The sequence below is a fragment of the Pseudomonas sp. LBUM1657 genome, assembly GCF_059716075.1.
This window is the reverse complement of record NZ_CP166799.1, coordinates 4,646,512-4,876,667: the sequence shown is the minus strand read 5'-3', so window position 1 is coordinate 4,876,667 and position 230,156 is coordinate 4,646,512. Positions and strand designations below refer to the sequence as shown.

Genomic DNA, 230,156 nt, shown 5'->3' with positions numbered 1-230,156 from the left:
GCTTACCGGAGCGACGAAAAAGTGTCAGCACTGCTGACACTATTACCTTGGACCCACAACCTGTTGATCCTGACTCAGAGCAAACACCCCCAAGAGCGTGAGTTCTATCTGCGTCTGGCCGTGCAGGAAAAGTGGTCAACGCGTGAATTGGAACGTCAGCTCAAAGCTGCGCTGTTCGAGCGCAGCGTGATCCAACCAGCAAAAGTCTCAGCAGTGCTGAAACAAACTCACCCCTCGGCGCTTGAGATATTCCGTGACGCCTACATGGTCGAGTTTCTTGGCCTGCCCGGCGGCCATGCCGAAACCGATCTGCATCAGGGGTTGTTGGGGCGACTCAAGGAATTTCTGATCGAGTTGGGGCGCGACTTCTGCTTTGTCGGCTCCCAATATCCGCTGCAAGTCGGCGGGCGTGATTTTGCCCTGGATCTGCTGTTCTTCCACCGTGGGCTCAACTGTCTGGTGGCCATTGAGCTGAAGGTCGGTCGTTTTGAGCCAGAGTATTTGGGCAAGCTGGGCTTCTATCTGGAAGCGCTGGATCGCGACGAACGCAAACCCCATGAAAACCCTGCCATTGGTGTGTTGCTCTGTGCCAGCAAGGACGATGAGGTGGTCGAGTACGCCCTTAACCGTAGCCTTTCGCCTGCGTTGATCGCCGAGTATCAGGTCCAGCTGCCTGACAAACAGTTACTGCAAGCCAAGCTGCATGAGTTCTATGCCTTGAATGTCGCGCAGGGTGAAGAGCACTGAGTCAGCCGCTTATTCCCATAAGCCATAAGCACCACACTTTGCGTGATATGGCCTGCGCAGGTTTGCCGGTATGATAGGCGCCCCCGCAGTCTGGATTGCGAATACGCCATGATCTTGCAGTACCCAACCATCGCCGATTGCGTCGGCAACACTCCGCTGGTTCGTTTGCAGCGCCTGCCTGGCGCCACCAGCAACACTCTTCTGCTCAAGCTCGAAGGGAATAACCCGGCGGGTTCGGTCAAGGACCGTCCGGCGCTGTCGATGATCACCCGCGCTGAACTGCGCGGGCAGATCCACGCTGGCGATACGCTGATCGAAGCGACCTCGGGCAACACCGGGATCGCCCTGGCGATGGCCGCCGCGATCAAGGGTTACAAGATGATCCTGATCATGCCGGACAACTCCAGCGCCGAGCGCAAGGCAGCCATGACAGCCTATGGCGCCGAGTTGATTCTGGTCACCCAGGAAGAGGGCATGGAAGGCGCCCGCGACCTCGCCCAGCGGATGGAAGCCGAAGGTCGTGGCAAGGTGCTGGATCAGTTCGCCAACGGGGACAACCCCGAAGCGCACTACACCACCACCGGCCCGGAAATCTGGCGACAGACCGAAGGCACCATCACCCATTTCGTCAGTTCGATGGGCACCACCGGCACCATCATGGGCGTTTCGCGCTACTTGAAAGAGCAGAACGAGAGCGTGCAGATCATCGGTCTGCAACCGATGGAAGGCTCGGCGATTCCGGGCATCCGTCGCTGGCCGCAGGAATACTTGCCGAAGATCTACCAGGCCGAACGCGTGGACCGGATCGTCGACATGGCCCAAAGCGAAGCCGAAGACGTGACCCGTCGTCTGGCCCGCGAAGAGGGCATCTTCTGCGGCGTGTCCTCGGGCGGTGCCGTGGCGGCGATGCTGCGTCTGTCCAAAGAAGTTGAAAACGCGGTGATCGTCGCGATCATCTGCGACCGTGGCGACCGTTACTTGTCGACCGGCATTTTCGACGCGCCCAACTGATGGCCAAGCACGAGAGAGGCCTGCGCTTCCAGCCCACGGGCGGCAGCAAGGCCCCGCAAGTCCCGACCGGCAAAAAGCAGCGCCTGAGCATCGAGCGTCTGGCCAACGACGGTCGCGGGATCGCGTTTTTCGAAGGTCGCACCTGGTTCGTCATCGGCGCATTGGCCGGTGAAGAAATCGAGGCGCGCGTGCTGGGCGCCCACGGCAAAGTGGTCGAGGCACGCACCGAGCGGGTTTTCCAGTCGAGCGAATTGCGCCGTCCGGCGCCGTGCCCCCATGCCGGTCGTTGCGGCGGCTGCAGCGTGCAACATCTGCCTCACAACGAACAGCTCGCCCTGAAACAGCGCATGCTCGCCGAGCAATTATCGAAGGTCGCCGGTGTCGAACCCGAAGAGTGGGCAGCGCCGTTGAGCGGTCCGGAATTCGGCTACCGCCGTCGCGCCCGTGTAGCGGTGCGCTGGGACATGAAAGCGAAAAAACTCGAAGTCGGTTTCCGTGCTGCCGGCAGTCAGGACATCGTGGCCATCAACGAATGCCCGGTGCTGGTACAGCCCTTGCAACCGATCATGACCCGCTTGCCGGAGATGCTGCGACGCTTGAGCAAACCTCAGGCACTCGGGCATGTGGAATTGTTCAGTGGCTCGTCGTTGGCCGTTCTGCTGCGGCACATGGCGCCGTTGTCCGATGCCGACATGACGATCCTCAAGGATTTCTGCGCGTTTCATGAAGCCCAGTTGTGGCTGCATGGAGATGGCGAACCGCAACCGGTCGAGGCCGATCAGTCCCTGGGCTATCGCCTCGATCAGTGGGACTTGAACCTGGCGTACCGGCCGGGAGATTTCATCCAGGTCAACGCCGGGGTCAACGAAGCGATGATCGCCCAGGCGCTGGACTGGCTGAAGCCGCAAGCCGATGAGCGCGTTCTCGATCTATTCTGTGGTTTGGGTAACTTTGCGTTGCCGCTGGCCAAGGCTGTTCGCGAAGTGGTGGCAGTGGAAGGGGTGCAGGCGATGGTCGAGCGGGCAGCCGCGAACGCCACCAGCAACAATCTGCATAACGCGAAGTTTTTTCAGGCCGATTTGTCCCAGCCTTTGACCGATGCCGAATGGGCCGGTGAAGGCTTTTGTGCGGTACTCTTGGACCCACCGCGTGACGGTGCTTTCGAGGTCGTGCGCAAGCTTGCGTCCCTGGGCGCCAAACGGTTGGTGTATGTGTCGTGCAACCCTGCAACGCTGGCGCGCGACACGGTCGAATTGATCAAGCAGGGCTACCGGTTAAAACGTGCCGGGATTCTCGATATGTTTCCTCAGACGGCACATGTCGAGGCCATGGCGTTATTTGAAGCGAGCTAGGAAGGCTCGTCTGGTCCGACTGGCCCGCCCGTGCAGCCACGCACTAGCCCGACGTGGGCTCACGGGCAACGACGGTCAGCGATTTTGACGCATTGAATCTGCGTCGTAGGGAAGGTAAGCAAGATGGTACAGGTGAGAGCACACCAGCCGATCAACACCGACGGCAGTATCAATCTCGAGGCTTGGCTCGATCATGCGGTCAGTGTCGATCTGGCACTGGATCGCGAAGCCTTGAAGGAAGCGTGCGAGTTCGCTCGCGCGTCTGAACAACAGGCCAATGCGGCGAAGAACCTGTGGTCCGAAGGGACTTCGAGTTTCCGCACCGGCCTTGAGATCGCCGAGATTCTCGCCGACCTCAAACTCGATCAGGATTCGTTGGTTGCGGCGGTCTTGTACCGCGGCGTGCGCGAAGGCCAGATTGAATTGCCGGCGATCAGCCAGCGCTTCGGTCCGGTGGTCGCCAAACTCATCGACGGCGTGCTGCGCATGGCGGCGATCAGCGCCAGCCTGAGCCCCCGTCAATCCCTGGTGCTGGGCACCCAGGGCCAGGTGGAAAACCTGCGCAAGATGTTGGTGGCGATGGTCGACGACGTGCGCGTCGCGCTGATCAAACTGGCCGAACGCACTTGCGCGATTCGTGCGGTAAAAACCGCCGATGACGAGAAGCGCAACCGCGTGGCCCGGGAAGTCTTCGACATCTACGCGCCGCTAGCCCACCGCCTCGGTATCGGTCACATCAAGTGGGAACTGGAGGACTTGTCCTTCCGTTACCTGGAACCCGACCAATACAAACAGATCGCCAAGTTGCTCCACGAGCGGCGTCTGGATCGCGAGCGCTTCATCGCCGATGTGATGAACCAGCTGAAAGTCGAATTGCAGGCCACCGGCGTCGATGCCGACATCAGCGGCCGGGCCAAACACATCTATTCGATCTGGCGCAAAATGCAGCGCAAAGGTCTGGAATTCAGCCAGATCTACGACGTGCGTGCCGTACGCGTGCTCGTGCCGGAAATGCGCGACTGCTACACCGCGCTCGGCATCGTCCACACCTTGTGGCGACACATCCCGAAAGAATTCGACGACTACATCGCCAACCCCAAAGAAAACGGTTACCGCTCGTTGCACACGGCGGTCATCGGGCCCGAGGGCAAGGTGCTGGAAGTGCAGATCCGCACCCACTCGATGCATGAAGAGGCCGAACTGGGCGTCTGCGCGCACTGGCGCTACAAAGGCACTGACGTCAAATCCGGCTCCAATCACTACGAAGAGAAAATCTCCTGGTTGCGTCAGGTGCTCGAGTGGCATGAAGAACTCGGTGACATCGGTGGCCTCGCGGAACAGTTGCGGGTCGATATCGAGCCGGACCGGGTCTATATCTTCACCCCGGACGGTCACGCCATCGACTTGCCGAAGGGCTCGACGCCGCTGGACTTCGCTTATCGCGTGCACACTGAAATCGGCCACAACTGCCGCGGCGCGAAAATCAACGGGCGGATCGTACCGCTCAACTACAGCCTGCAAACCGGTGAACAGGTCGAGATCATCACCAGCAAGCACGGCACCCCGAGCCGCGACTGGCTGAACCCGAACCTGGGTTACATCACCACGTCGCGGGCACGGGCGAAGATCGTTCACTGGTTCAAATTGCAGGCGCGGGATCAGAACGTCGCGGCCGGTAAAACCCTGCTCGAACGCGAACTCAGTCGTCTCGGTCTGCCCGCGGTGGACTACGAAAAGCTGGCTGACAAGGCCAACATGAAGACGGCCGAGGACATGTACGCCGCCCTCGGTGCCGGCGACTTGCGTCTGGCACAACTGGTCAACCTGGCGCAGCAACTGGTCGAGCCGGAGCGCGGCAACGAACAGCTGGAACTGATTCCGCGCAAGGCCACCGGTTACAAGCCGGGCAAGCGCGGCGACATCCAGATTCAGGGTGTCGGCAACCTGATGACCCAGATGGCCGGCTGCTGCCAGCCGCTGCCGGGCGATGCGATCGTCGGTTACATCACCCAGGGCCGTGGCGTGAGCATTCACCGTCAGGACTGCGCCTCGGTGTTGCAACTGGGCGGGCGCGAGCCGGAGCGGATCATCCAGGTCAGCTGGGGCCCGGTGCCGGTGCTCACCTATCCGGTGGACATCATCATCCGCGCCTACGACCGGTCCGGTTTGCTGCGTGACGTTTCGCAGGTGCTGCTCAACGAGCGGATCAACGTGCTGGCGGTCAACACCCGCTCGAACAAAGAGGACAACACGGCGTTGATGTCCCTGACCATCGAGATTCCGGGGCTGGATGCGCTGGGGCGGTTGCTGGGGCGGATTTCCCAGTTGCCGAACATCATCGAAACCCGCCGTAACCGTACGCCGTGACGATGATGTTCATGTCTGGCACCAATCCACTGTGGGAGCGGGCTTGCTCGCGAAGAGGGAGTGTCAGTCGCCATCAATGTTGCCTGACACACCGCTTTCGCGAGCAAGCCCGCTCCCACAGGTTCTTGCAGAGATTGATTGATGTATTCACTTGAAGACTTGCTGCACCTGATGAACCGTCTGCGCGACCCGCAGTTCGGTTGCCCGTGGGACATCAAGCAAACCTACGCCTCCATCGTCCCGCACACGCTCGAAGAAGCCTATGAAGTTGCCGATGCTATCGAGCGCGGCGACTTCGATCACTTGCAGGGCGAGTTGGGGGATCTGCTGTTTCAGGTGGTTTATTACAGTCAGTTGGCCCGGGAAGAAGGGCGCTTCGAATTCGACGGCGTGGTCGACAGCATCACCCGCAAGCTGATCCGCCGTCACCCTCACGTGTTCCCCACCGGTGATCTGTACGCGCCGCTGGATATCCCGCGACTGAGTGAAGAGCAGGTCAAGCAGCGCTGGGAAGAGATCAAGGCCGAAGAACGCGCCGAGAAATCCGCGGCGCCGGAACAACTGTCCTTGCTGGATGACGTACCCGCCGCACTGCCGGCGTTGTCTCGTTCGGCGAAACTGCAAAAGCGGGCCGGGCAGGTCGGTTTCGACTGGCCGGATGCGTTGCCGGTGCTGGACAAGGTCCGCGAAGAACTCGATGAAGTGCTCGAAGCCATGGCCGACAACGACTCGGCAGCGATTGCCGATGAAGTCGGTGATCTGCTGTTTTCCGTGGTCAATCTGGCGCGACACCTGAAGGTCGATCCGGAAACCGCGTTGCGCGGCGCCAACTCAAAATTTGAAAGACGGTTCCGTTTTATCGAACAAGCATTGCGCGACACCCACCGTCCCATAGAAGATTGCACCCTCGAAGAGTTGGACGCCTTGTGGGGCGAAGCCAAACGTCAGGAAAAGAATGTGCCCAGCTGCGGTTGAGCAGTTGCCTAAGTGAGTAATAAGCACCATGAGCATTTCCCTTCGCGACCAGTTGCTCAAAGCAGGGCTGGTCAACCAGAAGCAGGCCAAACAGGTCGGCAAAGAGAAAAAGAAGCAGCAACGCCTGGCCCACAAAGGTCAGATCGAGCTCGATGACTCGCAGCAGCGTGCAGCCCAGGAAGCCATGGCCGAGAAGGTCAAGCGCGACCAGGAGCTGAACCGTCAACAGCAGGAGAAGGCCGAGGCGAAAGCCCGCGCGGCCCAGGTCAAGCAATTGATCGAAGTCTCGCGCCTGCCGAAGCTGACTACCGAGGACTACTACAACTTCGTCGACGACAAGAAGGTCAAGCGCATCTGCGTCAACACCCTGATGCGCAACAAGCTCAGCAGCGGTTCGCTGGCAATCGTGCATCATGCCGGTGGCTACGAAGTGATCCCGCGTGAGGCGGCCCTGAAGATCCAGGAGCGCGATCCACAGCGCATCGTGCAGATGAATGTGAAGACCGAAGAAGTCGCTGCTGAAGACGATCCGTACGCGGCTTATCAGATCCCGGACGATCTGATGTGGTAAGCCCTTAGGGCTTCAACAACGACAAACCCCGCTCATGGCGGGGTTTGTCGTTTTCAATGCTGTAATTGCTCAAGCGGAGCGTAGTTCTCGTTGCTGCTCCAGTTTTTCAAGTTCGGCCTTGTAGCTGTGGGCATCGGTTTCGGAATGGAACATTCCTACCAGCATGTCTTGTTGATGTACATCCCAGATCCGGATACCGGCGGCTACGCCTTCATGGGACATATGTGAATCGTCGCGTTCAGTTACTTTTACAGTCATCTGCTAGCTCCAATCTCTGTTATCTGCAGCAAGGCGTGTGCAGGACTCCGTTATATGTTTGGTTAGCCTGCTAAGTAAACGACAGAATTCGATAACGGATTTTTGCAAAATCAGAGAAAGTCCTGCAGCCCGCGAAACACGCGGCATTCGGTCGCAGGCCGCTGAGTTTTATGACAAAAGCTTCATGTTCGCGACGACGAAAACCGAGAGTTCAACACAGATCCTGTGGGAGCGAGCCTGCTCGCGAAGACGGCGTCACATTCAATATCAATGTATCTGTCAGACCGCCTTCGCGAGCAGGCTCGCTCCCACAGGGATTGCGTTGTTCCACATTATTCAGGCACAAAAAAACGCCCCGAACCAGTCGGGGCGTTTTTGTGTGCAGCGTAGAAGGGCGGGGTACTACTTACCGGCCCAGCGCTTCAGTACCAGCGTGGCATTGGTGCCACCGAAGCCGAAGCTGTTGCTCATCACTGTGTCGATGGTGGCGTCTTCGCGAGTCTTGGTCAGGATCGGCATGTCAGCCACTTCCGGGTCCAGTTCGTCGATGTTGGCAGAACCCGCCATGAAGTTGCCTTCCATCATCAGCATGCAGTAGATCGCTTCGTGAACGCCGGCGGCGCCCAGGGAGTGACCCGACAGGCTCTTGGTGGAGCTGATGGCCGGAGCCTTGTCACCGAACACTTCACGCACACCTTTCATCTCCATGACGTCGCCGACCGGGGTCGAAGTGCCGTGGGTGTTCAGGTAGTCGATCGGAGCGTCGACAGTGGACATGGCCATCTGCATGCAGCGGATGGCACCTTCGCCGCTTGGGGCGACCATGTCGTAGCCGTCGGAGGTCGCGCCGTAGCCAACGATTTCCGCGTAGATCTTCGCGCCGCGAGCCAGAGCGTGTTCCAGCTCTTCGACCACGACCATGCCGCCACCGCCGGCGATGACGAAACCGTCACGCTTGGCGTCGTAGGCACGGGAAGCTTTTTCCGGGGTTTCGTTGTACTGGCTGGACAGTGCGCCCATGGCGTCGAACAGGAACGACTGGCTCCAATGCTCTTCTTCACCGCCGCCGGCGAACACGATGTCCTGCTTGCCCATCTGGATCTGTTCCATGGCGGTACCGATGCAGTGAGCACTGGTGGCACAGGCAGAAGCGATGGAGTAGTTCAGGCCCTTGATCTTGAACGGGGTGGCCAGGCAAGCGGAAACGGTGCTGCTCATGGTCCGCGTTACACGGTATGGGCCGACGCGCTTGACGCCTTTCTCGCGCAGGATGTCCAGCGCTTCCATCTGGTTCAGCGTGGAGGCGCCACCGGAACCGGCGATCAGGCCGGTACGCGGGTTGGAGACTTGCTCATCGGTCAGACCGGAGTCGGCGATGGCATCTTTCATGGCCAGGTAGGCGTAAGCCGCCGCGTGGCCGACGAAGCGAAAGATCTTGCGATCGATCAGTTCTTCGAGGGGAAGGTCAATGGAGCCGGAAACCTGGCTACGCAGACCCATTTCGGCATATTCCGGGTTGAACCGGATGCCAGGGCGGCTTGCACGCAGGTTAGCGGAGACGGTCTCTTTGTCATTGCCCAGGCACGAAACGATGCCCAGACCAGTGATAACGACGCGGCGCATGCGGATAACCCTTAGAAGTTTTCAGTGGAGGTGAACACGCCGACCCGGAGGCCTTCGGCGGTGTAGATTTCGCGGCCGTCGACACTGACCGAACCATCGGCGATAGCGAGGTTCAGCTTGCCTTTCAGGACGCGCTTGATATGAATGTTATAGGTCACTTTCTTCGCGGTCGGCAAAACCTGACCAAAGAACTTCACTTCGCCCGAACCCAGGGCGCGGCCGCGGCCCGGCAGACCTTGCCAGCCGAGGAAGAAACCGACCAGTTGCCACATGGCGTCGAGGCCCAGGCAGCCTGGCATCACCGGGTCACCTTCGAAGTGACAGGCGAAAAACCACAGATCCGGAGTGATATCCAGCTCGGCGACCAATTCACCTTTGCCGTACTTGCCGCCTTCTTCGCTGATCAGTGTAATGCGATCCACCATCAGCATGTTCGGGGCGGGCAGTTGCGCGTTACCTTGGCCGAACAGCTCACCGCGACTGCAGCGCAGCAGGTCTTCCCGGGTAAAGGCGTTTTGTTTGGTCATGCGAGCTCCTCAATAGTCCCATGCGGCAGGTGGGGCAAATCTTCCCGGCCGATCGAAGCGTTCATGCCTCGAATCAGCAGCCTACTCATAGACTATTGCGTTGTGGTGAAAGTCACAGCACCAAGGACATGAATGTACACTTGTGCACTGAAATTATTATTCAAGCCCCTTTTCGGGCCTGTTCGGGTGCCTAAGACTGCCGCACTTTCGCCTTTCACGCCAGTCGCAGATAGCCGAAAGGCCTGCACTACTGCACCCAACGCTGCAGAATTTGCTGTAGATCAGCACGTTTGAAGGGCTTGGCCAGGTAATCGTTCATTCCCGCCGATAAACAGGCTTCGCGGTCGCCCTGCAAAGCGTTGGCGGTCAGGGCGATGATCGGCAAGTCCGTACAACCGGGCAACTGGCGGATCTGTCGGGTGGCTTCATAGCCGTCAATGATTGGCAGTCGGCAATCCATCAGAATCGCTTCGAAAATCAGACTCTCGGCACTGCGAACCGCCTGGGCTCCATCGGTGGCGACGCTGACAGTAAAGCCCAGACTGCGCAACATTGCTTCGATGACCGTCTGGTTGACCGGGTTGTCTTCCACCAGCAGCACGTTGCGTCCTTCGCCATCATCGTTGCTGGCCTGTGTGCGAGGCGTCAGCACGGGCAGCGACTGTTTAGAGAGCGCCAGCGGGATTTCCAGGGTGAATACCGAGCCGCGACCTTCCTCGCTCTGGGCACGCAAGGTGCCGCCCATGCGTTCAGCCAGCGTGCGGGCAATCGGCAGGCCCAGTCCGGTACCGCCGTAACGCCTTGAAATAGAACTGTCCGCCTGCTGGAAGGCGTGGAACATCAATTCCAGGCGTTCGGACGAGATGCCGATGCCGCTGTCGCGCACGGTGCAGGTGAACCACAACAGTTCATGGTCCAGCGACTGCCACTGCGGTTCGATGGTGATGCGCCCCTGCTCGGTGAACTTCAGCGCATTGCCGACCAGGTTCACCAGAATCTGCCGGATTCGCGTCGGGTCGCCCTGAACCTGCAACGCGCGCATGTCGTCGGGAATCAACAGTGCCAAGTCGAGCCCGCGTTGCGCGGCGCTGTGCTGGAACGACTGGGCGCAACTGCTGATCAGGTCCGCGAGGTTGAACGGAATGTGCTCCAGCTCCAGTTCCGAGCGCTCGATACGCGAGAAGTCGAGGATGTCGTTGATGACTTTGAGCAGGTGTTCGGTGGACTCCGAGGCCAGCGCCGCGTATTCGACCTGCTCCTCGGTCATGTCGGTGGTTTCGAGCAGTTGCAGCATACCCAGCACGCCATTCATCGGTGTACGCAGTTCGTGGCTCATCATTGCCAGGAAGTCGGACTTGGCGTTGTTGGCCTTTTCCGCTTCCTCACGGGTCTGGATCAATTGCGCCATGGCTTGATGCTGTTCGCGACTGGCTTGTTCCAGGCCGTTGGCGAGGTTGTTGATGTGTTGCGACAGCGCCCCCAGTTCGGTGTCGTCGACAATGGGCAAGGGCGTTTTATAGTCGCCGTCCTGAATCGCCTTGACCGCGTTGCCGATATCGCGGATCGGTTGCGACAGGCTTCGTGCCAGGCGCCGGGCCACCAGAAAAGTGAATAGCAGCGCGAACAACGCCAGGATCCCGGCTTTAAGCAGGATTTCCTGCTGGCGCTGGCTGAAGGCGTCGTTCGACAGGCCGACAATCACCCGCCCCAGATAATCCTCGACGGGGGCGTTGTTGACGACTTTGCCGCCCTGGAAAAAATCATTGTGCAACGGCACCCGTTGCAGCCGCACCGGAGCCTGGAACACTTCGACCTGTTTTGACCGGGTGTGGGTTTCCGACGGTTGCTCGACGTATACCAGTATCCGGTTGGCGCTGTCCTGCACTTCCAGGAAACGCACATGGGGCGTGGCCAGGGTGGCCTTGAGCAACGTTTCGAGCACTTCGTTATTGCCCGAAATCACACCGTACTCGGTGGCCGGCGCCAGTTGGTTGGCGATCAGCTGACCGGTGTGGTTGAGCTCCTGACGCAGGTCCTGGATCCGCACGAACGTGAAGAAACTGATCAACAGCAATGTCAGCAACAGGGCAGGGCCGAGGCTGATGATTTGGGTGCGCGTGTTGATGTCCCAACGACGACGGAAGGTCATGGGCGGCGTTCTCCTGCGGCCAACTGTGTTGCGACAAATGCATCAGGCATCTGTTCAATCCCTAATGAACGCGCCACTTGCGGGTTACTCAAGACTTTGAAGTGTTGCGGGTAATGTGCGCGTGGCCATGTCGCCGGTGGCCGGTCGAGCAGGTCATCGAGAATCTCCAGCCAATCGCTCTGATCGCTGTAGGTGCTGGCCAGGCTGCCAGCCTTGACGAATCCGGGGTTGGGGCCGATCAGCGCCATTTGCCGCGCGTAGCTGCTGAGCAGCAGGTTCTTCGCGGTTTTCGGGTTGTACAGGTCGGGATCGTCGAGGCCCAGCAGCACGTCGCTGTTTTTCAGCAGAGTTTGCAACGGCCGGCTGTCATTGGTGTTGTCCCAACGCTCGGTGATGACCTCAAGGCCCAGGGACCGGGCGGCCTGGGCCAACTCTTTCAAGAGAAATTCGCTGTGATCGTCGTAGAGCACACCCACCCGTTTGGCCTGGGGCAGGAGGGTTTGGGTCAGGCGCAATTGTCGGTCCAGAGGCTGATCGCTCCAGAGCAGGCTCAATCGCGAGGGCCGCGCAGTGCCCAGGCGCTGGCGGGCTTGCAGGCGGCTGATGCGCAGCACCAGCGTCGCCGGGCCTTGGGCGTCTTGCAGGCGCCAGTCGAGGCTTGCCAGGTCGAGGAGAATCAAGCGGGTGCTGTCGGGCAGTTGGTCCGGCGCGGGTAAGTTTGCCAGTGCCTGGAAGCGCACGCTGTCGTCGAGGCGCATTTCGCGCAGGGCCTGGGCGAAGGATTGCACGGCCGGGCTGTCTTCGGCACCGATCAGCAAAATGTCCGCGGCCCTTGCCGGCAGGCTAGACAACAATCCGGCAAACACCAGGCATAACCCGACCAGCAGGTGGCCAAGGATTGGCGTCTTGCGTGCCGGACGATTACGCATCTTAGAACGCCAGCTCCGCACTGAAGTAAATCACCCGACGCTCATCGTAATTGTTGTCGATGAAGGTAGTGGGCTGATTGTCCAGGCGTTGCTGGAGCACTGCGGCCAGTTCCAGGTTGGCCTTGCCCAGGCCGATGTGTTTGGCGATACGTGTGTCGACCCGTTCGAAGCGGTAGCCGTTGAGGGCGTCGTCGCCATAATAGAAGAGTGCGCTGTTCCAGCCATGCCCCCAGTTTCGCAGCCAGCCGGCGGAGCCGCTGTTGCGGGCGGTCTGTTGCGCATCCAGCGGATTGCTCGCCTCGGCATCGACGTAGGCATAAGTCAGGCGCAGGCGATCGGCGCTGCCGATTCTCCAGTCAAGCTGGGTTTCTGCCCCAGAAAATCGCGAGTTGTTGGAGTTGCTGGCGATGTACTGATTGTTGCGCAGCGGTTCGCTGATCATGCCGGTGATTTCGTCGTAGAACAGCTTCACATCGACTGCCAGCCCCAGGTCGGCGAAGTAGCCGTTGTAACCCAGTTCCCGTGATCGCATGTGTTCCTGTTCGAGATCGCCGGGGCCGCGGGTCCTGACGAAATAGCGCGCGCTGTTCTGGCCGTATGCAGCGGGGCGCAGGTTGGTCACCTGGTAACTCCAGTTGACGTTGTTCTCGAACATATCCGGTGAGCGGACCGCTTCCGAGTACACCGCCCGCAGGCCATGGCGCGGGTTGATCAGGTAATTGACCGCCACCCGAGGGGTGAGCGAACTGCCGATCAATTGGGTGTCTTCGAACATCGCACCGCCCTGAAGCAACCAGTGCTCGGTGGCGCGCCACTCGAGTTGACCGAACGCCCGCCAGGTAGTGTCGTCGAGAGTGCCATTGAAGTAGGTCTCGGAATCCGCCCGGTCGTAACGATAGTTCATGCCGCTGACCAGTCGCAGACTATCGGACAGGCTCAACGTGTCCTGCAATTCGAGGTCGTAGCGCGTCTCTCGGGTGCTCTGGTCGATGTCGCCGCACAGGGTTTGTCGGGCACCGTTTTTCCACTGATCCAGCACCTGATTGCCCAGTGCACGTTCGGCCGGTGTACCTTCCGGTGCGCCGGACCCGGTATAGCGCTCGATATTGCGCGCCAGACGTTCGGTGTAGTTCGGATTGAGCTGCCAGAGTTCTGTCAACTCCGGGCTGAACGAGACCTCGGCATCGCAGGCGCGCCAGGTCTGCTGACGATCCCAGTGTTGCGCCGAACCCTGGATATAAAGGCTGTGATCGGGATTGATGTCCAGATTCCAGCGCAGCGAGCCTGCGTAGTCCTTGGCGATGACGTCGGAATTGTTCCCCGCATCGGTAATCCCCGAGAACACCGGACGGTAGGTATACGGTCGCTGGTTGGTCCCGTCCTTGGCATTTAATTGCCAGTCGATGCTCTGGCTTTCAGTGAGCGTCTGGCTGACGGCAAGGTTGAAACGGTTCAAGCGGCGACTGTCACGGTAATCGGCGCCGGTGCGGTCCGAATCGAAGCCGTCGTCTTGCTGTCCGGACAGCGACAGGCGCAAGTCGCCGCCGTCCCAACCCACACCCTGACTGGCGTAAAAGTCGTCGATGCCGCGCTGGCCCCGGGTGATTTTCATCCGCGTGCCGTGGCTGTCGGCCGGGTTGCGCGTGATGATGTTGACCACGGCCATCAACGCATTGGCGCCATAGCTGACGGTGTTGGGGCCGCGGAAAACCTCGATGCGTTCGATGTCTTCCATGGCGACCGGAATGTCACTCCAGTCCACCGTGGCCAGGCCCGCACGGTACACCGAGCGGCCGTCGATCAGCACTTGCATGCGCCGCGCTTCGCTGGCGTTGGTGCCGTGGTAGTTCACTGCCGCCTGATTGCCGCTGATGTTGCCGACCATCATCCCCGGCACCAGGCGCAGCAATTCGCTGATATCCCGGGCGCCACTGGCGTTGATCAGTTCGCTGTCGATCACCGTCATGCTGCCCGGCACCGCAGCCGGTGACTGCTTCAGCCGCGTGGCGGTCAGCACCTGTGGCAGCGGCTCACTGTCGAGGAACAAGTCGTCGGCCAGCAATGGCGGGCTGAGAATCAGCGCCAGTAGCAGTGGCGAGCGAGGTGATGGAGAGCCGAAAGACACAACACATCCTTGATAGCGAACAATTGGCGCGCATGTTAACCGAGCTGGTCGACTTTTCCAGTCACGTTACCGGCATTTTCCTCGGATTTATTGGTCTTCTTTCTACATGAGTCGGTAATTGACGCGGGGGCTGGCCGCCACTGGGCCGCTCCGTATAATGCCGACATCGCCACTGGTATGGATTAACGGATTGCATATGACTGAACAGCGCCCGATTGCGGTCCTGGGAGGCGGAAGTTTTGGTACCGCCGTGGCTAATCTGCTGGCCGAGAACGGCCATCAGGTCCGGCTGTGGATGCGTGACCCCGAGCAGGCTGAGGCCATTCGGGTCAATCGCGAAAACCCGCGTTACCTCAAAGGCATCAAGATTCTGCCGGCCGTGGAAGCGGTCACCGACCTGCAAGCCACCCTGGAAGCCTGCGACCTGAGTTTCGTTGCGCTGCCGTCCAGCGCGCTGCGCTCGGTGCTGGCACCCCACGCCGAACTTTTAAGCGGCAAGTTGCTGGTAAGCCTGACCAAAGGCATCGAAGCACACACTTTCAAGCTGATGAGCCAGATCCTCGAAGAGATCGCCCCGCAAGCGCGCATTGGCGTGCTGTCCGGGCCGAACCTGGCCCGTGAAATCGCCGAACACGCACTGACCGCGACGGTGGTCGCCAGCGAAGACGAAGACCTCTGCCAGCAAGTCCAGGAAGCATTGCACGGCCGCACCTTTCGTGTGTACGCCAGCGCCGACCGCTTCGGCGTGGAGTTGGGCGGGGCGCTGAAAAACGTCTACGCGATCATAGCCGGCATGGCGGTGGCCTTGGGCATGGGCGAAAATACCAAGAGCATGCTGATCACCCGGGCGCTGGCGGAAATGACCCGCTTCGCAGTGAATCAGGGCGCAAACCCAATGACCTTCCTGGGGCTGGCGGGCGTGGGCGATTTGATCGTGACCTGCTCGTCGCCGAAAAGCCGTAACTACCAGGTCGGGTTCGCCCTCGGCCAGGGCCTGAGCCTGGAAGACGCGGTGACGCGCCTGGGTGAAGTCGCCGAAGGTGTGAACACCCTTAAGGTGCTCAAGGCCAAGGCTCAGGAGGTGGGCGTGTATATGCCGCTGGTCGCCGGGTTGCACGCGATCCTGTTCGAAGGGCGCACGCTTAATCAGGTGATTGAGCTATTGATGCGCGGCGAACCGAAAACCGACGTCGACTTTATCTCCACCAGCGATTTCAACTGAACACTCTATCGACAGGGAAGGGAGCGAGACATGAACGATCCGAAAGTAGAAGCCAAGTACGAATCCATCCTGCTGCGGGTGTTGTGGATGATCGTCTATGTGCTGGTCTGGCAAGTGGCGCAGTTCATCCTGGGCGCCGTGGTGCTGGTGCAGTTGATCTATCGTTTGATCTATGGCGCCCCGAGCGCCAGCCTGATGAACTTCGGCGACAGCCTGAGCCAGTTCCTGGCGCAGATCGGTCGTTTCGGCAGCTTCCACAGCGACCAGAAACCCTGGCCGTTCGCCGATTGGCCAACGCCGCGTACCCCGGAAGGTGAAACGCCGCACGTTGTGGCGCCGGCACCGCACCCGGCCCGAGATGAGGAGCCCAAGCTATGAAACTCTGGGTATTGCGTCATGGTGAAGCCGAGCCACACGGCACTCGCACAGACTCCGAACGGGCACTGACTGCCCGCGGTCGTGAAGAGGTACTGCGCACGGCCGCACAGTTGATCGGCCAGCCGATTACGGCCATCTATGCCAGCCCTTACCTGCGAGCGCAGGAGACGGCGCAGTTGGTGCGCGAGGCATTGGGGTTTGCGCCGGAGATCCGCACGGTTGAATGGCTGACTCCGGATTACAGTCCGCAAGTGGTATCGGAACAATTGGTATCTGTAGACCGCGTGTTGCTAGTCAGTCATAACCCGCTGGTCGGCAATTTGTTGGGCTACCTGCAACACGGCCATGTGCAGGACCCGGAAAGGGTGGCCACCGCCGGCCTGGCGGAGCTGGAAGGCGATTTGCCGCTGGCCGGGGCGATGAAGCTCAACGGCATCAAGCACCCGTAACCCTGCTTTTGTGGGAGCGTCGCCAATGTCGAGCGAAATAGCGGGGTGATGCTGATCTAACGTGGGAGCGGGCTTGCTCGCGAAGAGGGCGTGTCAATCGGCATCTACGTTGCCTGACTCACCGCTTTCGCGAGCAAGCCCGCTCCCGCAAGGTTCTGCGGCTAACCTGATTTTTTGTGTGAAATAGTCAACCAAGCAACCGCTTGGTTGACTACGCTTGCTCCAGACCAAAAAACAAAGGAGCGAGTCGCATGCCTGCTGCTTTTCGTTTGCCGCTGGACGTCTTCTACGAGCGTGAAGCCCGTCATCCCCGCCAGCGCTATCTGGTCCAGCCTATCGGTGGAGGCCAGGTCGAGACCCTGACCTGGGCCGACGTCGGTCATCAAGCCCGCTGCGCCGCCCATTGGCTGCGGGCGCGCGAGTTGCCCCAAGGCAGCCACATCGCCCTGATCTCGAAAAACTGCGCTCACTGGATCATCGCCGACCTGGCGATCTGGATGGCCGGGCATGTGTCGGTGCCCCTTTACCCGAACCTCACCGCCGACTCCGTGGCCCAGGTGCTTGAACACTCCGAAGCGGCACTGGCCTTCATCGGCAAACTGGACGATTGGCCCGGCATGTCCCGTGGCGTCCACCCGGATCTACCGACCATCAGCTTGCCATTATGTCCGGCCGGCACGTTCGATTTCAGCTGGGCCGATCTGCAACGCAGCTCGCCGATCCAGGACGACCCTCAACCCACAGCCGATCAACTGGCGACCATCATTTACACCTCCGGCACCACCGGCCAGCCCAAAGGCGTGATGCACAACTTCGGCAATCTGGGGTTTGCCACCACCCACGGCACGCAGTTGTTCGGCCTCAATGAGTCGGATCGACTGCTGTCGTACCTGCCGCTGTGCCACGTCGCCGAGCGAATGTTCGTCGAGCTGGCGTCGATCTACACCGGGCAAACCGTGTTCTTCGCCGAGAGCCTCGATACTTTCCTTACCGATTTGCGTCGTGCTCGACCGACCGCGCTGTTCGGCGTGCCGCGCATCTGGACCAAGTTTCAGATGGGCGTCTACAGCAAGATCCCGGCAAAACGCCTCGACTTCCTGCTCGGACTGCCGATCATCGGCAAGCGGGTAGGGCACAAAGTCCTCGCCGGGCTGGGGCTCGATGCCTTGCGCGTTGCCTTGTCCGGCGCCGCGCCCGTGCCGCATACCTTATTGCTCTGGTACCGCAAGCTCGGGCTGGATGTGCTGGAGGTTTATGGCATGACCGAAAGCTGCGGCTATTCGCACATCGGCCGTCCAGGTGAGTACAAACCCGGCTGGATCGGCAAGCCCTGCCCGGAAGTCGAAGTGCAGATCGCCGAGTCCGGCGAGGTCATGGTGCGCAGTGGCGCGACCATGCTCGGGTATTTCAAGGAGCCGGAGAAAACCGCCGAGACCATCACCGAGGACGGCTTCCTGCACACCGGTGACAAAGGCGAGCAAGACGCCGAAGGTAACCTGCGTCTGACCGGGCGCTTGAAAGAAATCTTCAAAACCAGCAAAGGCAAATACGTCGCTCCGGCACCGATCGAAAACCGTCTGGCGGTGCATTCGCGAATCGAACAGGTGTGCGTGGTCGGCGATGGTTTGAGCGCGCCGCTGGGCCTGTGCGTGCTCTCGGCCGTTGGGCAGCAGGACGCAGGTGGCACGGCGCGGGCCGGCCTGCATTCAAGCCTGGAAAAATTGCTGGAGGAGGTCAACGGCGCTCTCGACAAACATGAGCGCTTGCACCGGTTGGTGGTGGTCAAGGACAGTTGGGCGGTGGAAAACGGCTTCCTGACACCGACCCTGAAAATCAAGCGCAACGTGATCGAAGCGGCGTACGGTGGCCGGTTCGCGGAATGGAGCGAGCGTAGCGAGACGGTGCTGTGGCAGGATTGAGCCGCGAATAAAACCAACAAAGGAAAATCTGCGATGAGTCTGTGGCGTACCGCACCCAACATTGAGCAGTTGAACGCAATCCAGAAAAACACCATCGGCGATGTGCTGGACATTCGTTTCGAAGCCTTCGACGAAGAGTCCCTGACCGCGAGCATGGTCATCGACCACCGCACTCACCAGCCTTACGGTTTGCTGCACGGCGGCGCTTCAGTGGTGCTGGCTGAAACCGTCGGCTCGATGGCCAGCTACCTGTGCATCGACGCCAGCAAGTTTTACTGCGTGGGTCTGGAAATCAACGCCAACCACTTGCGCGGACTGCGCAGTGGACGGGTGACGGCGGTGGCCAAGCCTATTCACATTGGTCGCACCACCCATGTATGGGATATCCGGCTGAGCAGCGATGAAGGCAAGGCCAGTTGTGTGTCGCGGTTGACCATGGCGGTGGTGCCGCTCGGCGAGAATCCGCCGGCTCGCTGAAATGCGGCTGTTACACGGATCGGCATAACCCTGGCCGGACTGTCATTATTCCTGGCAGTTACGGTCATTGCTGTAGGACGTCGTCTTACGGACAATCAACCCTTGTTTTCGTTGATGGATCGACCGGTATGTCGCAGCAGATATTTTTCGCTCACGCCAATGGCTTTCCTTCGGGGACCTACGGCAAGTTGTTCGCGGCGCTGGCGCCCGAATATCAGGTGACGCATCTGGAGCAGCACGCCCATGACCCGCGTTTTCCAGCGGACGACAACTGGCAAAACCTGGTGGATGAGCTGATTCATCACCTCAAGCAACAACCGGAACCGGTGTGGGGCGTTGGCCATTCCTTCGGCGGCGTGTTGCACCTGCATGCGGCGTTGCGCTGCCCCGAGCTGTATCGCGGGGTGGTGATGCTCGATTCGCCGGTGCTGACCCGCGCCGATCAATGGGTGATCCGCGCCGCCAAGCGTTTCGGCTTCATCGACCGTTTGACGCCCGCCGGCCGCACGCTGGGACGACGGGAAGAGTTCGCTGATCTGGACGCGGCCCGACTGTATTTCGCGGGCAAAACCCTGTTTCGCAGTTTTGACCCAGAATGTTTCGACGCCTACCTGCAACACGGTTTGCAAAAGGTTGGCGACAAGCTTCGCCTGCGCTTCGACCCGGCCACGGAAATCAGCATCTACCGCGGCGTGCCGCACACCAGCCCTGGCCGCGCACGTCAGTTGAAAGTGCCGCTGGCGGTGGTGCGCGGGCACAAGAGCCGCGTGGTGATGCGCCATCACGCCAGTTCGGTCGGGCGCATGCCGATGGGCGAGTCCCTGACCATGCCCGGCGGCCACATGTTTCCTCTCGAACGTCCACAGGACACCGCCACGCTGCTGAAAAATCTGTTCAGCCGTTGGGAAGGTCGCCGCCAACAGGATTGCGCATGAGCAGCGTCGTCGAAGAAGTCCGCCTGAGCCTGCCGCACATCGAGCTGGCAGCGCACCTGTTTGGGCCCGAAGACGGTTTGCCGGTGATCGCCTTGCACGGCTGGCTGGACAACGCCAACAGCTTTGCCCGATTGGCGCCGAAGCTCAAAGGGCTGCGCATCATCGCCCTGGACATGGCCGGTCACGGTCATTCCGGGCATCGGCCGAGCGGTGCCGGTTATGCCCTGTGGGACTACGCCCATGACGTGCTGCAAGTCGCGGAACAACTGGGCTGGAAACGCTTCGCGCTGCTGGGGCATTCCATGGGCGCGATCGTTTCCCTGGTGTTGGCCGGGTCGTTGCCGGAGCGGGTGACCCATCTGGCGTTGATCGACGGCATCATTCCTCCTACAGACAAAGGCGAAAATGCTGCCGAACGCATGGGCATGGCCCTGCAAGCGCAGCTGGATCTGCGGGAGAAGCGCAAACCGGTCTACAACACCCTCGACCGCGCCATCGAAGCACGCATGAAAGGCCTGGTGGCGGTCAGCCGCGAAGCCGCAGAATTGTTGGCCCAGCGCGGGTTGATGCCGGTCCCCGGTGGCTATACCTGGCGCACCGATAACCGTCTGACACTGCCATCGCCGCTGCGTCTGACGACCGAGCAGGCCATGGCTTTCGTTCAGCGGGTCAGTTGTCCGGCACAACTGGTGGTCGCCGCTGACGGCATGCTCGCCAAACATCCTGAGTTGCTGGAACGTCTACCCTTTAGCCGTGAACAGCTGCCTGGCGGCCATCATTTGCACCTGAATGACGACCCCGGCGCCGACCTTGTCGCAGACTGTTTCAATCGGTTTTTCGCCGTTCCTTGACTTGCGCCGGGCAACTGTCGAGGCTGGGCGGGTTGAAATGGGAGACAACCATGATAGATCTCTACACCGCTGCGACCCCGAATGGCCACAAGGTCTCTATCGTGCTCGAGGAACTCGGCCTGCCCTACACGGTGCACGCCTTGAGTTTCGACAAGAAGGAACAGAAGTCCGAGGACTTCCTCAAGATCAATCCCAATGGCCGCATTCCGGCCATTGTCGACCGCGCCAACGGCGATTTCGCCGTGTTCGAATCCGGCGCCATCCTTGTTTATCTGGCTGAGCTGAGCGGCAAACTGTTGCCCAAAGACCCGAAGGGGCGCTCGGTGGTCCTGCAGTGGCTGATGTTCCAGATGGGTGGGATCGGCCCGATGCAGGGCCAGGCCAACGTGTTTTTCCGTTACTTTCCTGAAAAGCTCCAGGGCGCCATCGACCGCTATCAGCATGAAACCCGTCGCCTCTATGAAGTGCTCGACACGCGGCTGCAAGCCGTAGAGTTTCTCGCAGGCGAGTACAGCATTGCCGACATTGCGACCTTTCCGTGGGTGCGTGGCTACGAGTGGTCTGGTGTCGAAGTGGACGGCTTGCCAGCCCTGCAGCGCTGGATGGCGACCATGGAGGCACGTCCGGCGGTGCAGCGCGGTTTGTTGGTGCCCGAGCGCATCGATGACGCCAGCATTATCAAGGGCGCCCAGGCCATGCTGATCCGATGAGCTTGCCCATGCGTTCACTCAGTCTGCTGGCGCTGTGCTGTTTCAGTCCCCTGTTATTCGCCGCCGATGTCCCTGGCAGTCAGGACCTGCCGATCGTTCCGCGTCTGGCTGACTCGCAGATTGTCGACTACCGCCCTGCGGTCGAGCTCGAGCGGATCTATCCTTTGGGTTCGATTCGCAAGATCAGCGGCCAGCTGCGCTTCGATGGTCAGGTCAGTGCCCGGGGACAAGCGACTTCGGTAACTTACGAGCTGCCACCGGAACATTCTGCGACCGTCGCCTTCACCGCCGCTCGCGAAGCCTTGCAGAAGCAGGGCGCGGAGTTGCTGTTCTGGTGCCAGGCCCGTGATTGCGGCGAAAGCAGCCTGTGGGCCAACGAGGTGTTCGGCAACGCCAAGCTCTATGGCTCCGATAATGAGCAGGCGTACCTGCTGTTGCGCCTGGCGGCACCGAAGGACAACACGCTGGTGGCGCTTTACAGCATCACCCGAGGCAATCGCAAAGCCTATCTGCACGTCGAACAGTTCGACGCCGCGGCACCGTTGGGCGATTTGTTGCCGACCTCCGCGACCTTGCTTCGAGAGCTCAAAAGCACCGGTGAGCTCGATTTCCCCAAACTGACCGGCGATCCTGACGATACCTGGCTGCGCTTGATTTCCCGTGGATTGAATCTGGACACCTCTTTGCGGGTCAGTGTATCCGGGCCGAAGGCTGAAGCCTGGCGTCAGGCACTGATCGGGCAGGGAGTGCGTACGGCCAGGATGGAAACCGGCAGCGTCGAAGGCTCTGGCCTGCACATCGAACTGTTGCGATAAGCTTCATCAGGCGGACGCGCTTGGCGCGTTCGCCTACTCTTTTGCTGACTGACTTTTTTCGAGACTGGGATGATCAATAACGATCGGCTGTTGGTGCAGATCCTGCTCCTGGTGCTGTTTGGCGCGAGCTTCTGGGTGATGGCGCCGTTCTGGTCTGCGTTGTTCTGGGGCGCGGTGCTGGCGTTCGCCAGTTGGCCGCTGATGCGTCTGCTGACCCATTGGCTCAATGGCCGCGAGTCCCTGGCTGCGGCATTGTTGACGCTGGGCTGGATGTTGGTGGTGGCGGTGCCGTTGGTGTGGCTGGGGTTCAACCTCGCGGACCATGTGCGCGATGCCACGGCGCTCATCAAGGATGTGCAAGTCGATGGGCTGCCTGAAGCGCCGACTTGGCTAGGCAGTATTCCCCTGGTTGGCGAACGGCTGGTCGGGATCTGGAACAGCATCGATCAGCAAGGCGCGGCAATGATGGTGGCGGTCAAGCCCTATCTGGGCCAGGTCGGCAACTGGTTGCTGGCGCGCAGTGCGCAGATTGGTGGTGGCATTCTCGAGCTGACGTTGAGCATTGTCTTCGTGTTCTTTTTCTATCGTGACGGGCCGCGGTTGGCGGCGTTTGTTCATGGGCTGCTGGAGCGGCTGATCGGTGACCGTGCCGGTTATTACATCGAGTTGGTGGCGGGTACGGTTCAACGGGTGGTGAACGGGGTGATCGGCACGGCGGCGGCGCAGGCGGTCCTGGCGTTGATCGGCTTTTTGATTGCCGGGGTTCCCGGAGCGTTGGTGCTGGGGATCGTGACGTTTTTGTTGAGCCTGATTCCGATGGGGCCGCCTTTGGTGTGGATACCTGCCACGGCGTGGCTGGCCTGGAAGGGTGAATACGGGATGGCGGTGTTTCTCGGCAGTTGGGGGACGTTCATCATCAGCGGGGTCGACAACGTGCTGAAGCCGTACTTGATCAGTCGCGGCGGCAACCTGCCGTTGGTGATCGTGCTGCTGGGGGTGTTTGGCGGGTTGATTGCCTTCGGGTTTATCGGCCTGTTCATTGGCCCGACCCTGTTGGCGGTGGCCTATAGCCTGTTGACCGACTGGAGCAAGAGTCAGGCACGGGTCTAAGACAGCCGAGCCATCTCTTGCAGGTGTCCTCAGTTCAATTGTGGGAGCGGGCTTGCTCGCGAAGAGGGCGTGTCAGTCGACATCAGTAGTGACTGACACACCGCTTTCGCGAGCAAGCCTGCTCCCACAGGTTCCGTGGTTCAACACCAATCAAAGGTGGGAGCGAGTCTGCTCGCAATCTCAGGTCGCAATATCCAGGTACTTGCCCACGGTCGCCACCTTGTCGAGCGAGTACTGCTTGCTCAGGTTGGCGATCATTTTGTCGACCGACTGATCAGTGGAGCTGTCAGTGTTTTTCTCGCGGTCGGCATGCAGCGCGGCTTTCAGCTCGTCGCTGCTGACGCCGCCACTGCTGTCGCTATCCAGTACCTTGAGCAGCGCGGCGCTGGTGTCGGTGTCAGTCGCTGAGGTGCTGGCTTGCAACGCGCTGTTCAGTTCGGCGGCGCTGACGCTGCCGTCACTGTCCGTGTCGAGTGTGCTGAACAGTTCTTCGCTGGACACCGGTTGAGGTGGCGGTGGTGGCGGCGCGAGGCTGGCGGCGAGTTCGTCCTTGCTGACCGTACCGTCCTGGTTCTTGTCCAGGACCGAGAACATTTCTGTGCTGTCGGCATTGCTGCCGGCGCTGGTCAGGCCGTTGCTCAGTTCATCACTGCTGATGGCGCCGTCACCGTCGGCGTCCAGGGCGCTGATCAACGCGTCGGCCAGTTCGGTGTTGGGGGCCTGATCCCGTGGTGGTGGAGGTGGTGGGGCTATCGCCGCCATTTCTTCGCTGCTCAGGCTACCGCTGTCATCGCTGTCCAGATCCGCAAAGTTTTTGCTCAGGCTGACCAGCAGACCGTCGTCGGTTTTCTGCGACAGGGCGCTATTGAGTTCGTCCTGATCCACCGAACCGTCGCTATTGCTGTCGAGTTTGGCGAGCAGTTCTTTCTGGAATTGCTGGCTGCGGGCATTGTTGGTTGTGGTGCTGCTGGTGCTGGTATAGCTCGTGTAGTTGCTGACGCTACCGATCATTGGGCTCGCTCCCTGGAATGGAAAGCCGGTGGGTGCACCGGCTTATGCAGCCTCAAGGACCAAGTTGTCTTGGGTGTATAGAGTTTGTACAGTTCGGTACACAAGTATCAGATCAGGCTCAGATCCTGTGGGAGCGGGCTTGCTCGCGAAGAGGGAGTCTCAGTCAACATCAGTATTGACTGATCCATCGCTTTCGCGAGCAAGCCCGCTCCCACATTAGAAAGGTGAGCGGTTCAGATTCGGGGTAGACGAATGACTGCAGTGAGGCCTCCCCCCGGGGTTTCCTCCAGGCTCAATTGCCCACCCAAACGCTCCGCCGCTTCACGGGCAATGGTCATGCCCAGACCGACGCCGCCAGAATTACGATTACGCGAACCTTCAAGTCGAAAGAACGGTTCAAACACCGCTTCACGCTTGTCCACCGCAATACCCGGCCCATGGTCGATCACCCGGATCACCAGGGTTTGGCGCGTGTCTTCGAGGGTGATCAGCGCCTGCCCGGCATAACGCAGGGCATTGTCCAACAGGTTGTTGATGCACGAACGCAAGGCCATCGGCTGAACTTGCAGGGGGGCGCAGTGGCCGCTGGCCTGGACGTCGGCGCCCTGGTCCTGGGCGTTTTCGCTCAGGGACTCGACCAGCGCCTGCACGTCCATCCACTGCGGCGCTTCGCTGGTGCGCTGTTCATGCAGGTAGGTGAGGGTGGCGTCGAGCATGCTGATCATGTCGTCCAGATCCTGACGCATCTGGCCTTGCAGCTTGTCGTCGTCAATCTGTTCCAGCCGCAATTTGAGCCGCGACAGCGGCGTGCGCAGGTCGTGGGACACAGCGCCGAGCATCCGCGCGCGCTGCTGCACTTGTTCGATGATTCGTCGCTGCATCTTGTTGAAGGTATGCGCGGCTTGCCGTGCTTCCCGCGGGCCGGACTCATCCAGAGGCGGGCTGTCGAGATTTTCGCTCAAGCGCTCGGCAGCATCGCTCAGGCGTTGGATCGGCCGGCTCAGCAGTTTGGCGCCGTACCAGGCGGCAATGATCAGCGAGACGAATTGAAACGTCAGTGGCACCAACGGCCCGCCGAACCATGGCCGTGGTGGCCGGTTGTCGAAACGCGGGTCCATCGGCGGGCGCTGTCCGGCGATGCCTTCGGAAAACCCCGGCGGCGGAGGGGGCGGTGGCGGGCCGTAATGGTGAAACCAGGCAAACGCCAACAGGTGCGCCAGGATGATCGCGATCAGCAGCACGCCAAACAGGCGGCCGAACAGCGTATCGAAGCGCGCACGCATCAGCCAATGTCTCTCGCGTCGAACAGGTAACCCTCACCGCGCACGGTTTTGATCAACTGCGGGGCTTTGGGGTCATCACCGAGTTTCTGACGCAGGCGCGACACCAGCAGGTCGATGCTGCGATCAAAGGCTTCGATCGAACGACCGCGCGCAGCATCGAGTAATTGTTCGCGGCTGAGCACCCGGCGCGGACGTTCGATGAACACCCAGAGCAGACGAAATTCCGCGTTGGACAGCGGCACCACCAGGCCATCGGCGGCGATCAACTGGCGCAGCACGCTGTTCAGGCGCCAGTTGTCGAAGCGAATGTTCGCACGCTGTTCGGTACGGTCATCGCGCACCCGACGCAGAATGGTCTGAATCCGCGCCACCAGTTCTCGCGGTTCAAATGGCTTGGCCATGTAATCGTCAGCGCCCAGTTCCAGGCCGATGATGCGGTCGGTGGGCTCGCAGCGGGCGGTGAGCATCAGGATCGGGATGTCCGACTCGGCGCGCAGCCAGCGGCACAACGACAGACCGTCTTCGCCGGGCAACATCAGGTCGAGCACTACTACGTCGAAATGCTCCGCTTGCAGCGCCAGTCGCATCGCGGCGCCATCGGTGACGCCGCTGGCGTGGATGTTGAACCGGGCCAGGTAATCGATCATCAGTTCGCGGATCGGGACGTCATCGTCGACGATCAGGGCGCGAATGCTCCAGCGTTTGTCGTCGCCGGGCGATTTTTGATCGTCGTTCAGAGGTGCTGGGGTGCTGTGCATGCGTGGGTTCATCTGCCAGGTAGGCTGCCAACCACAAAGTTGGGCTGCGAGGTTGTGGCTTCAGCATAGGCGTCCGGCCCGGAGGCGGGAAGTGCTGTAAGGACGTGCTGCGGCTGGCGAGGGTAGCCTTGAAGGGTGTTGGGGGCATGTCAGGTGTGTATCGAACTCGACACAATGAACGCAAGGGCTAGTCTTGCTTGAGCCGTCTCGACGATTTACCGATCATCGGGTCCCGCAGCGCCGCTGGTTCCGCTACAATGCGCGCCGATTTCGACCTGCCTGAGAGCCCACTCATGTCCGCCTGCCAGACTCCTATCATCGTCGCCCTGGATTTCCCCACCCGTGACGCCGCACTGAAGCTGGCCGATCAGTTGGACCCGAAGCTGTGCCGGGTCAAAGTCGGTAAGGAATTGTTCACCAGCTGCGCTTCGGAAATCGTTGGCACCCTGCGTGACAAGGGTTTCGAAGTGTTCCTGGACCTCAAGTTCCACGACATCCCGAACACCACCGCCATGGCCGTCAAGGCCGCTGCGGAAATGGGCGTGTGGATGGTCAACGTGCACTGCTCCGGTGGCCTGCGCATGATGGCCGCCTGCCGCGAAGTGCTTGACCAGCGTACCGGCCCGAAACCGCTGCTGATTGGCGTGACCGTGCTGACCAGCATGGAGCGTGAAGATCTGGCGGGTATCGGCCTGGACATCGAGCCGCAGGAGCAAGTGCTGCGCCTGGCCGCACTGGCGGAAAAAGCCGGGATGGATGGTCTGGTGTGCTCGGCCCTGGAAGCCCAGGCCTTGAAATCGGCTCACCCGTCGCTGCAACTGGTGACCCCGGGGATTCGTCCGGCGGGCAGTGCCCAGGACGATCAGCGCCGTATTCTGACCCCGCGTCAGGCGCTGGATGCCGGTTCCGACTACCTGGTAATCGGCCGCCCGATCAGCCAGGCAGCAGATCCGGCCAAGGCGTTGGCGGCTGTAGTGGCGGAACTCGCCTAAGTAAACGCTGAAGATCCAAATGTGGGAGCGGGCTTGCTCGCGAAGAGGGCGTCTCAGTCGACATCAATATTGACTGACACACCGCTTTCGCGAGCAAGCCCGCTCCCACATGGTTTTGTGGTGTTTTCAGATATCGGTTAAACCTTCAACACCAACTTCCCGAAATTCTCCCCGCTGAACAACTTCATCAGCGTCTCCGGGAAAGTCTCCAGACCTTCCACAATATCTTCCTTGCTCTTGAGCTGCCCCTTGGCCATCCAGCCGGCCATTTCCTGCCCGGCGGTGGCGAACTGTGCGGCGTAGTCCATTACCACGAAGCCTTCCATCCGCGCACGGTTGACCAGCAACGACAAATAGTTCGCCGGACCTTTGACCGCTTCCTTGTTGTTGTACTGACTGATGGCGCCGCAGATCACCACGCGTGCCTTCATGTTCAGACGGCTCAACACCGCGTCGAGAATATCGCCGCCGACGTTATCGAAATACACATCGACGCCTTTCGGGCATTCGCGCTTGAGGCCGGCATGGACGTCTTCGTTCTTGTAGTCGATGGCGCCATCGAAACCCAATTCATCGATCAGGAACTGGCACTTGTCCGCGCCGCCAGCAATGCCGACCACGCGGCAGCCTTTGATCTTGGCGATCTGCCCGGCAATGCTGCCCACTGCACCCGCCGCGCCGGACAGCACCACGGTGTCACCGGCCTTGGGAGCGCCGACGTCGAGCAAGGCGAAGTAAGCGGTCATCCCGGTCATGCCTAGCGCGGATAAGTATCGCGGCAGTGGCGCCAGTTTCGGATCGACCTTGTAGAAACCTCTTGGTTCGCCGAGGAAATAATCCTGTACACCCAAGGCGCCGTTGACGTAGTCCCCGACCGCAAACCCTGGATTATTCGAGGCAACGACTTTGCCTACACCCAATGCACGCATCACTTCGCCGATTCCCACAGGCGGGATGTAGGACTTGCCCTCGTTCATCCAGCCGCGCATGGCCGGGTCCAGGGACAGGTATTCGTTTTTGACCAGAATCTGACCCGTTGCCGGTTCGCCGACCGGTACTTCCTGATAGGTGAAGGTCTCGCGGGTGGCCGCACCCACGGGACGTTTGGCGAGCAGGAACTGGCGATTGGTCTGGGTAGTCATGACAGGCACTCAAGATGAATGAAGCCTTGTTGATAGCCCTTCATGGTCAATGCCGCAAGTTTGGCTGATGCGGCGAATGCACATCGATCCAGAGCAGTGATAGTCAGTCCGGCAGTTCTATCACTGCCACTCATGGGCGCTCAACCGGCCTTCTGATAGTGCTGCCGCGTAGAAGGCCCCTGTGGCTAGACTGCGAACACGCGATCCCCCGCATTCTTCTCTTCGAGGACATAACAATGAGCATGACGTTTTCCGGCCAGGTCGCCGTAGTGACGGGCGCCGCTAATGGTATTGGCCGTGCGACCGCCCAGGCGTTCGCCGCCGAAGGCTTGAAAGTGGTGGTCGCTGACCTGGACACCGCCGGTGGCGAGGGGACGGTGGCGCTAATTCGTACGGCTGGCGGCGAAGCGACCTTCGTGCGTTGCAACGTTACTTTGGAAAGCGATGTAAAAAATCTGATGGACGAGGTGATCAATACCTACGGCCGTCTCGACTACGCCTTCAACAACGCTGGCATCGAGATTGAGAAAGGCAAGCTGGCCGAGGGCACGGTCGACGAGTTCGACGCGATCATGGGCGTCAACGTCAAAGGCGTCTGGCTGTGCATGAAGTACCAGTTACCTTTGCTGCTGGCCCAAGGGGGCGGCGCGATCGTCAACACCGCCTCGGTGGCCGGCCTCGGGGCTGCGCCGAAAATGAGCATCTACGCGGCGTCTAAACACGCGGTGATCGGCCTGACCAAATCGGCGGCCATCGAATACGCCAAGAAAAAGATTCGCGTGAATGCGGTGTGCCCGGCGGTGATCGACACCGACATGTTCCGTCGCGCTTATGAAGCCGACCCGAAGAAAGGCGAATTCGCCAATGCCATGCACCCGGTGGGTCGTATCGGCAAGGTCGAGGAGATCGCCAGCGCGGTGCTGTACCTGTGCAGTGATGGTGCCGCCTTCACCACCGGTCATTCGTTGGCAGTGGATGGTGGCGTTACGGCGTTTTAAAGCCAGATACCAATCTATAGAAAACACCAAACCTGTGGGAGCGGGCTTGCTCGCGAAGAAGGGGTATCAGCCGACATGAATGTTGGCAGACACACCGCTTTCGCGAGCAGGTTCACTCCCACAGGTTTTTTCGTTTGCCTTGAGACCTTCGGGAACGGACCCGGCATTGTGTTTCAAATGGTTAGAACCGAGGGTTTTGGCGGCGTTGTCGCACATCCCGTCGACCACTCCTGTGATTAACTGTTTCCCGCAAAACGAACAGGAGTTTGCTTGCTCATGGAGTTGAGAATCGATCGACAGGCATTGGTGCCGGTCGTACAGCAAATCGTCGACGCGCTATCCGGCTGGCTCCAGGGCAGCGAGATACCGCCAGGGACACGCCTGCCTTCGGTGCGGCAAATCGCTCGCATCAATTTGTTGAGTCAGTCCAGTGTCGTTGAGGCCTGTGAGCGTCTGGTGGTTCAAGGCGTGCTGGCGTCGCGTCGTGGGGCGGGATTCGTTGTCGCCGTCCCGGCGCAGGTCTCTCAGGGGCCAAGGGAGGGTTGCTGGTTCGAGGGCGCAGAGGTGAAACACGCCAGTCGCTTGGGTGAACTGAAACTGGGTTGTGGCGGATTGCCCGAAAGTTGGCGCGAGACCGACGACTTGAGCTATGCGATCCGTGAGATCAGCCGCACCGACATGGAAGGCTTGTTCAACTACAGCACGCCGCTGGGCCTGCCAGCCTTGCGCCAGCAGATCCTTAAACGCCTGAAACCGCTGGACATAGCGGTGGAGGACAATCGCATCCTGACGACGGCGGGTGCCAGTCAGGGGCTCGACCTGATCGTGCGCACCCTGTTCAGACCGGGTGATTGCGTAGTGGTGGAAAACCCCGGTTATTCTTTGCTGTTCGATTTGCTCAGGCTGCACGGCATCAGAATGCTCGAGGTGCCACGGACCCCGCGCGGACCGGACATCAAAACGCTTGAAGCACTGTTTGTGAAGCACAAGCCCCGCGGGTTATTCATCAATAGCTTCTATCACAACCCGACGGGCAGCAACTTGGCGCCGGTGGTGGCGCAGCGGGTTCTGGAGCTGGCCAAAACCCACGACGTGCGGGTAATAGAAGACGACGTCTATGCGGATTTGCACAGCGGACCCGGCACGCGGCTGGCCGCTCTGGATGACAACGTGATCTACGTCGGCAGTTTTTCCAAAACCCTCAGCAGTTCGTTGCGGGTCGGTTTTGTGGTGGCCGACGCCGGAGTGGTTTCGCGACTGGCCGAGGTCAAGATGGTCAGCAGCATGGGGGCTTCCCGGTTTTGCGAGTCGGTGCTGGCCAGCCTGTTGGCCAGTGGTGCCTATCGCAAGTTGGTGCAGCGTCAGCGCCAGCGTTTGAACAGTGACAGGGAGGCGGCGTTGCAAGTGCTCGAAGACGCCGAGTGGGAGGTTTTCGGCAAGCCCGTCGGCGGTTTGTTCATCTGGGCGCGATCGCGGATGTCCGACTACGCTCAGGTCCGGACCCAGGCACGACGCTTCGGTGTCCTGCTGTCTTCAGCGACGGCATTCAGTCCTACCGGTGAGCCCAATGACTGGCAGCGAATCAATGTGGCTTATGCCTGTGATCCGCGAGCCCGCGCGTTTTTTCAGGCCACCGCTCTGGATCGACCTCAAGCGTTCTGAAAACGACGTTGGCGTAGCTTTTTGCCATTATTCCGACGCCAGAGACTTGTGTTGCTACAGGCCCATTGCGAATCTGCATCAACAGACTATGTCAGGGGACTAAGTGCAATGATTTCGGCCGTGCAAGGACGTTTTGCCAACCTCGGTATGGCAAAAAAACTGGGTGTCGGGTTTGTCCTGGTGTTGTTGTTGACAGCCCTGGTGGCGGCCATCGGTGTATGGTCCCTGCAAACCATCAGCCAGCGCTTCGAAGGGCTCAAGCAAATGTCGTCGCTCAACAGCGGTTTGCTCAAGGTGCGAATGCTTGAGCAGGAATACGCCTTGCACGGCAATCCGAAAACCGCTGATGCCTTGCGTCAGGGCGTTGATGGTCTGATCGCTCTGGCCAACGAACTCAAGGCAGCGTCTGCGGCGAACGTGCCAGTGATGAATGACGTCGAGCAGTCCCTGGGGGCCTATCGCAAGGCCTTCGACGAGTTCGTTTCCCTCAGCCAGGCCAAGGATCTGGCACTGGAAATGGCCAGTTGGTCGGTGTCCAGCGTGGCCAATAACCTCGACGTACTGCAGGCGGGGCTGGCCGATGACGGCGCTTATACCCTGAAGGAATCCGAGGGCAAGGACGGTGCGCAATTCATCGAGCAAGCCAATCAGGTCAGCCAGGTTTCGCGGTTGATGCTGCAGGCGATGAACGAAGCCCGTGTGCGCCTGGACCAGAGTCGCAAGGGCGACGACACCGTCGCGCAGGGCAAGATCGAGCAGGCCGACCAGGCATTGGTCCAGGCAGAACAGCTGAAAACCACGGTCAAGGATGAGGGCTACCAGACGGTCCTCAATGAAGTGGTCGGGCACATTGGCGGTTTCAGTGAAAAGCTCGCTGAGTACACTGGCCTGCTGGTGCAGGAAAAAACTGTCTACGGGCAGTTGCACCAACGCGCGGCTCAGGTGGTGGCGCGGGTGGATCAGGCATATGTCGCCGAAGACCAGTCAATGCAGACGGAGCTGAAAAAGAATTCATTGCTGATTATCGGCTCCTCGGCGCTGGCCTTGCTGGTCGGGCTGATTGCGGCGTGGGTGATTACCCGGTTGATCGTGGCGCCGTTGCGCAGCGTGATCCGTGTTGCTCAGCAGATTGCCGCTGGCGATTTGAGTGCAACGATCGAAGTGACCCGCCGTGACGAGATCGGCCAGTTGATGCAGGCCATGCAGCAAATGGGGGCCGGGCTGAGCAGCATTGTCAGCGGGTTGCAGGCCGGCATCGAGCAGTTGGCCAGTTCAGCGCAATCGCTGTCGGCGGTGACCGAGCAGACCAATCTTGAAGTCAGCAGTCAAAAAGAAGAAACCGAGCAGGTCGCCACGGCGATGAATCAGATGACGGCCACCGTGCACGACGTGGCGCGTAACGCGGAAGAGGCCGCCCAGGCGGCGCAGACGGCGGATGGCAAGGTTGAAAGCGGTCAGCAGGTGGTGCGCCAGAGCATGGCGCGGATCGAACAACTGGCGGATTCGGCAACCTCGGCCAGTTCGAGCATCGAAAGTTTGAGTGCGGAAATCCAGAACATCGGCACGGTGCTCAGCGTCATCAAGAGTGTGGCCGAGCAGACCAACCTGCTGGCGCTCAACGCGGCTATCGAGGCTGCCCGGGCCGGTGAACAGGGCAGGGGCTTTGCGGTGGTGGCCGACGAAGTGCGGGCGCTGGCCAAGCGCACTCAGCAATCGACGGAGGAGATCGAGCGTCTGGTCAGTGCCTTGCGCTCGGCGGCCCAGTCATCCGTACAGCAGATTCAGAACAGTGGCGAGTTGGTGAAGCTGGCGGTGAGTGATGCCTTGCAGACCGAGAGTGCGCTGGGAAGTATTGCGGCGGCGGTGTCGTTGATCCAGCAGATGAACCAGCAGATTGCGGCGGCTGCAGAGGAGCAAAGCTCGGTGGCGGAGGAGATTAATCGCAGCGTCACGAGTATTCGCGCCAGTGCGGATCAGTCTTCGTTGGCAATGCAGGGGAATGCGGCGTCCAGTATCGAGCTGGCGCAGTTGGGGATTGAGTTGAAGGGCATGGTGGGGCATTTCAGGCTCTGAGGCCTGTTTTTATGGATGCACCCGATCTCCCTGTAGGAGCTGCCGAAGGCTGCGATCTTTTGACCTTGGCGGTCTCTGCGAGTACATATCCATTCCTGCGGTAACGGCCACTTATGGTTTCGCTCTTACAGCGAGTCCCTTTTGGCAAACGCGGTACGCCCCAAAAGGAACCAAAAGGTCTCGCCCCGAGCGTCCGGCCCCTCGCTAATGCTCGGCGTTCCTTCGCTCCGGTATCCATCCGGGGACACTGCCCTCCGGTCTGCTTCGCGACGACCTACATGCAGCGTGTTCGACTGCGTCGAACGGCGCTGCGCGCCACTCCCCGGATGAACACCTCCACTCAGCCTCCCGAAGGGGCGGGCAGATCAAAAGCTGGCGAGGCGAGCTAACGCTCGGCCTCGTGGTTTGGTGGGGTGTACACCATTCAACTGTGGGAGCGGGCTTGCTCGCGAAGGCGACCTGTCAGCCGACCAATCTCCCGCAGATGTACTCAATCCAACTGTGGGAGCGGGCTTGCTCGCGAAGGCGACCTGACAGCCGACCAATCTCCCGCAGATGTACTCAATCCAACTGTGGGAGCGAGCCTGCTCACGAAGGCGGCCTGACGGCCGGCCAATCTTTTTTGGGCGAATATCTCTATCAAACCCAACGCAAAAAAAAAGCCACCTTTCAGTGGCTCTCCTGCTTTCTCTTATCAGTCGTAAATCGCTTTCTTCTTCCAGTCCGCATCAGCCTCGACGTCTTTGAGGCCCACGTTCAATTGGTTGGCTTCGCTTTCGACCGCCGCGATGTTGTCCATCACCATGGCGTTGGCACGAGCCAGGAGTTTTTCCAGGTACTCGAGTTGCTCGGCGTAGACTTGCGGCTCCTGTTGCTTGCGCAGGTATTGCACGCCGCGTTCAAACGCCAGGCGAGCCTGGCCCGGCTGGTTTTGTTGCAAACAATGCTGGCCGAGGTTGTTGAAGAATTCGATGTGCAGCAGCACCAGAATATGGCGGACTTCACGAATCCAGCGTTTGGCTTCGTTGGTCGGCAGGAAGCCGTCCTGTGCGGCGCGGGTGATTTGGCCGTGCAAGGCTTCGAGCAGGAAACGTACGTCCTTGGCTTTGGCTTCGGTCTGGATCGGTGCCGGCGGGTTATTGACCGGGATCGATTCACCTTGGGCAACCAATGCGTTCAGTTCGACGATCCGTGCCTTGAGGTTGGCGCTGGATTTTTCCAGGTTGAGCAGGCGTTGGCAGACGTTCAGTTCCAGGCGGGTCAACAGCAGCTTGAGTGCCGGTGTCATCAACTGACCGGGGAAGGTCTCGGTAATTTCGCCGCAGCGACGCAATCGGTCGTTGAGCTCAACCTTGGTGCGGGCCTTTTCCAGCTTGTTGTTTTCCACCACATGGTTCATGTAGCCAATGGCGATCAATAGTGCGATCCCGGCTACGACTAGCAGGGTGATCATGAGTGGTGTCACCGGTAAGACCTCTTTATAGGGTTCGCGTGCGAGTGTAGTGGCTTGGCCTGGGGGCGCATAGGGCCGCTCGACGAGTTGAATCGGCTACTTCTCTGCTTGTATCGGCCGCTTTCCTGCTTATATAAGTAATGATGTGCGAGGTGCACTTTGCCATCATCCAAAGCACGGGTGGACTATAGCGTCTTGGCGTGTGTCGGAATATAGGTGTCAAACCCAGGACGACGGAAAGCCCGGATCAGCGTCCTAAAGCAGGGCGAAGTCATTGATTTAAATAAATTTATATCTGGGGGTTGACGACCCCTCAATCCATCCATAGAATGCGCGCCACTTACAGCGTAAAGCACACAGCGAAACGCGGTAGGAAGTGAATGTTGTACGTGTGTCCCCTTCGTCTAGTGGCCTAGGACACCGCCCTTTCACGGCGGTAACAGGGGTTCGAGTCCCCTAGGGGACGCCAATGCGGGAATAGCTCAGTTGGTAGAGCACGACCTTGCCAAGGTCGGGGTCGCGAGTTCGAGTCTCGTTTCCCGCTCCAATTTTAAACAGCGTTGCTTTCGGGCAGGGCTGAGTGAAACCAGAACCAAGTCTTCGGATGCGGATCTGGGCACTGGAACACACACCATGTGTTCCGGGCAGCGTGTCCCCTTCGTCTAGTGGCCTAGGACACCGCCCTTTCACGGCGGTAACAGGGGTTCGAGTCCCCTAGGGGACGCCATTTGCGGGAATAGCTCAGTTGGTAGAGCACGACCTTGCCAAGGTCGGGGTCGCGAGTTCGAGTCTCGTTTCCCGCTCCATATTTAACGAAAACGCCGCTCATTGAGCGGCGTTTTTGTTTGTGTGGGAGCGGGCTTGCTCGCGAAAGCGGTGTATCAGTCAACAAGTCATCAACTGATAGCACGCTTTCGCGAGCAAGCCCGCTCCCACATTTTACATAGCCGTTCGACTTCACGACGGTATCAAAGCAGAGGACCCGCCAGTACAGCGGGTCCGAAAGAGCATCAGAGCTTAGGCATCTGCCCAATGCGCCCCATCATCTCGGTCACGATCTGCAGGTCCAGCAGGAACTGGTCGACAGTCTTGAACTCGTTGTCGGTGTGGCCGGTGTACTTGACTTCAGGCCTGGCCAAGCCAAATTGCACGCCATTGGGCAGCTCATGGACCGAAGTGGCGCCGGCAGAAGTGCCGAACTTGTGTTCCATGCCAAGGTTTTCGCTGGCCACGGCCAACAGGGCCTTGACCCATTCACCCTCGGGGTTGCGGTACATCGGCTCGGCAATCGAGTAGTCGAAGGACACCGCAACGTGGGTTTTCTTGCTCCAGACGTCAAGCTTATCGGCGATTTCGGTCTTGAGCGTTTCCGGGGACTTACCCTTCGGCACCCGCAGGTTGACCGCGAGTTTGAAGGCTTTCTCATCCATCCCGATATAGGTCAGGGAAGCGGTCAGCGGCCCCATGAAGTCATCTGAAAAGCCGACCCCCAATTTACCACCCAGGTAATCCAGCCCCCAGTTGTCGGCAGCGTAACGGGCGGCGTCGGTAATGTGGTTGTGCTTGAGCGCGACTTTTTCGTCGAGGCTGTTGATAAAGTCCAGCATCCTGGCCACCGGGTTGACGCCTGACTCGGGCTCGGAGGAGTGGGCCGAAACGCCGGTGACCGTCAGCTTGACATCCTTGCCGACGACCTTGGCACTCACCTCGAAATTGCCGCCGTTGCGCTTGGCATAATCAGCACCGGCCTTCTGCAGGCTGGCGGCCAATTCAGCAGGCTTCTCACTCAAAAGGGTGGCGACCGATGTCGACGGAATCTGGTTGGTGGCCATGCCGCCCGTCATCGAGACGATTTCAGCGCCCTTGCCGTCAGCCTTGCGCTTGGCAAAGTTCGCCATGACGGTGCCATAGCCTTTCTCGGCAATCACCACCGGGTAGCCGCCATCCAGCGCCAGGTTGTAGTTGGGTGTCGGGTTGTGTTCGAAGTAATAAGGGATGGCGTCGCCAGTGGTTTCCTCGGTGGTGTCTACCAGCAGTTTGAAATTCCTGGCCAGCGGCAGTTTCTCTTCCTTGATGATCTTCATGGCGTAGAGCGCCACGACGATGCCATTCTTGTCATCCTCGGTGCCCCGGCCATACATGCGGTCGCCGATCAGCGTGATCTTGAACGGATCGAGTCGGGTGCCGTCTTTCAGAACCCAGTCCTCCGGCGTCACGGGTACCACATCGGCATGCGCGTGAATGCCTACGACTTCATCGCCGCTGCCCTCCAGGGAGATTTCATAGACGCGGTTGTCGATATTGCGAAAGTTCAGGTTGAAGGCCTGGGCCAGGCCCTTGATCTTGTCGGCGATCTTGATGAACTCGGGATTCTCGTGCTGGGCAACACCGTCCACGCGGAAGGTCGGGATGGCCACCAGCTCGCGCAGCGTCTCGGTGGCAGCGTTGCCGTATTTCACCCGTGCGTAGAGACCAAGCAGGCGATGGATTTCGTTTTGCTGTTCAGGGGAAAGGGTTTTGTTGTCGAGGAAGGCACTGATTGCCGGGCCGAGCTTCGCGGTTTTGCCAAGGTCGCTTTTCGCCAGGCTTCCCAGGAACTGCCTGAAATCCGTTACTGATGCGTCACTGAAAGTCTTGAGAATAGTGGTGCTCTGTTGCGGCGTGATGTTGGCATGCGCTGACAGGGTGAACGTCGAAAGGCTTGCCAGTATCAGGGTTGACGCGGCCAGGTGCTTGAGAGAGAAATCCATTATTGGGGGCATTCCTTTGCAGGCAGTTTGAGAGAAGTTTCTGATCGATAAGACAGAAACGTTCCCAAACTAACGGTAGAACACGACTTTGCCAAGGCCGGGTTCGCGAGTTCGAGTCTCGTTTCCCGCTCCATATTTAACGAAAACGCCGCTCATTGAGCGGCGTTTTTGTTTGCGTACGATTTGTATCCAAGTCAGAAAAAAACGCTCTGCCAGTCAGATTTAGCCTGAAAGAATGCGTCCATAACACGCCTTCAAACTACTGCCGACCCGCAAGCGCCTGGGTGCATTCACAAAGCGCTATTCCACAAATCGGTTACCAGCATGCATCCGGGAGCATGGGTGATGCACAGCGGTGGGCGTGAAGCTTGCACCACCGATTGGGGCGTCACGCCACAGGCCCAGAACACTGGGATTTCGTCGGCTTCGATGGGCACGGCATCCCCGTAGTCCGGCTTGTTCAGCGAGTGGATGCCAATCAGCGACGGATCACCGATGTGAACGGGGGCGCCGTGGACATTTGGCATGCGTGCGGTGATCTGAATGGCTTGAATCACCGCTGCAGCTTTCATCGGCCGCATGCTCACCACCAGCTTGCCACCCAGGCGAGCAGTGGGGCGAGTATCAATATTGGTCTGGTACATGGCGACATTGCGCCCCAGATCGATGTGCTTGAGAACGATGCCCGCATCCAGCAGCGGTTGTTCGAAGGAAAACGAGCACCCGATGGCAAAGGCCACCAGGTCGTCTCTCCACAGATGCTCGATATCCAGTGGCTCTTCGTTCAGTTCCCCGTGGCGATAGACCCTGTATCGAGGCACATCATGGCGAATATCAATGGCGGTCCCGAGATGGCGGAAATACGGATCTCCAGGCTCGGTGACGTCGAGCAACGGGCAGGCCTGCCGATTGAGGGTGCAATACCTGAGGAATTCGTTGGCCCAATCACTGGGCAGTATCACGATGTTGGCCTGCACCCGGCCTTGACCCAGGCCGCTGGTGTGGCCCTGATAGTGCCCGGCGGCGATGGATTGGCGCAGGTCCATTGGAGGACGCTGCTGCAATTGCTCGAAGGACAGGGCGGGCTGATTCATCATGGCATCTCCACAGGTTCGTGGGTTCTTTTTAGAAAACCGGAACGATGGCGTCCAACTAGGAATGTTGTTACCCCAGGATAACTAAAAGTTATTCAATGGGCCGTCGCCGGTCGAGACCCGGTGTCGGAACCATGCGGAGCGGGCCAACATCTGCCGCGTATTGACAGACCACCTGGCGGCTCATGTCGACGATACTCTCGATCAGTTCCAGTCCGACCCCTGCGCGCCACGAAGCCACGACATCCAATTGTGGCAATAACGTCCCCGGTTCCAGCTGAATCAGCTCGCCACTGGCCAACGGCTTTGCCACCAGCGCCGCCGGCAACGCGCCAATGCCGAAGCCGTCACGAATCAGCCGGGTCATGGCCGACACAGAGTTGACGCAACTGACGCGCGGAGTACTGATGCCATGGGCATGCAGCAGATTGAGTACGTCCTGATGCGGTCGGGAGTTTTTTACGAAAGTGATGATGCGTTCACTGGCCATCTCGCTCAGTGAGGCATAGGGGCGGGCATAGATCGAGTTGCTGGCGGCGATCCAGTGCATGGGATAGTGCGCCAGTTCGAGGTTTCGTACGCTTTCGTGGCGGATCAGATCAGTCTGGAAAACGATGTCCAGATAGCCTTTTTGCAGTTGTTCACACAGGTTACGTGCGGCGTCGGCGGTGATTTCGATCTCCACGGCGGGGAAGGTTTGCATCAGGGTCGACATCAGCGGGCTGAGCCAGGTATGGATCACCGTATCCATCACGCCAATGCGCACCAGGCCCTGCTGTGGGCTGGTGTTGTCCAGCGAATGCTTCAACGCTCTTTGAACCTCGAGCATCTGCTCGGCGTAGTCGAGCACCTTGAGACCTTCAGGCGTCAGAGACACCCCGCGCGAGTCACGCACAAACAAGCGCAGGCCTAATTCATCTTCCAGCGAGGCAATCCGGCTGGAGATGGCAGCCTGGGTGCTGAACATTTTTTCTGCAGTCAGGCTGAAGCTTTGCAGGCGGGCGACCCAGACGAAGGTTTCGAGGAATTTGAGGTTCATGGCGGTTCTCATGGCTCTCGTGGAGGCGGTTGCTCACTGTTTTCCACAGAGAACCGTGTTCGGCGCGCAGTAATTGTTACTCCAGAGTCCATCGCGTGGGGTATCAAATTTTCTTATGCATAGCCTCTTTGTTTTCCCGTTTGACGTCGCTTGCTCCCCGCACGAAGAATCCGCTCCACGACGCAGGTCACTGCGTCTGTTCCCCACGACAACGCCTTCACAAAAAAATAATGAGGCGTGTCCGTCATCTTCGCTTGCTGCCGCAGGAACTCCCATGGAAAAGACCATGACTGACCACGTGCCTTCAGGTACGGGCCGCACCGGCCCGTTCAGTTGGTACGGCCCCCTGTCGAAAAATGAAAAGCGCACCTTCTGGAGTTGCAAGATCGGCTATGCCCTGGACGGCATGGACACACAGATGTTGAGTTTCGTCATTCCTACCCTGATTGCCACTTGGGGCATCTCCAAGGGCGAAGCCGGAATGATCGGCACCTGTACGCTACTGGCCTCAGCGGCGGGTGGCTGGATTGCCGGGATTTTGTCCGACCGTATTGGCAGGGTACTGACCCTGCAACTGACGGTTCTGTGGTTCGCCTTCTTCACCTTCCTCTGCGGGTTGGCACAGAATTACGAGCAATTGCTGGTGGCCCGGACTTTGATGGGTTTTGGCTTCGGTGGTGAATGGACGGCGGGTGCGGTGCTGATTGGGGAGGTGATTCGCTCCCAGGATCGCGGCAAGGCAGTGGGCATGGTGCAGGCCGGATGGGCCTTGGGCTGGGGGCTTACGGCATTGCTCTATGCCGGATTGTTCAGCTTTCTGCCGCCGGAGGAAGCCTGGCGGGCGCTGTTTATGATCGGGTTGGTGCCTGCCTTGTTCGTGCTGGTGATCCGCCGGCTGGTCAAGGAATCGGACACCTTCGAGCAGGCCCGCTCCGAGCGCAAGGCCAAGCCTGAACAGGATTCGCGTTGGGCTTTCTTCGAAATATTCGCGCCACGGATGCTCAGTACCACCTTGCGCGCTTCGTTGTTGACCACCGGCGCGCTGGGCGGCTACTACGCGATCACCACGTGGTTGCCGACCTACCTGAAAACCGAACGTGGCCTGAGTGTGCTGGGCACTGGCGGTTATCTGGCGATGGTGATCGTCGGCTCCTACATCGGCTATGTGACCAGTGCGTTGCTGACCGATGCCATTGGCCGCAAGAAAAACTTCATCCTGTTTGCCATCGGCTCCATGGCGATTGTTCTGGCCTACACCCAACTGCCCATCGATAACACCTGGATGCTCTGGCTGGGCTTTCCGTTGGGGTTCTTCGCCTCGGGCATTTTCGCCGGAATGGGCGCGTTCCTGACCGAATTGTTTCCAACCCGCATGCGCGGTTCGGGCCAGGGATTTTGCTATAACGCCGGGCGCTCCATCGCCGCGCTGTTTCCGTTGTTCATCGGAGCGCTGAGCGAAACGTCGCCGATTGGGACCGGGATCGGAGTCTTCGCTGCCGGTGCTTATGGCGTGGTGATTCTGGCCGCGTTAAGCCTGCCGGAAACCCGCGGTCGGCAACTCGAATCCTGAACCCTGATACGTCTGGGCAATTCTGCTCAGGCGTCGCTGGTCCACAGCTGATCGACAAATTTCGGACGCGATCGCAACGCCCCCGAGAGGGCTCGCTCGCGTCCGTAAAAGGAGCACGGCATGAGTTTTTCGCTTTCCATCCAACGGTTGTACATCCCGGTCGGCACCTTACTGGGCATGAGTGTACTCAGCGCACCGGCCGCTCAAGCGGATTTTATTGCTGACAGTAAAGGCAGTCTGGAAGCACGCAACTTCTACTTCAATCGCGACTTTCGTCAGGACGGCTCGCGAGACAAGGCCGAGGAATGGGCGCAGGGTTTTCTGTTGCGGATGGAGTCAGGGTATACCGCGGGCACCCTGGGGTTTGGCCTGGATGCACTGGGCATGGCCGGTTTTAAACTGGATTCCGGTGGTGGTACGGCCGGCACTAATCTGTTGCCGCCGGATTCATCGGGCGGCTCTCAGGATCGCTATGGCGAGTTGGGCCTGACGGTCAAGGCGCGCTTATCCAACAGCACCCTGAAGCTGGGTACTTTGCAGATAAAGGATCCGGTGGTGAACTCCAACGACACACGCCTGTTGCCAGGAACGTTCAAGGGCGCACTGGTGAATGTTCAGGAAGTCGACCGATTGAAGCTGACAGCCGGGCAGCTTACGCAGATCAACTTTGTCGATTCCACCGACTATCAGGACATGACTGCCAATCGCATCGGCGGGCAGAGCGACAGGTTCCAGTTCGCCGGAGCCGACTATCAGTTCCTGCCGAACCTGACGGCGCAGTACCGCTACGGCAAGCTGGAGAACATCTACCAGCAAAACTACCTCGGATTGGTGCACGTGCTGAATCTGGGGGCAGGCCAGTCGCTCAAGAGCGATGTGCGTTATGCGCGCAGCATCGAGGATGGCAACTTTCGTGACCTCGATAACCAGGCTTTCGGTGCGTTGTTTACCTACAGTCTTGGTGGTCACGCGCTGGGCTTCGGCTACCAGCGCATGAGCGGCGATGATCCGTTTCCGTACATTGGACGCAGCGATCCTTACTTGGTCAACTTCGTGCAAATCGGTGACTTCGCCAACGTGGACGAACACTCCTGGCAAACACGTTATGACTATAACTTTGCCGCATTGGGTGTGCCGGGTTTGAGCTTTATGACCCGCTACATTTCGGGTGACAACGTGCAACGCAGAATGCCGGGGGAAGGCAAGGAGTGGGAACGCAACACTGATATTGCTTACGTGGTGCAGGACGGTACTTTGAAAGGACTGGGTTTCAAATGGCGCAACGCGTCGGTACGTTCCAATTTCGGCAATGATCTGGACGAGAATCGATTGATCGTCAGCTATACCCTGGCACTTTGGTAACTGTCTCGGCTATCCGACGAGGAATGAAAGCTACGGCCCGCCAGTCAGACTGAGTGGGCCGTTGTTTTACATCGACAGAATCAACCGCCCGGCGAACAGGATCAGAATCACCCCCATGGTGCGTTCGAACCAATGCCCCATGCGCATGAACAGCAATCTCACCCGGGCGCTGGAAAAGAACAGCGCGACGATGACAAACCATAGCGCGTTCACGAAGCACATCCAGAGGCCGTAAAGCGCCTGGATCTTGAGCGGTGTCGTGGCGCTGATGAGGGTGGTGAAGATCGCCAGGAAAAACAGCGTGGCCTTGGGATTGGTGGCGTTAGTCAGAAAACCGGTGGTGAACGCCTTCAGCAGCGTTTGCTCGACGATCGGTTCGTCAGCGTTTTTTTCACCTTCCAGCACGGATTTGGGTTTGCTGCGCAGCAGGCTGATGCCGAGGTAGAGAATGTAGGCACCGCCCACGACCTTGGCCACCGTCAACAGCCAAGGCGTGGTGTGCATGAGCGCGCCGACGCCAAGCAGGGTGTAAAGCACGTGCACGGAAATGCCCGCGCCGATACCCAGTGCTGTGCAGATGCCGACCAATCGACCGAAACGCACGCTCTGGCGAATCGTCACGGCGAAGTCTGGTCCAGGAGCGACCACGGCCAGAAAGTGGATAGTCGCCAGCGCCAGAAACTCGCCCAGGTAATTCGAAAGCATCTCAACTCCAGAAAGTAAGGGGTGAAGCATTGCCGCGATAGCCGACAAAGAATGAAAGGCTCAACCGCGGATCGGCCACACCCGGTGTCACCGAGTGCATGCGGCGCGAATTGAACATGATGAAATCACCCGGCTCAGGACGAATCTCCAGGGTCGGAGGGCCGAGCAAGGCCGGATCGATGCCGTAACTGTCGCCACGCATTTCGTCGAACTGATCCGGAGAAATGTCGTCGTCCCACATCTGCAACGCGCCACCTTCGGTGGGCATGTTCAGGTAAACGTTGCAGGCGAACTGCGCTTCCAGGCTTCTGGCCTGGTAACTGTCCGGGGCGTCCTTGGCGAAAATGTCGTGATGGGCCAGAAAGCACACCCCGGGTTTCACCACCCGGGAAAGTCCGACATACATTTTGCGACCGTAGAGGTTCTCCAGGTGCGCACCCGCGGGCCACGTCTCGTCGAGCATGCAACGCAAGGTGTCGACCGGGGACGAGTAGGGCGCGCATCGATTGCGTAACTCCGCGATGTTGCGGGTGGCGCGCTCGAAATAATCTTCGATCAGCAGTGGTTGGTTTTCCGCTTCATAAAACGCCATGCCGATGCGGCCGATACTCGGCGCGTTGATGTAGCCTTCGAAACCGGGGGCGAGGATCTTGTCGCCAATCTGAATCGCCAGCGGTCGGGGCAGCAAGCCTTTGACGCGGATGGCGAGGACTTCTTCGTTGGCCAGTTTTTTTATGCACGTCTCATCGAGACGCTCGACGTCAAGCATCATGTCTTAGGTCCATCTATCAGATAGTCAACGGAACCTACGGCTGCAGGCTCCCCCCGGCGTCAGGCGATGCCGGGCTCGGCATCGCCCAAATGCTCAGCTCACGTCGTAGTGAACTGACAGCGTTCCTTTCTTCTGCGAAACGGAAGCGATCGTGACGGTGCCCAAATCCTTCAGGCTACGTACATGGGTGCCGCCACAGCCGTAGGCGGGCAGTTCACCGAAACCGATTTCCCGGGCGCCTTCGCGCAACGACGTCAGGCGCGGCAGGTCATGGGCAATCCACTGCTCGATGCCGTACTGAACGGTCTGGGCATCAACCTCTTGTGCTGAATCCGTCGGTTTGAATTGCACGCGCCCTTCGCCTGGCCAGTGATGCGCCTTGATCGGCATCCAGCCCATGGCCTGGACGAAGTGGCCGATCAGGTGGCCGGCGGAATGCATGCGTGAATTGAACTGGCGACGTTGCTCGTCGACCCGAATTTGGGTCATGCCGAGTTTTACTGGGTGGTCGACGAAATGGGTGATTTGGTCCGGATCCTGGACGACGCGCAGTACCCGGCTTTCACCGATCCAGCCGGTGTCGAAGGGCTGTCCGCCGCCCTGAGGGTGAAACAGCGTGGCGCGCAGCACCACGGCGAATTCGTTCTCGTGGGGCGTGCAATCCAGGACTTCCACGTTAGCCTTGAGATCATCACTATGGAAAAAGAGGCGAAGCGTCATATTCCATGCCCTTATTAAAATTTCTATTTTTTATTATATGGAGGCTGGAATTGCGTGATAATCCGTTCAAACATCAAAGGACTGTTGCGCTGTGAGCATAAATCTTCCACTGCCACTGCTGGGTGAAATGGCGATTTTCGTCAAAGTCGTCGAGACCGGAAGTTTCTCCGAGGCGGCTCGCCAGTTAGGGTCTTCACCGTCGGCGGTCAGTCGCAGCATTTCGCGTCTGGAGAAGGCACTTGCCACCCGCCTGCTGCAACGAACCACGCGCAAGCTGCGCTTGAGCGACGGTGGCGAAGAAGTCTTCAAGCGTTGCCAGGAGATGGTCAGCGCGGCCAAGTCGGTGATGGAAATCAGCGGTCAGTTCACCCATGAAGCGGAAGGATTGGTGCGAGTCAGCGTGCCGAAAGCGGTGGGGCGCTTTGTGATTCATCCGCATATGCCGGAGTTTCTGCGGCGTTATCCCAAAGTGGATGTGGAGTTGTTGCTCGAGGACCGTCAGGTGGATTTGATCGACGACAACGTTGATTTGGCGATCCGAATTACCGACCGGCCACCCGCAGGACTGGTAGGGCGGCAACTGCTGACCATCGACCATTTGCTGTGTGCAACCCCGCAATACCTGGCCGAACACGGCACGCCGACCCATCCCCACGACTTGCTCAACCACAGCTGCATCTACCTGGGCGAAACCCCAAGCGATGCGCGCTGGAAATTCAAGAAAGGCACCAAGGCAGTAACCGTCGGCGTGCGCGGACGTTATGCCGCCAATCACACCGGTGTGCGTTTGGGCGCGGTGTTGCAGCACATCGGGATTGGCAGCCTGCCGTATTTCACCGCGCGTTATGCGCTGGAGCAGGGACTGATCGTTCAGGTGCTGCCCGATTGGACTTTTCTCGCCTCTTACCACGGTGGTGCGTGGCTGTTGCACTCGCCGACCCGATACCTGCCGCCCAAGCTTCGGGTGTTAATCGACTATCTGGTGGAGTGTCTGGGGAAGGAGCCGACCTTGAGCAAGCCGGGTAAGCCAAATACGGCGGGCAAGGTCGCGGCGCAGTATGAGTTGCCCGAAAGTGACGGGTTGCTTTGAAGGGCCCCTTCGTGAGCAAGCCCGCTCCCACATTTGATCTGCGGCGTTCATAAATCAAATGTGGGAGCGGGCTTGCTCGCGAAAGCGGCCGAACAGTCACCGAATCACTCGGCAATGCCGCATAAAAAAGGCCCGCATGAATAACCATGCGGGCCTTTTGCATTACTGATCGTGGATCAGTGCTTGCTGTCCTGTTCCGACATCGCCAGCAGTTGTTTTTCCTGATTCCAGTCGAACGGTTCATCGTTCTGTTCGGCTTGAAAACGACGCTCTTCCAGAGCCTGGTACAAGTCGATTTCATCGTCGGGCATGTAATGCAGGCAGTCACCGGCGAAGTACCACAGCAGGTCGCGCGGGACCAGGTGGGCGATTTGCGGGTAGCGAGTGATCACCTGGCAGAGAATGTCCTGGCCCAGGTATTGGCTTTCGATCGGGTCGACCGGCAGCAACGCACGCAGTTCGTCGAAGCGCTCCAGGAACAAGGCATGGCTTTCTTCGGGAACCTGATCGGCCTCACCCACGGCGACCAGGATGCTGCGCAGGTGGTCGAGCAAAACGAGATGATCGGCAACGATGTTGGACACGAGATAAGTCCTCAAGAGCAAAACGGGCGCCGGAGTATAAAGCTCCTGCGCCCTTTTTCCCATGGCAGACGCGGTCAGCTGGATCAGCGGACTTTTCCTTGCGCCAGCGTCAGTTCTTCTTTGTCGAAATCATCGACATCAATTACCTTGCGACGCGCTGCTTCGGCGTCACGCAGGGTCTGCGCCTCCAATGGCTGCAACACGCCGGCCTCAAGCGCCGCATCGATTGCATTTTCCCCGGCGACCGGTTTGACCTGCCCGCTCTTGAGCGCCATATGCAGCTTCTTCTGCAACGGTTGTGCAGCGCTCAGCAGGTTACAGGCGTGTTGCAATGCGCCGACCGGGTCCTCGGCCGATTGCGGACGGTAGCAACCGCCGAGCAATTCTTCGAGGGCCGGGTCGCCCTTGGCACGGCCGATCACCGCGGCCACTTCGGCACCGAGTTTGTCCGACGGTCCTTTGTGACGACGGCCAAACGGGAACACGATCACCCGCAACAGGCAACCCAACACCTTGTTCGGGAAGTTGGTCAACAATTCATCCAGCGCACGTTCGGACTGGCCCAGACTCTCTTCCATGGCCCAAGTAAACAGTGGCGCCATATGCTCTGGCGAATCGAGGTCGTGGTAACGCTTGAGCGCGGCGGACGCCAGGTACATGTTGCTGAGCACATCGCCCAGCCGTGCCGACAACCGTTCGCGACGTTTCAGTTCACCGCCCAGCAACATCATGCTGAGGTCGGCGAGCAGGGCGAATGCAGCGGCCTGACGGTTGAGCGCACGGAAGTAGCCTTGGCTGAGCTTGTTCCCCGGCGCCTTTTCGAAGTGACCGAAACCGAGGTTCAACACCAGTGTGCTGGCGGCGTTGCTCACGGCAAAACCAATGTGTTTGAGCAGCAGACCATCGAACTCGGTGAGCGCCTGTTCCTTGTCTTCACGCCCGGCGAGGGCCATTTCCTTGAGCACGAACGGATGGCAGCGAATCGCGCCCTGGCCGAAGATCATCAGGTTGCGCGAGAGAATGTTTGCGCCTTCCACAGTGATGAAAATCGGCGCGCCATTCCAGCTGCGACCGAGGTAATTTTTGGGCCCCATGATGATTGCCTTGCCGCCGTGAACATCCATGGCGTGGCTGATGCATTCGCGGCCGCGTTCGGTGAGGTGATACTTGAGAATCGCTGACAGCACCGAGGGTTTCTCGCCCAGGTCCACCGCGTTGGCGGTCAGCATCCGCGCGGCGTCCATCATCCAGGCATTACCGCCGATGCGCGCCATGGCTTCCTGAATGCCTTCAAACGCCGACAGCGGAACGTTGAACTGCTCGCGCACCTGAGCGTACTGGCCGGTCACCAGGCTGGTGAACTTTGCCGCACCGGTGCCGACCGCAGGCAACGAAATCGAACGCCCGACCGACAGGCAATTCATCAGCATCATCCAGCCTTTGCCGAGCATTTCCTGGCCGCCGATGAGGAAGTCCAGCGGCACGAACACGTCCTTGCCGGAATTCGGGCCGTTCATGAACGACGCGCCGAGCGGCAAATGGCGGCGGCCGATTTCAACGCCGGCGGTATCGGTCGGGATCAATGCCAAGCTGATGCCCAGGTCTTCCTTTTCACCCAGCAGGTGATCCGGGTCGTAGGCCTTGAATGCCAGGCCGAGGAGGGTGGCCACCGGGCCAAGCGTGATGTAACGCTTTTCCCAGTTCAAACGCAGGCCGAGGGTTTCCTTGCCTTCCCACTCGCCTTTGCAGATCACCCCGGTGTCGGGCATCGCGCCGGCGTCGGAACCAGCCAGTGGCCCGGTCAGTGCAAAGCACGGAATGTCGTCACCGCGAGCCAGTCGTGGCAGGTAATGGTTGCGTTGTTCATCGGTGCCGTAATGCAGCAGCAATTCGGCCGGGCCGAGAGAGTTGGGGACCATCACGGTGGACGCAAGATCACCACTGCGGGTCGCCAGCTTCATGGCCACTTGAGAGTGGGCGTAGGCAGAAAAACCCTTGCCGCCGAACTCTTTGGGAATGATCAGGGCAAAGAAGCCATTGTCCTTTATATGGGTCCAGGCTTCGGGGGGCAGGTCCATGGCTTGACCGATTTGCCAATCGCTGACCATGGCGCAGAGTTCTTCGGTCGGACCGTCGATGAAGGCCTGTTCCTCTTCGCTCAGATGCGCTTTCGGATAGGACAGCAGTTTGTTCCAGTCCGGGCGGCCGCTGAACAGTTCACCATCCCACCACACCGTGCCGGCGTCGATCGCATCGCGTTCGGTTTGCGACATCGGTGGCAGGGTTTTCTGGAACCAGTTGAACATCGGTGCGCTGAAGAATTTGCGGCGCAGGTCGGGCAGCAGCAGTGGCGCTGCCACGGCCGCGGTCAACACCCAGAAAATCAGCAGCAGCCAGCCCGGTGCGCGGCTGAAGGCGCCCATGGCCAGAAGGTAGACAGCCACAATGCCCAAGGCAGGCAGCGGGGCGATGCGGCGGTGGGCTAACCAGGCAATCCCGACAACCAGAACCAGTATCCACAACAGCAGCATATTTAATCCTCCGTGAACCAGGGTAAAACCAACCTTCAGAGCTTAGACGGCATCCGCAAAACAGGGTGGTCAGAGCAAGGTGATTGAATTCGTGGGAAATCGTGGATGATTTTGTAGGCCCGATGGGCGTCAGACCGTGAAAAATCGTTCATCGAGCGAACGACAATACGCTCATGTTTGGCCGAAACGTCGTTATCTCTGTGCTGAAGGGGTCGTTAGACTCATGGCTTCCCCAGGAGATTGTTCTCATGCACGAGTATCTGAGTGCCGGCCGCTTCATCGATAGTGACCACCCGTCGGTGGTGGAGTTCGCCGAAAAACATCGTGGTGCCCGTCGCGATCCGCTTGAGCAGGCGATCAATCTCTACTATGCCGTTCGCGAAGCCGTTCGCTACAACCCCTACACCTTCAGCCGTGATCCAGATACGTTGCGCGGCAGTTATGCGCTGGCCGCCGGGGAAAGTTATTGCGTGCCCAAAGCCACGCTGCTGGCCGGCTGCGCCCGGCATTGCGGGATCCCCGCGCGTATCGGTCTGGCGGACGTGCGCAATCATTTATCGACACCGCGACTGCTTGAATTGCTCAAGAGCGATGTGTTCGCCATGCATGGCTACACCGAGTTGTATTTGAACGACCGCTGGGTCAAGGCCACACCCGCGTTCAATCAAGGTTTGTGCGAACTGTTCAATGTCGCGCCGCTGGAATTCGACGGAATCAATGACAGTGTTTTCCATCCTTTCAATCGCGATGGCGAGAAGCTGATGGAGTACCTGATTGATCACGGCCAGTTCACCGACGTGCCCGAAACGTTCTTTTTCGAGCACCTGGAAAAGTGCTACCCGCATCTTTTCAACGAGCAACTGCCGTCGTTGCTGGGGGATATGCAGAGCGATTTGAGCCGCGCCTGATCCGGCGTATGCTGCCTGCGCATTCATCCATTAAGAGGCGGTCATGCTGAAGATCTGGGGTCGGAAAAACTCGTCGAATGTCAGAAAACCTTTGTGGGCCGCCGAGGAACTGGGCCTGGCCTATGAAGCCATCGATGCGGGCGGCGCCTTTGGTGTAGTCGACACGCCGGAGTATCGCGCGATGAACCCCAATGGCCGCGTCCCAGTGATTGAAGACGACGGTTTCGTGCTGTGGGAATCCAACGCCATCGTGCGTTATCTGATGGCCCTCCATGCCAGTGGCACGCCCTGGTATCCGGAAGATCTCAAGGCTCGCGCCTCGGCCGATAAGTGGATGGACTGGACCACTTCCAGTTTTGCCGGCCCGTTTCGTACGGTGTTTTGGGGCGTGTTGCGCACACCTGAAGACAAGCAGGACTGGCCGGCAATAAAAGCCGCGATCAAGGAGTGCGACGATCTGCTATCGATGGCCGATCAGGCGCTGACGACCCAACCGTACCTGTCCGGCGATGAGATCGGCATGGGCGACATTCCCCTCGGCAGTTTCATTTATGCCTGGTTCGAGATGCCGATCGAACGCGCACCACGGCCTCATCTTGAAGCCTGGTACGCACGGTTGAAACAGCGTCTGGCGTATAAGAAAGCCGTCATGACCGCGTTGACTTAATACTCACTATCGACACACTTGACTGTACTTGTGTGGCAGCGACAAGCACCATTGCGCTCATGCGCCGCGGTTGCATTGCTCGCCGCCCGCCCTTATTTGTCCCTTTCTTCCCTTCTTGGTGCGTAAATCCGATATGAGTTCCGCTCTGTCCATCCGGCAGCTAACCAAAACCTACGGCAACGGTTTCCAGGCCCTGAGTGGTATCGATCTGGATGTCGCCGAAGGTGACTTTTTCGCGTTGCTCGGCCCTAACGGCGCCGGCAAATCCACGACTATCGGCATTCTCTCGACCCTGGTGAACAAGACCAGTGGAACGGTGAATATCTTCGGTCATGACCTGGACAAGAATCCTGCACAGCTCAAGCGCTCTATCGGCGTAGTGCCCCAGGAATTCAATTTCAACCAGTTCGAAAAGACCTTCGACATCGTCGTGACCCAGGCCGGTTACTACGGCATCCCGCCGAAAGTCGCCAAGGAACGCGCCGAGCAGTACCTGACCCAGCTCGGTCTGTGGGACAAGCGTGATACGCCGTCGCGTTCACTGTCTGGCGGCATGAAGCGTCGACTGATGATCGCCCGCGCACTGGTTCACGAACCGCGCCTGCTGATCCTCGACGAACCGACAGCGGGGGTGGACATCGAACTGCGTCGCTCGATGTGGACATTCCTCACCGAGCTGAACAAGAAAGGCATCACCATCATCCTCACCACCCACTACCTGGAAGAGGCTGAACAGCTGTGCCGCAACATCGGCATCATCGACCACGGCACCATCGTCGAGAACACCAGCATGAAGCAGCTGCTCAGCCAGTTGCATGTGGAAACGTTCCTGCTCGATATTAAAAACACTTTGAACGTCGCGCCGCAGTTGCTCGGTTATCCAACCAAGTTGCTCGACAGTCACACGATTGAAGTTCAGGTCGACAAGGCCATGGGCATCACCGCGCTGTTCACCCAATTGGCGCAGCAGAGCATTGAAGTGCTGAGCCTGCGTAACAAAACCAATCGACTCGAGGAGCTGTTCGTGTCCCTGGTGGAGAAAAATCTGTCGAAGGTGGCGGTATGAGTTCCGAGCTGCAACCCAACCTTGTAGCCCTCAATACCATCGTTTACCGGGAGGTCAAACGCTTCACCCGGATCTGGCCGCAGACGCTGCTGCCGCCGGCCATCACGATGGTTCTGTACTTCGTGATCTTCGGCAACCTGATCGGTCGGCAGATCGGTGACATGGGTGGCTTCACCTATATGGAGTACATCGTGCCGGGGTTGATCATGATGTCGGTGATCACCAACTCCTATGGCAACGTGGTGTCGAGTTTCTTCGGTAGCAAGTTCCAACGCTCCATCGAAGAGTTGATGGTGTCGCCGGTTTCGCCGCATACGATTCTGATTGGCTACACCCTGGGTGGCGTGCTGCGCGGGTTGATGGTCGGGATTATCGTGACGCTGTTGTCATTGTTCTTTACGCATCTGCAGGTGCATCACCTGGGTGTGACCATTTTGGTGGTGGTGCTAACGGCGACGATCTTTTCGTTGCTGGGCTTTATCAATGCTGTGTTTGCGCGCAACTTCGACGATATTTCGATTATTCCGACATTTGTGCTTACACCGTTGACGTATCTGGGCGGGGTGTTTTACTCGATCTCTTTGTTGCCGCCGTTCTGGCAGACCGTGTCCCTGGCTAACCCGGTGTTGCATATGGTTAACGCTTTCCGTTACGGCATTCTGGGTGTTTCGGACATCAGGATCAGTGTGGCGATTACCTTTATGTTGGTGGCGACTGTGGTGTTGTATATCGGTTGTGCGCGGTTGCTGGTGAGTGGGCGGGGGATGCGTACTTAACCCTTTATCTGGGTATGCGGCTTCTGGGGCTTCTGGGGGTGGGGTACATATCCGTTTTTTAGGTCACGGCGGCTTATGGTTCCGCCCTTACGGCGGGTCACTTTCGAAAAGCGCGAAAGTGACCAAAGCGCTTTTTCCCCTAATGAGATGGTCAGCCCGGCGAGAATCTCCACAGCAAAACGAGGCGGCCTACCGGCTGGCCTGATCTTTCACGCGTACGCGTTCCCCTGTGGGAGCGGGCTTGCTCGCGAAGCTGTTGATCTTGCCGTTGCCGTTGCCGTTGCCGTTGCCATTGCCGTTGCCGTTGCCGTTGCCGTTGCCGTTGCCGTTGCCGTTGCTTTGCTTTGCTTCGGCTTCAGATCTGCCGCCCCTTTCCCAGAGGCCGAACGCAGGTATTGCGCAGGGGGCACCGCGGCAAGGATGCCGCGGTAGCCGCCCCCGGCCATGGATGGCCGATGGCGGCGGGCCCCCGGAGCAATGCCGGAGTGAGGGTATGCCGAGCCTAGGCGAGGCACCGAATGGCGGGGCGAAAGCACTTTGGTTACTTTCGCGCTTTTCGAAAGTGACTCGCTGTAAAAGCGAAACCGCCAGCAGCCATTACCGCAGAAACGGATATGTCCCCAATCCAGCCGCAAAAAAAAGGCCTCCCAATCTGGAGGCCTTTTTGCATTCACTGCATCCGCTTTCTCTTGCGCCGCGCCCATTGCCGGCTAACCCACCAGCGCCAATACATCATCACCAGGCAATAAGCCACGGCTCCGAGCACCAAGCCGGTCACCACCGAACCCAGCAAAAATGGCTGCCACAGCGAAGAGAGTTCCCCACTGATCCATTCCCAGGTCAATTCATCCGGCAGGTGACGAGCGGGGACGTCCATCAGCCATGCACCGGTCTGGTAGGTGCAGAAAAACACCGCCGGCATGGTGATCGGGTTGGTCAACCAAACCAGACTCACCGCAATCGGCATGTTGCCGCGCACGATGATGGCGAGGATGGCTGCCAGCAGCATCTGCAACGGAATTGGCAAGAACGCCGCGAACAAACCCACCGCCATGGCCCGTGCGACGGAATGGCGGTTGAGGTGCCAGAGGTTCGGGTCATGCAACAGGGTGCCGAGAAAGCGTAAGGATTTGTGTTCCCTGATGCTGGTCGGATCTGGCATGTAACGTTTGAATAAGCGCCGGGGCATAAGGCTTCTCGGTCGGTTAAGGCGGCAAGTATGTCTGGATTCCATGAACCGCCCATTCAGACTTTGTGACAATTGATAACGGCGAGCGTGCGATCAGCCAGCTATGCCTAGGGAGGGAACCCTCAAGGACGGGCTTATGCGCACAGGGATGATGGCGCTGGCAGTCGGTCTGCTGGCCCTGCGTTTTTTTCCGGTATTACCGCCGGTTGGGTTGTGGCTGCTGTTGCCAGTCGTGGGTTTGATGCTGCTGCCGTTCAAAACTTACCCGGTGGCTTTTTTCCTGTTAGGCGTCAGTTGGGCGGGTGCTAACGCCCAGTGGGCGCTGGATGATCGCCTGGCGGTGAGTCTGGATGGCGAAACCCGTTGGGTCGAAGGCCGGGTGGTGGGATTGCCACAGAACAATGAAGCCGTGGTGCGTTTTGAATTGGCGGACGCTCGGTCACGACATGGCAAGGTTCCGCAACTGATGCGCCTGGCCTGGTATGACGGGCCGCCGGTGAGCAGCGGCGAGCGTTGGCGACTGGCGGTTAAATTGAAGCGCCCGAGCGGGTTGCTCAATCCCCATGCCTTCGATTACGACGCCTGGCTGCTGGCTCAACGCATCGGCGCCACCGGGACGGTCAAGGATGGCGAGCGGCTCGCCGAAGCCCGATGGGCCTGGCGCGACGGTATCCGAAAGCGCTTGCAAGGCGTGGATGCTCAAGGGCAAACAGGTGCGCTGACGGCGTTGGTGCTGGGGGACGGCGCCGGGTTGAGTCGCGAAGATTGGCAGGTGCTGCAAGACACTGGCACCGTGCACCTGTTGGTCATTTCCGGGCAACACATCGGTTTGCTGGCGGGACTGGTGTATTTGTCGATCGCCGGGCTGGCTCGTTACGGTCTATGGCCAAACCGTCTGCCCTGGCTGCCCTGGGCGTGCGGCCTGGCGTTCGCGGCCGCCCTCGGTTATGGGCTGCTGGCTGGTTTCGAGGTGCCGGTACGCCGAGCTTGCGCGATGATCGGTCTGGTGCTGTTGTGGCGCCTGCGTTTTCGTCACCTGGGTGCATGGTGGCCTTTGTTGCTGGCGCTCAACGGCGTATTGCTGCTGGACCCGCTGGCAAGTCTGCAACCGGGTTTCTGGTTGTCCTTTGCGGCGGTGGCGGTGCTGATCTTTACCTTCGGCGGGCGGTTGGGGCCCTGGCGCTGGTGGCAGACCTGGACCCGCGCCCAATGGCTGATTGCAATCGGTCTGTGCCCGGTGTTGCTGGTGTTGGGGTTGCCGATCAGTCTCAGCGGGCCGCTGGTCAATCTGCTGGCAGTGCCCTGGATCAGTCTGGTGGTGCTGCCGCCAGCCTTGCTCGGGACGCTGCTGTTGCCAGTGCCTTATGTGGGTGAAGGGTTGCTGTGGCTGGCGGGCGGTTTGATCGATTGGCTGTTCAAGGGCCTGGCGTTGATGGCCGGTCAGGTTCCCGCGTGGGTGCCAGTGGCAATCCCGCTGTGGGTATGGGCCTTCGGCACATTGGGTGCCTTTCTACTATTACTGCCGCCCGGCGTGCCATTGCGTCCGTTGGGTTGGCCAATGCTGCTGTTGCTGGTTTTTCCGCCTCGGCAATCCTTGCCCGAAGGCATCGCCGAAGTCTGGCAACTGGATGTCGGTCAGGGTTTGGCGATCCTGGTGCGTACCCGTCATCACACGTTGTTGTATGACACCGGACCGCGTTTCGGCGATTTCGACCTGGGTGAACGGGTAGTTCTGCCGTCGTTGCGCAAACTGGGTGTAGAAGGACTCGATTTGATGCTAATCAGCCATGCCGACGCCGATCATGCCGGCGGTGCCCGGGCGGTTGCCAACGGGCTGCCGGTGAAGACGGTACTCAGCGGTGATCCACTGGCGTTGCCGAGCGAGTTGCAGGCCGAAGCCTGTGAGAGCGGGCGGCAATGGACCTGGGACAATGTGCAGTTCCAGCTCTGGCAATGGTCGTCGGCCACGGACAGCAATCAGAAGTCCTGCGTCTTGCAGATCGAAGCCAATGGCGAGCGCTTGCTGCTGACCGGCGACATCGACATCGCAGCCGAACGAGCGCTGCTCGACAGTTCGCTGGCCGTGTCCACCGATTGGTTGCAGGCGCCGCACCACGGCAGTCGCAGTTCGTCTTCCATGGCATTGCTCACTGCGCTGAAACCCAAAGCGGTGCTGATCTCCCGTGGCCACGGCAATTCGTTCGGCCATCCCCATCCCACCGTCGTGGCGCGCTATCAAAAGCGCGGCATGCTGATCTACGACAGCGCCGAACAGGGCGCCATCCGTCTGCAACTCGGGCACTTCAAGCCGCCATGGACAATGCGTCAAGAACGGCGTTTCTGGCGCTCTGCGCAGTAATCGTCTGCTATGACAGCCCGACCGGATGCGCCACACGGTCTTCGGTGCGCCCACCCCCTATGTTAGAGTGGCGCACTTTTTCGAGGGGACTGTCACTGTGTGGGAATTGGTCAAATCCGGCGGCTGGATGATGCTGCCGATCATTCTGAGTTCCATCGCGGCCATGGCGATCATCGCCGAGCGTCTCTGGACCCTGCGAGCCAGCCGTGTGACCCCGGAGCACCTGCTCGGGCAGGTCTGGGTCTGGATCAAGGACAAACAACTCAATAAAGACAAACTCAAGGAACTGCGCGCCCACTCTCCGCTGGGCGAGATCCTGGCTGCCGGTCTGGCGAACTCCAAACATGGTCGCGAGATCATGAAAGAGTGCATCGAAGAAGCCGCCGCGCGGGTCATTCACGAGCTCGAACGCTACATCAACGCGCTTGGCACCATCGCTGCCATGGCCCCCTTGCTGGGCTTGCTCGGTACTGTGCTGGGGATGATCGATATTTTCAGTGCGTTCATGGGCACGGGCATGACCACCAACGCCTCGGTGCTGGCGGGTGGTATCTCCAAGGCATTGATTACGACGGCGGCGGGCCTGATGGTCGGTATTCCGGCGGTGTTCTTCCACCGTTTCCTGCAACGCCGGATCGATGAGCTGGTGGTGGGCATGGAGCAGGAAGCGATCAAGCTGGTCGAGGTTGTACAGGGTGATCGTGACGTGGACCTGAATGGAGGCAAAGCGTGAAATTCCGCCGCAAGCAACGGGAGAATGTGGACATCAACCTCGCGTCGCTGATCGACGTGGTGTTTATTCTGCTGCTGTTTTTCGTTGTCACCACTACGTTCACCCGTGAAACCCAGTTGCGTGTCGATCTGCCGGAAGCGGTCAGTGGTTCGCCTGCCGAAGACCCGCAGGCCAAGCATCTGGACGTTACCATCAGTGCCGAAGGTGTCTTCTCGCTGAACAACCAGATATTGCCGAAGAACGATCTGGCAACCCTGATGGATGCGCTGCAGAAAGAAGCCAATGGCGACACCAGCCTGCCGCTGTCCATCAGCGCCGATGGCAAGACTCAGCATCAAGCCGTCATCACCGCCATGGACGCCGCCGGCAAGCTCGGTTTCAGCCACCTGCGCATGACCACTGTCGAGGCGGCGCCGCCCGCGCCCTGATGGCCATGTCCGATCGCTTGCTCGCCGCGTGGTACCAAGGTCATCCGGCCCTGAAACTGTTGCAGCCGCTTGAGTGGCTGTATCGGCGCGTGGTCATGAACAAGCGCAAGCGTTTTCTGGCGGGTGAGGGCGAGATCTACCAGCCGCCCGTGCCGCTGGTCGTGGTCGGCAACATCACCGTCGGCGGCACCGGCAAGACGCCACTGATTCTATGGATGATCCAGCACTGCCAGCGCAGCGGTTTGCGGGTCGGTGTGGTCAGCCGCGGTTACGGCGCCAAACCACCGCAATTGCCGTGGCGCGTCGAGGCGGAGCAAAGCGCAGACGTTGCTGGCGACGAACCGTTATTGATTGTCCAGCGCACCGGCGTCCCGTTGATGATCGACCCGGACCGCAGCCGCGCCGTCAAAGCCTTGCTGGCGAGTGAGCCGCTGGACCTGATCCTGTCCGACGACGGCATGCAGCATTACCGATTGGCCCGGGACCTGGAGCTGGTACTGATCGACGCCGCCCGCGGCCTTGGTAACCAGCGTTGCTTGCCGGCCGGGCCGTTGCGCGAACCGGTCGAGCGCCTGCAAAGTGTCGACGCGGTGCTCTACAACGGCGCCGCTGCCGACCGCCAGGGCGGTTTTGCCTTCCTGCTACAACCCACCGCGCTGGTCAATCTGAAAAGCGGCGAACGTCGTCCCCTCGACCACTTTCCCCCAGGCCAGGCCCTGCACGCCGTGGCCGGGATCGGCAATCCGCAGCGTTTCTTCACGACCCTCGAAACGCTACACTGGCAGCCAGTCCCGCACGCGTTTGCCGACCACGCCGAATACAGCGTCCAGGCGTTGAATTTCACACCGTCATTGCCGTTGGTGATGACCGAAAAGGACGCGGTGAAGTGCCGTGCCTTCGCCGCCGCCGATTGGTGGTACCTGGCGGTCGATGCTGCGCCATCGCCGGCCTTCGTGGCCTGGTTCGATACGCAGCTGATGCGCCTGTTGCCGGCTCGTCTTTTGCCTTAACTCCGTTTTTATCCAGGGAATGCTCATGGACACCAAATTGCTCGATATCCTCGCTTGTCCGGTCTGCAAAGGCCCGCTCAAGCTCAGTGCCGACAAAACCGAGCTGATCAGCAAGGGCGCCGGCCTGGCGTACCCGATTCGCGACGGCATCCCGGTGATGCTCGAAACCGAAGCCCGCACCCTGACCACCGACGAGCGTCTGGATAAATGACCACAGCCTTTACCGTTGTCATTCCATCGCGTTATGCCTCCACCCGCCTGCCGGGCAAGCCGCTGCTACTGATCGCCGGCAAGCCGATGATCCAGCATGTCTGGGAACAGGCGAGTAAAAGCAGTGCGCAACGGGTGGTGGTCGCCACTGACGATGCGCGTATCGTCGAGGCCTGCAACGGCTTCGGTGCCGAAGTGGTGCTGACTCGCGAAGACCACAATTCCGGCACCGATCGCCTGGCTGAAGTCGCAGCGAAACTGGGCCTGGCACCCGACGCCATCGTGGTTAACGTCCAGGGTGACGAACCGTTGATCCCGCCGAGCGTGATCGATCAGGTCGCCGCCAACCTGGCTGCCCACACCGAAGCGCGCATGGCCACCCTGGCCGAGCCGATCGAAGACGTGGAAACCCTGTTCAACCCTAACGTGGTCAAGGTCGTCAGCGATCTTAATGGCCTGGCACTGACCTTCAGTCGTGCGACATTGCCGTGGGCGAGGGACGCGTTTGCCAAAAGCCGCGAGCAACTTCCGGAAGGCGTGCCCTACCGCCGCCACATCGGCATCTACGCCTATCGCGCCGGTTTCCTGCATGACTTCGTCAGCTGGGGGCCGTGCTGGCTGGAAAACACCGAATCCCTGGAACAACTGCGGGCCCTGTGGCACGGCGTGCGGATTCACGTTGCCGATGCGCTGATCGCTCCGCCCACCGGCGTCGACACCGTTGAAGACCTTGAGCGCGTTCGTCGCCTGCTGGAGGCCTGATGCGGGTTCTGTTCGTTTGCCTGGGCAACATCTGCCGTTCTCCCACGGCCGAAGGTGTGCTGCGGCATAAACTGCGCGAAGCGGGGCTGGCCGATCACATCGAAGTCGCCTCCGCCGGCACCGGTGACTGGCACGTCGGCAAAGCACCGGACAAACGCAGCCAGGCCGCGGCCAAACTGCGCGGTTACGACCTGTCCACCCAGCGCGCCCAGCAAGTCACTCGCGCCGATTTCGCCAGCTATGACTTGATCCTGGCAATGGACAACAGCAACCTGCGCAACCTCAAGGCTCTGCAACCGGCCAAGGGCAAGGCCGAACTGGATTTGTTCCTGCGGCGCTACCCGTCGCAAGTCGATGAGGTGCCGGACCCTTACTACGACGGCGACCAGGGTTTCGAGCAGGTGCTGGACCTGATCGAGCGCGCCAGTGATTTGCTGGTGATCGAATTGAAGGGACGGTTATGAGTTTGCAGGTTCAACCACGGGTATCGCTCAAACCGTTCAACAGCTTTGGTGTGGACGTTCGGGCCCGGTTGTTTGCCGAAGCCCACAGCGATGCTGACGTCCGCGAAGCGCTGGCTTATGCCGCGGAACATGACGTGCCGCTGTTGGTGATTGGCGGCGGCAGCAACCTGCTGCTGACGAGTGATATCCAGTCACTGGTGTTGCGCATGGCCACACGCGGGATTCGCATCCTGAGTGACGACGGCAACAAAGTCGTCATTGAAGCCGAAGCCGGCGAGCCTTGGCATCCGTTCGTGCAACACACCTTGGCGATGGGGTTGTCGGGTCTGGAAAACCTCAGCCTGATTCCCGGCACCGTGGGCGCGGCCCCGATGCAGAACATCGGCGCCTATGGTGTGGAGATCAAGGACGTGTTCGCCGGTTTGACGGCCCTGGATCGCCGGACCGGCGAGCTGCGGGACTTCACGTTGGAAGAATGCAACTTTGCTTACCGCGATAGCGTATTCAAACAGGAACCGGGTCGCTGGTTGATCCTGCGTGTGCGTTTCACCCTGAACCGCGCCGCGCACCTGCATCTGGAGTATGGCCCGGTGCGTCAGCGCTTGACGGAGCAAGGCATCGATCACCCGACTGCCACCGATGTCAGCCAGGCCATTTGCAGTATCCGAAATGAAAAACTCCCGGACCCGGCGGTGCTCGGCAATGCCGGCAGCTTCTTCAAGAACCCCTTGGTGTCAGCGGCATTCGTGGCGCAACTCAAGGTCGAATACCCGGACCTGGTGGCCTACGCGCAACCCGACGGACAAATGAAACTGGCCGCGGGGTGGCTGATCGAGCGAGCGGGTTGGAAGGGTTTCCGCGATGCCGACGCGGGCGTGCATAAATTGCAGGCGCTGGTGCTGGTCAACTACGGCAGCGCAACCGGGCTGCAATTGCTGGGCCTGGCGCAGCGCATCCAGAAAGACATATCAGAACGTTTCCACGTCGATTTGGAAATGGAGCCCAATCAGTATTGAAGCTACGCTTTAAAAGCTGATTTCAAAGCCCTGCATAACTTCTAGTGTGCAGGGCTTTTTTGTTAATGCTGGGTTAACTTAGCCACCTAACGATGCAAACGTTTGCTCCATCAAAGGCCCGATGCAGACGCAACCGTCCGCATAAGAGAGCCTCATTAGCCTGAGCCGATCTGCGTGATACCCACCGCCGACACTGGCGGCAGATTGCTCGACCCCATAACCAATAATATGCGGGCGTGCCCATGATTACCCTGAAGCTCAATGGTCAAGACCATCCACTCGACGTCACCGAGGATATGCCGCTGCTCTGGGCGATCCGCGATGTGGCCGGTTACAACGGCACCAAATTCGGCTGCGGCATGGGCCTGTGCGGCGCTTGCACCATCCATATCGATGGTGCTCCGGCACGCAGCTGCATCACACCGATCGGTTCGGTGGTCGGTCAGAACATCACCACCATCGATAACCTGCACGCCGACCCGGTCGGCAAAGTCGTCCAGCAAGCCTGGCTCGACACGGCAGTCGCCCAGTGCGGTTACTGCCAGGGCGGGCAGATCATGTCCGCTACCGCCTTGCTCAAGACCAATCCCGATCCGAGCGACGCACAGATCGAAGAAGCGATGGTCGGCAACATTTGCCGTTGCGGCACCTATAACCGTATCAAGACCGCCATCCGCCAGGCGTCTACTCACTTGAAGGAGGCCAAGGCATGAGCCAGCTAGCGAATGATTTCGCCCTGAGCAACCTCAGTCGTCGTGGTTTCCTCAAAGGCGTTGGCGCTACCGGTGCGCTGGTCGTCGCCGCCAGTTGGGGCTGGCAGGACGCTTTCGCTGCCGAGAAAGAGAAAAAATTCGGCGCCGACGGCATGCCCAATGGCTGGATCGATGATCCGAAGGTTTACGTCAGCATCGCCTCTGACGGCACGGTGACCGTGGTTTGCAACCGTTCGGAAATGGGCCAGGGCGTGCGCACCAGCCTGACCATGGTAGTGGCCGATGAGTTGGACGCCGATTGGGCGATGGTGAAGGTTCAGCAGGCGCCGGGTGACGAAGTGCGTTTTGGCAACCAGGACACCGACGGTTCGCGCAGCATGCGTCACTGGTACGAGCCGATGCGTCGCTGCGGGGCTGCCGCGCGGACCATGCTTGAACAGGCCGCTGCCGAGCAGTGGAAAGTCCCGGTCAGCGAATGCCGTGCGCAGCTGCATAAAGTCATTCACCAACCGACCGGTCGGGAGCTGGGTTATGGCGCACTCGCCGCCGCGGCCGGTGTGTTGGCAGTACCGGCCCGCGACAGCCTTCGGCTCAAGCAGCCGTCGGAATTCCGCTACATCGGCAAGGAAGGCACCAAGGCCATCGACGGTGACGACATCGTCAACGGCCGTGCGGTCTACGGTGCCGACGTGCATTTCGATGGCATGCTCTTCGCGACCATCGCCCGTCCGGCGGTCTACGGCGGCAAGGTCAAATCTGTTGATTCCAGCGCGGCGCTGAAAGTCCCGGGCGTGATCAAAGTCATCCAGATCGAAGGCCGTCCGCTGCCGTCCGAGTTCCAGCCGTTGGGTGGCGTGGCCGTGGTGGCCAGCAACACCTGGGCGGCGATGAAGGGCCGTGATGCGCTGAAAATCGAGTGGGATGACGGCCCCAACGCCAGTTACGACTCGATCGCCTATCGCAAGGAAATTGAAGCCGCGTCCCTCAAACCCGGCAAAGTGGTGCGCAATACCGGCAACATCGACGAGGCCATGGGCAGCGCCAACAGCACCCTGGAAGCGTCCTACTACCTGCCGCACCTGACGCAGGCGCCAATGGAGCCGATGGTCGCTATCGCGCGATTCAAGGACGGCGTATGTGAAGCCTGGGCCCCAAGCCAGGCGCCGCAGGTCACCCGCGAACGGATTGGCGAACGCCTTGGCATTCCATTCGATAAGGTCACTTTCCACGTCACGCTGCTGGGCGGCGGTTTCGGGCGCAAATCCAAGCCGGACTTCATCATCGAAGCAGCGATCCTCGCCAAGGAATTCCCCGGCAAGGCCGTGCGGGTGCAATGGAGCCGTGAAGACGACATCCACTGTTCCTACTTCCACACCGTGTCGGCCGAATACCTGAAGGCCAGCCTGAACAAGGATGGCCTGCCGTCCGGCTGGCTGCACCGTACCGTAGCGCCGAGCATCACGGCGTTGTTCGCGCCGGGCATGAACCACGAAGCGGCGTTCGAGTTGGGCATGGGTTTCACCAACATGGCTTACGCGATTTCCAACGTGCGCCTGGAAAATCCGGAAGCAATGATTCACACCCGGGTTGGATGGTTTCGCTCGGTGTCGAACATTCCTCACGGTTTTGCGATTCAGAGCTTTGTCGATGAACTGGCGCATAAGGCCGGCCAGGATCCGCTCAAGTATCAGATCAAATTACTCGGCCCGGACCGTCAGATCGATCCGCGAACCTTGAGTGAAGAGTGGAACTACGGCGAATCCCCCGAGCGTTATCCAATCGACACCGGGCGGATGCGTACGGTGCTGGAGACCGCCGCCAAAGCCGCCGGTTGGGGGCGTGAATTACCCAAGGGCCGAGGCCTGGGCCTGGCGGTGCATTACAGTTTCGTCACTTATGTGGCGGCGGTGATCGAGGTCGAAGTTAAAGAGGACGGCACCTTGATCGTGCACAAGGCTGACATCGCGGTGGATTGCGGCCCGCAGATCAACCCCGAGCGGATTCGCTCGCAGTTCGAAGGCGCCTGCGTCATGGGCCTGGGCAACGCGGTGCTGGGGGAAATCAGCTTCAAGGATGGCAAGGTCCAGCAGGACAACTTCCACATGTTTGAAGTGGCGCGCATGTCCCTGGCGCCGAAGGAAGTCGCCGTGCATCTGGTGACCCCACCGGGCGACGTGCCATTGGGCGGTGTTGGCGAACCGGGCGTGCCGCCGATTGCGCCGGCACTGTGCAATGCGATCTTCGCCGCCACGGGCAAACGCATCCGTGACCTGCCGGTTCGCTATCAGTTGCAGGGTTGGCAGAAGGCAGAGGCTTGATGGACAGCGTTGATCTGAACGTCCTGCGCAGCGTACTGGAATGGCGCCGCGCCGGTCAGCGGGTGGTCTTGTTCAGCGTGGTCCAGACCTGGGGCACCGCGCCCCGGGCGCCTGGCGCCATGCTGGCTTTGCGTGAAGACGGCGTAGTGATTGGCTCGGTGTCCGGCGGGTGTGTCGAAGATGACCTGATTGCCCGGCTGCACGACGGTCGGATTCCCGCCGAAGGGCCGCCGGTGCAGTTGATCACTTACGGCGTCACCCGCGAGGAGGCTGCACGGTTTGGCTTGCCGTGCGGCGGCACGTTGCGCCTGACCGAGGAACGGGTTGGCGATCCGGCTTGGGTCGCCGAATTGCTCGCGCGTTGTGAAGACCATGAAATCCTCGCACGCGAGTTGAATCTCGAGACCGGCGAAGTGCTACTGAAGCCGGCAAGCAAGACGGATGTGCTGACGTTTGACGGGCAGACCTTGCGCGCCATTTACGGGCCGCGTTGGCGATTGCTGCTGATCGGCGCTGGGCAGCTGTCCCGTTACGTCGCCGAGATGGCGCGGTTACTGGATTTCGAAGTGCTGATCTGCGATCCGCGCACCGAATTCGTTTATGGCTGGGAAGAGCAACACGGGCGCTTCGTCCCGGGTATGCCCGACGAAGCGGTGCTGACCATCCAGACCGATGAACGCACGGCCATCGTCGCGCTGACTCACGATCCTCGGCTGGATGACATGGCGCTGCTTACGGCCCTCGATTCCAAGGCTTTTTATGTCGGTGCACTGGGTTCGCGGGTCAACAGCTTGAAGCGCCGGGACAACCTGGCTCAGCTAGGCTTGTCACAACAGGCTATCGAACGACTGCATGGGCCGATCGGCTTGCACATTGGCAGCCATACCCCGGCGGAAATCGCCTTGTCGCTGCTGGCCGAAATTGTCGCGATCAAGAACGGCGTCGAACTGAAGCAGAAGAAGCCGTTGCAGGAGGACGTATGAGCGAACCTATCGGCGTCATCGTATTGGCGGCGGGGCAGGGCAGTCGTTTCCGGCAGGTGGCAGGTGAGGAGAAGGACAAGTTGCTGGCTGACTGTGCCGGGCGTGATGGCGCTGTTCATTCGGTGATCGAGCAGGTGCTGGTGAGTTTGCCGGCCAGCCTTGAAAAGCGCGTTCTGGTGACTACCGCAGACCGCCCGCAAGTGATTCGCATGGCCCAGGCTTATGGTTGCGAGATTGTGTTGATCGAATCCACCGGCATGGGTGACAGCATTGCGGCTGGCGTGGCGGCGTGCCCGCAGCTCAGTGGTTGGCTGATTGTGTTGGGGGATATGCCGTTCGTCTTGCCGTCGAGTATCGAGCAGGTGCTGGCGGGGATTGCTGATGACTCTGTCAGTGTGCCGGTGCAGGACGGTCAATACGGGCATCCGGTGGGTTTCGGGCGCACGTTTGGGCCGGGGTTGATGGCGTTATCGGGTGATCATGGTGCCAAGCCGTTGTTCGCGCAGGCGCGGGTGTTTGAGGTGGCCGTGGATGATCTCGGTGTGCTGTGGGATGTGGATGTGCCTGAGGAATTGGTCTTCAAGCAGTCCTGACGCAGACTCCCTTGTGGGAGCGGGCTTGCTCGCGAAAGCGATTGAACACTCAACATTGATGCAAGCTGACACACCACTTTCGCGAGCAAGCCCGCTCCCACATTAAATCGGTGCGATGCTCACGCGCATGAAAAAGCCCCGCCTGGATCACCAGGCGGGGCTTTTTAGTGGCCGATGGAATCAGGCGAGGGGTTTAGGCTCGTGCTCTTTTTCCAGGGCTTGCTCGTGTTGCTCTACCGCTTCCTGAACGGAGCGCGGCGCTTCGTCGATCACTGATTCAACTGGTTCGGCGGCGACTTCAGCAATCGGGGCGGCAGCCTCGATGACTTCAGCAACAACCGGTGCCGCTTCGACAGCGACCGGAGCAGCAGCGGCAGCCAGTTCGGCTTCCTTCTGCAGACGCTCGGCTTCACGCTTGCGACGACGCACTTCACGCGGGTCGTTCGGCGCACGGCCACTTGGCGTCAGTGCGCTGACTGGAGCCGCTTCGACTTCCGGTGCAGCCACTTCGGCAACTACCGGCGCTTCAACCACCGGAGCAGGCTCAACGGCAGCAACCACTGGCTCAGAGACCCACGCTTCAGCAACCTGGGCTTCAACGGCTGGCGCTGGAGTTTCGGTAGCGACTGGCTCGGCAACCCAATTGAACGCGGTTTGCTCTTCGCGAACCTCACGAACAGTTTCGGTCACTGTTTCGGCAACGGTTTCGACACCCGGTTCTGCAACAACTGCAGGCGCTTCAGTGACGACGGCAGCTTCAACTTCAGGCTGTGCTTCACGAACCGGAGCGACTTCGATTTCCGGGGACGCTGTTGCTTCCACCGGAGTGGTCGCTTCTACGACTGGCGCTTCCACTGGAGCAGTTTCCAGGGTGGCGGCAGTGGCGCGTTCGGCTTGCTCGTTGGCCTGTGCTTCGGCTGGAGCGCTGATCACGGTGCTGGCAACGGCTGCGGTAACAGCCAGGCCGGCGGCCAGATCGGCAGCGCTTGGCGCTTCGCTGGTTTCGCTACCTTCGGCGGACTCGGATTCATCCGAACCTTCGATCACGTTGCCGTTGGCATCACGTTGACGCTCGCGACGGTTGCTGCGACGACGCTGGCCACGGGAGCGGCGGCGTGGACGATCGCCTTCGGCGCCTTCCTGACCGTCTTCCTGCAGTTGCTCTTCGTTACCCGTCAGCTCTTCTTCGGCAACGGCGGCTGCAGCTTGCTCGGCACGTGGTTGACGCTCTTCACGCGGTGGGCGTGGAGCGCGTTCTTCGCGTGGCTGGCGGGCTGGACGCTCTTCAGCAGTGGCGGTAGCAGCAGCGGCGGCCGGAGCGGCATCCAGAGGTTCACGCAGTTCACGAACCGGACGCTCTTCACGATCGCCACGGGGCTTGCGGTCTTCGCGTGGAGCGCGCGGTGCACGTTCTTCACGAGGAGCACGTGGTGCGCGTTCTTCACGTGGAGCGCGTTCTTCGCGGGCGACTGCTGGCGTTTCTTCACGAGCTTCGCGCGGCTCACGTGGTGCGCGTTCTTCACGCGGTGCACGTTCTTCGCGAGGTTTGCGTTCTTCATCGCGGCGACCGTTACGGTTGCGGCTCTGCTGACGACCGTTGCGACGCTCTTCGTTGCGGGCCGGACGCTCGGTGGCCGGTTTTTCAACCACAACCGGAGCAGCAGGCTCTTCTTTGGTAGCGAACAGACTGACCAGCGACTTCACCAGACCTTTGAACAGGCTTGGTTCAGGTGCAAGGGCCGGTGCGGCAACAGGTGCGGCAGCGACGACTTCGGTCGGAACCGGAGCGTTGGCGCGGGCCGGAGCCGTCTTGACCGCGGCTTCCTGGCGAACCAGGGTGCGGGTCGCAGCGGCTGGCTGGACTTCTTCGACTTCGGCAGCGGCAGCAGCGATCTCGTAGCTGGACTGGCCGACCGCGGCTTCCGGGCTGTCGTCGCGCAGACGCTGAACTTCGAAGTGCGGCGTTTCGAGGTGATCGTTCGGCAGAATGACAATGCGGGCACGGGTGCGCAGTTCGATCTTGGTGATCGAGTTGCGTTTTTCGTTGAGCAGGAACGCGGCCACCGGGATCGGCACTTGTGCGCGAACTTCGGCGGTGCGGTCTTTCAGGGCTTCTTCTTCGATCAGGCGCAGGATCGCCAGCGACAGCGATTCGACGTCACGGATGATGCCGGTGCCGTTGCAACGTGGGCAAACAATGCCGCTGCTTTCGCCGAGCGATGGGCGCAGGCGCTGGCGGGACATTTCCAGCAGGCCGAAGCGCGAGATGCGACCGACTTGCACGCGAGCGCGGTCGGCTTCCAGGCATTCGCGGACTTTCTCTTCCACGGCGCGCTGGTTCTTGGCAGGGGTCATGTCGATGAAGTCGATGACGATCAGGCCGCCGATGTCGCGCAAGCGCAACTGACGGGCGATTTCTTCGGCGGCTTCAAGGTTGGTCTGCAGGGCGGTTTCTTCGATGTCGCTGCCTTTGGTGGCGCGCGCCGAGTTGATGTCGATGGACACCAGGGCTTCGGTCGGATCGATAACGATGGAGCCGCCGGAAGGCAGTTCGACGACGCGCTGGAACGCGGTCTCGATCTGGCTTTCGATCTGGAAACGGTTGAACAGCGGAACGCTGTCTTCGTACAGTTTGATCTTGCTGGCGTACTGCGGCATCACCTGGCGGATGAAGGTCAGGGCTTCGTCCTGGGCTTCAACGCTGTCGATCAGCACTTCGCCGATGTCCTGGCGCAGGTAATCGCGGATGGCGCGGATGATCACGTTGCTTTCCTGGTAGATCAGGAATGGCGCGGAACGATCCAGCGACGCTTCTTTAATGGCGGTCCAGAGTTGCAGCAGGTAATCGAGGTCCCACTGCATTTCTTCGCTGCTGCGGCCAAGGCCGGCAGTGCGCACGATCAGACCCATGTCGGCCGGGGCAACCAGACCGTTCAGGGCTTCACGCAGTTCGTTGCGCTCTTCACCTTCGATGCGACGGGAGATACCGCCGGCACGCGGGTTGTTCGGCATCAGTACGAGGTAACGACCGGCCAGGCTGATGAAAGTGGTCAGGGCCGCGCCCTTGTTGCCACGTTCTTCTTTTTCGACCTGAACGATGACTTCCTGGCCTTCGCTCAGGACGTCCTTGATGTTGACGCGGCCTTCGGGGGCTTTCTTGAAATATTCGCGGGAGATTTCTTTGAGGGGCAGGAAGCCATGGCGCTCAGAGCCGAAATCGACAAAGGCAGCCTCAAGGCTTGGTTCAATGCGAGTAATCCGGCCTTTATAGATGTTGGCCTTTTTCTGCTCGCGTGCACCGGATTCGATGTCCAGGTCGTAGAGGCGCTGGCCATCTACCAGTGCAACACGCAACTCTTCGGGTTGAGTTGCGTTAATCAGCATTCTTTTCATGTAGTACCGTCGGTTTCCGGGCTGCCGGAAACGGCGTTCGGCACACACGACTTCTCACGGTCGGTGTCAGGTGCGTCAGGAGTGGTTGGACACTCCAGTGTCTAGCGATGGCGGCCAATGTGGGCCGGCGTCGCGACGTACGCGTCCTGCTTGCTGTGGCTACTTAAGCACTCAGTCAGGAGGAGGAATCAACCAGCGGCTGTGGACGAGATGAAGCGTCTTGATAAAGCCTATTGCTACACAGTCCAGCGGTTGTGCATCTCCACCCTACACGTATCCCTGATAATTCGGGTGCTGCCGCGCGCAGAATCCGCAGCGGGTTGGCATTTACCGTGAGCTCCGAAAGGGGAGGTCACGCATCATGGCTAATTTAGGCGTTGTTTCCGAAGCGTTCGCTCGGGGTCGTTCGTAGCTGACTGCACTTTGTGAACTGGCCGTGAATATTTGCTCGCAAGGCGAGTGAAAACTCTGCTTTGCGGCATGCTTCAGGCCTCATGTCACCTGCGTTCGTTACAACTGCAAACTCTACCGTTACGTAGCGAAAGCCCCGTAGGACGGCCTCTCGTCCTCGTGAATTGCGTTGGTCAGGGCCGGTTTTTGACCGTTAGTCCGCTGTCCAGGCCACTTTTGGCGGCGTTCGCGACTATAGCAGCAATGATTAAGTGCTTCAATTCCATAAAAAATTGTTATCATTCGCGCCATGACGACTACTGCCCCTTCGACCCCAGCCGTACAACTGCTGGAGGTCTCGCCGGAATATGCCGGCCAACGTATTGATAACTTCCTTCTCGCTCGGCTCAAAGGCGTGCCCAAGACCTTGATTTACCGCATTTTGCGCAAAGGCGAAGTGCGAGTGAACAAAGGTCGGATCAAGCCCGAATACAAGCTGCAAGCGGGCGATATCGTGCGCGTGCCGCCGGTTCGCGTGCCTGAGCGCGACGAACCGGTGCCGCTGGCCCAGGGCCTGCTACAACGCCTCGAAGCCTCGATTGTCTATGAAGACAAAGCGCTGATCGTGATCAACAAGCCTTGCGGCATCGCTGTTCACGGCGGTAGCGGCTTGACTTACGGCGTGATCGAAGCCTTTCGTCAGTTGCGTCCCGATTGCAAGGAGCTCGAACTGGTTCACCGTCTCGACCGTGATACCTCCGGCCTGCTGATGATCGCCAAGAAGCGCAGCATGCTGCGTCACTTGCACACGGCATTGCGCGGCGATGGCGTCGACAAGCGCTACATGGCGCTGGTTCGCGGCAACTGGGCGGCTTCGATCAAGCAAGTCCGAGCGTCGCTCGGCAAGAGCAATCTGCGCTCCGGCGAGCGCATGGTCGAGGTCGACGAGGAGGAGGGCAAGGAGTCTGTGACCGTGTTCAAGGTCCTGCGCCGCTTCGGCGACTTTGCCACCCTGGTCGAGGCCAGGCCGATCACCGGCCGGACTCACCAGATCCGCGTCCATACACTGCACGCCGGGCATTGCATTGCTGGCGATACCAAGTACGGCGATGACGATTTCAGCAAAGAGATTCGGGATCTGGGCGGCAAGCGCCTGTTCCTGCACGCCTACATGCTGACCGTGCCGCTGCCGGATGGCGGCGAGCTGAAATTGCAGGCCCCTGTCGACGAGATGTGGGTCAAGACTGTGGAGCGATTGAGTGCGCCCATCTGATTACAAGCTGCTGATTTTCGATTGGGATGGCACGCTCGCTGATTCCATTGGTCGGATTGTCGAGGCGATGCACGTCGCGTCCGAGCGTTCCGGGTTTGAGTTGCGCGATGATTTTGCCGTCAAGGGCATCATCGGTCTGGGCTTGCCGGAAGCGATTCGCACGTTGTACCCGGAAATCGGCGATGCCGAGCTGATCGCGTTTCGCGATCACTACGCCGATCACTACATTGCGGCTGAGGCTGTGCCTTCGCCGTTGTTCGAGGGCGTGGTCGAGTCGATGGAGGCGTTTCGCGCCGAGGGATATCACTTGGCAGTCGCGACCGGCAAGGCTCGTCGCGGACTGGATCGGGTGCTGAAGGCGCATGGCTGGGAAAATTATTTCGCTATCACCCGTGCCGCCGACGAAACCGCCAGCAAACCCCATCCGCTGATGCTGGAGCAGATCCTCGCCCATTGCGAAGTTCGTCCGGAGCAGGCGTTGATGGTGGGCGATTCGTCCTTTGACCTGCAAATGGCGCGCAACGCTAGCATGGATTCGGTGGCAGTCAGCTATGGCGCTCAATCGATCGATGCGCTGAAGCTGTTCGAGCCACGGCTGGCCATTGACCGTTTTTCAGAATTGCATGCCTGGCTGAGTCAGGCTTAAACCGTTTTTGCTGGGGTACATGGCATGACCGACGAATGGAAAGCGCCCGCCAAGGCGAGCGCAGAGAGCGGTGACGAAAAAAGCTGGAAGCTGCTGGAAAAGACCCTGCTGGCCAGTGTGCAGGAGCAGCGCCGGTCACGTCGCTGGGGAATTTTCTTCAAGTTGCTGACCTTTGTGTACCTGTTTGGTGCGCTGATTCTGTTCACACCGCTGATGGACATGGAAAAAGCCGGCACGCTCAGTGGTCACTACACCGCGCTGATCGACGTGAACGGCATGATCGCCGACAAGGAGCCGGCCAGTGCTGACAATATCGTGGGTAGCCTGCGCGCGGCTTTTGAGGATAAGAAGGTCAAGGGTGTGATCCTGCGGATCAACAGTCCGGGCGGCAGTCCAGTGCAGTCGGGTTACGTCTATGACGAAATCCGCCGTCTGCGCGGCCTGCATCCGGACACCAAGCTTTACGCGGTGATCTCGGATCTGGGCGCTTCAGGGGCTTACTACATCGCCAGTGCGGCAGATCAGATCTACGCCGACAAGGCGAGCCTGGTGGGTTCCATTGGTGTGACGGCTGCCGGTTATGGCTTTGTCGGCACCATGGAAAAGCTGGGTGTCGAGCGTCGTACCTACAACTCCGGTGAGCACAAATCGTTCCTCGATCCGTTCCAGCCGCAGAAGCCTGAGGAAACCCAGTTTTGGCAGGGCGTGCTCGATACCACTCATCAGCAGTTCATCAACAGCGTCAAGAAAGGCCGTGGCGATCGCCTCAAAGACAAAGAGCATCCGGAGCTGTTCTCCGGCTTGGTCTGGTCCGGCGAGCAGGCGCTACCGCTGGGGCTGATCGATGGTCTGGGGAATGCCAGTTCCGTGGCGCGTGATGTGATCGGCGAAAAAGAGCTGGTGGACTTCACCGTTCAGGAGTCGCCATTCGACCGCTTTTCGAAGAAGCTCGGCGCCAGTGTGGCCGAGCATTTGGCAATGTGGATGGGCTTCCAGGGGCCTTCATTGCGCTAAGTGTGGTCGCTACATAAGAGCCGGCCCAAGTGGCCGGTTTTTTTATTCAAGGGATTTGGATGTCCTCGATCAGCAGCATGTCCACCAGGCGAATCAGCGGCAGGCCGATCAGGCTGGTGGCGTCCGGGCCTTCGGTGCTTTGGAACAGGCTCACCCCCAAGCCTTCGGCCTTGAAGCTGCCAGCGCAGTCGTAGGGCTGCTCGGCGTGCAGGTAGCGTTCGACGCGGTCGATGTCGAGCGCGCGCATGTGTACGGTGAAGGGCACGCAGTCAACCTGGCAGTCGCCGGTTCTGCTGTTGAGCAAGGCAAGGCCGGTGAGGAAGGTTACGCTGGCACCGCTTGCCGCCAGCAACTGCTCGCGGGCCTTTTCGAAGGTGTGAGGCTTGCCGATAATCCTGTCGCCGAGCACCGCAACCTGGTCGGAGCCGATGATCAGGTGAGCAGGGTGGCTGTCGGCCAGTGCGCGGGCTTTCTCTTCGGCGAGGCGCTTTACCAGTTCGATGGCTGACTCGCCCGGACGGTGACTTTCGTCGATATCCGGCGAGCTGCACGTGAAAGGCAGCTGCAAGCGGGCCAGCAATTCCCGGCGATAGACCGAGCTTGAAGCGAGTAATAAAGGCAGCATGCGCATCTCCAAAAGGCAGGGGCGAATTCTAGCGAGGCTTCCAAGTGACGGACAGGGCTGAATTTCCTTTGACATGGCCGGGTGCATCCCTATAATGCTGCGCCTATGTTGAATGACCCGATTCCACCTCACGTTGACCCGCGCAAATTGGCTGATCGTGGCACCACCCTTCAAGGTGAACTGCTGCTGGCCGATTTGGAGAGACTCTGCGACCCGCTTTCCGATACTGTCGGTACGGTGCAGGCTAAATTCGTTTTTGAACGAGATGAACGTAAGTCTGTGGTAATCCACAGCTTTATCGACACCGAAGTCAAAATGGTTTGCCAGCGTTGTCTTGAGCTGGTCACCCTGCCGATCCATAGCGAATGCAGTTATGCTGTGGTGAAGGAGGGTGCGAATACCCAGTCGTTGCCGAAAGGTTATGACGTGCTGGAACTGGGCGAAGATCCTTTGGATCTGCAGTCACTGATCGAGGAGGAGCTTCTGCTCGCCTTGCCCATTGTGCCTGCTCATCATCCGGAAGAATGCCAGCAGCCGGCGGGTCTCGATGAGCCCGAACCGAGCGAGGACGAGGTAACGCGGTCCAACCCGTTCAGTGTATTGGCGCAGTTAAAGCGTGACCCAAACGTTTAGGAGTTAATCAATTATGGCTGTTCAGCAGAACAAAAAATCCCGCTCTGCCCGTGACATGCGCCGTTCGCACGACGCTCTCGAGGCTAGCACCCTGTCTGTAGAAAAAACCACCGGTGAAGTTCACCTGCGTCACCACGTATCGCCAGAAGGCGTATACCGTGGTCGTAAAGTGATCGACAAGGGCGCTGACGAGTAATCCTTGTCTGCTCAAGTCATCGCGATTGACGCAATGGGCGGGGACTTCGGTCCCCGCAGCATTGTTCAGGCCAGCCTTGCTTGTCTGTCTGTTACGCCCTCGCTTTACCTGACCCTCGTCGGTCAACCCTCCCTTCTTGAAGAACTGATCGCCAGCCAGCCGGTTGTGGATCGCGCGCGCCTGTCGATTGCCCCGGCATCCGAAGTCATTACGATGGACGAGAAGCCTGCCCAGGCGTTGCGAGGCAAGCCTGATTCGTCAATGCGCGTGGCGCTCGAGTTGTTGCGTGATGGCAAGGTCCAGGCCTGTGTCAGTGCCGGCAATACGGGCGCGCTTATGGCGTTGTCGCGATTTGTCCTCAAGACCTTGCCGGGTATTGATCGGCCGGCCATGGTGGCGGCCATCCCGACGCAGAAGGGTTACTGCCAGTTGCTCGATCTGGGCGCCAACGTCGATTGCAGTGCCGAACATCTGTTGCAGTTTGCGGTGATGGGGTCGGTGGCAGCGGAAACCCTGGGTATCGTTCGTCCACGTGTCGCATTGCTGAATATCGGCACTGAAGACATCAAGGGCAATCAGCAGGTCAAACTGGCCGCCACCTTGCTACAGAGTGCCCGAGGCATCAATTACATCGGTTTTGTCGAAGGGGACGGTTTGTACCGTGGCGAAGCGGATGTGGTGGTGTGTGACGGCTTTGTCGGCAATATCCTGCTCAAGTCCAGCGAAGGTCTGGCGACCATGATTGCCGGGCGCATCGAAGCCTTGTTCAAGAAAAACTTCGCGTCGAAAATGGTCGGCGCTCTGGCTTTGCCGCTGATGAAGCGACTGCAAGCCGAACTGGCACCCGCACGGCATAACGGTGCAAGTTTCCTCGGATTGCAGGGGATAGTGGTGAAAAGCCACGGTTCGGCTGGGGTTCAGGGGTTCCAGAGTGCCATTTCCCGTGCCTTGATCGAGATTCAGGAAAACCTCCCGGAGCGGATTCACGGTCGTCTGGAGGATTTGTTGCTTTAGGCGTTTTCGTCGGACAATGCTTAAATGTGACCGCTCAGTTCAATTTGCCATCCAACTGTCAGTTTCTTGCGTCCCCAGGCGGGACGTCAATTCTCCGACGACAAGATCATTAGGGGCTTGTTACATGTCTGCTTCCCTCGCATTCGTCTTTCCGGGACAGGGTTCGCAGTCCCTCGGCATGCTGGCCGAGTTGGGCGCGCAACATCCGGTTGTCCTTGAAACATTCAAAGAAGCTTCCGATGCTCTGGGTTACGACCTGTGGGCACTGACTCAGCAAGGGCCGGAAGAGCATCTCAATCAAACCGACAAAACCCAACCAGCCATTCTGACCGCCTCGATCGCCCTGTGGCGTCTGTGGTTGGCTGAAGGCGGCGCGCGTCCGGCTTATGTTGCCGGACACAGCCTGGGCGAATACAGCGCCCTGGTGGCTGCAGGCAGCCTGAGTCTGGGCGATGCGGTCAAGCTGGTTGAGCGCCGTGGTCAGTTGATGCAGGAAGCCGTTCCGGCCGGGCAGGGCGGCATGGCCGCGATCCTCGGTCTGGAAGATGCTGACGTGCTCGCAGCCTGTGCCGAAGCGGCACAAGGCGAAGTGGTGAGTGCGGTTAACTTCAACTCCCCTGGCCAAGTGGTTATTGCCGGTGCCAAGGCTGCGGTCGAGCGCGCCATCGAAGGCTGCAAGGCCCGTGGTGCCAAGCGCGCCATGCCATTGCCGGTCAGCGTACCGTCCCACTGCGAGCTGATGCGTCCGGCCGCCGAGCGTTTCGCCGAGTCGATCGCGGCGATCGACTGGCAGGCTCCACAGATTCCTGTAGTACAGAACGTCAGCGCTGCTGTGCCGGCCGATCTGGAAACCCTCAAGCGCGATCTGCTTGAGCAGCTCTACAAACCTGTGCGCTGGGTCGAATCGGTCCAGGCGCTGGCCGCCAAGGGCGCTACCCAGTTAATAGAATGCGGCCCGGGCAAAGTGCTGGCCGGTCTGAACAAGCGCTGCGCCGAAGGCGTTTCGACATCCAACCTCAATACCCCAGACGCTTTCGCTGCCGCCCGCGCAGCGTTGGCCTGAATCAGGAGAAGCTTGCATGAGTCTGCAAGGTAAAGTTGCACTGGTTACCGGTGCGAGCCGCGGAATCGGCCAGGCTATTGCCCTGGAACTGGGTCGTCAGGGCGCCATTGTTGTCGGCACCGCGACATCCGCCTCGGGCGCCGAGCGTATTGCCGCCACCCTGAAGGAAAACGGAATTCAAGGTACTGGCCTGGAGCTCAATGTCACCAGCGACGAATCTGTCGCGGCGGTATTGGCGAGCATCATTGCGCAGTTCGGTGCGCCGGCGATCCTGGTCAACAATGCCGGTATCACCCGCGATAATCTGATGATGCGCATGAAAGATGACGAATGGCATGACGTCGTCGATACCAATCTGAACAGTCTGTTCCGCCTGTCCAGGGGCGTTTTGCGCGGTATGACCAAAGCCCGTTGGGGACGAATTATCAGTATTGGCTCGGTTGTGGGTGCCATGGGCAACGCAGGCCAAGTAAACTACGCTGCCGCCAAGGCCGGTCTGGAAGGTTTCAGCCGTGCACTGGCGCGTGAAGTCGGTTCGCGTTCGATTACGGTAAACTCGGTGGCCCCAGGGTTCATCGACACCGATATGACCCGTGAACTGCCCGAGGCACAGCGTGAAGCCTTGCAGACGCAAATTCCGCTGGGTCGTCTGGGGCAAGCTCAAGAGATCGCGTCTGTGGTCGCTTTTCTTGCATCTGACGGTGCGGCTTACGTTACTGGGGCTACAATCCCGGTGAACGGCGGGATGTACATGAGTTAAATGTGACGGATTGCTTCAAAAAAATGTCATACGAGCTGTCTAAAATCCGTTATAAAGCTGCAATCTATTTTATAGGCAGAGGGCTGCAGGGTTTGAGGAGTGAAGCTTTCAGTTGAAAAACTGAAAAGTCTTTCTATACACTTACCCACTGGCCAGCTGCCTGAATTTGTCCATTAGGAGTGAAAACAAGGTATGAGCACCATCGAAGAGCGCGTCAAGAAAATCGTTGCTGAGCAACTGGGCGTTAAAGAAGAAGAAGTGGTCAACACCGCTTCCTTCGTCGAAGACCTGGGTGCCGACTCCCTTGACACCGTTGAGCTGGTGATGGCTCTGGAAGAGGAATTCGAGACCGAAATCCCTGACGAAGAAGCTGAGAAGATCACTACTGTACAAGCTGCAATCGATTACGTTACTAACCACCAGGCTTAATAGCTTGTAATCGTTGCTTGCTGTCATGGAAAAACCGCACTGCCATCACGGCGTGCGGTTTTTTCTTTAGGCCTGATGCAAAGTCGTCATTTGAAAAAGGAGAGTGCTGTGTCGCGTAGACGCGTCGTAGTCACCGGTATGGGTATGTTGTCGCCACTGGGCACGGATGTGCCAAGCAGCTGGCAGGGCATTCTGGCTGGCCGCAGTGGCATTGGTCTGATCGAACACACCGACCTTTCTGCCTATTCCACCCGTTTTGGCGGCTCGGTAAAGGGCTTCAATGTCGAGGAATACCTGTCGGTCAAGGAAGCCCGAAAGCTCGACCTGTTCATTCAGTACGGTCTGGCCGCAGGTTTTCAGGCAGTTCGTAATGCAGGTTTGGAAGTCACTGACGCCAACCGTGAGCGCATCGGCGTGGCCATGGGGTCCGGTATCGGCGGATTGACCAATATCGAAGAAACCAGCCGCACCCTGCATGATTCCGGACCGCGACGGATTTCTCCGTTCTTCGTGCCTGGCTCGATCATCAATATGATTTCCGGTTTCCTGTCGATCCACCTGGGTGCACAGGGGCCTAACTACGCCATCGCCACAGCATGTACCACCGGTACGCACTGCATCGGCATGGCGGCACGCAACATCATGTATGACGAAGCCGACGTGATGATTGCCGGCGGTGCCGAGATGGCGGCTTGCGGTCTGGGCATGGGCGGCTTCGGTGCTTCCCGCGCACTGTCGACACGCAACGACGAACCGACCCGCGCCAGCCGTCCATGGGACAAGGGCCGTGACGGCTTCGTACTGTCCGATGGCGCCGGTGCGCTGGTGCTCGAAGAGTTGGAACACGCCAAGGCCCGTGGCGCGACCATCTACGCCGAGTTGATCGGTTTCGGCACCAGTGGCGACGCTTTCCACATGACTTCGCCACCTGCCGACGGTGCGGGCGCTGCACGTTGCATCACCAATGCCTTGCGCGACGCGAAGATCAATAGCGATCAGGTCCAGTACATCAACGCCCACGGCACTTCGACCTCGGCTGGCGACCTCGCCGAAGCCTGCGCGATCAAGTCCGTGTTCGGCGATCATGCGTACAAACTGGCGGTCAGTTCGACCAAGTCCATGACCGGTCACCTGTTGGGTGCGGCGGGCGCGGTCGAAGCGATCTTCAGTGTGCTGGCGATCAACAGTCAGGTGGCGCCGCCGACCATCAACCTTGATGAGCCGGACGAAGGCTGCGACCTCGACTTCGTGCCACACACCGCGCGCAATATGGATATCGATGTGGTGCTGTCCAACTCCTTCGGGTTTGGCGGTACCAACGGCTCGCTGGTGTTCCGCCGGTTCGCTGACTGATGGACAGCTGGGTCGACGGTCAGCCGGCTGACGCTTTGTCGCTGAAGGATCGCGGCCTGGCTTACGGCGATGGTCTGTTCGAGACCATTGCCGTGCGCAACGGCACTCCAGTGCTGCTGGATCGGCATACGGTGCGTTTGGTCAAGGGTTGCCAACGGTTGGCAATTAATCTCGACCATGCAGCAATGTGCGCTGAGTTGCTGAACTATGCCCAAGCGTTGGGCGACGGTGTGCTCAAGCTGATCGTCACCCGGGGTGAAAGCGCCCGCGGTTATGCGCCCGATCCTTCGGCCCAGGCGCGACGCATTATGCTGGGCAACCCTCCTGCGGCATATCCAGCGGCCAATGCGGAGCAGGGCGTTCGCCTGTTCCCCTGCACGACGCGGCTTTCCAGGCAGCCATTGCTGGCTGGGCTCAAACACCTGAACCGTCTCGAACAGGTCATTGCCCGTTCCGAATGGCAAGACACCGATCATGCCGAAGGCTTGATGCTCGATCAGGCCGGGCGGGTCATTGAAGGCGTGTTCAGCAACATGTTCCTGATCCGCGATGGCGTTCTGATCACGGCCGATCTCAAGCGCTGCGGCGTAGCCGGGGTGATGCGTGCGGAATTATTGTTTCAAGCCGAGTCATTGGGGATCCCCACGCAAGTCACCGACATCACCCTCGATCAGCTGCAATGGGCCGATGAAGTATTCGTGTGCAACAGCGTGTATGGCGTTTGGCCGGTGCGCGCCTATGCAGCACTGAGCTGGCCGGTTGGGCCGCTCACCCGTAAACTCCAAACCATTGCCCGCGCGCTACTGGATGCTTGATACGTGAGACGTAAATTCTTGCTGCTGCTGGAAACCGGATTGGTTCTGGCGGGGCTGTGCCTGGGTGCTTCGGCCTGGAAAATCCATTCGGCGCTGGAACAGCCGCTGAATATCACTCAGGAAGAACTGCTGGAAGTGCCCAAAGGCACTACGCCGACCCGAACGCTCTATCGACTCGAAGCCGATGGCGTCATCAAGGACGCTTTCTGGCTGCGGGTTTACTGGCGCTTCAATCTCGCCCGACAACCGTTGCACAAAGGCGAATACCGCATGCAGCCCGGCATGACTGTCGAAGGGCTGATTGATCTGTGGAAACGCGGGGAAATGGTTCAGTACAGCCTGACCCTGGTTGAAGGCTGGAATTTCCATCAAGTTCGCGCGGCCTTGGCCAAAGACGAAAAACTCGAACAGACCATCGATGGTTTGAGCGATAGCGAGGTGATGGAGAAACTGGGCCACCGCGGGATCTTTCCCGAAGGGCGATTCTTCCCCGACACTTACCGCTTCGTGCGTGGCATGACTGACGTCGAGCTGCTGAAGAAAGCCTATGACCGGCTTGATGAAGTCCTCGCCAAAGAGTGGAGCCAGCGCTCCGCTGATGTGCCGTATACCGAACCCTATCAGGCGCTGATCATGGCCTCGCTGGTGGAAAAGGAAACCGGGGTCCCACAGGAGCGCGGGCAGATTGCCGGCGTATTCGTGCGACGCATGGAAATGGGCATGCTCCTGCAGACCGATCCGACCGTGATCTACGGCTTGGGCGATCGTTACAACGGCAAGCTGACCCGCGCCCATCTCAAGGAAGCGACCCCATACAACACGTATATGATTTCCGGTTTGCCGCCGACCCCGATTTCGATGGTCGGGCGCGAAGCGATCCATGCAGCGCTGAATCCGGTGGCTGGCAATAGCCTGTACTTCGTTGCTCGCGGTGATGGCAGTCACGTGTTTTCCGATGATCTGGATGCTCACAACAACGCGGTGCGTGAATTCCAGCTCAAGCGTCGTGCCGACTATCGCTCCAGCCCGGCGCCAGCCACCGCGCCAGAGATGTTGGATGAGCAGGCACCGATCCCGGCTGCTTCACCCAACATAGCGCCTGACGCTTTATCGCCAGTGCCACCGCAAGAACCTGCGCCAGTACCGCCGCAAGAACCTGTGCCAGTACCGTCGCAAGAATCTGCACCGGAACCGCCGCAAGAACCTGTTCAAGAGCCGACGCAAGAGCCCACTCAAGAACTCGCGCCGGAGCCGGCATCCGAGCCCGAGCCGGATGCACCCGCGCCGCAAAGCCCGCAATGACTCTGATTAAGGACTGCCTGTGACTGGCTTGTTTATTACCCTGGAAGGCCCGGAAGGCGCCGGCAAGAGCACCAACCGTGAATACCTCGCTGAGCGCCTGCGCGCCGCCGGTATCGAGGTGGTGCTGACCCGTGAGCCGGGTGGTACGCCGTTGGCCGAGCGAATCCGCGAAGTGCTGCTGGCACCGGTCGATGAAGTCATGAACCCGGACACCGAGTTACTGCTGGTATTCGCCGCGCGTGCCCAGCACCTGGCCGAAGTGATTCGCCCGGCGCTCACCCGTGGTGCAGTGGTGTTGTGCGATCGTTTTACTGATTCAACCTATGCCTATCAGGGTGGTGGTCGCGGTTTGTCGCTGGAGCGCATCGCGGCGCTGGAAACCTTTGTCCAGGGCGATCTGCGCCCGGACCTGACGCTGATCTTCGATCTGCCGGTGGAAGTGGGTCTGGCCCGCGCCAGTGCTCGCGGTCGTCTGGATCGCTTCGAGCTCGAAGGCCGGACGTTTTTCGATGCAGTGCGCAGTGCGTTCCTCAAGCGCGCTGAAGCGGATCCCGCGCGTTATGTCCTGGTTGATGCGGCTCAACCGCTGGCGCAGGTTCAGCGGTCTCTGGATGCCTTGCTGCCACGTCTGCTGGAGTTGACCCGTGGCTGAAGCCTATCCGTGGCAGGACAGTCTCTGGCAGCACTTGGCCGGTCGTGCCCAGCACGCCCACGCCTACTTGCTGCATGGCCCGGCCGGGATCGGCAAGCGTGCGCTGGCCGAGCGCTTGATGGCGAGCCTGCTGTGCCAGCGTCCAACCGCGCAGGACGCCTGCGGCGAATGTAAATCCTGCCTGTTGCTGAAGGCTGGCAGCCACCCCGACAACTACATCCTGGAACCGGAAGAGGCGGACAAGGCGATCAAGGTCGATCAGGTGCGCGATCTGGTCAGCTTCGTTGTGCAGACTTCGCAGATGGGTGGCCGCAAGGTGGTGCTGATCGAGCCGGTCGAGTCGATGAACATCAACGCTGCCAACGCCTTGCTCAAAAGCCTTGAAGAACCCTCCGGCGATACCGTTTTGCTGTTGGTCAGCCACCAGACCAGTCGTCTGTTGCCAACCATCAAGAGCCGCTGCGTGCAGCAGGCCTGTCCGTTGCCGAGCGAAGCCATGAGCCTCGCCTGGCTGGCAAAGGCACTGCCCGACTGTTCGGAAGAAGAACGCATCGAGTTGCTGACCCTGGCCGCCGGTTCGCCATTGGCTGCGGTCAACCTGCAAACCCAAGGCGTGCGTGAGCAACGAGCGCTGGTGGTCGATGGCGTGAAGAAGTTGCTCAAGCAGCAGCAATCGCCGACGCAACTGGCCGAAGGCTGGAATGCGATCCCGTTGTTGCTGCTGTTCGACTGGTTCTGCGACTGGTCGAGCCTGATCCTTCGCTATCAGTTGACTCAGGATGAGGAAGGGCTGGGATTGGCGGACATGCGCAAGGTCATTCAGTACCTCGCGCAGAAAACCGGTCAGGACAAAGTCCTCAACATCCAGGACTGGATTCTCGCCCAACGCCAGAAAGTACTGAGCAAGGCCAACCTCAATCGGGTGCTACTGCTGGAGGCGCTACTGGTGCAATGGGCAACCTTGCCTACCCAGAAGTAACCGTCGAGCCTAGACTCTGAACATCAGCAGTGGAGGTCAGCATGAATGAAGCCGTCAATCCGGGGCCGCGCAATGGCATCTTGTCCCTGACCATCAAAGACAAATCCGTGCTTTACGCGGCTTACATGCCGTTCATCAAAAACGGTGGCCTGTTTATCCCGACCAACAAGAGCTACAAGCTGGGCGATGAGGTGTTCATGCTGCTGAACCTGATGGACGAGCCGGAAAAGATTCCGGTCGCTGGCAAGGTCACCTGGATCACTCCCAAAGGTGCTCAGGGCAACCGGGCTGCCGGGGTCGGCGTGCAGTTCAACGACGGCGACAACACCGCGCGCAGTCGAATCGAAACCCATCTGGCCGGAGCCATGAAGTCCGACCGTCCCACTCATACGATGTAAGTTGCAGCCTTTTTATGCTCGTAGATTCCCATTGCCACCTTGATCGCCTCGACCTTGCCGCCCATGACGGCTCCCTGGATGCCGCCCTCGATGCGGCCCGTCAACGCGGGGTAGGGCACTTTCTGTGTATCGGCGTCAGCGTCGACAACGCCGCCGGCGTCAAAGCCCTGGCCGAGCGTTATGATGACGTCGACTGTTCGGTCGGCGTGCATCCGCTGGATGTGCAGCCGGGTGCCGCGCCAGCGCTGGATTGGCTGTTGCAGGAGCTCAATCATCCGCGTGTGGTGGCGATCGGTGAAACCGGTCTGGATTATCACTACGAACCGGAAGCGGCTGAGTTGCAGCAGGAGTCTTTTCGTCTGCACCTGCAAGCAGCGCAGCAGACTGGCAAGCCGGTGATCATCCACACCCGTGGGGCCCGTGCCGACACGTTGAACCTGCTGCGCGAAGCCGCGCTGCCTCAGGCAGGTGTTCTGCATTGCTTTACCGAAGATTGGGACATGGCGAAGGCTGCGCTGGACATGGGTTATTACATTTCGCTGTCCGGTATTGTCACTTTCCGCAATGCCGATGCGTTGCGTGATGTGGCCAGCAAAGTCCCGGCTGACCGCTTGCTGGTGGAAACCGATTCGCCGTACCTGGCGCCGATCCCCTATCGCGGCAAACCGAACCTGCCGCAGTATGTGCGGGAAGTGGCAGAGTTTCTGGCAATGTTGCGCGGTGAGTCCTACGAGCGGTTTGCCGAGCAAACCACCGGGAATTTCAAGCGGCTGTTTCCGCTGGCGCACGTAAAAGGTTAAATCGCAGGCAAAAAAAACCCGGGTTCTGGGGGGTGAATCCGGGTTAAGACCATTAGGAGTAAAACAAAGGTACGCGGTCCGTTGGTACCTATATCGGCGCAACACTTGGGGGAGATGTCTCGCCGACAGTTGAAGTATTGATCAGTATTGCGCTGAGTCCAGTTTAGCTCGTCGGGTTTTTAAACAATTTTGGAATACGGCCGCTTCGGAAGAGTTCTCATCAACCGGCGACCCTGTCCGAAATCATCAAGAAACACAGATATGGTCGGATGATCCGTGCATTTTTGCCCAATTTAGGCATAATACGCGGCTTCGAATTTTGACCCCTACAGACCTTTTCTTATGCATAAAGAACCTCGTAAGGTCCGTGAGTTTCGTCGCCGCGAGCAAGAAATTCTCGATACCGCGCTCAAGCTGTTCCTCGACCAAGGTGAAGACAGTGTCACCGTCGAGATGATTGCTGATGCCGTCGGTATCGGCAAAGGCACGATCTACAAGCACTTCAAATCCAAGGCCGAGATCTATCTGCGGTTGATGCTTGATTACGAGCGCGATTTGAACGAGCTGTTGCATTCGGCCGATGTTGACAAGGACAAGGAAGCCTTGTCCCGGGCCTACTTCGAATTCCGCATGCGCGACCCGCAACGCTATCGGCTGTTCGATCGCCTGGAAGAAAAGGTGGTCAAGGGCAACCAGGTGCCGGAGATGGTCGAGGAGCTGCACAAGATCCGCGCCTCGAACTTCGAACGTTTGACCCAACTGATCAAGGGCCGGATCAGCGAAGGCAAGCTTGAAGACGTGCCGCCTTACTTCCATTACTGCGCGTCCTGGGCGCTGGTGCACGGTGCCGTGGCGCTGTATCACTCGCCGTTCTGGAGCAATGTACTGGAAGACCAGGAAGGCTTCTTCCAGTTCCTGATGGACATCGGCGTGCGCATGGGCAACAAACGCAAGCGCGATACCGACACCCCAAGCAGCTGAACCATTCAGTTGCCTTATTGCGCCATGATTTCGCTACATGGCGCAGTACCGCAGGAATATACTCAGGCTTAGGTATTGCTAAAACTTGATTTGTGAGTCAAGTTTTAACGGTCCGAATTTACTTTCGCCGGAGTGATCCATGATCGTTGACCGTCAAGGCAGGCGTTTTCGCAATTTGCGCATCAGCCTGACCTCTGCCTGCAATTACGCTTGTACCTACTGCGTGCCCAATGGCAAGCGGCTGGTGGCTGCGCAGGATGAATTGTCGGCCGAGGCCATGGCACGCGGCGTGGCGTATCTGATCGAGGCCGCCGGCATTGAGCGTTTGCGCATCACCGGTGGCGAACCGCTGGTCAGTCCAAAACTTGAAGCGTTCATGACCGCTGTCGGGAAAATGGGCCTGGCGGACATCAGTCTGACCACCAACGGTCAGCTACTGGCGAAGAAGCTGCCCTTGCTGGTGGACGCTGGTATTCGCCGCATCAACGTTTCCCTCGATACCCTGGATGCCAGCGCATTCCGCAGCATTGCCCGTGGCGGTGATCTGGCGACGGTGCTTGATGGTATGGACCAGGCCAGCGCAGCCGGCATGAAAATCAAGGTCAATATGGTGCCGCTGCGGGGACAAAACCTCGATCAGGTGATGCCGCTGCTCGATTACTGTCTGGAGCGCGGCTATGAATTGCGCTTCATCGAGTTGATGCGCATGGGGCACCTGGCTAGCGACAACAACGCCTTCCTGCAACAGTTCGTCAGCTTGCAACAGTTGCTCAGCTTGATTGGCGAGCGTTACGAATACCTGCAAGCCGATGCGCCGGTCGATGCGACAGCGGTGCGCTACGAGATTCCGGGGCAGGGTCACTTCGGCGTGATCGCCAACGAAAGCGTTCCGTTCTGCCGCACCTGCTCGCGCCTGCGCCTGTCTTCCACGGGTTGGTTGCATGGCTGCCTGTCGTCGAGCAACCGTCACTATGTCGGCGATCTGCTCGACAAACCCCGTCATCAGGCGTTGCCGGCCTTGCAGCGGCTGCTGGTCAAAGCGTTGGGCGACAAGCAGGAAGTGGCGTTCTCCGGAGGGGCGACCATCATGAAAATCATCGGCGGCTGAGTAACCGTTTCACGAGCAAGCCCGCTCCCACAGGAGAAATACAATTCTCTTGTGGCAGCGGGCTTGCTCGCGAATGCAATCTACACGGCGTTGATGCTCTCGAGCTGGCGCGGAAGCTGCATCCCATGGCCATTCGCCGGTTTTCCGTCACCGGCCTCTGGAGGGTAGGATGCGTAGCCTGGTTTTGCTGCTGGCCGTTTTGGCGCTTGGTGGCTGCATGAATGTCAGCGATATGGCCGAAGGCACTCGCTACCACATGAGCGACGCGGGGCTGCTCGACCATAGCGACAGCCGTCGCGTGAACAACATCCGCATTCAACCGGACTCCTTTGTCTACATCGCCCAAGGCGCCTTCGTGCCGCCGGGCAGTACTGCCTACCCTCGTCCTAACGTGATCGCGGAAGTCGCCTTCGATGGCTTTATCGAATACTTCCCGATGGTCCGTCGCGCCCGCATGCCGGAAGGCCTTGACCAAGCCATGGGCGAGGCTCGTGCGGCAGGCGCTCATTACCTGCTTTACACCCGTTTTGCCAAGGCCGACGATCGTATCGGCAACTCGGACGAATGGCTGGATCAGGAGGCGGTGGATCGCCTCGGTATCGACAGCGGGGTCATTCAGATCATGTTGATCGAGACCAGCACCCAGTATTTGATTGATACTGCACGTATCAAGAGTCGTGGCGGTTTACTGACGTTCCACGATGAAAAGCCCGAAGACCTGATGGGCCCGCCGCTGGAACAATACGCGCGCAGCCTGCTGGGGCTCAGCGATCAGTAATTAAAGGAGAACACCATGAGTGGCCCGCAAAAAGCCAACGACCTGTTGGGGCAAATCCCCAAAACCAAAGGCTTGCCGCCGGTTCACCTGTGGAATCCCGATTTCTGCGGCGACATCGACATGCGCATCGCCCGCGACGGCACCTGGTACTACCTGGGCACGCCGATCGGGCGCAAACCGATGGTCAAGCTGTTCTCCACCATCATTCGCCGCGACGGCGATGATTACTTCCTGATCACTCCGGTCGAAAAAGTCGGTATCAAGGTCGACGATGCGCCATTCGTGGCGATTGCCGTGGAGGTGGAAGGCGAGGGCGAGGCTCAGGTCTTGCGCTTCACCACCAACGTAGACGAGACCGCCGAGGCCGGCGCCGAACACCCGATGCGCGTGGTGATCGACCCGGTGACGCAAGAGCCAGCACCCTACGTGCATGTGCGCACCAACCTCGAAGCCCTGATCCACCGGAATGTGTTTTATCAACTGGTGGAGCTGGCGGTGAGTCGCGAGATCGACGGGCAGCGCTGGCTGGGCGTGTGGAGCGGTGGTGAGTTCTTTCCCATCGGTCTTGAACCTTAAATCGTACAAAAGTGGGAGCGGGCTTGCTCGCGAAGGCGGTGGAACATTCAGATGAGATGTTGAATGTGATGGCCTCTTCGCGAGCAAGCCCGCTCCCTCATTTGGTTTCTGTAGTCTTCCGTAAAAATCAAATTGACACCCAATCGTATGATGATTAGCGTGGGCATCCATCGCGAACGGCTTTGTGCCGTCCCTGTTTCGAGGTGTCCATGTCCAGCAGTTTTCATGCGTCGACGGTCGATTGGCTGGGTTGCTGGATCGCCGCGGGTCAAGTGAAGCCGGGTGAGACCATCAAGGTCGAAGCCGACCTCGGTGAACAACTCGGGGTCAGCCGTACAGTCATCCGCGAGGCCATCAAAACCCTCGTCGCCAAAGGCATGCTCGAAGTCGGGCCGAAGGTCGGCACACGGGTGTTGCCGGTGCGGCGCTGGAACCTCTTCGATCCGCAAGTCGTGGGTTGGCTGTCGCGTAGCGGCTTGCCGGAAAACTTCGTCGACGATTTGCTCGACTTGCGCCGCACCATCGAGCCGATGGCCGTGCGCTGGGCCTGCGAGCGGGCCACCGTCGAGCAGGTGCAGGCGGTGCTCCAGGCCTACAACGCGCTGGAACGGGCAGTGGACAGCGGCATCGATTACAACCGCGCCGACCAGTTCTTCCACGAGTGCATCCTCGCCGCCAGCCATAACCAATTCATCGAACAAATGGTCCCCGCCCTCGGCGCGCTGCTGGCGGTGTCCTTCGAGGTTTCGGCCGCCGATCCGGACGAACTGCGCCGCACGCTGCCGATTCACAAAGACATGGCCGACGCCATCGCCGCCCGGGATTCCGCGCGGGGTGTCTGGGCCTGCATGACCCTGATCGATAACGCCGACTTGGCTATCAAGCGCTTCTACCCACAAGTCATGGCCGACAAAAAAGCCAGCTGACACCACAAACCACTGTGGGAGCAGGCTTGCTCGCGAAGACGTCGGCGCATCCAATAGCGATGTGTCAGACAGACCGCTTTCGCGAACAAGCCCGCTCCCACATAAAAGCAATAAGAGAGGAGGTTTCATGGAGTGGACTGCGGTTACCGAGCACCGTGCGCAACTCGGCGAAGGCCCATTCTGGGATGTACCAACCCAGGCCCTGTACTGGGTGGATATCGCCGGCAAGCAAGCATTGAGGCTGATCGGCGCCAACGTACAAATCTGGCAGATGCCGGAGCATGTGTCCGCCTTCATCCCTTGCGAAAGCGGCGATGCGCTGGTGACGTTGAGCAGTGGAATCTATCGGCTGGACCTGGATTCCCCCGGCCTGGAGCCGCGCCTGACCTTGTTCTGCATCGCCGACCCGCAACCGGGCAACCGCGCCAACGAAGCCCGCTGCGATGCCCAGGGCCGGCTCTGGCTCGGCACCATGCAAAACAACATCGGTTTACAGGGCGAAGATTTGCCCATCGAGCAGCGTTCCGGCGGTCTGTTTCGCATCGATCGCGATGCTCGGGTCACGCCATTGCTCCGTGGCTTGGGCATTCCCAACACGTTGCTGTGGAGCGATGACGCCACCACCGTATATTTCGCCGACAGCCTCGACAGCACGATCTATCAGCATTTCATCCGCACCGACGGCAGCCTCGAACCGGCCAGGTCCTGGTTCGGACCCCATGAACGCGGTGGCCCCGATGGCTCGGCAATGGATGCCGAAGGCTTTATCTGGAACGCCCGATGGGACGGCAGCTGTCTGCTCAGGCTGAGTCCGGACGGTCGCGTCGATCGGGTGGTTGAACTACCGGTCAGCCGTCCCACCAGTTGCGTGTTCGGCGACGACGACCTGCAAACGCTGTTCATCACCAGCGCCAAGAGTCCGCTTAATCATCCGTTGGACGGTGCGGTGTTATCGGTTCGCGTCGATGTGCCTGGAAAAAGTTGTATACGGTTCGCGGGATAGATCCCAAAATATGGGATGTAAAATTATATATTGAGATTATTTGGTGGTCGGGTTTATAGTCGGCGCCATCAGTGACACGCACTCACACTTAAAAAAACAAAACAGGTGAAGTGATGCAGCGATATTCCACCGCACTCCCTTGCGGACTCAGTGCTTCAGGCCGCCTCGACGCCCAGGCGTTTTCGCGCCTGTCTTCCTATTCCCAAACGCTTTTCGACCGGACATCCACAGATGCCCGGCTTTCGTCGTGCCTTCGAAAAGGAGTCTTGATCCATGGCTGAACCTCTTTCCTTGCCTGCGGTGCCCGAACCGCCCAAGGGCGAGCGCCTGAAAAACAAGGTCGTGCTGCTGACCGGCGCCGCTCAGGGTATCGGCGAGGCGATTGTCGCGACCTTCGCCTCCCAGCAGGCCAAGCTGGTCATCAGCGATATCCAGGGCGCGAAAGTCGAAAAAGTCGCGGCGCACTGGCGAGACAAAGGCTTTGAAGTTCAGGCGATCAAGGCCGACGTGTCGCGCCAGCAAGATCTGCACGAGATGGCCAGGCTGGCGATCGAGCTACACGGCCGGATCGACGTGCTGGTCAACTGCGCCGGTGTGAACGTTTTCCGTGATCCACTGGAAATGACCGAAGAGGACTGGCGCCGCTGCTTCGCCATCGACCTGGACGGTGCGTGGTACGGCTGCAAGGCGGTACTGCCGCACATGATCGAGCAGGGCATCGGCAGCATCATCAACATTGCCTCGACCCACTCCACTCACATCATTCCCGGCTGCTTCCCGTACCCGGTGGCCAAGCACGGTTTGCTCGGCCTGACCCGCGCCCTGGGCATCGAGTACGCGCCGAAGGGCGTTCGCGTCAACGCCATCGCGCCGGGCTACATCGAAACCCAACTGAACGTCGACTACTGGAACGGTTTCGCCGACCCCCATGCCGAACGCCAGCGCGCCTTCGATCTGCATCCACCGCGCCGTATCGGGCAACCGATCGAAGTGGCCATGACCGCGGTTTTCCTGGCCAGCGATGAAGCGCCGTTCATCAACGCTTCCTGCATCACCATCGATGGCGGTCGCTCGGTCATGTACCACGACTGAACAATCGTGATTTCAGGCGCGGAACTACGCCTGAAATCCAATCATCATACGATATGACTATTGGCTGCACCGTTGGATTGGCTTTCAAATAACGCTCAAAAAAAATAACAAGGAGTCAGCTTATGAATCGTCGTCGTGGGATCCGTTCCCTGTGCTGTGCCGCTTTGGCGGTCACTGCGGTCAGCCTGAGCAGTACGCTGCTGGCGGCCGAGGAAGTGAAGATCGGTTTCCTGGTCAAGCAAGCGGAAGAGCCCTGGTTCCAGACCGAATGGGCGTTTGCCGAAAAGGCCGGCAAAGAGAAAGGCTTCACCGTGATCAAGATCGCCGTGCCTGACGGCGAGAAAACCCTCTCGGCCATCGACAGCCTGGCGGCCAACGGCGCCAAGGGTTTCGTGATCTGCCCGCCGGACGTGTCCCTGGGACCTGCCATCATGGCCAAGGCCAAGCTCAACGGTTTGAAAGTGATCGCCGTCGATGACCGGTTCGTCGATGCCAGCGGCAAGTTCATGGAAGACGTTCCGTACCTGGGCATGGCGGCGTTCGAAGTCGGCCAGAAACAGGGCAATGCCATGGCCGCCGAAGCGAAAAAACGCGGCTGGGACTGGAAAGACACCTACGCGGTGATCAACACCTACAACGAACTCGACACCGGCAAGAAGCGCACCGATGGCTCGGCCAAAGCCCTGGAAGACGCCGGCATGCCCAAAGACCACATCCTGTTCTCGGCGCTGAAAACCCTCGACGTGCCGGGCAGCATGGACGCCACCAACTCAGCGCTGGTGAAACTGCCAAGTGCGGCGAAAAACCTGATCATCGGCGGCATGAACGACAACACCGTGCTCGGCGGCGTGCGCGCTACCGAGAGCGCCGGTTTTGCCGCGGCCAACGTGATCGGCATCGGCATCAATGGCACCGACGCCATCGGCGAACTGAAGAAAGCCAACAGCGGTTTCTTCGGCTCGATGCTGCCGAGCCCGCACATCGAGGGCTATAACACCGCCAGCATGATGTTCGAGTGGGTCACCACCGGCAAAGAACCACCGAAATACACCGCGATGGACGACGTGACGTTGATCACCCGCGAGAACTTCAAGCAGGAACTGGAAAAGATCGGCCTGTGGAACTGAGGGGCGGTTGATTTCATCGGCGGCCCTGGCGACGGGGCTGCCTGATCTGTGTGATGAGGTGGTTATGCAAGCGCAAACACAAACACAACAACACAGTGCTGGCGGCAGCTTGCGCTTCAACGGGATCGGCAAGACCTTTCCCGGTGTGAAGGCGCTGGATGGCATCAGCTTTGTCGCCCATCCGGGGCAGGTGCATGCCTTGATGGGCGAGAACGGCGCCGGTAAATCCACGCTGCTGAAAATCCTGGGCGGGGCGTATACGCCGAGCAGCGGCGATCTGCAGATCGGCGAGCAGACGATGGTTTTCAAATCCACCGCCGACAGCATCGGCAGTGGCGTCGCAGTGATCCATCAGGAGCTGCATCTGGTCCCGGAAATGACCGTGGCGGAAAACCTGTTCCTGGGGCATCTGCCCGCCAGTTTCGGCCTGATCAATCGCGGGGCTCTGCGACAGCAGGCATTGGCATGCCTCAAAGGCCTGGCCGATGAAATCGATCCGCAAGAGAAAGTCGGACGCCTGTCCCTCGGTCAGCGGCAACTGGTCGAAATCGCCAAGGCGTTGTCCCGTGGCGCCCATGTGATTGCGTTCGACGAACCGACCAGCAGCCTCTCGGCGCGGGAGATCGATCGCTTGATGGCGATCATCGGGCGCCTGCGCGACGAAGGCAAAGTCGTGCTTTACGTCTCCCATCGCATGGAAGAAGTGTTCCGCATCTGCAACGCGGTGACGGTGTTCAAGGACGGCCGTTACGTGCGTACCTTCGAGGACATGAGCGAACTGACCCACGATCAACTCGTCACGTGCATGGTCGGTCGCGACATCCAGGACATCTACGATTACCGCCCCCGCAAGCGTGGCGCGGTGGCGCTCAAGGTCGACGGCTTGCTCGGGCCTGGCTTGCGCGAGCCGGTGAGTTTCGAGGTGCACAAAGGCGAGATTCTCGGGTTGTTCGGCTTGGTCGGCGCCGGTCGCACCGAGCTGTTCCGGATGCTCAGCGGTCTTGAGCGCAACACCGGCGGGCGGCTGGAGCTGCGGGGTCATGAGCTGAAGCTGCGTTCACCCCGCGATGCCATCGCGGCGGGGATTCTGCTGTGTCCCGAAGACCGCAAGAAGGAGGGCATCCTGCCGCTCGCCAGCGTCGCCGAGAACATCAACATCAGCGCGCGCGGCGCCCATTCCACCTTCGGCTGCCTATTGCGTGGCCTATGGGAAAAGGATAACGCCGACAAGCAGATCAAGGCGCTGAAAGTGAAGACGCCCAACGCGGCGCAGAAAATCATGTACCTGTCCGGCGGCAACCAGCAGAAGGCCATTCTCGGGCGCTGGCTGTCGATGCCGATGAAAGTCCTGCTGCTCGACGAGCCGACTCGCGGCATCGACATCGGCGCCAAGGCCGAGATTTACCAGATCATCCACAACCTGGCGGCCAGCGGTATTGCGGTGATTGTGGTGTCCAGCGACCTGATGGAAGTGATGGGTATTTCCGACCGCATCCTGGTGCTCTGCGAGGGCGCGATGCGCGGCGAACTGAGCCGTGAACAGGCCAACGAATCCAACCTGCTGCAACTGGCTTTGCCGCGCCAACGCGCTGACGGCGTGGCGAACTGAGAGGTGACTATGACAATTCAAAACAACGCTCTGCCAACCACGCGCAAACCTCTGGACCTGCGGCGCTTTCTCGATGACTGGGTGATGCTGCTGGCGGCGGTCGGGATCTTCGTGCTCTGCACCTTGCTGATCGACAACTTCCTTTCGCCGCTGAACATGCGCGGCCTGGGCCTGGCGATTTCTACCACCGGGATTGCCGCGTGCACCATGCTGTATTGCCTGGCGTCCGGGCATTTCGATTTGTCGGTGGGTTCGGTGATTGCTTGCGCCGGCGTGGTGGCGGCGGTGGTTATGCGCGACACCGACAGCGTGTTCCTCGGGGTAAGCGCGGCGCTGGTGATGGGGCTGATTGTCGGGCTGATCAACGGGATTGTGATCGCCAAGTTGCGGGTCAATGCGTTGATCACCACGCTGGCGACCATGCAGATCGTTCGCGGCTTGGCTTACATTTTTGCCAACGGCAAAGCGGTGGGCGTTTCCCAGGAGCAATTCTTCGTTTTCGGTAACGGCCAGTTGTTTGGCGTGCCGGTGCCGATTCTGATCACCATTGTCTGCTTCCTGTTTTTTGGCTGGTTGCTGAATTACACCACCTACGGGCGCAACACCATGGCCATCGGCGGTAACCAGGAAGCGGCGTTGCTGGCCGGGGTGAATGTCGATCGGACCAAGATCATCATCTTCGCCGTGCATGGGGTGATCGGGGCGTTGGCCGGGGTGATTCTGGCGTCGCGCATGACCTCCGGCCAGCCGATGATTGGCCAGGGTTTCGAGCTGACAGTGATTTCGGCGTGCGTGCTGGGCGGGGTGTCGCTGAGCGGCGGGATCGGCATGATTCGGCATGTGATTGCCGGGGTGCTGATTCTGGCGATCATCGAGAATGCGATGAACCTGAAGAATATTGATACCTTTTATCAGTATGTGATTCGCGGTTCGATTTTGCTGTTGGCGGTGGTGATTGACCGTTTGAAACAGCGTTAACACCCATTCCCTGTGGGAGCGGGCTTGCTCGCGAACGCAATCTGTCTGACACATAGATATTGGATTTGCCGACGCCTTCGCGAGCAAGCCCGCTCCCACATTTAACCTGTGCTGTTCACAAGGTTTGTGTGCAACAGGAGAGCCCTGTGGGAGCGGGCTTGACCGCCTAGAGGTTCCTTCTTAAAGCACATCCTTCCGTCACTTCCCTTAAATATTCCTTGCTCGCCTCAACCCGTTTCGGTTATCAATTTGTACATGATTAGACAGGTACGATTTGACAAGAAACAACGGGTGGTCGACGAACTCATCCGGCGCATCGAAAGCGGCCTCATGGAGGACGGTTTTCTGTTGCCGGGCGAGCATCAGTTGGCTCAAGAATTCAAAGTCAGCCGCGGAACGCTGCGTGAAGCCCTGGCCGAACTGAAACGGCGCAACTACATCGCGACGCAAAGCGGGGTAGGGTCCATCGTCACCTTCGACGGTGTGGTGCTCGATCAGCGCAGTGGCTGGGCTCAGGCTCTGGCCGACAGCGGCGCGCTGATCAACACCGAAGTGCTGCGGCTGGAGGCGGTTACCCGCCCCGATCTGCTGTCGCGTTTCGGCACGGACCAGTTCATCACCCTCGACCGTCGTCGCCGTTCCAATGACGGCACGCTGGTCTCCCTCGAACGCTCTTTGATGCCTGCCACCGGAGGCCTGGAAAGCCTGCCGCGCGTGGGTTTGATCGATAACTCCCTGACCATCACCCTGGCCGCCTACGGCTACATTGGTGAGCGTGGCGATCAATGGATCGGCGCTGAACCGTTGAACGCCGAAGACGCCGAACTGCTGGGCCGTCCGGTCGGTACCGTATTCCTCAAAGCCTTGCGCACCACCTACGATCGTCAAAACCGCTTCATGGAACAGGTCGAAAGCCTGCTCGACCCCGTGCACTTTCGTCTGCACTTGCAATTTGGAACGCCACAATGACCGCGCTCAATCGTGCTTTGGGCGCGTTCTATGGACTGGCCCTGGGCGATGCGCTGGGCATGCCGACCCAGTCCCTGAGCCGCGCCGAAATCAAGACTCGCTTCGGCGAGATCACCGATCTGGAAGATGCCGGCCCGGATCAACCGATCGCGGCGAACATGCTCAAAGGTTCGATCACCGACGACACCGAGCAGGCGATTCTGGTCGGTCAATTACTGGTTGAAGGGGAGGGCCGGATCGAACCGGCGCTGCTCGCCCAACGGCTGATTCAATGGGAGGCCGAGATGCAGGCCAAGGGCTCCCAGGATTTGCTCGGTCCTTCGACCAAACGTGCCATCGAGATGATCCTCGCCGGGCATTCGCCGGAAGAGGCGGGGCGCTACGGCACCACCAATGGCGCGGCGATGCGCATCACCCCGGTGGGGATTGCGACGGATGTTGCCCATCCTGAACGCTTCATCGACGCGGTGGTGCAGGCTTGCCAGGTCACCCACAACACCACACTGGGGATTTCCAGCGCGGCGGCGGTGGCGGCGGTCGTCTCGGCCGGCATCAACGGCGTGGACCTGGGTGAAGCCTTGAACCTGGGCCAGCACATCGCTCAGCAAGCGGAAAGCCACGGTCACTGGGTGGCAGGCGGACGTATCGCCTCGCGCATCAGCTGGGCGCGGACCATCAGCGTCGACAGCGACAAGGTGATGCTGGCGGATTTGATGTACGACGTGATCGGCACTTCGGTGGCCTCACAGGAGTCGGTGGTGGTGTCGTTTGCCCTGGCCCAGCAAGTGGCCATTGGCGAAATGAGCGCCTTCGAAGCGCTGTGCATGGCAGCGAGTCTTGGTGGCGACACCGATACCATCGCCGCGATTCTCGGGGCGATGCTCGGGGCTTGTCTGGGGCTTGAGAGTTGGCCTGCCGAGATGATCGAAAAGGTCAAATCCGTCAATGAGCTGGAGCTGGAACCTTTGGTAAAAGGGCTTTTGGCTTTGCGTTGACCGGACTGACGCCATCGCGGGCAAGCCCGCTCCCACAGGGATAGTGCAAATCTCAAGGTACACGCCGTACCTGTGGGAGCGAGCTTGCTCGCGATAGGCGCGCCGCGTATTTGAATTGATAACCCCGCAATGGATCGCACGGACTTGGCCAGGACTGCCGGGATGTTGTGTCGACTTCCGTCATTGCCCACAACCACAACAAAGGCAACAGGAGCATTTTTCATGAGTTCATCAAATACCGGGCAAATCGCCGGGCAACTGGAAACCCGCGGTATCGAACCGGTGCCGGAAGCCGAGTGCAACGGTCATCCGCTGCAACTCTTCTGGGTCTGGTTCGCCGCCAACATTTCCATCCTCGGTCTGCCGCTGGGCGCGACTCTCGTGGCGTTTCGCGGCTTGGCGATCTGGCAGGCGATCATCGTCGCGATCCTCGGTGCCGCCGGTTCCTTTGCAGTGGTCGGGATCATTTCCATCGCCGGCCGTCGTGGCCGCGCACCGAGCCTGACCCTGTCGCGAGCGATCTTCGGCGTACGCGGCAACATCGGCCCGACCCTGGTCTCGCTGATGTCGCGTCTGGGCTGGGAAACCGTCAACACCACCACTGCCGCGTTTGTGTTGCTGTCGCTGTGCTCGATCCTGTTTGGCTCGCCCGTGGAAGCCAAAAGCGCTCCTGTCCTGACCTTGGTCTTTATCGCGATTTTCGTGTTGCTGACGCTGTCGGTTTCCGGCCTCGGTCACGCCACATTGCTGGTGATCCAGAAATGGGCGACCTACGTGTTCGGCGCGCTGAACATCCTGGTGGGCGGTTTCCTCTGCGCCACCATCGATTGGAGCGCGGTGTTCAACGCCACGCCAGCACCGTTGAGCGCGATGATCATCGGCGTCGGCACCATGGCCGCTGGCACCGGGATTGGCTGGGCGAACGCCGGTGCGGACATGTCGCGCTACCAGCACCGCAGCGTCAAAGCCGTGCGCCTGGTGGCGTCGGCGGCGTTCGGTGCGGGGATTCCGTTGGTGCTGTTGATTACCCTCGGTGGCTTGCTGTCGGTGGGCAACAACGACCTGGCCTCGGCCACTGACCCGATCATCGCGATCCGCGACATGCTGCCGACCTGGATGGCCGTGCCGTACCTGATCACCGCGTTCGGCGGGTTGCTGCTGTCGAACAACCTGTCGGTGTACTCCGCGGGCCTGACCACGTTAACCCTTGGCCTGAAGGTCAAGCGCGTTTATGCGGTGGTGGTCGATATCGTCGCGATCTTCGCCGGTTCGATCTACTTCATGCTGATCGCCGACAGCTTCTACGGCCCGTTCATTACCTTTATTTCCCTGCTGGCGGTGCCAATCACCGCGTGGGTCGGGATCTTCGTGGTCGACCTGATTCACCGTCATTACTACAGCCCCACGGACCTGCTGGACGTCAGCCCGAGCAGCGCCTACTGGTATCGCGGCGGCGTCGAGTGGCGCGCGTTCGGTGCGTGGGCGGTGGCGATCGTGCTGGGTTTCAGCTTCACCACCATTGGCACCACCGAACAAAACGTCTGGTTCCGCGGCTTCCTGTCCGACTCCTGGCTGGGTCATAACGGCCTTGGCTGGATCGTGACGTTCCTGGTGGCCGGCGGGATTTACTTTGTACTCGGCGGGGCCAAGGATCGTCGCGCTGCGCTGACTGAGAACGCTCATGCCTAAGATGTTGCACACCGGCCAGGTCATGATCGACCTGGTCATGGCCGTGGATAAACTGCCTCAGTCGGGCGGCGACGTGCTGGCGCAGTCCGCCAGTTTCGAAGCCGGGGGCGGTTTCAATGTGATGGCCGCCGCTCAGCGCAATGGTTTGCCGGTGGTTTACCTCGGTCGCCATGGCACCGGCCGCTTCGGCGACCTGGCCCGCGAAGCGATGCAGTCTGAAGGTATTCGGATCGGCATCGTTCACCGGGCCGAACGGGATACAGGATTGTGCGTGGCCGTGACTGATGCCTCGGCCGAGCGCAGTTTCATTTCCTACATCGGCGCCGAGGGCGAGCTGACGGCCGAGGACCTGGCGAGCGTGCCGGCCGAGGCGGGTGACTATGTCTACGTCAGCGGCTACAGCTTGCTGCATGGCGGCAAAGCTCAGGCGTTGGTGGATTGGGTGCTGGAGTTGCCGACCGGAATCAACGTTGTGTTCGATCCGGGGCCGTTGGTGGACTCGCCGGACGAGCCGCTGATGAAGGCCTTGCTGGCGCGCATCGATCTATGGACCAGCAACAGTGTCGAGGCGTTGCGGTTTACCGGGGCAACCGATATTGGCGAGGCGCTGGACCGGTTGGCCGATCATCTGCCGGCCGGGGTGCTGATGGTGGTGCGCGATGGACCGCAAGGGTGTTGGATCAGCCAGCGTGGTGACCGTCGGCATGTTCCGGGATTCAAGGTCGAGGCGGTGGACAGCAACGGCGCCGGCGATGCTCATGCCGGGGTATTTGTGGCCGGATTGGCACAAGGATTGGCGCCGGTTGAAGCGGCGCGGCGGGCCAATGCGGCTGCGGCGCTGGCGGTGACCCGGTGGGGGCCGGCGACTTCACCGGGGGCGGCTGAGGTGGATGCGTTGATCAGCAAGACCTCCGGCGCCTGACCCGCCGCCTTCGCGAGCAAACCCGCTCCCACACTGGATCTGTGAACGACAAAAATCCAATGTGGGAGCGGGCTTGCTCGCGAAGACGCCATAAGATTCAACAAAAGATCCTGGCCTCAACCCGCCTTGCGCAACGCCTCGATCAACTCCTGCTTGCGCATACTGGAACGCCCCGGAATCTTCTTCGCCGTGGCTTCCTTCCTCAAACTGTCCACGGTCTGAGTATCGCGCGAAGCCTTGCTGTTGCGCGAATGACCTTCACGGCTGGCCACCGCGCGCCGGGCTGATTCCTTGCGATCTTCGGACTTGGCACTCGCCGGTTTCCTGCGCCCCGAGCCCCCGCTGCGTTCACCACCACCCGATTGCTTGTTCACCGTCGCCCAGGCGCGCGTTTGTGCTTCATCTTTCGAGATGCCTTTTTTCTCGTAGCTGTCTTCGATGTGCTCGGCCTTGCGCTTCTGTTCGGCGGTGTATTTGTCTTTGCTTCCACGAGGCATGGGATTTCTCCTGCTGCTTGTAGAGTCAGGCAAACGGTCGCAGCCGCGCACGACTACGACCTGATTCGTCTTACTGAATGTCCAGCTTGCGCGCCGCTTCAACCCCGGCGGCACTGAGTTTGATCGGCAGGTTCAACGAGTGCTCGCCGGCCTCATTGCAGATCACATGACCGTGCTGGATCAGCCCGCGTTCCTCCAATGTGGCGAGGGTACTGGCCACGATTTTCTCCCCCCGGTAATTGTCCAGAACCTCCTTGCCCAAACCACTGGGGTGGGCGTGCAGCAGGCGGGTCAGGACTTCTTTTTCCAGGTTTTTATCGACGTTCATGGTTACCTCTTTCATGGCTGTGGATAGGTCTTGCTCGTCGCTCGCGTGGGCGAACTATTGGCTGGCACCGCCTTCGGAACCCGAACCACCGGTGGTGGTTTTGGAGCCGACGCCGGTGTCGGCGTTATCGGGTGTGCGGGTGTCCGGCATGTTCATTCCACCTTGACGGCCCGCATCGTTGCCCTGGGTCCGTGGGTCGGTGCCCGTGGACGGAGGCAGGCTGCTGTCGACACCCGTGCCGTTGGTGTTCATGCCGGGGGCGCTCTGGATGGCGGGGGCTTTCGGTTTCTCGACCGGATCGGTCGGGCCGGTGCCGGAGGCAGTGGTGGCGGCGAAGGTGGCAGAGGACAGCAGCGTGGCGAGAGCGAGGGCGGTCAATCTGGACATGATCATGGTGTCGTCTCCATGTGATTAGAGTCCTTACCTGATATTGGTCCGCCCCGACCGGGATTGGTGCCTGATTAACGACGGGCGGTTCAGGTCTGCTGCGGTAGTAGCTGTGAGGCATGGAAAAAGTGTGGGATCGGGCTTGCCTGCTTCTCCATGAAAGTGTGACGAGCGCGGTTTGCCGACTTAGTATGGCGTTTTCCACTTTTGACGAAGGCACGTCCATGACGATCGACATCCGCCCGGCGACCCCCAGCGATGCACCGCAAATTCTCGCGTTCATCACTGAACTGGCCGACTACGAACGTGCCCGCCACGAAGTCATCGCCAGCGTCGCCGATATCGAGCGCAGCCTGTTCAGCGAAGGTGCCACCGCCCATGGCCTGATCTGCCTGCGCGACAGCTTGCCGATCGGCTTCGCGGTGTTCTTCTTCAGTTATTCCACGTGGCTGGGCAGCAACTGCCTTTACCTCGAAGACCTCTACATCACCCCGGAACAACGCGGCGGCGGGGCGGGCAAAACCTTGCTGCGCCACTTGGCGAAAATCGCCTGCGCCAATGATTGCGGCCGCTTCGAATGGAGCGTGCTGGACTGGAACAAACCGGCCATCGAATTCTACAAATCCCTTGGCGCGCAGCCGCAGGAAGAGTGGGTTCGATATCGGATGGATGGCGCGGTGTTGAGGGAGTTTGCCGAGGGCACATGATCTCCCGCAGTATCTATTAAAGATCGCAACCTTCGTTAGCGCCTACGGATTGAGGTAGGTGCTACCGAGCGTTGCGATCTTTTTTTGTTTGTTTTTTATTATCCCAATATATGGGAGTGATATTTATATATTGAGATTTAAGCGTATCCTGGTTTATAGTCCAGCTCACTCACTGCCAATAAACAAAACAGGTGAACGATGCTGGCGCAATTGATCGCGCTCGACTGGGGGACAACCTCATTACGTGCTTACAAACTCGCCGTCGGTGGCCAGGTGCTCGAACAGCGTTCGCTGTCATCGGGGATCATGCAGCTGCCCAAGACGCCGCGAATCATCAACGGTCAGGCATGCGCCGACGGTTTTGAACTGGCCTTCTCTGATGCCTGCGGTGACTGGCTCGACGAGCAGCCCGACCTTCCGGTGATCGCCTGCGGCATGGTCGGCAGTGCCCAGGGCTGGCGCGAAGCGGCCTACCGCGACACGCCGGCGAACGTCGCCAATCTCGGAACATCCCTACAAACGATTCGCAGTCTTCGCGGTGTCGACGTGCACATCGTGCCGGGCGTGATTCAGCGTTCGCGTCTGCCAAACGTGATGCGCGGCGAAGAAACCCAGGTCCTCGGTGTTCTGCAGAGTCTGCCGAACGAGGAGGGCGGTGATCTGTTGATCGGCCTGCCGGGCAGTCATTCGAAATGGGTAGAAGTGGCCGATGGCTGCATCGTGCATTTCGATACCTTCATGACCGGCGAAGTCTTCGCCGTGCTCAGCGAACACAGCATTCTCGGGCGCACCCAACAGCACGGCGGGTCTTTCGATGGCCAAGCGTTTGATCGTGGCGTGCAAGTGGCGTTGTCGGCGGACGGTGAAATCGGTCCGCTGTCGACGTTATTCAGCGCACGCAGCCTGGGGCTGACCGGCGAACTAAGCGCCACGGCTCAACCGGACTATCTCTCGGGCCTGCTGATCGGTCATGAACTGTCGGCGCTGGCCAGCGTTCAGCGGCGTCGGCGCAACAGCGTCCACCTGCCTTCGATCATCCTCATCGGTAATGCCCAACTCTGTACGCGTTACAGCCGGGCCCTCGACGCCTGCGGCTTTGCCCGGGTGACCCTGGCCGAGCAGGCTACTGAACGCGGGTTGTGGCAACTGGCGGTTGCCGCCGGCCTGATCAAACCCACCCCATCTCGTTAAACCTGACTGGAGGTCTGACATGCTCAAGCAAGCACTGGCGCAAAACGGTCTGATCGCGATCTTGCGTGGCCTGCGTCCGCAAGAAGCGGCGGCCATCGGTGAAGTCCTGTACACCGCCGGATTTCGCGTCATCGAAGTACCGCTCAATTCCCCTGAGCCGTACGAAAGTATCCGCATCCTGCGCAGTACCTTGCCCGCCGATTGCCTTATCGGCGCCGGCACGGTGCTCACGCCGGAGCAGGTTGACCAAGTGAAAGCCGCGGGTGGCCAGGTGATCGTCATGCCCCACAGTGACGCCAAGGTGTTGCGGGCGGCGAAGGCGGCCGGTTTGTACCTGTCACCCGGTGTCGCCACCCCGACCGAGGCCTTCGCGGCACTGGCCGAAGGTGCGGATGTGCTGAAAATGTTCCCGGCCGAGCAGATGGGCCCGGCGGTCGTCAAAGCCTGGCTTGCGGTGCTGCCTGCGGGAACGATTCTGGCGCCGGTCGGCGGGATCACACCGGACAACATGCAGGTGTTCATCGAGGCCGGCGTCAAGGGTTTCGGCCTCGGTTCCGGGCTGTTCAAACCGGGCATGACCCCGGAGCAAGTGGCGGCCAATGCCAAGGCTTATGTCGCTGCCTGGAAAGCCCTTCGCTAAGACTTTTTGGCGCTGCGAGCGCTGCATCTAATAAGAGAGGCAACAGATGAAAATTACCAAACTGACCACCTTTATCGTCCCGCCGCGCTGGTGCTTCCTCAAGGTCGAAACCGACGAGGGCGTGACCGGTTGGGGCGAACCCGTGGTCGAAGGCCGCGCCCACACCGTCGCCGCTGCCGTTGAAGAATTGTCCGACTACCTGATCGGCAAAGACCCACGCAACATCGAAGACATCTGGACCGTGCTTTACCGCGGCGGCTTCTACCGGGGCGGCGCGATCCATATGAGCGCACTGGCCGGTATCGATCAAGCGCTGTGGGACATCAAGGGCAAAGCCTTGGGTGTGTCGGTCAGCGATTTGCTGGGCGGCCAGGTGCGGGACAAGATCCGCGTCTATTCGTGGATCGGTGGCGACCGGCCGGCAGACACCGCTCGCGCGGCGAAAGAAGCGGTGGAGCGTGGTTTTACCGCGGTGAAAATGAACGGCACTGAAGAACTGCAATTCCTCGACTCCTTCGAGAAAGTCGACCTGGCCCTGGCCAACGTCGCCGCCGTGCGTGATGCGGTGGGGCCGAACGTCGGCATCGGCGTGGACTTCCATGGCCGGGTGCACAAACCCATGGCCAAGGTGCTGATGAAGGAACTCGACCCGTACAAACTGATGTTCATCGAAGAGCCGGTGCTTAGCGAAAACTACGAAGCGCTGAAGGAGCTGGCGCCGCTGACCAGCACGCCGATTGCTCTTGGCGAGCGACTGTTCTCGCGCTGGGATTTCAAACGTGTGCTCAGCGAAGGTTACGTCGACATCATCCAGCCCGATGCGTCCCACGCCGGTGGCATTACCGAAACCCGCAAGATCGCCAACATGGCTGAAGCCTACGACGTGGCGCTGGCACTGCATTGCCCGCTGGGCCCTATTGCCCTGGCGGCGTGCCTGCAACTGGACGCGGTCTGCTACAACGCGTTCATCCAGGAACAGAGCCTGGGCATCCACTACAACGAGAGCAACGACCTGCTGGATTACGTCAAGGACCCGCGGGTGTTCGACTACGACAAAGGCTTCGTGAAAATCCCCAACGGCCCGGGCCTGGGCATCGAAATCAATGAGGAATACGTCATCGAACGCGCGGCCGTCGGCCACCGCTGGCGCAACCCGATCTGGCGTCATGCCGATGGCAGTTTTGCCGAGTGGTGAGTTCTCTCTGACACCACGGTTCCAATGTGGGAGCGGGCTTGCTCGCGAAGACGGTGGCACATCTTGCATCGATGTCGGCTGACACACCGCTTTCGCGAGCAAGCCCGCTCCCACAGTTTGATCTCCATGGACAGGGGGATCTGCGTTTAGACGCGATTTTTGATCGACCTCAATAAACATAAAAAGAGGCACTCCTCATGCAACCGCAAACCCTCACCGGGCAGGCGTCGTTGGTGACGCCCAGTCGCAAGCGTTTTTTCATCATGGTCCTGCTGTTTATCACCGTAGTGATCAACTACCTGGACCGCAGCAACCTGTCGATTGCCGCCCCGGCGCTGACCAGTGAACTGGGCATCGATCCAATCCACGTCGGCCTGATTTTCTCGGCGTTCGGCTGGACCTACGCCGCCATGCAGATCCCTGGCGGCTGGCTGGTGGATCGGGTGCCGCCGCGCATCCTTTACAGCGTCGCACTGCTGCTGTGGTCGATCGCTACGGTGATGCTCGGCTTCGCCGCGAGTTTCATCGCGCTGTTCGTGCTGCGTATGGCGGTTGGTGCGCTGGAAGCACCAGCGTATCCAATCAACAGCCGTGTCGTGACGACCTGGTTTCCGGAGCGCGAACGTGCCACCGCCATCGGTTTTTATACTTCCGGGCAGTTTGTCGGTTTGGCATTCCTCACGCCGGTGCTGGCGTGGCTGCAGCATCAATACGGCTGGCACATGGTGTTTGTCAGCACCGGTGCGGTGGGCATCATTTGGGCGGTGATCTGGTACGCGGTGTATCGCGAGCCGCGAGATTTCAAAGGCGCCAACGATGCTGAAATCGAGCTGATCCGCGAGGGCGGCGGGCTGGTGGATATCCAGGCCGAGACGGCCAAGGCCAAGGCGAAATTCAGCTGGATCGACCTCGGCATCGTTCTGAGCAAACGCAAACTCTGGGGCATTTATCTGGGCCAGTTCTGCCTCAACTCGACGCTGTGGTTTTTTCTGACGTGGTTCCCGACCTACCTGGTGAAATATCGTGGCATGGACTTCATCAAGTCCGGCCTGTTGGCGTCGCTGCCGTTTCTCGCCGCCTTCGTCGGTGTGCTCTGTTCGGGGTTCTTTTCCGACTGGCTGATCCGCCGCGGCTACACCGTGGGTTTCGCCCGCAAGTTGCCGATCATTGGCGGCCTGCTGATTTCCACTTCGATCATCGGCGCCAACTTCGTCGAGTCGACGCCTCTGGTGATTGCCTTCCTCGCGTTGGCGTTCTTCGGTAATGGATTGGCCTCGATCACCTGGTCGCTGGTTTCAACACTGGCGCCAGCGCGTTTGCTCGGGCTGACCGGCGGGGTGTTCAACTTCATCGGCAACCTGTCGGCCATCACCACGCCCATCGTTATCGGTTTCCTCGCCACCGGTGATTCGTTTGCTCCGGCGATTACCTATATCTCGGTTCTCGCATTGATTGGCGCACTTTCCTACGTGTTGCTGGTCGGCAAAGTCGAGCGTATCAAGTTGTAGTCGTAGCCGTCGGGCGACCATAATGCCGCCCGTTCACTCGCTCAACGGTAAAGGCTGGATATGCAGGAAGACGCCCCAAAAATCGCCAAGGATGCCGCGCCGACCGGCACCCAGACACTGCTTCGTGGTTTGGGTGTGGTTCAGGCCGTGGCCAGTGGTGCCCGCGATCTCAAGGAGATCGCCCGGCTGATCGGCACGACGCGCAGCACCACCCATCGACTGGCCAGTTGCCTGGTGGACGAGCGCTATCTGCGGGTGGTGCCGCAAGTTGGCTATCTGTTGGGGCCGAAGCTGATCGAACTGGGTTTCCAGGCGCGCGAAGAATTGCCGTTGGTGACCCTCGCCGGACCGTATCTGGATGAGCTGTCGGCATTGACCGGCGACACCATTCACCTGGCGATCCGCGAGGGCGATGAGGTGCTGTACCTGCACAAGAATCCGGGACGCAATGGTCCGGAAATGCGTTCGCGGGTCGGCCATCGCATGCCGTTGGCGCGTACCGGGATTGGCAAGGCGTTGATGCTGGATGACACGCAGGAAGAATGGCAGCGGCTGTATGAAGTCAGCCTGCCGGCGGGTGGGAAAAATCTGTTCTGGCCGCAACACCCGGAGCAGTCCTGGGAGCAGTTTCAGCAGCGCATGATTGAATACGTGGCGGGTGGTTACGCCTTCGATCTGGAAGACAACGAACCGTCGATCCGCTGCGTGGCGGCGCCGATCCGCGATGCCAGCAAGCGCATCGTCGCCGGCATCAGCATCGCCAGCACCGTGCCCTACATGCCACTGGAAAAAATGGCCGAGCTGATTCCCCTGATCAAAGGGGTCACGGCTCGGCTGTCGGCAGAGCTGGGTTTGAAGGTCTGATCAGACCTTCAGCGTTGCCATATCAATGACAAAACGGTACTTCACGTCACCGGCAATCATGCGCGCGTAAGCCTCGTTGATCTGGCGGATGTCGAGCATTTCGATGTCGCAGGTGATGTTGTGCTCTGCGCAGAAATCCAGCACTTCCTGGGTTTCGGCGATGCCGCCGATCAGGGAGCCGGCCAGCACGCGGCGACTCATCACCAGTTTGCCGGCATGCACCGGCGGGTCCACCGGTTCGATCAGCCCGACCAGAATGTGCACGCCGTCGAAACGCAGCGTATCGAGGTAGGGATTGAGGTCGTGCTGCACCGGAATGGTGTCCAGCAGGAAGTCGAAATGTCCGGCCGCGGCCTTCATCTGCTCGGCATCGGTGGACACGATCACGTGGTCCGCGCCCTGACGACGACCTTCCTCAGCCTTGCTCGCCGAGCGGGTGAACAGCGTCACCTCGGCGCCCATTGCCTTGGCGAACTTGATGCCCATGTGCCCGAGGCCGCCCATGCCAAGAATCCCGACCTTGTCGCCTGCCTTAACGCCGTAGTGCTTGAGCGGCGAGTAGGTGGTGATGCCCGCGCACAGGATCGGCGCGGCGCTGGCCAGGTCGAGTTTTTCCGGGATGCGCACCACGAAGTGCTCGCTGACCACGATGCTGTCGGAGTAGCCGCCCATGGTGTTGCTGCCATCGACCCGGTCCGGAGTGGCGTAGGTCATGGTCGGACCTTCGAGGCAGTATTGCTCGAGGTTCGACCGGCAGGCTTCGCAGCTGCGGCACGAGTCGACCATGCAGCCGACGCCGACCAGATCGCCAACCTTGTGCTTGGTGACGTTCGCACCGACGGCGGTAACTTTGCCTACGATCTCGTGGCCGGGCATCAGTGGGTAAACGGCAATGCCCCACTCGTTGCGTGCCTGGTGGATGTCGGAATGGCAGACGCCGCAGTAGAGAATATCGATCGCAACGTCGTCGGCCCGAGGGCTGCGGCGTTCGAATTTCACGGGGGCGAGGGGGGTGGTGGCTGACTGGGCGGCGTATCCGATGGCGGTGTACATGAGGAACCTCGCAAAAGCAGTGACAGGTGAGGTGGGGAATTCTGGGCGCCGCACCTGTCACCGGCCATGGCGATTCCTCCGGGTGTCATGCCTAATCCTCCGGCATCAGCGTTTGATTGGTCGCATTGGCAATCAGACCTGCGATGATGCTTTCATGCCTTTTTTCGCGACTTTTTTTGTGAAGAACTCTCATGTTGTTGACCCGTCATCTTGATGCCAATGCCTCCCTGGTTTCACTGATTCAGCCACTTACCACGCGTGACGGTTTCGCGCCTACGGCATTGCCGGGTGTGCAGGTTTTGCGCGCCAGTTGCGACGTGGCCCGTGGTCCGCAGATCTACGAGCCGAGCCTGGTTATCATCGCCCAGGGCAGCAAATTGGCGTATCTGGGCCCGCGTACGCTGGAGTACGGCGCCGGACATTATTTGATTCAGGCGCTGCCGGTGCCGTTCGAATGCGAGACATTTTCGGCACCGAATGGCCCGATGCTGGGCGTTTCCATCGCCATTGATCGGGTGTTGCTCGGTGAGTTGGTCTTGGCCATGGGACTGGCGCCGGGACGTAATATTGCGGCACAGACGCCAGAGTCCATGACCTCGGCGGTGCTCGATGATGGAATGCGTGGTTGTGTTGAACGGCTGTTGCGCTGTCTGCACGATCCGCTGGAATGCCAGATCATGGGGCAGGCGCGTTTGCGCGAGTTGCTGTTCGTCGCCTTGCGCGGCCCGCAAGCCGATGTGCTGCGGGCGCTGGTCGAGCAGCAGGGGCAATTCGCCCGGATCGCGGCATCGCTCAGTCATCTGCATGCGCATTACACCGAGCCGTTGAACGTCGAAACCCTGGCCAGCTGTGCGAACATGAGTGCGTCGACTTTTCATGAGCATTTCAAACGCAGCACCTTGCTGTCGCCGGTGCAGTATTTGAAACGCTTGCGCCTGCTTAAGGCGCAGGCGTTGCTGGTGGCCGAAGGGTTGGGCGTGGCGCAGGTGGCGCATCGGGTGGGGTATCAGAGCACGTCGCAGTTCAGTCGCGAGTACAAGCGCTACTTCGAACGAAATCCCGGTGATGAACGCGCCGCCTGATCTTCTATCGCAAATTTAATGTGGGAGCGGGCTTGCTCGCGAATGCAGTTGATCATTCAACATCAATGTTGACTGACACACTGCATTCGCGAGCAAGCCCGCTCCCACAATGGTTTCGTGGTGTGGCTTTTAAATCGCAGGCAACAAAAAGGCCCCCATTTCGGGAGCCTTGATGTTCAGACAGTCGACTTACATGTTCGGGTAAGTCGGGCCGCCAGAGCCTTCCGGTGCCACCCAGGTGATGTTCTGTGCAGGGTCCTTGATGTCGCAGGTCTTGCAGTGAACGCAGTTCTGGGCGTTGATCTGGAAGCGCTTCTCGCCGTCTTCCTTGGTGACCACCTCGTACACACCGGCCGGGCAGTAACGCTGGGCAGGCTCATCGTACAGCGGCAGGTTCTTGGCGATCGGGATGCTCGGGTCGGTGAGCTTCAAGTGGCAAGGCTGTTCTTCTTCATGGTTGGTACCCGAGATGAACACCGAGCTGAGTTTGTCGAAGCTGATTTTGCCGTCCGGTTTCGGATAGTCGATCTTCTTGCAGTCGGCCGCCAGTTTCAGGCACGCGTAATCTGGCTTGTTGTCGTGCAGGGTGAACGGCAGTTTGCCGCCGAAGATGTTCTGGTCCAGCCAGTTGAAACCGCCGCCGACAATGGCGCCGAACTTGTGAATCGCCGGGCCGAAGTTGCGGCTGGCGAACAGTTCGTCGTAGAGCCAGCTCTTCTTGAACGCGTCGACGTAAGTGGTCAGCTCATCGGTGCCATCTTTTTCGGCGAACAGCGCCTCGGCCACGGATTCAGCGGCGAGCATGCCGGACTTCATCGCGGTGTGGCTGCCCTTGATCTTGGCGAAGTTCAGGGTGCCGAGGTCGCAACCGATCAGCGCGCCGCCCTTGAAGACCATTTTCGGCAGCGAGTTCAGGCCGCCTTTGCAAATGGCACGCGCGCCGTAGCTGATGCGCTTGCCACCTTCCAGGTACTGTTTGAGCACCGGGTGATGCTTGAGGCGCTGGAACTCATCGAACGGCGACAGGTAAGTGTTGCTGTAGGACAGGTCGACGATCAGGCCGACCACCACCTGGTTGTTTTCCAGGTGATAGAGGAACGAGCCACCGGTGTTTTCGGTGCCCATGATGTCCAGCGGCCAACCGGCGGTGTGGACCACCAGGCCTGGTTGATGCTTGGCTGGGTCGATTTCCCAGATTTCTTTCAGGCCGATGCCGTAGTGCTGGGCGTCGGCATCGCTGTCGAGGTTGAAGCGCTTGATCAGCTGCTTGCCGATGTGGCCACGGCAGCCTTCGGCGAACAACGTGTACTTGCCACGCAGTTCCATGCCCGGTGTGTACAGGCCTTCTTTCGGTTGACCTTCGCGGTCAACGCCCAGATCGCCGGTGATGATCCCGCGAACCACGCCGTTCTCGTCGAACAGCGCTTCCTGGGCAGCGAAGCCCGGGTAGATTTCCACGCCCAGGTTCTCGGCCTGCTGGGCGAGCCAGCGGCACAGGTTGCCCAGGGAGATGATGTAGTTGCCTTCGTTGTGCATGGTCTTGGGCACAAAAAGGTCAGGAATCTTCTGCCCGCTGTCGGCGTTCTTGAGAACGAAGATGTCATCGCGGGTGACCGGCGTGTTCAGCGGGGCGCCGAGTTCTTTCCAGTCCGGGAACAATTCGTTCAGGGCGCGTGGTTCGAACACCGCACCGGACAAGATGTGAGCACCGACTTCGGAGCCTTTTTCGACCACGCAGACGCTGATTTCCTTACCGGCTTCGGCGGCCTTCTGCTTCAAGCGGCAGGCGGCGGAAAGACCAGCGGGGCCGGCACCGACGATGACCACGTCGAATTCCATGTATTCGCGTTCCACAGGTTATCTCCTACTCAAGGCTCAACAGTTTTTTTTCTAATTGGAGGTTTGGTGTCGCATCCATGAATTCCTGCGCAATGCAGGAAGAGGACAATCGATTAACCACCTTTCTCTCTAAGGTGGCGCATTATATCTACACCACTCCTAGCGTCCAATACAAACGTTTGTTTGAATCGGCTCAAAGCCAGATAAATCAAAGTCACGCGGCTTATGACTGGCCATTTTGCCGTATTGACCGGAATAGGCGTTCCGGTCAAGATACGGTCGGTTTTGCGCTCGCCGTAGGCTGACTGTTGGTTTCAAGAGCACCTCTAAAGACAGGGCGATGGCAGTACAAGGTGACGCGTTGCAACCTTTTGGCACGCAGTTTACACGCCGCGATATTGAATGACTTGTCGGTCACGTCTGACGAACGGTCATCACCCTCGTGAGCAAGGTCACCCGATACACCTGCCAGCGTTTTTAGAGGTGCCCTTGCGCCGATGAGCATCAAACCGCCAGGTTCGCCTAGGCGACTTTCTTTTCACCGGAGAGTAACGAGGAATCCATGAAGGTTCTTGTAGCTGTCAAACGCGTTGTGGATTACAACGTCAAGGTTCGCGTCAAGGCGGACAATTCCGGCGTCGACCTCGCCAACGTCAAGATGTCGATGAACCCGTTCTGCGAAATCGCAGTGGAAGAAGCCGTACGCCTGAAAGAGAAAGGTGTTGCGACTGAAATCGTCGTCGTCTCCATCGGCCCGACCACCGCTCAAGAGCAACTGCGCACCGCGCTGGCTCTGGGTGCCGACCGTGCCATCCTCGTCGAGTCCGCCGAAGACCTGACTTCCCTGGCCGTTGCCAAACTGCTGAAAGCGGTTGTCGACAAGGAACAGCCTCAGCTGGTGATCCTTGGCAAACAAGCCATCGACAGCGATAACAACCAGACTGGCCAGATGCTTGCTGCATTGAGCGGCTACGGTCAGGGCACCTTCGCTTCGAAAGTCGAAGTCAGCGGCGACACGGTTGCCGTGACCCGCGAAATCGACGGCGGCGCACAGACGGTTTCCCTGAAACTGCCAGCCATCGTCACCACCGACCTGCGTTTGAACGAGCCGCGCTACGCGTCCCTGCCAAACATCATGAAAGCCAAGAAGAAGCCTCTCGAAGTGCTGACTCCGGACGCTTTGGGCGTTTCCACCGCCTCCACCAACAAGACCGTGAAAGTCGAAGCGCCTGCTGCACGCAGCGCGGGTATCAAGGTCAAGTCGGTGGCTGAACTGGTCGAGAAACTGAAAAACGAAGCGAAGGTAATCTAAATGACTATCTTGGTTATTGCTGAACACGACAACAAAGTGCTGGCCCCGGCCACGCTGAACACCGTGGCTGCCGCCGCCAAAATCGGTGGTGACATCCACGTTCTGGTCGCAGGTCAGGGCGCGGGCGCCGTGGCTGAAGCCGCTGCGAAAATCGCTGGCGTGGCTAAAGTGCTGGTGGCCGACAACGCCGCCTACGCTCACCAACTGCCGGAAAACGTAGCGCCGCTGGTTGCCGAGCTGGGCGCTGGTTACAGCCACATCCTGGCTGCCGCCACTTCCAACGGCAAAAACATCCTGCCGCGCGTTGCCGCGACCCTGGACGTTGACCAGATCTCCGAGATCATCTCGGTTGAAAGCGCTGATACCTTCAAGCGCCCGATCTACGCTGGTAACGCCATCGCCACCGTTCAGTCGAACGCTGCGATCAAGGTGATCACCGTGCGTGCCACCGGTTTCGACCCGGTTGCTGCTGAAGGTGGTTCTGCTGCTGTTGAAGCGGTGGCTGCTGCTCACGACGCTGGCACTTCCAGCTTCGTCGGTGAAGAACTGGCCAAGTCCGATCGTCCGGAACTGACCGCTGCCAAGATCGTCGTTTCCGGCGGCCGCGGCATGCAGAACGGCGACAACTTCAAACACTTGTACGCCTTGGCCGACAAGCTGGGCGCTGCCGTCGGTGCTTCCCGCGCCGCGGTCGACGCAGGTTTTGTACCCAACGACATGCAGGTCGGTCAGACCGGCAAGATCGTTGCTCCTCAGCTGTACATCGCCGTCGGTATCTCCGGCGCGATCCAGCACCTGGCCGGCATGAAAGACTCCAAAGTGATCGTTGCGATCAACAAGGACGAAGAAGCGCCGATCTTCCAGGTGGCCGATTACGGCCTGGTGGCGGACTTGTTCGAAGCCATCCCTGAGTTCGAGAAGCTGGTCTAATCCAGCGGCTTGACTTATAAAGAGCCCGACCTTTTGGTCGGGCTTTTTTTTGTTCGGGATTTGAGTGGGAGAGTGTCGCCATGGATCTGCGCCGCGTGTGTGGCTGGTCATTGTTGCTGGGGCTGACGGTGTTGCCGGCGCTGACCCTCGCGGCGGGCAAATGCGAGCGCCTGGTGGTGACTGGCAGTCCGGATGCGCCGCCGTACCTGTGGCAAGACCCGCAAGACCCCAAGCACCTGATCGGCGCCAACGCCGATTTGTTGCAGCAAGTGGCGGGCGAGTTGGGCATCAAGATCGAGTTGCTGTATGCCGGCAAACGCTCCCAGGCTCTGGACGAAGTGCGCAGTGGACGCATGGACATGCTGGTTGATGCGCCATTGACCGTTGGTGAGCTGCAAACCCTGGACTACATTCATCCGCCGTTGGTGGAAAACGACTATCTGGTCTGGACCCGCAAAGACTCGCCGCTGGTCTACAACGAAGCGCAAGACCTTCACGGTCATCCTGGTGCCTTATCGGAAAAGTCTCGGATGACCCAGGCATTTGGCACTTTCGCTGAGCAGCAATTGACCCTCTCGCGTACGCCAAACCTGACTCAGGCATTTCAGAAATTGCTGTTGGGCGAGGTGGAATTTGTCCTGGCCGGACGCTACTCAGGCATGGCGACCGTACAGACACTGGGTATGGCCAACGACCTGATCGGCCGCCCACAACCCATCGACAAACCCGGCCTGTTCCTCGCGGTTTCCCACAACTCTGCCTGCAACGATCCGTGGTTGCGCGGACAGCTGGCCAAAAAGATGACAGAATTGCCCGCGTCCGGACTGACGGAAGCCGCACTGCTGCGCAATATCGAGCGTTGGAAAGCACAGCGCTCACAACCGCAGCAACCGCCTGTCAGTACCCCAAAACAGTAGGGATTTTTAGTGAGTATTCGACCTCTTTTCGCTGCCCTGGCCGTACTGGCTCTGGCGGGTTGTGCAGCCGATCCGGCGCCGAATGAACAAATACGCCTGACCGAGCAGGCACTCGAGCAAGCCAAAGCCGTGGGTGCCACCGTCGACGATGTGCCAGAACTGAAATTGGCCGAAGGAAAATTCACCCGTGCCCAAGGCGACATGACGGATCAGTCCTACAAACATGCGCGCATGCGGGCCGAACAGGCCGAGCTGGATGCGCGTCTGGCCGAAGCCCGGGTCCTGACCCTCAAGAGTCAGGAGCAGTTGAACGTGCTCAATACCCGCATCACTCGTCTGCGCAAGCAACTGGGAGATGCCCAATGAGCCTCAAGACCAAAGTACTCGGCGGTTTGCTCCTGGCCGGCTGCGTCAGCCTCTATGGCTGTGCCGGTCAGCACAGCGAAGCCTCGTTGCAGCAAGCAGGCACTGACTTCCAGAAGGTCAAGGAAGACTCCAACGTGCTGCGAATCGCGCCCAAGGATGTGATTCGCGCCGGTGAGTCCCTGGCCCGTGCCGATCGTCTGTCCAGCTACTGGGGCAGCGGTTCGGATGTGGCGCATTACGCTTACCTGAGCCAGCGCTACAGCGCAATCGCCCGTGAGCACACCAATCAGGTGCTCAACGAAGAGCTTGCGGCGAAGCTCGAGCTGGAGCGTCAGCGCCTGCAACTGGCCTTGCGCGAATCCAAGCTGCTGAGCGTGCAGCAACAGGGCAAGTGGCTCGAAGAACAGATTGTCGCGCTGGCCACCACCCAGACTGACCGTGGCCTGGTGATGACCCTTGGGGATGTGCTGTTCGACACGGGCGAAGCGGAGTTGAAAAACTCGGCGAATCGCGTGGTGTTGAAGATCGTGCAGTTCCTGCAGCTCAACCCCAAGCGAGTGGTGCGCATCGAAGGTTACGCCGACAGTACTGGCGGCAAGCAGGAAAACCTCAAGCTGTCCCGTGATCGTGCTCAATCGGTGGCGAATGTGCTGATGGACCTCGGCATCGATGACAAGCGCATCCAGGTCGAAGGTTACGGCGACGAATATCCAGTGGACGTGAACGCCTCCGAACGGGGTCGTGCGCAGAACCGTCGGGTGGAAATTGTGTTCTCCGACGAAAAAGGCCAGCTCGGCGCCGCCCGCTAAGGGGGGCGTCACTGGAAAACCCGGCCTGTCAGTCAGCGCCGGGTTTTTTTGCGCCTGGCATTTGCTCGTGCCATTCATAAAAGCAGTACAGTTTTTGCTGACACTGCACTGTACGGTCGACTATTGTGGCAACTGTCCCAGTACACTTCTAAACTGTTCCGGTATTGTTTCACACAAGAATAAAATGCCCGTGAAATCGAGTGCTGCGTCATGACCAATCTCTTGCTCTACCAACGTATTGCTCAGCAACTGGCCGAAGACATCCGCCGTGGGGTCTATCAGCCGGGGGAGCGCGTGCCTTCTGTACGCAAGATGAGCTCGCAGCTCAACGTCAGCCATGCGACGGTGTTGCAGGCTTACGCCAACCTCGAAGATCAGGGGCTGATCCGCGCCCGGCCGCAGTCGGGCTACTACGTTCACCAGACGCCGGCCCTGACCGCGCCGACCCCGGACATCGCCCGGGTCGAGCGCCCCGGTCTGGTTACCCGCAGCAGCATCATTCAGCAAGTCCTGGTCGAATCCCGCCGCGAGGGTGTCTTTCCCTTGGGCGCAGCGGTACCGAGCGTCGATTATCTGCCGGTGCGGGCGCTGCATCAGCAACTGGCCAAAGTCACTCGTTTCCATAGTCCACGGGCTTTCAGCTACATGTTCAGCCCCGGTTTCGAGCCGTTGCGCCGGCAGGTGGCGATCCGCATGCGCGATGCCGGCGTGGTGGTCGACCCCTCTGAAGTGGTGATCACCCACGGCTGCGTCGACGCGTTGCAAATGTCGCTGCGAGTATTGACCCGGCCGGGCGACTTGATTGCCGCCGAATCGCCGACTTACTACGGTTTGCTGCAACTGGCTGACTTGCTGGGCCTTAAGGTCATCGAAATCCCCAGCGATCCGGCCACCGGCATGAGCCTTGAAGCCCTGCAACTGGCGGCCAACCAGTGGTCGATCAAAGCGCTGGTGCTCACCACTCGTCTGAGTAATCCATTGGGCGGCACCATGCCCGAAGAGCGGCAGAAACAACTGCTGCGCCTGGCCTCGGATTTCGACATACAGATTGTCGAGGACGATATCTACGGCGAACTGATGTTCGAGCAGGGGCGCACTAAATCGCTCAAGGCTTACGACCGGCTGGATCGGGTGATCTATTGCTCGAGCTTTTCCAAAACCCTGTCGCCGGGCGTGCGAATTGGCTGGATGATTGCCGGCAAGTACCAGCAGGAAATCCAGCGCTTGCAGACCTTCAGTACCCACTCGGCCTGCAGCGTCACGCAAATGGGCATCGCGGCCTACTTGGAGAATGGGGGTTACGACCGGCATTTGCGCTACATCCGTCAGGAGTACCGCAAGAATCTCAGCGCTTTTCAGCTGGCGGTGCAGCAGTATTTCCCGGAAGGCACACAGATGACCCGGCCTACGGGCGGCTTCATTCTATGGGTCAGCCTGCCGGGGCGAGTCAACACTCAGGAACTGCACGTGCGGGCCTTGCAGCAGGGCATCAGCATCGCGCCGGGGTTGATTTTCAGTAACACCGAGCAGTTCAATCACTGCATTCGGCTGAACTGCGGCATACCCTGGAACCGTGAAGCCGAGCGTGCATTGATGACCCTCGGCATGTTGGCTACCCAGCTCTGCCAGGAAATGGCTGGTGGTTTTTGACGGGGCGGGCAGGTTATTCCTGCCCGAGCTTGTCTTGTCACGTCCAACAGGCGAGCATATGGCCCTCTGCCGTTAGCGCTGTTGGGTCCATGAAGCCTATTTTTCCCGCCGTCTGGCTATCGATCTGCCTGTTGATGACCTTTCACGCCGAAGGCGTCATGGCGGCTTCCGTCCAGGAAAAACCGGCAGCCAGCACCCCCGCGAAAAAAACGGCAGCGGCCAAGAAAGTCGCTCCCGCCAAGGCTCCCGCCAAGAAAGCCGCACCGGTCAAAAAGAAAGCGGCGGTGGTAAAAAAACGGCCACCGATTGTCTCCAAGTCCAAATCCGCCAGTGAGGTGGTGAAAACCAAGCTTCCTACTGTCGACCTGGATTTGAGTCTGCCCGAGGAGATGGCCGAGGAGTTGAAACCGATCGGTACAGTCCCATTACCCCGGCGCGATCCGGTGTTGCCGCAAATGTTCGGTGACAAGGCCGGCAGCACTCCGTTTCAGCTCAACGGACGGCTGATCAGCAACGAAATGCAGTTGCAACTGCGCAACGAAGAGCGCCGTGAAGTCGAAGGTGCAGCCCTGGAATTCGAGTTCAAGCGCTAATTCCTTCCCATCCGTGACCCGCTGGCCAGACGCTTTGTCGGAGACTGGTCAGTCACGTCCGTTTGAAGGTAAAAACCCGCTCCCGGGTAATTTTAAACAGCCGTTTTAGCGGGTACTCTGTGCCCCGTCCTTTAACACATTGCTCGTCGCGAGGAGCTTGTCGTCATGAAATGCCGTGAGGGCTGTGGCGCCTGTTGCATTGTCCCTTCCATCAGTTCGCCGATTCCCGGCATGCCCAATGGCAAAGCCGCGGGAGAGCGTTGCGTCCAACTTTCGGTCGAAAACCTGTGCGGTATTTTCGGCCAACCGGAACGTCCTGCCGTTTGTTCGGCATTTGAAGCCGATGTCGAAGTCTGCGGAAACAGCAGTGATGAAGCGATCAGATTGCTGGGATGGTGGGAGCAAATGACGGCCGCGTGATGTGTTTAACAAATGGAACTTCAACAATAAGGAAAAGATTATGGGTTCGCTGCATCGTATGGCTGTGTTGTGTGGTTTGACGGTAATGCTGGCAACCACGGCCGCTCAGGCCGAGGACTGGAAAGTCGCCAAGAACGAAGACGGCATCAAGGTATCCCTGAGTGAAGTGGCCGGTTCCGATTACAAGGCCTACCAGGGCGTCACCCTGATGAAAACCACCATGGCCAAACTGCGCGCGCTGCAGGAAGACGTGCCCGGCGCCTGCGCCTGGATTCACGAATGCAAGACCCAGAAGTTGCTTAAGCACGAAGGCGATCAGAGCTGGACCTACACGCAGTTCAATACCCCTTGGCCGGTGACCGCGCGTGACTCGGTGCTGCATGTCACCACCCTTACAGGCGCCGATGGCAGCCTGACCCGCAAACTTGAAGGCGTGCCGACGTACATTCCTGAAGAAAAGGGTTTTGTGCGGGTTACCAAGATCGACGGTTTCTGGAAGTTCGTGCCCAAGGGTGACCAGGTCGAAGTGACCTATCAGGTGCACACCGAGCCGGGCGGCAGCATACCGTCGGTGGTTGCCAATAAGTTTGTGGTTGATGCGCCGTTCAATACGTTGAAAGCCTTGAAAGAACGTGCCGAGAAGTAAGCACGGCTTTGGGGGGGACATATCCGTTACCGCAGAAACGGATATGTCCACGATCAAAGAGCAGCCGTCACCGCAACAACGGATATGTACACAATCAAACACCCCCAATGGGCCATTCAAGTCGAAGCCTTTATTTTGTTTCCGGATATGCGTTGCACGAAATTTTCACAACGCCTCCAAGACAATTCGCCCGCGCCAGACTACCGGACAGTAATGAATGGCAATGCCGCGAGTGATCGTGCAACATTTGCGCACCGCGCAAGCCCCGGGGCCGAGAACTGGCCAACAGAGGGCAGGGCGCAGCTGTATTTTTGAAACTTTAACTTCCAATGGGTCCTAAAACGACATGGCAAACCCGGACGCCCTGAGTCAGCAGCGAGCTTCTAGTCGCCTGCTGCAACCGACCGTCAAATCGCATCTGGCCTACACGCTGCTTTGTGCTCTGATCATGATGGTGATGTTTTCCGTGCTGCGCGTCGCGCTGCTGGTCTACAACAGCGAGATGATCCTCGACACCCCAGCCTCGACTTTCCTTGAGGCCTTCGCCAACGGCCTGCGTTTCGACCTGCGCCTGGTGGTCTACCTGAGCATTCCGCTGGTGCTGGCGCTGTTCAGTGCCCGGGCCATGGCCGCTCGTGGTTTTTTCCGCTTCTGGCTGACCATCGCTTCGAGCATCGCGCTGTTCCTGGGCCTGATGGAGATGGACTTCTACCGTGAATTCCACCAGCGGCTCAACGGCCTGGTCTTCCAGTACGTGAAGGAAGACCCGAAAACCGTGATGAGCATGCTCTGGTACGGTTTTCCGGTGGTTCGCTACCTGCTGGCCTGGGCCGTGGGCACCTTGATCCTGACCCTGGCCTTCAAGGGGGCCGACCGCGCTACCCGTCCTCGCGGTCCATTCAGCGGCGGTAGCATCAGCACGCGCCAGATTGCCCCGTGGTATGCACGCATCGGCGTGTTCGTGGTGTGCCTGCTGATCTGCGTGGTCGCGGCTCGCGGCACCCTGCGTCAGGGCCCGCCGATGCGTTGGGGTGACGTCTACACCACCGATTCCAATTTCGCCAACCAATTGGGCCTCAACGGTACGCTTTCTCTGGTCGCTGCGGCCAAGAGCCGGATGTCCGAAGATCGTGACAACATCTGGAAAGCCACGCAGCCACAGCCTTTGGCGCAGCAGACTGTGCGCGACATGCTGATGACGGCGGACGACAAACTGGTGGACGGCGAAACCGCAGCGGTGCGCCGCGATTACATGCCGCCGGCCGACAAGACACTGCCGATCAAGAACGTCGTTGTGATCCTGATGGAAAGCATGGCTGGTCACTCGGTGGGCGCGTTGGGTGCGCCGGGCAATATCACGCCGTACCTCGACAAACTGTCGAAGGAAGGCCTGCTGTTCGATCGTTTCTTTTCCAACGGCACCCATACCCACCAGGGTATGTTCGCGACCATGGCCTGTTTCCCGAACCTGCCGGGTTTCGAATACCTGATGCAGACCCCGGAAGGCAGCCACAAGCTGTCCGGTCTGCCGCAATTGCTCAGTGCTCGTGATTTCAACGATGTGTACGTCTACAACGGCGACTTCGCCTGGGACAACCAATCGGGTTTCTTCAGCAACCAGGGCATGACCAACTTCATCGGTCGTAACGACTTCGTGAACCCGGTGTTCTCCGATCCGACTTGGGGCGTGTCCGACCAGGATATGTTCGACCGTGGTCTGGTAGAGCTCAAGGCGCGGGAAAACGGCAAGCCGTTCTATGCGTTGTTGCAGACCCTGTCCAACCACACGCCATACGCCTTGCCGACACCTTTGCCGGTCGAGCGCGTGACCGATCGCGGCAGTCTGAACGAGCATTTGACCGCCATGCGTTACTCGGACTGGGCACTAGGCCAGTTCTTTGAAAAGGCCCGCAAGGAGCCGTACTTCAAGGAAACCCTGTTTGTTGTCGTCGGCGACCACGGTTTTGGCAACGAGCGTCAGATCACTGAAATGGACCTGGGCCGTTTCAACGTACCGATGCTGTTGATCGCACCGGGCATCCAGGAAAAGTTTGGCACCCTGGACCACACCGTCGGCACTCAGGTCGACATCGTGCCGACCATCATGGGCCGCATCGGCGGCGAAGTGCGCCATCAGTGCTGGGGCCGCGACCTGCTCAACTTGCCTGAAGGCGACACCGGTTTTGGCGTGATCAAACCATCGGGCAGCGAACAGACCACGGCGATCATCACGGTCGACCAGATACTGGTATTGCCGAAGGACAAGGACATGGCGCCGAAGATGTATAACTACGAACTGGGTGCTACGCCGCGTGCCGTGGTCGTTCCGGATGCACCGCGTATGGCAGAGATGAAAACCAAGCTCGAAGCGTTCCTGCAAACCGCCACCAAAAGCCTGATCGATAACACCGCCGGTGTCATTGATGGCAAGCCGGACTAAGCGTTGACGCAATAAAAAAGAGGCCCATCAAGGGCCTCTTTTTTTTGCCTGTTAAATCTTTATATCTTGCCGAGCAACAACAGGATCAGCAGTACCACCAATACTACACCGATGATCCCCGACGGACCGTAACCCCAACTTCTGGAGTGAGGGAACACTGGCAAACCACCAATCAACAACAGGATCAGTATTACGAGGAGAATTGTGCCCATGTCTATTTCCTTGTTGGAGAAGTGTTCTGGAGTTACCTGGCGTATTAACTGTCAGCCTGGATGTTTATAAATCTAGCTGCTTAAAACGTCCGACTGTCGCGAATGAAGGAAAATTCCAAGTTTTTTTCATGTTTTTCGAACAAAGGCTTATTTGTTCAATTAGTTGGCTCAGGGGCTTCCACGGTTTGCTCGGGCCATTCAGCAATCTGATGGAGCGTGGGTCGGGCGTTGTCCTTCGCTACACTCGACACATCTTCCCCGGAACAACAAGGCTGTTTGCTATGCAAAATCGCATGATGATCACTGGCGCAGGCTCTGGCCTGGGTCGCGAAATCGCGCTGCGCTGGGCGCGTGAAGGCTGGCAGCTGGCCTTGTCGGACGTCAGCGAGCCCGGTTTGCAGGAAACCCTGAAGCTGGTTCGCGAAGCCGGTGGTGACGGTTTTATCCAGCGTTGCGACGTGCGCGACTACAGCCAGCTCACTGCTTTCGCCCAGGCTTGTGAAGAAAAGCTCGGTGGTATCGATGTCATCGTCAACAACGCTGGCGTTGCCTCGGGCGGGTTCTTCAGTGAACTGTCCCTGGAAGACTGGGACTGGCAGATCGCAATCAACTTGATGGGCGTGGTCAAGGGCTGCAAGGCTTTCCTGCCGCTGCTGGAAAAAAGCAAAGGCAAGATCATCAACATCGCGTCGATGGCGGCCCTGATGCAAGGCCCGGCCATGAGCAACTACAACGTGGCCAAGGCGGGTGTGGTGGCGTTGTCCGAAAGCCTGCTGATCGAACTGGCGCAGCAGGAAGTCGGCGTACATGTGGTGTGCCCGTCCTTCTTCCAGACCAATCTGCTGGACTCTTTCCGCGGCCCGACGCCAGCCATGAAAGCCCAGGTCGGCAAACTGCTGGAAAGTTCACCGATCACGGCGGCCGAGATTGCCGACTACATCTATCAGCACGTCGCCGCAGGCGAGTTCATGATTCTGCCCCACGAACAGGGCCGCATGGCCTGGGCGCTCAAGCAGAAGAACCCGCAGCTGCTTTACGACGAAATGACCGTCATGGCCGACAAAATGCGCGCCAAGGCCAAACAAACCGCAGGTTGAGCTTGCCCCCTACACAAAACCGTCGTTAGGGTGGCCGCCATCGGCCATCCTCGCGAGACGTTTTGCATGCTTAATTACCTGTGGTTTTTCCTCGCCGCGCTGTTTGAAATCGCCGGCTGCTTTGCGTTCTGGATGTGGCTGCGCCAGGGCAAAAGCGCCTGGTGGGTGGTGCCGGCACTGCTCAGCCTGACCTTGTTCGCGCTGCTGCTGACCCGCATCGAAGCGACTTACGCCGGTCGCGCCTATGCCGCTTACGGCGGCATCTACATTATTGCTTCGATTGGTTGGCTGGCGGTGGTCGAGCGGATTCGTCCGCTGGGCTCGGACTGGATCGGTGTGGCGCTGTGTGTGATCGGGGCAAGCGTCATCCTTTTCGGGCCGCGCTTCTCCGCAGCCTGAAGGATCGGTCCTTCAATCAAAGGTTTTGTCAGACGTTTCCGTAAGAGCGGCTAGTCCTGCGCCGTAGGTTGGGTCTGGTTTGCTGTCGTCGCATTGAAGAGCCGCCAAGTGCCGGGCATCTTCAGGGTTCGATAACCCTGAAGGACGAATGCCATGCTTGTACTCAGTCGCGTTGTGGGCGAATTGATTTCCATCGGTGACAACATTTCCGTGCGCATTGTTGCCGTTAACGGAAACACCGTGCGCTTCGGTGTCGAAGCGCCGCAGGACGTCAACGTGCACCGCGCCGAAGTCTACGAACGCATCCAGGTCAAACTGGCCAGAAACAAGGGGCGCTGAAGGCCTCAGTCGAACAGGTGCTTGGGCACGTCGTGCTTGAGCATCAACTGGCATTGCTCGCTTTCCGGATCGAAGACAATCAGCGCCTGGCCCTTGGTCAATGCCTGACGAACACGCAGTACGCGGGTCTCCAGCGGCGTGTCATCACCGTTGTCGGTACCGTCACGGGTCACGAAATCTTCGATCAGGCGGGTCAGGGTGTCGACTTCAAGTTGGTCGTAGGGGATCAGCATAGGCACCTCGGTGAAAACAATGGCGCGATGCTACGGCGAATGATCGGTTGCGGCTAGCCTGGGCTCATGTGTTGCTTGATCTACCGCCTTCGCGGGCAAGCCCGCTCCCACAGTTGGCCGAGTTCTTTCATGAGAATGCGGTCGAATGTGGGAGCGGGCTTGCTCGCGAAGGCGACCTTTCAGACACCAAACATCTCAAGGTCAGCTATCCGACCGCTGCCCCACCAGACTGTCCACCGACGGCACGCGGGTATCGCTTTCCATCTGTGTATCGTGCTCGATCTGGTGACTGAACCGGTCCAGTGAACCTTTGGCCGGCTGCGCATCGCTGGCGAACACCGGTGGGCTCAGTATGTAAGCGCCGAGCAAACGACTGAGCGCAGCGAGGCTGTCGATGTGGGTGCGTTCGTAGCCGTGGGTAGCGTCGCAACCGAAGGCGAGCAGGGCGGTGCGAATGTCGTGGCCGGCGGTGACGGCCGAGTGGGCATCACTGAAGTAGTAGCGGAACAGGTCACGGCGCACGGGCAACTCGTTGTCACTGGCCAGGCGCAAAAGATGCCGTGACAGGTGATAGTCGTAAGGCCCGCCGGAGTCCTGCATCGCCACGCTCACTGCGTGCTCGCTTGAGTGCTGGCCCGGCGCGACCGGCGCAATGTCGATGCCGACGAATTCGCTGACATCCCACGGCAATGCCGCCGCCGCGCCGCTGCCGGTTTCTTCGGTGATGGTAAAGAGCGGATGACAGTCGATCATCAGTTCTTCGCCGCTGTCGACGATCGCTTTCAGCGCCGCCAGCAACGCCGCAACACCCGCCTTGTCGTCGAGATGACGGGCACTGATGTGGCCGCTTTCAGTGAACTCCGGCAGCGGATCGAAGGCGACGAAATCACCCACACTGATGCCCAGTGAGTCGCAATCGGCGCGGGTGGCGCAATAGGCATCCAGGCGCAATTCGATGTGATCCCAACTGATCGGCATTTCATCCACGGCGGTATTGAACGCGTGCCCGGAAGCCATCAGGGGCAATACGCTGCCGCGGATCACGCCGTTGTCGGTGAACAGGCTCACCCGACTGCCCTCGGCAAAGCGGCTGGACCAGCAACCGACGGGGGCGAGGGTCAGACGGCCGTTGTCCTTGATCGCGCGAACCGCTGCGCCGATGGTGTCCAGGTGGGCGGAGACCGCACGGTCCGGGCTGTTCTTCTTGCCCTTGAGGGTGGCGCGGATGGTTCCGCGGCGCGTCATTTCGAAGGGAATGCCCAGCTCTTCAAGCCGCTCGGCGACGTAGCGCACGATGGTGTCGGTGAACCCGGTCGGGCTGGGAATGGCGAGCATTTCCAGCAGGACTTTTTGCAGGTAGTTGAGATCCGGTTCGGGAATTTTGCTGGTCATGGAAACTCCTGATGAGTTGAGAGCATCGATGGTTTCGATGAGGGAGAGGAATCTTTGGTGTCTGTCAGGCCGCCTTCGCGAACAAAACCGCTCCCCCAATGGAATGCGGTCGCATGTGGGAGCGGGCTTGCTCGCGAAGGCGTCAGTCCAGGCACTCCATCACTAAGAGACCGCTGGCTGACTATGGGGAAACAACAAATCCACAAACCGCTCCGCCGTCGGCTGCGGTTCATGGTTGGCCAGCCCGGCGCGTTCATTGGCTTCGATAAACACATACTCAGGTTGGTCGGCGGCAGGCACCATCAGGTCGAGCCCGACCATCGGAATATCCAGGGCCCGTGCAGCGCGCACCGCCGCATCCACCAACGTCGGATGCAGGATCGCGGTGACATCCTCAAGAACCCCACCGGTATGAAGATTCGCCGTACGGCGTACGAACAGATGTTCACCGGCCGGCAGAATGCTGCTGTAGTCGTAACCCGCCGCATGCAGGGTGCGCTGGGTCTCATGGTCCAGCGGGATTTTGCTTTCACCGCTGGTGGCGGCCTGACGACGTCGGCTCTGGGCTTCGATCAGTTCACCGATGGAATGCTGGCCATCGCCCACCACTTCCGCCGGCCGGCGAATGGCCGCGGCAACCACTTCAAAACCGATCACCACAATCCGCAGGTCGAGACCTTCATGGAAGCTTTCCAGTAGCACGCGACTGTCAAATTGGCGGGCGGACTCGATGGCTTGTTGAACCTCTTCGATGGTCCGCAAATCCACCGCCACGCCTTGGCCCTGTTCGCCATCCAGCGGTTTGACCACCACCCGCTCGTGCTCGTCGAGAAACGCCAGATTGTCATCGGCGTTACCCGCCAGTTGTTGCGAGGGCAGGTTCAGGCCGGCCGCCTTGAGCACTTTGTGGGTCAGGCTTTTGTCCTGGCACAACGTCATGCTGATGGCGCTTGTCAGATCGCTGAGGGATTCGCGGCAGCGCACCCGACGGCCGCCAAGGCTGAGGGTGAACATCCCGGCATCGGCGTCATCGACCTGTACATCGATCCCGCGTCGATGAGCTTCCTCAACGATGATCCGCGCATACGGATTGAACTCGGCTTCGGGGCCTGGGCCGAGAAACAACGGCTGATTGATGCAGTTCTTGCGCTTGATTGCGAAGGTCGACAGGTTGCGAAAACCCAGCTTGGCGTAAAGACTTTTCGCCTGCCGGTTGTCGTGCAGCACCGACAGGTCGAGGTAGCTAAGCCCGCGGCTCATGAAGTGTTCGATCAGATGCCGCACCAACACTTCACCGACACCCGGTCGCGAACAATGCGGATCAACGGCCAGGCACCACAAGCTGCTGCCGTTCTCCGGATCATTGAACGCATTGTGATGGTTGAGGCCCATGACGCTACCGATGATTGCGCCGTTGTCTTCATCTTCGGCCAGCCAATACACCGGACCGCCTTCATGGCGTGGGGTCAGCAAACTCGCGTCAATGGGCAGCATGCCGCGGGACTGATAAAGCTGATTGATTGCCTGCCAGTCGGGCTCGCTCTGGGCCCGGCGAATGCGAAAACCACGAAACACCCGGGTTGACGGGCGGTAGTCGCTGAACCACAGGCGCAAGGTGTCGGACGGGTCGAGAAACAGTTGGGCGGGCTCCAGCCCCAGCACTTGCTGGGGGGCGGCCACGTACAGGGCAATATCGCGCTCTCCCGGCTGCTCGTTGAGCAACTCGTGAGCGAGGCTCGCCGCATCCGGAAACGTGTGGCCGATCAGCAATCGGCCCCAACCGCAGTGCACGGCAATCGGCGCCGCGCCCAGTTCGCTGCCGTCTTCGGCCAGACGCGCCTGCAAGCGTTCGTAGGACGGCGTCTGACCACGCAACAAGCGTTGGCTATAAGCCGTGGCATGGGGTTTCATCGATCAGATTCCTTGTTCACTGAGCCACAGGTTCAGTGCCGCCAGTTGCCACAGCTTGGAGCCGCGCAACGGGGTCAACTGGCCTTGTGGATCGGTCAGCAGGCGGTCGAGCATGGCCGGTTTGAACAGGCCGCGATCCTGGCTTGGATCGAGCAGCAGTTCACGAACCCAGTTCAGCGTGTCGCCTTGCAAATGCTTCAGGCCCGGCACCGGGAAGTAACCTTTCTTGCGATCGATCACTTCGCTTGGAATCACCAGCCGCGCCGCTTCTTTCAACACTTGCTTGCCGCCGTCCGGCAGTTTGAACTTGCCCGGCACGCGGGCCGACAATTCCACCAGGCGATAGTCGAGAAACGGTGTGCGCGCTTCCAGCCCCCAGGCCATGGTCATGTTGTCGACGCGTTTGACCGGGTCGTCCACCAGCATCACCGTGCTGTCCAGACGAAGGGCTTTGTCCACCGCTGCATCGGCGCCGGGCTGTGCGAAATGTTCCTTCACGAAGTCGCCGGCGGCGTCATTGGCCGTCAGCCATTTCGGCTGCACGGTCGCGGCGTAGTCGTCGTAGCTGCGGTCGAAAAACGCATCGCGATAAGCCGCGTAGGGATCGGCAGCGCCGTCGACCTGCGGATACCAGTGGTAACCGGCAAACAGTTCGTCCGCGCCCTGGCCGCTCTGCACCACCTTGCAATGCTTGGCCACTTCTCGCGACAGCAGATAGAAGGCAATGCAGTCATGACTGACCATCGGCTCGCTCATGGCGCGGAACGCCGCCGGCAGTTGCTCGATGATCTCTTTTTCGTCGATGCGCAATTGGTGGTGCTGGGTGCCGTAATGCTTGGCAATCAGGTCCGAGTACTGGAACTCGTCGCCGCGCTCGCCACCGGCATCCTGGAAACCGATGGAAAAGGTCGACAGGTTTTCAACACCGACTTCCCGCAGCAGACCGACCAGCATGCTCGAATCGACACCGCCGGAAAGCAGCACGCCGACGTCTACCGCCGCACGCTGACGGATCGCCACGGCGTCGCGGGTGCTGTCGAGCACGCGGTCACGCCAGTCTTCGAGGGTCAGATTCATCTCATCGGCGTGTGGGCCGTAGGGCAGGGTCCACCAGGTTTTCTGCTCGGTGGTGCCGTCCGCTTCGATGCGCATCCAGGTCGCTGGCGGCAGTTTTTCGATGCCCGCCAGCAAGGTGCGCGGCGCCGGAACCACGGCGTGGAAATTCAGATAATGATTGAGCGCTACGGGATCGAGGATCGGGTTGATGTCGCCGCCCTTGAGCAACGCCGGCAGCGACGAGGCAAAACGCAGGCGTTGGCCGGTGCGCGACAGGTACAGCGGCTTCACGCCGAGACGGTCGCGGGCAATAAACAGGCGTTTGGCGTCGCGCTCCCAAATGGCGAAGGCGAACATGCCGTTGAGTTTGGGCAGGAGCGCTTCGCCCCAGGCGTGATAGCCCTTGAGCAGCACTTCGGTGTCGCCACCGGAATAGAAGGCATAGCCCAGGCTTTCCAGCTCGGTGCGCAGTTCCGGAAAATTGTAGATCGCGCCGTTGAAGGCCAGGGACAAACCCAATTGGTTGTCGATCATCGGCTGCGCCGAACCGTCCGACAGGTCCATGATTTTCAGGCGACGATGGCCCAGGGCAATTGGCCCTTGGGCATGAAAGCCCCACGCGTCAGGGCCGCGAGGGGCCAGGTGATGGGTGATTCGCTCAATGGCTGCAAGGTCTGCAGGTTGATGATCAAAACGTAACTCGCCAGCTAATCCGCACATAAAATCCTTACCGGTTTTTCCGTTGGGGAGGGTCAAGCAATACCGCGCCAAAAACGACGGGTACTCAGAAACTGACTCCCCTCGGTATCGGTAGTTTTAGATCGATAAGTTATAAGGCGCGGTGGCCGGGACTTTGCGCGTTACCACGATGGCATCGCGGGTGAGCGGTAAATAGTTATATCTATGAGGGGAATTGTTGATCGGAACCCGGGGTGTTACTTGCCCCGGATCAAGCGCCGCAATACAAACCGATTGGGATGACAGGCTTCGGCCACGCTTCTGGGCAATGGCAGAGGCTCGTTATCCAGCCAGGCCGCGAGCAGTTCACCGGACAGCGGCGCGGTTATGAGACCGCGCGAGCCGTGGCCGCTGTTGATGTACAAACCTTCAAGCCATGGGCATGCAGCGTCCGGTACTTGCCGGGCGTCTTTGCTTAATGCGGCATACGCCTGGATAAAAGCCTGGTTGTCGGCCAAGGGGCCGACGATGGGTAAATAGTCGGGGCTGGTGCAGCGGAAAGCGGCGCGACCTTGAAGGGTGTCCGGGTCAAGTTCCTCGATGTGCAGACGTTCGACCAGATCATTGGAGATCTCTTCCAGCATGGCCAGATTACCCAGATGCTCAGCCGTGGTGGGTGTCAGGTCATCGCTCTTGAAATCGAAACTGGCGCCCAGGGTGTGCTCGCCCAGACGTGCCGGTGCGACATAACCTTCGGCACACACCACGGTGGTCAGTGTCTGGCTTTCAGGGGTTTGCACGAGGCGGGTAATCTGCCCGCGAATGCGTTTGAGCGGCAGTTCGGCGCTTTGCTCGAAGCGCCGGATCTCGGCGGCGCCGGCCAGCACCACCACGGGTGCGCTGGCAAGCAGGAGCTCGCCGTCCCAGGCCTGCCATTGGCCATCGGCTTTGCGCAGTTCAAGTACATCGTGGTGCGCAAGCAGTTGAATGCTCGGATGCGCAGCCTGCCATTGGCACAACGCCGGTGGATGTACCCAGCCGCCCTCGGGAAAGTACAGGCCGCCATAGTCGAGACCAATACCGGCTTGAGCCTGCGCTTGAGATTGATCCAGCAGGTGCAGCAAGTCGGCAGGGAACGCCGTCGCCAATTCTGCCTGACGTTCGGCTTCCTTGGCGTTGAACGCCAGTTGCAAGACTCCGCAATCGTCCCAGTCAACACCCCGGTGCAACTGCTCAAGCAAGCGCCGGGTGTGGCCGAAACCACTGACGATCAGTTGTGACAAGGCAGTGCCATGGGCCGACAGCTTGAGGTACAACACGCCTTGAGGATTGCCCGAGGCTTCCTGCGCCAGCGCGTCGTGACGTTCCAGCAGACTCACTTGCCAGCCCCGCGCAGCGAGGCTGGCGGCAGTGGCGCAACCGGCCAGACCGGCGCCGATCACCAGGGCGCGGCGTTCGCCAGTGACCGGCGTCGGACGGGCGAACCACGGTTTCGCCGCGACTGGCGCCGCTACCGTTTCGGGCCAGCCGAGGAACACACCCCGCAGGATTTCCCATTTGTGGCCGATACCCGGCGTGCGCTTCATCTTGAAACCCGCCGCATTCAGCAAGCGTCGCACCCAACCGGTGCTGGTGAAGGTGCTGATGGTGGAGCCGGGCGCTGCCAGACGCGCGAGTTCGGCGAACAATTCGGCGGTCCACATGTCGGGATTTTTCGCCGGGGCGAAACCATCGAGAAACCAGGCATCGATCTGTGCATCCAGCTGTGGCAACTGCTCCAGCGCATCGCCGATCAACAGGGTCAGGGTGACACGGCCGTTGTCCAGGATCAGGCGCTGGAAGCCCTGATGGATTGCCACGTATTGCGCCAGCAGTTGATCGGCAAACGGCTTGAGCTCAGGCCATAACCCCAGAGCCCGCTGCAAATCGGCTGCGCTCAGCGGGTACTTTTCGACACTGACAAAATGCAACCGCGCACCGGCCACCGCGTGCTGTTCGAACAACTGCCAGGCACACAGGAAATTTAACCCGGTGCCGAAACCGGTCTCGCCAATCACCAGTCGACCGTCCGCCGGCAATGCGGCGAAGCGTTCACGCAACGCGTTTTGCTCCAGAAACACGTAGCGGGTTTCATCAAGACCCGACAGGTCGGAAAAATACACATCATCGAACACCCGCGAGCGCGGGAGCCCTTGGTCGTCCCAGTCGAGCTGGGCGTGGGGCAATACAGGTTTCATGGCAGGCTCGGCAACGGCAAGGCGGCCATTCTAGCCGATCGCCAGCGGGGTGCTTGATGCATGGCAACGATCGGGTTTGAGAAGCTGCAGTCTTGTTGTGGCGAGGGGCAAGCTCCCTCGCCACAAAAGACCAATACACAGGGAATTTTCTGCGCTGACTACCTGCCCAAACCGCTAGTCTTGCTCAATCCTGGAAGGAGCGGTCCCATGTTCGAATCTGCCGAAATCGATCACGCCATCGACAAAGAATTCTATGAAGCCGAAGTGCCGGCCCTGCGTGGGGCGTTGCTCGAAGCGCAGTTCGAACTTCATCAGCAGCGTCGTTTTCCGGTGATCATCCTGATCAACGGCATCGAAGGCGCCGGCAAGGGTGAGACGGTCAAGTTGCTCAACGAATGGATGGACCCGCGCCTGATCGAGGTCCGCACGTTCGATCAGCAGACCGACGAAGAGCTGGCGCGGCCGCCCGCGTGGCGGTACTGGCGGATGCTTCCGGCCACGGGGCGCATGGGGGTTTTCTTTGGTAACTGGTACAGCCAGATGTTGCAGGGCCGGGTGCATGGCGAGTTCAAGGACCCGCGACTCGATCAAGGCATCAACGCGGCCGAGCGGCTGGAGAAGATGTTGTGTGATGAAGGCGCGCTGATCTTCAAGTTCTGGTTCCACCTCTCCAAGAAACAAATGAAGGCGCGGCTTAAAACCCTGGCCGATGACCCGCTGCACAGTTGGCGCATCAGTCCGCTGGACTGGCAGCAATCGCAAACCTACGACAAGTTCGTGAAGTATGGCGAACGCATTTTGCGCCGCACCAGCCGCGACTATGCACCGTGGCATGTGATCGCAGGAATGGACCCGCGCTATCGGAGTCTGGCAGTGGGCAAGATTCTGCTCGAAGGTCTGCAAAGCGCACTGAAACGGCCCAGGATTCACCCCACCAAAGTCAGCGCCGCGCCCGTATTCCCCAGTGTCGATCAGGTGAACCTGCTCGACAGCCTGGACCTGACCCAGCGCCTGGACAAAGACGATTACGAAGAGCAACTGATTACCGAGCAGGCGCGTTTTTCGGGGCTCATGCGCGACAAACGCATGCGCCGGCACGCCTTGATCGCGGTGTTTGAAGGCAACGATGCGGCGGGCAAGGGCGGGGCGATCCGGCGTGTTGCCGCGGCGCTGGACCCGCGTCAATACAGCATCGTGCCGGTCGCCGCGCCCACCGAAGAGGAACGGGCACACCCTTATCTCTGGCGTTTCTGGCGGCATCTTCCCGCGCGGGGAAAATTCACAGTGTTCGATCGCTCCTGGTATGGCCGGGTGCTGGTGGAGCGCATTGAAGGTTTTTGCAGCCAGGCAGACTGGTTGCGTGCGTACGGTGAAATCAACGATTTCGAAGAACAGATCGCCGATGCGGGTGTGATCGTGGTCAAGTTTTGGCTGGCCATCGACAAGCAGACGCAACTGGAACGCTTCCAGGAGCGCGAAGAGATTCCCTTCAAGCGCTTCAAGATCACCGAAGACGATTGGCGCAACCGCGACAAGTGGGACGACTACCGCGCGGCGGTCGGCGATATGGTCGATCGCACCAGCACGGAAATCTCGCCGTGGACGTTGGTGGAAGCCAATGACAAGCGCTGGGCGCGGGTCAAGGTGCTGCGCACTATCAACCAGGCGCTGGAAGAGGCGTTCGAACAGTCCGACAAACGCGGCAGGAAGGCGAAGCAGAACAAGAAGTGAACCGATGGTTGCGCATACGCGGGGTGAATGATTGTCGCGGTCGGTAATGAGGTGGACTTATGCTCGGTCCACTTTCAACCGACAACAACAATGAGGTATGCCATGCGTGAAGTGGTGATCGTCGACAGCGTGCGGACCGGCTTGGCCAAATCCTTTCGCGGCAAGTTCAACATGACCCGTCCGGACGATATGGCGGCACATTGTGTCGACGCATTGTTGGCGCGCACGGGCATCGACCCGGCCAGCGTCGAGGACTGCATCGTCGGCGCCGGTTCCAACGAAGGCGCCCAGGGTTTCAACATCGGTCGCAACGTCGCGGTGCTGTCGCGCCTGGGCATCGGCACCGCCGGCATGACCCTCAACCGCTTCTGTTCGTCGGGCTTGCAGGCGATCGCCATCGCCGCCAACCAGATCGCTTCGGGTTGCAGCGACATCATCGTCGCGGGCGGCGTCGAGTCCATCAGCCTGACCATGAAAAGCGTCAATACCGACAACCTGATCAACCCGCTGCTTAAAGAACACGTGCCGGGCATCTACTTCCCCATGGGCCAGACCGCCGAAATCGTCGCGCGTCGTTACAACGTCAGCCGCGAAGAGCAGGATCTGTACGCGCTGCAAAGTCAGCAACGTACCGCCCAGGCTCAGGCTGCCGGGTTATTCGACGATGAAATCGTGCCGATGGCCGTTAAATATCGCGTTGAAGACAAGGCTACCGGTCAGGTGCAGATACTTGACGGCATCGTCGATCATGACGACTGCAACCGCCCAGACACCACCCTGCAAAGTCTGGCCGGGTTGAAACCGGTGTTTGCTGAAGACGGTTCGGTGACGGCGGGTAATTCGTCGCAACTGTCCGACGGCGCTTCGATGACGCTGGTGATGAGCCTGGAAAAAGCCCTGGAGTTGGGGCTGAAGCCTAAAGCCTTCTTCCGCGGTTTCGCCGTGGCCGGTTGCGAGCCGGATGAAATGGGCATCGGGCCGGTGTTCTCGGTGCCGAAGCTGCTCAAGGCCAAGGGTTTGCAGGTGGCAGACATTGATCTGTGGGAACTCAACGAAGCGTTTGCCTCGCAGTGCCTGTCCAGCCGTGATCGGTTGGAGATCGATAACGAGAAGTACAACGTCAACGGTGGCTCGATTTCCATCGGTCACCCGTTCGGCATGACCGGATCGCGACAGGTCGGGCATATCGTGCGTGAATTGCAGCGGCGCAACTTGCGCTACGGCATCGTCACCATGTGCGTGGGGGGCGGGATGGGGGCGACGGGGTTGTTTGAGGCGGTGCGTTAAAGCCGCAAGACTTTGTGGTGATTGAAAGGCCGTGTCACGAGCAAGCCCGCTCCCACATTGAACTGCATACGCGGTCAGATGTGGGAGCGGGCTTGCTCGCGAATGCAGGCGCCGCGGTTCACAGGTTCATACGCAACAGCAGCATCCGCTCGATATAAGCCTCAATCTCCCGCGTAGCCGTCTCCGGGTTTTCAAACGGCCCTTCCAGGGTGTTTTCCCGAGTAGCGAAATACAACTCCCCATTCACACGACACATCCGGTCACTGCGAAAGTGCGTGGCGGGGGCGTTGTCCTGGGCGCGCATGCCGTACATGGTGATCTCCTGAGGGGGTATTCCTGTTGGTGGATCCAATCAGCTTATGCATGAACGAGTTACCACGCCTGGCCATCCGATCGACGGCATAGCGCCAATTTAATGATGCGACCTGCACAGTTTCATACACGGTCGGTCGCCAACTGTCCCTGTGTGTCGAACGGCAGTGGGCCTAGAATGGCCTTTCTCGTTACCAGGCTTTGGGGTTTGCATGCACATTTCATCGGGTCGCTGGGTTTACGGTCTGTTCCTGGCCTTGTTGACCGCGTTGTTGTGGGGAATCCTGCCGATCAAACTCAAGCAAGTGCTGTTGGTGATGGACCCGGTGACGGTGACCTGGTTTCGTCTGATGGGGGCCGGTGGGTGCCTGTTCATCTACCTGGCTGCGACCAGGCGCCTGCCGAGTCGCAAAGTCCTCGGTCCGCGCGGTGGCTGGCTGGTGTTGATGGCGGTGCTCGGTCTGGTGGGCAACTACGTGCTGTATTTGATGGGCCTGAACCTGCTTAGTCCCGGCACCGCACAACTGGTGGTGCAGATGGGGCCGATCATGTTGCTGATTGCCAGCCTGTTTGTGTTCAAGGAACGGTTCAGCGTGGTGCAGGGCATTGGCCTGCTGGTGCTGCTGATCGGGTTTGGATTGTTTTTCAATCAGCGTCTGAGTGAATTGCTCACCTCGTTGACCGATTACACCGCCGGCGTGCTGTTGGTATTGTTGGCTTCAACGGTCTGGACCTTCTATGCACTGGGTCAGAAGCAATTGCTCACAGTGTGGAATTCGCTGCAGGTGATGATGGTGATCTACCTGTTCTGCGGGCTGTTGCTGACACCGTGGGTGCATCCGCTGGAAGCGCTGCAACTGAACCCGCTGCAAGGCTGGCTATTGCTGGCGTGCTGCCTGAACACCTTGATTGCCTATGGCGCGTTTGCCGAGGCCCTGGCCCACTGGGAAGCGTCGCGGGTCAGCGCGACCCTGGCGATTACACCGCTGGTGACGTTCGCTGCCGTGGCCGTAGCTGCGTGGTTGTGGCCGGAGTTTGTGCATGCCGAGACGATCAATGGCTTGGGTTACGGCGGGGCGGTGCTGGTGGTGCTTGGATCAGCGCTAGTGGCGTTGGGGCCGTCGTTGATTGCGGGGCTCAAGGCGCGGCGGGTGCGCATAGCGGCCAGTTAGACCGCGTTATCGTTCTTCGCGAGCAAGCCCGCTCCCACATTCGACCGCGTACGCAGTCCAATGTGGGAGCAACTGTCAGACGCCAAAAATCTCAGCCCTTGGCACCCGCCTCCAGCATATTCTCCGGCCGCACCCAGGCATCAAACTCTTCATCAGTCAGATACCCCAGTTGCAACGCCGCCTCACGCAAGGTCAGGCCTTCGGCGTAAGCCTTCTTGGCGATCTCCGCCGATTTGTCATAGCCAATATGCGGATTCAGCGCCGTTACCAGCATCAACCCGCGTTCCAGGTGTTCAGCCATTTTCTCCGCATCCGGTTCCAGGCCGGCGATGCAATGCTGCTGGAAGTTGCTGCAGCCATCACCCAGCAGACGGATCGATTGCAGCAGGTTATGGATGATCACCGGTTTGAACACGTTCAGTTGCAGATGCCCCTGACTCGCGGCAAAACCGATGGCGACATCGTTGCCCAAGACTTGGCAAGCGAGCATTGACAGCGCTTCGCACTGGGTCGGGTTGACCTTGCCGGGCATGATCGAGCTGCCCGGTTCGTTGGCCGGCAATTTCACCTCGGCGAAACCGGCGCGCGGCCCGGAACCCAGCAGACGCAGGTCATTGGCGATTTTCATCAGGGTCACGGCGAGGGTTTTCAGCGCGCCGGACAACGTGGTCAGCGGTTCATGACCGGCCAGCGCGGCAAATTTGTTCGGTGCAGTGACAAACGGCAGGCCGGAGAGGGCGGCCAGTTCGGCAGCGATCGCTTCGCCAAAACCGTGGGGTGAATTCAGTCCGGTGCCGACCGCCGTGCCGCCCTGGGCCAGTTCGCAAACGGCGGGCAGTGCGCTGCGGATCGCCCGTTCGGCGTAATCCAGTTGCGCGATGAATGCTGAAAGCTCCTGACCAAAGGTGATCGGCGTCGCGTCCATCATGTGCGTGCGGCCGGTCTTGACCAGCTTCATGTGCCGCGCGGCCAGCTCGGCCAACCCTCCGGACAGCTCACTGATCGCCGGCAGCAAATGTTGCTGCACCGCTTGGGCTGCTGCGATGTGCATGGCCGTCGGGAAGCAGTCGTTGGAACTCTGGGAGCGGTTGACGTGATCGTTGGGATGCACCGGCGCCTTGCCGCCACGCGGGTTGCCGGCCAGTTCGTTGGCGCGACCGGCAATCACCTCGTTGACGTTCATGTTGCTCTGAGTGCCACTGCCGGTCTGCCAGACCACCAGCGGGAATTGGTCGTCGTGGCTGCCGTCGAGCACTTCGTCAGCGGCCTGTTCGATCAGCCGGGCGATGTCGGCGGGCAGGTCGCCATTACGGTCATTGACCCGCGCCGCGGCTTTCTTGATCAGCGCCAGGGCATGCAGCACGGCCAGCGGCATGCGTTCGTTGCCGATTGCGAAATTAATCAGCGAGCGTTGCGTCTGAGCGCCCCAGTAGGCTTCATCGGGGACTTCCACCTGGCCAAGGCTGTCGGTTTCGATACGGCTCATCGTGCACACTCCTGTAGGTCTGATAGCGCAGTTTAGGCCGTGATCGCCGGCCGTGGTTCCATCAGTCTGGAATTTGACCGTTCAACCCCTCTAAATCAGGCACGACAAGGCTTGGGGTTGAGCGACACACTTTTTTAGGCGCAGAATGGTCGCCCTTGGGGTTTTACCTCGCCTGCTAGAAAAGGAAACTCGATGACTCGTCTTCGTGCCATCTGTACCGCGGTTGCACTGGTTTGCGCCAGCGGCCCTGTTTTTGCCGATACCGCCAGCCACAACGCCAGTGCCGAAGCTTTCCTGACCCTGGCGCACGCTGACAAATTGGGCACTCCGGTGTACATGCAAGTGCAGCAAATGTTCGCTCAGCGCTTTGAACAGACCAAAGCCCCTGAATCGAAAAAAGCCTTGCTGGAAACTTACCAGGCCAAGGCCAACGCAGCTCTGGACCAAGCCATTGGCTGGAACAAGCTGAAGCCGGACATGGTCAAGCTCTACACCACTAACTTCAGCGAATCCGAACTCAAGGACCTGGTCGCGTTCTACAAGTCGCCACTGGGCAAGAAAGTCCTGGAAAAAATGCCGCAGCTGACTCAGCAATCGGCCCAGATGACTCAAGCCAAGCTTGAAAGCGCAGTGCCTGTGGTCAACAAACTGCTGGCTGACATGACGGCCGAGCTGGAGCCTAAAGGCGCCGCCGCTCCAGCCAAGAAGAAGCCTTAAGCGGAGTTCGGTATGACCATGCAACAACGCATCGAATCGACGCTGGGCCTGTTACAGCCCGAGCATCTGCAAGTGCTGGATGAGAGCCACATGCACAGTCGTGGGTTGCAGACTCACTTCAAGGCCGTGGTGGTCAGCCAGCAGTTTGAAGGGCTCAACCGCGTCAAGCGTCATCAAAAAGTCTACGGCACGCTCGGCGAGCTGATGGGCGAATTCCATGCGTTGGCGCTGCATACCTACACGCCAGAGGAATGGGCACAGATGGACGCGGCTCCGGCCTCACCCACCTGTGCCGGCGGTAGCAAGCACTGAACAGCTGTTTTTGCTAGAATCCGCAACGCGCCGCTCACCCGGCGCGTTTTTTTTCGCATCCGGTTCACCCCTTACGAGGGTAGCCACCTGGAGAATCACCCATGACACAACAGATTGTCGTGGCGGCACTGTATAAGTTCGTCACTCTGGAAGATTACGTCGCCCTGCGCGAGCCGCTGCTGCAAGCGATGGTCGACAACGGCATCAAAGGCACTCTGCTGATCGCCGAAGAAGGCATCAACGGCACCGTGTCCGGCAGCCGCGAAGGCATCGACGGGCTGATGGCCTGGCTCAAGAACGACCCACGCATGGACGACATCGACCACAAAGAGTCGTACTGCGACGAGCAGCCGTTCTATCGCACCAAAGTCAAACTCAAGAAAGAAATCGTCACCCTCGGCGTTGACGGTGTGGACCCGAACAAAAAGGTCGGCACCTACGTCGATCCAGAGAACTGGAACGCGCTGATCAGCGATCCGGAAGTGCTGTTGATCGACACCCGCAACGACTACGAAGTCTCGATCGGCACCTTCGAAGGCGCCATCGATCCGAAAACCACCAGTTTTCGCGAATTCCCCGATTTCATCAAAGCCAACTTCGACCCGGCCGTGCATAAGAAAGTCGCCATGTTCTGCACCGGCGGCATTCGCTGCGAAAAGGCTTCGAGCTACATGCTCAGCCAGGGCTTCGATGAGGTTTATCACCTCAAGGGCGGGATTCTGAAGTACCTCGAAGAGGTGCCGCAGGAAGAAACCAAATGGCAGGGCGACTGCTTCGTGTTCGACAACCGTGTGACCGTTCGTCATGACCTCAGCGAAGGTGACTACGATCAGTGCCACGCCTGTCGTACACCGGTCAGCGTTGAAGACCGCGCATCCGAGCACTACGTGGCTGGCATCAGTTGCCCGCATTGCTGGGATAAGCTGAGCGAGAAAACCCGTCGCAGCGCCATCGACCGGCAGAAGCAGATCGAACTGGCCAAGGCTCGCAACATGCCTCACCCGATCGGCTACAACTATAAGCAAGCATCCTCCGAGGCCTGAACCATGTCTGCGCGCCTGCTCTATGTAATGGACCCGATGTGTTCCTGGTGCTGGGGCTTCGCACCGGTCGCTAACGCGCTGGTCGAGCAGGCGCAGGCAGCGGGGGTGGACGTGCATCTGGTGGTGGGCGGTTTGCGTACCGGCAGTGGTTCGGCGCTTGAGCCGACCACCCGACGCTACATCCTTGAGCATTGGCAGGCGGTCACCGAGGCCACCGGCCAGCCGTTCAAGCTGGAAGGCGCGTTGCCCGACGGCTTTGTCTACGATACTGAACCGGCCTGTCGGGCACTGGTGACCGCGCGCAGCCTGGCGCCGGATTGTGCGTGGAAATTGCTCGGGTTGATTCAACATGCGTTCTACGCCGAAGGGCGTGACGTCACTCACGCCAGTGTGCTGGTGGAGTTGGCGGAGCAGGCCGGGTTGCCGCGTATCGAGTTCGCCGCCGCATTCGACCGCGCCGATCAACACTTGGCGACGGCCTCCGATTTTACTTGGGTCCAGGACCTGGGCATCGCCGGTTTCCCTACCTTGCTGGCTGAGCGTGATGGTCAATTGGCGTTGTTGACCAATGGCTATCAACCGCTCAGCGTATTGTCACCATTGCTCGGCCGCTGGCTGGAGCGCGCTGCCTGTGCATGACCTGCCCGATGACGCCCCGATTACTCCACGTGTCGACCGCCTGAGCTGGGCAGAAATCCGTCGTTTGGCCCTGCATCACAAGAAATCCCTGTGGATCGCCAACGGCGTGGCCGTGCTGGCGACCCTGTGCAGCGTGCCGATCCCTTTGCTGTTGCCTTTGCTGGTAGACGAAGTGCTGCTGGGCCACGGTGACAGCGCGCTGAAAATCATGAATCACGCGCTGCCCGAAGTCTGGCAGAAAGCCGCGGGCTACATAGGTCTGATGCTGCTGGTGACCCTGGGCCTGCGTTGCGCTGCGCTGCTGTTCAACGTCGTGCAGGCAAAGTTGTTCGCGGCGCTGGCCAAGGACATCGTGTACCGCATTCGCGTGCGATTGATCGAACGGCTCAAGCGTATTTCGCTGGGTGAATACGAAAGCCTGGGCAGCGGTACGGTGACCACGCACCTGGTCACCGACCTGGACACGCTGGACAAATTCGTCGGCGAAACCCTCAGCCGTTTCCTCGTGGCGATGCTGACGCTGGTCGGTACCGCCGGCATTCTGATGTGGATGCACTGGAAACTTGCGCTGCTGATTTTGCTGTTCAATCCGCTGGTGATCTACGCCACGGTGCAACTGGGCAAGCGGGTCAAGCACCTCAAGAAACTCGAGAACGACAGCACGTCGCGCTTCACCCAGGCCCTCACCGAAACGCTGGATGCGATCCAGGAAGTGCGCGCCGGTAACCGCCAGGGGTTTTTCCTCGGGCGCCTCGGCCAGCGCGCCCGGGAAGTACGCGATTACGCGGTGAACTCGCAGTGGAAAACGGATGCGTCGAATCGTGCCAGCGGTTTGCTGTTCCAGTTCGGTATCGATATTTTTCGCGCCGCGGCAATGCTCACGGTGCTGTTTTCCGACCTGTCCATCGGCCAGATGCTGGCAGTGTTCAGCTACCTCTGGTTCATGATCGGTCCGGTGGAGCAGTTGCTGAATCTGCAATATGCCTTCTACGCAGCCGGTGGCGCGCTGTCGCGGATCAACGAGCTACTCGCTCGGGCTGACGAGCCTGAATACCCAGGGGAGATCGACCCGTTCAACGGGCGCGAAACCGTAGGAATCGAAGTTCAGGGTTTGAGTTTCGGTTACGGCGACGAGCTGGTGTTGAACCAGATGAACCTCTCCATCGCCCCCGGTGAAAAAGTCGCGATTGTTGGCGCCAGCGGTGGCGGCAAGAGCACGCTGGTGCAGTTATTGCTCGGCTTGTACACGCCGCTGGCCGGCACCATCCGCTTCGGTGGCTCGACTCAGCAAGAGATCGGCCTGGAAACCGTACGGGAAAATGTCGCCGTGGTCCTGCAGCATCCGGCGCTGTTCAACGACACTGTGCGCGCCAACCTGACCATGGGCCGCGAACGCAGCGATGAAGCCTGCTGGCAGGCACTGGAAATCGCACAACTGCACACAACGATCCGCGAGTTGCCCAATGGTCTGGACAGCATCGTCGGGCGTTCGGGTGTGCGTTTGTCCGGCGGGCAGCGTCAACGCCTGGCCATTGCACGAATGGTGCTGGCCGAGCCCAAGGTGGTGATTCTCGATGAGGCCACCTCCGCACTGGACGCCGCCACTGAATACAACCTGCACCAGGCGCTGGCGCGTTTTCTGAGCAACCGCACCACGTTGATCATTGCCCATCGTCTTTCTGCGGTGAAACAGGCTGATCGTGTGCTGGTGTTCGACGGCGGGCAAATTGCCGAGGATGGCGATCACCAGCAACTGATTGCCGACGGTGGTTTGTACGCCAAGCTGTATGGGCATTTGCAACAGTTGTAGCAACAGGTGCCGCACCACGCCTGCAAGGCGCGGTTTGCCGCTTGCCGGGAGCGGAATCGCAACCTAGTCTAGCTGTAGCGATTTCGTCCGGACGACGATCGAGCAGTGCTAATCAAGGGACCTCATGAATCAAACGCGGACTCTCGGAACGCCACGGTTGTTGGGCATCGTCTGGCCATTTATCGCCGTCGTGTTATTTCAGGCCCTGTTGGGGGGTGTCAGTCTTTACGTTCTGTCGGCGGTTCGCGGCTACGTTGCCGGTGAAAGCCTGTGGTCCAAGGGCCAGAAAGACGCCATCTATTACCTCAATCTGTACGCTGACAGTCGCGACGAGACGATTTTTCACAAATACCAGACTTCCATTGCCGTGCCTCAGGGTGGCCACGAGTTGCGTGTGGCGCTGGATCATCAACCACCGAATATCGAAGCGGCACGACTGGCCATTCTCAAGGGCGGCAACCACCCGGACGACGTCGCAAGTGTGATCTGGCTGTACCTCAATTTCCGGCACTTCAGTTATCTCGAAAAAGCCATCGACCTCTGGACGGTGGGCGACGAATACCTGGTGCGACTCGATAACGTTGCGCGGGAGATGCATCAGCACATCACCGTCAATCAGGCCAGCAATGAAGACATCAAGCGCTGGAAGGACCAGATATTCGCCATCAACGATGGCGTGAGCCCGGCGGCAAAAGCCTTCAGCGATGCCTTGGGCGAAGGTTCTCGTGTCATCCTGCGGCTGCTGCTGGTGACCAACCTCGCCACCGCTCTGGGCTTGATTGCATTGGCCTTGATGCGCACGCACAAACTGCTCAAACAACGCCATGCATTCGCCGATGCGCTGCAGCTGGAGAAAGACCGGGCGCAAATCACCCTGCAGTCGATTGGCGATGGCGTGATCACCACGGATGTCGAAGGCGCGATCGCCTACATGAATCCGGCCGCCGAGGCGTTGACCCACTGGAAGGCCGAACAGGCGACGGGTTTGCCGTTGGCAGCGCTGTTCAATCTGCTGGACGAGAACGCTCAGACCGATGGCTTTACGCTGATCGAGCACATTTTGAGCGGCCAGCTCAGTGGGGGCAGCGAACATTCCAAATTGATCCAGCGCCTGGATGGCAGCACGGTATCGGTCACCCTGGTCGGTGCGCCGATCCGCAATGCCGGCAAGGTCAGCGGCACCGTGCTGGTGCTGCACGACATGACTCAGGAGCGGCAATACATCGCCAATTTGTCCTGGCAGGCGACTCACGACGCCTTGACCGGCCTCGCCAACCGCCGCGAGTTCGAGTATCGCCTGGAGCAGGCATTGCACGGTCTGATGCGGCACTCGGGGCGCCATGCCCTGATGTTCCTCGATCTGGATCAATTCAAACTGGTCAACGACACCTGTGGCCACGCGGCGGGTGACGAATTGCTGCGGCATATCTGCGCGTTGTTGCAATCGGGCTTGCGCGAAGGCGATACCCTGGCCCGGCTGGGCGGCGACGAGTTCGGCATCCTGCTGGAGAACTGTGCGCCGGAAGCCGCGGAGAAAATTGCCGAGGGCTTGCGTCAGACCGTACAGAACCTGCATTTCGTCTGGAAAGGCCGCCCGTTCGTGACCACCGTGAGCATCGGGCTGGTTTATGTCACGCAAAACCCGACCACCCTCGAAGCCTCACTGCGCGCGGCCGACATGGCCTGCTACATGGCCAAGGAAAAGGGTCGCAACCGGGTTCAGGTCTATCACGCCGACGATTCGGAACTGTCCCTGCGCTTTGGTGAAATGGCCTGGGTGCAACGCTTGCACATGGCGCTGGAAGACGACCGCTTCTGCCTGTACGCCCAGGAAATCGCACCCCTTGGCCATGTCGAACAGGGCGGCGGGCATATCGAAATCCTGTTGCGCCTGCATGACGAAGCCGGGCGCATGATTCTGCCCGACAGTTTTATTCCGGCCGCTGAGCGCTATGGTTTGATGACCTCCCTCGACCGCTGGGTCGTGGAAAACGTTTTCAAGATCATTGCCCAAGGCATCGCCGAAAAACGCAAAGGGCCGTTGGCCATGTGTGCGATAAATCTGTCAGGAACGACTATCGGAGATGAGGCGTTTCTGGTCTTCCTGCGTGAACGTTTTGTGACATACGCGATACCGCCGGAAATGATTTGTTTTGAAATCACAGAAACCAGCGCAATTTCCAATCTCGGCAGTGCAATCAGATTTATCAATGAGCTCAAAGGGTTAGGGTGCCATTTTTCGCTCGACGACTTTTGCGCCGGTATGTCCTCATTCGCCTACCTGAAACATTTGCCTGTAGACTTCCTGAAGATCGACGGGAGTTTCGTAAAGGATATGCTGGACGACCCGATTAACCGCGCCATGGTCGAAGTGATCAATCACATCGGTCATGTCATGGGTAAGCGTACGATTGCCGAGTTTGTTGAAACACCCCAGATCGAGCAGGCATTGCTGGAGATTGGTGTGGATTACGCTCAAGGGTATGTCATAGAACGCCCGCATCTGTTTACCTGCGACAGTTTACAAAGTCGTCCTGCCAGGCCTCGACCTTTATTGTTCAAGGCACCTGGCACGTTCCGTTGAAAACTCTTGCTGATCCTTACAATCACAATCAAAAGGAGCCCGACAGTGATCGACACATTCAACCGAACCGGACCACTCATGGAAGCTGCAAGTTATCCCGCCTGGGCTCAGCGCCTGATCCAGGATTGCAGCGAGAGCAAGCGCCGGGTTGTCGAACACGAGCTGTATCAACGCCTGCGTGATAACAAGCTCAGTGCAAAAACCATGCGCCAGTACCTAATCGGTGGCTGGCCTGTGGTCGAACAGTTCGCGTTATATATGGCACAGAACCTGACCAAGACCCGCTTTGCCCGCCACCCAGGTGAAGACATGGCGCGTCGCTGGTTGATGCGTAACATTCGCGTCGAATTGAATCATGCCGATTACTGGGTGCACTGGAGCCGAGCTCACGGTGTCACCCTGGAAGATCTGCAAGCGCAACAGGTTGCCCCTGAACTTCACGCCTTGAGCCACTGGTGCTGGCACACCAGTTCGGCGGACTCGCTGATCGTGGCCATTGCCGCCACCAACTACGCCATCGAAGGCGCGACAGGGGAGTGGTCGGCGCTGGTTTGTTCCAGTGGCGTCTACGCGGCATCGTTTGCGGAAGAAGATCGCAAGCGAGCCATGAAGTGGCTGAAGATGCACGCCCAGTATGACGATGCTCATCCATGGGAAGCACTGGAAATCATCTGCACACTGGCGGGCATGAACCCGAGCAAGTCGCTGCAGGTGGAGTTGCGCCAGGCCGTCTGCAAGAGCTACGACTACATGTACTTGTTCCTCGAACGCTGCATGCAGCTGGAGCACGCAGAGCGAGTCCCGGTAGCCCGTGAACGGATGGAACTGGCTGAAAGCTGATCCTCTGAAGGCAACACCAACACAATGTGGGAGCGGGCTTGCTCGCGACGGCGATCTACCATTCAACGATGATGTTGACTGATAGTCCGCTTTCGCGAGCAAGCCCGCTCCCACATTTGTATTGCGGTGTTGGTGGGGGCTCAGCCCGCCATCGCCAACCGGTTGCGCCCCTCGCGCTTGGCCACATACAGCGCACTGTCGGCCCGACGCACCAGGCTCTCGACAGACTCGCCAGGCAACAGCGTCGAACAGCCGAGGCTCACCGTCAGATCAATCGAATGGCCATCGGCCGAGTAATCCTCTGCCTGTACCGCAAACCGCAGGCGTTCGCCGACCATCGCGGCTGCTTCCCGGCTGGTGTTGGAAAGCAGGATCAAAAACTCTTCGCCACCAAACCGGAACACCATGTCCACGTTGCGCAACTGGCGTTTGATCGAGGTCGCGACAGCCTTGAGAACGACATCGCCAGTGCTGTGGCCGTGGTTGTCGTTGATGTGTTTAAAGTGATCGATATCCAGCATCAGCAGCGACAAGGGTTGCAGATGCCGGCGCGACATCTCGATTTCCCGTTGCAGCGTCTGATCCATGGCGATGCGGTTGCCGGTATCCGTGAGTGGATCGCGCAATGCACTCTGGGTTGCCGCACGGTAGAGCAGGGCGTTGCGCATCGGATACAGCAACGTCGACAACAGCGACTCGATATTGGCCTGTTCCTGGTCGCTGAAACGCTGATTGCGACGGAACACCAGTTCGCCCAGATGCTCGCCTTCATGGCTGAGGCTATAGCTGATCGAATGATGGCCGCGCAGACCGAACTCCAGGCGCAAGTCACTGGCCTTGTGCTCGTAACTCAAGGCATCCAGCGGTACAAGTTTCTGAATTTCACGGAAGAAGAGCCCGAGAATGCGTTGCGGCTCAAGACTGGTTTGCAGCAGTTGGCTCAGTTGCTGGCGCAATAGCGCAAGACTGATGGGCCTCGCCAGCAAGGCGGGCTGTTGACCAAACCCCAGGCGTTGCAATTTGGCGCTATCGAAGTCAATTGCGTTGGTCTGGGAAGGTGATTTCATATGGAATGCGCCCCTAAGCAGTAAGGCTGTCTTACAAGCTGGGTGAGAGCGGCTTTGGGCTGCGCGTCGTACTGGTCCATCAGTCCCGTAGGACATGTGGCACGAGTTTAGTCCGCTTTGCCGAAGATAAGAAACCTATCGACGCAATCGCTGCCCGCCTTCTTTCACTCGGCGTGTCTGAGCAAATTTAGAGCGAAAGTCGTGCCATTCGGTTCAGTCGGATAAAAGTCGTTCTAAATCAATGTTCTGAGGGGGCTGTAGCGGAATCTTGTCAGTCTCGGTGACGGTTGTTTGACTGAAAGCGGGTGTAGTTACGACGCACTTTGTGTGCCGCGACGGGAATTCGCCGCGGCACAAAAGCGACGCGCGGACGTTACTGAGCGTTAAACGCCTGGCCATTGATGCCGGTACTGTCCGGTCCCATCAGGTAGAGGTAGACCGGCATGATCTCCTCAGGCGTCGGGTTGGTCAGCGGATTTTCACCTGGATACGCCTGGGCGCGCATGCTGGTGCGGGTGGCGCCGGGGTTGATGCTGTTGGAGCGCACGGGTGCCACGGTGTCGACTTCGTCCGCCAGGGTTTGCATCAAGCCTTCGGTGGCGAACTTGGAAACCCCGTAAGCGCCCCAGTACGCACGACCCTTGCGCCCGACACTGCTGGAAGTGAACACCACTGAGGCATCCTGGGACAGCTTGAGCAGCGGCAACAGGGTGCTGGTGAGCATAAACATGGCGTTGACGTTGACGTGCATGACGCGCATGAAGTTTTCGCCGGACAACTGCTCGATCGGCGTACGCGGACCAATGATCGACGCGTTGTGCAGCAAGCCGTCGAGATGGCCGAATTCGGTTTCGATCATCGCTGCCAGCTCATCGTATTGATGGGGCAGGGCGGTTTCGAGGTTGAACGGGATCACGGCCGGTTGTGGATGGCCGGCGGCTTCGATTTCGTCGTAGACCTGAGTCAGATTGGCTTCGGTCTTGCCTAGCAACAGCACGGTGGCACCATGTGCCGCGTAGGTTTTGGCGGCGGCAGCACCGATGCCTCGGCCAGCGCCGGTGACCAGGATGACCCGGTCCTTGAGCAATTCAGGGCGGGCGGAATAATCAAACATAAAAAACCTCACAAAACGGAAGAACACATCGCGGCGCGGCCATCGCGGGAAAGTCCGCTCCCACAGGTTCTGCTGGTGGATACAAAATATGTGAACACCCTAGATGCCTGTGGGAGCGGGCTTGCCCACGAAGACGTCAGCATTCGCGCCTCATACCCCAAGCTTGAAACCGATCCTCAGCAACCACACAAAGCGTTATCCAGCACCTTGCGCAGCTCTAGCGGATGATCCACCACCACATCCGCGCCCCAGTGCCGCGGGTTATCGTCCGGATGGATGTAGCCATAGGTCACGGCGGCCGTCTTGGTGCCTGCATCGCGCCCCGACTCGATGTCGCGCAAATCATCACCCACAAACAGCACGCTGGCCGGATCGAGGTTGAGCATCTTGCACGCCAGAATCAACGGCTCGGGATCCGGTTTGCTGTTTTTCACGTGGTCCGGGCAAATCAACAGCGCCGAACGCTCAGCCAGCCCAAGCTGCTGCATGATCGGCTCGGCGAAACGCACGGGCTTGTTGGTGACCACACCCCAGATCAGGTTGGCTTTCTCGATATCAGCCAGCAGTTCGCTCATACCGTCAAACAGCTTGCTGTGAACCGCGCAACCCGCAAGGTAACGCTCCAGGAACTCCAGGCGCAGTTCTTCAAAGCCTGGAGATTCCGGGTCCATGGAGAAGGTCACGGCGACCATCGCCTTGGCGCCACCGGAAATCTCGTCGCGAATGTGCTTGTCGTTTATCGGTGGCAAACCACGATCGGCACGCATTGCCTGGCAGATGGCAATGAAGTCCGGTGCGGTGTCGAGCAGGGTGCCGTCCATGTCGAAAAGGACTGCTCTGATACGCATCGTCTTACTCCTCGCGCAGGGTCTGGATCATGTAGTTGACGTCTACGTCGGACGCCAGTTTGTAGTGCTTGGTCAGCGGGTTGTAGGTCAGCCCGATGATGTCCTTGACGGTCAGGCCGGCCATGCGGCTCCAGGCACCGAGCTCGGACGGGCGGATGAATTTCTTGAAGTCGTGGGTGCCGCGCGGCAGCAGCTTCATGATGTATTCAGCGCCGACGATGGCGAACAGGTACGCCTTCGGGTTGCGGTTGATGGTGGAGAAAAACACTTGGCCGCCGGGCTTGACCATGCGGAAGCAGGCGCGGATGACCGAGGACGGATCCGGCACATGCTCGAGCATTTCCAGGCAGGTAACCACGTCGAACTGCTCCGGCATTTCCTCGGCCAGGGCTTCGGCGGTGATCTGCCGGTATTCGACGCTCACGCCGGATTCCAGTTGATGCAGTTGCGCGACCGCCAGCGGCGCTTCGCCCATGTCGATACCCATCACGGTCGAGCCGCGCTGAGCCATGGCTTCGCTGAGGATGCCGCCGCCGCAGCCGACGTCGAGGGCTTTCTTGCCGGCCAGGTTGACCCGTTCGTCAATCCAGTTGACCCGCAGCGGGTTGATGTCGTGCAGCGGTTTGAACTCGCTTTCGCGGTCCCACCAGCGATGGGCCAGGGCTTCGAATTTGGCGATTTCGGCGTAGTCGACGTTGCTCATGGTTAAGTCCTCTAAAACTTGAAAAATCCTGTTGCCCCGGATGTTCAGGCCGGGGGGCTTACGATTCGGTGTGGCCGCTGATGCGCTGGCCCCAGGCCTTGGCGGTGGCGCAGAGCTGGTCTTCATCCAGGCGGGTCAGGCGCTTGTCGTCGAGCAGTTGCTTGCCGGCGACCCACAGGTGTTTCACGCAGTCCCGCCCGGTGGCGTATATAAGCTGCGAAACCGGGTCGTAGATCGGTTGCTGGGCCAGGCCCGACAGGTCGAATGCCACGATGTCCGCGGCCTTGCCCACTTCCAGCGAGCCGACCTCAGCCTCGATCCCCAATGCGCGGGCGCCGTTGAGGGTCGCCATGCGCAGTGCGCGATGGGCGTCCAGCGCGGTGGCCGAACCGGCGACGGCCTTGGCCAGCAATGCTGCGGTGCGGGTTTCGCCCAGCAGGTCCAGGTCATTGTTACTGGCTGCGCCATCGGTGCCGACGGCGACATTGACGCCCGCCTGCCACAAACGCTCGACCGGGCAGAAACCGCTGGCCAGCTTCAGGTTCGATTCCGGGCAATGAATCACGTTGGTGTTGCTTTCTACCAGCATCACCAGGTCTTCATCACTGATTTGAGTCATGTGAACGGCTTGGAAGCGCGGCCCCAACAGACCCAGGCGACCGAGACGGGCCAGCGGGCGTTCGCCGCGCTGCTCGACCGATTGCTGCACTTCGAAGGCGGTTTCATGGACGTGCATGTGGATCGACGCGTCCAGTTCTTCGGCGATCATCCGGATTTTCTCCAGGTTTTCGTCGCCCACGGTGTAGGGTGCATGGGGGCCGAAGGTGACTTTGATGCGTTCATGGTGCTTGAGATCGCCAAACAATTCGACGCCCTGACGAATGGCTTCGTCCGCCGTGCTGGCGCCCGGGATCGGGAAGTCGAGGATCGGAATGGCGATTTGCGCACGGATGCCGCTGTTATGGACGCGCTCGCTGGCAACCTTCGGGAAGAAATACATGTCAGAGAAGCAGGTGATGCCACCTTTGATCTGCTCGGCGATCGCCAGGTCAGTGCCATCGCGCACGAACGCCTCGTCGACCCACTTGGCTTCGGCCGGCCATATGTGGTTTTCCAGCCAGGTCATCAGCGATAGATCGTCGGCCAGGCCGCGGAACAGCGTCATCGCCGCATGCCCATGAGCATTGATCAGGCCAGGGCTGAGCAACATGCCCGGCAGTTCGCGGATTTCGGTTGCGTTAAGCTTCAGCGCAGCCGAGCGTGTGCCGATAAAGACAATGCGCCCGTCACGGATACCCAGGCCATGCTCTTTGAGGACAACGCCAGCGGGTTCGACGGGTACCAGCCAGGTCGGCAGCAATAACAGGTCGAGCGCAACGGCAGTGTTCGGCATCGAGGATCGGTTCCAGTGCTTTTGTAAAGGATGGCGAAGTATACCCGAGCGTCTTCGCGGGGGGATCGCTATAATCGGCGGCTTTGTTCATGAGTGCGGGGTGTGGGATGCGCGATCGACTGTTGGCTGCGGAGAAGGTGAAGGCCATCGATTGGCGTGATGGCGCCCTGTACCTGCTGGATCAGCGTATTTTGCCGTTCGAGGAAACCTGGATCGCCTACACCAGCGCCGCTGGCGTGGCCGAGGCCATTCGGTCGATGGTGGTGCGCGGCGCACCGGCCATTGGCATCAGTGCTGCCTATGGCGTAGTGCTGGCGGCCCGCGCCCGGTTTGCCGCGGGCGGCGACTGGTTCGCCGCGCTGGAAGAGGATTTCGCACTGCTCGCCGACTCCCGTCCGACGGCGGTCAACCTGTTCTGGGCGCTGGGCCGCATGCGCGAACGGCTTGAGCGCCTGAGGAACCACGCCGATCCGTTGGCCGTACTGGAAGCCGAGGCGATCGCCATCCATGAGAGCGATCGCGAAGCCAACCTGACCATGGCGCAACTGGGGGTGGACCTGATCCGCAAGCACCAGGGTAACGCGCAGGCGATCCTGACCCACTGCAACACAGGCGCACTGGCCACCGGCGGCTTCGGCACGGCGTTGGGGGTGATTCGCGGGGCCTTTATTGAAGGCATGGTCGAGCGTGTCTACGCCAACGAAACCCGTCCCTGGCTGCAGGGTTCGCGCCTGACCGCATGGGAATTGGCCAACGAAGGCATTCCCGTGACCCTCAACGCCGACTCCGCCGCTGCCCACATCATGAAAACCAAGGGAATTACCTGGGTGATCGTCGGCGCCGACCGGATCACCGCCAATGGCGACGTGGCCAACAAGATCGGTACCTATCAACTGGCGGTGAACGCCATGCACCACGGCGTGCGCTTCATGGTGGTGGCGCCGAGTTCGACCATCGACATGAACCTGGCCAGCGGCGACGACATTCCCATCGAAGAGCGTGATGGTCGCGAGTTGCTGGAAGTTGGCGGCCAGCGAGTCGGGGCCGATGTCGATGCGTTCAACCCGGTGTTCGACGTGACCCCGGCTGACCTGATCGATGTGATCGTCACCGAAAAAGGCATCGTCGAGCGTCCGGATACGGCGAAGATGACGCAGTTGATGTGCCGCAAGCGTCTGCATTGACGATCTCTGGCGCCTGATAAATCGCCTTCGCGAGCAAGCCCGCTCCCACACTCAACCGTATCTAACTGAAGAGCGCGGTCAAATGTGGGGGCGGGCTTGCTCGCGAAGAGGGCCTCACAGCCACCAAACAACCCCTTTCACCCCCGAAATTCTTCAATCAAAAAGCCTCTAAGCCTCTCTCGTCCCCTTCAAGCCTGTCACCGGTCAACTAACTATGCTCCATGCGCATCTGGGGGATAGGTGCGTGGCGGCTCTTGTGATAACATCCGGCGTTTTCCGAGGCAGTCCCACGGGGTTGTCTTTACTGCGCAGATCCATGGCATAACTCGTTGATTTGTCGTAAGTCGGTGCATGGCACTCAGCCTGCAGCGGCGAGCTTCGTTCGTCCCATATGGATGTGACGAAGTTTCACCAGAAAAAGGAATCAGGCTTCTCATGGGCGAACTGGCCAAAGAAATCCTCCCGGTCAATATCGAAGACGAGCTGAAGCAGTCCTACCTCGACTACGCGATGAGCGTAATTGTCGGGCGGGCACTGCCGGATGCGCGCGATGGCTTGAAGCCCGTGCACCGGCGTGTGCTGTTCGCGATGAGCGAGCTGGGCAACGACTTCAACAAGCCGTACAAGAAATCTGCCCGTGTTGTCGGTGACGTGATCGGTAAGTATCACCCGCATGGTGATACCGCGGTGTACGACACCATCGTTCGGATGGCGCAGCCATTCTCGCTGCGCTACCTGCTGGTGGACGGTCAGGGCAACTTCGGTTCGGTGGACGGCGACAACGCCGCGGCCATGCGATACACCGAAGTGCGCATGACCAAGCTGGCACACGAGCTGCTGGCTGACCTGCATAAAGAAACCGTGGACTGGGTGCCGAACTACGACGGCACCGAAATGATCCCGGCGGTCATGCCGACCCGTATTCCCAACCTGTTGGTCAACGGCTCCAGCGGTATCGCCGTGGGCATGGCGACCAACATCCCGCCGCACAACCTCGGTGAAGTCATCGACGGTTGCCTGGCCCTCATCGACAACCCTGAGTTGACCATCGATGAGCTGATGCAATACATCCCCGGTCCGGACTTCCCGACCGCCGCGATCATCAACGGTCGTGCCGGTATCATCGAAGCCTACCGCACCGGTCGCGGCCGCATTTACATGCGCGCCCGCTCAATGATCGAAGACATCGACAAGGTCGGTGGTCGCCAGCAGATCGTCATCACCGAACTCCCGTACCAGTTGAACAAGGCCCGTCTGATCGAGAAGATCGCCGAGCTGGTCAAAGAGAAAAAGCTTGAAGGCATCACCGAGCTGCGCGACGAGTCCGACAAGGACGGTATGCGCGTCGTGATCGAGCTGCGTCGCGGCGAAGTGCCTGAGGTGATCCTCAACAACCTCTACGCCCAGACCCAGCTGCAAGCGGTGTTCGGTATCAACATCGTGGCGCTGATCGACGGCCGTCCGCGGATCCTGAACCTCAAGGACCTGCTGGAAGCCTTCGTTCGCCACCGTCGCGAAGTCGTCACCCGTCGTACCGTGTTCGAGCTGCGTAAAGCCCGCGAACGTGGCCACATTCTGGAAGGTCAAGCGGTTGCCCTGTCGAACATCGACCCGGTCATCGCCCTGATCAAGGCCTCGCCAACGCCGTCGGAAGCCAAGGAAGCGCTGATCAAGACCGCGTGGGAATCCTCCGCCGTGGTCGCGATGGTTGAACGTGCTGGTGCCGACTCGTGCCGTCCAGAGACCCTGGACCCGCAATACGGTCTGCGTGAGGGCAAGTACTTCCTGTCGCCAGAACAGGCGCAAGCCATTCTGGAACTGCGACTGCACCGCCTGACCGGTCTGGAACACGAAAAGCTGCTGGCCGAGTATCAAGAGATCCTCAACCAGATCGGCGAGCTGATCCGCATCCTCAGCAGCGCCACGCGCCTTATGGAAGTGATTCGCGAAGAACTGGAAGTGATCCGCGCCGAATACGGCGACGTGCGCCGCACCGAGATTCTCGATGCCCGTCTCGACCTGACCCTGGGTGACATGATCCCGGAAGAAGAGCGCGTCGTGACCATTTCCCACGGTGGCTACGCCAAGACCCAGCCGTTGGCTGCGTACCAGGCCCAGCGTCGTGGCGGTAAAGGCAAATCGGCTACCGGCGTCAAGGACGAGGACTACATCGCTCACCTGCTGGTCGCCAACAGTCACACCACGCTGCTGCTGTTCTCCAGCAAAGGCAAGGTGTACTGGTTGAAAACCTATGAAATTCCGGAAGCTTCCCGTGCTGCCCGTGGTCGTCCGCTGGTCAACCTGCTGCCGCTGGGCGATGGTGAATACATCACCACCATGCTGCCGGTCGATGAGTACACCGAAGGTCACTTCATCTTCATGGCCACCGCCAACGGAACCGTGAAGAAGACCCCGCTGGAATCCTTCAGCCGTCAACGCAGCGTCGGTCTGATCGCGCTGGAGCTGGACGAAGGCGACGTACTGATTTCTGCCTCCATTACCGATGGCGAGCGCGAAGTCATGCTGTTCTCCGACGGCGGCAAGGTGACTCGCTTCAAGGAAACCGACGTTCGCGCCATGGGCCGTACCGCTCGCGGTGTCCGCGGCATGCGTCTGCCGGAAGGCCAGAAGCTGATTTCCATGCTGATCCCGGAAGAAGGCAGCCAGATCCTCACCGCTTCGGCGCGTGGTTACGGCAAGCGCACGGCGATCACCGAGTTCCCTGAGTACAAGCGTGGCGGTCAGGGCGTTATCGCCATGGTCAGCAACGAGCGTAACGGCCGTCTGGTCGGTGCAGTCCAGGTGCTCGACGGCGAGGAGATCATGCTGATTTCCGACCAGGGCACGTTGGTGCGTACTCGTGTCGACGAAGTCTCCAGTCTGGGTCGTAACACCCAGGGCGTGACCCTGATCAAACTGGCCAGCGATGAAACGCTGGTAGGTCTGGAGCGGGTCCAGGAGCCGTCGGAAGTCGAAGGTGAAGAGCTCGAAGGTGAAGAGGGTGCAGTGTTCGATGGTGAAGTCGTGATCGACGACGCTGTTGAAGACCAGCAACTCGACGCCGCAGCCGACGAAGAACCGCAGGAATAAGCGGACATGCAGGGGGCGGATGAAAATTCGCCCCCTTGTTGTTTGTCCCTTGAGAAGATTTCGACACCCATGGAGATTCAGTGTGGGAGCGGGCTTGCTCGCGAAGACGGACTGACATTGAGCACAGATGTCGCCTGCAACACCGCTTTCGCGAGCAAGCCGCTCCCACATTGGATCTGTGTCGACTGAGATGTTTGTACGATCCACCAAATCAGAGCGAGATTGGATGTGAGCAAGAGAGCCTATAACTTCTGTGCCGGTCCTGCGGCACTTCCCGAAGCTGTCCTGCAGCGCGCCCAGGGTGAACTCCTTGATTGGCACGGCAAGGGCCTGTCGGTCATGGAAATGAGCCATCGCAGTGATGAGTTCGTGTCCATTGCCACCAAGGCCGAGCAGGATCTGCGTGATCTGCTGAATATCCCCTCGAACTATAAAGTGCTGTTTCTGCAAGGTGGCGCGAGCCAGCAATTTGCTCAGATTCCTCTGAACCTGTTGCCGGAAAGCGGCACCGCCGACTATATCGACACCGGTATCTGGTCGCAGAAAGCCATCGAAGAAGCTTCGCGCTACGGCCACGTCAACGTTGCCGCCACCGCCAAGCCTTACGACTATTTCGCTATTCCCGGCCAGAACGAATGGACGCTGTCGAAAGACGCGGCCTACGTTCACTACGCGCCGAACGAAACCATCGGCGGCCTGGAGTTCCAGTGGATTCCGGAAACCGGTGACGTTCCGCTGGTGGCCGATATGTCTTCGGACATCCTGTCGCGTCCGTTGGATGTTTCACGTTTCGGCATGATCTACGCCGGCGCCCAGAAAAACATCGGCCCAAGTGGTCTCGTTGTGAACATCGTTCGCGAAGACTTGCTGGGACACGCCCGTTCCCTGTGCCCGACCATGCTCAACTACAAGGTCGCGGCCGATAACGGCTCGATGTACAACACGCCGCCAACCCTGGCCTGGTACTTGTCCGGTCTGGTATTCGAGTGGCTGAAAGAGCAGGGTGGTGTCGAAGTCATCGGCAAACTCAATGAAGTGAAACAGCGCACGCTGTATGACTTCATCGACGCCAGCGGCTTGTACAGCAACCCGATCAACAAGTCCGATCGCTCGTGGATGAACGTGCCGTTCCGCCTGGCTGACGACCGTCTCGACAAGCCGTTCCTGGCCGGTGCCGAAGAGCGTGGCCTGTTGAACCTCAAGGGTCACCGTTCCGTGGGCGGCATGCGTGCCTCCATCTATAACGCCGTCGACATCGTTGCGGTCAACGCACTGGTTTCGTACATGGCAGAGTTCGAGAAGGAACACGGCTAATGTCTGAGCAAGAACTCAAGGCACTGCGCCTGCGCATTGATGCCCTGGACGAGAAAGTCCTGGAGCTGATCAGTGAGCGCGCACGCTGCGCTCAGGAAGTTGCGCGAGTAAAGATGGCCTCGCTGGCCGAAGGCGAAGTGCCGGTGTTCTATCGTCCTGAGCGCGAAGCTCAGGTGCTCAAGCGCGTGATGGAGCGCAATCAGGGGCCGCTGGGCAACGAAGAGATGGCGCGGCTGTTCCGCGAAATCATGTCCTCGTGCCTGGCCCTCGAACAGCCGCTGAAAGTGGCTTACCTCGGTCCTGAAGGTACCTTCACTCAAGCGGCGGCCATGAAGCACTTCGGTCACGCCGTGATCAGCAAGCCGATGGCGGCGATCGACGAAGTGTTCCGCGAAGTGGCGGCCGGTGCGGTGAACTTTGGCGTGGTCCCGGTGGAAAACTCCACCGAAGGCGCGGTCAACCACACCCTCGACAGCTTCCTCGAGCACGACATGGTGATCTGTGGCGAAGTCGAGCTGCGCATTCACCACCACCTGCTGGTCGGTGAAAACACCAAGACTGACAGCATCAGCCGCATCTATTCCCACGCCCAGTCCCTGGCTCAGTGCCGCAAGTGGCTGGACGCTCATTACCCGAATGTCGAGCGCGTGGCGGTGTCCAGCAACGCCGAAGCGGCCAAGCGGGTCAAGGGTGAGTGGAATTCGGCGGCGATCGCCGGCGACATGGCTGCCAGCTTGTACGGATTGACCCGTCTGGCCGAGAAAATCGAGGATCGCCCGGATAACTCCACGCGATTCCTGATGATCGGCAGCCAGGAAGTACCGCCGACCGGCGACGACAAGACCTCGATCATCGTCTCCATGAGCAACAAGCCCGGCGCGCTTCACGAGTTACTGGTGCCGTTCCACGACAACGGCATCGACCTGACGCGGATCGAGACCCGTCCGTCGCGCAGCGGTAAATGGACCTACGTGTTCTTCATCGACTTCGTCGGCCATCACCGCGACCCGCTAGTCAAAGGTGTGCTGGAAAAGATCAGTCAGGAAGCAGTGGCACTCAAAGTGCTGGGTTCCTACCCGAAAGCAGTTCTCTAAGGGCGGTAGCAAATGAGTGGTAATTTCCTCGCTCTGGCACAGCCGGGCGTGCAACAACTTTCGCCTTACGTTCCGGGCAAACCCGTGGACGAACTGGCGCGCGAGCTGGACATCGATCCGGCCAGCATCGTCAAACTGGCCAGCAACGAAAACCCGTTGGGTGCCAGTCCCAAGGCTTTGGCGGCCATTCGCGAAGAATTGGCCGAGCTGACCCGTTATCCGGACGGCAACGGTTTTGCGCTCAAGACCCTGCTGGCCGATCAGTGCCGCGTCGAGCTGAACCAGGTAACGCTGGGCAACGGTTCCAACGACATTCTGGAACTGGTCGCTCGTGCGTACCTGGCGCCGGGCCTGAATGCAGTGTTCAGCGAGCATGCGTTTGCGGTCTACCCGATCGTGACTCAGGCCGTCGGCGCTCAGGCCAAAGTGATCCCGGCCAAAGACTGGGGCCATGACCTGTCGGCCATGCTGGCCGCCATCGATGCGGACACCCGTGTGGTGTTCATCGCCAACCCGAACAACCCGACCGGGACCTGGTTCGATGCCGAGGCGCTGGACGAATTCCTGCAGGACGTGCCGGAACACGTGCTGGTCGTGCTGGACGAGGCCTACATCGAATACGCCGAAGGCAGCGATCTGCCGGATGGCCTCGACTATCTCGCGGCGTACCCGAATCTGCTGGTTTCGCGCACCTTCTCCAAGGCCTATGGCTTGGCGGCGCTGCGGGTCGGCTATGGCTTGTCCACCGCTGTGGTGGCGGATGTGCTGAACCGCGTGCGCCAGCCGTTCAACGTCAACAGCCTGGCCCTGGCCGCTGCGTGTGCTGCGCTGCAAGACGCCGAGTACCTGGCTGAAAGCCGTCGCCTGAACGAATCCGGCATGCAGCAACTGGAAGCGGGTTTCCGCGAACTGGGGCTGAGCTGGATTCCGTCCAAGGGCAACTTCATCTGCGTCGATCTGGGTCGTGTCGCGGCACCGGTGTTCCAGGGCTTGCTGCGTGAAGGCGTGATCGTGCGTCCGGTGGCCAACTACGGCCTGCCGAACCACCTGCGTGTCACCATCGGTTTGCCGGCGGAAAACAGTCGCTTCCTTGAGGCGCTGACCAAGGTTCTGGCTCGTGGTTGATGTCACTGCACTGCAATCTGCTGAACCTATGATCGGTCGCCTGGTGGTGGTCGGTCTGGGGTTGATCGGCGGTTCGTTTGCCAAGGGCTTGCGTGAAAGCGGCCTGTGCCGCGAAGTGGTCGGGGTCGATCTCGACCCGCAGTCACGCAAGCTGGCGGTTGAGTTGGGTGTGGTGGATCGCTGTGAAGAAGACCTGGCCGTTGCATGCCAGGGCGCTGACGTGATTCAACTGGCCGTGCCGATCCTCGCCATGGAAAAAATGCTCGGCCGATTGGCCGGCATGGATCTGGGGCAAGCGATTCTGACCGACGTCGGCAGCGCCAAAGGCAATGTCGTGCGCGCCGCCACCGAAGCGTTTGGCGGCATGCCATCGCGTTTCGTACCCGGGCATCCGATCGCCGGTTCCGAGCAGAGCGGGGTGGAAGCCTCCAACGCCGAACTGTTCCGTCGTCATAAAGTGATTCTGACACCGCTGGATCAGACGGATCCGGCAGCCCTGGCAGTGGTCGACCGGTTGTGGCGCGAATTGGGCGCCGATGTCGAGCACATGCAGGTCGAGCGTCACGACGAAGTGTTGGCGGCGACCAGCCACTTGCCGCACTTGCTGGCGTTCGGTTTGGTCGATTCGTTGGCCAAACGCAATGAAAACCTTGAGATCTTCCGTTACGCTGCGGGCGGTTTCCGCGATTTCACAAGAATCGCCGGGAGCGACCCGGTCATGTGGCACGACATCTTCCTCGCCAACCGCGAAGCTGTCCTGCGCACACTCGATACATTTCGCAGCGACCTCGACGCCTTGCGCGACGCGGTCGATGCAGGGGATGGGCACCAATTGTTGGGCGTATTCACTCGCGCCCGGGTTGCCCGCGAACATTTCAGTAAAATCCTGGCCCGCCGGGCTTATGTGGACGCTATGAACTCCAACGACCTGATTTTCCTGGCACAACCTGGTGGCCGCCTGACTGGGCGGATTCGTGTACCGGGCGATAAATCGATTTCCCACCGTTCGATCATGCTCGGCTCCCTGGCCGAAGGCATCACTGAAGTGGAAGGTTTCCTCGAGGGCGAAGACGCCCTGGCGACGCTGCAAGCTTTCCGCGACATGGGCGTGGTGATCGAAGGTCCGCACCACGGTCGCGTGACCATCCACGGCGTCGGCCTGCATGGCCTGAAGCCTGCGCCGGGCCCGATCTATCTGGGCAACTCCGGCACGTCGATGCGCCTGCTGTCCGGCCTGTTGGCTGCGCAGAACTTCGACAGCACCCTGACTGGCGACGCTTCGCTGTCCAAGCGTCCGATGAATCGCGTGGCCAATCCGCTGCGTGAAATGGGCGCCGTGATCGAGACCGCCGCTGAAGGTCGTCCACCGATGACCATTCGTGGTGGCAACAAGCTCAAAGGCCTGACTTACACCATGCCGATGGCCAGTGCCCAGGTTAAATCCTGCCTGCTGCTGGCGGGTCTGTACGCCGACGGCAAGACCACCGTCACCGAGCCAGCGCCGACCCGCGACCACACCGAGCGCATGCTGCGTGGCTTCGGCTACCCGGTAACCGTCAACGGCGCGACGGCGTCGGTCGAGTCCGGCCACAAACTGACCGCAACCCACATTGAAGTGCCGGGCGATATCTCGTCGTCGGCGTTCTTCCTTGTGGCTGCCTCGATCGCCGAAGGTTCGGAGCTGGTGCTTGAGCACGTCGGCATCAATCCGACCCGTACTGGCGTGATCGATATCCTGCGTCTGATGGGCGCTGACATTACTCTGGAAAACCAGCGTGAAGTCGGCGGCGAGCCGGTGGCGGACTTGCGCGTACGTGCAGCTAAACTCAAAGGTATCGAGATTCCCGAAGCGCTGGTCCCGCTGGCCATCGACGAATTCCCGGTGCTGTTCGTGGCTGCCGCCTGCGCCGAAGGGCGGACCGTCCTGCGTGGCGCCGAAGAATTGCGGGTCAAGGAGTCGGACCGGATCCAGGTCATGGCGGATGGCTTGCTGGCGCTTGGCGTCAAATGCGAACCGACGCCGGATGGCATCATCATCGACGGCGGCCAGATCGGCGGCGGCGAAGTGCACGGTCACGGCGACCACCGGATCGCCATGGCTTTCAGCGTGGCTTCGCTGCGAGCCACTGCGCCGATTCGCATCCATGATTGTGCCAACGTCGCGACCTCGTTCCCGAACTTCCTCGCGTTGTGCGCGCAGGTCGGTATCCGTGTAGCACAAGAGGCTCAGTCGTGATTATCAAGCCACCGGTCATCACCATCGACGGCCCAAGCGGGTCGGGCAAAGGCACCATCGCCGGGATTCTGGCCAAGCGCCTGGGTTGGTGTCTGTTGGATTCCGGTGCGCTGTACCGTCTGCTGGCGTTCGCCGCGCGTAATCATGGCGTCGATCTGACCAATGAAGAGTCGTTGAAGCTGCTGGCCGCTCACCTGGACGTGCAGTTCGTCGGAGCGACAGAAGGGCATCCGCAGCGAATCATCCTCGAAGGTGACGATGTCACTGATGATTTGCGCAACGAGCAAGTGGGTGCCTGGGCCTCGCAAGTGGCCGCTTTGCCGGCAGTGCGCGACGCTCTATTGCAGCGCCAGCGGGCGTTTCAGGAGATGCCGGGCCTGGTGGCCGATGGTCGCGACATGGGCACCGTGGTTTTCCCGGATGCGCCGCTGAAGATATTCCTCACTGCCAGTGCCGAGGAGCGTGCGCGCCGTCGATACTTGCAGTTGAAGGGCAAAGTCGATGGTGTTAGTCTGTCGAGTCTGCTAGATGAGATACGTGTCCGCGATGAGCGTGACACCCAGCGAGCGGTAGCCCCGCTCAAACCGGCGGCTGACGCCATACAGCTGGATTCCACGGAATTATCCATCGATCAGGTGCTGGAACGCATCATGAGCGAGATCGCCATTCGCGATATCGCCGGGTGACCAAGAAACGACCCAGGGGACCAGTCATAGTCCTGTGTCGTTTCTTTAAATGAACGTAACCCACGTCGTCTGGGATGTGGAGCTGGGCGTATCCTTCGCCCTTATTCAACAGGAATTAAAATGAGCGAAAGCTTTGCGGAACTCTTTGAAGAAAGCCTAAAAACCCTGAACCTTCAGGCAGGCTCCATCATCACCGGTGTTATCGTTGATATCGATTACCAAGCTCGCTGGGTAACCGTTCACGCTGGCCTGAAGTCTGAAGCACTCATCCCGCTTGAGCAGTTCTACAACGATGCTGGCGAACTGACTATCAACGTCGGTGACGAAGTTCACGTTGCTCTGGACTCGGTTGAAGACGGCTTTGGCGAAACCAAGCTGTCCCGTGAAAAAGCCAAGCGCGCTGAATGCTGGATTGTTCTGGAAGCAGCCTTCGCAGCCGAAGAAGTGGTCAAGGGCGTTATCAACGGTAAGGTTAAAGGCGGCTTCACAGTCGACGTTAACGGCATCCGTGCGTTCCTGCCAGGTTCTCTGGTTGACGTTCGTCCAGTGCGCGACACCACGCACCTGGAAGGCAAAGAGCTGGAATTCAAGGTCATCAAGCTCGACCAGAAACGCAACAACGTTGTCGTTTCCCGTCGCAGCGTCCTCGAAGCCGAGAACTCCGCCGAGCGTGAAGCTCTGCTGGAATCCCTGCAGGAAGGCCAACAAGTCAAAGGTATCGTCAAGAACCTCACCGATTACGGCGCATTCGTCGATCTGGGTGGCGTCGATGGCCTGCTGCACATTACCGACATGGCTTGGAAGCGTATCAAGCATCCTTCCGAAATCGTCAACGTTGGCGACGAGATCGATGTCAAGGTTCTGAAGTACGATCGCGAGCGCAATCGTGTTTCCCTGGGCCTCAAGCAACTGGGCGAAGATCCATGGGTTGCTATCAAAGCCCGTTACCCAGAAAGCACTCGCGTTACCGCTCGTGTAACCAACCTGACCGACTACGGCTGCTTCGCTGAGCTGGAAGAAGGCGTTGAAGGCCTGGTACACGTTTCCGAAATGGACTGGACCAACAAGAACATCCACCCTTCGAAAGTCGTACAAGTCGGCGACGAAGTGGAAGTCATGGTTCTGGACATCGACGAAGAGCGTCGTCGTATCTCCCTCGGCATCAAGCAGTGCAAATCTAACCCATGGGAAGATTTCTCTGGCCAGTTCAACAAGGGCGATAAAATCTCCGGCACCATCAAGTCGATCACCGATTTCGGTATCTTCATTGGTCTGGACGGCGGCATCGACGGTCTGGTTCACCTGTCCGACATCTCCTGGAACGAAGTGGGCGAAGAAGCCGTTCGCCGCTTCAAGAAGGGCGACGAGCTGGACACCGTTATCCTGTCGGTTGACCCAGAGCGCGAGCGCATCTCCCTGGGTATCAAGCAACTGGAAAGCGATCCGTTCTCCGAGTACGTTCAAGAGAACGACAAAGGCGCAATCGTTAAAGGCATCGTGAAAGAAGTTGACGCTAAAGGCGCCATCATCACTCTGGCCGACGATATCGAAGCGACTCTGAAAGCCTCCGAAATCAGCCGTGACCGCGTTGAAGACGCGCGCAACGTTCTGAAAGAAGGCGAAGAAGTAGAAGCCAAGATCATCAGCGTTGACCGCAAGAGCCGCGTAATCCAGCTCTCGATCAAGTCGAAAGACGTTGAAGACGAGAAAGAAGCAATCCAGAGCCTGCGCGACAAGCCAGCGACTTCGGAACCTGCTGCTGGTCCTACCACTCTGGGCGACCTGTTGCGTGCACAAATGGAAAAACAGAACTAAGTTCTGTCAGACCATAGAAAAAGGGCGACTTCGGTCGCCCTTTTTTGTGCCTGGGATTTGGCGAGCTTGATGATTCCTTTCACCCATGGCGTTCACCGGTGAAACCAATGGCCGCCACGAGCTGTCTCTTTCTTTAATCGGATCAATCGTTTATTTGCAGCTAGTCTTTAGCTGAAGCGAACGACAGCCGGGCAGGATGCCTGACCTAAGGAAGCGAATGAACAAGCTCATTGTCGCAATCGCAGTACTGGCATTGGCGGGCTGTACCACTAGTGCAAAGACTCACGCGGTGCGTGGGGTCAGTGGCATCGAGGTTGATTGCTCGGGCCTGGGCATGGGGTGGGAAAAGTGTCACAAGCGAGCGGCGAAAGAGTGCAAGGGGGCGGGCTACAAGGTGGTGGCAAGGTCCGATGATGCCAAAGATGAGGATGAATTTCCCTTTGGCTTTAATCCTGCCGGCTTGCTGACGCGCACCATGCTGGTTATCTGTAGATGACACATTGAGGGCGTGATCGTTGTTCCAGTGCCCTGTATTCGAGCATCTCGGTGATGGCACAGATAAGTCAAAACTCGGGCTGTTCAAATTCACTCGGGCATGCTAAAACCTTTGAAGCGCTGATCTAGCTGCTTGAAAAAGAAGGGAAAAATATGACGAAGTCGGAGTTGATCGAACGAATTGTCACCCATCAAGGGCTGCTCTCATCCAAGGATGTGGAGCTGGCCATCAAGACCATGCTCGAACAAATGTCCCAATGCCTGGCCACCGGTGATCGTATCGAGATCCGTGGTTTCGGCAGCTTCTCCCTGCACTACCGCGCACCGCGAGTAGGTCGCAATCCAAAAACCGGTCAGTCCGTCAGCCTCGACGGCAAGTTCGTGCCGCATTTCAAGCCGGGCAAAGAACTACGCGATCGCGTGAACGAAGAAGAGGAGGAAGGGCTTTGACAGCCGCCAGTCAAGGAGCCGCTCATGCGTAACCTCAAGCGCATACTGCTCGCCGTGTTCGTCCTGTTGCTGGTTTTGGCGATCCTGGCGTTTGTTCTCGAGAATCAGCAATCGGTTTCCCTGCTGTTCCTGGGTTGGGCGGGGCCGCAACTGCCGGTATCGCTGGTCATGGTGGCTGCTCTGCTGATTGGGATGGTGATCGGGCCGATTCTGGGTTGGTTTCTGGGGCGTACTTCTAGAGTTTCGCGCAAGCGCCTTGTCTGATGCCGACAAAGGAGAAAAGGCGCACTAAGCCTTAGCCACAGCTTGTCTATATCCATTAGTAAAACCTTCATTAAGCTGTAAAATGCTGCGCTGGCCCGATAGTGGCGTATTCCCACCTCGGTTCAGAGTGACTCTGTCAGGAGCCTCAGCTGACTTGATGGCTTTTGCATTCATGGATTAGACAGCGCTCGGTTGGCGGCCCTGTCAGCATCTCAAGGGTATGGTTTCGCGTGAAAATTCTAGTTACCGGCGGCGCCGGGTTTATCGGCTCGGCAGTCATCCGTCATATCATCTCCAACACTACCGACTCAGTCGTTAACGTCGATAAGCTTACTTATGCCGGTAACCTCGAGTCATTGGTCGGAGTTAGCCAGAACTCACGTTATGTGTTCGAGCGCGTCGATATCTGCGACCGCGGTCAGGTCGACCGTGTCCTGCGTGAACACCAGCCGGATGCAATCATGCACCTGGCCGCAGAGTCCCACGTTGATCGGTCGATCTCTGGTCCGTCTGAGTTCATCCAGACCAACATCATCGGCACTTATACTCTGCTGGAAGCTGCACGCCACTATTGGGTGGCGCTGGACGATGCACGTAAAGCCAACTTCCGCTTCCACCATATTTCGACTGATGAAGTCTACGGAGACCTTGAAGGTCCGGAAGATCTCTTCACCGAAACCACGCCGTATCAACCAAGCTCACCGTACTCCGCCAGCAAGGCGAGTTCCGATCACCTGGTTCGCGCCTGGAGCCGTACTTATGGCTTACCGACTCTGGTGACCAACTGTTCGAACAACTATGGCCCATGTCACTTCCCTGAGAAGTTGATCCCGCTGATCATCCTCAATGCTCTGGAAGGCAAGCCACTGCCGGTCTACGGCAAAGGAAATCAGGTCCGTGACTGGCTCTACGTCGAAGACCACGCTCGCGCACTGTACAAAGTCGTCACCGAAGGCGTTATCGGTGAGACGTACAACATCGGTGGTCATAACGAAAAGCAAAACATTGAAGTGGTGCATACCCTTTGCGCACTGCTCGACGAGCTGCGTCCAGACTCCGCTCATCGTCCACACGCAAGGCTGATCACTTACGTTCAGGATCGCCCGGGCCACGATCAGCGTTACGCGATCGACGCCAGCAAAATCCAGCGTGAACTGGGTTGGACGCCGGAAGAAACCTTTGAAACCGGAATTCGCAAAACGGTCGAGTGGTACCTTAACAACACTGAATGGGTGGCTCACGTTAAGAGCGGCAGCTACCAACAGTGGATCGACGAGAACTACGCGGACCGTTCGAGTAAGGCATGAAAATTCTCCTGCTGGGAAAAAACGGCCAGGTCGGCTGGGAGCTGCAGCGCGCCCTCGCGCCGCTTGGTGAGTTGATTGCGCTGGATCGTCACGCGGACAATGGTTTAAGTGGCGACCTGTCTGACCTCGACGCCTTGCGTAAGACGATCCGTCAGGTCAGTCCCAACGTTATTGTGAACGCCGCGGCCTACACGGCCGTCGATAGAGCTGAGTCCGAGCCTGAGTTGGCCGACCTCGTAAACGCTCAAGCAGTTCAAGTCCTGGCCGAAGAGGCCGCGACTCTGGACGCTTGGCTGATTCACTACTCGACCGACTACGTCTTCAGCGGTCGAGGTTCAACACCATGGCAAGAGTTGGATGCAGTCGACCCGGTAAATCACTACGGGGTCAGTAAATTGGCTGGCGAGGAGGCGATTACGGCGTCTGGTTGCAAGCATTTGATCTTCCGCACCAGTTGGGGTTATGGCGCTCGGGGTAACTGCTTCGCCAAGACTATGTTGCGTCTGGCTAAGGATCGCGAAACCCTGAACGTTATCGCGGACCAGATCGGTGCACCTACTGGTGCAGATCTGATCGCTGATGTGACAGCGTTGGCCATTCGGCAAGTCCTGCAGCATCCTGAACTCGCAGGCCTTTATCACCTCGCTGCGAGTGGCGAGGTGTCCTGGCACGGTTATGCCAGCTATGTGATCGGTTTCGCCCGGGCTAATGGCGAGCAGCTCGCTGTAACGGAGATCAACCCTGTCGCAACGACAGCTTATCCCACGCCCGCATGTCGCCCTCTGAACTCGCGTTTGAATACTCAGAAGCTGCGAGACAATTTTTCTCTACACTTGCCGGATTGGCAAAGTGGCGTAACCCGAATGCTTAGGGAAGTTCTGAATAAATGACCTCGACAAATCGCAAAGGCATCATCCTCGCTGGCGGCTCGGGCACGCGTCTGCACCCATTGACCATCGGTGTGTCCAAGCAGATGTTGCCGATTTATGACAAGCCGATGATTTTTTATCCTTTGTCAGTGCTGATGCTCGCAGGCATACGTGAAATTCTGATCATCTCCACGCCCGATGATCTGCCGAATTTCCGCAAGTTGCTGGGGGATGGCAGCCTTTACGGTATCGAGCTGACTTATGCCGAGCAGCCTAGCCCTGACGGCCTGGCACAAGCCTTCATTATCGGCGAAGAGTTCATTGGCGAAGATCCTTGCTGCCTGATCCTGGGTGATAATATTTTCTATGGTCAGATTACGGAGCATCTGCGGTCCGCTGGCAGACAGGTTCAGGGTGCAACCATCTTTGGTTATCACGTGTCTGATCCGGAACGTTTTGGTGTCGTGGAGTTTGATGCAAACGGTCAGGTGCTGAGCATCGAAGAAAAACCGCAGGATCCCAAATCCAACTATGCGGTGACTGGTTTGTACTTCTACGACAATCAGGTCGTCGAGATCGCCAAGAACATCAAGCCGTCCGCACGCGGCGAGTTGGAAATCACGGACATAAACCGTGTTTACCTGGAACAGAAGTCCCTGAAAGTCGAAATGCTTGGACGCGGCTTCGCTTGGCTGGATACCGGTACTCACGATTCGCTACTTGAGGCCAGCCACTTTGTGCATACCATCGAGAAGCGCCAAGGCTTGAAGGTCGCTTGTCTGGAAGAGATTGCTTACAACAGTGGGTGGATTTCTGCAGCTGAATTGTCAGCTCAGGCCGCGCGCCTCGGAAAGACTGGGTATGGTCAATATCTGGAGAAACTCCTGGAGACGCAAGGCCGTTGAGATTCTGGTCGGCACTGGAGGTTGATGTTATTTTGATGGCATGCACGTGTTTGTTTTTCAAATGATTTTTTATCTCCGGTCGGCGCATCAGTTATTAATTCCCGGCACTACCTGTAGAATGGCGGGACGAATTATCTGATCTCGTTCAACATTGCATTTCGATCTCAATTGCTCCGCTTTTCCTTTCTATGGAAGACTTCTTTGTAGTGATTGCCTCCAATAGAAGAGGGGGCAAGATGAAACATCCGATAAGCGGTCGAGCGGTTCAGTCAGAGAAGCGCGTAAGGGTAAGTCCGATGGGTTTGGATCGAAGTTGAGCTGTCACTCTAGCGGTCGCTTTGAGCAACATTTTGCATCGATTGCGATGCAGGAATGACTGGAAACATAACTGAGCCCACTTTCTGGATACAATCTGCCAGAAGGGGATTAAGGATTTAGAGCATGGAACTGATTCCCGTAATTTTGTCTGGCGGAGTGGGCAGCCGGTTGTGGCCTGTTTCTCGAGAAGCGCACCCAAAGCCGTTCATGGATCTGCCTGATGGCCAGAATTTAATCCAGAAGACCTTCCTTCGGGCGTCGCGCCTGGAAGGTGTTGTGGAAGTTTTGACGGTGACCAATCGCGAACTCCTGTTCAAGACCGAAGATGAATACGGCGCAGTCAATACAGCCAAGCATCCGCAGGGTTTTATCCTGGAACCTTTCGGTCGTAATACGGCTGCTGCCGTTGCCGCCGCCGCGCTTCAGTTGGAGGCCACGCATGGCCATGACGCACAAATGCTGGTGCTGGCCGCAGACCATCTGATCAAAGACGAAAAGGCCTTTGGCGCGGCAGTGACTAGTGCCATGGCGCTGGCGGCCGATGGTTGGCTGGTGACCTTTGGCATTCAGCCGACTTATCCTGAAACCGGATTTGGCTATATAGAAGCGCAAAAAACTGCCCCATTGAAGGGGGGGCTGAAGGTCGCGCGTTTCGTCGAAAAGCCTGACCTTGAAACTGCTCAAGGTTATGTCAGTGCAGGCAACTACTACTGGAACTCAGGAATGTTCTGCTTCCGAGTGGGCTCTGTCCTCGAAGAGCTTCGCCAGCACGCACCAGACGTCGTAGAGGCGGTCAGCAAGACTATTGAGAAATCACGCCTCACCTCGTCGACCAAATTCCGTTGTCTGGCACTCGATGCTGAAGCGTTCGCCGAGGTTCCGGATATCTCCATCGATTACGCCTTGATGGAGCGTTCCTCCAAAGTAGCCACTATCCCCTGTGATATCGGGTGGAGTGACATCGGTTCCTGGAACGCTGTCAGTGAACTGACCGAGCCCGATGAAAACGGCAACCGCTTTGAAGGCGAGGTGTTGTCCCACAACTCTCGTAACAACTATGTGAACAGTGATGGTCGGCTGACGGCATTGGTCGGCGTTGAAGACTTGCTGGTAATCGACACCCCTGATGCGGTGATGATTGCCCACAAGGACCACGCCCAAGACGTGAAACATATCGTCAACCAGCTCAAGGCCTGCAGTCACACGGTTCATTTGCTCCACCGTACTGTGCACCGCCCTTGGGGCACTTACACGACACTGGAAAATGGCGAGCGCTTCAAAATCAAGCGCATTGTGGTGAAACCCAAGGCTTCTCTGTCGCTGCAGATGCATCACCACCGAAGCGAACACTGGATTGTCGTCAGCGGGATGGCAGTGGTGGTCAACGACCAGCAAGAACTGATGTTGAACACCAACGAGTCGACCTTTATTCGTGCTGGCCATCAACACCGTTTGAGCAATCCAGGGGTCATCGACTTGGTGTTGATTGAAGTGCAAAGCGGTGACTATCTGGGTGAGGATGATATCGTTCGCTTCGACGATAATTACGGCCGTGCCGATAAGTAATAACCATTTGGCAAAATAAGTCAGGTCGGTGCGGTTTCCACCGACCAGACTTTTTTGCATTTAGCCGGCCCTGATGCATTGTCATCCTCACAAGCGGGCAGGGCAGCCACCCCTGGCCTCACGTCCACATACCTCAGCAAGAGAGCGGTATGAATACCCCGATCAAAACAAAGTGTTTCAAAGCCTATGATATTCGTGGCCAAGTGCCGTCCGATCTCAATGAAGATGTTGCTTACCGGATAGGCCGGGCCATGGCTGCCGAGTTGCAGGGCAAAAACATTGTGCTTGGGCGAGATATGCGGCTTGAAAGCCCGATGCTGGCAGAGGCGACGACACGTGGATTGCTCGAGGCCGGTGCCAACGTCATCGATATCGGCTTGTGCGGCACCGAAGAGGTCTACTTTGCCACAAGTGCTTTCAAGGCGGACGGCGGAATAATGATTACCGCAAGTCATAATCCCAAGGGTTACAACGGGATGAAGCTAGTAAAGTCTGAATCTCGTCCTATCAGTGGTGATACTGGCCTCAATGCCATACGTGACCGCGTGGAAAGTGGTGATTTAGGCGCGTTGGCCGTAACGCCGGGCGCAGTTCGATTCGAACTGAATAAAACGGCCTACATCGAGCACCTTCTCAGTTATGTCAATGTGGCGGATCTCAAACCGCTAAAAATCCTTGCCGATCCGGGCAATGGTGCTGCAGGGCCTGTGTTGCAGCAATTGATCAAAAAGTTGCCGTTCGAATGGGTGGTCATAAATGCCGAGCCCGATGGCCACTTTCCCAACGGCGTACCTAATCCGCTTCTTCCAGAGAACCGCACGCTGACACGGCAAGCGTTGTTGGCAAACGGCTGCGATTTAGCGATTGCGTGGGATGGTGACTTCGATCGCTGTTTCTTTTTCGACCAAGAAGGCCGCTTCATCGAAGGCTATTACCTGGTTGGCCTGCTGGCGGAAATGCTGCTCAAGAAGAACCCTGGCTCGAAGATCATCCATGACCCAAGGTTGACTTGGAACACCATCGATCAGGTTCGATTGGCGGGCGGTGTTTCAGTACAATGCAAGACCGGGCACGCCTTTATCAAGGAGCGCATGCGACTGGAGAATGCGATCTACGGCGGTGAGATGAGTGCTCACCATTATTTCCGGGATTTCGCCTATTGCGACAGCGGCATGATTCCCTGGTTGTTGGTGACCGCACTGATGTCCGCGTCCGGTAAAAATTTAGCCCAGCTCGTTGATGAGCGCATTGCCGCCTATCCATGCAGTGGCGAAATCAACTATCGGGTGAACGATGTATCAGCGGCGTTGGAAGAGGTCCTGGCACATTATTTACCTCAAGGGCCGCACCTTGATCAAACCGATGGAGTCAGTCTGGAGTTTCCCGACTGGCGATTTAATCTCCGAGGTTCAAACACAGAGCCTTTGTTGAGGTTGAATGTAGAAAGTAGAAGGGACCCAGCGCTGGTAGCGCTGAAAGTTAAAGAAATTGAGGAACTGCTGAACAGTAGATATATGGAATGACAAAAACGAGTCTCACTTCCAGACAGAAGGTGAGGGGCAGCAAAAAGTTGGCTCTCTGATAGAGACTTACTGTTCGATTGATTAATTTAAATTGGTGAGAAAATGAGCGACAAGAAAGTAGCGTTGATTACGGGTATTACTGGTCAGGATGGTGCTTACCTTGCTGAGTTCCTGCTTAAAAAAGGTTATTCGGTACACGGTATCAAGCGCCGTAGCTCTCTGTTCAATACTCATCGTATTGATCATCTCTACCACGACCCGCACAATCAAGGCTATGATCTTAAGCTGCATTACGGAGACCTGACCGATTCGAGCAGCCTGATTCGTATCGTGCAGGAAATACAACCGGACGAAATCTACAACCTGGCGGCTCAAAGCCACGTTGGCGTTTCCTTCGAAGCACCAGAATATACTGCTGATACTGATGCTATGGGTACACTACGTATTCTTGAAGCAATCCGCATCGCAGGGCTCGAGAAAAAGACCAAGTTCTATCAGGCATCCACATCGGAACTATACGGTCTGGTTCAGGAAATCCCACAGAAAGAAACCACGCCTTTCTATCCGCGCTCCCCATATGCCGTCGCCAAGTTGTACGCCTACTGGATTACAGTGAACTACCGTGAGTCTTATGGCATGTATGCCTGCAACGGTATTCTCTTTAACCATGAATCGCCGATCCGCGGTGAAACCTTCGTAACCCGCAAGATCACCCGCGCCCTGGCACGTATCAAGCTGGATCTGCAAGATTGCCTGTACCTCGGCAATATGGACGCCCTGCGTGACTGGGGTCATGCCCGTGATTACGTGGAAATGCAATGGCTCATGCTGCAACAAGAAACACCAGAAGATTTTGTGATCGCGACCGGTGTTCAATACTCCGTTCGGCAATTTGTTGAGCTCGCGGCGAACGAAATCGATATCAAGATTCGTTGGGAAGGCACGGGCGTAGAGGAGAAAGGTTACGACGTCGCAACCAACAAATGCATCGTTGCCGTCGACCCACGTTATTTCCGTCCAGCCGAAGTTGAGACCCTGCTGGGTGACCCTAGTAAAGCCAAAGCCAAATTGGGCTGGGTACCGGCTACTTCCTTCGCCGAGCTGGTAGAAGAAATGATGCGTGAAGACATGCGTGAAGCCGAACGCGACCAACTGGTCCAGGCTCACGGCTACAAATACTTCAAAGGTCAAGAATAAGAGGGGGCTGGCATGATACCGGTATATCAGCCCTTTCTGGGCGGACGCGAAAAGGAATATGTAAACCAGTGTCTTGATTCGACCTGGATTTCCTCTCGCGGAGAATTTATTTCCCGCTTTGAGAGCGAGTTTGCCCGATACATCGGTGCGGAACATGCGACCACAGTGAGCAATGGCACGGTTGCCCTGCACCTGGCAATGGCTGCTTTGGGGCTTGGGCCTGGCGATGAGGTGATTGTCCCAACGCTCACTTACGTGGCGTCCGTCAACACCATCATGCAAACCGGAGCCAGCGTCGTATACGCTGAATCCCTGGCTGATACCTGGAACGTCAGCGTTCCAGACATCCGCAGCCGCATTACGCCCAACACCAAAGCCGTTATGGTCGTGCATCTGTACGGCCTTGCGTGTGACATGGATGAAGTCGTTGCTCTGTGTAAAGAGCACAATCTGCTGCTGATCGAAGACTGCGCAGAAGCCTTTGGCTCTCTGTACAAAGGTCAGCATGTAGGGACTTTTGGTGATGTCGCAACGTTCAGCTTTTTTGGAAACAAGACCATTACTACCGGTGAGGGTGGAATGGTGGTGTCCAAAAACAAGGACATCCACGAAAGAGCCTGTCATCTCAAAAGCCAAGGCGTGTCCAAGACTCGCGAATACTGGCATGACGAGTTGGCATTCAACTATCGGATGACCAATATCTGCGCTGCCATTGGTCTAGCCCAGTTGGAACGTGCAGACGAGATCATCACCCTTAAGCGGCAGGTTGCGGACTGGTATCGCGAAGCGCTCGAAGGGCTTCCGCTGCAGATGCATGCAGAGCAGCCAGGTACTCGTCACTCCTACTGGATGTGCTCGGTGCTGTTGGATGATCCGAGCCGGCGTCAGGCATTGCGTGATCATTTGAAAAACAAGGGCATTGAGACACGTCCTCTGTTTGCTCCCGCTCACAACATGCCGCATTGCAAGACGGAAGAAACCTTTCCGGTAGCGCAGGACCTCAGCTCGCGAGGGATGAACCTTCCGAGTTATCCGACGCTGAGCCGCGAGCAGGTGCAGCAAGTAGTAGAAGAAATTCGATCTTACTTTGCCAGCTGATGTTGCGTTGGGATTGAGGCTGGCGACAGCCTCAATTCTCATAAAATTCAAAGAGGACGAATAATGTCCAGGCTTTCGAATTTAATTATTCAGGGGAAGTAATGTTTTCGTATTTTTCTCGCGTTTGGGCTGCTCGATACTTTTGGGTGCATCTTGCTTTAGCTGATTTGCGGTCCCGCTGGCGCAGGTCTTTTTTTGGCGTGACATGGTCAATTATCCAGCCATTGGGTATGACCGTGCTCCTGACGCTGGTATTTAGCAAGCTGTTCAACACCGATGTATTAACCTACGCGCCTTATGTTCTCTCAGGGATAGTCGTTTGGGAGTTCATTTCCGCTAATACAATTGGTGGCTCCTTATCTTTCGTTCAGGCGGATGCCTACATTAAACAATGTAATCACCCCCTGGCAATTTATACCTTGCGAACAGTTCTCGGTAGTTCGATCGTGCTTATGCTGGCCAGCGTCTCACTCTATCTTTGGGTGGCGATCATGATGCCTCAGAATTTTGGGTGGAGTTGGTTGGCGACGCTAACGATATTCCCTGTTGTCGCGTTGATAGCCTGGCCTGTATCGACACTTTTATCCTACATCAGTACCCGCTTTCGTGACGTTCCCCACGCGCTGGGGCTTGTGATGCAATCATTATGGTTTGTGTCTCCGGTATACTTTGAAGCGAAAATGTTTCAAAACGGTGGATTGCATGCATTGGTAGATTACAATCCGATCTATCACATTCTACAGTTGTTTAGAGCTCCACTACTGCAAGGGGAGTGGCCCACTCTTGCCAACTACGCTTTCAGTTTAGGCACTGCTTTGTTCTTTGGTCTAATCGCGATGTATGTTGGTTATAAAGCAGAGCGGAAGGTGATTTTTTACCTATGAGCACGAATAAAATCAACCAGATCAATGTAAAGAACGTAAACCTTCATTACGCAGCTGCGGCATATAAAGAACGTTCATTAAAGTCATTGATGGCCAATGTCTTTTCAAAAAAAGAAACCAATAATCATGTGGCCGATATCCACGCGCTCAAGAACATAAATGTTAAAATTGTCAGCGGTGAGCGCGTAGGGCTTCTTGGGCACAATGGCGCGGGTAAGAGCACATTCCTCAAGACTGTTGCCGGCCTTTATCCAATTTCCAGCGGTGAGCTGGTGGTACAAGGTCAGGTTCGCTCTCTGTTCGACTTGAGTTTGGGCTTCGAGCCAGACGCGACGGGACGCGAGAATATTCTCTACCGTGGACTGCTGCTTGGTCTGTCTCCTAAGTTTATGCGAGATAAGATCGATGAAATTGTAGCGTTTGCCGATCTGGGCGAGTTTATTGATTACCCGATCAAAACGTACTCTGCAGGTATGCAAGTACGACTCGCTTTTGCTATATCAACCACCGTTGGTGGTGACATTTTGTTGTTGGATGAGGTTATTGGTGCGGGCGATGCCAACTTTATGGCAAAAGCCAAAATACGCATTACTAGTCTGATCGAAAAGGCTGAAATACTTGTTCTGGCCTCTCATGACTTCGGTGCTTTGCAATCCATCTGCACCCGAGGTCTGGTATTTCATCATGGTGAGTTGTTGTTCGACGGTGAAATAACAGACGCTATTGCCGAATACAAGAAGATAAATGGACTTGCTGATGCAAACTAAACCTTTTCGTGTGATGTGGCTGCTGAACCATGGTGCGGCTCGTAAATTCGAGCTTGAAATGCTCAAGTCCTTGGGTATAAAAGAATTCTTTCTGCCAAAGTCATTTCCACAGGAGATCGGTTTTCGTTCGGCAAGCATAGATCATTCGGAAGATGCGAACCTTACTATTCCGGCTGAGGATCTAGAAGTACTAAATCAGCAGAACTGGTATGTGTCTCCGTCGAAAGAAGCCTGGGAGATAGCCAATAGATACTTTGATGTATGTTTTTTTATCTGCCACTCAAAAGGCTTCATGAATGAGGTGTCACGATCATTCACCGGTGCGGCTATTTGGCGCGCTTATGGGCTGGATAAAACGCTAAGTTATTCAGAAGTCGTGAAGGTCTTGACGCTAGGTACGCAGTCAGTCAAGAAACTTGGACGGCGTTTGTGGTTGGGGATCGCGTATGAGCATCTTGCCGACTCTGAATCCATGTACCTGCAAAAGCGAAAGGCATTTTTACCGCTGGGCCTGAACAACTGCGCGATCAATGACATCTGGAACGGCAAGCAGAAGCACATTTTTTTCGTGTGTCCGGATATTGGTTTTAGTAGTTACTATAAACAAGTATACGAAGATTTTATTTTCAATATGCAAGGATTGCCGTACAAAATTGGCGGTTCTCAGCCGATAGAAGTGAATGATCCGAATGTGTTGGGATTTGTCACTCACGAAGAGCATGAACGTAATATGAGGGAGTCGCGAGTGATGTTTTATCATTCAAGCGAACCCAACCATATTCATTATCATCCCTACGAAGCCATTCGTGTCGGTATGCCACTAATCTTTATGAGTGGCGGCATCCTTGATCGCATGGGGGGAACGACCCTTCCTGGTCGATGTGAGTCTGTCAAAGAAGCGAGAGAGAAAATTCGCCGCATCTTGAATGATGACACGAAGTTTATTGAGCGAGTACGTAGAAGTCAGGCAGTGCTGCTGGAGCCCATGCGTGCAGAGAACTGTGAAGCAGCTTGGATAAGCAGTTTCAAAGAAATCTTGCAAGAGTTGGAAGTTAGCCGCTTGGAGCAAAGCCAGCGGCCAGTAAAACGCAAGAAAATTGCGGTGGTAGTCCCCATTGAATATCGAGGCGGGAGCCTGCGAGGAGCTCAGCTATTAGCGCAAGCATTGCATGAAGGAAGCAGGCAATGGGGAGAAGATGTCGACGTCGTCCTCTTGCATTTGAAGTCTGCTGACGAGGACTCGGAAGATTTTCCCGATATGGATGAGAGAGTCCAGCATCGGACTTTTCACTGGAAAACCCTCGATGCGCAAACTGCACGGAGGGCCATGCGGTACGCAGGGCACGACGGCTGGGAGCCCGACTCCGTAAGATATGTTGTCCCTGATGATGGTATCAAGCAGCTTTTGGACTGCGATGCGTGGATCATAGTCTCTGATCGTGTGCAGGCCCCCCTGGTGCCTCTGCGGCCATGCATATTCATGGTCTATGACTACCTTCAACGGTATGAGAAGGTACTGTCCAAAAAGGGAGATGAGCATTTTATTAGTGCCGTGCGCAGAGCTCAGAAGCTTCTTGTGACGACTGAATTTACGAAACAGGACGCCATTCAATATGCCGGCGTTGAAGTAAATCGGATCGCTAAAGTACCTATGCTCGCTCCGGATTTCTCTAAAGTTGAACTTGGGATAGTGTCGGCGCCCGAACAGCCATATTTTCTGTGGACAACTAATGCCGCTGCGCACAAGAATCATGTTAATGCTCTAAAAGCTCTAAAGTACTATTATGAGGTTTTGGGAGGACAATTGTGCTGTTATGTTACGGGAGTGAATACTGATAACTTGCTGACGGATGCTGCGCCGCATCTTAAGTCTTTATCTGCTCTCGTTAATGCAAGCAGCGCCTTAAGAGAAAAAGTTCAATGGCTTGGCGAACTCCCTGAGCTTGCCTATCGCGGTACTTTGGCGAATGCAACATTTTTATGGCATGCAGGTAAAATTGACAACGGTTCTTTTAGCGTTGTTGAAGCCGCTAGCTTGGGGGTGCCGTCGTTGAGTAGCAATTATCCGGCTATGCAGGAGATGGATGTACAGTTTTCACTGCAGTTGTCGTGGATGAATGCCTCCGACTATAAAGAGATGGCACACAAGCTAAAAGAGATGGAACTGACTTACTTGTCCAAGAAGGCCCTGCTTCCACCGCCTGAGGTATTGGCAGAACAAGGCGTTGAGAAGTTGGCGGCACAATATTGGGGAGTCATACGAGAGTGTCTATAAATAAATATGGAATCTACCTGGCCTACGCGCCGGGCTTGGATCTGCGTCATGAAGGACTGGGTAGATACCTCGCTGCCTTTCTGAAAGGAGCAGAGGACAGGAAAGATGTTCGCTTTGTACTGGTATGCCCGAGTTGGTCAAAAGAAGGGCTTGAAGACCTATTTCGCAGTGAAGGGGTGTCTAAAGAGCGCTTTGAATTAGTTTCTCCCTCCAAAAAGCCGATGGTGCTGCGCGTCTATGAAGCCTACATCGCCAGAAAGAAGCGAAAGCGGAAGCCAGGAATACTCAAAAGACTTTCAAATGGGTTCTCAGCGATTAAAACAGCTGCCGTTGATCACGTTGAGCAGCAGTTAGTCACGACCAATTCTTATTCGGGCGTGGCGTTGCTGTTTATAGAAGGGCTTTTTCTTGCGAGCTTTGCGCTGCTGGTTAGCCCAATCATTATCTTGGCGTTGATTGTTCTTTTCTTCATAAAGCTCAGGTTCGTTTTTAAACGACTGACACGACCATTCCTGCGCCATTTATCACGCGCACGAGTAGCTGTCGGGCAGCCGAAGGACGATGCTTTCATTTTTCGACTTTATAAGCGTATGGAGCGTATTGAGTCAGAACGGATGCTTCACTTGATTGATAACCTGACTGATGTGAAAGCTTGGTACAGTCCCACTGCTTTTTGGCCAGCCTTCAATAAAATAGATCGCCCACGTCTGATGTGTGTACCCGATGTAGTGCTATCGGATTTCCCTGTAGGGTTCTCAAGTGTGGGAGGCGAACGCTTTCTGCAGACCTATGAGGATGTTCGCCGGTCGATCCAGACCGGGCAGCACTACGTTACCTATAGCAACGCGATCAAGTGGGAAACATTGGTCGAACAGTATTCGATCCGAGCTTCTAATGTATCGGTGATCCACCATGCGCCAAATATGCTGAACCAGTGGGTCACTACGCGAGGTTTTGCGGATCTGGGGGCCACGTCTCTCCACTATTCACAATTACTTCTCGCTAGTGCGATGCGTAAATCTTCTAATAAGAACTATACGATCGGTTTCGCAAATACCTCGTTCAAGTTTATATTTTACGCCAGCCAGTTTAGACCCAACAAAAATCTTTTGATGTTGTTGCGCACGTACGAATTTCTTTTAAGGAAAAAATACGTCAGTCACAAACTGATTTTGACTGGTGATCCTGAGCGTTACCCGTCCGTCCAGAAATTCATTGCCGAACACGGCTTGGAAAACGACGTTTTATGCTTGCACGGTTTGACGGTGCAGGAGCTTGCCGCTTGTTATAAATTGGCGGATCTCGCAGTAAATCCTAGTTTGAGCGAAGGGGGTTGCCCGTTCACCTTCACCGAGGCTTTGTCTGTAAACACTCCGGTGGTCATGGCTCGAATCGCGGTTACTGAGGAAATACTTAATCAGCCAGAACTTCAGGATACGACGTTTTTTGACCCGTTTGATTGGGAAGATATGGCTCGTCGGATTGAATGGGCGCTTTCTCATCGAGAAGAGCTTCTTACACTGCAGAAGAATATCTATCAGAGCTTGATTCAGCGTACCTGGACGGATGTTGTGAATGAGCACATCACGGTTCTAGAATCTATTTCTGCGGGCGGCGGTAACCCTTCGGAGGTCAATGTATGACGTCAATCACTGGGCTGTTGATTCTAGGGTTTGGCGGGCATGCCCGGAGCGTGGCTGACGTCGCACTTGCATCGGGTATCACGCAGTTGTGCTTTATCGACGCCAACGCCAGACCAGATGAATCGTTTTTTTCGTTTCCAGTGAAAGCGTCCGTGGATTTTGAGCTGCCCGAGGATTGGTCAGTTATTTCCGCAGCTGGCGACAACAAAAAGAGAATAGAGCAGTGCGAATGGGTCATTCAGCAGGGATGGCCTTTAGCGACACTTATCTCTCCTCACGCCACCATAGGCATCGGAGCCCAAATCGCTGAAGGGACGTTTATTGCTCATCACGCGCATGTGGGGCCGATGGCATCCGTCGGACGTGGCTGTATTATCAATACCGGTGCAATTGTCGAGCATGAGTGCGTAGTGGGTGATTACAACCACATTTCGGTTGGCGCTGTAGTTGCTGGTCGGAGTCGTGTCGGCGATCGCTGCTTCCTTGGCGCTGGCTCAACGGTGATCGACGGGTTGCAGGTGGCAGACGATGTCATGCTGGGCGCGGGGGCGTGTGCTCATCGCAATCTGGAAGAGGCGGGGACCTACGTGGGAGTTCCCGCGAAGTTTTTGGGGCGTACACATTGAAAATCCTGCATTTTTTCAAGACTTACTACCCTGACACTATGGGTGGTATAGAGCAGGTTATTTTTCAGCTCGCTGAGGGGGGAATACAGCACGGTATAGAGTCCGAAGTCCTGTACCTCAGTCCCCGTGGCGCAATGCGCAACGAACGGCTCGGACACCATATTACCCATCGGTCATATGAGAACTTTCAGATCGCCTCCACTGGCTTCTCAATCGGAGCGATCAAGGACTTCATAGAACTCGCAAAGCAAGCCGATATTATCCATTACCATTTTCCATGGCCATTTATGGATATGGTGCACTTTCTATCCAGAGCGAAGAAGCCGACCGTTCTCACGTATCACTCGGATATTGTGAAACAGCAGACGCTGCTTCGATTCTATAATCCGCTTTTACATGCATTTCTTCGAAATGTAGATGTAATAGTTGCTTCCTCACCTAACTATGTTGCAAGCAGCGAGACACTAGGCAAGTACGTAGAAAAGGTTAAAGTCATCCCGATCGGTATAGACCGCAATACATACCCTGAGGTGACTGATGCAACAATCACTCATTGGCGTGAGACATTGGGTGAGCGTTTTTTCCTGTTCGTTGGGGCGCTTCGTTACTACAAGGGCCTTGATTTTCTTCTGGAAGCTGCTCAGCAGACAAAGTTGCCTATCGTGATCATGGGAAAAGGGCCCATGGAAATGGCGCTAAAACAGAAGGCTAAGGATGCGAACCTGACTAATGTCTTATTTGTTGGTGCCCTGCCTGACAGTGACAAGTCTGCACTAATGAGTCTTTGTTTCGCTTTGGTATTTCCCTCTCACCTCAGATCCGAAGCCTTTGGAATTACCCTGCTGGAAGGGGCGATGTATGGGAAACCGCTCATCTCCTGTGAAATTGGAACGGGTACGACGTACATCAATATCGAGGGTGAAACGGGCTGTGTGGCACTCCCTGGAGATAGTGCATCTCTCGCAAGCGCTATGAAGAAATTGTGGGATGACCCATTGGGCGCAGCCCAAATGGGCAGGAATGCTCTAAAGCGATATGAAGAGAATTTCAAGGCCGATGATATGGTTAAGTCTTACAGCGATGTATATCACTCGCTGTTGAGTGCATAACACGTGCGCTCAAAAAATTCAATGTATCACCAAAGCGTTGTACCCAGTGCTGTGCCGTTTTATTAAGGACTAGCACCAAGTGCTGTAGTTTAGGTCCAAACCGCGCAGACACTAAACTGAGTGATCAAGCATGCGGATATTTATTTGATGCTCTCGCTGTGAAATATCCCTCTAGTCTTATCGAACAAGCCGAAATGTTGTAGTGACGCACTGACCACTAGATGGGTAACGCCAAGGAAGTAGAACCTGTTACCGTAAACAATCGCATAGCTGGACTTTTTAAGCTGCCGACATATAGTGGTAACGCCAGTTTCACTATTATCGCCGGCTGTTGATTTGTACTTTTAGTTAATGTGCTTTCGCAGTGGAAGTTTGCTGAGTATGGCGGACTTTCACTAATTTCATCAACCACCGCCTGCATGGTTTTTCTACAGTTAAATGCAGCCCGATTGACATCGTGATAATCAACCCCAAAAACATAAGTTCAAATGCTACTCCAGTGGCCAATGATCTGTGGACATTCGCAGCGAATAAAGGGAGCGCTATAATGTGTATTAAGTAGAACGCGAACGAAGCCTCACCTAACAAAATAATTGGTTTTACTGATAGAAACTTGCTCAGAAGACTTGAGCTTGTTTTGGCGATAGCAAGTATAAGTAGGGTAAATAACGCTGCATACGATGCATCCCAGCTGAATGAAGATAGATAGTTGGCCTTTGATGCCATTAGAGTGATAATTGCAATTATTGAGCCGTAGCAAACGCAACTCCAATATTTTCCATCATGTTTTTCTTTTTTACTCCTGCAGTAATAGGTGGCAGCAAAAATTCCGAGGATGAAATCCAGCACCCTCGTAAGCGGAAAGTTGTAAAGCCATCGATGTGCGGAATCGGGATCTGTAAAAGGTAAGCCATGCCTTGGAGGTAGCGCCAAGTACCCGGCCAACGTTAACTGAAGGGCAACGACGAGAAGTGCTGCAACCAGCATTTTAATACCAGGCTGGTTAACACCAATTCGCATAAATACGGGAATTAGAACTGGGAAACATAGGTATAAAAAAGCCTCTACGCTGATACTCCAAGCAGGACTGTTAAGACCTCCTATTACGCTAGCGTCTGGGTGCCAGGCTTGCGCTGCAAACAGATAAATCGTTATTGGGGTTGCTGCATCTTTCTGCAACCACACAAAAAGCATAGTCAATATATACAGCGGGTAAACTCTGGAGAATCTTGCCCAAAGGTACTTCGGAACATTATGTAAGGGCTTTGACTCAAATTCGTCTAGATAGTTATAGGTAATAATAAATCCAGATAGTACGAAGAAAAACGTAACTCCGGCGTAACCGGAAGCCATGATTCTCTCTGGCAACGTACCAAGACCTATCAAAGGGTAATGAGAAAAGAACACCATCAACGCTGCAATAAACCGCAGTCCAGTTAGCGCCGGGATCGTCCCTAATTTCTCGTTTGGTGTTGACATTCCCGCCTCCTGAATTACGTGGCATTCTACAGCAATTTGTTTTAAGAGGTGATCTGATGCGGTAGATGCTTAGCGCATCCAGCTTGAGCGTTTTTTTGCCCGAAGAATCAATGGGTAGTCGCTCTTTTTAAGCTAGGTAGGCAGTCACAATGCGGTAATCTTCACTGACATGTGATCAATGCAGCAAATCGCGCCAACGGCGATGGAGGGCTAAGACGTGATCGATGCTCGATTGAACAAAGCTTCATAAAAAAAGCCGTACTGTTGAGATCTCTCACAGTACAGCTAATACCTTTAATAATTAAGGCAGACTATACGATACGCAGGCCATGGCTGCAGTGGTTACAGCCAGAAACGAGGCGGCGAGCAAAGTATAAGCAGCTAGGATCGGCAACCAGTGCTTCTTTAGAAGCTCTAAAAAGCCTGACCATTCAAATTGCGTTGCGATGGCACCAAACAAAACAACATAGAGAGGCATGAAGAATCGGGTTTCGACTGCTCCTGGAAGAATCGCGAGCACAGGGATCAGCAGGGGGGCGAGATAAGCGACTTCAATCCATCGAGGTTTTCGTCTTGTGCAAAAAATCAGCGCGCCAAAAAAGAACAGACTGTAGCAGAGGAATGCGACGACACTTTTGTTGATTGAAGGCTTTGTGACGTAAACCAACCCATCGCGAACATCAATACCATTAATAAAGTGTCTTCCGTAGATGCCAAGAAACTGAACTGGGTGTTTCGCAACTAGTGCAATGTAACCGCCAATAGTCGGATCGTCCGTGAATAGCGATTCATCTAATGAGCGCAAGACAATTCCGGCGGGGTCCCTGTAGTAGAGGCTAGGTGCGGGGGTGTCTCCCCCATTATAGGTTTCATAGCGTTGTATCGTTATTCCCCAATACAACTGCGTCGCCATCAGAGATTTACCTTTGACCGTAGCAAACACTAACGGAGTGGCGACGTCATGAATGCGTTTATTAATTGCCATTTGCGGCAAAGCGACAACGAATGCTCCCAGAATAAATGCGACCAAACCAAATCCGCGAGCGCTCCATGATTTGCTCCGCAGGAAAACAAATGGAATGATAAACAGCAACGCAATAAAGGCGAAGAGGTAAATGGTTCGGATGTTATAAGCCGCGCTAGCTGCCGCGCCGGAAAAAAACAGAAATGCTAGCCAGTACTTTCGTTTCGCACTGTCCGCGAATGAAATCGCAATTATTAGGGCTAATGCGGCGGGTATATCAGACAGCGGATAGAGGAATAATCCGGGGAAAACAGCAATTACAAGCAATGCAAATAAAATTCGGCGTATTACATTAAGGCGACCACCGAAGCACTGCAGGAAAAAGTTAGCTACAGGGCCTGTCAAAAGATAGGCGTAGATAGCCGATGTACTGATCCTGAATATAATACGGCCGGTGTCATTTATTGCGTCGGTTAAAAAGTGTATCGGAAATAGCAGGTAAGCGTAGACGTAGCCTCGAACAATATCGGGAAAGTTTGCGATGAAGGCGGGAGTGCTTAGATTCCAATAGGTTGACGAGTCGTAGGGGAATTCAACAATGCCAAAAAATTGGTGAGCTACGAACAATATCAAAAATACTACGAAGAAAGAATAGAGCTTGGGTTTGCTCTCTAGTAGTGAATAGAGTAGGGATTTGCTCTCTACTGTTGACAATATTTGCATAGGTGATCCTTCTCTGATCCTGAACTTTGGGCGCTTGCCCAGAGTTGTTAGTCAATGCTGATATAGTGTTTTATTGATTTTGTAGATGATATTTTTTTATTTCAACCCAATCTAGTCTTCCGGCGAAGCCATAGTAATTTTCGTCAACGTCACTAATGAAAGCAATAGTATTCATTCCGTCTCTAAGTTGATTTTTGGCGAGTTCGGATTCAAATTGATTGGCGTCGTTCCATTGAAATGGAATATTGATGCCATTTATTTCAATTTTCATGCTGGCTTTTATAGATGGATTGACGATTGTATCGAACTGTCCTTTCAGAAGATATCGCTCTGATGAAGGTACGAACTTAAAGTCAAGGTACGCTTGTTTATTGGTTTTCCACGCTGCAGCATTATGCTCAAATTTGTTAACGGTCCATTCGGCTTCGCGCCATCCGGAGCCTGCTATCGGTAACTCCATACTCCACCAGTTACCGAATCCCCAGAAGTAGTGCTCACTGGATTTCTGGTCAGTGAATCCAATCAGAAGATTGTGATAGTCCGGTTTTTTAATAAAACCACGATAGATGGCCCCTGTGCGGTTTTGTTCACTGCGCAACATCTGCACTTGGTTTGGACTGGCTATGGACTCTTCATCTGGATTTACTGTAATGGCGACGACTTCAGATTTGGCCAGTTTTTTATCTTGTGATTGCTTGGTTGGTTCAAAGCCTGGACCACTTATTGGTGTCGGATAATGGAAAATCCATTCGTCAGCTGTTTCTTCACATGTCCCCTTTCGGCCAACGCTGTCGACGTGCTGCCATTCGTTGCCATCTTCGCGGCATACCTCTATGCTATTAAATGGATGCCCGTAAATATAGTTAAGAGTCGCTTGTAAGTTTTCGTTGATAAATATCCATGTATTATTCAGTTGGTTTGTCTTATCAATTATTACAAGTGTTTTGTTGTTAATTTGACCATCGAAATTGTCGACAATATTTTTCACAATGTTTCGTTGTCTGTCCGATATTTTTACGTAGTGGTGAAATTGATATAGCTGGGTTGATAGTCCGATAAATAGTAATAGGGCTGCGCAAAGTGTTGCCAGATTCCTGCTGACTTTGGCGATGCCTATAAGTACGGCGAGCGTCACAAATACCCCGCCAGGTGACGCAAACAAGAAGGTACGTTGGCTTATCGCTTGGTGCGATGTAGAGAGCAGAAAAGGGGCATACCCTAAAAGTGCTAACAGGATTCCCATGATCAAAAATCTGATGGGAATCTTCATCGAGATTATTGTATCTGCGGGTTTTATTTTTTTGGAATTGGAAAGCAGCAGAATAAAGGTGATGGATATTACAAGCATTACGCTTATGGCGTACCAATATGTATTGAATTCCACTACGGTTATACTGGCTGCATCATACCACCCCCCCCATACCGTTCTCAGCAAGCCTATCGAGAATAAATTCGGAAGAGAATGCATGAGAGTGGTAATAATGCTGGTGCTGCCAGCAATACCACTCTGATAGCTGTTGACTAGTGGCGCGGTGTGGATGACATATGCGATATAGGTAGAGGCGCCCATAAGCCAAATTAGATGTTTCCATAGTTGCTGGCGCAATTGGGAAACAGCTGGCTTTAGATCCGATTTTATAAGTATTGCTAAAAGCGGCAGTACTGTAAGCAGCAGGGAAGCTTCATACATTGCACATGCGGCCAGCAATAGCACTGCTGATACGATGCTCAGTAAATAAGGCAGAACCTTCGATTTTGCTTGCAGGGCAGCAATGAATATCGCGGTTCCGAGCAGTAAGGAACTCAATGCCCAGTTTATGTGAAGCGCTCTGAACGATAACTGCATTGTATCCGCTGGATATACAATAATTAGCAGGCCTGCGATAATTCCCCACTTTAACGAGCCAGTAATATAGCTAGTTATGTAGCTCAGACTTGAACCTTTTACGCATAGTGAGAGGGCAAGTAGTATATTCCAGTACTTAAACGAATAGGGGTCTAAATAATAAGCTATAGCTTGAGGAAGGATGGTCAATGGGCGTAGCGCATGTGCCGCTAGAGGACTGGAAGTGTCAGTTATGAAGAAGAGTCCATTAGTTGTAAACGCCCCTAACAATCCCCATTCTTCAATTAAACCGATTAGAGAAAATCCGTAGGGTATCCACAGCGCCAAGACCAAAATTGCAACTGGCAGGATGTGCGATATCCAACATTTCACCGCAGCGCGAGAATGCGACTGGGAAAACTGTTGAGATAAGGGTTGCTCTATCATGTTTGTCATTTGGCTCTACTGATCCATTCCTGTCTTGGGCTGATCTGTGGCTTTAAGTATTGTTTTGCTCAGCAAGTAGGTCACAGGCAGAAGCAGGACAATGATCAAAAGCGGGGCTAATTCTTCAGGTATCCCTAATTTCTCCACCATAAGGCTAAGCAATAGGGCGCCTAATCCATACTGGAGTAAATAAACTAAGGGGTAAGCCATCAACCCTTTCCATGATTTTTTTACATTGAAAACAACTTGTGCGTTAAACAGGTATGAGAAAATTATTCCGCTTATGTAGGCAATCACATAAGACTTTTGATAGCTCATGTACATGTTCAGCAATAAATAGATTCCATAGGTCAGGAGGGTGTTTAAACACCCGCCCACTAGGAACGAAACCCATCGACGTATGTTTTCTTTTGTAACGGTAATGCCCACTAGTTTTTCGAACCTGTGATTTTTATAAAGTCTGAATAATCCCGAATGTAGTCGGCCGCGTCATAGTAATCTGAAGTGAACACCAGCAGCACTGCATCTTCTGAGTACTTGTACTGAATCCCCCATATCAAAGGCGGCAAATAAATGCCTTTGTTTGGAGCGTCGAGCATTACTTCCGCGCGGCTTAGACCGTCATCTACCACGACGGCACAACTTCCTTTGACGCAGATAAGGAACTGATGGCATTTATGATGAGCGTGTTCGCCGCGGGTTTTTTGGCTGGGTACGTTAAACACCAGAAAATAGCGCTTTGGAACAAAAGGGATTTCCTTCTCGAATTCCCCTACCGACAAATCTCCCCGCATGTCTGCGACGAATTTGAAGTTGTGTGTGGTGACATCGCCCACTCCAATCTTTGTGATTCCTTCCTGCGACTTCGTATCTTCAACGATTTTCGGTTTATCGCTGATGTCACTTGCCGCGGAATTCTCTACGTATCCGGTAATTCTCGCCGGTGAGCCTGTCACGATGGCATATGGAGGCACGGATTTGGTAACCACCGCACCCGCTCCAACCATTGCTCCCATACCGATGGTGACGCCAGGGAGGATGACGGCACCACCGCCGATCGAGGCTTTGTCATGTATTACCGTTGGCAAAAACGTTTCTGGGTAGACCTTTGAACGAGGAAATTTGTCATTGGTGAACGTGACGTTCGGACCTACGAACACATCATTACCAATTCGCAGTCCATCCCAAACATAAACACCAGACTTGATCGTTGTTCTATCGCCGATTACGACATCATTTTCAATCAAGCAGTGGGAGCAAATGTTTACATCCGAACCAATTACAGCTTCAGGAAAAATAACAACGTACTGCCAGACACGAGTGTTTTGACCGATCTTGGTACTTTTGACATCTGAACTAGGATGGATGGTTGGATTAGACATGACGGGATTGCTCCTGATTGTTCAGCTGTATGCTCACGACTGCCAACGGTCGCTGTTTGGTATTTTCATATGCCCGCCAGGCATAGGTGCCTACAAGGCCCAGACCCAATAGGTTCAAAGTGCCCAGCAGCAAGACCACGACCATGGTGGCGGCATAACCTGGTACGGCGATGGCGCCGTGAATTCGCGCAATGATGACCAGCAGGCCTATTGCAGCTGACACCAATGAGCCAATTGCGCCCATTTTTATCAATAGTCGAATAGGGTAATCGGTGAAGGCGAAGATGCTGTCCATCATATATTCCAGCTTCTTCTTGAACGTCCAGGCCGACTTGCCTTCCTGGCGAACCTGGCGGTCGTAATCGACGAATTTCCTTCTGAAGCCGAGCCAGAATATTAGTGCGATCAAAGAAGAGCGAGACTCTTCAAGCTTCAAAAGTTGCTCTTTGAACGCGTTGTTGCAGCCAAAGATGTCGACGCCACCCTTGGGCATATCGTGAACGACCAGCTTTCGGTAGAGACCCCAGAACATTGAAGAGGCCACTCGGCTGAAAAAGGGGTCCTTTCGGGCGTTGCGCGTACCAATGGCAACATCACATTCATCATTTGAAAGTGACTGAAAGAAGCTTATCAGCAGTTCCGGCGGCTCCTGCAGGTCTGCAGCCATGACGCCGAAGTATTCTCCGGTCGCTGCCATCAGACCTGTTCGAATCGCCGGGAATGAACCGAAGTTCCTCGAATGGGCAAGTAACTGCGCTGCAAACGGTAGGTTTGGCAGTTCTTTTTGAATCAACTCAAACGATGCATCCGGGCTGCCATCGACGACAAAAACCGCTTCTACCTCGTTATTCAGGCTCTCGTTGATTTCACCAAGGGCCTGAATCAAACGTGGAATGGATTCTGCGTTTTTGTAGACCGGGATGATGATCGAGTATTTCATGCAGCCCATCCATTGACTGCCTTGATCACTGCGCTGACTTCATCCTCTTCCATTTCTGGATAGCAGGGCAATGTCAAAATCTCTTTTGCCAAACGTTCGGTGTTAGCCAAGTGGTAGTCGGCGTGGACGTTCTTAAAGACTGGTTGTTTGTAGTCAGGAATCGGATAGTGAACCTCAGAGGCGATATCCAGGCCACGAAGATGTTGCTGCAGGGAATCCCGATTCTGGCTCTTGATGACATAGAGATGAGCGACCCAGGCATCACTTTTCCCTTGCGGATGAATGATGCCGGGTTGATTGATTTCGTTGCGGTAACGTTCGGCGATCTCATTGCGTCGCGCATTGCCCTGATCGAGGTGGGGCAGGAATTCGGAGAGAATGGCGGCTTGCATTTCGTCCAAGCGGCTGTTTCTGGCGCCGGCCAACTCCACGCAATATTTGGAGGACCACCCGTATTGACGTAGTTGTGCAACTCGTTGCGCAGTTTCAGCGGAGTTGGTCACTACTGCTCCGCCGTCGCCAAGCGCACCGAGATTCTTTGTAGGGTAGAAGCTAAAGCTGGAAGCATCTCCAAATGTGCCTACACGTTTGCCATGCATGCTGGCTCCGTGAGCTTGTGCGCAATCTTCCAAGAGTGGAATACCTTTTTCCGCACAGTAAGCGGCAATTTCCTGGATCTCTGGTATGGCTAAGCCGTAAAGGTGCGTCACGACGACGGCTTTGGCACCAGATTCAACGGCACGTTTCACTTCCGCAAGCGTCACGACCTGTGTTTCAAGGTCGACATCCATGAAGGTGGGTACGGCACCGATGGACAAAACAGAAGTGGTTGTGTACATGCCAGCATTGGCAACCGTGGCCACGGTCTCGCCTTTTACAACCCCCAGCGCCTTGAGGGCCAGTTCAATTGCGTCGGTGCCATTGGCTACAGATACGCAGTGGCCAGCGCCCAGGTAGTCGGCAAAGGATGCTTCAAATCGCTTGACCTCTGGTCCCAGGACGACCCATCCGCTGGACACCACGCGCTGAATAGATGCATTGATCTGATCTCGATATTTAGCGATTTTCGCGCTGAGATTGTTGATTTGCTGCATCGATGTACTCCCTTCGAGGCGTAGCCCGCTAAAATTATTTGATTTTGAATCACTTGCTGAAGCCACCCATCACGGCGAGGCGTTCCAGGCACTACCAGCGCTTTCCGTCAAAATTGGGGGGATTCTATCTCTCCCGGGAGTTTGCTCCAACCTGTGTGATGGCAATTAGTCTTGAACCAACGGGCTTTTAATCCACAGGCAGGGAACCAGAAGCCGGTGGGTCTGGGGGGAGGTGGCTCCCAACACACAAATTCAGCACTCAAAATGACGCCTTTTCATGATAGATTATTCCATTGCTATCTATTTTTTGAATCGGTTTGAAATGTCAAAAAAAATACTTGTGACCGGTGCGACGGGTTTTTTGGGAAATGCTCTGGTAAAGCATTTCTGCACTTTAACCGATACATTAGTTGTTGCTCCGCTCAGGAACTTGAATAGCAAGTTGCCCGATAAGGTAGAAAAGACTTATATATCAAATATAGATCAAGCCACTGACTGGACTCAGTCTTTCGCTGGAGTCGATGTGGTTGTGCATTCTGCGGCTCGAGTACACGTCATGCAGAAGAACTCGGCCCAATCGCTGGAAAAATTTCGCTCTGTGAATGTTGAGGGGACACTTAATCTTGCGCGCCAAGCAATTCAGGCCGGTGTTAAAAGATTTATTTTTATTAGCTCTATAAAAGTTAATGGGGAAATGACTACGCCAGGTCATGCATTTTCTGCTGATGATATTCCTCTTCCTTCGGATTCTTACGCCATCTCAAAATACGAAGCAGAACAACAACTCATGCAACTCGCCAATACGGGAGTGATTGAGGTTGTCATCATCCGCCCAGTGCTTATTTATGGTCCAGGTGTAGGCGCAAATTTTCAGCAGATGATGCGCTGGCTGGTGAAGGGCATTCCGTTGCCGTTCGGGGCCGTGGCTAATAGTCGAAGTCTAGTCTCACTGGACAATGTCGTGGATCTGGTCAAAACGTGTCTCGATCACCCCCGCGCTGCGAATCAGGTCTTCCTGGTAAGTGACGATGAAGATGTTTCAACGACCCAGCTAATGAAGCGTCTTGTCGCGCATTTGGGTGTAAGAACGTGGCTCGTACCCATTCCTGCCGGAGTGCTGAGTTTCCTGGCCGGCATGTTGGGCCAAAGCGCAACTGCGCAACGGCTTTTCGGCTCATTGCAGGTCAATATCCAGAAAAACCACGAAGTTCTGGGCTGGCGTCCACCGGCAAGTCTGGATGATGGATTGAAATCGACGGCGAAGCATTTTCTGGAGTCTCGCCAATAATGAAATATGCGTGGTTCATTCCGGTGGCTGTCGGTATCTCCTTTTTGCTGACGTCTACGTTACGCAAGTATGCAATTTCTCGAAGTCTGATGGACGTTCCGAACGCCCGTAGTTCCCATGTCGTTGCAACACCACGTGGCGGCGGTGTCGCGATTGTCGTGGCTTTTATCCTGTCGCTAGGTTTTTTGTACGCCGCGGGATTGATTTCCCCTTCGATTTTTTTCGCGATTGCCGGGGCAGGTGTCTCGATAGCGTTGATTGGCTTTATGGACGACCACGGACATATCGCCGCACGCTGGCGTTTGCTCGGTCATTTTACCGCGGCAGCCTGGCTTCTGGTCTGGATGGGGGGATTGCCTCCCATTGAGCTATTCGGCTTCGATATCAATTTAGGCTGGACAGGTCACGTACTGACAGCTTTTTATCTGGTGTGGTTACTCAATCTCTACAACTTCATGGACGGAATCGATGGCATTGCCAGTGTGGAGGCCGTTTGTGCCTGTCTGGGCGCCTGTCTGCTTTACTGGTTGGCAGGCCTCGACAATCTGATGTGGGGACCGTTGTTGCTCGCTGCTTCAGTCGCAGGCTTCCTGTTCTGGAATTTCCCACCCGCGAAGATTTTCATGGGGGATGCCGGCAGTGGATTTCTCGGCATTGTACTGGGTGGTCTTTCTCTGCAGGCGGCGTGGGTCAGTGCACCGATGCTGTGGGCCTGGTTGATTTTGCTGGGGGTATTCATTGTCGATGCAACGTTTACACTGCTTCGCCGTTTGTTGAGAGGGGACAAGGTCTATGAAGCGCATCGCAGCCATGCCTACCAATTTGCCTCACGTCGTTTCGGCAAGCATTTGCCGGTGACTATCGCTGTTGGCGTGATCAATGTGTTCTGGCTGTTGCCGATAGCCGTATGCGTGACACGTTTTGGTCTGGACGGTGCTCTGGGAGTCACTTTGGCTTACGCACCATTGCTTACGCTCGCTATAAAGTTCCGCGCAGGGGAAATGGAAGGCCCGTCGGCGAAGAACTAAGCAGCAACTAATATGTCATTTAGGTTTAGAGTGATCGCGAAGTGCCTTTCATATTTACTAGATTTAATGGGCGCTGCAAGGAGGGAATCAAGGTGTTTGAAGGGCTTATGGATAAAATCAGAGCGTACCTGGTAGGACTCCCTCGGCGTCGAAAAAGGTTGATACAGGTCTCCACAGACATCCTGCTGGTCTGGATTGCCTTGTGGTTGGCCTTCATCGTACGGCTGGGCCTGGACGATATGTACAACCCCTTGAAGGTTCATTTTTGGCTCTTCGTGTGTGCCCCGGTTATCGCTATTCCCCTGTTTGTGCGTTTTGGCATGTACCGCGCTGTCATGCGCTATTTCGGCAATGATGCCCTCATCGCCATTATTAAAGCCGTTAGCCTTTCGTCGCTTATTTTGGCTGTCGCTGTCTATTGGTACAGCAATCACGAAGCGGTGGTCCCGCGCTCCATTGTCTTTAACTATTGGTGGCTCAGCCTGGTCATCATTGGCGGCCTGCGATTGTGCATGCGCCAGTATTTTATGGGGGACTGGTTCACTGCTGCCCAGCACGTACCATTCACCAATCGAGACGACGGCCTCACCAAAGTCGCGATTTACGGTGCAGGCATGGCCGGTAATCAGCTTGTCGCGGCGCTCCGCATGGGCCGGGTCATGCGCCCCGTAGCGTTTATCGATGACGATCCGAGTATTGCCGATCGCTCGATCGCCGGGCTGCAGGTCTACAAACCCAAACACATCCAACAAATGATCGATGAAACAGGCGCACAGGAAATCCTCCTGGCGCTGCCTTCTTCTACTCGGGCACGCCGTAGGGAAATTCTCACGATGTTGGAGCGTTTCCCGCTTCACATACGGAGCGTCCCAAACTTCACCGATCTGGCCAGTGGCCGCGTAAAGGTCGAAGACATTCAGGAAGTGGACATCGCCGATCTGTTGGGCCGCGATTCAGTACCCGCGCAACCGGACCTGCTCGAGCGCTGTATCAAAGGTAAGACAGTCATGGTCACGGGTGCCGGCGGATCGATCGGCGCCGAGCTTTGCCGGCAGATTTTTGCACTGGGTCCGACCACGCTTTTGCTGTTCGAGCATAGTGAGTTCAATCTCTACAGCATTCTGTCGGAGCTGGAGCAGCGTGGCTGTCGGGAGTCACTGACTGTCCGTCTTCTGCCGATACTCGGTTCCATCCGTCATCAGGACAAATTGCTCGACGTTATGAAGACTTGGGGGGTCGACACGGTCTACCACGCCGCAGCTTACAAGCACGTGCCCATGGTCGAGCACAACATCGCCGAAGGCGTGTTGAACAACGTTATCGGCACGCTCAACACCGCTCAGGCTGCCTTGCAGTCAGGTGTGTCCAACTTTGTGCTGATCTCCACCGATAAGGCCGTACGTCCGACTAACGTCATGGGCAGTACCAAGCGACTGGCCGAGATGACGCTGCAAGCCCTCAGCCATGAAATCGCTCCGGTGCTGTTTGGTGACAAAGCCAATGTCTCCAGGGTCAACAAGACCCGCTTCACCATGGTTCGTTTCGGTAACGTGCTGGGATCTTCCGGCTCGGTGATTCCGCTGTTCCACAGCCAGATCAAGTCCGGTGGCCCGTTGACGGTCACCCACCCGAAAATCACCCGCTATTTCATGACCATTCCCGAAGCCGCGCAATTGGTGATCCAGGCGGGTTCCATGGGGCAGGGGGGTGATGTCTTCGTGCTGGACATGGGCGAGCCGGTGAAGATTGTCGAACTGGCAGAGAAGATGATTCACCTGTCCGGCTTGAGTGTTCGTTCGGAGAAAAATCTGCAAGGCGACATTTCCATCGAATTCACCGGGCTGCGTCCCGGTGAAAAGCTTTATGAGGAGTTGCTGATTGGCGACAACGTGTCGGCCACCCCGCATCCGATGATCATGAGCGCCAACGAAGATCATCTGCCCTGGGATGTGCTCAAAGGCCGTTTGAGGGAGTTGCTGATTGCCGTCGATCAGGATGATTACACCCGCGTACGCCAACTCCTGCGCGAAACCGTCAGCGGCTACACCCCCGACGGCGATATCGTTGACTGGATCTACCAACAACGCCGCCTCGAACCCTGATTGCTTCATATCCGGTAACAGACACACTTTTGACAGCTCCAACCCATCGCCTAAGTTTGAGAGGCAGCTTCGGAAAAGCTGCTTTCTCAATCGATGTCATGGAGCGTCATTTATGCGTACTGGCTACTTCTACTCTCTGGTTTTCGCCCTGCTCACCAGCGCCTCAATTGCTGCCATTGCTGCGCCGGCTGCGAAGCCAGAGGCTGGCAATCCTCCACTGGTTCTGGAGGTTTCTCCCAAAGCTCAATCCGGCAAGGTTGATCTGAATCAGGCCGATGCACCGACCCTGCAGCGCGAGTTGTCGGGTGTTGGTGAAGCCAAGGCCAAGGCGATTGTTGCGTATCGTGAGAGTAATGGGCCGTTTGCGTCTTTGGACGAGCTGCTCGAAGTGAAGGGAATTGGTAAAGCGATTCTGGATAAGAATCGCGAGAAGCTTGAGGTGAACTAAGCTTGTAAATCAGCGCCAAGAGGGCCGGTCATTGACCGGCCTTTTTGCTTTTTGGCGGAAGCTGCGATGTTTTACCTTCCGTCGAGATGGTAAAGATTACGGCTATCATATTCAGATAAGATTATGCCTATAATAAAAGAATCATTCGCCAAAGCGTTCTGAGTTTCAGGCGCTTGTCTTTCCTGCAAGCATCTCCCAGGAGCACAGTCATGAATTCTGTCCAGATCCAAGGTACGGCCCTCGTCACCGGTGCTTCTTCAGGTATCGGTGCGATTTACGCCGAGCGGTTGGCGGCGCGTGGTTTTGATTTGTTGTTGGTCGCTCGTGATCAGGAGCGGCTGGACGCGGCGGCCAGCAACCTGCGCGCCGAGCACGGCGTTCAGGTCGAGGTGCTCAAGGCTGACCTGACTCAAACAGACGACGTGCTTAAACTCGAACAACGCCTTCGCAGCGATTCGAGCATCAGCTTGTTGCTCAACAACGCCGGTGTTTCACTGGATGGTCTGTTGGCCAATGCGGACATGGATCAGGTGGAAAAGCTGATTCAACTGAACGTCACGACCGTTACGCGCCTCGCATCGGCGGCGGCCGCCAGTTTTGCCAAGGCAGGCCGGGGCACGATTATCAATATCGGCTCGGTGGTGGCGTTGTTTCCCGAGCGCTTCAATGCCACATATACCGCGAGCAAGGCGTATGTTCTTAGTCTCACCCAGTCGTTGAACGCTGAACTCGATGGCACCGGTGTCAAGGTTCAAGCCGTGTTGCCTGGCGTGACGCGCACTGAAATCTGGGAGCGTGCCGGTATCGATATCAACCAGATCCCGGCGGACATGGCCATGGATGCAGGTGAAATGGTCGACGCGGCGTTGTCCGGTCTGGACCAGGGTGAGTTGATTACCATCCCTTCGTTGCCGGATGCCGCCGACTGGGATGCCTTCGTTGCGGCGCGTCATGTGATGGCGCCGAATCTTTCCAAAAGCAAGGCCGCCGCGCGTTACAAGTGAGGCGCCTTCTAATCGGTTTGAGGTAATTGCGGTATGAATGATCGTCGAGTGGTTGTTACGGGCATGGGCCTGGTGTCTCCGCTGGGAAGCGGTGTCGAAGCCGTGTGGGCGCGTCTGTTGGCCGGGCGGTCCGGGTTAAGGAATTTGCCGGATGAGGTGATTGCCGATCTACCGGCCAGGGTCGGCGGCGTAGTGCCGACGCTGGCTGACGATGCCGAGGCGGGTTTCGATCCGGACCTGGCGACGCCGCCCAAAGAGCAGAAGAAGATGGACCGCTTCATCGTGTTTGCGATGGAGGCGGCGCGTCAGGCGTTGGAGCAGGCGGGTTGGCAGGCATTGGATGCCAAATCCCAGGAACGCACGGCAACCATTATTGGTTCCGGCGTGGGTGGCTTCGGCGCGATTGCCGATGCGGTGCGCACCACGGACAGTCGTGGCCCGCGACGTTTGTCGCCGTTTACCATTCCGTCGTTTCTGGTCAATCTCGCCGCTGGCCATGTGTCGATCAGTCACGGTTTCAAAGGCCCGTTGGGCGCACCGGTCACTGCGTGTGCGGCCGGGGTTCAAGCGATTGGTGATGCGGCGCGGCTGATTCGTTGTGGCGAGGCGGACATCGCGGTGTGCGGCGGCGCCGAAGCGGCGATCGATCGCGTCAGTCTCGCCGGGTTCGCGGCGGCTCGTGCCTTGTCCAGCGCTTACAACGACACTCCGGAGCGTGCCTCACGGCCGTTCGACAGTGATCGTGATGGTTTCGTCATGGGCGAAGGATCAGGCCTGCTGGTGATCGAATCCCTGGAGCATGCCTTGGCACGCGGCGCCCAACCGTTGGCGGAGCTGGTCGGCTACGGCACCAGTGCCGACGCGTATCACCTGACCGCTGGACCCGAAGATGGCAGCGGTGCGCAACGGGCGATGTCGCTGGCTTTGGCCCAGGCGGGCATTTCGCCGGCGCAGGTGCAGCATCTCAACGCACACGCCACGTCGACCCCAGTGGGTGATCTCGGGGAGTTGGCGGCCATCAAGGCGCTGTTCGGCACGGATAACAAGATTGCGGTGACCTCGACCAAATCTGCCACCGGACATTTGCTCGGCGCAGCAGGCGGGATCGAGGCGATCTTTACGCTGTTGGCGATTCGCGATCAGATCGTGCCAGCCACCCTCAATTTCGATAACCCGGATCCCGCCGCCCAAGGTGTGGACATCGTTCACGGTCAGGCGCGACCGATGGACATCGAGTACGCGCTGTCGAACGGCTTCGGGTTTGGCGGGGTGAATGCCAGCGTGCTGTTCAAGCGGTGGCAGGGTTAGTCCCGGACTGCTTGAGAAACTCGCGAGTGACGTCGAGAATCCGCTGAGCCAGCTCGGGATTCTCGACACTGCGTGCTAGCAGCAATGCCCCGACCAATGTCGACATGATGACGATGCTGCGATCGGCGGTGTCCTCGCCTTCAAGGGTGCCTTGTATTTGGCTGAGCCGTGCGTTGAGCACCACGTCAGTGGTCGGGCTCTGCTGTCCGCGCAGGCCGAGTTCCGATGACATCGTCGGCAGCGGGCAACCTTCATCGGGTGATGTCTTGTGCCATTCGGACAGATAGGCGTCGATGAACGCCTCCAGCGGTTGATCCTGTGCAAAGAGCTTGGCACAGGTGATGTCGACCTGATCGCCAGCAGCTTGCAACGCCTTCTCTACCAGTTCGTCCTTGGACTTGAAGTGCGAGTAGAAGCCACCGTGAGTCAAGCCCAAGGCTTTCATCAGCGGTTGCAGACCGGTGGCGCCAATGCCATCGCGGCGAAAGCGCGCTGAAGCCTCCTTGATAATGCGTTGATGGGTTTGGGCTTTGTGGTCCTGCGAGTAACGCATCTGGAATCTCCGCGACGATGCGCCATATTAACCAATGAAAATGGGATGGTGACTGTACTTCTACTTCTAAAAAGCATGCAGATGCGTCGATCTTGGTAGAAAGACCTGTTAACAAGTGGCACGAATAGTGATTACTCGTCAGCTGAGGATTGTTCAACAATCACGAGGCGATGAGCATGAACAGCGGACTGTCCCTGGCCGACCACATCACATTGGAGTTGCGCGCCGACATCATTGGCGGTCGTTTGCTACCTGGCATGGCGCTGGTGGAGAACGATCTGGTGTCTGCCTACAACGCATCCCGCAACACGATTCGCGAAGCGTTGCATCGCCTGGGGCAGGAAGGCCTGACCCTTTATGTGCGGAATAAGGGCGTGATGGTGCGCAGACTGGGCGTTGATGATGTGCGGGATCTGTTCCGGGTCAGGCGCACCCTGGAGTTGCAAGCCATCAGCGCGAGTCAGCCACTGCGCGACGATCAGTCCGACCAGATGCTTGAAGCCCTTGAGGCCACCGAGCTGGCCCGGGAGCGCGAGGACTGGCGCGCGGTCGGCACCCACAGCCTGGCCTTTCATCAACATATCGTCGGGTTGCTGCGCAGCCCGCTGTTCGATGAGTTCTTCACCAACGTCGTCGCGCAATTGCGCCTGGTGTTTTGCACTGCTCCCGATGAATCACGTTTTCAGGCGCCCTGGCTGGCGCGCGACCGGCAGATACACGAGTTGCTGGCCGAGGGTGACAAACGCGCGGCCGAAGACGCCATGAGCCTGTATCTCGACGATTCCGAACACCTCCTGTTGCAGCTCCTTGCTCCCACTTCCCATCACTGATCGAGGATTCGTGCCATGTACAAAGACTATCCGGCGGCTTATCAAGTCAGCAAAGGCTCGGCCTTGCAGGTGGACAAAGCCTTCTACGAGCGGGTACGCGATACCAAGGACGGACGTGAGTTGATCGAGTCATTCGAAGTGCCGATCCGCACCGGTCGCGCCTGGCACGTGCCGGCCGGGCATGTGTTTCGAGTCACTACGCCGGTCGGGCCACAAGTCGGGGATTTCAACGTCTGGAACGCCAACGATCCGCGTGAACGCTTGTGGGCCGCGCGGACCCGGCAGTTGCAGGGCGCGCACGTCAGCACCCATGACCGGCTCTGGTCGAACCTGCCTTTTTTACGGCCGCTGGTGACCATCACCGATGACAGCCTGGCCGGTTATGGCATCGACGAGCATGGGGGGCGGTTGCACGATTTGCTCGGCACGCGTTGTGATCCCTATGTGAACAAAATGCTTACCGGCGAGGACTTCCATCATCACTGCCACTCCAACCTGACGCGGGCGGTGTTACCTCATGGCCTGACCGAGTTCGACGTGCATGACGTGCTGAATATTTTCCAATGCACCGGCCTGAACCACGACGACATGTACTTCATGAAAGCCTGTCCGGCACAGAAGGGTGACTATCTGGAGTTCTTTGCCGAGATCGACCTGCTGTGCGCACTCTCGACCTGTCCGGGCGGCGATCTTTCGCTGGCGATGTGGGGGCCGGATGCGCAGGACCCATTGAGCGTGTGTCGCCCGCTGGGGGTGGAAATTTATCGGTTGGAGGATTCGCTGCTGGAGGGTTGGAGCCAGCCGGAGCGTGCGGCATACAAAGGGCTGCATGGCTTGCACATTGCCAAGGCGGATTGGGAAAAGTAAAAACGCAAACCCCCGTCATTCGATGAGAATGACGGGGGTTTTCTTTTAGCGGTCCTGCGCGTCCTTGGCGTCCGCTTCCGCGTTGCGTTCCGCGACGCGCTTACGTTGCTCTTCGGTCAGTTCGACCTTGTGGGCGGTGTCGCGCAACATCATCAAACCACCAACAATCGAGCCGATCGCAACGACCAGAATCAACCAGGCATACCAGGGCATAAGGCTCTCCTTGAGGGCAGGCCGATTGGCGGGTTTCGCCAATCGATCGTGCATACCACTTTGAGCGATTTATTTTCGCAGTGGTTCAATTCTATGCCTGTTATGGCAGCCGCACTGCGACTGTTTAGAGCCCGGTTAACATGGCGTCCGCTGGCGCATCGGCACGCAGTTGCGCGGTGAGCATGAAGTAGCCGAAACCCACCGCCATGAAGCCGAGGAAGATCAAGCCGATCAAGGTGTTGAACCAGGCCATCGCTACCAGGCACACCACCGCGAGCACCAGGGCAATGAACGGCACCAACGGGTAGCACGGCGCGCGGAAAGTGCGTTCCAGGTTCGGTTCGGTTTTGCGCAGTTTGAACAGGCTGAGCATGCTCATGATGTACATCACGATGGCGCCGAATACTGCCATGGTGATCATCGCCGCGGTCAGTGTCATGCCGCCCAGATTGATCAAACCGTCGCTGTAGATCGCCGCGATGCCGATCACGCCGCCGGCGATGATCGCCCGGTGCGGCGTCTGGAAGCGTGACAGTTTGGCCAGGGACGCCGGCAGGTAACCGGCGCGGGCGAGGGCGAAGAACTGTCGCGAGTAGCCCAGAATGATCCCGTGGAAACTCGCCACCAAGCCGAACAGGCCGATCCACACCAGCATGTGCAACCAGCCAGAGCTTTCGCCGACGACGGTTTTCATCGCTTGCGGCAGCGGGTCGTTGATGTTCGACAGGGTGCGCCAGTCACCGACGCCGCCAGCAAAAAACATCACGCCCATCGCCAACACCACCAGGGTCAGGATGCCGCTGATGTACGCCTTGGGAATCGTGCGTTTCGGGTCCTTGGCTTCTTCGGCGGCCATGGCAGCGCCTTCGATGGCGAGGAAAAACCAGATGGCAAACGGAATCGCCGCGAACATCCCGGCAATCGCCGGCGCGCCGAACACATCGGAACCGGCCCAGCCATTGAGCGCGAAATTGCTGAAGCTGAACGCCGGGGCGACCACGCCCATGAACACCAGCAGCTCAGCGACCGCCAGCACACAGACCACCAGTTCGAAGGTCGCCGCCAGTTTCACCCCGAGGATGTTCAGGCCCATGAACACAATGTACGCACCGACCGCCGCATGTTTTGGGTCGAGCGCGGGAAACTGCACGTTGAGATAGGCACCGATTGCCAGTGCGATGGCCGGTGGAGCGAAGACGAATTCGATCAGGGTGGCCAGCCCGGCGATCAATCCGCCTTTCTCGCCAAAGGCGCGGCGGCTGTAGGCAAAGGGACCGCCGGCATGGGGAATCGCGGTGGTCAGCTCGGTGAAACTGAAGATGAAGCAGGTGTACATGGTGGCGACCATAAAGGACGTCACCAGAAAACCGAGTGTGCCCGCCACACCCCAGCCGTAACTCCAGCCGAAATACTCACCGGAAATCACCAGCCCGACCGCAATGCCCCACAGGTGCAGCGTGCCCAGCGTGGGTTTGAGTTGTGTGTTCATGCGTTTGCTCCCTGAACGGTTTGGAAAGCTCGGGGAGGGTGTTTGCAGTGGGCGTGCCATTTTGTATTTGTGCGTCGTAAAGCGCCGAAAGCTGTCGTATCGGGGATTTTCGGTGCTGGATGTCAGTGTTTTGTGCGCCAGTTGGGAGCAGTGTCGCGTGTTATGCCGCCTTCGCGAGCAGGCTCGCTCCCACATTTGGAATGCGTTCGCCCAAACAACACTTCTCCCCTGTGGGAGCGAGCCTGCTCGCGAAAGCGGTCGCGCAAACACCGCTGTAACGAAGCCATAAACCCACTCTTTACGCATTCTTTATGCCCCGCCTTACTCCTCGCTCTCGTTCCTTTACAGCCTCCCTCCCGACAATGACTCCACACGCGGCAATACGCCGTAACACGGAGAACTTCCATGAGCGTTCTGGATGGGGTGTCACTGCTATTGGCAGTGGGGCTGTTCATTTATCTGTTGGTTGCGCTGTTGCGCGCGGACCGGAACTAGGAGCGGCTATGCACAGTTATGACTATTGGCTGATCCTCGCCTTCTTCGCCCTGGTGCTGATCCCGGCACCGTTTCTCGGGCGTTTCTACTACAAGGTGATGGAGGGGCAGCGCACCTGGCTTTCGCCCATCCTCGGACCGGTCGAACGCGGGTGTTATCGGGTGGCCGGCGTTGATTCGCAGGCCGAACAGAGCTGGCAGAAATACGCCCTGGCCTTGCTCGCCTTCAACCTCGCGGGCTTCTTGCTGTTGTTCGTGATCCTGTTGTTCCAAGGCTACCTGCCGCTCAACCCGCAAAACCTGCCGGGTCAGGAGTGGACGCTGGCGTTCAACACCGCCGTCAGTTTCATGACCAACACCAACTGGCAGGCCTACAGCGGTGAAGCATCGCTGAGCTACCTGAGTCAGATGGTCGGCCTCACCGTGCAAAACTTCGTCAGCGCCGCCACCGGTCTCGCCGTACTCGTTGCGTTGTGTCGCGGCATCGGTCGCAAGTCGACCAAAACCCTGGGTAACTTCTGGGTCGACATGACCCGCGCCACCCTCTATGGCTTGCTGCCGCTGTGCCTGCTGCTGGCGCTGTATCTGGTCTGGCAGGGCGTGCCGCAAACCTTCGCGCAGTACGTGAATGCCATGACCCTGCAAGGCGTCGATCAGGTGATCCCGCTCGGCCCGGCCGCCAGCCAGATTGCGATCAAGCAATTGGGCACCAACGGTGGTGGCTTCTTCGGCGTCAACTCGGCGCATCCATTCGAGAACCCGACAGCCTGGAGCAACCTGTTCGAACTGAGCTCGATCATCCTGATCCCGGCTGCGCTGGTGTTCACCTTCGGCCACTACGTGAAAGACCTGCGTCAGAGTCGCGCAATCATCGCCTGCATGCTGGCGCTGTTCCTGATCGGCGGCGCGACCTCGCTGTGGGCCGAATACCAGCCGAATCCGACCCTGAACAACGTCGCCGTCGAGCAGACCGCGCCGCTGGAAGGCAAGGAAGCGCGTTTCGGCACCACCGCCACGGTGCTCTGGTCGGTGACTACCACATCGGCGTCCAACGGTTCGGTCAACGGTATGCACGACAGCCTGAGCCCGTTGAGCGGCATGGTCGCGCTGGTCAACATGATGGTCGGCGAAGTGATCTTCGGCGGCGTCGGTGCCGGGCTCTACGGCATGTTGCTGAACGTGTTGATCGCAGTGTTCCTCGCCGGCCTGATGATCGGCCGCACCCCGGAATACCTCGGTAAAAAGCTGCAAGCCAAGGAAGTGCAATTGCTGGTGGTGACCTTGCTGGTGATGCCGGTCGGCGTGCTGGTGCTCGGCGCGATTGCTGCCAGCCTGCCTGGCCCGGTGGCAGCGGTGAGCAACCCCGGCCCTCATGGTTTCAGTCAGTTGCTCTACGCCTACACCTCGGCCGGTGCCAACAACGGCTCTGCGTTTGGCGGCTTCGGTGCCAACACGCCGTTCCACAACCTGATGCTGGGACTGGGCATGTTGATCGGTCGCTTCGGTTACATCCTCCCGGTGCTGGCCCTGGCTGGCAGCCTGGCGATGAAGAAAACCGCACCGATCGGCCAGAACAGCTTCCCGACCCATGGCCCGCTGTTCGTGACATTGCTGACCGTGACCATTTTGCTGGTGGGTGGTTTGACGTTTTTGCCGACACTGGCATTGGGCCCGATTGCTGAACATTTGAGCATGGGCTTCTAAGGAGTCAATGATGAATATGCACGTTCCAGCTTCAAAAAAAGCGTCGTCAACCAAATCGGCCGGAGCATCGAAAACCGCACTGTCGGCCCTCTGGCGTCCGGCGCTGGTACAAGCCTTCGTCAAGCTCGACCCACGGCAATTGAAGCGTGCACCAGTGATGCTGGTGGTCGAACTGACCGCGGTGCTGACTACCGTGCTGTGCTTCATTCCCGACAGTGCCGTGCCGACCTTCGTCGCGGCGCAAATCGCCTTGTGGCTGTGGTTCACCGTGTTGTTCGCCAACTTCGCCGAAGCCTTGGCGGAAGGTCGCGGCAAGGCTCGCGCCGACAGCCTCAAGGCCGGCAGCGAAGGCTTGAGCGCCCGCCGCAAAACCAGCAACGGTGCCTTTCAAGTGGTGCCTGCGACCAGCCTGCGCAAGGGCGATGTGGTGCGCGTCGAAGCGGGGGAAATGATCCCCGGTGATGGCGAGGTCATCGAAGGCATCGCGGCAGTCAACGAAGCGGCGATTACTGGTGAATCCGCGCCGGTGATTCGCGAATCCGGCGGCGACCGTTCGGCCGTCACCGGTAACACTCGACTGGTCTCAGACTGGCTGTTGGTGCGCATCACTGCGAACCCTGGCGAGTCGACACTCGACCGGATGATCGCCCTGGTCGAAGGCGCCAAGCGCCAGAAAACCCCGAACGAAGTGGCGCTCGACATTCTGCTGATCGGCCTGACTCTGATCTTCCTGCTGGTGGTCGTCACCCTGCAACCGTTCGCCCACTTCGCCAACGGCAGCCTGCCACTGGTGTTCCTGGTGGCGTTATTGGTCACGCTGATTCCGACCACCATTGGCGGTTTGCTGTCCGCCATTGGGATCGCCGGGATGGACCGCCTGGTGCGCCTGAACGTGATCGCCAAGTCCGGTCGCGCCGTGGAAGCGGCGGGGGACGTGCACGTCCTGCTGCTCGACAAGACCGGCACGATCACCTTCGGTAACCGTCGTTGCACCGCCGTTTACGCAGCGCCGGGTGTCAGCACGAAGGAGTTGGCCGAAGGCGCGTTATTTGCCTCGCTGGCCGATGACACGGCTGAAGGCAAGTCCATCGTCGAGTACCTGCGCGGCACTCAACCACAGCCTGAACCGGCCGCCGAGTTACTGACGGCGGTGCCCTTCAGCGCCGAGACGCGTCTGTCCGGTGTCGACTATCGAGGTCGGGTTTTTCGCAAAGGCGCGGTGGATTCCTTGCTCGCCTTCGTCGGCCTGAAACGCGCCGATCTGGCAGCGCCGCTGTCGCGGGAAATCGACAAGATCGCCCAGAGCGGCGGCACGCCGTTGCTGGTCTGCGCCGACGGTAAATTGCTCGGTGCGATCCACCTCAAGGACGTGGTCAAGCCCGGCATCCGCGAGCGTTTCGCCGAGCTGCGCAAACTGGGGATTCGCACCGTCATGGTGACCGGCGACAACCCTCTGACCGCCGCGGCAATTGCTGCCGAAGCGGGCGTCGATGACGTGCTGGCTGAAGCCACGCCCGAGAAGAAACTGGCGCGTATTCGCCATGAGCAGAACGACGGTCGCCTGGTCGCGATGTGCGGCGACGGCGCCAACGACGCCCCGGCCTTGGCCCAGGCGGACGTGGGCATGGCGATGAACGACGGCACGCAAGCGGCGCGCGAGGCGGCGAACATGGTCGACCTCGACAGCGACCCGACCAAGCTGCTGGACGTGGTGCAGATCGGCAAGGAATTGCTGGTGACTCGCGGCGCGTTGACGACCTTTTCCATCGCTAACGACGTGGCCAAATACTTCGCGATCCTGCCGGCACTGTTTGCCTCGATCTACCCGCAACTGGGTGTGCTCAACGTCATGCACCTGAGCAGTCCGCAGAGCGCGATTCTCTCGGCGATCGTGTTCAACGCCTTGATCATTGTGGTGCTGATCCCGTTGGCGCTGCGCGGTGTACGGGTGCAAGCGGCCAGTGCGGCGGCGTTGTTGCGACGCAATTTGCTGATCTATGGGCTGGGCGGGATTCTGGTGCCGTTCGTGGGCATCAAGGCGATCGACATGCTGTTGACGGCGTTGCATCTGGTTTGACCCTGAGCGGTGTGCCAGGCACGCCGCCTTCGCGAGCAAGCCCGCTCCCACGGGGGAATGCGGTGCTTTTGTGGGAGCGGGCTTGCTTGCGAAGAACACAACACGGTGCATCTGACTGAACGCTGCACTTGTTCACTGAATTCGAGGATTTTGAAATGTCCACAATGATACGCCCGGCCCTGAGCCTGCTTGTGCTGATGACCCTGGTCACCGGCGTTGCCTACCCCTTGATCGTCACCGGTGTCGCCCAGGTCGCGTTCCCGGATCAGGCCAATGGCAGCCTGGTGCGCGATGCCGACGGCAAGGTCCGAGGTTCTTCGTTGATTGCCCAGGATTTCGTCGGTGACGCCTGGTTCCATCCACGGCCATCGGCCGGTGCCTTTGCCACGGTGTCGAGTGGTGCGAGCAATCTCTCGCCGAGTAACCCGGCCTTGGCCACCCGCGTGATCGACGATGCCAACAAACTGCTGGTGCCCGGCCAGGGACCGGTGCCGCTGGCCATGCTCACCACTTCCGGCAGCGGCCTCGATCCCCACTTGCCACCAGCCGCGATTGCCTATCAACTGGCGCGTGTCGCGCAGGCACGCCATTTGCCGGTGTCTACGCTTCAACAACTGCTGGATGCGCACATCGAACAGCCGTTGGTGGGGCCGCCGGTGGTGAATGTGCTGGCGCTGAATATGGCGCTTGAGAAGCTATAAATCGGTGGCGCCGCCATTCGTGAGCAAGCCCGCTCCCACATTGGTCCTATGAACACTGAAGATTCCCTGTGGGAGCGGGCTTGCTCGCGAAGACGGTCGAATAATCAACACATCACTACCTGAATAAAGAGAGCTTCAAGTATGAGCAACTCCGGCCGCGCCGACGCGCTGTTAGCAGACCTGCCTCGGGATGGCCGTGGCCGGCTCAAGGTATTCCTCGGCGCGGCTCCCGGTGTCGGCAAGACCTACGCCATGCTGCAAGCGGCCCACACCCAACTGCGCCAGGGCGTGAAAGTCATCGCCGGGGTGGTCGAAACCCATGGCCGTGCCGAAACCGAAGCGCTGCTCGGTAGCCTGCCGCAGCAGCCATTGGTGCGCTCGGAATACCGTGGCGTGATGCTGGAAGAAATGGACCTCGACGGCTTGCTCGCGGCCAAACCGAAACTGGTGCTGGTGGACGAACTGGCCCACACCAACGCCCCCGGCAGCCGTCACGCCAAACGCTGGCAAGACATCCAGGAACTGCTCGCCGCGGGCATTGACGTGTTCACCACGGTCAACGTCCAGCACCTGGAGAGTCTCAACGATCAGGTGCGCGGCATTACCGGCGTACAGGTCCGCGAAACCCTTCCGGACTGGGTTCTGCAAGAAGCCTATGAACTGCTGCTGATCGACCTGCCGCCGCGGGAACTGCTGGAGCGTCTGCGTGATGGCAAGGTCTACGTGCCGGAGCAGGCGAGGGCGGCCATCGATGCCTTCTTCACCCAGACTAACCTCACCGCCCTGCGGGAACTGGCGATGCAAACCGCTGCAGCCCAGGTCGATAACGATCTGGCCCTGGGGTATCGTCAACTCGGCCAGGCCGCGCCGGCGGTGCGCGGTCGTTTGTTGGTGGGCGTCGACGGCGATGCGCAGGCCGAGCGCCTGGTGCGTCACGCCAGTCGCGTCGCTCAGCGCCGACATCTGCCGTGGAGCCTGGTGCACGTAGACAACGGCAGCGTGCGTGACGAGCAATCGCGACTGCGCCTGCAAAGTGCCCAGCAACTGGCCGAACGGCTCGGCGGCGAGGTGGTATTGCTGCGGGCGGGCGAGGTGGCGAAAACCCTGATCCAGCACGCTGGCGAACGTCGCGCGAGTCTGGTGCTGGTCGGTCAATCCCGTCAGCGTTTGCGTCGGCGTTTGTTCGGTGGCGGACTGGCGTCCCGCTTGCTGCGCGATGCCCGTGGCCTGGAAATCAACGTCCTCGACAGCGATCACGAACAGCATCAGCCGCGCCCGCGTTCGGCGCAGTCGCTGGTCTGGTTCGACTATGCGTTGGCCGTGGTCGCTACGCTGTTGGCCAGTGCCTTGGCCTGGGCGGTGGCGAGTGTCTTGCCATTGCCAAACATCTCGCTGGTGTTCCTCGCTGCCGTGTTGCTAGTGGCGGTGCGCAGCAGTCTCGGCCCGGCGCTGGCCTGTGCGGCGCTGTCGTTTCTGACCTATGACTTTCTGTTCATTCCGCCGAATTTCTCGTTCAGGATCCAGCGCGAAGAAGACGTGCTGACCTTGCTGTTTTTCCTGCTGATGGCGGCGCTGACCGGCAACCTCGCGGCGCGTCAGCGGCGGCAGTTGCAAGCCCTGCGCGACACCCAGGAAGAGACCACCGAGCTGCTCGACCTGTCGCGCAAACTCACCGCCGCCACTGATCGCCAAGCCGTCGTCAGCGCGGCGGCCCAACACCTCAACGGCTGGAGCGACCTGCAACTGTGCCTGCTCAATCGCGACAGTCAAGGCGGCTGGAAAGTCGAAACCGGTGGCCCGCTGGAATTCTCCGAAGCCGAACGTGCTGCCGCCGATTGGGCTTGGCAACACGATCAACCGGCGGGCGCGGGCACCGGCACGCTGCCGCTCGGCCGTTGGTGGTGGTGGCCTTTGTCGGTGGAGGACGGGCCGCTGGCGTTGCTCGGCGTGTGTGCCAAAGAAGGCCAGACCTTGAGCGGTCAGCGTCGACGCTTGTTGACCGCGTTGAGCCAGCCGCTGGCCCAGGCGCTGGCCCGTGCGCAATTGGCCGATGACCTGGAAGCGGCCCGACTGCATGGCGAAACCGAGCAATTGCGCAGCGCCTTGCTGGCCTCGGTGTCCCACGATTTGCGTACGCCGCTGACCTCCATGCGCGGCAGCATCGACAGCCTGTTGGCCCTCGGCGAGGCCATCCCCTTGGAGGATCGTCGTGAGTTGCTCGAAGGCACCCGCGATGAAGCCGAGCGCCTCGATCGCTACATTCAAAACCTGCTGGACATGACCCGCCTCGGTCACGGCGCCCTGAAACTGGCGCGGGACTGGGTGTCGCCGGCAGACATCGTCGGCAGTGCACTCAATCGCCTGCGTGCGGTGCTGGCGCCGTTGCAGGTGACCACCGAAGTGCCGCCGGAGTTGCCGTTGCTCTACGTCCACGCCGCGTTGATCGAGCAGGCGCTGGTCAACGTGATGGAAAACGCCGCGCGCTTTTCACCGGCCAACGGGCGTCTGCAATTGCGCGCCGGATCCGACGACAGCGAACTGTTTTTCTCGGTGAGCGATGAAGGGCCGGGGATTCCGGAGGAGGAGCGGGCGAAAATTTTCGACATGTTCTACACCGCTGCGCGCGGTGATCGTGGCGGGCAGGGCACGGGGCTGGGGCTGGCGATTTGTCAGGGCATGGTCGGTGCCCATGGCGGGCGGATCAGCGTCGCCGACGGCATTGAGGGACGCGGCACCTGCATCACTCTTCACTTGCCGCTGCAGGAACAACCTGGCTTTGAAAGTGAAGCCTGATACCCTTTGGATATCTTTATTGCGCGATCAGAAACCATGAGCCAGACCGCGACCATTCTGGTCATCGACGACGAACCGCAGATCCGCAAATTCCTGCGTATCAGCCTCGCTTCCCAGGGCTACAAAGTACTGGAAGCCGGCACTGGCAGCGAAGGTCTGGCGCAAGCCGCGCTGAGCAAACCCGACCTGCTGGTGCTCGACCTCGGCCTGCCGGACATGGACGGCCAACAAGTGCTGCGCGAGTTACGCGAATGGTCGACGGTGCCGGTGCTGGTGCTCTCGGTGCGCGCCAGCGAAGGTCAGAAAGTTCAGGCCCTGGATGGCGGCGCCAATGACTACGTGACCAAGCCATTCGGCATCCAGGAGTTCCTCGCCAGGGTGCGTGCCTTGCTGCGTCAGGCGCCGGTTGGCGAGGCTCAGCAAGTGGCACTGACGTTTGGCCCGCTGACCGTGGACCTGGCGTATCGCCGGGTGCTGCTCGACGGCACTGAAGTCGCGTTGACCCGCAAGGAGTACGCGGTGCTGGCGCAACTGGCGCGGCACCCGGGGCGGGTCATCACCCAGCAGCAGTTGTTGAAAGACATCTGGGGGCCGACCCACACCGAGGACAGTCACTATTTGCGGATCGTGGTCGGGCATTTGCGGCAGAAACTGGCAGACGATCCGACCCGGCCGCGGTTTATCGTGACAGAAGCGGGGGTTGGGTATCGGTTGTTGAGTGAGGGCAGCCTCTAGTTTGGTGTTGTCCGGTCTGGCCTCTTCGCGAGCAAGCCCGCTCCCACAGTAGTTCTGTGTTGTGCCTGCAACTTTATGGCCACCGAAGATCCATTGTGGGAGCGGGCTTGCTCGCGAAGAGGCCCTCACATTCACTCGAGAATCTCAAGAATCCCGCTTCTGCTCATCCTCATACCGATCCAGCGTATCCCGCGCAATCTCCCGTCCCAGCGCGATCAGTTCCGGCGCCTTGTAGAACTCGAAAAACCGGCACACCCGCTTCGGCACGTTGATCAGAATATCCGGTGGATACCCGGCAATCTTGTACTGCGCCAACGACGTCTGCATCACCTCGAAACTCTGGTTGATCAAGTCCAGCAAGGACGCCGGCCCCACGTTGTCGATGATGAACGAGCCGGTGGCGGATTTCGGTGCGCCGTCGCTTTCAGGTGCGGCTGCCGGTTGTTGGGCTTCGGGTTCGGCGGATTCGACCCAGGGGTTGATCTCGGCCGCTTCGGCCATCAACGCTTCCTTCTCCAGCAGCAGCAATTGTTCGGCCTGTTTGCGTCGGAACGGCAATTTCGAACCCAGCGAGTTGATCAGGCTGTCGAAACGGGTCTTGAACGCCGCCGGGCGCTGGATCACCGGCAGTTGATAGTGGCGCTGGTTGGTGGAGTTGAGGTTGACCGCGATGATCAGGTCGCAATGACTCGACACCACCGGCACGATCGGCAAAGGGTTGAGGATGCCGCCATCCACCAGCATGCGATTGCCCTGCATCACGGGCGTGAACAGGCTGGGGATCGCCGCCGAGGCGCGCATGGCCTGGTGCAGACAACCTTCCTGGAACCAGATTTCCTGCTGGTTGGTCAGGTCGGTGGCGACTGCGGTGTAGGGGATGCGCAGGTCTTCGATATTGATCTCGCCGACAATCTTGCGGATCTGCCCGAACACCTTCTCTCCGCGAATTGCGCCCAGACGAAAACTGACGTCCACCAAACGCAGGACGTCGAGGTAATCGAGACTCTCGATCCAGTCGCGATAATCGTCGAGTTTGCCGGCGGCGTAGATCCCGCCGACCACCGCGCCCATGGAGCAACCGGCAATGCAGGCGATGTCGTAGCCACGCCGCTCGATCTCTTCAATGACCCCGATATGGGCGTAGCCCCGGGCCCCGCCTGAACCCAGCACCAGTGCGACACGCTTTTTCATGAATCGCCCTCGTCTGACAAGGTTCAACAATGCACCCATCGAGGGGCGTGCTTCAATCGCTAAGGTCGCTCGGTGGGGCGAACGCGTCGTTTTTTCGACACTCCGTGGCGGCAGATGGGTATTCTCCCCAGCGCTATCGTTTGAGTGACGGCACCAAGGCACTTTTCACGCGCCAGACCGTCCTACCTGCATGACTGTTTACCTATCTTTGAGGTGTGAGTGATGAAAGCCTGGATCTGTGTGCCATTGATTGCCTTGGCCCTCGCCGGTTGTGCCGGAAAAACCGCTTATCGCGACAGCTGCGCCAGCGGGCTCGATGCTGCGTGGCGTGAACTGGACCTGGCCAAGGCCGAAGGTTTTGCCGGGAACGTCAGTTACTCCAAGGCCTTGTCCCTGCTGACCGGCGCCAAGACCCAGCAGCAATTCGAAGCGTTCGAGGGCTGCACCAAGAAAGCTGAAAAAGCGCGTTTCTACATTCGCGAGTCGCGCGCCGGCCGTTGAGGCATGATGTAGCGCTACGAGGGATTTCGATTCAGGGAGCAAGCGATGTCTGCCTTGGTTGATCAGTTGGTGGCTCGGGTCCTGGGCCTGGAAGTTCGTTTGCTGGCCTGTCAGGCGCGTTTGAGTGCCCGTACCGACCCTGAAGCCTTGCACGATCTGCGCACGACGGTTCGCCGTTTGCGCAGTCTGTTGCGACCATTGCGCGGATTGCCCGGGGTCGAACAACTGGAAACGGCGGCCTCCCGGGTTGGCGACCTGACCACGCCGTTGCGTGATCGCGAGGTGCTGGCGGCGTACTTGCTCCAGCACGATCAACCCGAGGCCGCGCACCGGCGCATGGCGCAGATGCACGAGGCTTACCCGGCGGTGGCGGTGAGTTCTGAGCTGGCGCAGTTACTGATGATCCTCGACGCCTTTCCGCGTTTTGTGCGGGCCTCCCAACGTCAGGGTTTGCTCAAGGGTTTGCGCCAGCGCATCGAAAAGCGCCTGGCCAAACAATGGGAAAAACTCGATCAGGCCTTGCACGATCCTGCCCACGACCGCCATCGCTTGCGCCTGCTGATCAAGCGCGTGCGCTATGGCATCGAAGCCTATCCCGAACTCGATCGACTGCCGAAAGCGGCGATGCCACGTTTGAAGTCCGCGCAAGGTGCCTTGGGCGACTGGCATGACTGCTGGCAATGGCTGGCCCGGGCCGAACAGGAAGCGGATTTGCAGCCTTGCGTCGTGGTTTGGCAAACCACCATGGCCAAGGCCGAAAGTCGCGCCGATCGGGTTCTCGACAAACTCAGCGCCGCTTGTTTCAAATCCTGAAACCAGCGAATCCCCTGTGGGAGCGAGCTTGCTCGCGATAGCGGTATATCAGCCAACATCAATGTTGAATGTCACTGCCTCATCGCGAGCAAGCTCGCTCCTACAGTGGTTTGGTGTTGGGCATGGAATATGTGTTTCAGCCGAGCGCGGCTTATCTGTCAGTCAATTTGGCCGGAATAGGTGCTGTGCCAGCTCCGTTGGCTGGTTAAGATCCCTTCATCCTTTTTCTGCCTCTTGAGGTTTTCATGCGCTTTTCTGATCTGCTCGATGCCGTCCGCAGCCAGCCGCTGGAGCTGTCTATCCCGGCCGAATGGGCGCAGGGGCGTGCCAGTTTCGGTGGCCTGGTGGCCGCCTTGCAATACGAAGTCATGCGCGCAAAAGTCCCGGCGGATCGTCCGGTGCGCTCGCTGGCGATTACCTTTGTCGGCCCGGTCGAGCCGCAAGTGCCCGTCAGCTTTGAAGTCGATGTGTTGCGCGAAGGCAAGGCCGTCAGCCAGGTGCTGGGCCGGGCGATACAGAAGGGCCAGGTGGTGACGTTGATCCAGGGCAGCTTCGGCGCCTCGCGTCCGTCGGAAGTGGCGGTAACCGCCGAACCGGCCCCGGAGATGAAACACTGGGAAGATTGCCAGGAACTGCCGTACATCAAAGGCGTGACCCCGGAATTCATGCGCCACCTGGCGATGCGCTGGAGCATCGGCGGCCTGCCGTTCACCGGCAATAAATCCCGCGAGATGGGTGGCTGGGTGCGCTTGCGTGGGGATGTGAAGGAGGAGGCAGTCAGCGAATCGCATATCCTGGCGCTGGTGGACGCCTGGCCTCCGGCCTTGTTGCCGCACCTGAAGAAACCGGCGATGGGCAGCACGCTGACCTGGACCATCGAATTCGTCCAGCCGTTGCTTGAGCTGAGCACGCTGGACTGGTGCAAATACTTCGTCGAAATCGAGTATGCCGCCGACGGCTACGGACACGCGGCCGCGAAGCTGTGGAACGCGGACGGTCAGTTGATTGCCATGAGCCGGCAGACCGTGACGATTTTTGCCTGATCAGTGACGACGGTGGCGTTCCTTCCAGGCGCGCCACCAGCCGCCGCTCAGGAAAAACCGTGGGAAGGTCAGGAACTGCTCGACCAGCAAGCGCGATACCGCATCTTTGCGATCACTGAATGGCTCGGCGGCTTGCGCCTCCAGTCTGTGACCGTGGCGTTGCAGGCCGAGTGCGGCCAGCAAGCCCACCACGCCGATGGCGAGATTCCCGAGGTTCGGGCTAAACACTCCGCAAACAATCAGCAGAAACGCCACGATGAACAGGGGCACTGCAATCAGGTGCAGCACCAGATTGGTCGGGTGCTGGTGATTGTTCGGGTACGCACGCCATTGCCAGGCGGGAAGGTTGGGGTGACGTTTGCCCATGATGAAAATCCTCGATCCATGTTGAACACATGATTGAAGAATAGGCTTGGCCCATGCGGGCGGCGAATCAAGGTTGGCTATCGAAGTGATAGGGGTCATGTTCGGAATTGATGTTGACGGCGAAGAGGCCGTCAGAGCTTGAGCTGACCGATCGCCTTGTTCAATTCCCCCGCCAACGCCGCCAACTCATTGCTGGTCGTGGCCGAATCCACGGTCTGCTGCACGGTATTCTCGGTTACATCGCGAATGCTCACCACCGCCCGATTCATCTCTTCCGCCACCTGGCTTTGTTGCTCGGCCGCCACTGCGATCTGCGTGTTGCTTTCGCGCATCTGTGCCACCGCGCTGGTGATTTCTGCCAGCGCGGCCCCGGCCTCTTGCGCTTGTTTCACGCAATCGTCAGCCTTGAACGAGCTTTCCTGCATGAAGTCCACTGCATCGCGAGTCCCGGCCTGCAACGCGGAAACCATCAGGGTGATCTCGTCAGTCGACGTCTGTACACGCTTGGCCAGATTGCGCACTTCATCGGCGACGACCGCAAAGCCGCGACCCATTTCGCCGGCCCGTGCCGCTTCAATCGCGGCATTGAGGGCCAGCAGATTGGTCTGCTCGGCGATACTGTGAATCACACTGACCACGCCATTGATCTTCTGGCTGTCCTCGGCCAGGCGCTGAATCATCTCGGCCGTCTGCTGCACTCCGGTGGACAATCCGGCGATGGACTTTTGCACGCGGCTGACCACTTCCTGCCCGCTGCCGGCCAGGGCGTCGGCGGTTTGCGAGAGGTCGCGGGTGGCGCCGGCGTGTTGGGCGATGTGATAGACCGTGGCGGTCATTTCGTTGATCGCCGTGGCGGCCTGATCGGTTTCGCTTTGCTGGCCGAGCATGCCGTGGCGCACCTCGTTCATGCTCGACGCCAGTCGCGCTGCGCCGACATCCAATTGCCGGGCGGTGCTTGCGACCGTGTTCACCACCCGCTGATAACCGGCCTGCATCGCGTTAAAGGCGTTGGCCATCTGCCCGACTTCGTCAGCGCAGGCCAGCGGGACACGGGCCGAGAGGTCACCGGTTTTCTCGACGTGGAGCATCACGTCTTTCAAGGTATTGAGTTGGCTGAGCAGGAAGCGGATCAACAGTTGCGAAGCGCCGAGCATCGCCAGCATCAGGATGAACACCGCCACCGCGTAGTGGGCGAAACGATCGCCGAACACTTCGGTCAGGCTCTGGCCATAGGCGATCACCGCGACCTGCTGGCCATCGGTGCGCGTGAACACTTCGGCGCCCATCAGCGGATTGTCGCCAAACAGCGGCATGGAATTGATCTCGACCCAGCCGTTGGCATCGGCCAGTTCCAGTACCGGCTGCCCGTTCAGCAACGGTGCCTGCCCGCGACTGAAGGTCAGCAGGTTATCGGACTTCGGTAGCGGTTGCCCGGCAGGCCAGGCGTTGAGCAATCGCGCCTGGGCCTGCGCCGACGCCTGGGCGCCGTGGCTGCGGGCCTGTTGTTCGAGTTGCACGGCGTACAGCACCAGCAGCAGGGTAGTGACGAAGGCGACCGCATTGACCGCCCAGAATTTGTATTTCAGTGAAATGTTGCTAAGCCAGGCACCCATGGAGGTCTTCTCTGATAGCGGAAACAGCATTGGCAAGGTGCCAGCATTGTGCCGCTACTCAGGGAACTGGATCTTGATGTGAATCAACAATCACCACCCTTCCAATGTGGGAGCGGGCTTGCTCGCGAAAGCGGCGTGTCAGTCAGCATTGTTGTCGACTGATACACCGCTTTCGCGAGCAAGCCCGCTCCCACAGGTGAGGTGTGTTTATTCCGGGATTGAGGGAAGTCCATAGAACGCCCGTGCGCATGCTGTGCTGTGCGCTGCCAGGTCTTCCTCGCTCTCCCCGCGATGCAGCGCCACTTCCCGCAACACTTCGGTCAGGTAAGCCGGCTCGTTGCGACCGTTTTTCGGCTTGGGGCGCAGGCTGCGTGGCAACAGATACGGCGCGTCGCTCTCGAGCATCAAGCGTCCGCGTTTGATCTCCTTGACCAGCGGATGCAAATGCGTGCCCCGGCGTTCGTCGCAGATCCAGCCGGTGATGCCGATGTGTAAATCCAGATCGAGGTAACTGAACAGCGCTTTCTTTTCGCCGGTAAAGCAATGCACCACGGCGGCCGGCAACTGGTCACGGTAATCGCGCAGGATTTCCAGCAACCGCTGACTGGCATCGCGCTCGTGAAGGAACACCGGCAATTGCAGTTCGACCGCCATGGCCAGATGCTCTTCGAGCACTTTTTCCTGTTGTGGGCGCGGTGAGAAATCACGATTGAAGTCCAGCCCGCATTCACCCACGGCCACGACGTTCGACTCCTTGAGCAAACTGCGCAGACGCTGGGCACTGTCGGCATTCCAGTCGCTGGCGGAGTGCGGGTGAATCCCGGCGGTGGCGAACAGCCGTTGAGCGCTTTCATCCAGTTGCTGGCACAGCTCCAGCGCCTGTTCGCTGCCCTCGACACTGGTGCCGGTGAGCACCAATTGACAGACCCCCGCTGCGTAAGCGCGGTCGAGCACAGCCTGGTGTTTGTCGGCAAAACTGGGGTTGGTCAGGTTGACGCCGATATCGATGAGTTGCATGGTGCTACCTCGGACCAAAGGCCGGAAAGCATATCAGAGCTGTAGATTTATAAGAAAAGCCAAGAACTACAACGAGTTGTAGCTGTCTCTTGATGCCGCGAGACAGGTCGGGGTGGCTAGCGAGCCATCACTGTGCCAGTCTTCCGCACTTTGCCAGCGCTCCAGGCGCTCTGTTTCTTCGTTCGATTTCATGAAAAATCTTGAGGTCGGCCCAGTATTCTTTCCGGAGAGTGGATGATACGTCCCTCGGTTTTGCTACTGCTGTGTTGTTCGTTGCTGCTGCCGATGCCGGCGGTTGCGCGCCTGGCCGGACCGCTGCAAGCCGTGCCGGCCGCCAAGGTGCGCGATCTGGCGGAAATCCGCAGCAGCCGCGTGCTGCGGGTGCTGGTCAACCAGAGCCGCAACAGCTCCGGCGAAGTCCAGGGCCAGGCCATCGGCGTCGAATACCATCGCCTGCGCGCCTTCGAGCTGTACCTCAACGGTCACGCCCGTGACGGTCAGGAAATCACCCTCAAGATCATCCCCAAGGCCAAGGATCAACTGATTGGCGCGTTGCAGCGCGGGGAGGGTGACCTGGTTGCACCGGGTGAACTGCTGGATCTGCAACCGGGGCACGCTGTCAGCACCAGCACACCGATCGCGAGCAACATTCCGTTTGTGCTGGTCGGGATCAAAGGCGAGCGACGTTACACCCGCCTCGAACAACTCTCTGGTAAAACCCTGGCGTTGCCCACCGGCAGCGCGGCTGGCGATGCGGTCAGTCAAATCAATCAAAAGCTTGCCCTGCATAAACTGCCACCGGTGAAAATCGAGTGGGTCGATCCCTCCCTGGCGGTCGAGGATGTGCTGGAGATGGTTCAGGGTGGAATCTTTCACCTGACCATCGTCGAACAGCCGATTGCCGAGCGCTGGGGCAAGATCCTGCCCAAGTTGCGTTTCGATCGGCAGGTGCTCATCAGCGAACCGGGCGAAGAGTTCTGGTTCGTGCGTCGCGATGCTTCGATGCTGCGGGCGAGCATCGATCGCTTCCTGACCGGCTACAAGAAACCGTCGGATCAGGATGCGGCGTTTTTGCGGATCTATCGACGCCTGTATCAAGTCCACTATCCATTGGCCAAGGCTGATCGGCAGCGCCTGGAAAAACTGCGACCGGTCCTGCAGAAACACGCCGATGCCCAAGGCATGGACTGGCTGAACCTCGCGGCGCTGGCGTTCAAGGAATCCGGTCTGCAACCCAATGCACGCAGTGGCAGCAGCCCTACCGGCTTGATGCAGATCACCCCGTCCGCGGCCCAGCGGGTGGGAGTCAGCAATATCCAGAATCTCGACGCCAACGTGCAGGCCGGGGCCAAGTACCTGGCGATGATCCGTCGCAAGTTTTTTGCCAGCCCCAAACTCAACGAACGTGAGCGCATGGCCTTCGTGCTGGCGGCCTACAACATCGGGCCGGAGCGGGTCCAGGGCATGCGCGCCGAAGCGCGGCGACGGGGGTTGAACCCCAATCAGTGGTTCTTCCAGGTCGAGCGCGTTGCCATGGAACAGGTGGGAATGGGCCCCGTCAGCTATGTTAATAGCGTGAACAAGTATTACTTGGCGTTCGATCGGGAGCGGGAGTCGTTGGAGCCCCAGGGGCAGAAAGTTGCCTCGCGGAAGTGATCGAATAAACTGATTGTTAATGTGCAATATTTGCGCTTTTAACATGAGATTTACTGATTAATATAGCGGCCAACCAACACACTTCTCAAAATGGATGACACAGCATGAGCACACTGATCAACAAGGTATTGTTTACCCGCGCTGGCTACGGCCTGACTGTCCTGCGGATCTTCGTCGGCATCATCTTCGCTGCCCACGGTGCGCAGAAACTCTTCGGGGCATTCGGTGGTTACGGTCTGGCGGGCACCGCGCAGTACATGGAGAGTATCGGTCTGGCGCCGGGCTACATGATGGCGACGCTGGCGGGCGGTACCGAGTTCTTCGGTGGTCTGGCGCTGATTATCGGTCTGTTGGCACGCCCGGCAGCACTGGGGCTGACGTTCCTCTCGCTGGTCGCGATTTTCACCGTCCATATCGGCAATGGCCTGTTCATGGCCAACAACGGTTATGAATTCGCGCTGGCCCTGCTCGGTGGCAGCATCGCGGTGCTGATCGAAGGCGCCGGCAAGCTGTCGGCAGACCGCGCCATCGCTGGTTGATCGCTCTGGCTCAACGAAAAGGCCCGCATTGCGCGGGCCTTTTTTGTTGCTCGTCATTCTTGACACTGTCCGGTCAGCTTCTCTAGGATGCTGCCCATGCGCCGATTTAAACAGCTACTTGCGGGGCGCCAGGTGACTCATTCAGTTGCCGATAGAAGCTTGAAACAGGCTTCGAAATACCGCTAAAGCGCTGGTTCGGTGTTGCCTCTCACCTGCCATGCAGACTTTTTGAGGCAGAGACACGAAACAATGAACGCACTAAGCCCTGTTGTACGTCCCGCGCCGATCACGGCACATCTCACCCAGCGCAATCCAAAAATCCTGCTTGGCGGCAAACATCAGCCGACGCTCCTGCGTTATCTCGATGGCTGGCCACGTCGTACTGGCGGCCCCGCAGCTTTCCTGATTCAGTTTGTCGAAGACGGCGAGTCCCTGGCGCGATTTGCCAGCGACAGTTTCGATCTGGCGGTGATTCAATCGCCCGGCGTCGATGACGCCCTTGAAATGATCAAACAATTGACCCGCGTCGCCCGACAAGGGTTGATTACCCGGCGCTGAAGCTCAGGGATAGTCGATCGCCACGATGTACACGCATTGCTCACCGGTCGGTGTCTGGACCCGTACTTCGGCGTCCAGTGCCTTGCCGATCAGGGCGCGTGCCAGCGGTGAATCGATGCTGATCAGGCCTTGTTTCAAGTCCAGCTCATCCGGCCCGACGATACGATAGCGCGACTCTTTGCCATCCTCGTCTTCGATCGTGACCCAAGCGCCAAAATAGACCTTGTTCGGATCGCTGGGCTTCTCGCTGACAACCTTGAGCGCTTCCAGCCGTTTGGTGAGAAAACGCACGCGGCTGTCGATTTCGCGCAGCATCTTTTTACCGTAGGTGTATTCGGCATTTTCAGAGCGATCGCCCTGGGCCGCCGCCTCGCTGACCGATTGCGTGACCTGAGGCCGCCGCACGTGCCAGAGCTCATGAAACTCGGCCCGCATCCGCGCTTCACCTTCGGGGGTGATCAGCGCGGTGCCAGCGGGGCGGGGAGGGCGATAACGGCTCATGGCAACTTCTTTGGATTGAGAGGGCTTGAGTCTATCAACCCTCGCGCAGAACTGTCAGCGGGCTGGCGTTTAGCGCGCGTCGAGTGCCGAACACGCCGGCGCCACCGATCAACACGGCACCGATCAGCGGCAGCAACAACAGCCACGGGTGCGGGTGCCATGGCAGGTCCAAGGCGAAGCGGTAGAGCACCAGGCTCACCAGTTCCGAACCCAGCGCCGCCAACAGTCCGCTGACCGCGCCAAGCAGACCGAACTCGATCCGCCGTGCCTTGACCAGCAACTGCCGCTCGGCCCCGAGGGCTCGCAATAAGGCGCCTTGGCGAATGCGCTCATCCAGCGTCGCCTGCAGGCCGGAGAACAGCACCGCCATCCCCGCCGCCAACACAAACAACAGCACGTATTCCACCGCCAGGGTGACCTGGGCGAGGATGCTGCGCAACTGGGCCAACAAGGCTTCGACTTGCAGAATGGTCACCGCCGGAAAAGACCGGGACAGGTCGACAATCTGTTGGTCATGGCCTGCAGCCAGATAGAAGCTGGTCAAGTAGGTCGCGGGCAGATCCTTCAGCGTGCCAGGCTGGAAGATCATGAAAAAGTTCGGCTGGAAGTTGTCCCAGTTGATCTCTCGCAGACTGGTGACTTTCGCTTCGCGATTGGCCCCGCCGACAGTAAAGACCATGTGATCGCCCAGCTTGAGTTTCAGGCTTTCGGCGACTTTGCCTTCCACCGACACCCCAGGAATCTCATCCGGCGCCTGTTCGGGCCACCAGTTGCCTGCGGTCAGTTTGTTGCCCGCCGGCAGGTCCGCTGCCCAGGTCAGGCTCAGGTCGCGCTGGATTGCCCGGTCGCCGGCCGAATCCTTGCTGACGATTTCCTGCACCGGCTCACCGTTGATGCTGATCAGTCGCCCCGGTACCACCGGGTACAGCGGCGCCGATTGCGCCGACAGTTCCATCAGCCGATCGCTGAATGCCTGCTTGTCCGCCGGCAGGATGTTCAGCGCGAAGTAATTCGGAGCGTTCTTCGGTAATTGGTTCTGCCAGGTGTCCACCAGTTCGCCGCGCAACAAGGCGATCAGCGCCATGGACAGCAGAATCAAACCGAAGGCCAGGGATTGCCCTGCGGCGGCCAGCGGATGGCGCAGCAATTGCCCCAAACCGAGTCGCCACGGCAAGGCGGAACGGGCCAGCATCCGGCGCAGACTTTTCAGCAGCAGCAACAGCAATCCGCCCAGCACCAGTGCGGCGACCACGCCACCGCCGAGCAGGGCGAAGGTCAGCAGCAGGTCCAGGCTCAGGCGCCACATGATCAGCCCGAGGGCGCCCAGTGCCGCGCCGTAGACCATCCAGGTGCTGGTCGGAATCGGCAGCATGTCCCGACGCAACACCCGCAATGGCGGCACGCGACCCAAGGCAGCCAAGGGCGGCAAGGCAAAACCGGCCAGCGCCACCAGCCCAGTGCCGATACCGGCGATGGCCGGAAACAGACCGCCCGGTGGAACATCGCTCGGCATTAACTCACGCAGCAGCGCAAACAGTCCAAGGTGTGCCAGCCAGCCGATCAGGGCGCCGCTGATGCTCGCCAGCAGCCCGAGTACGGTCAGCTGTAAACTGAACAGCACCATGGTTTCCCGACGGGACAGCCCCAGGCAGCGCAGTAGTGCACTGGCGTCAAAGCGGCGGGTGGCGAAGCGCGTCGCCGACAGCGCCACCGCCACACCGGCCAGCAGCACGGCCACCAGACTGGCCATGTTCAAGTAGCGCTCGGCCTTGCCCAGGGCGCCGCCGATTTGCTGGTTACCGTCCCGGGCATCCTGAATGCGCTGGTTGGCGGCCAAGCCGGGTTTGAGCAATTCGCGATAGGTTTCCAGGGCGTGTGCTTCTCCGCGCCAGAGCTCGCGATAGCTGACTCGACTGCCGGGTTGCACCACGCCGGTCGCCACAAGGTCGCTGAGGTTGATCAGTACGCGGGGCGTCAGGCTATAGAAATTGCCGGCGCGGTCCGGTTCGTAAGTCAGCACCCGGGCCAGTTTCAGGGTACGCATGCCGACGTCGATGCTGTCGCCGATCTTCAAGTCCAGCGCGGTCAGCAGCCGCGCTTCGACCCAGGCTTCACCAGGTTTCGGCCCGCCACCGGATTCCTCCGAGGCAAATGGCGCGGAGGCGCTTTTGAGTTCGCCACGCAGCGGATAGACATCATCGGCTGCCTTGATGCTGGACAGTTGAATGCCGTTGTCGGTGGCGATGACGCTGGAGAATTCCACCACCTGAGCGTGTTCGAGACCCAATTCGGTGCCGCTTTTTATCTGTTCGGGACGCGCCGGCGAACTGCCTTCAAGCACCAGGTCTGCGCCGAGAAACTCGGTGGCGCGCAGCATCATGGCGCCATTGAGGCGAGCGCCGAAGTAACCGATGGCGGTACTCGCCGCCACGGCTACTACCAGGGCGAAGAACAACACGCGCAATTCACCGGCACGGGCGTCGCGCAGCAATTGGCGGATGGCGAGACTGAACAGGCGCAACAGCGGCAAGCGTGCCATCAGGCCTCCAGAGGGGTGACGAGCACGCCGGCGTCGAGGCGGATCAGGCGGCGGCAGCGATGTGCCAGGCGTTCATCGTGGGTCACCAGCACCAGGGTCGTGCCGCGCTCCTGGTTGAGTTCGAACAGCAGATCGCTGATGCGCTCGCCGGTGTGGCTGTCGAGGTTGCCGGTGGGTTCGTCGGCGAACAGCACATCGGGTTCGGCGGCAAACGCACGGGCAATCGCCACACGCTGTTGTTCGCCGCCGGAGAGCTGGCGAGGCGAGTGGGTCAGGCGTTGGCCCAACCCGACGCGTTGCAGCAACTCGGTGGCGCGCTCACGTGCATCTTTGCGGCCATCGAGCTCCAGCGGCAGCATGACGTTTTCAAGGGCGTTGAGACTGTCGAGCAACTGAAAGGACTGAAAGACAAAACCGACATGTTCGGCGCGGATGCGGGCGCGCTGGTCTTCGTCGAGATTGCTCAAGGCTTGACCGGCGAGCGTGACTTCGCCGCTGCTCGGCAGATCGAGACCGGCGAGCAGTCCCAGAAGGGTGGATTTGCCGGAACCGGAGGCGCCGACGATGGCCAGACTGTCGCCCTTGTTCAGTTTCAGGCTCAGTTCGTGCAGGATGGTCAGTTCACCTTCCGCGCTAGGAACCACTTTGCTAAGGTTCTTCGCGGTGAGAATGCTTGCGCCCATGGAGAATCCGATGCGTGTGTGGTTTTTGAGTGCTGGCCTGGCCTTGATGTGCATGGCCCAGAACGCAGCGGCGGGTACAGTCCTGATCGTTGGCGATAGTATCAGCGCGGGTTTCGGCCTGGATACCCGGTTGGGGTGGGTGTCGTTGCTCGAGCAGCGGCTCAAGCGCGAAGGTTTCGACGATAAGGTGGTCAACGCGTCCATCAGCGGTGACACCAGTGCCGGAGGCCAGGCGCGCCTGCCTGCGCTGCTTGCAGAGCATAAGCCGGAGCTGGTGATCCTCGAGTTGGGAGGCAATGACGGCCTGCGCGGACTGCTGCCAACGCAATTGCAACAAAATCTTGCGTCGATGATCGACAGCTCGCGGGCCAGTGGCGCCAAGGTGCTATTGCTCGGCATGCAATTGCCGCCCAACTACGGTGTTCGATATACCGAGGCCTTTGCGAAGGTCTACAGCACGCTGGCCGAGGAGAAAAAGGTCCCGCTGGTACCGTTTTTTCTCGACGGCGTGGGCGGTCATTCAGATTTGATGCAGGCCGACGGTTTGCACCCGGCTGCCGGGGCTCAGGCCAAGTTGCTGGAAAATGTCTGGCCGACACTGAAACCGCTGCTTTGACGCTTTTCTAGCGGCGGTGTTTCGGCTAAGGTGGCGCCCCCGATTTGGAGCCCCCGATGCCGCGTCCCGCCTGGTCCCTTTTTGCCTATCAACTGATCGAGCCTGACGAACAGCTGGATCTGTTCGCCTGCCAGGAAGTGCGGGTGCATCTGGTGACCCGTCAGCTGGAGCTGGGCGGTTCGGCGGACCGTACGTTGTGTGGCAGCCTGCTGCCGGCGCAGCCACGCTGGTCGAGCGTCGACCGCCGAGTGTTTCAGGATCAGCGCCTGTGTTCGCTGTGCCGGGCCATTCTGGAATCGCAAAAACGCGGCACATCGCCAATCTGGCCAGAGTTGCGGTTCGAGCTTTAGTGCGACAAAGATAGCTCGCTATCGGCCAACTCCCCGAAATTCCGGACGCCGGTGTACAATCCCGTTTTTATACCCTTGTTGATCATGCGAAGGATTTTCCGGATGTTGCCGCGCTTTCCTGTCGTCACCCGTTGTCTGACCCTTGCCGCCCTCTGTGTGGCGGGTCCCGTTGCAGCATTGGAGCTGCCCCTGCCACCGCCCGGTGAAGACATCATCGGCCAGGTGCAAGTGATCCAGGCCAAATACGAAGACACTTTCGCTGACCTTGGCACCACCTACGATCTGGGCTATTCGGAAATGGTCGCGGCCAACCCTGGCGTCGATCCATGGTTGCCGGGTGCTGGCACCGAGATCGTCCTACCGACGCGCTTCATCCTGCCGCCGGGCCCGCGTGAAGGCATCGTCATCAACCTGGCCGAATACCGCCTCTACTACTTCCCGAAAGGCCGGGACGTGGTCTACACCTTCCCGCTGGGTATCGGTCGTGAAGGTTGGGGCTCGCCCATCGCTCACACCAGCATCATCGCCAAGACGCCGAATCCGACCTGGACGCCTCCTGCGTCGATCAAGGCCGAACACTTGGCCGATGGTGACCCGCTGCCAAACGTGGTGCCGGCAGGCCCGGACAACCCGCTGGGGCCGTTCAAGTTCACCTTGGGCACGCCGGGCTACCTGATCCACGGTTCGAACAAGAAGTTCGGCATCGGCATGCGCACCAGTCACGGTTGCTTCCGCATGTTCAACAACAACGTGCTGGAAATGGCGGGCATGGTGCCGGTCGGCACGTCGGTACGGATCATCAGTGATCCTTACAAGTTCGGCATCAGTGGCGGCAAGGTGTATCTGGAAGCGCACACACCGCTGGACGACAACGGCAATCCGTCGGTGGTCGACAAGCACACGGCGGTGATCAATGCGATGCTCAAGCGTGAGGACATCACCAACAACCTGCGCATGAACTGGGATGTGGTCCGTGACGTGGTTGCTGCTGAAGATGGTCTGCCGGTGGAAATCGCCGTGCCGAATACTTCCGCGCCGATGGTGACGAGTGCGCCGATCGACCCGCTGCAGTAACGCTTGAAAAGAACCCGCCGACGCAGGCCGCGTCGGCGGGTTTTTTGTTGCCTGTACGAAACGACAGGCAATAAAAAAGCCGACCCATAAATGGGTCGGCTTGATAACAATCCCGAGGGACTATTACTTGCGGCTAGCTTTTTCCAGCATGCGCAGAGCACGCTCGTTAGCTTCGTCAGCAGTCTGTTGTGCTTTTTGAGCAGCAGCCAGAGCTTCATCAGCTTTACGGTAAGCTTCGTCTGCACGAGCCTGGGAGCGAGCAGCTGCGTCTTCAGTAGCAGTCAGACGTGCTTCGGTTTCTTTCGATACGCTGCTGCAACCGGTAGCCAGAACTGCGGCCAGAGCCAGAGCAGAGAATTTCAGAACGTTGTTCATCGTGTTCCCCTTCAAGGACTTTCTATTAAGTAGCTGTCTCCTCAGAGTGAGGAAATAGCCGGCGTACATACTACCCATTACTTGTCGTAAGTAAACTGACGTAAAGCAAGAAGCAAAAAAAATTGTAGGCGTTGATTCTTTTTCGAGCAACTTTTAACTGCATTGTTTAAAAAATATCCAGCTGCGAGGCCCGAGCTGAGCGAGCCGGCGAGAAAAAGTTCCCCGTGCTCGCAGCTCTTTTGCCGGTCTTGGTTAAAGTCTGTCTATATGGATTCGTCTACACTTTTGTTCGGGATTTGCGCAGCGCCTCTCATATCTTTCTCCATGTTCAGGTGACTTTAACAAAGGGCGTTCGTCTCAAGTCTCAACATCCGGCAATGTTCGGGCTTTCGACCTTCAGAGATCTTCGGTCGAGCCTTTCCTGCGTAACCCGGAGCAGCACCCGCCAACCTGCGTGATGACGAGCGAACCTTGAGCATTTTTGCCAATGGTGCCTACTATTTGATACGTGCTCGGTTGCGCGAGAACGGTGCAGCTCTTCTCGGTGTCCATTCAGGCACGGGGTGGCGTAGATGTTCCTTCGCCGGAAAAACATCGGTAAGGTAGGGGTCAGAATTCCAGACCCGCGAGGAGTAGTGATGAGCGAGGCGTTGTCCATCCACCATGACCAGGCTGGTCATCAGTTCGAGACCAATGTGGACGGTCATCGTGCCTACCTGACCTATATGGATCTGGGGAAACAGACCCTGGATATCTATCGTACCTTTGTGCCCAACGCATTGCGCGGTCGCGGCATTGCTGCGGCATTGACCGAGCAAGCGCTGCAGTACGCCGAAGAAATGGGCTACACCGTCATTCCATCGTGCTCCTACGTGGAGCGCTACATGGAGCGTCACCAGCGGCATGCCGCCAAGCTGAGCCAGTGACATAAAACAACGCATAAAAAAACGCCGGGTTTAAGCCCGGCGTTTTTGTGTGTGCAGCAAACGGCGATCAGATGCGATCGCGTTTAGGCAGCACATCCTTGAGCTTGGCATGCATGCTGCGCAAGGTGTTTTCGGTGGCGGTCCAGTCGATGCAGGCGTCGGTGATCGAGACGCCGTATTGCAGGTCGGCGAGGTCTTTCGGAATCGCCTGGCAGCCCCAGTTCAGGTGGCTCTCGACCATCAAACCAATGATCGACTTGTTGCCTTCGAGGATCTGGTTGGCGACGTTCTCCATCACCAGCGGTTGCAGGGCCGGGTCCTTGTTGGAGTTGGCGTGGCTGCAATCGACCATGATGTTCGGCTTGATCTTCGCCTTGTTCAGCGCTTGCTCGCACAGTGCGACGCTGACCGAATCGTAGTTCGGTTTACCGTTGCCACCGCGCAGCACGACGTGACCGTAGGCGTTGCCCTTGGTTGTCACGATCGATACGCCACCTTCCTGGTTGATCCCCAGGAAACGGTGCGGGCTGGACACGGACTGCAGGGCGTTGATCGCCACGGTCAAGCCGCCGTCGGTGCCGTTCTTGAAGCCGACAGCCGAAGACAGGCCGGAGGCCATTTCACGGTGGGTCTGGGATTCGGTGGTTCGCGCGCCGATGGCCGACCAACTGATCAGGTCCTGCAAGTACTGCGGGGAGATCGGGTCGAGGGCTTCGGTCGCGGTCGGTAGGCCCATCTCGGCCAGGTCCAGCAGCAACTGGCGGCCAATGTGCAGACCGTCCTGGATCTTGAAGGAGTCGTCCAGGTACGGGTCGTTGATCAAACCTTTCCAGCCGACGGTGGTGCGTGGCTTCTCGAAATACACGCGCATGACCAGATACAGGGTATCGGACACTTCCGCAGCGAGCGTCTTCAGGCGCTCGGCGTATTCGTGGGCAGCCTTGATGTCGTGGATCGAGCAAGGCCCGATGACAACAAACAGGCGGTGGTCGGTGCCATCAAGAATGTTGCGAATGACTTCGCGACCCTTGGTGACGGTGCGCAAGGCAGCGTCGCTCAGAGGGATATCACGCTTGAGCTGATCGGGAGTGATCAGCGTCTCGTTGGAGGCGACGTTTAGGTCGTTGATCGGTAAATCAGCCATCGTTTACTCGTCAGGTCACGGGTGCCGGCCGCCAGCGAACCCGCGCGGCGGAGCACAGCAAATTAAGCGCGTCGGGGAGCCGAACCTTAGCGCGTTACACCGCCGCTCGACAATGGGCAGACACCGGTTTAGGGGGCATTCTCAATTAGTTTCTCTGACGGGGAAACCAGTTGCGAACGCCTCTTCATCCAGCACTGGCTGTGCAAATGCCCTGCGAACCGTGTCGTGAGAGAACTCGTCGGCATGCTGCTGGACCCATTCCAGCGCCAGGGCCTGGTTATCCTGCAGGTCGCTGTGCGACTCATGCATGCGGCAATATCGCTCGATCTGGCACACCTGTTCGCCCATCCGGGCACTGAACAGCGTCTGTTCGTCAACGAAGGCGATGCCCACCAGATAGCCGTGCTTGCGTCGCAGGCACCAGGCCACATACCCCAGAAACTGCAAATCGGGATTTACGGTCGGCATGCGTACTTGCAGTGCCGTACCGTAGCGCCACGCGCGGTGGTAATTGCAAGCCATGCCCCCGAGGCTGATAGTGTGCAGCTGTTGTCGCGAAAGACACTCAGGCTTGAGCAACGTTAATTCGACGGGCACTTCGTCAGGATGCGGAAGAAAACGTCCCATGAACACAGACTCCATGTGTCGGCCATCTGACATTGTTTCCCCCAGTATAGTGGTCGAATTGGAACTGACCGATTTCGACGCCGACCAACGGCTGCTGGCGATGAGCGGTGTATCGCTGGTGATTTTTACCAGTGTCGGTTGCGCCAGCTGCCGATTTGCCCGCGAGCAATTGCCCCAGCTTGATCTGCAGGTCGATCGACTGTGCTGGATCGATGCCGGGGACAATGGCGGGGTGGTCGAGCGTTATCAGGTCTTTCATTTGCCGGCGCTGTTTGTGGTACGCGACGGTGAGTTCTTCGGGGCGCTTAAATCGCGCCTGACCCGCATCGAGCTCAATGCAGCCGTGGGGCAGGCGCTGAGTCGAACAGCAGAGGAGTTGCCATGATGGGGGCAGTTGCCAAACCGACAATCGGTATTATCGGAACCGGTGCGATCGGCGGTTTCTACGGGTTGATGCTGGCGCGTGCCGGCTTCGATGTGCACTTTCTATTGCGCAGTGAATTCTCGGCGGTGGCCGAACGCGGGTTGCAACTTGACAGTGCGGTGCATGGCGCTTTGACGCTGAACCCGGTTCAGGCCTATTCGACGGCCGAAGACATGCCGCGTTGCGACTGGCTGCTGGTGGGTGCGAAAACCACCAACAACGCGGAACTCGCTCCGGCAATCATTCAAGCCGCGGCGCCGAATGCCAAAGTGCTGCTGTTGCAAAACGGCCTGGACGTCGAAGACAGCCTGCGCGCGTTGCTCCCCGATTCGCTCCATGTGCTCGGCGGGCTCTGCTTTATTTGCGTCCATCGCGCCGGTCCCGGGGTCATCACCCATCAGGCGCTCGGCGCGGTGAATGTCGGTTACCACAGTGGTCCGGCAGCCGATGAACAGGCGCGCATGGCGATTGTCGAGGAAGGCGCCGGACTGTTCCGCGCCGCCGGCATCGATTCCCAGGCCATGCCGAACCTGCATCAGGCGCGCTGGCAAAAACTGGTCTGGAATATCCCTTACAACGGTCTGTCGGTTCTGCTCGGGGCAAGCACCACGCCGTTGATGGCCGATGCCGACAGTCGGGAACTGATCAAGGCACTGATGGCCGAAGTGGTTCAGGGCGCAACGGCCTGTGGACACGACATGCCGGCCGGCTATGCCGACCATCTGTTCATGGTGACCGAGAAAATGCCCGACTACTGGCCGAGCATGTACCACGATTTCCTGCACAAACGGCCGCTGGAACTGGAGGCGATTTACGCCCGGCCACTGGCGGTAGCCAAAGCCGCGGGATGCGAGTTGCCGCGAATCGAGGCCTTGTATCGCAGTTTGAGTTTTATCGATCGACGTAACACCTGAGTCGATCAACCCAAGGGGAAGGGCATGGCAAAGACGATTGACGACAAACTGGTGCTGGCGATTTCTTCGCGTGCGCTGTTCGACCTGAGCGAAAGCCACAAGGTTTATCTGTCGAGCGGCGTCGAGGCCTATCGGCAGTATCAGATCGAACACGAGGACGAAATCCTCGAGCCTGGTGATGCCTTTCCGTTGGTGCAGAAGCTCCTCAACTTGAACTCCAGTCTTGGCCGCGCCAGGGTCGAAGTGATCCTGGTGTCGCGCAACAGTGCCGACACCGGTCTGCGGGTGTTCAACTCTATCCACCACTACGGACTGGCGATTTCCCGTGCGGCGTTTGTCGGCGGGCGCAGTCCTTATCCTTATCTCAAGGCGTTTGGTTGCGACCTGTTTCTCTCGACCCATGCCGAAGACGTGCGCAGTGCACTGGATGCCGGGTTCGCCGCGGCAACCATTTTGTCCGGTGGCGCCAGCCGTGCGGCCAGCGATGAATTGCGCATTGCCTTCGATGGTGATGCGGTGCTGTTTTCCGACGAATCGGAGCGTGTCTATCAGTCCGGCGGCCTGGAAGCGTTCCAGGCCAGCGAGCGAGAATCGGCCCGCGAGCCCTTGCGCGGAGGGCCGTTCAAAGGCTTCCTCGCGGCTCTCAATCTGTTGCAGCGCGAGTTCCCGGAAGACGCCTGTCCGATCCGCACCGCCCTGGTGACGGCGCGATCGGCGCCGGCTCATGAACGCGTGATCCGCACCTTGCGTGAATGGGACATTCGTCTGGACGAGTCGCTGTTTCTCGGCGGCTTGACCAAATCGGCGTTTCTCGAAGCCTTTGCCGCCGACGTGTTTTTCGACGATCAGGCCGGTCATTGCGAGTTGGCCCGCGAGGTGGTTGCCACCGGTCACGTGCCCCATGGCATAAGCAACGAGCAAAAAGTTTAAGCCCGCGCTTCAACGCGTTACACGGCACGTCGTACTCGCCAAGGCACTGCTAAGCTGAATCAAATCTCCGCCATGTTGGCACTCGAGGAGGTCATATGATTCATTCGATGCTGTATGCCACTGACCTCGGCCTGTACGCACCTGTGGTGATGCAGCATGCCCTGGCGCTGGCTCGCACATTCAATGCCGACTTGTATGTGGTGCATGCGGTGGAGCCCATGGGGTTGTTTGCCGAATCGGTGCTGCAGAGTTACCTCGATGAGCAGTCGTTGAACGAGTTTCACAGTCAGGGCCTGAACACGGTGATTGCCAATATCGAGCAGCGAGTGCTCGACAGCTTTCGTGAGGAACTGGGGGGGGAGGGTGAGCAAGACCTGGCGCGGATCAAAGCGGTGCGGGTGGTTCAAGGCGATCCATCGCAGGTGATTCTCGACCAGGCGCAGAAACTCTCCGTGGATTTGTTGATCGTAGGTAGTCATAGCCATGGTGCTGGCGCGGAAACGCCTTTGGGCCGGACCGCAGCGCGGGTGTTGCAGTTGGCGCATGTGCCGGTCTATCTGGTGCCGCTGGTGCAGCGTCGTCGTCAAGGGGATCGCTAGAACACGAATAATGGCTGTTTGATAAAAAGTTCTAGATTTATTCTTCAAACCATTAATATAGTTATATACCGTCGCTGATGCCCGTGGCGTCTACCTGCTTTGAGGGATTCATATGAAGCTTCAACAACTGCGCTACATCTGGGAAGTGGCGCACCACGACCTCAACGTTTCCGCTACTGCCCAAAGCCTCTACACCTCGCAACCGGGTATCAGCAAGCAGATCCGTCTACTGGAAGACGAATTGGGGGTCGAGGTTTTCGCTCGCAGCGGCAAGCACCTGACCCGCGTCACTCCGGCCGGCGAGCGCATCATCACCACCGCTGGCGAGATCCTGCGCAAGGTTGAAAGCATCAAGCAGATCGCCCAGGAATTCTCCAACGAGAAGAAAGGCACCCTGTCGATCGCCACCACCCACACCCAGGCGCGTTATGCGTTGCCTCCGGTGATCAGCAGTTTCATCAAGCAATACCCGGACGTTGCCCTGCACATGCACCAGGGTTCGCCGATGCAGATTGCCGAAATGGCCGCTGACGGCACCGTGGATTTCGCCATCGCCACCGAAGCCCTGGAGCTGTTCGGTGATCTGGTGATGATGCCGTGCTACCGCTGGAACCGCTGCGTGGTCGTGCCACAAGGTCACCCGCTGACCAAGGTGCCGAAGCTGACCCTTGAAGCCCTCGCCGAATACCCGATCGTGACTTACGTATTCGGTTTCACCGGCCGTTCGAAGCTCGACGAAGCGTTCAGCCATCGCGGCCTGACGCCGAAAGTGGTGTTCACCGCCGCCGATGCCGACGTGATCAAGACTTACGTTCGTCTCGGTCTGGGCGTGGGCATCGTGGCGAAAATGGCGGTCGATACCAAACTCGATGCCGACCTGGTGGTGCTCGATGCCAGCGAGCTGTTCGAGTCCAGCGTGACCAAGATTGGTTTCCGTCGCGGCACGTTCCTGCGTGGCTTCATGTGCGACTTCATCGAGAAATTCGCCCCGCACCTGACCCGTGAAGTGATGGCCAAGGCGATCCAGTGCCACAACAAACAGGAACTGGAAGAGTTGTTCGACGGGGTCGAACTGCCGGTCCATTAATCTCGCTAGACCACCTCGGTGACAGCAAACTGTTGCCGAGCGCCCGCCACCAGAATCTCCACTTCATCCCCTTCGAACTTGCCCAGCAGGCTTTTGCCCAGCGGCGAGCGGGGGGTGATGACAGTAATCAATTGCCCCACCAGGTCGATCTTCAAGCCCGCCGCGTCGGGGGCCAGAAACAGCCATTGCTCACGACCTTTTTCGTCTTCCAGACCGAGTAGGGCGCCCACTTCGATGCCGCGCTGATCGTCGTAAGGGCGCAGGTTCAGGTTCTGGCAAAGCGTCAGTGACTGCCTGATTTCTTCGACTCGTTTAGCTTGTCCGGCCGCCAGGTAAGACGCCTCCAGCCCGAGGGTGTCGTACTTGTTTTCGGCGATGTTTTCTTCGTGGGTCGCGGTTTCGTAAGCGGTTTGCGCGGCACGTTCGGCGATGTCGAGATCGATCCGCAGCTTGTCGAGAATCAATTGGTGGACGGCTTGTTTATTCATGATCAATCGCAGAATTGCAGGACATTGGCGCGGCTTTTTTCGCTCGGTGCCGTCTGGTCCTGCTGCAACCAGAACTGGCATTTGGCGTTCGACAGGTTGCGGTTACTACTGCGTGCCTGATCGAGCCTTTGCTGCTGCTCGTTCTTGCGCAGGTTCTCTTCGTACTGTTCGAACATCGGGTTTGGGGGGGCGAGCTCTGGCGCGGGTTGCTCCACCAACGGTGGCTTGGCCAGTTGTTGCACCGCCTGGGCCACGGGCGCCAGTTGCTCGCTGAACAACAGGCGAGAGGCGAGCCAGCACGTCAGGGCGATCGCGATAAACCCCAGCCACAAACCCAGGGCAATGCTGCCGGTCAATTGCACGGCATTGATCTGGATCGGCAAGGGCCGGCGCGGGTTGGGACGGTAGGGCATGACTGCCTCCTGGCGGGTGGTCGCGGGCAAGTGGCGATTGTCGCATGAAGATTAATCGCCGTCGGCTCTTCTGCACGGGGTAATTTATGCGGACAATCGGCGCCTTTGCCAACGGGAGCCTGGAATGCCTGAAATGAAAACCCGCTGGGATATTTTTTGTACCGTGGTCGACAACTTTGGCGACATCGGTGTGACCTGGCGTCTGGCCCGACAACTGGTGGCCGAACATGCGGTGACGGTGCGCTTGTGGGTCGATGATCTGCGAGCCTTCGAACGACTATGCCCGGCAATCGACATCCACGCTTCGCAGCAGTGGCAGCAAGGTGTCGAAGTGCGTCAGTGGCCGACCGACTGGCAACCAGCCGAAGCCGCCGATGTGGTGATTGCCGCGTTTGCTTGCCAGTTGCCGCCTGCCTACATGGAGGCCATGGCCGAACGGGAAAAACCGCCGTTGTGGATGAACCTCGACTATCTGAGTGCCGAGGACTGGATCATTGGCTGCCACGGCTTGCCGTCGGTGAAGTACAAGAACGTGCAGAAGTTCTTTTTCTTCCCGGGGTTCCAGAAGGGCACCGGCGGCTTGCTGCGTGAGAGCGGATTGCTTGAGCGGCGTAGGCAGTTTCAGCAAAGCCCCGCCGCTCAAAGAGAATTCCTGCAAGGTTTAGGGATTGATCGTGCGCACGATGCGCAGTTGATCTCGCTGTTCGCCTACGAAAACACCGGGCTGGCCAGCTGGCTCGACGCAATGGCTGCCGACTCGACGCCCACTCATCTGCTGGTGCCGGAAGGCCGGGTGCTCGGCGATGTCGAGCGCTGGCTCGGTGTCGACGGCCTGGCGGCCGGCGCCCTGCATGTGCGCGATGCCTTGACCGTGCAAGTGCTGCCGTTCGTCCGACAAGACCAGTATGACCTGCTGCTGTGGAGCTGCGATTTCAACGCCGTACGTGGCGAAGATTCCTTTGTCCGGGCGCAGTGGGCGGGGCGGCCGCTGCTCTGGCACATCTATCAGCAGGAGGAAGATGTCCACCTGGACAAGCTCGATGCCTTCCTTGAGCTGTACACCAAAGGCCTTTCAGCACCCGC

Annotated in this window: 215 protein-coding genes, 4 tRNA genes and 1 pseudogene (2 of these 220 only partly in view); 158 read left to right on the top strand and 62 right to left on the bottom strand. The window is 58.5% G+C overall.

Annotated elements, in window-relative coordinates:
• From ACA055_RS22475 to ACA055_RS22450, 6 genes are all read left to right on the top strand, one after another.
• Positions 1-747 carry the 3' portion of a PDDEXK nuclease domain-containing protein gene (locus ACA055_RS22475; RefSeq protein WP_497680639.1) on the top strand. Its footprint begins 276 nt before the window's first position, so 747 of the gene's 1,023 nt are visible here — the last part of the coding sequence; its start codon lies beyond the left edge, outside the window; it ends in the stop codon at positions 745-747.
• 108 nt (positions 748-855) lie between these two features.
• On the top strand, positions 856-1,758 hold the full coding sequence (gene cysM, locus ACA055_RS22470; protein ID WP_497680638.1) for a cysteine synthase CysM: 903 nt from the start codon (positions 856-858) through the stop codon (positions 1,756-1,758).
• Positions 1,758-3,110 carry a 23S rRNA (uracil(1939)-C(5))-methyltransferase RlmD gene (rlmD, locus tag ACA055_RS22465; protein WP_497680637.1) on the top strand — a complete coding sequence of 451 codons (1,353 nt, stop codon included), beginning with the start codon at positions 1,758-1,760 and terminating at the stop codon, positions 3,108-3,110. Before cysM ends, rlmD begins: the two co-directional genes overlap by 1 nt.
• A gap of 123 nt (positions 3,111-3,233) precedes the next feature.
• Positions 3,234-5,477: a GTP diphosphokinase gene (gene relA, locus ACA055_RS22460; protein WP_497680636.1), complete on the top strand. Its 2,244-nt coding sequence runs from the start codon at positions 3,234-3,236 to the stop codon at positions 5,475-5,477.
• Between the two features lie 141 nt (positions 5,478-5,618).
• Entirely contained in the window at positions 5,619-6,452 is an 834-nt protein-coding gene (gene mazG, locus ACA055_RS22455; protein ID WP_497680635.1) for a nucleoside triphosphate pyrophosphohydrolase, read from the top strand.
• A 28-nt stretch (positions 6,453-6,480) separates the two neighbouring features.
• Positions 6,481-7,023, top strand: a complete 543-nt coding sequence (locus ACA055_RS22450; protein WP_497680634.1) for a DUF2058 domain-containing protein — start codon at positions 6,481-6,483, stop codon at positions 7,021-7,023.
• A gap of 69 nt (positions 7,024-7,092) precedes the next feature.
• Here ACA055_RS22450 and ACA055_RS22445 read toward each other — a convergent pair whose 3' ends face one another.
• The 6 genes from ACA055_RS22445 to ACA055_RS22420 form a co-directional block, all read right to left on the bottom strand.
• Positions 7,093-7,281, bottom strand: a complete 189-nt coding sequence (locus tag ACA055_RS22445) for a hypothetical protein (protein WP_462004470.1) — start codon at positions 7,279-7,281, stop codon at positions 7,093-7,095.
• A 402-nt stretch (positions 7,282-7,683) separates the two neighbouring features.
• Positions 7,684-8,904, bottom strand: a complete 1,221-nt coding sequence (gene fabB / locus ACA055_RS22440) for a beta-ketoacyl-ACP synthase I (protein ID WP_497680633.1) — start codon at positions 8,902-8,904, stop codon at positions 7,684-7,686.
• 11 nt (positions 8,905-8,915) lie between these two features.
• Positions 8,916-9,431, bottom strand: coding sequence for a 3-hydroxyacyl-[acyl-carrier-protein] dehydratase FabA (gene fabA / locus ACA055_RS22435; protein ID WP_497680632.1), 516 nt, complete (start codon positions 9,429-9,431; stop codon positions 8,916-8,918).
• Positions 9,432-9,678: 247 nt separating this feature from the next.
• A complete protein-coding gene (locus tag ACA055_RS22430; RefSeq protein WP_497680631.1) occupies positions 9,679-11,580 on the bottom strand; it encodes an ATP-binding protein in 1,902 nt (633 codons plus the stop codon).
• Positions 11,577-12,509, bottom strand: coding sequence for an ABC transporter substrate-binding protein (locus ACA055_RS22425; protein WP_497680630.1), 933 nt, complete (start codon positions 12,507-12,509; stop codon positions 11,577-11,579). The genes ACA055_RS22430 and ACA055_RS22425 overlap by 4 nt, the downstream gene beginning before the upstream one ends.
• A gap of 1 nt (position 12,510) precedes the next feature.
• Entirely contained in the window at positions 12,511-14,634 is a 2,124-nt protein-coding gene (locus ACA055_RS22420) for a TonB-dependent receptor plug domain-containing protein (protein WP_497680629.1), read from the bottom strand.
• A gap of 196 nt (positions 14,635-14,830) precedes the next feature.
• Here ACA055_RS22420 and ACA055_RS22415 point away from each other — a divergent pair, with 196 nt between their 5' ends.
• The 10 genes from ACA055_RS22415 (at position 14,831) to ACA055_RS22370 (ending at position 23,500) form a co-directional block, all read left to right on the top strand.
• Positions 14,831-15,856 carry an NAD(P)H-dependent glycerol-3-phosphate dehydrogenase gene (locus tag ACA055_RS22415; protein ID WP_497680628.1) on the top strand — a complete coding sequence of 342 codons (1,026 nt, stop codon included), beginning with the start codon at positions 14,831-14,833 and terminating at the stop codon, positions 15,854-15,856.
• Positions 15,857-15,886: 30 nt separating this feature from the next.
• Entirely contained in the window at positions 15,887-16,234 is a 348-nt protein-coding gene (locus ACA055_RS22410; protein WP_497680627.1) for a DUF4389 domain-containing protein, read from the top strand.
• The gene (gene sixA / locus ACA055_RS22405; RefSeq protein WP_497680626.1) at positions 16,231-16,683 is read left to right on the top strand and encodes a phosphohistidine phosphatase SixA; all 453 of its coding nucleotides are present in this window, start codon (positions 16,231-16,233) and stop codon (positions 16,681-16,683) included. The genes ACA055_RS22410 and sixA overlap by 4 nt, the downstream gene beginning before the upstream one ends.
• A gap of 251 nt (positions 16,684-16,934) precedes the next feature.
• Positions 16,935-18,602, top strand: a complete 1,668-nt coding sequence (locus tag ACA055_RS22400) for an AMP-binding protein (RefSeq protein ID WP_497680625.1) — start codon at positions 16,935-16,937, stop codon at positions 18,600-18,602.
• Positions 18,603-18,635: 33 nt separating this feature from the next.
• A complete protein-coding gene (locus ACA055_RS22395) occupies positions 18,636-19,079 on the top strand; it encodes a hotdog fold thioesterase (RefSeq protein WP_497680624.1) in 444 nt (147 codons plus the stop codon).
• A gap of 128 nt (positions 19,080-19,207) precedes the next feature.
• Positions 19,208-20,014: an alpha/beta fold hydrolase gene (locus tag ACA055_RS22390; RefSeq protein ID WP_497680623.1), complete on the top strand. Its 807-nt coding sequence runs from the start codon at positions 19,208-19,210 to the stop codon at positions 20,012-20,014.
• Entirely contained in the window at positions 20,011-20,865 is an 855-nt protein-coding gene (locus ACA055_RS22385) for an alpha/beta hydrolase (RefSeq protein ID WP_497680622.1), read from the top strand. Before ACA055_RS22390 ends, ACA055_RS22385 begins: the two co-directional genes overlap by 4 nt.
• 50 nt (positions 20,866-20,915) lie before the next feature.
• A complete protein-coding gene (locus tag ACA055_RS22380; RefSeq protein WP_497680621.1) occupies positions 20,916-21,575 on the top strand; it encodes a glutathione S-transferase family protein in 660 nt (219 codons plus the stop codon).
• An 8-nt stretch (positions 21,576-21,583) separates the two neighbouring features.
• A complete protein-coding gene (locus ACA055_RS22375) occupies positions 21,584-22,390 on the top strand; it encodes a DUF4892 domain-containing protein (protein WP_497680620.1) in 807 nt (268 codons plus the stop codon).
• Between the two features lie 69 nt (positions 22,391-22,459).
• The gene (locus ACA055_RS22370) at positions 22,460-23,500 is read left to right on the top strand and encodes an AI-2E family transporter (protein WP_497680619.1); all 1,041 of its coding nucleotides are present in this window, start codon (positions 22,460-22,462) and stop codon (positions 23,498-23,500) included.
• Positions 23,501-23,680: 180 nt separating this feature from the next.
• On the opposite strand, the gene xopAW is transcribed toward ACA055_RS22370, so the two are convergent.
• From xopAW to ACA055_RS22355, 3 genes are all read right to left on the bottom strand, one after another.
• Positions 23,681-24,511, bottom strand: a complete 831-nt coding sequence (xopAW, locus tag ACA055_RS22365) for a XopAW family type III secretion system calcium-binding effector (RefSeq protein ID WP_497680618.1) — start codon at positions 24,509-24,511, stop codon at positions 23,681-23,683.
• Between the two features lie 233 nt (positions 24,512-24,744).
• A complete protein-coding gene (locus ACA055_RS22360; protein WP_497680617.1) occupies positions 24,745-25,794 on the bottom strand; it encodes a sensor histidine kinase in 1,050 nt (349 codons plus the stop codon).
• Positions 25,794-26,552 (bottom strand): response regulator, encoded by a 759-nt coding sequence (locus ACA055_RS22355; RefSeq protein WP_497680616.1) that lies wholly within the window; start codon positions 26,550-26,552, stop codon positions 25,794-25,796. The genes ACA055_RS22360 and ACA055_RS22355 overlap by 1 nt, the downstream gene beginning before the upstream one ends.
• A gap of 293 nt (positions 26,553-26,845) precedes the next feature.
• On the opposite strand from ACA055_RS22355, the gene pyrF reads away from it, so the two are divergent.
• The gene (gene pyrF / locus ACA055_RS22350) at positions 26,846-27,544 is read left to right on the top strand and encodes an orotidine-5'-phosphate decarboxylase (RefSeq protein ID WP_008148060.1); all 699 of its coding nucleotides are present in this window, start codon (positions 26,846-26,848) and stop codon (positions 27,542-27,544) included.
• Between the two features lie 137 nt (positions 27,545-27,681).
• Here pyrF and ACA055_RS22345 read toward each other — a convergent pair whose 3' ends face one another.
• Positions 27,682-28,686 (bottom strand): NADP-dependent oxidoreductase, encoded by a 1,005-nt coding sequence (locus ACA055_RS22345; RefSeq protein ID WP_497680615.1) that lies wholly within the window; start codon positions 28,684-28,686, stop codon positions 27,682-27,684.
• A 236-nt stretch (positions 28,687-28,922) separates the two neighbouring features.
• Here ACA055_RS22345 and ACA055_RS22340 point away from each other — a divergent pair, with 236 nt between their 5' ends.
• From ACA055_RS22340 to ACA055_RS22325, 4 genes and pseudogenes are all read left to right on the top strand, one after another.
• On the top strand, positions 28,923-29,684 hold the full coding sequence (locus ACA055_RS22340) for an SDR family oxidoreductase (RefSeq protein WP_497680614.1): 762 nt from the start codon (positions 28,923-28,925) through the stop codon (positions 29,682-29,684).
• A gap of 276 nt (positions 29,685-29,960) precedes the next feature.
• Positions 29,961-31,346, top strand: a complete 1,386-nt coding sequence (locus ACA055_RS22335; RefSeq protein ID WP_497680613.1) for an aminotransferase-like domain-containing protein — start codon at positions 29,961-29,963, stop codon at positions 31,344-31,346.
• Between the two features lie 108 nt (positions 31,347-31,454).
• A pseudogene (locus tag ACA055_RS22330) lies at positions 31,455-32,558 on the top strand (HAMP domain-containing protein); the annotation flags it as partial.
• Complete coding sequence (locus ACA055_RS22325) at positions 32,538-33,419, top strand: methyl-accepting chemotaxis protein (RefSeq protein WP_443200786.1); 882 nt, start codon at positions 32,538-32,540, stop codon at positions 33,417-33,419. The pseudogene ACA055_RS22330 and the gene ACA055_RS22325, both read left to right, overlap by 21 nt.
• A gap of 694 nt (positions 33,420-34,113) precedes the next feature.
• Here the strand turns inward: ACA055_RS22325 and ACA055_RS22320 are convergent.
• Complete coding sequence (locus ACA055_RS22320) at positions 34,114-34,872, bottom strand: hypothetical protein (RefSeq protein WP_497680612.1); 759 nt, start codon at positions 34,870-34,872, stop codon at positions 34,114-34,116.
• Between the two features lie 393 nt (positions 34,873-35,265).
• Here ACA055_RS22320 and ACA055_RS22315 point away from each other — a divergent pair.
• The 4 genes from ACA055_RS22315 to ACA055_RS22300 all read left to right on the top strand — a co-directional run bounded on the left by ACA055_RS22315 (position 35,266) and on the right by ACA055_RS22300 (position 35,678).
• A tRNA-Glu gene (locus tag ACA055_RS22315) sits at positions 35,266-35,341 on the top strand.
• A gap of 2 nt (positions 35,342-35,343) precedes the next feature.
• Positions 35,344-35,419, top strand: a tRNA-Gly gene (locus ACA055_RS22310).
• 104 nt (positions 35,420-35,523) lie between these two features.
• Positions 35,524-35,599: transfer RNA gene (locus ACA055_RS22305), tRNA-Glu, on the top strand.
• A 3-nt stretch (positions 35,600-35,602) separates the two neighbouring features.
• Positions 35,603-35,678: transfer RNA gene (locus ACA055_RS22300), tRNA-Gly, on the top strand.
• A gap of 204 nt (positions 35,679-35,882) precedes the next feature.
• On the opposite strand, the gene ACA055_RS22295 is transcribed toward ACA055_RS22300, so the two are convergent.
• From ACA055_RS22295 to ACA055_RS22285, 3 genes are all read right to left on the bottom strand, one after another.
• Positions 35,883-37,622, bottom strand: coding sequence for a dipeptidase (locus ACA055_RS22295; RefSeq protein WP_497680611.1), 1,740 nt, complete (start codon positions 37,620-37,622; stop codon positions 35,883-35,885).
• A 290-nt stretch (positions 37,623-37,912) separates the two neighbouring features.
• Entirely contained in the window at positions 37,913-38,716 is an 804-nt protein-coding gene (locus ACA055_RS22290; RefSeq protein WP_497684467.1) for a putative hydro-lyase, read from the bottom strand.
• Between the two features lie 91 nt (positions 38,717-38,807).
• Positions 38,808-39,755, bottom strand: coding sequence for a LysR family transcriptional regulator (locus tag ACA055_RS22285; RefSeq protein ID WP_497680610.1), 948 nt, complete (start codon positions 39,753-39,755; stop codon positions 38,808-38,810).
• 286 nt (positions 39,756-40,041) lie between these two features.
• Between ACA055_RS22285 and ACA055_RS22280 the strand changes: the two genes are divergently transcribed.
• Positions 40,042-41,325: an MFS transporter gene (locus ACA055_RS22280; protein ID WP_497684466.1), complete on the top strand. Its 1,284-nt coding sequence runs from the start codon at positions 40,042-40,044 to the stop codon at positions 41,323-41,325.
• Between the two features lie 120 nt (positions 41,326-41,445).
• Positions 41,446-42,687 (top strand): OprD family porin, encoded by a 1,242-nt coding sequence (locus ACA055_RS22275; RefSeq protein WP_497680609.1) that lies wholly within the window; start codon positions 41,446-41,448, stop codon positions 42,685-42,687.
• A gap of 66 nt (positions 42,688-42,753) precedes the next feature.
• Here ACA055_RS22275 and ACA055_RS22270 read toward each other — a convergent pair whose 3' ends face one another.
• The 3 genes from ACA055_RS22270 to ACA055_RS22260 form a co-directional block, all read right to left on the bottom strand.
• Positions 42,754-43,392 (bottom strand): LysE family translocator, encoded by a 639-nt coding sequence (locus ACA055_RS22270; RefSeq protein ID WP_497680608.1) that lies wholly within the window; start codon positions 43,390-43,392, stop codon positions 42,754-42,756.
• Position 43,393: 1 nt separating this feature from the next.
• Positions 43,394-44,164, bottom strand: a complete 771-nt coding sequence (locus ACA055_RS22265; protein WP_497680607.1) for a 2OG-Fe(II) oxygenase — start codon at positions 44,162-44,164, stop codon at positions 43,394-43,396.
• Between the two features lie 93 nt (positions 44,165-44,257).
• A complete protein-coding gene (locus tag ACA055_RS22260) occupies positions 44,258-44,884 on the bottom strand; it encodes an alanyl-tRNA editing protein (RefSeq protein ID WP_497680606.1) in 627 nt (208 codons plus the stop codon).
• Positions 44,885-44,975: 91 nt separating this feature from the next.
• Between ACA055_RS22260 and ACA055_RS22255 the strand changes: the two genes are divergently transcribed.
• Complete coding sequence (locus ACA055_RS22255) at positions 44,976-45,974, top strand: LysR family transcriptional regulator (protein ID WP_497680605.1); 999 nt, start codon at positions 44,976-44,978, stop codon at positions 45,972-45,974.
• 176 nt (positions 45,975-46,150) lie between these two features.
• On the opposite strand, the gene ACA055_RS22250 is transcribed toward ACA055_RS22255, so the two are convergent.
• Entirely contained in the window at positions 46,151-46,558 is a 408-nt protein-coding gene (locus ACA055_RS22250) for a PA2817 family protein (RefSeq protein WP_497680604.1), read from the bottom strand.
• Positions 46,559-46,641: 83 nt separating this feature from the next.
• Complete coding sequence (locus tag ACA055_RS22245; RefSeq protein ID WP_497680603.1) at positions 46,642-49,089, bottom strand: acyl-CoA dehydrogenase; 2,448 nt, start codon at positions 49,087-49,089, stop codon at positions 46,642-46,644.
• A 248-nt stretch (positions 49,090-49,337) separates the two neighbouring features.
• On the opposite strand from ACA055_RS22245, the gene ACA055_RS22240 reads away from it, so the two are divergent.
• The 4 genes from ACA055_RS22240 to ACA055_RS22225 all read left to right on the top strand — a co-directional run bounded on the left by ACA055_RS22240 (position 49,338) and on the right by ACA055_RS22225 (position 52,506).
• Positions 49,338-49,997 (top strand): transglutaminase-like domain-containing protein, encoded by a 660-nt coding sequence (locus ACA055_RS22240; RefSeq protein WP_497680602.1) that lies wholly within the window; start codon positions 49,338-49,340, stop codon positions 49,995-49,997.
• Positions 49,998-50,040: 43 nt separating this feature from the next.
• Positions 50,041-50,664 (top strand): glutathione S-transferase family protein, encoded by a 624-nt coding sequence (locus ACA055_RS22235; protein WP_497680601.1) that lies wholly within the window; start codon positions 50,041-50,043, stop codon positions 50,662-50,664.
• 133 nt (positions 50,665-50,797) lie between these two features.
• Positions 50,798-51,730 (top strand): ABC transporter ATP-binding protein, encoded by a 933-nt coding sequence (locus ACA055_RS22230; RefSeq protein ID WP_497680600.1) that lies wholly within the window; start codon positions 50,798-50,800, stop codon positions 51,728-51,730.
• Positions 51,727-52,506, top strand: coding sequence for an ABC transporter permease (locus ACA055_RS22225; RefSeq protein WP_140676293.1), 780 nt, complete (start codon positions 51,727-51,729; stop codon positions 52,504-52,506). The genes ACA055_RS22230 and ACA055_RS22225 overlap by 4 nt, the downstream gene beginning before the upstream one ends.
• A 670-nt stretch (positions 52,507-53,176) precedes the next feature.
• Here ACA055_RS22225 and ACA055_RS22220 read toward each other — a convergent pair.
• Positions 53,177-53,695 (bottom strand): DUF2062 domain-containing protein, encoded by a 519-nt coding sequence (locus ACA055_RS22220; protein ID WP_497680599.1) that lies wholly within the window; start codon positions 53,693-53,695, stop codon positions 53,177-53,179.
• 136 nt (positions 53,696-53,831) lie between these two features.
• Here ACA055_RS22220 and ACA055_RS22215 point away from each other — a divergent pair, with 136 nt between their 5' ends.
• From ACA055_RS22215 to ACA055_RS22160, 12 genes are all read left to right on the top strand, one after another.
• Positions 53,832-56,054: a DNA internalization-related competence protein ComEC/Rec2 gene (locus tag ACA055_RS22215; RefSeq protein WP_497680598.1), complete on the top strand. Its 2,223-nt coding sequence runs from the start codon at positions 53,832-53,834 to the stop codon at positions 56,052-56,054.
• A 97-nt stretch (positions 56,055-56,151) separates the two neighbouring features.
• Entirely contained in the window at positions 56,152-56,787 is a 636-nt protein-coding gene (gene pocA, locus ACA055_RS22210; RefSeq protein WP_497680597.1) for a flagellar polar localization protein PocA, read from the top strand.
• Positions 56,784-57,215 carry a flagellar polar localization protein PocB gene (pocB, locus tag ACA055_RS22205; protein ID WP_497680596.1) on the top strand — a complete coding sequence of 144 codons (432 nt, stop codon included), beginning with the start codon at positions 56,784-56,786 and terminating at the stop codon, positions 57,213-57,215. The genes pocA and pocB overlap by 4 nt, the downstream gene beginning before the upstream one ends.
• The gene (gene lpxK / locus ACA055_RS22200; protein ID WP_497680595.1) at positions 57,215-58,225 is read left to right on the top strand and encodes a tetraacyldisaccharide 4'-kinase; all 1,011 of its coding nucleotides are present in this window, start codon (positions 57,215-57,217) and stop codon (positions 58,223-58,225) included. Before pocB ends, lpxK begins: the two co-directional genes overlap by 1 nt.
• Positions 58,226-58,250: 25 nt before the next feature.
• On the top strand, positions 58,251-58,436 hold the full coding sequence (locus ACA055_RS22195; protein ID WP_007945752.1) for a Trm112 family protein: 186 nt from the start codon (positions 58,251-58,253) through the stop codon (positions 58,434-58,436).
• Positions 58,433-59,197: a 3-deoxy-manno-octulosonate cytidylyltransferase gene (kdsB, locus tag ACA055_RS22190; RefSeq protein WP_046049062.1), complete on the top strand. Its 765-nt coding sequence runs from the start codon at positions 58,433-58,435 to the stop codon at positions 59,195-59,197. Before ACA055_RS22195 ends, kdsB begins: the two co-directional genes overlap by 4 nt.
• Complete coding sequence (locus tag ACA055_RS22185) at positions 59,197-59,661, top strand: low molecular weight protein-tyrosine-phosphatase (RefSeq protein WP_497680594.1); 465 nt, start codon at positions 59,197-59,199, stop codon at positions 59,659-59,661. Before kdsB ends, ACA055_RS22185 begins: the two co-directional genes overlap by 1 nt.
• Positions 59,658-60,677, top strand: a complete 1,020-nt coding sequence (murB, locus tag ACA055_RS22180; RefSeq protein WP_497680593.1) for a UDP-N-acetylmuramate dehydrogenase — start codon at positions 59,658-59,660, stop codon at positions 60,675-60,677. The genes ACA055_RS22185 and murB overlap by 4 nt, the downstream gene beginning before the upstream one ends.
• Before the next feature lie 242 nt (positions 60,678-60,919).
• Positions 60,920-61,390 carry a (2Fe-2S)-binding protein gene (locus tag ACA055_RS22175; protein WP_497680592.1) on the top strand — a complete coding sequence of 157 codons (471 nt, stop codon included), beginning with the start codon at positions 60,920-60,922 and terminating at the stop codon, positions 61,388-61,390.
• Positions 61,387-63,708, top strand: a complete 2,322-nt coding sequence (locus ACA055_RS22170; protein ID WP_497680591.1) for a xanthine dehydrogenase family protein molybdopterin-binding subunit — start codon at positions 61,387-61,389, stop codon at positions 63,706-63,708. Before ACA055_RS22175 ends, ACA055_RS22170 begins: the two co-directional genes overlap by 4 nt.
• Positions 63,708-64,691 carry an XdhC family protein gene (locus ACA055_RS22165; RefSeq protein WP_497680590.1) on the top strand — a complete coding sequence of 328 codons (984 nt, stop codon included), beginning with the start codon at positions 63,708-63,710 and terminating at the stop codon, positions 64,689-64,691. The genes ACA055_RS22170 and ACA055_RS22165 overlap by 1 nt, the downstream gene beginning before the upstream one ends.
• The gene (locus tag ACA055_RS22160) at positions 64,688-65,284 is read left to right on the top strand and encodes a nucleotidyltransferase family protein (RefSeq protein WP_497680589.1); all 597 of its coding nucleotides are present in this window, start codon (positions 64,688-64,690) and stop codon (positions 65,282-65,284) included. The genes ACA055_RS22165 and ACA055_RS22160 overlap by 4 nt, the downstream gene beginning before the upstream one ends.
• A 180-nt stretch (positions 65,285-65,464) precedes the next feature.
• Here ACA055_RS22160 and rne read toward each other — a convergent pair whose 3' ends face one another.
• A complete protein-coding gene (gene rne / locus ACA055_RS22155; RefSeq protein WP_497680588.1) occupies positions 65,465-68,677 on the bottom strand; it encodes a ribonuclease E in 3,213 nt (1,070 codons plus the stop codon).
• A 700-nt stretch (positions 68,678-69,377) separates the two neighbouring features.
• On the opposite strand from rne, the gene rluC reads away from it, so the two are divergent.
• From rluC to sppA, 3 genes are read left to right on the top strand one after another with little or no spacing between them, the layout of a single operon-like run.
• Positions 69,378-70,340 carry a 23S rRNA pseudouridine(955/2504/2580) synthase RluC gene (rluC, locus tag ACA055_RS22150; RefSeq protein WP_497680587.1) on the top strand — a complete coding sequence of 321 codons (963 nt, stop codon included), beginning with the start codon at positions 69,378-69,380 and terminating at the stop codon, positions 70,338-70,340.
• Positions 70,327-70,986, top strand: coding sequence for an HAD-IA family hydrolase (locus ACA055_RS22145; RefSeq protein ID WP_497680586.1), 660 nt, complete (start codon positions 70,327-70,329; stop codon positions 70,984-70,986). The genes rluC and ACA055_RS22145 overlap by 14 nt, the downstream gene beginning before the upstream one ends.
• Before the next feature lie 24 nt (positions 70,987-71,010).
• Positions 71,011-72,000 (top strand): signal peptide peptidase SppA, encoded by a 990-nt coding sequence (sppA, locus tag ACA055_RS22140; protein WP_497680585.1) that lies wholly within the window; start codon positions 71,011-71,013, stop codon positions 71,998-72,000.
• Positions 72,001-72,046: 46 nt separating this feature from the next.
• Here the strand turns inward: sppA and ACA055_RS22135 are convergent, their stop codons facing one another.
• Positions 72,047-72,625, bottom strand: coding sequence for a Maf family protein (locus ACA055_RS22135; protein WP_497680584.1), 579 nt, complete (start codon positions 72,623-72,625; stop codon positions 72,047-72,049).
• Between the two features lie 105 nt (positions 72,626-72,730).
• Here ACA055_RS22135 and ACA055_RS22130 point away from each other — a divergent pair, with 105 nt between their 5' ends.
• The 27 genes from ACA055_RS22130 (at position 72,731) to ACA055_RS22000 (ending at position 97,772) form a co-directional block, all read left to right on the top strand.
• Positions 72,731-73,258 (top strand): YceD family protein, encoded by a 528-nt coding sequence (locus ACA055_RS22130; RefSeq protein WP_004371317.1) that lies wholly within the window; start codon positions 72,731-72,733, stop codon positions 73,256-73,258.
• Between the two features lie 13 nt (positions 73,259-73,271).
• Positions 73,272-73,454 (top strand): 50S ribosomal protein L32, encoded by a 183-nt coding sequence (gene rpmF, locus ACA055_RS22125; RefSeq protein ID WP_003179396.1) that lies wholly within the window; start codon positions 73,272-73,274, stop codon positions 73,452-73,454.
• 3 nt (positions 73,455-73,457) lie between these two features.
• Positions 73,458-74,468 (top strand): phosphate acyltransferase PlsX, encoded by a 1,011-nt coding sequence (gene plsX, locus ACA055_RS22120; RefSeq protein WP_497680583.1) that lies wholly within the window; start codon positions 73,458-73,460, stop codon positions 74,466-74,468.
• A 124-nt stretch (positions 74,469-74,592) separates the two neighbouring features.
• Positions 74,593-75,531, top strand: a complete 939-nt coding sequence (fabD, locus tag ACA055_RS22115; RefSeq protein ID WP_497680582.1) for an ACP S-malonyltransferase — start codon at positions 74,593-74,595, stop codon at positions 75,529-75,531.
• 16 nt (positions 75,532-75,547) lie between these two features.
• The gene (fabG, locus tag ACA055_RS22110; protein WP_497680581.1) at positions 75,548-76,291 is read left to right on the top strand and encodes a 3-oxoacyl-ACP reductase FabG; all 744 of its coding nucleotides are present in this window, start codon (positions 75,548-75,550) and stop codon (positions 76,289-76,291) included.
• 192 nt (positions 76,292-76,483) lie between these two features.
• On the top strand, positions 76,484-76,720 hold the full coding sequence (gene acpP / locus ACA055_RS22105; protein WP_003442511.1) for an acyl carrier protein: 237 nt from the start codon (positions 76,484-76,486) through the stop codon (positions 76,718-76,720).
• A gap of 108 nt (positions 76,721-76,828) precedes the next feature.
• Positions 76,829-78,073 (top strand): beta-ketoacyl-ACP synthase II, encoded by a 1,245-nt coding sequence (gene fabF / locus ACA055_RS22100; RefSeq protein WP_131062725.1) that lies wholly within the window; start codon positions 76,829-76,831, stop codon positions 78,071-78,073.
• Positions 78,073-78,888 (top strand): aminodeoxychorismate lyase, encoded by an 816-nt coding sequence (gene pabC, locus ACA055_RS22095; protein WP_497680580.1) that lies wholly within the window; start codon positions 78,073-78,075, stop codon positions 78,886-78,888. The genes fabF (ACA055_RS22100) and pabC overlap by 1 nt, the downstream gene beginning before the upstream one ends.
• 3 nt (positions 78,889-78,891) lie before the next feature.
• Entirely contained in the window at positions 78,892-80,190 is a 1,299-nt protein-coding gene (gene mltG / locus ACA055_RS22090; RefSeq protein WP_497680579.1) for an endolytic transglycosylase MltG, read from the top strand.
• Positions 80,191-80,209: 19 nt separating this feature from the next.
• Entirely contained in the window at positions 80,210-80,842 is a 633-nt protein-coding gene (gene tmk / locus ACA055_RS22085; RefSeq protein WP_497680578.1) for a dTMP kinase, read from the top strand.
• Positions 80,835-81,821, top strand: coding sequence for a DNA polymerase III subunit delta' (locus tag ACA055_RS22080; protein ID WP_497680577.1), 987 nt, complete (start codon positions 80,835-80,837; stop codon positions 81,819-81,821). The genes tmk and ACA055_RS22080 overlap by 8 nt, the downstream gene beginning before the upstream one ends.
• A 41-nt stretch (positions 81,822-81,862) precedes the next feature.
• Positions 81,863-82,219: a PilZ domain-containing protein gene (locus ACA055_RS22075; protein ID WP_497680576.1), complete on the top strand. Its 357-nt coding sequence runs from the start codon at positions 81,863-81,865 to the stop codon at positions 82,217-82,219.
• Positions 82,220-82,233: 14 nt separating this feature from the next.
• The gene (locus ACA055_RS22070) at positions 82,234-83,019 is read left to right on the top strand and encodes a TatD family hydrolase (protein WP_497680575.1); all 786 of its coding nucleotides are present in this window, start codon (positions 82,234-82,236) and stop codon (positions 83,017-83,019) included.
• 342 nt (positions 83,020-83,361) lie between these two features.
• Positions 83,362-84,000 carry a TetR/AcrR family transcriptional regulator gene (locus tag ACA055_RS22065; RefSeq protein WP_095132065.1) on the top strand — a complete coding sequence of 213 codons (639 nt, stop codon included), beginning with the start codon at positions 83,362-83,364 and terminating at the stop codon, positions 83,998-84,000.
• 139 nt (positions 84,001-84,139) lie between these two features.
• Positions 84,140-85,108, top strand: a complete 969-nt coding sequence (locus ACA055_RS22060) for a GTP 3',8-cyclase MoaA (RefSeq protein ID WP_497680574.1) — start codon at positions 84,140-84,142, stop codon at positions 85,106-85,108.
• A 169-nt stretch (positions 85,109-85,277) separates the two neighbouring features.
• Positions 85,278-85,886 carry a DUF4823 domain-containing protein gene (locus ACA055_RS22055; protein ID WP_497680573.1) on the top strand — a complete coding sequence of 203 codons (609 nt, stop codon included), beginning with the start codon at positions 85,278-85,280 and terminating at the stop codon, positions 85,884-85,886.
• 15 nt (positions 85,887-85,901) lie between these two features.
• Positions 85,902-86,462, top strand: a complete 561-nt coding sequence (locus ACA055_RS22050) for a DUF1285 domain-containing protein (RefSeq protein ID WP_497680572.1) — start codon at positions 85,902-85,904, stop codon at positions 86,460-86,462.
• A gap of 209 nt (positions 86,463-86,671) precedes the next feature.
• The gene (locus ACA055_RS22045; protein WP_038982101.1) at positions 86,672-87,388 is read left to right on the top strand and encodes a FadR/GntR family transcriptional regulator; all 717 of its coding nucleotides are present in this window, start codon (positions 86,672-86,674) and stop codon (positions 87,386-87,388) included.
• A gap of 127 nt (positions 87,389-87,515) precedes the next feature.
• Entirely contained in the window at positions 87,516-88,391 is an 876-nt protein-coding gene (locus ACA055_RS22040) for an SMP-30/gluconolactonase/LRE family protein (protein WP_497680571.1), read from the top strand.
• A 273-nt stretch (positions 88,392-88,664) separates the two neighbouring features.
• Positions 88,665-89,483 carry an SDR family oxidoreductase gene (locus tag ACA055_RS22035; protein WP_497680570.1) on the top strand — a complete coding sequence of 273 codons (819 nt, stop codon included), beginning with the start codon at positions 88,665-88,667 and terminating at the stop codon, positions 89,481-89,483.
• Positions 89,484-89,605: 122 nt separating this feature from the next.
• The gene (locus ACA055_RS22030) at positions 89,606-90,610 is read left to right on the top strand and encodes a substrate-binding domain-containing protein (protein WP_497680569.1); all 1,005 of its coding nucleotides are present in this window, start codon (positions 89,606-89,608) and stop codon (positions 90,608-90,610) included.
• 64 nt (positions 90,611-90,674) lie between these two features.
• A complete protein-coding gene (araG, locus tag ACA055_RS22025) occupies positions 90,675-92,219 on the top strand; it encodes an L-arabinose ABC transporter ATP-binding protein AraG (protein ID WP_497680568.1) in 1,545 nt (514 codons plus the stop codon).
• 9 nt (positions 92,220-92,228) lie between these two features.
• On the top strand, positions 92,229-93,197 hold the full coding sequence (gene araH / locus ACA055_RS22020; protein WP_497680567.1) for an L-arabinose ABC transporter permease AraH: 969 nt from the start codon (positions 92,229-92,231) through the stop codon (positions 93,195-93,197).
• Between the two features lie 255 nt (positions 93,198-93,452).
• Positions 93,453-94,166, top strand: a complete 714-nt coding sequence (locus ACA055_RS22015; RefSeq protein WP_497680566.1) for a GntR family transcriptional regulator — start codon at positions 93,453-93,455, stop codon at positions 94,164-94,166.
• Positions 94,163-95,161, top strand: a complete 999-nt coding sequence (locus ACA055_RS22010) for an ADP-ribosylglycohydrolase family protein (RefSeq protein WP_497680565.1) — start codon at positions 94,163-94,165, stop codon at positions 95,159-95,161. The genes ACA055_RS22015 and ACA055_RS22010 overlap by 4 nt, the downstream gene beginning before the upstream one ends.
• Before the next feature lie 222 nt (positions 95,162-95,383).
• Positions 95,384-96,850 carry a purine-cytosine permease family protein gene (locus ACA055_RS22005; RefSeq protein WP_497680564.1) on the top strand — a complete coding sequence of 489 codons (1,467 nt, stop codon included), beginning with the start codon at positions 95,384-95,386 and terminating at the stop codon, positions 96,848-96,850.
• Positions 96,843-97,772: a PfkB family carbohydrate kinase gene (locus tag ACA055_RS22000; protein WP_497680563.1), complete on the top strand. Its 930-nt coding sequence runs from the start codon at positions 96,843-96,845 to the stop codon at positions 97,770-97,772. The genes ACA055_RS22005 and ACA055_RS22000 overlap by 8 nt, the downstream gene beginning before the upstream one ends.
• Before the next feature lie 116 nt (positions 97,773-97,888).
• Here the strand turns inward: ACA055_RS22000 and ACA055_RS21995 are convergent, their stop codons facing one another.
• The 3 genes from ACA055_RS21995 to ACA055_RS21985 all read right to left on the bottom strand — a co-directional run bounded on the left by ACA055_RS21995 (position 97,889) and on the right by ACA055_RS21985 (position 98,990).
• Complete coding sequence (locus ACA055_RS21995; RefSeq protein ID WP_497680562.1) at positions 97,889-98,269, bottom strand: Rho termination factor N-terminal domain-containing protein; 381 nt, start codon at positions 98,267-98,269, stop codon at positions 97,889-97,891.
• A gap of 70 nt (positions 98,270-98,339) precedes the next feature.
• Complete coding sequence (locus ACA055_RS21990) at positions 98,340-98,597, bottom strand: hypothetical protein (protein ID WP_497680561.1); 258 nt, start codon at positions 98,595-98,597, stop codon at positions 98,340-98,342.
• A gap of 54 nt (positions 98,598-98,651) precedes the next feature.
• Positions 98,652-98,990 carry a hypothetical protein gene (locus ACA055_RS21985; RefSeq protein WP_497680560.1) on the bottom strand — a complete coding sequence of 113 codons (339 nt, stop codon included), beginning with the start codon at positions 98,988-98,990 and terminating at the stop codon, positions 98,652-98,654.
• Positions 98,991-99,208: 218 nt separating this feature from the next.
• Between ACA055_RS21985 and ACA055_RS21980 the strand changes: the two genes are divergently transcribed.
• The 6 genes from ACA055_RS21980 to ACA055_RS21955 all read left to right on the top strand — a co-directional run bounded on the left by ACA055_RS21980 (position 99,209) and on the right by ACA055_RS21955 (position 105,089).
• Positions 99,209-99,691, top strand: a complete 483-nt coding sequence (locus ACA055_RS21980; protein WP_497680559.1) for a GNAT family N-acetyltransferase — start codon at positions 99,209-99,211, stop codon at positions 99,689-99,691.
• A gap of 198 nt (positions 99,692-99,889) precedes the next feature.
• The gene (locus ACA055_RS21975; protein ID WP_497680558.1) at positions 99,890-100,882 is read left to right on the top strand and encodes a 2-dehydro-3-deoxygalactonokinase; all 993 of its coding nucleotides are present in this window, start codon (positions 99,890-99,892) and stop codon (positions 100,880-100,882) included.
• A gap of 19 nt (positions 100,883-100,901) precedes the next feature.
• Positions 100,902-101,522: a 2-dehydro-3-deoxy-6-phosphogalactonate aldolase gene (locus tag ACA055_RS21970; protein WP_497680557.1), complete on the top strand. Its 621-nt coding sequence runs from the start codon at positions 100,902-100,904 to the stop codon at positions 101,520-101,522.
• Between the two features lie 46 nt (positions 101,523-101,568).
• Entirely contained in the window at positions 101,569-102,717 is a 1,149-nt protein-coding gene (gene dgoD / locus ACA055_RS21965) for a galactonate dehydratase (protein WP_008152275.1), read from the top strand.
• Between the two features lie 197 nt (positions 102,718-102,914).
• Positions 102,915-104,225 (top strand): MFS transporter, encoded by a 1,311-nt coding sequence (locus tag ACA055_RS21960; protein ID WP_497680556.1) that lies wholly within the window; start codon positions 102,915-102,917, stop codon positions 104,223-104,225.
• A gap of 60 nt (positions 104,226-104,285) precedes the next feature.
• On the top strand, positions 104,286-105,089 hold the full coding sequence (locus ACA055_RS21955) for an IclR family transcriptional regulator (RefSeq protein ID WP_497680555.1): 804 nt from the start codon (positions 104,286-104,288) through the stop codon (positions 105,087-105,089).
• Here ACA055_RS21955 and ACA055_RS21950 read toward each other — a convergent pair whose 3' ends face one another.
• Positions 105,090-106,142, bottom strand: a complete 1,053-nt coding sequence (locus ACA055_RS21950) for an NAD(P)-dependent alcohol dehydrogenase (RefSeq protein WP_497680554.1) — start codon at positions 106,140-106,142, stop codon at positions 105,090-105,092.
• Between the two features lie 191 nt (positions 106,143-106,333).
• On the opposite strand from ACA055_RS21950, the gene ACA055_RS21945 reads away from it, so the two are divergent.
• Positions 106,334-107,224, top strand: coding sequence for an AraC family transcriptional regulator (locus tag ACA055_RS21945; protein ID WP_497680553.1), 891 nt, complete (start codon positions 106,334-106,336; stop codon positions 107,222-107,224).
• 189 nt (positions 107,225-107,413) lie between these two features.
• On the opposite strand, the gene ACA055_RS21940 is transcribed toward ACA055_RS21945, so the two are convergent.
• Positions 107,414-109,078, bottom strand: coding sequence for an electron transfer flavoprotein-ubiquinone oxidoreductase (locus tag ACA055_RS21940; protein WP_497680552.1), 1,665 nt, complete (start codon positions 109,076-109,078; stop codon positions 107,414-107,416).
• Between the two features lie 547 nt (positions 109,079-109,625).
• On the opposite strand from ACA055_RS21940, the gene ACA055_RS21935 reads away from it, so the two are divergent.
• The 10 genes from ACA055_RS21935 to ACA055_RS21890 all read left to right on the top strand — a co-directional run bounded on the left by ACA055_RS21935 (position 109,626) and on the right by ACA055_RS21890 (position 119,146).
• On the top strand, positions 109,626-110,375 hold the full coding sequence (locus ACA055_RS21935; protein ID WP_010461775.1) for an electron transfer flavoprotein subunit beta/FixA family protein: 750 nt from the start codon (positions 109,626-109,628) through the stop codon (positions 110,373-110,375).
• Positions 110,376-111,305, top strand: a complete 930-nt coding sequence (locus ACA055_RS21930) for an electron transfer flavoprotein subunit alpha/FixB family protein (RefSeq protein WP_497680551.1) — start codon at positions 110,376-110,378, stop codon at positions 111,303-111,305.
• Positions 111,306-111,385: 80 nt separating this feature from the next.
• Positions 111,386-112,222, top strand: a complete 837-nt coding sequence (locus ACA055_RS21925) for a substrate-binding periplasmic protein (RefSeq protein ID WP_497680550.1) — start codon at positions 111,386-111,388, stop codon at positions 112,220-112,222.
• A gap of 9 nt (positions 112,223-112,231) precedes the next feature.
• Positions 112,232-112,588 (top strand): DUF4398 domain-containing protein, encoded by a 357-nt coding sequence (locus ACA055_RS21920; protein ID WP_497680549.1) that lies wholly within the window; start codon positions 112,232-112,234, stop codon positions 112,586-112,588.
• Positions 112,585-113,397 (top strand): OmpA family protein, encoded by an 813-nt coding sequence (locus tag ACA055_RS21915; protein ID WP_497680548.1) that lies wholly within the window; start codon positions 112,585-112,587, stop codon positions 113,395-113,397. Before ACA055_RS21920 ends, ACA055_RS21915 begins: the two co-directional genes overlap by 4 nt.
• Before the next feature lie 210 nt (positions 113,398-113,607).
• Complete coding sequence (locus tag ACA055_RS21910; protein ID WP_046031720.1) at positions 113,608-115,047, top strand: aminotransferase-like domain-containing protein; 1,440 nt, start codon at positions 113,608-113,610, stop codon at positions 115,045-115,047.
• 89 nt (positions 115,048-115,136) lie between these two features.
• Positions 115,137-115,640: a translation initiation factor 2 gene (locus ACA055_RS21905; protein WP_497680547.1), complete on the top strand. Its 504-nt coding sequence runs from the start codon at positions 115,137-115,139 to the stop codon at positions 115,638-115,640.
• Positions 115,641-115,805: 165 nt separating this feature from the next.
• Positions 115,806-116,060: a YkgJ family cysteine cluster protein gene (locus tag ACA055_RS21900; protein ID WP_497680546.1), complete on the top strand. Its 255-nt coding sequence runs from the start codon at positions 115,806-115,808 to the stop codon at positions 116,058-116,060.
• 40 nt (positions 116,061-116,100) lie between these two features.
• On the top strand, positions 116,101-116,706 hold the full coding sequence (locus ACA055_RS21895; protein WP_497680545.1) for an START domain-containing protein: 606 nt from the start codon (positions 116,101-116,103) through the stop codon (positions 116,704-116,706).
• A 346-nt stretch (positions 116,707-117,052) separates the two neighbouring features.
• The gene (locus ACA055_RS21890; RefSeq protein WP_497680544.1) at positions 117,053-119,146 is read left to right on the top strand and encodes an LTA synthase family protein; all 2,094 of its coding nucleotides are present in this window, start codon (positions 117,053-117,055) and stop codon (positions 119,144-119,146) included.
• A 59-nt stretch (positions 119,147-119,205) separates the two neighbouring features.
• Here the strand turns inward: ACA055_RS21890 and ACA055_RS21885 are convergent, their stop codons facing one another.
• A complete protein-coding gene (locus ACA055_RS21885; RefSeq protein WP_497684465.1) occupies positions 119,206-119,364 on the bottom strand; it encodes a DUF3309 family protein in 159 nt (52 codons plus the stop codon).
• 275 nt (positions 119,365-119,639) lie between these two features.
• On the opposite strand from ACA055_RS21885, the gene ACA055_RS21880 reads away from it, so the two are divergent.
• From ACA055_RS21880 to csrA, 3 genes are all read left to right on the top strand, one after another.
• Positions 119,640-120,455 carry an SDR family oxidoreductase gene (locus tag ACA055_RS21880; protein ID WP_497680543.1) on the top strand — a complete coding sequence of 272 codons (816 nt, stop codon included), beginning with the start codon at positions 119,640-119,642 and terminating at the stop codon, positions 120,453-120,455.
• A 66-nt stretch (positions 120,456-120,521) separates the two neighbouring features.
• Complete coding sequence (locus ACA055_RS21875; protein WP_416128581.1) at positions 120,522-120,854, top strand: YnfA family protein; 333 nt, start codon at positions 120,522-120,524, stop codon at positions 120,852-120,854.
• Between the two features lie 153 nt (positions 120,855-121,007).
• Positions 121,008-121,193 (top strand): carbon storage regulator CsrA, encoded by a 186-nt coding sequence (csrA, locus tag ACA055_RS21870; RefSeq protein ID WP_497680542.1) that lies wholly within the window; start codon positions 121,008-121,010, stop codon positions 121,191-121,193.
• A gap of 5 nt (positions 121,194-121,198) precedes the next feature.
• Here csrA and ACA055_RS21865 read toward each other — a convergent pair whose 3' ends face one another.
• From ACA055_RS21865 to mnmC, 5 genes are all read right to left on the bottom strand, one after another.
• Complete coding sequence (locus ACA055_RS21865; protein WP_007945785.1) at positions 121,199-121,426, bottom strand: YheU family protein; 228 nt, start codon at positions 121,424-121,426, stop codon at positions 121,199-121,201.
• Positions 121,427-121,627: 201 nt separating this feature from the next.
• Positions 121,628-122,818 carry an osmoprotectant NAGGN system M42 family peptidase gene (locus ACA055_RS21860; protein ID WP_497680541.1) on the bottom strand — a complete coding sequence of 397 codons (1,191 nt, stop codon included), beginning with the start codon at positions 122,816-122,818 and terminating at the stop codon, positions 121,628-121,630.
• 162 nt (positions 122,819-122,980) lie between these two features.
• Positions 122,981-124,729 carry an N-acetylglutaminylglutamine synthetase gene (gene ngg / locus ACA055_RS21855; protein WP_497680540.1) on the bottom strand — a complete coding sequence of 583 codons (1,749 nt, stop codon included), beginning with the start codon at positions 124,727-124,729 and terminating at the stop codon, positions 122,981-122,983.
• Between the two features lie 3 nt (positions 124,730-124,732).
• A complete protein-coding gene (locus ACA055_RS21850; protein ID WP_497680539.1) occupies positions 124,733-126,505 on the bottom strand; it encodes an N-acetylglutaminylglutamine amidotransferase in 1,773 nt (590 codons plus the stop codon).
• Between the two features lie 215 nt (positions 126,506-126,720).
• Positions 126,721-128,700, bottom strand: a complete 1,980-nt coding sequence (gene mnmC / locus ACA055_RS21845) for a bifunctional tRNA (5-methylaminomethyl-2-thiouridine)(34)-methyltransferase MnmC2/FAD-dependent 5-carboxymethylaminomethyl-2-thiouridine(34) oxidoreductase MnmC1 (protein WP_497680538.1) — start codon at positions 128,698-128,700, stop codon at positions 126,721-126,723.
• A gap of 207 nt (positions 128,701-128,907) precedes the next feature.
• Between mnmC and pap the strand changes: the two genes are divergently transcribed.
• Together pap and ACA055_RS21835 are read left to right on the top strand one after the other, a co-directional pair.
• Entirely contained in the window at positions 128,908-130,431 is a 1,524-nt protein-coding gene (gene pap, locus ACA055_RS21840) for a polyphosphate:AMP phosphotransferase (RefSeq protein WP_497680537.1), read from the top strand.
• A gap of 102 nt (positions 130,432-130,533) precedes the next feature.
• Positions 130,534-131,718 (top strand): thiolase family protein, encoded by a 1,185-nt coding sequence (locus ACA055_RS21835; RefSeq protein ID WP_497680536.1) that lies wholly within the window; start codon positions 130,534-130,536, stop codon positions 131,716-131,718.
• A gap of 118 nt (positions 131,719-131,836) precedes the next feature.
• Here the strand turns inward: ACA055_RS21835 and ACA055_RS21830 are convergent, their stop codons facing one another.
• The gene (locus ACA055_RS21830; protein WP_497680535.1) at positions 131,837-132,031 is read right to left on the bottom strand and encodes a DUF6316 family protein; all 195 of its coding nucleotides are present in this window, start codon (positions 132,029-132,031) and stop codon (positions 131,837-131,839) included.
• A gap of 211 nt (positions 132,032-132,242) precedes the next feature.
• Here ACA055_RS21830 and ACA055_RS21825 point away from each other — a divergent pair, with 211 nt between their 5' ends.
• Positions 132,243-133,202, top strand: coding sequence for a DMT family transporter (locus ACA055_RS21825; RefSeq protein WP_497680534.1), 960 nt, complete (start codon positions 132,243-132,245; stop codon positions 133,200-133,202).
• Positions 133,203-133,293: 91 nt separating this feature from the next.
• On the opposite strand, the gene ACA055_RS21820 is transcribed toward ACA055_RS21825, so the two are convergent.
• Positions 133,294-134,688, bottom strand: a complete 1,395-nt coding sequence (locus ACA055_RS21820; RefSeq protein ID WP_497680533.1) for a class II fumarate hydratase — start codon at positions 134,686-134,688, stop codon at positions 133,294-133,296.
• Positions 134,689-134,880: 192 nt separating this feature from the next.
• Between ACA055_RS21820 and ACA055_RS21815 the strand changes: the two genes are divergently transcribed.
• From ACA055_RS21815 to ACA055_RS21785, 7 genes are all read left to right on the top strand, one after another.
• Positions 134,881-135,405, top strand: coding sequence for a DUF2059 domain-containing protein (locus ACA055_RS21815; RefSeq protein WP_109633752.1), 525 nt, complete (start codon positions 134,881-134,883; stop codon positions 135,403-135,405).
• 12 nt (positions 135,406-135,417) lie between these two features.
• Entirely contained in the window at positions 135,418-135,717 is a 300-nt protein-coding gene (locus ACA055_RS21810) for a BolA family protein (protein WP_054051883.1), read from the top strand.
• Positions 135,718-135,818: 101 nt separating this feature from the next.
• The gene (gene trhO / locus ACA055_RS21805; protein ID WP_497680532.1) at positions 135,819-136,760 is read left to right on the top strand and encodes an oxygen-dependent tRNA uridine(34) hydroxylase TrhO; all 942 of its coding nucleotides are present in this window, start codon (positions 135,819-135,821) and stop codon (positions 136,758-136,760) included.
• Between the two features lie 3 nt (positions 136,761-136,763).
• On the top strand, positions 136,764-137,399 hold the full coding sequence (locus tag ACA055_RS21800; protein WP_497680531.1) for a DsbA family protein: 636 nt from the start codon (positions 136,764-136,766) through the stop codon (positions 137,397-137,399).
• Positions 137,400-137,418: 19 nt separating this feature from the next.
• Positions 137,419-139,209 (top strand): ABC transporter ATP-binding protein, encoded by a 1,791-nt coding sequence (locus tag ACA055_RS21795; RefSeq protein ID WP_497684464.1) that lies wholly within the window; start codon positions 137,419-137,421, stop codon positions 139,207-139,209.
• A 124-nt stretch (positions 139,210-139,333) separates the two neighbouring features.
• The gene (locus ACA055_RS21790) at positions 139,334-141,793 is read left to right on the top strand and encodes an EAL domain-containing protein (protein ID WP_497680530.1); all 2,460 of its coding nucleotides are present in this window, start codon (positions 139,334-139,336) and stop codon (positions 141,791-141,793) included.
• Between the two features lie 78 nt (positions 141,794-141,871).
• The gene (locus ACA055_RS21785; protein ID WP_497680529.1) at positions 141,872-142,633 is read left to right on the top strand and encodes an iron-containing redox enzyme family protein; all 762 of its coding nucleotides are present in this window, start codon (positions 141,872-141,874) and stop codon (positions 142,631-142,633) included.
• Between the two features lie 140 nt (positions 142,634-142,773).
• Here ACA055_RS21785 and ACA055_RS21780 read toward each other — a convergent pair whose 3' ends face one another.
• From ACA055_RS21780 to ACA055_RS21760, 5 genes are all read right to left on the bottom strand, one after another.
• Positions 142,774-143,700 carry a GGDEF domain-containing protein gene (locus ACA055_RS21780; protein WP_497680528.1) on the bottom strand — a complete coding sequence of 309 codons (927 nt, stop codon included), beginning with the start codon at positions 143,698-143,700 and terminating at the stop codon, positions 142,774-142,776.
• Between the two features lie 373 nt (positions 143,701-144,073).
• A complete protein-coding gene (locus tag ACA055_RS21775) occupies positions 144,074-144,814 on the bottom strand; it encodes a YciK family oxidoreductase (RefSeq protein ID WP_497680527.1) in 741 nt (246 codons plus the stop codon).
• A 176-nt stretch (positions 144,815-144,990) separates the two neighbouring features.
• Positions 144,991-145,662, bottom strand: coding sequence for an N-acetylmuramic acid 6-phosphate phosphatase MupP (mupP, locus tag ACA055_RS21770; RefSeq protein WP_497680526.1), 672 nt, complete (start codon positions 145,660-145,662; stop codon positions 144,991-144,993).
• Between the two features lie 4 nt (positions 145,663-145,666).
• Positions 145,667-146,365 (bottom strand): bifunctional 2-polyprenyl-6-hydroxyphenol methylase/3-demethylubiquinol 3-O-methyltransferase UbiG, encoded by a 699-nt coding sequence (ubiG, locus tag ACA055_RS21765; protein ID WP_497680525.1) that lies wholly within the window; start codon positions 146,363-146,365, stop codon positions 145,667-145,669.
• A gap of 58 nt (positions 146,366-146,423) precedes the next feature.
• Positions 146,424-147,758, bottom strand: a complete 1,335-nt coding sequence (locus tag ACA055_RS21760) for a TRZ/ATZ family hydrolase (protein WP_497680524.1) — start codon at positions 147,756-147,758, stop codon at positions 146,424-146,426.
• A gap of 107 nt (positions 147,759-147,865) precedes the next feature.
• On the opposite strand from ACA055_RS21760, the gene mtnA reads away from it, so the two are divergent.
• The 24 genes from mtnA (at position 147,866) to ACA055_RS21640 (ending at position 177,598) form a co-directional block, all read left to right on the top strand.
• Positions 147,866-148,942 carry an S-methyl-5-thioribose-1-phosphate isomerase gene (gene mtnA / locus ACA055_RS21755; RefSeq protein WP_497680523.1) on the top strand — a complete coding sequence of 359 codons (1,077 nt, stop codon included), beginning with the start codon at positions 147,866-147,868 and terminating at the stop codon, positions 148,940-148,942.
• A gap of 435 nt (positions 148,943-149,377) precedes the next feature.
• Positions 149,378-152,032, top strand: coding sequence for a DNA gyrase subunit A (gyrA, locus tag ACA055_RS21750; protein WP_497680522.1), 2,655 nt, complete (start codon positions 149,378-149,380; stop codon positions 152,030-152,032).
• Between the two features lie 228 nt (positions 152,033-152,260).
• On the top strand, positions 152,261-153,346 hold the full coding sequence (gene serC / locus ACA055_RS21745) for a 3-phosphoserine/phosphohydroxythreonine transaminase (protein ID WP_497680521.1): 1,086 nt from the start codon (positions 152,261-152,263) through the stop codon (positions 153,344-153,346).
• Positions 153,346-154,440, top strand: a complete 1,095-nt coding sequence (pheA, locus tag ACA055_RS21740) for a prephenate dehydratase (protein ID WP_008071613.1) — start codon at positions 153,346-153,348, stop codon at positions 154,438-154,440. The genes serC and pheA overlap by 1 nt, the downstream gene beginning before the upstream one ends.
• Positions 154,441-154,452: 12 nt before the next feature.
• Positions 154,453-155,565 (top strand): histidinol-phosphate transaminase, encoded by a 1,113-nt coding sequence (hisC, locus tag ACA055_RS21735; protein ID WP_497680520.1) that lies wholly within the window; start codon positions 154,453-154,455, stop codon positions 155,563-155,565.
• Positions 155,566-155,593: 28 nt separating this feature from the next.
• The gene (locus ACA055_RS21730) at positions 155,594-157,801 is read left to right on the top strand and encodes a bifunctional prephenate dehydrogenase/3-phosphoshikimate 1-carboxyvinyltransferase (RefSeq protein ID WP_497684463.1); all 2,208 of its coding nucleotides are present in this window, start codon (positions 155,594-155,596) and stop codon (positions 157,799-157,801) included.
• A complete protein-coding gene (cmk, locus tag ACA055_RS21725) occupies positions 157,798-158,487 on the top strand; it encodes a (d)CMP kinase (RefSeq protein ID WP_497680519.1) in 690 nt (229 codons plus the stop codon). The genes ACA055_RS21730 and cmk overlap by 4 nt, the downstream gene beginning before the upstream one ends.
• A 120-nt stretch (positions 158,488-158,607) precedes the next feature.
• Complete coding sequence (gene rpsA / locus ACA055_RS21720) at positions 158,608-160,302, top strand: 30S ribosomal protein S1 (RefSeq protein WP_059406800.1); 1,695 nt, start codon at positions 158,608-158,610, stop codon at positions 160,300-160,302.
• Positions 160,303-160,519: 217 nt separating this feature from the next.
• On the top strand, positions 160,520-160,798 hold the full coding sequence (locus ACA055_RS21715; RefSeq protein WP_497680518.1) for a hypothetical protein: 279 nt from the start codon (positions 160,520-160,522) through the stop codon (positions 160,796-160,798).
• Positions 160,799-160,950: 152 nt separating this feature from the next.
• On the top strand, positions 160,951-161,247 hold the full coding sequence (gene ihfB / locus ACA055_RS21710; RefSeq protein ID WP_007899751.1) for an integration host factor subunit beta: 297 nt from the start codon (positions 160,951-160,953) through the stop codon (positions 161,245-161,247).
• 24 nt (positions 161,248-161,271) lie between these two features.
• Positions 161,272-161,511, top strand: coding sequence for a LapA family protein (locus tag ACA055_RS21705; RefSeq protein WP_497680517.1), 240 nt, complete (start codon positions 161,272-161,274; stop codon positions 161,509-161,511).
• Positions 161,512-161,741: 230 nt separating this feature from the next.
• Complete coding sequence (gene rfbB / locus ACA055_RS21700; RefSeq protein WP_497680516.1) at positions 161,742-162,818, top strand: dTDP-glucose 4,6-dehydratase; 1,077 nt, start codon at positions 161,742-161,744, stop codon at positions 162,816-162,818.
• Positions 162,815-163,708: a dTDP-4-dehydrorhamnose reductase gene (gene rfbD / locus ACA055_RS21695; RefSeq protein WP_497680515.1), complete on the top strand. Its 894-nt coding sequence runs from the start codon at positions 162,815-162,817 to the stop codon at positions 163,706-163,708. Before rfbB ends, rfbD begins: the two co-directional genes overlap by 4 nt.
• Complete coding sequence (gene rfbA, locus ACA055_RS21690) at positions 163,705-164,592, top strand: glucose-1-phosphate thymidylyltransferase RfbA (protein WP_497680514.1); 888 nt, start codon at positions 163,705-163,707, stop codon at positions 164,590-164,592. The genes rfbD and rfbA overlap by 4 nt, the downstream gene beginning before the upstream one ends.
• 441 nt (positions 164,593-165,033) lie before the next feature.
• Positions 165,034-166,476, top strand: a complete 1,443-nt coding sequence (locus ACA055_RS21685) for a mannose-1-phosphate guanylyltransferase/mannose-6-phosphate isomerase (RefSeq protein WP_497680513.1) — start codon at positions 165,034-165,036, stop codon at positions 166,474-166,476.
• 149 nt (positions 166,477-166,625) lie between these two features.
• Complete coding sequence (locus ACA055_RS21680) at positions 166,626-167,999, top strand: phosphohexomutase domain-containing protein (protein WP_497680512.1); 1,374 nt, start codon at positions 166,626-166,628, stop codon at positions 167,997-167,999.
• Positions 168,000-168,101: 102 nt separating this feature from the next.
• Positions 168,102-169,196: a GDP-mannose 4,6-dehydratase gene (gmd, locus tag ACA055_RS21675; RefSeq protein ID WP_497680511.1), complete on the top strand. Its 1,095-nt coding sequence runs from the start codon at positions 168,102-168,104 to the stop codon at positions 169,194-169,196.
• A gap of 12 nt (positions 169,197-169,208) precedes the next feature.
• The gene (locus ACA055_RS21670; protein WP_497680510.1) at positions 169,209-170,294 is read left to right on the top strand and encodes a DegT/DnrJ/EryC1/StrS family aminotransferase; all 1,086 of its coding nucleotides are present in this window, start codon (positions 169,209-169,211) and stop codon (positions 170,292-170,294) included.
• Positions 170,295-170,395: 101 nt separating this feature from the next.
• On the top strand, positions 170,396-171,178 hold the full coding sequence (locus ACA055_RS21665; protein WP_497680509.1) for an ABC transporter permease: 783 nt from the start codon (positions 170,396-170,398) through the stop codon (positions 171,176-171,178).
• The gene (locus ACA055_RS21660; protein ID WP_497680508.1) at positions 171,175-171,945 is read left to right on the top strand and encodes an ABC transporter ATP-binding protein; all 771 of its coding nucleotides are present in this window, start codon (positions 171,175-171,177) and stop codon (positions 171,943-171,945) included. Before ACA055_RS21665 ends, ACA055_RS21660 begins: the two co-directional genes overlap by 4 nt.
• Positions 171,935-174,220, top strand: a complete 2,286-nt coding sequence (locus tag ACA055_RS21655; RefSeq protein WP_497680507.1) for a glycosyltransferase family protein — start codon at positions 171,935-171,937, stop codon at positions 174,218-174,220. The genes ACA055_RS21660 and ACA055_RS21655 overlap by 11 nt, the downstream gene beginning before the upstream one ends.
• On the top strand, positions 174,211-175,863 hold the full coding sequence (locus ACA055_RS21650; protein ID WP_497680506.1) for a glycosyltransferase: 1,653 nt from the start codon (positions 174,211-174,213) through the stop codon (positions 175,861-175,863). The genes ACA055_RS21655 and ACA055_RS21650 overlap by 10 nt, the downstream gene beginning before the upstream one ends.
• Positions 175,860-176,489, top strand: coding sequence for an acetyltransferase (locus ACA055_RS21645; RefSeq protein WP_497680505.1), 630 nt, complete (start codon positions 175,860-175,862; stop codon positions 176,487-176,489). Before ACA055_RS21650 ends, ACA055_RS21645 begins: the two co-directional genes overlap by 4 nt.
• Entirely contained in the window at positions 176,486-177,598 is a 1,113-nt protein-coding gene (locus ACA055_RS21640; RefSeq protein WP_497680504.1) for a glycosyltransferase family 4 protein, read from the top strand. The genes ACA055_RS21645 and ACA055_RS21640 overlap by 4 nt, the downstream gene beginning before the upstream one ends.
• A gap of 348 nt (positions 177,599-177,946) precedes the next feature.
• Here ACA055_RS21640 and ACA055_RS21635 read toward each other — a convergent pair whose 3' ends face one another.
• The 7 genes from ACA055_RS21635 to ACA055_RS21605 form a co-directional block, all read right to left on the bottom strand.
• Positions 177,947-179,077 carry an acyltransferase family protein gene (locus ACA055_RS21635; RefSeq protein ID WP_497680503.1) on the bottom strand — a complete coding sequence of 377 codons (1,131 nt, stop codon included), beginning with the start codon at positions 179,075-179,077 and terminating at the stop codon, positions 177,947-177,949.
• Positions 179,078-179,378: 301 nt separating this feature from the next.
• The gene (locus tag ACA055_RS21630; protein ID WP_497680502.1) at positions 179,379-180,764 is read right to left on the bottom strand and encodes a hypothetical protein; all 1,386 of its coding nucleotides are present in this window, start codon (positions 180,762-180,764) and stop codon (positions 179,379-179,381) included.
• A 70-nt stretch (positions 180,765-180,834) separates the two neighbouring features.
• Complete coding sequence (locus ACA055_RS21625) at positions 180,835-183,045, bottom strand: hypothetical protein (RefSeq protein WP_497680501.1); 2,211 nt, start codon at positions 183,043-183,045, stop codon at positions 180,835-180,837.
• Positions 183,046-183,051: 6 nt separating this feature from the next.
• Complete coding sequence (locus ACA055_RS21620) at positions 183,052-183,414, bottom strand: GtrA family protein (protein ID WP_497684462.1); 363 nt, start codon at positions 183,412-183,414, stop codon at positions 183,052-183,054.
• Between the two features lie 50 nt (positions 183,415-183,464).
• Positions 183,465-184,418 carry a WxcM-like domain-containing protein gene (locus ACA055_RS21615; protein ID WP_497680500.1) on the bottom strand — a complete coding sequence of 318 codons (954 nt, stop codon included), beginning with the start codon at positions 184,416-184,418 and terminating at the stop codon, positions 183,465-183,467.
• Positions 184,411-185,358: a glycosyltransferase family 2 protein gene (locus tag ACA055_RS21610; RefSeq protein WP_497680499.1), complete on the bottom strand. Its 948-nt coding sequence runs from the start codon at positions 185,356-185,358 to the stop codon at positions 184,411-184,413. Before ACA055_RS21610 ends, ACA055_RS21615 begins: the two co-directional genes overlap by 8 nt.
• Entirely contained in the window at positions 185,355-186,452 is a 1,098-nt protein-coding gene (locus ACA055_RS21605; protein WP_497680498.1) for a DegT/DnrJ/EryC1/StrS family aminotransferase, read from the bottom strand. The genes ACA055_RS21610 and ACA055_RS21605 overlap by 4 nt, the downstream gene beginning before the upstream one ends.
• A gap of 277 nt (positions 186,453-186,729) precedes the next feature.
• Here ACA055_RS21605 and ACA055_RS21600 point away from each other — a divergent pair, with 277 nt between their 5' ends.
• From ACA055_RS21600 to fabF (ACA055_RS21575), 6 genes are all read left to right on the top strand, one after another.
• A complete protein-coding gene (locus ACA055_RS21600) occupies positions 186,730-187,740 on the top strand; it encodes a UDP-glucose 4-epimerase family protein (protein WP_497680497.1) in 1,011 nt (336 codons plus the stop codon).
• Positions 187,740-188,768 (top strand): MraY family glycosyltransferase, encoded by a 1,029-nt coding sequence (locus ACA055_RS21595; RefSeq protein WP_497680496.1) that lies wholly within the window; start codon positions 187,740-187,742, stop codon positions 188,766-188,768. Before ACA055_RS21600 ends, ACA055_RS21595 begins: the two co-directional genes overlap by 1 nt.
• Positions 188,769-188,875: 107 nt before the next feature.
• Positions 188,876-190,870 (top strand): polysaccharide biosynthesis protein, encoded by a 1,995-nt coding sequence (locus tag ACA055_RS21590; protein WP_497680495.1) that lies wholly within the window; start codon positions 188,876-188,878, stop codon positions 190,868-190,870.
• A gap of 112 nt (positions 190,871-190,982) precedes the next feature.
• On the top strand, positions 190,983-191,318 hold the full coding sequence (locus ACA055_RS21585; protein ID WP_497680494.1) for a ComEA family DNA-binding protein: 336 nt from the start codon (positions 190,983-190,985) through the stop codon (positions 191,316-191,318).
• Positions 191,319-191,527: 209 nt separating this feature from the next.
• Entirely contained in the window at positions 191,528-192,322 is a 795-nt protein-coding gene (locus tag ACA055_RS21580) for an SDR family NAD(P)-dependent oxidoreductase (protein WP_497680493.1), read from the top strand.
• 33 nt (positions 192,323-192,355) lie between these two features.
• Positions 192,356-193,630, top strand: a complete 1,275-nt coding sequence (gene fabF / locus ACA055_RS21575) for a beta-ketoacyl-ACP synthase II (protein ID WP_497680492.1) — start codon at positions 192,356-192,358, stop codon at positions 193,628-193,630.
• On the opposite strand, the gene ACA055_RS21570 is transcribed toward fabF (ACA055_RS21575), so the two are convergent.
• Positions 193,611-194,183 (bottom strand): TetR/AcrR family transcriptional regulator, encoded by a 573-nt coding sequence (locus ACA055_RS21570; RefSeq protein ID WP_497680491.1) that lies wholly within the window; start codon positions 194,181-194,183, stop codon positions 193,611-193,613. The two genes, fabF (ACA055_RS21575) and ACA055_RS21570, sit on opposite strands and share 20 nt — an antisense overlap.
• A 176-nt stretch (positions 194,184-194,359) precedes the next feature.
• On the opposite strand from ACA055_RS21570, the gene ACA055_RS21565 reads away from it, so the two are divergent.
• Together ACA055_RS21565 and ACA055_RS21560 are read left to right on the top strand one after the other, a co-directional pair.
• Complete coding sequence (locus ACA055_RS21565) at positions 194,360-195,013, top strand: GntR family transcriptional regulator (RefSeq protein WP_497680490.1); 654 nt, start codon at positions 194,360-194,362, stop codon at positions 195,011-195,013.
• A 15-nt stretch (positions 195,014-195,028) separates the two neighbouring features.
• Complete coding sequence (locus ACA055_RS21560; protein WP_497680489.1) at positions 195,029-195,880, top strand: urea carboxylase-associated family protein; 852 nt, start codon at positions 195,029-195,031, stop codon at positions 195,878-195,880.
• A gap of 45 nt (positions 195,881-195,925) precedes the next feature.
• Here the strand turns inward: ACA055_RS21560 and ACA055_RS21555 are convergent, their stop codons facing one another.
• Positions 195,926-196,093 (bottom strand): DUF2897 family protein, encoded by a 168-nt coding sequence (locus tag ACA055_RS21555; RefSeq protein ID WP_497680488.1) that lies wholly within the window; start codon positions 196,091-196,093, stop codon positions 195,926-195,928.
• A gap of 124 nt (positions 196,094-196,217) precedes the next feature.
• The gene (eat, locus tag ACA055_RS21550) at positions 196,218-197,582 is read right to left on the bottom strand and encodes an ethanolamine permease (protein WP_497680487.1); all 1,365 of its coding nucleotides are present in this window, start codon (positions 197,580-197,582) and stop codon (positions 196,218-196,220) included.
• A gap of 405 nt (positions 197,583-197,987) precedes the next feature.
• Here eat and kdpF point away from each other — a divergent pair, with 405 nt between their 5' ends.
• The 6 genes from kdpF to ACA055_RS21520 all read left to right on the top strand — a co-directional run bounded on the left by kdpF (position 197,988) and on the right by ACA055_RS21520 (position 206,086).
• Positions 197,988-198,077, top strand: coding sequence for a K(+)-transporting ATPase subunit F (gene kdpF / locus ACA055_RS21545; RefSeq protein WP_007899818.1), 90 nt, complete (start codon positions 197,988-197,990; stop codon positions 198,075-198,077).
• An 8-nt stretch (positions 198,078-198,085) separates the two neighbouring features.
• Positions 198,086-199,780 carry a potassium-transporting ATPase subunit KdpA gene (gene kdpA, locus ACA055_RS21540; RefSeq protein WP_497680486.1) on the top strand — a complete coding sequence of 565 codons (1,695 nt, stop codon included), beginning with the start codon at positions 198,086-198,088 and terminating at the stop codon, positions 199,778-199,780.
• 10 nt (positions 199,781-199,790) lie between these two features.
• A complete protein-coding gene (gene kdpB / locus ACA055_RS21535; RefSeq protein ID WP_497680485.1) occupies positions 199,791-201,857 on the top strand; it encodes a potassium-transporting ATPase subunit KdpB in 2,067 nt (688 codons plus the stop codon).
• A 155-nt stretch (positions 201,858-202,012) separates the two neighbouring features.
• Positions 202,013-202,558 carry a potassium-transporting ATPase subunit KdpC gene (kdpC, locus tag ACA055_RS21530; RefSeq protein ID WP_497680484.1) on the top strand — a complete coding sequence of 182 codons (546 nt, stop codon included), beginning with the start codon at positions 202,013-202,015 and terminating at the stop codon, positions 202,556-202,558.
• Positions 202,559-202,699: 141 nt separating this feature from the next.
• On the top strand, positions 202,700-205,351 hold the full coding sequence (locus ACA055_RS21525; RefSeq protein ID WP_497680483.1) for a DUF4118 domain-containing protein: 2,652 nt from the start codon (positions 202,700-202,702) through the stop codon (positions 205,349-205,351).
• A 36-nt stretch (positions 205,352-205,387) separates the two neighbouring features.
• The gene (locus ACA055_RS21520; RefSeq protein ID WP_497680482.1) at positions 205,388-206,086 is read left to right on the top strand and encodes a response regulator; all 699 of its coding nucleotides are present in this window, start codon (positions 205,388-205,390) and stop codon (positions 206,084-206,086) included.
• A gap of 144 nt (positions 206,087-206,230) precedes the next feature.
• Here the strand turns inward: ACA055_RS21520 and ACA055_RS21515 are convergent, their stop codons facing one another.
• A complete protein-coding gene (locus ACA055_RS21515; RefSeq protein ID WP_497680481.1) occupies positions 206,231-207,277 on the bottom strand; it encodes a patatin-like phospholipase family protein in 1,047 nt (348 codons plus the stop codon).
• Between the two features lie 222 nt (positions 207,278-207,499).
• Here ACA055_RS21515 and ACA055_RS21510 point away from each other — a divergent pair, with 222 nt between their 5' ends.
• The 3 genes from ACA055_RS21510 (at position 207,500) to ACA055_RS21500 (ending at position 209,634) form a co-directional block, all read left to right on the top strand.
• The gene (locus ACA055_RS21510) at positions 207,500-207,778 is read left to right on the top strand and encodes a hypothetical protein (protein WP_497680480.1); all 279 of its coding nucleotides are present in this window, start codon (positions 207,500-207,502) and stop codon (positions 207,776-207,778) included.
• A gap of 45 nt (positions 207,779-207,823) precedes the next feature.
• Positions 207,824-208,591, top strand: a complete 768-nt coding sequence (locus ACA055_RS21505; protein WP_497680479.1) for a CHAD domain-containing protein — start codon at positions 207,824-207,826, stop codon at positions 208,589-208,591.
• 245 nt (positions 208,592-208,836) lie between these two features.
• Entirely contained in the window at positions 208,837-209,634 is a 798-nt protein-coding gene (locus tag ACA055_RS21500; RefSeq protein WP_497680478.1) for an acyl-CoA thioesterase, read from the top strand.
• On the opposite strand, the gene ACA055_RS21495 is transcribed toward ACA055_RS21500, so the two are convergent.
• From ACA055_RS21495 to ACA055_RS21485, 3 genes are all read right to left on the bottom strand, one after another.
• A complete protein-coding gene (locus ACA055_RS21495; RefSeq protein ID WP_497680477.1) occupies positions 209,635-210,000 on the bottom strand; it encodes a terminase in 366 nt (121 codons plus the stop codon).
• A 131-nt stretch (positions 210,001-210,131) separates the two neighbouring features.
• Positions 210,132-211,613 carry a methyl-accepting chemotaxis protein gene (locus ACA055_RS21490; RefSeq protein ID WP_497680476.1) on the bottom strand — a complete coding sequence of 494 codons (1,482 nt, stop codon included), beginning with the start codon at positions 211,611-211,613 and terminating at the stop codon, positions 210,132-210,134.
• A gap of 207 nt (positions 211,614-211,820) precedes the next feature.
• Complete coding sequence (locus ACA055_RS21485) at positions 211,821-212,630, bottom strand: TatD family hydrolase (protein WP_497680475.1); 810 nt, start codon at positions 212,628-212,630, stop codon at positions 211,821-211,823.
• Between the two features lie 234 nt (positions 212,631-212,864).
• On the opposite strand from ACA055_RS21485, the gene ACA055_RS21480 reads away from it, so the two are divergent.
• The 3 genes from ACA055_RS21480 to ACA055_RS21470 all read left to right on the top strand — a co-directional run bounded on the left by ACA055_RS21480 (position 212,865) and on the right by ACA055_RS21470 (position 215,383).
• A complete protein-coding gene (locus tag ACA055_RS21480; protein ID WP_497680474.1) occupies positions 212,865-214,286 on the top strand; it encodes an MltF family protein in 1,422 nt (473 codons plus the stop codon).
• Between the two features lie 104 nt (positions 214,287-214,390).
• Positions 214,391-214,825, top strand: a complete 435-nt coding sequence (locus ACA055_RS21475) for a DoxX family protein (RefSeq protein WP_497680473.1) — start codon at positions 214,391-214,393, stop codon at positions 214,823-214,825.
• Between the two features lie 249 nt (positions 214,826-215,074).
• Positions 215,075-215,383, top strand: coding sequence for a class I SAM-dependent methyltransferase (locus ACA055_RS21470; RefSeq protein ID WP_497680472.1), 309 nt, complete (start codon positions 215,075-215,077; stop codon positions 215,381-215,383).
• Between the two features lie 3 nt (positions 215,384-215,386).
• Here ACA055_RS21470 and greB read toward each other — a convergent pair whose 3' ends face one another.
• Genes greB through ACA055_RS21455 form a run of 3 tightly spaced genes read right to left on the bottom strand, consistent with a single transcriptional unit; the run spans position 215,387 to position 219,106 of the window.
• Entirely contained in the window at positions 215,387-215,884 is a 498-nt protein-coding gene (greB, locus tag ACA055_RS21465; RefSeq protein ID WP_497680471.1) for a transcription elongation factor GreB, read from the bottom strand.
• A gap of 34 nt (positions 215,885-215,918) precedes the next feature.
• Positions 215,919-218,423 (bottom strand): ABC transporter permease, encoded by a 2,505-nt coding sequence (locus tag ACA055_RS21460; protein WP_497680470.1) that lies wholly within the window; start codon positions 218,421-218,423, stop codon positions 215,919-215,921.
• Positions 218,423-219,106 (bottom strand): ABC transporter ATP-binding protein, encoded by a 684-nt coding sequence (locus tag ACA055_RS21455; RefSeq protein ID WP_497680469.1) that lies wholly within the window; start codon positions 219,104-219,106, stop codon positions 218,423-218,425. Before ACA055_RS21455 ends, ACA055_RS21460 begins: the two co-directional genes overlap by 1 nt.
• 10 nt (positions 219,107-219,116) lie before the next feature.
• On the opposite strand from ACA055_RS21455, the gene ACA055_RS21450 reads away from it, so the two are divergent.
• From ACA055_RS21450 to ACA055_RS21440, 3 genes are all read left to right on the top strand, one after another.
• The gene (locus ACA055_RS21450; RefSeq protein WP_497680468.1) at positions 219,117-219,722 is read left to right on the top strand and encodes an arylesterase; all 606 of its coding nucleotides are present in this window, start codon (positions 219,117-219,119) and stop codon (positions 219,720-219,722) included.
• Between the two features lie 56 nt (positions 219,723-219,778).
• Positions 219,779-220,072, top strand: a complete 294-nt coding sequence (locus ACA055_RS21445; RefSeq protein WP_003226812.1) for a hypothetical protein — start codon at positions 219,779-219,781, stop codon at positions 220,070-220,072.
• A 102-nt stretch (positions 220,073-220,174) separates the two neighbouring features.
• Positions 220,175-221,146 carry a L,D-transpeptidase family protein gene (locus ACA055_RS21440; RefSeq protein WP_497680467.1) on the top strand — a complete coding sequence of 324 codons (972 nt, stop codon included), beginning with the start codon at positions 220,175-220,177 and terminating at the stop codon, positions 221,144-221,146.
• 123 nt (positions 221,147-221,269) lie between these two features.
• Here ACA055_RS21440 and oprI read toward each other — a convergent pair whose 3' ends face one another.
• A complete protein-coding gene (oprI, locus tag ACA055_RS21435; protein ID WP_003172710.1) occupies positions 221,270-221,521 on the bottom strand; it encodes an outer membrane lipoprotei OprI in 252 nt (83 codons plus the stop codon).
• Between the two features lie 638 nt (positions 221,522-222,159).
• Between oprI and ACA055_RS21430 the strand changes: the two genes are divergently transcribed.
• Positions 222,160-222,447: a GNAT family N-acetyltransferase gene (locus ACA055_RS21430; RefSeq protein WP_020800382.1), complete on the top strand. Its 288-nt coding sequence runs from the start codon at positions 222,160-222,162 to the stop codon at positions 222,445-222,447.
• Between the two features lie 67 nt (positions 222,448-222,514).
• Here ACA055_RS21430 and ACA055_RS21425 read toward each other — a convergent pair whose 3' ends face one another.
• Positions 222,515-223,591, bottom strand: coding sequence for a 3-deoxy-7-phosphoheptulonate synthase (locus ACA055_RS21425; protein WP_497680466.1), 1,077 nt, complete (start codon positions 223,589-223,591; stop codon positions 222,515-222,517).
• A gap of 141 nt (positions 223,592-223,732) precedes the next feature.
• On the bottom strand, positions 223,733-224,218 hold the full coding sequence (locus tag ACA055_RS21420) for a PilZ domain-containing protein (protein ID WP_497680465.1): 486 nt from the start codon (positions 224,216-224,218) through the stop codon (positions 223,733-223,735).
• Here ACA055_RS21420 and ACA055_RS21415 point away from each other — a divergent pair.
• The 5 genes from ACA055_RS21415 (at position 224,217) to cysB (ending at position 228,172) form a co-directional block, all read left to right on the top strand.
• A complete protein-coding gene (locus tag ACA055_RS21415) occupies positions 224,217-224,603 on the top strand; it encodes a thioredoxin family protein (RefSeq protein ID WP_497680464.1) in 387 nt (128 codons plus the stop codon). The genes ACA055_RS21420 and ACA055_RS21415 overlap by 2 nt on opposite strands.
• Entirely contained in the window at positions 224,600-225,556 is a 957-nt protein-coding gene (locus ACA055_RS21410) for a putative 2-dehydropantoate 2-reductase (protein ID WP_497680463.1), read from the top strand. Before ACA055_RS21415 ends, ACA055_RS21410 begins: the two co-directional genes overlap by 4 nt.
• Positions 225,557-225,580: 24 nt before the next feature.
• The gene (locus tag ACA055_RS21405) at positions 225,581-226,486 is read left to right on the top strand and encodes a 5'-nucleotidase (RefSeq protein ID WP_497680462.1); all 906 of its coding nucleotides are present in this window, start codon (positions 225,581-225,583) and stop codon (positions 226,484-226,486) included.
• Between the two features lie 95 nt (positions 226,487-226,581).
• Positions 226,582-227,085, top strand: coding sequence for a universal stress protein (locus ACA055_RS21400; protein WP_497680461.1), 504 nt, complete (start codon positions 226,582-226,584; stop codon positions 227,083-227,085).
• A gap of 112 nt (positions 227,086-227,197) precedes the next feature.
• On the top strand, positions 227,198-228,172 hold the full coding sequence (cysB, locus tag ACA055_RS21395; protein ID WP_497680460.1) for an HTH-type transcriptional regulator CysB: 975 nt from the start codon (positions 227,198-227,200) through the stop codon (positions 228,170-228,172).
• A 5-nt stretch (positions 228,173-228,177) separates the two neighbouring features.
• Here cysB and ACA055_RS21390 read toward each other — a convergent pair whose 3' ends face one another.
• Entirely contained in the window at positions 228,178-228,660 is a 483-nt protein-coding gene (locus ACA055_RS21390) for a GreA/GreB family elongation factor (protein ID WP_497680459.1), read from the bottom strand.
• 2 nt (positions 228,661-228,662) lie between these two features.
• Complete coding sequence (locus ACA055_RS21385; protein WP_497680458.1) at positions 228,663-229,073, bottom strand: hypothetical protein; 411 nt, start codon at positions 229,071-229,073, stop codon at positions 228,663-228,665.
• Between the two features lie 124 nt (positions 229,074-229,197).
• Here ACA055_RS21385 and earP point away from each other — a divergent pair, with 124 nt between their 5' ends.
• Positions 229,198-230,156, top strand: partial view of an elongation factor P maturation arginine rhamnosyltransferase EarP gene (earP, locus tag ACA055_RS21380; protein ID WP_497680457.1) — the 5' portion only. Its footprint extends 184 nt past the window's final position; only the first 959 of its 1,143 coding nucleotides appear in the window; it begins with the start codon at positions 229,198-229,200; its stop codon lies off the right edge, out of view.

Coding starts and splice junctions, on each gene's coding strand:
- ACA055_RS21590 (WP_497680495.1), top strand. CDS start 188,876: ATGGATAAAATCAGAGCGTACCTGGTAGGACTCCCTCGGCGTCGAAAA.
- ubiG (WP_497680525.1), bottom strand. CDS start 146,365: ATGAGCAACGTCGACTACGCCGAAATCGCCAAATTCGAAGCCCTGGCC.
- ACA055_RS21525 (WP_497680483.1), top strand. CDS start 202,700: ATGAGCAACTCCGGCCGCGCCGACGCGCTGTTAGCAGACCTGCCTCGG.
- ACA055_RS21865 (WP_007945785.1), bottom strand. CDS start 121,426: ATGCTGATCCCCTACGACCAACTTGAAGTCGACACCCTGACCCGCCTG.
- xopAW (WP_497680618.1), bottom strand. CDS start 24,511: ATGATCGGTAGCGTCAGCAACTACACGAGCTATACCAGCACCAGCAGC.
- eat (WP_497680487.1), bottom strand. CDS start 197,582: ATGAACACACAACTCAAACCCACGCTGGGCACGCTGCACCTGTGGGGC.
- ACA055_RS21600 (WP_497680497.1), top strand. CDS start 186,730: ATGATAGATTATTCCATTGCTATCTATTTTTTGAATCGGTTTGAAATG.
- ACA055_RS22375 (WP_497680620.1), top strand. CDS start 21,584: ATGCGTTCACTCAGTCTGCTGGCGCTGTGCTGTTTCAGTCCCCTGTTA.
- ACA055_RS21405 (WP_497680462.1), top strand. CDS start 225,581: ATGGCAAAGACGATTGACGACAAACTGGTGCTGGCGATTTCTTCGCGT.
- ACA055_RS21390 (WP_497680459.1), bottom strand. CDS start 228,660: ATGAATAAACAAGCCGTCCACCAATTGATTCTCGACAAGCTGCGGATC.
- ACA055_RS21630 (WP_497680502.1), bottom strand. CDS start 180,764: ATGCAAATATTGTCAACAGTAGAGAGCAAATCCCTACTCTATTCACTA.
- ACA055_RS21680 (WP_497680512.1), top strand. CDS start 166,626: ATGAATACCCCGATCAAAACAAAGTGTTTCAAAGCCTATGATATTCGT.
- ACA055_RS22370 (WP_497680619.1), top strand. CDS start 22,460: ATGATCAATAACGATCGGCTGTTGGTGCAGATCCTGCTCCTGGTGCTG.
- ACA055_RS21615 (WP_497680500.1), bottom strand. CDS start 184,418: ATGTCTAATCCAACCATCCATCCTAGTTCAGATGTCAAAAGTACCAAG.
- ACA055_RS21470 (WP_497680472.1), top strand. CDS start 215,075: ATGAACGCACTAAGCCCTGTTGTACGTCCCGCGCCGATCACGGCACAT.
- ACA055_RS21625 (WP_497680501.1), bottom strand. CDS start 183,045: ATGACAAACATGATAGAGCAACCCTTATCTCAACAGTTTTCCCAGTCG.
- ACA055_RS21560 (WP_497680489.1), top strand. CDS start 195,029: ATGTACAAAGACTATCCGGCGGCTTATCAAGTCAGCAAAGGCTCGGCC.
- ACA055_RS22360 (WP_497680617.1), bottom strand. CDS start 25,794: ATGCGTGCGCGCTTCGATACGCTGTTCGGCCGCCTGTTTGGCGTGCTG.
- araG (WP_497680568.1), top strand. CDS start 90,675: ATGCAAGCGCAAACACAAACACAACAACACAGTGCTGGCGGCAGCTTG.
- ACA055_RS22445 (WP_462004470.1), bottom strand. CDS start 7,281: ATGACTGTAAAAGTAACTGAACGCGACGATTCACATATGTCCCATGAA.
- ACA055_RS22395 (WP_497680624.1), top strand. CDS start 18,636: ATGAGTCTGTGGCGTACCGCACCCAACATTGAGCAGTTGAACGCAATC.
- ACA055_RS21950 (WP_497680554.1), bottom strand. CDS start 106,142: ATGTACACCGCCATCGGATACGCCGCCCAGTCAGCCACCACCCCCCTC.
- ACA055_RS21485 (WP_497680475.1), bottom strand. CDS start 212,630: ATGCAACTCATCGATATCGGCGTCAACCTGACCAACCCCAGTTTTGCC.
- mtnA (WP_497680523.1), top strand. CDS start 147,866: ATGCGCGATCGACTGTTGGCTGCGGAGAAGGTGAAGGCCATCGATTGG.
- ACA055_RS21820 (WP_497680533.1), bottom strand. CDS start 134,688: ATGAGCCGTATCGAAACCGACAGCCTTGGCCAGGTGGAAGTCCCCGAT.
- ACA055_RS22415 (WP_497680628.1), top strand. CDS start 14,831: ATGACTGAACAGCGCCCGATTGCGGTCCTGGGAGGCGGAAGTTTTGGT.
- ACA055_RS22285 (WP_497680610.1), bottom strand. CDS start 39,755: ATGAACCTCAAATTCCTCGAAACCTTCGTCTGGGTCGCCCGCCTGCAA.
- ACA055_RS22045 (WP_038982101.1), top strand. CDS start 86,672: ATGTCCAGCAGTTTTCATGCGTCGACGGTCGATTGGCTGGGTTGCTGG.
- ACA055_RS21565 (WP_497680490.1), top strand. CDS start 194,360: ATGAACAGCGGACTGTCCCTGGCCGACCACATCACATTGGAGTTGCGC.
- ACA055_RS21760 (WP_497680524.1), bottom strand. CDS start 147,758: ATGCCGAACACTGCCGTTGCGCTCGACCTGTTATTGCTGCCGACCTGG.
- ngg (WP_497680540.1), bottom strand. CDS start 124,729: ATGAAACCCCATGCCACGGCTTATAGCCAACGCTTGTTGCGTGGTCAG.
- ACA055_RS21455 (WP_497680469.1), bottom strand. CDS start 219,106: ATGGGCGCAAGCATTCTCACCGCGAAGAACCTTAGCAAAGTGGTTCCT.
- ACA055_RS22230 (WP_497680600.1), top strand. CDS start 50,798: ATGAGTTCCGCTCTGTCCATCCGGCAGCTAACCAAAACCTACGGCAAC.
- ACA055_RS22425 (WP_497680630.1), bottom strand. CDS start 12,509: ATGCGTAATCGTCCGGCACGCAAGACGCCAATCCTTGGCCACCTGCTG.
- ACA055_RS21400 (WP_497680461.1), top strand. CDS start 226,582: ATGATTCATTCGATGCTGTATGCCACTGACCTCGGCCTGTACGCACCT.
- ACA055_RS21785 (WP_497680529.1), top strand. CDS start 141,872: ATGGAAGCTGCAAGTTATCCCGCCTGGGCTCAGCGCCTGATCCAGGAT.
- ACA055_RS21445 (WP_003226812.1), top strand. CDS start 219,779: ATGCCGCGTCCCGCCTGGTCCCTTTTTGCCTATCAACTGATCGAGCCT.
- ACA055_RS21420 (WP_497680465.1), bottom strand. CDS start 224,218: ATGGGACGTTTTCTTCCGCATCCTGACGAAGTGCCCGTCGAATTAACG.
- ACA055_RS21425 (WP_497680466.1), bottom strand. CDS start 223,591: ATGGCTGATTTACCGATCAACGACCTAAACGTCGCCTCCAACGAGACG.
- ACA055_RS22380 (WP_497680621.1), top strand. CDS start 20,916: ATGATAGATCTCTACACCGCTGCGACCCCGAATGGCCACAAGGTCTCT.
- mnmC (WP_497680538.1), bottom strand. CDS start 128,700: ATGAAACCTGTATTGCCCCACGCCCAGCTCGACTGGGACGACCAAGGG.
- ACA055_RS21605 (WP_497680498.1), bottom strand. CDS start 186,452: ATGCAGCAAATCAACAATCTCAGCGCGAAAATCGCTAAATATCGAGAT.
- ACA055_RS21925 (WP_497680550.1), top strand. CDS start 111,386: ATGGATCTGCGCCGCGTGTGTGGCTGGTCATTGTTGCTGGGGCTGACG.
- ACA055_RS22340 (WP_497680614.1), top strand. CDS start 28,923: ATGAGCATGACGTTTTCCGGCCAGGTCGCCGTAGTGACGGGCGCCGCT.
- ACA055_RS22215 (WP_497680598.1), top strand. CDS start 53,832: ATGCGCACAGGGATGATGGCGCTGGCAGTCGGTCTGCTGGCCCTGCGT.
- ACA055_RS21595 (WP_497680496.1), top strand. CDS start 187,740: ATGAAATATGCGTGGTTCATTCCGGTGGCTGTCGGTATCTCCTTTTTG.
- ACA055_RS21415 (WP_497680464.1), top strand. CDS start 224,217: ATGAACACAGACTCCATGTGTCGGCCATCTGACATTGTTTCCCCCAGT.
- ACA055_RS22265 (WP_497680607.1), bottom strand. CDS start 44,164: ATGATGCTTGACGTCGAGCGTCTCGATGAGACGTGCATAAAAAAACTG.
- ACA055_RS22390 (WP_497680623.1), top strand. CDS start 19,208: ATGTCGCAGCAGATATTTTTCGCTCACGCCAATGGCTTTCCTTCGGGG.
- kdpC (WP_497680484.1), top strand. CDS start 202,013: ATGTCCACAATGATACGCCCGGCCCTGAGCCTGCTTGTGCTGATGACC.
- ACA055_RS21905 (WP_497680547.1), top strand. CDS start 115,137: ATGAAGCCTATTTTTCCCGCCGTCTGGCTATCGATCTGCCTGTTGATG.
- ACA055_RS22260 (WP_497680606.1), bottom strand. CDS start 44,884: ATGACGCTTCGCCTCTTTTTCCATAGTGATGATCTCAAGGCTAACGTG.
- ACA055_RS21665 (WP_497680509.1), top strand. CDS start 170,396: ATGTTTTCGTATTTTTCTCGCGTTTGGGCTGCTCGATACTTTTGGGTG.
- fabD (WP_497680582.1), top strand. CDS start 74,593: ATGTCTGCTTCCCTCGCATTCGTCTTTCCGGGACAGGGTTCGCAGTCC.
- ACA055_RS21890 (WP_497680544.1), top strand. CDS start 117,053: ATGGCAAACCCGGACGCCCTGAGTCAGCAGCGAGCTTCTAGTCGCCTG.
- fabG (WP_497680581.1), top strand. CDS start 75,548: ATGAGTCTGCAAGGTAAAGTTGCACTGGTTACCGGTGCGAGCCGCGGA.
- ACA055_RS22270 (WP_497680608.1), bottom strand. CDS start 43,392: ATGCTTTCGAATTACCTGGGCGAGTTTCTGGCGCTGGCGACTATCCAC.
- kdsB (WP_046049062.1), top strand. CDS start 58,433: ATGACCACAGCCTTTACCGTTGTCATTCCATCGCGTTATGCCTCCACC.
- ACA055_RS21655 (WP_497680507.1), top strand. CDS start 171,935: ATGCAAACTAAACCTTTTCGTGTGATGTGGCTGCTGAACCATGGTGCG.
- ACA055_RS21790 (WP_497680530.1), top strand. CDS start 139,334: ATGAATCAAACGCGGACTCTCGGAACGCCACGGTTGTTGGGCATCGTC.
- rfbD (WP_497680515.1), top strand. CDS start 162,815: ATGAAAATTCTCCTGCTGGGAAAAAACGGCCAGGTCGGCTGGGAGCTG.
- ACA055_RS22070 (WP_497680575.1), top strand. CDS start 82,234: ATGCTCGTAGATTCCCATTGCCACCTTGATCGCCTCGACCTTGCCGCC.
- ACA055_RS21780 (WP_497680528.1), bottom strand. CDS start 143,700: ATGAAATCACCTTCCCAGACCAACGCAATTGACTTCGATAGCGCCAAA.
- pyrF (WP_008148060.1), top strand. CDS start 26,846: ATGTCCGCCTGCCAGACTCCTATCATCGTCGCCCTGGATTTCCCCACC.
- ACA055_RS22165 (WP_497680590.1), top strand. CDS start 63,708: ATGGACAGCGTTGATCTGAACGTCCTGCGCAGCGTACTGGAATGGCGC.
- gmd (WP_497680511.1), top strand. CDS start 168,102: ATGAGCGACAAGAAAGTAGCGTTGATTACGGGTATTACTGGTCAGGAT.
- csrA (WP_497680542.1), top strand. CDS start 121,008: ATGCTTGTACTCAGTCGCGTTGTGGGCGAATTGATTTCCATCGGTGAC.
- ACA055_RS21660 (WP_497680508.1), top strand. CDS start 171,175: ATGAGCACGAATAAAATCAACCAGATCAATGTAAAGAACGTAAACCTT.
- ACA055_RS21685 (WP_497680513.1), top strand. CDS start 165,034: ATGGAACTGATTCCCGTAATTTTGTCTGGCGGAGTGGGCAGCCGGTTG.
- ACA055_RS21585 (WP_497680494.1), top strand. CDS start 190,983: ATGCGTACTGGCTACTTCTACTCTCTGGTTTTCGCCCTGCTCACCAGC.
- ACA055_RS21915 (WP_497680548.1), top strand. CDS start 112,585: ATGAGCCTCAAGACCAAAGTACTCGGCGGTTTGCTCCTGGCCGGCTGC.
- ACA055_RS22160 (WP_497680589.1), top strand. CDS start 64,688: ATGAGCGAACCTATCGGCGTCATCGTATTGGCGGCGGGGCAGGGCAGT.
- ACA055_RS22010 (WP_497680565.1), top strand. CDS start 94,163: ATGACCGCGCTCAATCGTGCTTTGGGCGCGTTCTATGGACTGGCCCTG.
- ACA055_RS21910 (WP_046031720.1), top strand. CDS start 113,608: ATGACCAATCTCTTGCTCTACCAACGTATTGCTCAGCAACTGGCCGAA.
- ACA055_RS21850 (WP_497680539.1), bottom strand. CDS start 126,505: ATGTGCGGATTAGCTGGCGAGTTACGTTTTGATCATCAACCTGCAGAC.
- ACA055_RS22245 (WP_497680603.1), bottom strand. CDS start 49,089: ATGCTGCTGTTGTGGATACTGGTTCTGGTTGTCGGGATTGCCTGGTTA.
- ACA055_RS22295 (WP_497680611.1), bottom strand. CDS start 37,622: ATGGATTTCTCTCTCAAGCACCTGGCCGCGTCAACCCTGATACTGGCA.
- ACA055_RS21610 (WP_497680499.1), bottom strand. CDS start 185,358: ATGAAATACTCGATCATCATCCCGGTCTACAAAAACGCAGAATCCATT.
- ACA055_RS21495 (WP_497680477.1), bottom strand. CDS start 210,000: ATGGGCAAACGTCACCCCAACCTTCCCGCCTGGCAATGGCGTGCGTAC.
- ACA055_RS21860 (WP_497680541.1), bottom strand. CDS start 122,818: ATGACCAGCAAAATTCCCGAACCGGATCTCAACTACCTGCAAAAAGTC.
- ACA055_RS21935 (WP_010461775.1), top strand. CDS start 109,626: ATGAAGGTTCTTGTAGCTGTCAAACGCGTTGTGGATTACAACGTCAAG.
- rpmF (WP_003179396.1), top strand. CDS start 73,272: ATGGCTGTTCAGCAGAACAAAAAATCCCGCTCTGCCCGTGACATGCGC.
- mazG (WP_497680635.1), top strand. CDS start 5,619: ATGTATTCACTTGAAGACTTGCTGCACCTGATGAACCGTCTGCGCGAC.
- ihfB (WP_007899751.1), top strand. CDS start 160,951: ATGACGAAGTCGGAGTTGATCGAACGAATTGTCACCCATCAAGGGCTG.
- relA (WP_497680636.1), top strand. CDS start 3,234: ATGGTACAGGTGAGAGCACACCAGCCGATCAACACCGACGGCAGTATC.
- araH (WP_497680567.1), top strand. CDS start 92,229: ATGACAATTCAAAACAACGCTCTGCCAACCACGCGCAAACCTCTGGAC.
- ACA055_RS21385 (WP_497680458.1), bottom strand. CDS start 229,073: ATGCCCTACCGTCCCAACCCGCGCCGGCCCTTGCCGATCCAGATCAAT.
- ACA055_RS22075 (WP_497680576.1), top strand. CDS start 81,863: ATGAATGAAGCCGTCAATCCGGGGCCGCGCAATGGCATCTTGTCCCTG.
- rluC (WP_497680587.1), top strand. CDS start 69,378: ATGACGACTACTGCCCCTTCGACCCCAGCCGTACAACTGCTGGAGGTC.
- sppA (WP_497680585.1), top strand. CDS start 71,011: ATGACCGACGAATGGAAAGCGCCCGCCAAGGCGAGCGCAGAGAGCGGT.
- ACA055_RS21895 (WP_497680545.1), top strand. CDS start 116,101: ATGGGTTCGCTGCATCGTATGGCTGTGTTGTGTGGTTTGACGGTAATG.
- ACA055_RS21715 (WP_497680518.1), top strand. CDS start 160,520: ATGAACAAGCTCATTGTCGCAATCGCAGTACTGGCATTGGCGGGCTGT.
- ACA055_RS21880 (WP_497680543.1), top strand. CDS start 119,640: ATGCAAAATCGCATGATGATCACTGGCGCAGGCTCTGGCCTGGGTCGC.
- ACA055_RS22430 (WP_497680631.1), bottom strand. CDS start 11,580: ATGACCTTCCGTCGTCGTTGGGACATCAACACGCGCACCCAAATCATC.
- ACA055_RS21900 (WP_497680546.1), top strand. CDS start 115,806: ATGAAATGCCGTGAGGGCTGTGGCGCCTGTTGCATTGTCCCTTCCATC.
- rpsA (WP_059406800.1), top strand. CDS start 158,608: ATGAGCGAAAGCTTTGCGGAACTCTTTGAAGAAAGCCTAAAAACCCTG.
- ACA055_RS21775 (WP_497680527.1), bottom strand. CDS start 144,814: ATGTTTGATTATTCCGCCCGCCCTGAATTGCTCAAGGACCGGGTCATC.
- kdpA (WP_497680486.1), top strand. CDS start 198,086: ATGCACAGTTATGACTATTGGCTGATCCTCGCCTTCTTCGCCCTGGTG.
- ACA055_RS22005 (WP_497680564.1), top strand. CDS start 95,384: ATGAGTTCATCAAATACCGGGCAAATCGCCGGGCAACTGGAAACCCGC.
- hisC (WP_497680520.1), top strand. CDS start 154,453: ATGAGTGGTAATTTCCTCGCTCTGGCACAGCCGGGCGTGCAACAACTT.
- ACA055_RS22275 (WP_497680609.1), top strand. CDS start 41,446: ATGAGTTTTTCGCTTTCCATCCAACGGTTGTACATCCCGGTCGGCACC.
- pabC (WP_497680580.1), top strand. CDS start 78,073: ATGGACAGCTGGGTCGACGGTCAGCCGGCTGACGCTTTGTCGCTGAAG.
- ACA055_RS21830 (WP_497680535.1), bottom strand. CDS start 132,031: ATGTACGGCATGCGCGCCCAGGACAACGCCCCCGCCACGCACTTTCGC.
- ACA055_RS21930 (WP_497680551.1), top strand. CDS start 110,376: ATGACTATCTTGGTTATTGCTGAACACGACAACAAAGTGCTGGCCCCG.
- ACA055_RS21410 (WP_497680463.1), top strand. CDS start 224,600: ATGATGGGGGCAGTTGCCAAACCGACAATCGGTATTATCGGAACCGGT.
- ACA055_RS21955 (WP_497680555.1), top strand. CDS start 104,286: ATGCAGGAAGACGCCCCAAAAATCGCCAAGGATGCCGCGCCGACCGGC.
- ACA055_RS21450 (WP_497680468.1), top strand. CDS start 219,117: ATGCGTGTGTGGTTTTTGAGTGCTGGCCTGGCCTTGATGTGCATGGCC.
- ACA055_RS22035 (WP_497680570.1), top strand. CDS start 88,665: ATGGCTGAACCTCTTTCCTTGCCTGCGGTGCCCGAACCGCCCAAGGGC.
- ACA055_RS21960 (WP_497680556.1), top strand. CDS start 102,915: ATGCAACCGCAAACCCTCACCGGGCAGGCGTCGTTGGTGACGCCCAGT.
- ACA055_RS22175 (WP_497680592.1), top strand. CDS start 60,920: ATGATTACCCTGAAGCTCAATGGTCAAGACCATCCACTCGACGTCACC.
- ACA055_RS21555 (WP_497680488.1), bottom strand. CDS start 196,093: ATGCCCTGGTATGCCTGGTTGATTCTGGTCGTTGCGATCGGCTCGATT.
- greB (WP_497680471.1), bottom strand. CDS start 215,884: ATGAGCCGTTATCGCCCTCCCCGCCCCGCTGGCACCGCGCTGATCACC.
- ACA055_RS21520 (WP_497680482.1), top strand. CDS start 205,388: ATGAGCCAGACCGCGACCATTCTGGTCATCGACGACGAACCGCAGATC.
- kdpF (WP_007899818.1), top strand. CDS start 197,988: ATGAGCGTTCTGGATGGGGTGTCACTGCTATTGGCAGTGGGGCTGTTC.
- rlmD (WP_497680637.1), top strand. CDS start 1,758: ATGGCCAAGCACGAGAGAGGCCTGCGCTTCCAGCCCACGGGCGGCAGC.
- ACA055_RS22235 (WP_497680601.1), top strand. CDS start 50,041: ATGCTGAAGATCTGGGGTCGGAAAAACTCGTCGAATGTCAGAAAACCT.
- ACA055_RS22000 (WP_497680563.1), top strand. CDS start 96,843: ATGCCTAAGATGTTGCACACCGGCCAGGTCATGATCGACCTGGTCATG.
- ACA055_RS22220 (WP_497680599.1), bottom strand. CDS start 53,695: ATGCCCCGGCGCTTATTCAAACGTTACATGCCAGATCCGACCAGCATC.
- pap (WP_497680537.1), top strand. CDS start 128,908: ATGTTCGAATCTGCCGAAATCGATCACGCCATCGACAAAGAATTCTAT.
- ACA055_RS21505 (WP_497680479.1), top strand. CDS start 207,824: ATGTCTGCCTTGGTTGATCAGTTGGTGGCTCGGGTCCTGGGCCTGGAA.
- ACA055_RS22385 (WP_497680622.1), top strand. CDS start 20,011: ATGAGCAGCGTCGTCGAAGAAGTCCGCCTGAGCCTGCCGCACATCGAG.
- ACA055_RS21475 (WP_497680473.1), top strand. CDS start 214,391: ATGAGCACACTGATCAACAAGGTATTGTTTACCCGCGCTGGCTACGGC.
- dgoD (WP_008152275.1), top strand. CDS start 101,569: ATGAAAATTACCAAACTGACCACCTTTATCGTCCCGCCGCGCTGGTGC.
- ACA055_RS21945 (WP_497680553.1), top strand. CDS start 106,334: ATGTTGTTGACCCGTCATCTTGATGCCAATGCCTCCCTGGTTTCACTG.
- ACA055_RS22195 (WP_007945752.1), top strand. CDS start 58,251: ATGGACACCAAATTGCTCGATATCCTCGCTTGTCCGGTCTGCAAAGGC.
- ACA055_RS22320 (WP_497680612.1), bottom strand. CDS start 34,872: ATGATCACCCTGCTAGTCGTAGCCGGGATCGCACTATTGATCGCCATT.
- ACA055_RS22030 (WP_497680569.1), top strand. CDS start 89,606: ATGAATCGTCGTCGTGGGATCCGTTCCCTGTGCTGTGCCGCTTTGGCG.
- mupP (WP_497680526.1), bottom strand. CDS start 145,662: ATGCGTATCAGAGCAGTCCTTTTCGACATGGACGGCACCCTGCTCGAC.
- gyrA (WP_497680522.1), top strand. CDS start 149,378: ATGGGCGAACTGGCCAAAGAAATCCTCCCGGTCAATATCGAAGACGAG.
- ACA055_RS21515 (WP_497680481.1), bottom strand. CDS start 207,277: ATGAAAAAGCGTGTCGCACTGGTGCTGGGTTCAGGCGGGGCCCGGGGC.
- ACA055_RS21500 (WP_497680478.1), top strand. CDS start 208,837: ATGCGCTTTTCTGATCTGCTCGATGCCGTCCGCAGCCAGCCGCTGGAG.
- ACA055_RS21670 (WP_497680510.1), top strand. CDS start 169,209: ATGATACCGGTATATCAGCCCTTTCTGGGCGGACGCGAAAAGGAATAT.
- ACA055_RS22170 (WP_497680591.1), top strand. CDS start 61,387: ATGAGCCAGCTAGCGAATGATTTCGCCCTGAGCAACCTCAGTCGTCGT.
- ACA055_RS22345 (WP_497680615.1), bottom strand. CDS start 28,686: ATGACTACCCAGACCAATCGCCAGTTCCTGCTCGCCAAACGTCCCGTG.
- ACA055_RS22135 (WP_497680584.1), bottom strand. CDS start 72,625: ATGCTGCCTTTATTACTCGCTTCAAGCTCGGTCTATCGCCGGGAATTG.
- ACA055_RS22040 (WP_497680571.1), top strand. CDS start 87,516: ATGGAGTGGACTGCGGTTACCGAGCACCGTGCGCAACTCGGCGAAGGC.
- ACA055_RS22050 (WP_497680572.1), top strand. CDS start 85,902: ATGAGTGGCCCGCAAAAAGCCAACGACCTGTTGGGGCAAATCCCCAAA.
- ACA055_RS22355 (WP_497680616.1), bottom strand. CDS start 26,552: ATGCACAGCACCCCAGCACCTCTGAACGACGATCAAAAATCGCCCGGC.
- sixA (WP_497680626.1), top strand. CDS start 16,231: ATGAAACTCTGGGTATTGCGTCATGGTGAAGCCGAGCCACACGGCACT.
- ACA055_RS22240 (WP_497680602.1), top strand. CDS start 49,338: ATGCACGAGTATCTGAGTGCCGGCCGCTTCATCGATAGTGACCACCCG.
- fabF (WP_497680492.1), top strand. CDS start 192,356: ATGAATGATCGTCGAGTGGTTGTTACGGGCATGGGCCTGGTGTCTCCG.
- pheA (WP_008071613.1), top strand. CDS start 153,346: ATGTCTGAGCAAGAACTCAAGGCACTGCGCCTGCGCATTGATGCCCTG.
- ACA055_RS22325 (WP_443200786.1), top strand. CDS start 32,538: ATGCAGGCCATGCAGCAAATGGGGGCCGGGCTGAGCAGCATTGTCAGC.
- ACA055_RS22015 (WP_497680566.1), top strand. CDS start 93,453: ATGATTAGACAGGTACGATTTGACAAGAAACAACGGGTGGTCGACGAA.
- ACA055_RS21810 (WP_054051883.1), top strand. CDS start 135,418: ATGACCATGCAACAACGCATCGAATCGACGCTGGGCCTGTTACAGCCC.
- oprI (WP_003172710.1), bottom strand. CDS start 221,521: ATGAACAACGTTCTGAAATTCTCTGCTCTGGCTCTGGCCGCAGTTCTG.
- ACA055_RS22450 (WP_497680634.1), top strand. CDS start 6,481: ATGAGCATTTCCCTTCGCGACCAGTTGCTCAAAGCAGGGCTGGTCAAC.
- ACA055_RS22410 (WP_497680627.1), top strand. CDS start 15,887: ATGAACGATCCGAAAGTAGAAGCCAAGTACGAATCCATCCTGCTGCGG.
- ACA055_RS21970 (WP_497680557.1), top strand. CDS start 100,902: ATGCTCAAGCAAGCACTGGCGCAAAACGGTCTGATCGCGATCTTGCGT.
- ACA055_RS21705 (WP_497680517.1), top strand. CDS start 161,272: ATGCGTAACCTCAAGCGCATACTGCTCGCCGTGTTCGTCCTGTTGCTG.
- ACA055_RS21875 (WP_416128581.1), top strand. CDS start 120,522: ATGCTTAATTACCTGTGGTTTTTCCTCGCCGCGCTGTTTGAAATCGCC.
- ACA055_RS22060 (WP_497680574.1), top strand. CDS start 84,140: ATGATCGTTGACCGTCAAGGCAGGCGTTTTCGCAATTTGCGCATCAGC.
- ACA055_RS22290 (WP_497684467.1), bottom strand. CDS start 38,716: ATGAATCAGCCCGCCCTGTCCTTCGAGCAATTGCAGCAGCGTCCTCCA.
- ACA055_RS21980 (WP_497680559.1), top strand. CDS start 99,209: ATGACGATCGACATCCGCCCGGCGACCCCCAGCGATGCACCGCAAATT.
- ACA055_RS22130 (WP_004371317.1), top strand. CDS start 72,731: ATGTTGAATGACCCGATTCCACCTCACGTTGACCCGCGCAAATTGGCT.
- ACA055_RS21815 (WP_109633752.1), top strand. CDS start 134,881: ATGACTCGTCTTCGTGCCATCTGTACCGCGGTTGCACTGGTTTGCGCC.
- ACA055_RS21730 (WP_497684463.1), top strand. CDS start 155,594: ATGATCGGTCGCCTGGTGGTGGTCGGTCTGGGGTTGATCGGCGGTTCG.
- ACA055_RS21975 (WP_497680558.1), top strand. CDS start 99,890: ATGCTGGCGCAATTGATCGCGCTCGACTGGGGGACAACCTCATTACGT.
- ACA055_RS21480 (WP_497680474.1), top strand. CDS start 212,865: ATGATACGTCCCTCGGTTTTGCTACTGCTGTGTTGTTCGTTGCTGCTG.
- fabB (WP_497680633.1), bottom strand. CDS start 8,904: ATGCGCCGCGTCGTTATCACTGGTCTGGGCATCGTTTCGTGCCTGGGC.
- rne (WP_497680588.1), bottom strand. CDS start 68,677: ATGAAAAGAATGCTGATTAACGCAACTCAACCCGAAGAGTTGCGTGTT.
- ACA055_RS21800 (WP_497680531.1), top strand. CDS start 136,764: ATGTCTGCGCGCCTGCTCTATGTAATGGACCCGATGTGTTCCTGGTGC.
- ACA055_RS21570 (WP_497680491.1), bottom strand. CDS start 194,183: ATGCGTTACTCGCAGGACCACAAAGCCCAAACCCATCAACGCATTATC.
- ACA055_RS21825 (WP_497680534.1), top strand. CDS start 132,243: ATGCACATTTCATCGGGTCGCTGGGTTTACGGTCTGTTCCTGGCCTTG.
- ACA055_RS21635 (WP_497680503.1), bottom strand. CDS start 179,077: ATGTCAACACCAAACGAGAAATTAGGGACGATCCCGGCGCTAACTGGA.
- ACA055_RS22280 (WP_497684466.1), top strand. CDS start 40,042: ATGACTGACCACGTGCCTTCAGGTACGGGCCGCACCGGCCCGTTCAGT.
- ACA055_RS21645 (WP_497680505.1), top strand. CDS start 175,860: ATGACGTCAATCACTGGGCTGTTGATTCTAGGGTTTGGCGGGCATGCC.
- acpP (WP_003442511.1), top strand. CDS start 76,484: ATGAGCACCATCGAAGAGCGCGTCAAGAAAATCGTTGCTGAGCAACTG.
- murB (WP_497680593.1), top strand. CDS start 59,658: ATGAGTTTGCAGGTTCAACCACGGGTATCGCTCAAACCGTTCAACAGC.
- ACA055_RS22065 (WP_095132065.1), top strand. CDS start 83,362: ATGCATAAAGAACCTCGTAAGGTCCGTGAGTTTCGTCGCCGCGAGCAA.
- ACA055_RS22055 (WP_497680573.1), top strand. CDS start 85,278: ATGCGTAGCCTGGTTTTGCTGCTGGCCGTTTTGGCGCTTGGTGGCTGC.
- kdpB (WP_497680485.1), top strand. CDS start 199,791: ATGAATATGCACGTTCCAGCTTCAAAAAAAGCGTCGTCAACCAAATCG.
- ACA055_RS21580 (WP_497680493.1), top strand. CDS start 191,528: ATGAATTCTGTCCAGATCCAAGGTACGGCCCTCGTCACCGGTGCTTCT.
- ACA055_RS21985 (WP_497680560.1), bottom strand. CDS start 98,990: ATGATCATGTCCAGATTGACCGCCCTCGCTCTCGCCACGCTGCTGTCC.
- rfbA (WP_497680514.1), top strand. CDS start 163,705: ATGACCTCGACAAATCGCAAAGGCATCATCCTCGCTGGCGGCTCGGGC.
- lpxK (WP_497680595.1), top strand. CDS start 57,215: ATGGCCATGTCCGATCGCTTGCTCGCCGCGTGGTACCAAGGTCATCCG.
- fabA (WP_497680632.1), bottom strand. CDS start 9,431: ATGACCAAACAAAACGCCTTTACCCGGGAAGACCTGCTGCGCTGCAGT.
- trhO (WP_497680532.1), top strand. CDS start 135,819: ATGACACAACAGATTGTCGTGGCGGCACTGTATAAGTTCGTCACTCTG.
- ACA055_RS21460 (WP_497680470.1), bottom strand. CDS start 218,423: ATGGCACGCTTGCCGCTGTTGCGCCTGTTCAGTCTCGCCATCCGCCAA.
- ACA055_RS21510 (WP_497680480.1), top strand. CDS start 207,500: ATGAAAGCCTGGATCTGTGTGCCATTGATTGCCTTGGCCCTCGCCGGT.
- ACA055_RS22225 (WP_140676293.1), top strand. CDS start 51,727: ATGAGTTCCGAGCTGCAACCCAACCTTGTAGCCCTCAATACCATCGTT.
- ACA055_RS21835 (WP_497680536.1), top strand. CDS start 130,534: ATGCGTGAAGTGGTGATCGTCGACAGCGTGCGGACCGGCTTGGCCAAA.
- ACA055_RS21995 (WP_497680562.1), bottom strand. CDS start 98,269: ATGCCTCGTGGAAGCAAAGACAAATACACCGCCGAACAGAAGCGCAAG.
- cysM (WP_497680638.1), top strand. CDS start 856: ATGATCTTGCAGTACCCAACCATCGCCGATTGCGTCGGCAACACTCCG.
- ACA055_RS22400 (WP_497680625.1), top strand. CDS start 16,935: ATGCCTGCTGCTTTTCGTTTGCCGCTGGACGTCTTCTACGAGCGTGAA.
- ACA055_RS22335 (WP_497680613.1), top strand. CDS start 29,961: ATGGAGTTGAGAATCGATCGACAGGCATTGGTGCCGGTCGTACAGCAA.
- ACA055_RS21440 (WP_497680467.1), top strand. CDS start 220,175: ATGTTGCCGCGCTTTCCTGTCGTCACCCGTTGTCTGACCCTTGCCGCC.
- ACA055_RS21490 (WP_497680476.1), bottom strand. CDS start 211,613: ATGGGTGCCTGGCTTAGCAACATTTCACTGAAATACAAATTCTGGGCG.
- ACA055_RS21990 (WP_497680561.1), bottom strand. CDS start 98,597: ATGAACGTCGATAAAAACCTGGAAAAAGAAGTCCTGACCCGCCTGCTG.
- cysB (WP_497680460.1), top strand. CDS start 227,198: ATGAAGCTTCAACAACTGCGCTACATCTGGGAAGTGGCGCACCACGAC.
- ACA055_RS22185 (WP_497680594.1), top strand. CDS start 59,197: ATGCGGGTTCTGTTCGTTTGCCTGGGCAACATCTGCCGTTCTCCCACG.
- ACA055_RS21430 (WP_020800382.1), top strand. CDS start 222,160: ATGAGCGAGGCGTTGTCCATCCACCATGACCAGGCTGGTCATCAGTTC.